The organism is Streptomyces sp. NBC_01224 (genome assembly GCF_036002945.1).
In the GTDB taxonomy this organism is placed as follows: domain Bacteria; phylum Actinomycetota; class Actinomycetes; order Streptomycetales; family Streptomycetaceae; genus Streptomyces.
The window spans coordinates 57,672-288,357 of sequence record NZ_CP108529.1 but is presented as its reverse complement, the minus strand read 5'-3'; the positions used below and the strand labels follow the sequence as shown (position 1 = coordinate 288,357).

Below are 230,686 nucleotides of genomic sequence, written 5' to 3'. Positions count from 1 at the left end.
AAGGTGTAGCCGAGCGCGTAACCGGTGGTCTCGGTCGTCCAGTGCGCGTCGTACCACTGCTTCACCGAGCCGGGTTCGGCGGCGGGGCCCAGGTGGGCGACGCGCAGGCTCGGAGCGGCGATGACCTGGTTGATGAAGCGGGTGGTGCCGCCGTGTGTGACCTCGACGAACATCCCGCCGTCCAGGAAGCCCGCGGCGCGGTCGGGCGGAGTCACGTCGACGGGGGCGGTGGTCCGCGCGTCGACGGTGACGGTTGTGTCGTGGTCGAGGTCGAGGCGCGGTTGGACGATCCAGTCCATCCCGTCCGCGCCATTGCCGGTGGTCAGGAGGCTGTCCAGCAGGTACCGGCCCTTGGGCAGGCGCACGGTGGTCGTGCCGGAGGCGTCGTGCGGCTTGACGGACTCGTCGGCACCCGCGCCGGAGATCCCGGTGACGGTGGTTTCGTAGTCCCCTGTGGAGCGGCCGGCGCGGTCGAGGTGGTTGATTGTGAGGGCGTACGTCTCCGGCTCTGCGGCGAAGGCGGTGGTGTCCCAGGCGGGCGTCGCACCGCCGACCAGGACAACGGCGAGAGCCAGAGTCCCCAGGACACTCCGGCGGGATACCCGGGATACCCGGGATACCCGGGATACGCGGGATACGCGGGATACGGAAGAACTGTTCATGACCTGCACTGCGCTGCCGGGCGTCGGCGTTCCCGTGAGACACGTCACACCGTCATGAGATTGCGGCCCCGGGCGGTATATGTGGCGCACGTCACTGGAACCGGCGCAATGGACGCGGCAGAGCAGAGTGTGGAAACACTCATGAGGAATCGCTTCCGCCGCGGAGACCGCGACGCCCTGGGAGAGCTGTACGACGAGCACGCCCAGGTGCTGTACCGCTATGCCCTGCGGGTGACGGGCAACTGGGCGGAGGCCGAGGACGTCGCGTCAGCGACCTTCCTGGAGGCATGGCGCAGCCGGGAGAAACTGCACCCCGACGGGGACAGCCTGCGCCCATGGCTGCTCGGAATCGCCACCAACATCATGCGACGCAACGCACGCGCACGCCGACGCCGCGAGATCGCGCTCGCCCGCGTCCCGGAACGCGGCTCGATTCCGGACTTCACCGACGATCTCGTCACGCACCTCGCGGATGCCGAGCAACTGCATGCCGCGCACACCGCTCTCGCCCGCCTGCGGCGGCGTGACCGGGAGGTCTTCACCCTCGTGGTGTGGGCCGGCCTGGATTACGCGGCCGCGGCCGAGGCACTCGGCGTGCCGGTCGGCACCGTCCGCTCACGCCTGTCCCGCGCCCGTACCCGACTGCGCGAACTCACCGACGCCGAAGCCCGCGTCACACGCGCGCAACCCACGCGGGCCGGAGCCGAACGGCCCCCCGCGGCGGAAAACAGGGAACCCTCCGCCACCCCCGACAAGCCAGTACCGGGCCGATTCCCTGCGGCCCGGTCGTTGACCCAGGAGAACCACGGATGAACACCACCCCGCAACGCCCTACGCACCACCGGTCCGAGGAAACCGAGCGCCTTGGCCTCACCGGCCTGCTGCCCCCGCCGCCGGTCCCCGGCCTGGTCCCCGGCCGTGAACTGCTGCTGAAGGAAGCACTGCTGCAGAAGGCGGCCCTCGTCGAACCGCCCGGCAGCCTCATCACCTGGGCCCCGCACCGGCGTCTGGCCCGGTTCGCGGCGCCGGCTGTCGCCTGCGCCTTGGCGGTCGGCGGCGTCATGGTGGTGAACTTCACGGACACCCCCGGGCGCGGAACCACCGCAGTCAAGGATGGCAGCGCCACCGGCGCACCCGAGGCGAAACAGCTCCTCGACCGCATCGCACTCGCCGCCGCCGGCGCGAAGCAGCCGATGGTCCGCGCCGACCAGTTCGTCTACATCGAGAGCGAGGTCTCCTACGCCGCGCAGAGCGCCTCAGGAGGCCCCGTGACCATGGCTCCCGCGCATACGCGGCAGGTGTGGTCGTCCGCCGACGGCAGCCGCCCCGGCTTGCTGCGCGAGAAGGGCGAGCCCGACAGTCGGCTCGACGACGACGCACCCGTTTACCACCTTGACGGCCCGGGGGCTACACCCCGGCCGAGTATCCCGCACAAGAAGCGCCCGTCGATCAGCGACCCGACCCACAAGTACGTCGCGGCGCTGCCCACCGACGCCGACGCCCTGCTGAAGCTGATCCGGAACGAGACCCGCGGGCAGGGCCAGGACCCGGACCAGCGAGCATTCACCGCGATCGGCGACCTGCTGGCCGAGACCTGGGCACCACCGCAGGTCAGCGCCGCGCTCTACAAGGCCGCCGCGAAGATCCCCGGCGTCACGGTGATCCATGCGGCCGCCGACGCCACGGGACGCGAAGGCGTTGCCGTCGCCCGTACGACACACGGGCAGCAAACTCAATGGGTCTTCGACCGGAGCACGTACGCATTCCTTGGTGAACGCACGGTCCTCACCGAAGCCGGTGACGCCGGCCCGGCCGGGACCGTAGTCGGCACCTCCGCGATCCTCACCAAGGCCGCAGTCGACCGCGTCGGCGAGACGCCCGCGCCGATGACGACGTAGCGCGGCTGCCATGCACATCGGCCGCCCCGGATCACTGTCCCACGGGGGCGGTCAATACGCCGTGCACCTTCGACGGATTGCGCCCCCTTTCCTGCTCATCCCGCCCACTGCCGCCGGACGGCCAATAGCTCACTGTTGGCTCCGCCACGGCAGCCGGACCACCCGGGTGAATCCGGCGGTGCCGTCCAAGTGGAATATGGGGCCCGCTGGGCCGGGCTGTGCGGTGGCGGTGATCGTGGCGGGGCTACCGAGGGAATCGCCAGGCCCTAACCTGCTGTTCGTCGCATGGTAAGGGCCAGATGGACCTGCAGCGCGTGGTCGCCGTGGCGCCACTGTGGTCCGAGCAGCGCCGAGATCCGGTCGATGCGCTGATAGAGCGTGTTGACGTGGACGTACAGGGCGGTGGCAGTACGGCTCAGGTTGCCGTCGCAGGCGAAGTAGGTGAGCGCGGTGCGTACCAGGGCGCTGCCACGCGTCTCGTCGTGCTCCACCAGCGGGCCGATCGTACGGCGGATGAAGCGGTCCAGTTCGTCGCGGCCTGCCGGGCCCAGCAGTATTCCGTGGATGCCGAGATCGTCGCGGCAGGCACCTTCGCCGGCGCGGTCCAGCGCGACCAGTACGTCCAGGCAGCGGGCGGCGTCGCGGTGTGCCTCGACGACGGCCGTGGCGCCGGGTGCCGCGTGCTCCGCACCGACCGTGACGGGGTGTCCGATTCCGGCGGTCAGCAGTTCGGCGAGGACACGGGCGGCGCCGCCCGGGTCCTCGACGGAAGGCAGGACGACGACGGTGCTGCCGCCGTACTCGCCCGCGATACCGCCGAGCCGGGTGGCATGGCCGCCCGCCAGTTCCGTGATGCGGCGCCGCCTGCCGTGGTCCCCATCCCGGGCCACCAGCACCACATGGTCACGCTCCAGGTCGAGCCCGACCAGCGCGGCCCGGCGGCGCAGCCCTTCGGGGTCGCGGTGCGGGGCGCCCAACAGGTCTTCGAGGATCTCGCCGCGCAACCGGTGTTCGGCCTCCGCGACCGCACGTTCACCGAGCAGCATGAGGGCGGCTGCCTGGGCGGCCCGTTCCAGGGCGTGGATGTCGGAGGCGTCGAGTCCGCCGCGTACGAGCAGCAGCGTGCCGAGGTGTTCGTCGGTGGCGACGATCGGGGTGACACAGACGGTTCCGCGTGACGCGGAGCTGCGGAGGTCTCGGGCCTGCGCCATCTCCCGTACGAGGTCCGCCGGTTCGGGCGGTGCGTCACCGGCCGAGGCGAGCGGCCGGTCCTGGGAGTCGAGGACGAGGACGCTGCCGCGCAGCACGTCGGCGAGCGCCGTGGCCAGCCCCGTCGGTCCGCCCCCGTCGAGCGCGACGGCCGTGAGCCGCTCGTGGACGGCCGCGGTCTTGCGGACCTCTTCGAAGAGAGTGGCGTTCTCGATAGCGAGGGCGGCATGGTTGGCGAGCGAGATGAGGAGGTCGACCTCGTCGGGCGAGAAGGGCCGCACCCGGCGGTTGGCGGCGAACAGCACCCCGTACACCTGGTCGCCGAACTTCAGCGGCACGCCCTGAATGGCCACCAGCCCCTCGGCGCCGATGACGCCGTCCACATACGGGGTGTGCTCGAAGCGGGCGTCGTTGGGGTAATCGGCGGTGTGGTAGGGCACGGCGGTCGCGGCGACCAGTCCGCCGAGGCCGGTACCGGCGGCGAGCCGGCCGGTCTTGAACCCGTCCGTCGTGATGCCGTCGGTGACGCGTACGTACGTGTCGCCTTCCTCCGGGTCGGAGAGCAGCAGATACGCGACATCGGTGCCGACGAGGGTGCGGGCGCGGCTGACGATGGCCTGCAGGACGTCCTCGAGGTCGCGCAGCGAGGCGAGGTCACCGGCGGTCTCATAGAGCGCGGCGAGCGCGGCCTCCCGGCGGCGGTGGGCCGCGAGCCGGGAGCGTATCTCCAGCGCTTCGTCCACGAGCGGCGGTTCGGCGGCCACGGCACGGAACGCCGCCTCATCGGCCTCCTCGCGCAGCAGGCGGAGCAGGGTACTGGTGGTTGCCGGCGTCGTCGTCACCGGGCCAGTGATACCGCACCGATACCGCCATGCATCCCGGGCGACGGAGAGAATCTCCACTCATCTGCCGCCTACGACATGGCACACCTCTATTTCCCGCAGGGCGGTGCACAGCCAACCATGGCCCCGTCCGTCTCCGTACCCCCCGAACTCCCCGACTTCCGAACCCGTTCCCTGAACGGATCCCAGTGAAGGAGAGCGCACGATGAAGTTCCGCTCCCTGCGGACCGCAGCTGTCACCCTGGCCGCCGCCATGGCCGCGGCCCTGGGGCTCACCGCCCCCGCCCACGCGGGCGAACCGGGCCTTCCCCGGCTCAACATCACCGACACCTACGTCACCGGAATCTCTTCCGGCGGATTCATGGCATCGCAACTCCAGGTCGCTTACTCCGGCACCTTCAACGGTGCGGGAATAGTCGCCGCAGGTCCGTACTACTGTGGCAAGGGAGGCATCGTCGTCGGGCTGATCGCCTGCGGCACAGGGCTGATCTCCACCGACCCCGAGGGCATCGAACAGATCGCCCGCCGCTGGTCGGCCGACGGACGGATCGACCCCGTGTCGAACCTGGCGGGCAAGCCCGTCTACACGTACCACGGCACCCGGGACCCCCTCGTCCGGACCTCGGTGAGCGACGAAGGGGTGCAGTTCTACCGGGACTTCGGGGCCCGGACCGCGTACCACGACACCGATCCGGCAGGGCACGGCTGGCCCACCCCGAACGCCCCGCTGAGCTGTGGCACCACCTTCTACCCGTTCCTGATCAACTGCGGCAACGACCCGCAGGGCGAGATGCTCGGCCACTGGCTGGGGCAGGTGAACGCACCGGCCGCCTCGCAGTCGGGCACGATCAGCCGGCACGACCAGAACCGGTATGTGCCGGGCGGTCTGGCCCAGTGGTACAGCATGGGCAGCAGCAGCTTCCTCTACACGCCGGACTCCTGCGCGGCAGGCGCCGCCTGCAAGCTGGTCGTCGCACTGCACGGCTGCCTGAGCGACAACAAGTTCGTGGGTGACAGGTTCGCCCGTGAGTCCCATCTCAACGAGTATGCCGACACCAACAACCTGGTGATCCTCTACCCGCAGACCGACATCAGCCTGCTGCGCGGCAACCCGCAGGGCTGCTGGGACTGGTGGGGGTACACGGGCAACGACTACGCCCAGAAGTCGGGACCGCAGATGCGCGCCATCCTGAACGAGGTGCATGCGCTCGGCGGCTGACCGGATCGAGCGGAACACGTGTGGAGCGGTGGTGGGCTGACATGCAGCCACCATCCGCTCCGCCCCTCCCGCACGGATCGCATGCGGCACGTGCTGACGAGGGAGCTGGCCAGTGCGACCCGGCCAGGCGTCGGGACCTGTCGCACGACTTCGCCCCGTCGGATACCCGGCGGGGCAAAGTCGCGAGGCCCGAATTGACCGGCAGCGTCTGTTCAGGCGTAGCCCTCGCGACAGTGGCGGATGCTACGTGGCGCGGGCCGGTGTGCAGGACGAGGCCGAGTAGTCATGCGTCGTCGACGGAGCATTACCACTGTGGCTTCCAGAACAGGGCATTGTCGGCCGCACGCACCGGGGGGTGCCCCGTTCGCCGTGCGCCTCCAGGAACGTTGGCCGTCGAATTCGGCGTGACCCGCACCGCGTTCTACCCGGAGAAGAACCGCGACGCCACCACTCGCCCCGGTCCGTGCAGAGGACGAAGTCAAGGACCTGCTCAGCGATGACGACCGCGACGCTGGGTGGGAGGCGGACGAAGCGTCCGAGCGGAGTCGATGAGCATGCAGCCGGCCCTGGTACTGCCCCAAGGGGAAGGGCCCTCCCAGGGCCGGTGTACGGGACCTCAGCCGGTCAACAACTGAGCGTCGGGGGCGGGGAAGCGGCGGGCCGGACATCCGCGGGTGTTGCAGATGCTGCCCGCCATCGTCCACATGCAGGGTGAAGGTCTCCGGGCCCGTGCGGCCGGCCCGCGTCGTGGGCGTCCTGGACATGCGCGATGCGCCGGCAGATCTTCACCGGCCCGTCCTCGTGGACGGCCCACACACCGCCGACAGGGGTGAGGGCCGCGGCGGAGTCGGTGGCCGAGAACAGTCCGTGGACCGCAAGGAAGTGGATAGCTTTCTGAAAGAGCGTTCGAAAAGACGTCGGCTGGTGCACACTCGGCCCCTGACGGGCGCATGTCGGCGCATGCCCGGGCGCTGCGTTGCGCGCACGACTGCATCGGGGGAGAAGCGTGTCAGCATCGCAATCGCCTGACCAATGGCCGCAGGAGCGGCCGGGGCTCGAGGGCGTGGGGGAACCCGGTGGCGGATCGCCTGCGGTTCCGCCCATGCCACCCATGCCACCTATGCCACCCGAGGTCGGGTCGCGCAGGACCACACGAGGACGGGTCGTCGCCGGCGTCGCGCTCGTGGCGGTCGTCGCGCTCCTGGCCACCCTTCTTATCGTGTGGTGGCCCGAGAGCACGCGCCCCGACGGCCGACCGAAGAAGGACACGGCGGTGGGGGCGGCCGAGGACGTGACGGCTGCCGCCGTGAACCTCGCCGCGAGCGGTCTCGTCGTCTACGAGGGGCGTTACACGGACCCCATGCTCGGCCGGTCGCGTACCCGGACGCAGGTGACGCCCGGCGGCACGATGCTCGCCGAGACGACCGTCGACGGGATGACGCTCAAGACGATGACGGTCGACGGCAAGACCTTCGTCAAGGCGGACGTCTCCTTCTGGCGGCGCTTCGGCATCCCTGACAAGACCGGATCGACGTATGGGGACAACTGGGTCAAGACGCCGTCCCTGGGGCGGTCCGCGACGAACGCCTCCCTGCAGCAGTTCGCGCCCGACACCATCGCCCGTGAACTGCGACGGGAAGCCGATAAACGGTTGGTGCGCCGTGGTGGGCTTTCCACCGTTGGCGGCGTCGAGGTCCGCAGGTACACGACGCCCACGCGGGTTGTCCACATCACGGCCGAACCCCCCTTGCGCATCGTGCGGATGGCGCCGGTGGCGCCTCGCTCGGGCGGGGGCCCGTCCGGCCCATCGGCCGATGCACCGTCAGGGAAGCCCTCCTGGCCGAGCGACATGCCCTCGCTGCCCAGTGGATTTCCGTCACTGCCGAGCGATTTGCCGTCCCTTCCCACCGCCTGGCCGACGGGACTTCCGTCCCTGCCCCCGATCTCACCGGCCGGATACCACGCCGGACCGGGTGGCGGCTCCGCAGATCCGGTGCGTGCAGTCGGCGACGACGGTGGGTCGTATTCAGTCGATCTGCCGCCGCTCACCGACACCCAGCGCAAAAGCTTCCAGCGCGAAGTGGAAAAGAATGTAAAGGAGTTGGGGAATTCGATCGACCTGGGCGTCAACTTCTCCGTCTCCGGCAACGTTACGCTCAGCCCGTGCAGCACCAGCGGCTGTGTGGCGAATGTGACGATCAACAACTCGATCACGCCCGGGCCCGACGTCCGCCCGGCCGGTGACGTCTCGGCAGAGGTAACCATCAGCGTCACTCTCGACGGGCGTCCGGTGGGCCAGTGCTCCCAGTCGGTGTCCATGCCGCCCAACGGCAGTGCCCGCGTGAGTTGCCCCGGCAATTTCTACATCCCGCCGTCGCGGAATCCGCGCACGCACATGGTGCGTGCGGAGGCGCAGGCCGTGGCGCGCGCCATGGTACAAAAAGAGATCAAGCGCGTTCTGTCGGACGTTGCGCGGGATTGGAAGCGCAACAGTCCGGACTACGGTGTGCCCGGCCTGTCCTCGCCCCTCAAAGGCAGCACCGACAAGCCGAACAAGTTCACGTACCGCAACCCCGCCCTCGGCCGCGCCAACGAACCGGAACCGGACGCGGCCGACATCGCGGCGGCCCAGACCGTGAAGAATCCGGCGTCCGGTACGCGCGACCACATGTACAAGACGTGGAGTAAGTACCTGCAGCGGAAGGCCACAGAGAACAAGTCCCCGAAGAGCTGGACGAACTGGCGTAAGAACTACGTAGAGAACCAGGGGAATCCGTACAAGGGTGAAGGCTTCGAGGGCGGCTTCGCCCAGACAAATGAGCTGAACGCGGAGGACGGTTGGCTATGGGGTGATTTCGCGCAACAGCTCACGTCCCGGGAAATGATGAACAAGATCACGGCGGTGGACCGGCAGCCCGACATCGTGAACTTCGACAAGAAGGTCCTGTACGAGTTGAAATTTGGTTCGTCACCGGTCAAGGAGGATCAGGTCGCGAAGGACGCGCAATTGGTCAAGCAAGGGTGGCGCATCATCTATATCTTCTCCAAGCGGCCACGGCCCGGGGAGCGCGAGATGCTGGAGAAGGCGGGCATTTCCTGGAAGGTCTGGAAGGCGGTGGCCACCGCTGTACCGTGACCGGCGGGTACGCAGTTCAGGGTCAGGGAGCACGGAGTTGAGAAACGTGAACGAGCACAGCGACCGAGCGGAGGCGGCTCGGGCGACCGAGGCGTACATGGCCGAGGACCGCGCGACCATGACGGAGCCCGCGCGCGTGTTCCTGGACGCGTGGCTGGCGTCGATGGACGGCGTACTCGACCGTTGGCGCACCGCCCATCTCCCCCTCGATTTCCCCTACGACTTCACCCTCGACTCCCTGGATGCCCTCGAACCCGTCCTCCTCGACCGCTATCCGGATCGCGCAGCCGTCAACGCCGGGCACAACACGGAATTGACCTCCGGCGCGGTGCGATACATCGGGGAGGTGCTGCGTCACGCCGTTTCGTCGCGCTGGGGATATCAGGATCGCGGAGAAGGCGACCCGAACCCCTACAACCGCGTTCCGGTCGTACGTTCCAACACTCCCGCCGCCTTCATGCAGGGCGTCGCGCCGGAATTCACGCTGCAGTTGCTGGCCCGGGACAGGGAACGCGGCACCTTGCGGAAATTCGTGACTCCGCTCCTCGACGCCTTCGAGGAAGCCCGGCAAGCGGGCCACTGAATCCTCGGACGGACCATGTTGGGCGGTGCGGTGCCCCTGGTACTCCAGCCGGACTTCTTCATTTGTGCTGGTCAACGGCTCATGCCAGCCACGCCATCCCCCCGACGGGCTGCAGCATCTGCTCTCGCGGAGCCGCTGGAAGGCCGACGAGTTACGTGACGACCTGCAGGCCTGCGTTGCCGAGCATCTCGGCACGGACAACGGCGTGCTGATCACCGCCGACACCGGCTTCGTGAAGAAGGGCACCAAGTCCGCCGGCGTCCAGCGCGGGCGAGAGGGGCGCATACGCGACCCCTGCCGGATCGATGTCGGTCGCGGCGGACCGTTCGATGAGCGCGCGACCGGGAAGGAGCCCTCAGCGGGTACCACGCGCCGTCTTGGGCGAGGGCCACCAGGCTGCGTCTGAGATCGGGGTTGCCGGTGAGCCGGTGAGCCGGGGGACGACGTCGGTGACCATGGAAACCTCGCCCCTCTCGATCGCCTGGTACCACGAGATCCAGGTCTCGATCTGTTCCCCGCTCATGCCCAGTCGCCATCGCCGCGCGAAGGCTTCCTCAAGGGTCTGGGGTTCGTAGCGGTAGGGCCGACCGGTGGCCGCGGCGATCCGCGTGACCGCTTCGTCGAGGGTCAGGGCCTAGGGTCCGGTGATTTCAAGGGTCGCGCCGTCGTGCTCGGAGCGGGGACCCTCGTCGAGGGCGACGGCCGTGATCACGTCGGCGATGTCCTCGTGGGTCACGAAGGCGGCCCGGCCGGTGCTCCCGGGGCCGTTCACGACGAATTCCTCGTTGGCGAGGGCGGCCGGCGTCGACGTGTAGAAGCCTGACCGGAGCACCGTGTGGCGGATCCCGGCCCCTGCCAGGAACTGTTCGGTCAGCCACTGGTCGCGGGCGTTGAGGTAGGTGGCGGTGGGCGATGCGCTGACGAGGGACACGTACAGGACCCGGTCCACGCCGACCGCGATCGCGGCCTCGACCGCGGTGGCGTGTTCCTCCAGCCGGCGCCCCGTGCGGTGTCCGGAGACCAGGATGAGGGTCGACGCGCCCTTGAGCGCCTTGCGCATGTCCGAGGCGTCGGCGTCGGCGTAGGCGGCCGGACCGCGTCGCTGGGCGCCTGGTAGTTCGGGCATGCGGTCGGGGCTGCGTCCGACGAGGAGTTGGGGGACGCCATGGTCGGCGAGTCGAGAGGCGATCCGGCTGCCCAGCGCCCCGGTCACCCCGGTGACCGCCACCGTGGCGTGGTTCCCCTCAGACATGGGCTTCCCTCCATCCGGAGCCGATACCGAACGCGGACCCTCTACTTCCGATTACATGCCTGGAAGTGGATCAGAAGCGAAGGCGCGACGCAAGCCGTACATGGGAGTTGGGAGCATGGCGAGGGAGGGAAGTCCCCGGACCGATGGTCGACGAGATGAAGTCGGGCGGCGCGAACAGCCCGGTCAGGTGGTCCAGCGTTCGCTCACGAGGCTCCGACCTGCCGAAACGGTGGGCGAGCCGGGCATGGAACCCGGCTGACCGTCGGACCACGACTCCACCACACTTCCCACGCCCAAGCCGTTGACCAGCACGAATGAAGAAGTCCGGCGGGAGTACCAGCCGACCGCACAAGGCCGCTCAGAGCCACCACTGCGTTCGTGCAGACGACCCCGGCTTTGGATACCCCGCCCCTTGACCTCCGTTTAACGCCTTTGCGCTGTTCGACCTTGAGAAAGGTCCGGCTTCTGCCGGAGGAATGACCCAGGCCATTCAGGCTTCCCTACGCTCTCCCACGGGACTGGGCGAGCTGCCGCCCGCGACGCGAAACGGATGTCAGCGCCGCGCGCGACCACGGCACCGCGACACAACAGGGCCCTCAGCCCTCGTGTGAGACAACACGACCTGCGTGGGACACGGTGTCGGCTGACACAACGGCCCCGGCGGCTGAAGGACTGACAGGCAACGCCCGCCGCCCCCGTAGCCGTTGCGCGCGCGGGGGACGGTGGGAGCCGTTGATGTTACGGCGTGGCGTCGAGGTCGCGGGCGAGGAGCGCGGCCAACTCCTCGACCGCGGCTTCCGCGCCGTCGCCCTCCGCGGCCAGTACCACTGAATCGCCGTGCTGGGCCGCGAGGGCGAGCACGGAGAGCAGACTCCGGGCGTCGACCGCGCTCTGACCGTCCCGGCCTATGGTCACCTTGACCGGCTGCCGGGTAGCTGCCTGGACGAACACGGAGGCAGGACGGGCGTGCAGACCGCTGCGGGAACCTACGGCGACAGTGCGCTGATGCATGGTGAACTCTCCTGGGTGGTGGTGGAGCGGGGTTACGGGGCAGTCCGTCAGGCGGCGACGGAGATCTTGGACTCCTCGGTCGCCGGGGCCGGCGCCTCAGCGGCTCTGCGCATCCCCTTGAGGAGGACGACCAGGGCGGTCGCGACCGCCGTACCGGCGGCGATGGCCAAGAGATAGAGGAACGGATCGCCTATGAGCGGCACCACGAAGATGCCACCGTGCGGGGCACGCAGTGTGCAGCCGAAGGCCATCGACAGCGCACCGGTGACCGCGCCGCCGGCCATCACCGACGGGATCACCCGGAGGGGGTCGGCTGCCGCGAACGGGATCGCACCCTCGCTGATGAAGGACGCGCCCAGCACCCAGGCCGCCCTGCCGTTCTCCCGCTCGGTCTTGCTGAACAGCCTGCCGCGTACGGTGGTTGCGAGTGCCATGGCCAGCGGCGGCACCATGCCGGCCGCCATCACCGCGGCCATCACCTTGAGGCTGCCGGGCGTCGGATCGGCCAGGCCGCCGACCGCGAAGGCGTACGCCACCTTGTTGAGCGGCCCACCCATGTCGAAGCACATCATCAGGCCGAGGACGATGCCGAGAATGATCGCGTTCGAGCCGGAGAGCCCGTTGAGGCCGTCGGTCAGGGCTCGTTGGAGCGAGGCGATCGGCTTGCCGACAACGATGAACATCAGGAAACCGACGACCACCGAGGCGAGGAGAGGAATCACCAGCACCGGCATGATGCCGCGCAGCGTGGGATGGACCTTCACACGTTGGATCGCCATCACCACCCCACCGGCGAGCAGACCCGCCGCGAGGCCGCCGAGGAAGCCCGCGTTGATGGTGAGCGCGATGGCACCGCCGACGAACCCGGGGACGAGCGCGGGCCGGTCCGCCATTCCGTACGCGATGTATCCGGCCAGCACCGGCACAAGGAAGGCGAATGCGGCGGTGCCGATCTGGTTGAGCAGAGCGGCCCAGCTGTCGGCCTCTCCCCAGACGAAGTGGTCCGCGACGGACTTGGCACTGGCGATCTCGTAGCCGCCGATGGCAAACGACAGTGCGATGAGGAGGCCGCCTGCGGCGACGAACGGCACCATGTAACTGACGCCGGACATCAGGTAGGTGCGCAACCGGATCCCGAAGTGTGCGTGGTCACCGCCGGCGGAGGCTCCGTCGCCCTGCTGAGCGGCGCCGCCCGCGACGGTGCTGGTCTCGCCGTGTTCAGCCTTCCGCCTGGCTTCGGCGATCAGCGTGGCAGGTCGGTTGATCCCTGCCTTGACCCCGGTGTCGACGATGGGTTTGCCGTCGAACCGTGCCTTCTCGCGCACCTCGACGTCATGCGCCCAGATGACCGCGTCGGCAGCGGCGATGAGCGCCGGATCGAGCCTCTCGAACCCGGCTGAGCCCTGCGTCTCGACGTCGAGCACCACGTCCTCGGCGCGGGCCGCGGCTGCCAGTGACTCGGCGGCCATGTAGGTGTGTGCGATGCCGGTCGGACATGACGTGACGGCGACGATCCGGAAGGGTTCGTCGGCCGTTGCACCGCTGTCAGAGGCAGGGCCGTCCGCTGTTGCACCGTCCGCTGGCGAGGCGTCCGGAGCCGGGCCGGCCGGAACGGCCTCCTCGCCGCGGATCAGGGCCGCGGCGGCGCCCGGGTCACGCTCCGCTCGCAGTGCGCCCGTGAAGTCCGGGTCCATCAGCCGTCGTGCCAGGGCGGAAAGGATGGTGAGGTGGTCGTCGTCGGCCCCGGCAGGCGCCGCTATCAGGAAGATCAGATCGGCGGGGCCGTCAGCCGCGCCGAAGTCGATGCCGCCCTCGCTGCGGCCGAAGGCGAGCGTGGGCGTGGTGACATGCTCGCTGCGGCAGTGCGGGATGCCGATGCCGCCGTCCAGGCCGGTCGGCATCTGTGCCTCACGGGCGGCCACGTCGGCGAGGAAGCCGTCGAGGTCGGTGACGCGGCCCTCGGTGACCATTCGCTCGGCCAGTGACCGGGCGGCGTCGTACTTCGTCTCGGCGGACAGATCGAGATCGACCAGTGCCGCGGTGATCAGTTCACTCAACGCGGGGCTCCTTGCTCGTGGACCGTCCTGCGGGCGGCTCGGGGGGACTCGGGGCGGTGCGGGCTGGGCCGCGGATGCACGGCAGTCATGAAGTCGGCTCCGTCAGGGGCCGGTCCAGGGGGATGTCGGTGGTCGTGGTGACCGCCGACAGGTCGAGTTCCGCGGGGGTCGGCATGACGCTGCCGGGCAGCTGCACTGCCGCCGCGCCGTGGGCGACAGCCGCGGCGAGCGCGGCCGGGCCCTTTCCATTCGCGGCGAGGAAGCCCGCGAGGGAGGCGTCGCCCGCTCCGACGTTGCTGCGGACCGCGTCCACCCGGGCGCTGCCGAAGTATGTACCCGCATCGTCGACCAGCAGCTGCCCGTCGGCCCCGAGGCTGGCCAGAACGGATCGGGCACCGCGCTCGCGCAGCTCCTGGGCCGCCTTCACGGCGTCGCCCACCGTCGCCAACGGGCGACCGACGGCCTCGGCGAGCTCCTCCGCGTTCGGCTTGACCACATCGGGGCGCTCCCGCAGCGCCGCGGTCAGCGCCGCGCCGGAGGTGTCGAGGGCGATCCGGGCCCCGGCGCGGTGGCTCCGGGCCACCAGCTCGGCGTACCACTGCGGGGGCAGCCCACGGGGCAGACTGCCGCAGCAGGCGATCCAGTCCGTGGTGGCCGACCGGGTCTGTACCGCATCCAGCAGGGCCTCCGCCTCGGCCATGGTGATCTCCGGGCCTACCGCGTTGACCTTGGTGAGCGTTCCGTCGGGTTCGACGAGCGTGACGTTGATACGGGTGCTGCCGGCGATCGGTACTCCGGCCGCCTCGATGCCGTGTTCGCCGAGCAGCCGGGCGAGCAGTGCGCCCTCAGGCCCGCCGAGCGGTGCGACAGCGATCGTGCGGTGGCCGGCTGCCGCGACAGCGCGCGAGACGTTGATGCCTTTGCCGCCGGGGTCGACTCGGTCGTCCGTGGCCCTCAGCACGGCACCGCGGGTCAGCCCGGGCAGCTCGTACGTACGGTCCAGGCTTGGATTGGGGGTGACGGTGAGGATCATGCGCGTACTACTTCCGGGCCCTGGCCTTCGATGACAAGGGCATCGTCGGAGCCGAGTCCGGTGTCGGTGATGAGCAGATCGATCTGCGCGAGGTCGCCGAAGCGGGCGAAGTGTTCCTGGCCGAACTTGGCGGAGTCGGCCAGGAGTACGACCCGCCGGGCGGCAGAGATCATTGCGCGCTTGACGGCGGCCTCGGCCAGGTCCGGCGTGGTCAGACCGCCCTTCGGCGAGAAGCCGTTGGTGGCGAGGAAGACGACGTCGGCGTTGATCTCGCTGTAGGCGTTCAACGCCCAGGCATCGACAGCGGCACGGGTACGATGCCGGACCCGGCCGCCGACGAGATGCAGCGCGATGCCGGGGTGGTCGGCGAGCCGGGCGGCGACCGGCAGTGCATGGGTGACCACGGTGAGGTGGGCGTCGAGCGGGATGGCCGCGGCCAGTCGGGCGGCCGTGCTGCCCGCGTCGATGATCACACTGCCGTCGGTGGGGAGTTCGCCGAGCGCGGCGGCCGCGATGCGTTCCTTCTCATCGATGGCCACCGCATCGCGCTCGGCGAGCTCAGGCTCGAAGTCGAGCCGCCCGGCCGGGATCGCACCGCCATGGACGCGCCGCAGCAGCCCGGCCCGGTCGAGGGCCTTCAGGTCACGCCGCACGGTCTCGGCGGTGACCTGGAACTCCTCGGCCAGGGACAGCACGTCGACGCGGCCGCTCTCGCGGGCGAGGCGGAGGATCACTTGCTGCCGCTCCGGTGCATACATGTTGTTTTGAATCCGTTCTATGCCCGACTGTGTGGTTTCGCGGTTAGATTACGCGCCTGGTTCGGCAATGTAAACAGACTCGGGCATGCGTGGGCCTGAACGGACACGTGGTGTGCCGGGGCTGGTGCCGTTAGGTTCACCGTGCGCGCCCCACGGCCGGCCGCGCTCTTCGCTGCTTGCTCCGACGCGGAGCTTCCGGACGGGTCGTTGTTGGCGCGGGCCGAGCCCTCGCCCCCCGGCACTCGGGGGCTCTCCGGACCTGCTCACCTTGGTTCCCGGCCCACGGCGCGCTGACCTGTGGTGGAACACCCCGTGACTAGCCCGACAGTTGGCCCTTGCTCGGGTCGGGATGAGTGGTCCAGGGGGGGGCAAGGTCGGCTTGTCGGTTGATTGGTTGACCGGATCGAGTCGCTGTGGGGGATGCCACTCAGTCAAGTCGGGCAAAGTGTGCCACTCTGTGAATTGTGCAATTTTCAACTATTGATCGGCGGCAAGGCCGGGCACCGTCGTCATTGGGTCTGCGGCCGCCGCTGACGCGACTCGTCGAAGCGACCCGCCGCGGTTGGGGATGGCATGCCCTGGTGCACGGCGCCAAGAACCTGATCGCGGCGCTGCTCGCCTGGGAGTTCGCCACTCTCTGGATCCAGGGGGAGCGGCCGTATGTGGCTGTGGCCACCGCATTGCTCATGGTCAATGCCGCGACGGTGTATCGCTCCGTGACGCAGGCCGCGCGGAGCATGGCTACCCGGGCGGCGGGAGTGCTGTTGGCTCTCGGCACCGTGTGGCTGCTGGGATCCACCGCCGGGAGTATCGCGGGCATCGTGGGGATCGCCCTGGTGGCGGCCGGAAGCCGGGCTTCCGACGACCGGCTCCAGGTCGCATCGACGGCGGTTCTCACGCTCACCGCCGCAGCCGCGGCTCCGGTCGGGCACGTCGTCCTGACGGCGATCGCGGCGCTGAGCGGGGCGGTGGTGGGCGTTGCGGTGAACGCGCTGATCATGCCGCCGATACATCTGGACGAATCCGATGACGCGGTTCGAGACCTCGCCCGAGTCATGGGGGCATTGCTGCGAGACATGGGCCACGGGCTGCGGGAGCGGCAGCATGTCGCCCGCGCGCACGGCTGGGTGGAGGACGGGAGGGGGCTGGGGCGGCGGGTCGCGCACGCGCGCGAGAGCGTGCAGCAGGGACAGGAGAGTCTGCGCTGGAACACCTGCTGGGCGGTGCATCCACAGCACCGGCCTGTGACCTACGGTGACATGCTCAATACATTGCATGGCGTATCACTCCAGGTGCGCGGCATTGCTCGAACGCTGGCCGACAACGTGGACGACACCCACACCGACCACCACCTGGGACAGCAGTTCCTCGATCGGTACGCCGAGATGCTCAAGTTGGCAGGGCAGGCCGTCGAGGCGTTCGTCGAGGTCGACAGCGCAGCCCGCCCGGCGGAAGCCCATGAGGGACTGCGTGCAGCGATCGACCGTGCCCGGGGGTGGCACGACACCATGACCGACCTCATCGGCCGGGGCGCATTGGTCAAGCCGGGTGCCTGGCATGTCTACGGATCCCTTATGACCGACGTGGAGCGTCTCCTGGTCGATCTGGACCATGCCGGCAGGCTCTGACCCCCGGGCACAGTCCGAGGACGTGTCCCTGCGCGGCACGGTGTCTGGAGGCTTGTGGAAGCAGCGGCGGCACCCAGATCGGTGACCTGCTGATCCCCGAGCCGCGTAAAGTCAACCGCCCTGGTCAGGAGGAGGCCGGTCGAGTCGCGGTCGGCTCCGGCGCTGCTGCCCAAGCGCCGCGACGGCCGGTCACTCCCTCCGGCATGAGTCGATATCCGAATGGTTACCGTAAGCCCACGGACTCCTGCGACAACTGCCGGGCCTGGGGCGACTTCACCGGAAGCTTCTGCCCCACCTGCTACATGTTCGGCCGCAGCCACGAGAGGGCCACCTGCACCGGCTGCCGCCGCGTCCAGCCGCTGAAGTGCGATTACTGCTGTCTGTGTTGATGCCAGGTTCGGCCTCGACGCCCAGGCCGCTGTCGGTCCCTTGACTGTCGAAGCCGACGTGGGAGCTCGGCTCCAAGCCGTCCGGTACCACCAGCTGTTCTTCGTGGGCCTGCACCATCGCAACGGATCGGCGCCCGCCCCTCGGCGGCGCGGAGGAAGGCGGGGACCGCCTCGCAAGCCGCCGCCCGCGCCGGCCTGGCGGCCGAGTGCCGACTGGAGGCAACTTCCGCTGTTCGAGCAGATCCCCCGTGACTACAGCCGCCTCGGCCGCCCCGCAGCCGTCGACCTGGCCAGCCCATGGCCGGCCTGGGCGAAATACCTCGCCCACCGGATCGCCGAAGCGCGGGGCCGGGGCGCGACATCCACTTCGCCGTCAACCGCGGCCTGGCCCTGGTCCTCACCGAGTACGTCGAGGGCGACATCATCCGCTACAGCGAGATCTTCACCCCTTCGGGCTCGCGATCTGCCGGTCGGACATACCGTCACGGTCCTGAAGGAGATGGCGATCTTCCTCGACGACAGTAAGCCCTCCTACGAGCGCCGGCTCGCCGAGCGCCTGGCGGGATCGCGCCGGGCATCGGCTCGGAGACCGAGGGCCGGACCCGGGCCCTGCGCGGTAGTGGGCCCCGCAGCCTGCCCCGGCGGCAAGGCACGGTCTGGCTCCACCTCAATCATGTCCGACCGGCACCGCTGGAGTGGTCGAACCGATTGGAAGATCTTCCGTGCGAGCGCGGGACGACCTTTCAGCGCTACCAGGACGGCACGCGGGACCAGATCGGCGCCCTCGGCTTGGTCCTCAACGCCCCCTTGTCCTGTTCAACACCCGGTACATTGACGCCGCCGTCACCCAGCTACGCGCCGACGGTTTCGAGGTGTGCGACGAGGACGTGTCCCGCCTCTCGCCGTTCGTGCGGCGTCACATCGACATGCTGGGCCGGTACTCCTTCCACCTCCTCGATCTGCCCCGTACCTGCGGCCCCTGGGTGATCCGGCTGCGGTCGATGAGGAGTAGGGCTCAGCCCGGGACCAGGCCGACATCGGCGGACGGGTCAGCCGAGATGGAACCGTTGGTGACCCTTGTTCTCTTCGGCCGACGACCGAAGTCTCATCCGCGCTCGCGGAGGTACGCCTCCAACTCGGCGGCCCCGGTCAGCATCGCCCGCCCGCGGGCGGACAGCCGACCGCGCCAGTCGCACAGTGCGGCCTCCAACGGCTCCAGCCCGCCGGCCGCCCGCACCTGGGCGATCAGCGGGGCGATCTGCTCCAGCAGATAGCCGCCCCGCCTGAGCTGGTGGGCCAGCCGAGCGTCCCGTACGTCGGCCTCGTCGTAGATGCGGTACCCGGTCAGCGGGTCGCGGCGCGGGCGCACCAGCCCGGCGCGCTCCCATTTGCGCAGCGTCGCGGGCCGGATTCCGAGCTCCCGTGCCAGCGGCCCGATGAACGTGCCGCCAGCCCCGGACACCGCCGCGTCGGGTCCGGGCGCCGTGGTGGGCGTCAGGTCGCGGAGGGCGCTCTCCACGGCCTGGAGTGTCCGCCGGTCGTCGAGTAGCTGGGCGTGGCTCTCGTCGATGAGGCGGAAGGCGTCATCGACCGCGCCCTGGTTCACGGCCCGCATGATCGACGTCGCCGTCTGGTGGCTGTGGCCGGGCACCAGGGCAAGGAACGCGCCCAGGGCCCGCGCGTGAAGCGGGGTATAGGTGCGGTAACCGTGGGGTGTGCGACCGGCGGCCTGAAGGATGCCGGCCTCTTCGTAGTTCCTGATGGCCTGCGTGGACAGACCGTGCCTGCGCGCCAGGTCAATCGGCCTGAGCTGCCCACCGTTTTGAAGGTTTCGTCCCACGGGCCTGATGATACCGCGGGAAAGTTTCAACTGAAGGTTCAACGATACCGTTGAAGTCGTGGCTACTGACATCAAGGACGCTGCCCGTACCGTCGAGGCCGCCGCTGTCATGAAGCTGTTTCCGGCCCGGCCGCGGCTGCTCGCGCTGGGCGAGCCCACCCACGGCGAGGACACTCTGCTCGACCTGCGCAACGAGCTCTTCCGGCAGCTCGTCGAGCAGGAGGGCTACCGGACGATCGCGATCGAGAGCGACTGCATGATGGGCCTGGTCGTGTCCGCGAGCTCGTGCGCTGGATGCGCGCCTACTACGACGGCCGGCCCGCGTCCGAGCGGCTCCGCTTCGCCGGTTTCGACGGCCCGTTGGAGATCACTGGCGCCGCGAGCCCCCGGCAGGCCCTCACCGCACTCCACGGCTACCTCTCGACCCGGGTGGACGCGGACCTGCTCCCCTGCACCGGGGAAACGGTCGACCGCCTGCTCGGCGCCGACGACCGGTGGACCAATCCCGCCGCGATGATGGACCCCGCCCGGTCCGTGGGGCAGTCGGCCGAGGCCAGGGAGCTGCGGCTGCTCGCCGACGATCTGGTGGCGCTGCTCGACGCGCAGACGCCGCACCTGATCACGGCGAGCTCGCGGGACGACTGGGACCCGGCGCGCCTGTACGGGCGCACCGCCACCGGCCTGCTGCGTTACCACTTCTGGATGGCCGACACCTCACCGGGCCGCATGACGCGGCTGGTGGGCCTGCGGGACCAGATGATGGCCGACAACCTCCCGACCACCACAGCCACACCGGCTTCGGTGTCGCGCCGCTGGGCAGGTGCTCGACCTGCAGGCGGATCACGGTGCCTTCGATCACCGGCAGGGAGCCCAGCTGGGCAGTCCAGGCGGAGCGGTGGGTCAGTCTCGGGTGGAGCCGGTCCCAGGCCCGTGCGGTGGCGGTGCCGTAGAGGCGGGTCTCGGTCACCGTCTGCGCGTCGGGTGTGTTCCAGGTGGTGGGGTCGCCGAAGACGAACTCGCCGCCGTGGCGGGGTGGGCGGCCCCGGGTGCCGGGCGCGCGGGGCGGGACCGTGCGGCGCAGGACGCGGTCCGAGCGCATCCGGCCCAGCACCTGCACCGGCAGATCCTTCAGCAGGAAGGCGAGGCGGGGCACGTCGTATCCGGCGTCCACCACGATCAGAACGTCCGGATCGCCGTCTTTCCACTGTCCGGCCGCCATCAGCCGCTCGACGAGTTCACGCATCTGCCCGGCCGTGACGGTGGCGGCATCATCTCCCGGGGCCAGACGCAGCGCGTCCAGCGGGGCGGTCCATGAACTGCGGCCCGTCTCCAGCGCGCAGATCACCGAGTACGGCCAGCCGGGAACAGGAATGTGCTGGTCCTTGCCCCGGCCGCAGGTGTGACACAGGATCCGCTGCGGTGAGGTGTGCGCGCTGGGCCGCAGCCAGCAGGTGATGTCGGCGGCCAGCACCAGCCGGCCGTCCGCCGCCCGCGGTAAAGACACCGCGGCCAGGGCCCGCCGCAGCCTGCCGACATCGACCTGGCCCGCGGCCAGGGCGTCGTAGAGCCCACCGTGCCCGCGACGATGCTCGCCCACCAGCGACAGCTCCACCAGCGACCGGACCGGACCATCCGCACACAACACGGCGTCCGCAAGCTCGAGCAACGCATCCGCACGCCGGGTCAGACAGGAGTAGAACTCACCCCGGAAGCATGACAGTTCCGCAAACGGATCCTGCCCGACAGCATGATGCAACAGACTCATTCCCACGGCCTTCGCGCTGAGCTTGTGTGTTTCTTGGTCGGAGCACATGCTCAGCCGAAGGCCGCCTGCACGCACGGCAGTTACCAGTCCGAGTGATCAAGTACGACGAGTCGTTCGACCTCCGAGGTTAAAGATCAAGCTAGGAGGCGCGGGAGGCGTCCCGGCCGTCAACGGCGAATACGACCGCTCGGCGCCGGGCGCCCCCGGGTGCCTGCTGGTGACCTCCGTGATGGCCTCCGGCGACGGCTTGAAGTACCGCTTTCACGTCTTCCGGCTTGAGATGCCTCGATTTGGCCATGAGTATCAGCAGGCTCGCTCCGGTCTCCCCGAGGCGGGCCGGCCCGGTGTCCGGGCACGCACGTACTCGGTACGGGCCGGCACGGTCGTCAGCAGCGCCCAGACGTCGAGAGACATCGCCTGATACGGGTGGTCTTGAATGCCGGTGAGCTCCAGCTCCCTGAATCGACCATCTTAGCGATCTTCGATCATCGGAATCCCGGAGGCGCCGGGCGTGGGGAGACTCCGCATTGCGAAGGAGGCAGCCACAGCTCGCAAGCGTGGAGAGCAGACAGGCCGCCGGAAGTTGTCGACACGCTTGTCTTGCGCGCCGTGCCACTGTCGAGGCAGTTGCTGCAGTTCCGCGAGCAGTCCGGAACGGGCCGGCTTCAGGCGGCCGCACCCGGATGAGTACGGGGGAGAGAGACCGGGAGCACAGGTTTGCTTCCCGCCGCAACGTCACCCGGTGATGTCGCAACCTTTCGGCCGGCCCTGCTCCGTGCTCAGCTGGTCGAGGATTTCACGCAGTGAGTCCAGTTGGGTCTGTGTCAGCCGGTCGGCGAACGTCCTTTCCACCACCTCGGCATTGGTGCGAGCAGCGTTGCGGAGCAGTTTCCGCCCTGCTTCGGTGAGATGGATCATTGCACCACGCATGTCCTCTTCCAGCGGTGAGCGTGTGACAAGGCTGCGGTCGGCCAGCCTGTCGCACAGGCGACTGACCGCGCTCTGCGTCAGGACCACCCGGTCTTTGAGTTCGCGCAGGCGCGTGCCCTTGAGCGGGATGTTCACCAGGGTGTCGAACTCGCTGATCGAGAGGCGATGGCGCTCCGCGAGCTCATGCTCGATCTCGCGGAGCACGGAGTTATGAACCTCCATCAGTGACCGCCACACCCCGACTTTGAACGCCCGGGAGCTGGTCGCAGATCCGGTCCGCGGCATCGTCCGCCTCCTCCTTGCATGCGTATGCATCATTCTGTCACGTCCGCCGACAGCACCGCGACGTCCGCGATCGACGGGAACAACAGCTCTTTCAGCCGGAGCACGGTTTCTTCCACGGCCCCGAACTGTCAGCCCAACCACCCTGCCAACGGCTTGTTTTCGGGCAACTTCCCGTGCCGCCCAGAAGGCTCCAGCCATCATTCACCGTGTCGGCATCGCCGAGTAGGCCCGGAGCGCGTTGCCGGGATTGCTCCCGGTCCGTTTCTCCGGACCTCTCGCCGAACCCGGCGTGCGGTTGGGTAGGCCGCCAGCGAGGTACCTGTGACCAGGCCCTTTTCCAACGGCCCCCCACCGAACCGGACGCGCGATGTAAATCGCATCCGGCTCTCCAGTGCCTTTTCTCTCTCATGAGTTCTGCCGCGAGGGACGTCCGCTGTAGTGGATTCCTTCGTGGCAGGCACGGCAGACGACCAGGGTTTTCCGACGACGCGCGGCCATCATCTGAGCCCAGGCAGGCTTGGCAGCCCGCCCCCGGACGTTCAGGTCCTTGAGGTGTCGAATGTGATGCACTTCGATACCGTCATGCTCCTTGAGCCGGGCTCGGCGGTTGACCCGGTGCCTGCTGAACCCCTGGGGCCTGAGCTGGGACTATGGCGCCCGGCTGGAGGTGGTCGTCTCCGAACTGGTGACCAATGCGGTCCGCTACGCCCTACCCGACCTCGGTATCACCTGACAGATGTTTTCCCGTGACGGACGGTCGATAGTGCGCGTGGAGGTCGCCGACGGCGGCATGGCCGGCCCGGCGGCGGTCTGCCCCGAACGCCCTGCGCTGGAGCGCGGTCGCGGCACCCAGGTGATGGACGCGCTCGCCTGCGCGCGTGGTGCGGGACAGCGTGGTGAGGGCCGTTTCGTGCGGTGGGTAGAGGTCGCCCCGCCACGAGCTACGCGCATGAGGACCCCAATCGGTGGCGGAATCCGCGGTGAGTCGCATTCGGCTGCATCGGCGCATGGCGATTCTCAGATAGGGATGACGGGCGGATCGGAACCGGTTGCGCAGCACGATCTCCACGGAGATGAGGGAGCGCAGTGCTCCCACGGTGAACAAATCGTGTTGGAGGCAGGAGTGGGGGAGGCAGATCCCGGGCGGTGCCCAGCACCGCCGCCCCGGCGGCGGTTGGCTCATGTCTCGACCTCGACCAAAACAGAGATCCGTATCGGGGTGGTGCGGCAGCGTTTTGCCAACGGCATGCCCTTGCACCCATCTGAAACCTCGCAGTTCCTGTGAAACCTCGCAGTTCCTGCACATCCAGTGACGGCAGTCTTGAGGGGCCGCGTTCCTTGCCACCCCGTTAGCGGTCGTAGGGGTCTTCCGGGATACTCCGTGCGTGGGGCGCGGCGCCACCGTGGCGTGGCCGTGGCGTCAACAGGGGCGCACACCGAGTTCTCCGGTGGCGCTGTCCAGAAGGGCGGCGAATTCTTGCATCGTGATGTGGATGACGTCCCCCGAGGCCGGCAGGTCACCGCGCCTGTCACCGTGGGCCGGGCGAGTTCGGCCACACCGCGTGCCAGGACTCGGGTCTGCAACACTGACGGCGGGCGCCGGGGTGGGGAGTGGCTCGCAGCCGGGCACGTCGTCCTCGGGGGCCGGGCCCGGCCGGCCGTTGCCGAAAGGCCCGGGGATCGGGCCATGGAGGCCGGAGCCCGCTCGGATCCACCTCCACGGGTCGAGCATCTACTCACCGCGCGGACGCGATGGGGACAGGGCGCCTGACCGGCGCCTCGATGTCACGGAACGCGCCCGCGCTCACGCGCAGAGATTGACGGGACATCAAACCGGCTCGCGGGGACGGTGACCGTCGAGTCCGCGTATTACCGGGGGGCAGGAACTCGTCAATGGAATATGTTGGGTGACCAGTGGCCAGGGCAAAAAGGAGCACTCGGCTCATTCCCTCCGCCCCACGCTCAGTGCCGCGAGGCGGAATTCGGTGTACCAGTCGCCGCTGTCCCTTGAAGCGACTGCGAATTCCGCCCCGCGGCTGAGTGCGGCTTCCCCAGCCGTACTCTGATTATCCACCGGTGGCCATCCAGGACCGGTGGATCCTGTATCGGATTGCTGGTCCGATGCAGGGGATAATGCCCTCAAGGGGGTTGGTTCAGGGCTGGCCCGGAACCCTTTGACGGTGCCTTTGGTAGATGACCTGTACTTGCTGACGGCGCGTTCTCGAGGCGAGTTTCTCCTGTGGACGGGCCTCGCCCTTCCATAGAAGCCCGCGCGCATCACGCATCCGCCACAGGCGTCAAGAGCCTCGTTGGCTGGGAACCGGTGCCAGTGCCCATCGGGTTGCCACTCCTGTTGGAGGGAGCGGTAGTTGTCGTTGTGATGCATCGCTGTGACCGAAGCAGCCGCCCGTGGTGTTCCACGAAAATCAACGGCTGCGTCGCAGCGGCATGAACGATGTTTGTGTTCCCGGATCCACTAGCCTCGATCTTTCGTGATTGGTCGTCAGCTTCGGCTGGCGGCCAATGCGTCGTTGTGGAGCGTGTGCGGGCATACGGGTGGCCCGATCGTCGCATCGGGTGGGCGCCGGATTCCACGGTTCCGGTCGGTGGCTCTTCTGCTCGTCGGGACGGGTTGTTGCTGGTCAGCGTGGGTTCGGGAGGGTGTCGAGCCGTCTGATCGCGTCTGTGATCACGTCGGTCCATGGCCAGTGGTGGGCGAATCGCAGGTGCCGTTGGCGGGCGGTGGTGATGAGTTGGGCAGCGGCGGAGAACAGCCGCAACCGCAGGCGGCGGGGCTCCCAGAGGCGGGGTTTGCCGGTCAGAGCGAGCATCGGCATCCAGGCGAGCAGGTCGAGGGCGAGCTGGACGATCTCCAGCCAGATCCGGTTCTGTGCGGTCTCGTGCAGGGGCAGGTTCCGCAGGCCGGTGGCCCGTGCGTTCCGAATGCGGTCCTCTGCCCTCGCCCGTCGGCGGTGCCTCAGTTCCAGGTCCGTGATCTTCCCGCCCGTCGTGTTGGTGGCGAAGCAGGTGAGCCGCAGGCCGTCGGCGTCGGTGAAGCGCAACTGGGCGCCGGGGTGGGGCCGTTCCTTGCGGACGATCAGCCGCATTCCCTTCGGCCAGCCCTTGAGTGTGTCGCCGTCGAGTTCGGCGGTCCAGGCGCCGTCGCGGATCTCGCCGCCCGGCTCGACCGCTGGGGTCCAGGCGGAGGCCGGGACCTTCAACACGGCCTGATGAATCTGCTCAGTGATGGTCATCCCGACCGAGTACGACAGCCACCGGCCCCGTTTCGTGAGCCAGGCGAGGAACTCATGGGTGCCGCCCGCGGAGTCGGTACGGATCAGTGTGGACCGGCCGCGCCGGTGACGCTTGGGGAGCTGGGCCAAAGCGAGTTGAGTGGCGGTGATGTGGTCGGCGGCGGTGTTGGATCCCGCGTTCCCCGGCCGCAACAGTGCTGCCACCGGCTCCCCGGTGCCACCGCTTCCGTGGTCGACGAAGCCCATCAGGGGGTGATGTCCAAACGACTTCTTCCAGGTCGCGGCCGCGTCCTGCTTGTCGGAGTGGGCCAGGACCAGCACTCCGTCCAGGTTCACAATCACCTGGCCGCCCCTATCCGGCGCCGCATCTTTGGCCAACGTCCAGACGTACTCGCGCACTTCGGCGCGCGCCGAGCGGATCGCGGTCAGGGCCTTGTCCCCGGCCGCGGCGAGGGTGTCGATCAGCCGGGAGACCGTTGGGTCGGAGGCCACCGGCCCGAACACGGCCGGCTCGGCCCGCAGCAGTCCCGCATCGGCCAGGCAGTCCCCGCCCAGCGCGACCGCGAGAGCCACATCCAGCAGGATCTTGCCCGGATCGTGCACCGCCCGAGGCCGCCGCCACGGCCTCAGCGCCGCCGATATCTCGGTATCCAGGCCGGTCTTACGGGCAGTCTCGACCAGCAGTACTCCGCCAGCCTGCGAGACCACCCCGCTCCCGCCGCCCTCGATGCGGACACGCGGATAGGACCCGATACGCTTCTTCACCTGAGGAGTGCTTCTTTCATGCGCCGACCTGGACCCTAGACAAGTCCCATCGTTGCAGGTCAGGAGCACTCTTCGCGTTTCCGATCACGCATCGGACACCCAGCCACGTGAAAGCCCGAGGCTAGCGACGTGTGTCGTGGTCCTGGAGCCAGTAGATCTGGTCGAGGACCCACTGGCGACGAATGTCGTCTTCGCTTACCCGGTAGCGGCCGCGGTCATTATGGTCTCGGCTCCAGTAGCGATGTCCATCATGGTGGTGGCCCTGGTAACCACGATCACCGTCGTCGTGCCTGCCCCAACCCTCGTCCCAGCGACCGGGCCGGCCCTCGTGGTGGGCGTCAGCGGACCGCGTGGTGTGAGAAACGACGGCAGGCCGGTCGCCGGTCGTGAGGGTCGCGGCCGAGGCGGAACCGCCAGTGGCGAGGAGTCCGGCCGCTGCGACTGCCACAGAGGCCACCGCGACGGCAGCCCGACGCGCAAATGTGTATGCCATGATCTTTCCTCCTTGCTTGCCCCGTGACCTGCACGAACAGAATCACGGGCTGCCTTTCGTCAGGCACTTGCGACAGTACTCCGATGTAGTTGAACGAAAAACTATATTTGGTGTGAGGAGGGCCATGACCCGGAAAGTTGTTGCGTCGGAATATTTCAACAGCTCGCATGCTTCGGTTGGCCCACCTCGCCTGTCCGGGAGGCGGGAGCGCTTGAGTGAGAGTGAGTTCCGAGGGACGCGAGCCCCGTGGTCGTTCCTGCGGACGTCGCCGTCGAGCAGTACACCGTGGCCGGAGCCGGCTCGCCGTGGGAGGTTCGAGCTCCTGCCGGGTGGATGCCGCCGGTGTTGTCGCGGTAGCTGGCGAGGGTGACCCGGGCAGCCAGTAGAAGGCCGAGGGTGTCGATGCCCTACGGTTTCCTTGCCCGCATCGATGCACTGGCCGGCCGTCGGCACCACGTTGGCTGAGGTTTTGACGCTCTGGGCGTCCAGCCCGCATGTGCTTGGCCCCGGGTCCCGGCCTTCGCTCTCCTGTACCAACCGCCGGAGCGTGCCGTTGAGGTGCATGAACACGCTGCCGTTCTGCCAGGCCGTGTCTGGGCGGTCCGCGATGGCGTTGGGCGAACATGTCCGAGTCCCTCGCCAGGAGGTCGCGCGGGCCGGTGGGCGGGTCCGGATGCGTGGCAAGGGTCTCGCATACGCCGGAATCCGGGTCGGCGGCTAGGTGTTCTGTCCATGGAGGTTGGTGACAGCGATCACGGTCGGGTGATCTTCAACGAGTGAGGGCCTTCCGGGTTCGGTGTGGATTGCGACATCTCCACCGACCAGCAGAAGGCCCTCATGCCTCACCGTAATGCACCCCTGACCGAGACCGGCCGCCTGCGTCTGGCCCGCTGCGTCGTGGAAGACGGCTGGCCGCTGCGCCGTGCTGCCGAACGCTTCCAGGTCTCGCCCACGACGGCCCAGCGGTGGGCCGGCCGCTACCGCGAGCTGGGCGAGGCAGGCATGACCGACCGGTCCTCGCGCCCGCATCACAGCCCGCGACGGACCCCGACCCGTACCGAGCGGCGGATCATCAAGGTCCGCGTCCTGCGCCGGTGGGGGCCGGCCCGTATCGCCTACCTCCTGGGGCTGAGCCCCGCGACCGTCCACCGGGCCCTGACCCGCTACGGCCTGGCCCGCCTGACCCATCTGGACCGTGCCACCGGCCGCGTCATACGCCGCTACGAACGTGAGCGCCCCGGCGAGCTGGTGCACGTCGACATCAAGAAGCTCGGCATCATCCCCGACGGCGGAGGCCACAAGACCCTCGGGCGTCAGGCTGGCCGCAAGACCCGCTCCGGCGTCGGCTACAGCTACCTGCACAACGCCGTCGATGACCACTCCCGCCTCGCCTACAGCGAGATCCTCTCTGACGAGAAGAAGGAGACCGCCGTCGGATTCTGGCAGCGCGCCCACGCGTTCTTCGCGCAGGCCGGAATCACCGTCGAACGAGTCCTGACCGACAACGGCGCCTGCCACAAATCCCATCTCTGGCGCAACTCCCTTGCCGGACAGGGGATTTCGCACAAGCGGACCCGCCCCTACCGGCCCCAGACCAATGGGAAGGTGGAGAGGTTCAACCGCACCCTCCTCGACGAATGGGCCTACGCCAAGGCCTACCGGAGCGAGGCCGAGCGACGCGACGCCTATCCCGCATGGCTGCACACCTACAATCACCACCGCGGACACACCGCGCTCAAGGGCCGACCACCCGCCAGCCGCGTCCCCAACCTCACGGGTCAGTACACCTAGGCCACCAGGCAGCCACCTGGCTCATCGAGCCGCCTGCCAACCAGGTCCAGCCCAGGTCGGCGGTTTCCTGGCGGTCGACGACGTGGTTTCGCGTACGGCGCCGCGCACCGCTGCTTTGGCCGGGCCGGCACGGTCAGGCGTCGACGAAACGGAGCTGATGGGGGAGCGACGGGAAAGCTGGCAGCCCCGGGGCGCCGCCTATTGTCCCGCGTGTGACGAACTCCTATCGGTGCTGCCGGGACGAGAACGTGTTGACGATTCACCCTGAAGCTGGGAGATGGTTTTCCGCGAAACAAGTATCCACCGATGATGATATGGATGTCAGTAATCCGCACTAATTCCAGATCTCTCGGAACAGGTTTTCTCTGAAGGATCTGTGGGAGTTTCATGGCGCGGCCTGAAAACAGGACGCCTCCGATCCCTTGAAGGGAAATTGATGAAACTCCGTGCCTTCCCGTCGCTCGCCGTCGCGACCGCGCTGCTCGCGGTCGGCGGAACGCTGGCGGGTACCGCTCAGGCCTCCGTGTCCGCGTCGGCTGCGGTTCGCCACACCCAGGCCTCCGGTGCGCGCCCCACGTCCGACACGCTGATCCATCCGAGGGCGACGCTGTACAAGAACCACGCCTGGACCTCGGGCAACGGTCGGGCCATCCTGCGGGTGCAGCAGGACGGGAACTTCGTCCTCTACAAGGACAACCGGCCGGTGTGGCAGGCCCCCGGCGCCTACCCCAACGGCGACCATGCGGTCATGCAGGAAGACGGGAACTTCGTCCTGTATGACCGCGGCGGCCACCCGCTCTGGGCCTCCGGCACCTGGCGCAAGGGTGCGTACCTCGCCGTCCAGGACGACGGCAACGTAGTCGTCTACAACGCCGACAGGCGCCCGGTCTGGGCCACCAACACGGGAGACTAACCCCTCGGTAGCGTCGTTCCGGGGTTCCCTGTAGTGACCCCCACTGCATCAGACCTGTTTGTCTCACAGGTCTGATGCCTCCTTTTCTGATGTCTCTGCGGCCTTGGTCCCCCATTCATCAGGGCGCGGAAGATGCCGCCTGTCACGCTGATGCGCTGGCCCGGTCCATCGCGCCCCGTGCACTCTTCCATCAACTAGTTCAGCGCCTGCTCTGAGAAAAGGTGATGACCAGAATTACTCGCCATTACCCAGCGCATGGTTGGCGCCCCGCAGTCCCTGATCGTGGGTGGTCGGCTGGTGCAAAGCGTCGGAGATTTCAAGAACAGCGGCGGCCCTACGAAGCCGGTCCCCGGCCGTGAGTGGCTGTGGCTGTCCGAGGCCGGAGGGCTGACTGCTGTCGCCGCCGTAGGTGTCGGTCTGCTGAATCTCCCGAGCGATATACGCCGGCGATCACTGGCTGCATCACCTGGTGACGTTCACGACGTTGTATGGGCACCACTCACCACGAACTGCTCGATGCCTTGTGCGGCGGGCAGAGGCTGAAACAGATCAACAGGCCCGATCGTCATCGTGCCTTTAGCGAGCGGCTGGCGATGACCTCGTACCGATGCGCTTCGGCGCCTTGCCATTGGACCACAGCGGGGTTGTCGAGGATCCGCTCCGGGTCCGCCAAGCCGGCGTCGGCGAGGAACACGATGAGGTCGTGATCGCTGTGTGCGAGTCCGAGTCTTTCGTCGCGACTGTTGACGTGTACGGTTACGGGCCGGGCGCCGGACGGGGTGGGGGCGTGGATGGTGATCGGTGGTGTTGCCATGACTCCAGGGTGGCCCGGGGTGACGGCGGGCGCATCTGGCCGGCCCAGATGCGGCGGTGCGGGTCTGCCCTGAGGATGGAGATACCGGCGGTGGCCCGGTCGCCCCTGGCCTGTCTCCCTAACTGGCTGGCCGGGCCGCCTGCCGGCATCTGGTGTTCGTGCGGATCTTTGCGTGACGCCCGAATTGACTCAGCAGAACGGCCACTTCCAAGCGGGAGCCACCCGCCATCGCGGACAGCGTGGCGGCTACGCGGCCTTCACCCTGTTTACCGAGAACACCTCGGTGCTCACGGTGGAGTACGAGATCAATCTGCTGTCCTCTGCCGTCGGCGACCACATTGAAGCCATGGGAACAGCCCAGAGGTCCGGACGAACGCTGCCCGTGTGCCAACTGGAGTATTCGGCGTCCGGGGCGGCCAGAAGGCGTTCACTGCGACGGGTCAGCAGACGTTGTGAATACTCCCTCCCACCCTGCGGCCGGCGAGAGAGGTTGCTGACGGATTGAGTCATGGCACCGGAGGCGCGAGTGGCCGTCGGCCGGGTATTGGGCACCGTACGGGCAAGGACGCCGACGGCGAGGTGGACCGTGGCGCAACTAGGCAGTTTCGTTTGGATCACTGAGAGCGGAGGCGTCGTTGGTGCCTCAGGCGGCTGCGCTGTCGGAACCGCGGTCTACGGTGCGACCATGTTTGTTCTGCCCGATGGATTGCCTCCCGGCCGGTTCCTGTCTCGTGGTCCCGTACGTGTGTGGGTCTCAGACGAATTCCCTCAAGACGTCGAAAGGCTGTGGCCCCGCCTGCTGAGCAAGCAACGAGCACATGCCCCGGTTCCACTCCTGTGCTGGCCCGCCGCCATGGGAAAACCGCTCAGCCTGGACCACGCCGACGCCGTCCGCCTGGACGAGGTGCTGGCCGCGGGCTTCGCTGAGTACCGCCGCAGCAGGCTGCCGTTCTGGACGGACCCGACGCCTGCCCCGGTACCTCAGGGAATCGAGTCGTGGCCACACGACCCCGGGCCGCCTTTCGGACAGTGGCCGGGCCTGGCACCGGAGATGCCCCTTGCCTCTGAAGGCCCCACGCCCGAGGAGGCTGCGTCAAGCCTGCTTGCCGGGCTCATCGGGACGGGCCAGTTCGGGCTGGACGAGTGCCGCCTCGTTCTCGTCCCTGCCCATCGCAGCAGCGATGCTCTTGCGTTGATCGGGTGGTCCGCGGAGGCACCTCTCCCTCTGCTGTGTGCACTCCTTCGGAGCTGGGAGGACCGCTTCGGTGCCCAGGTTGTGGCGTTGTTCGGCAGCGAGCTGCACGTATCGGTCGCGAGACCTCCAGTCGAAGCAGAGCATGCGAGCCTGCTCGCTTTGGAGCACGTGCTGTCGACTGCGGACAACATCGTCGATGACCCGCCCACGCCGTTCCCCGAGTACGCGATCGACCTTGTGGGGCGGACTTCCTGGTCGTTCTGGTGGGACCACGGCGCGTATTGAGTCGTGATCAATGGGTGGTCCGGGTGAGGTCTTTGATCCAGATCATCGAGGCGCGTAGGTGGAGGCCGGTGAGGTAGCTGTCGGGGGTCTTGTCGTAGCGGGTGGCGATGCCTCGCCAGGCCTTGAGCTTGTTGATCAGGCGTTCGACGGTGTTCCGCTCTTCGTAGAGGTCCGCGTCGTGACTGACGGGCCGCCCGCCCCTGCTGCCCTTCTTCGTCCGATTGGCGGCTTGGTCCTTCTTCTCCGGGATGACTGCCTTGATGCGGCGTTTCCGCAGGTGGGCCCGGTTGCCGCGGGACGAGTAGGCCTTGTCCCCGGCGACCGCGTCCGGCCGGGTGCGCGGGCGGCCGACGGGCCCACGGACCCGTATCTTCCCCAGCACGGGGATGAATTGCGGGCTGTCGGCGGCCTGTCCCGCGGTCAGGACGAACGCCGGCGGGCGGCACTTGCGGTCGGCGGCAAGGTGGACCTTGCTGGTTTGCCCACCTCTTGAGCGTCCGAGGAGGGCGGCCTTCAGTCGGAGCTTTCGGCGACGCCGGATGCGTCGTCGCTCTTCCCGCTCGGGATCGGGTTCTGCGTCCGGCCCGGTTTGTTCTTCGAGGCCGCCCCTTTTGACCGGGCCTGCTCCTCCTCGGCGGCCTTCTCCAACGCGGCGACGACGTCCTGTTCCAGATGCATCCCGGCGGCGTCGTGGTGAGCTCGCGCGGTAGTGGAGTCGACGCTGACCAGGGACAGGTCCACCTCGCCCCGCTTCGCGGCTTCCGCGATCAGCCCCTCCAGCAGGGCCTCGAAGATGCCAGCGTCACGCCATTGCCGGAAGCGGTTGTGGACGGTCGACCAGGCACCGAACTCCTGAGGCATCTCCCGCCACCGCCCGCCCGTCTTGAATCGCCAGATCACGCCCTCGAGCTGCTGCCGAAGCCGCTCGGGGTACGGGCCGTACTCGCCGATGGGCAGGTACGGCTCGATGAACTCCCAGTCCATGTCAGACAGTTGCATTCGCGTCATGCAAGAAGATCTACCGGTCCAGGCCCCGCCGTGAGGGCGAATCCCGCAGATTGATCACGACTCGATACGCGCCCTAGGAATGACGGCCGGGCTGCCTCCCTCGTTGGGTTGGATGTGCCGTTGACTGATGCGCAATGGGCGCGGATCGAGCCGTTGCTCCCGGACCGGACGCCGAGGAGGGGGGCCGATGGAGGGACCACCGTGAAGTAATCGACGCAACCGCCTGGAAGTTCCAGACCGGGTCGCAGTGGATCCATTTGCCGGGGAAGTGCGGCAACTGGCGGGGCGTCTACAACCGACCGCGGATGTGGGCCATCGACGGCACTTGGGAGCGGGTGTTCACTGCGTTGATCGCGCAGGCCGACGCCGAAGAAGACGTCACCTGGGCCGTCTCGGTGGACTCCACTATCGTGCGCGCACACCAGCATGCGGCCGGGGCCCGCAAAGAAAGGGGGCCCCGGCTGGCGAGCCGGATGACCACGCCATCGGCCGGTCCCGCGGCGGACTGACCACAAAGATCCATCTTGCGTCAGATATCCACTGCCGGCCTCTGGCCTTCCATCTCACCGCCGGACAGGCCGGCGACGCGCCCGCCTTCACGCACGTGGTGGCCCGCCTGCGCGTTCCTCGACGGAGAGGACGGCCCCGCACGAGGCCGGACCTGGTCCTGGCCGACAAGGCCTACTCCTCCCGCGCGATCCGCGAACACCTACGCAAGCGCGGGATTCGAGCAGTGATCCCTGTTCCGGCCGATCAACGCGGCCACCGGCTTCGTCGCGGAAGCCGCGGTGGCAGGCCACCCGCCTTCGACCGCGAGGCCTACAAGCAGCGCAACACCGTCGAACGCTGCATTAACCGCTTGAAACAGTGGCGAGGCATCGCCACCCGCTACGAGAAGACCGCAACCATCTACCGGGCTGGACTCCACATCGCGGGCATCTTCCCCTGGTCTGCCCGGTGATCCAAACGAAACGGCCTAGCCATGTGGAGCGTGCCGAACAGACCGGTCTGGGCGGCGAGGGGCCAGCCCGCCGCATGGTCCATGAACTGTGGGAACAGCGAGAAGTGCAGCGGCAGTGTCTTGGGACTGAGGCCACTGATCCCAGCGCCTTTCAGCATGTTTCTGCCGGCGAGAGGAGGCCGCGGCCTCAGTGGAGGCCCGCAGGTCGGCCGGCTGTGCCAGGACGCTCCAGCCGTGCCACATCAGGATGAGGCCTCCGTAGAAGGCATCTTTTCCGGTCGACAGTGCACGCAAGCCCGGATTCGGTCCGCGAAGAGATGTAGAAGAGAGTAAGGGCATGGTCCCGGTCGGTGCTGCGGCCCCGCTTGCCGATGGAACAGCAGCGCCCCAGCGTGACCTCGGCTGACTGGGAGCCTCGCCCGATGCCGAACTCCAGCAGACAGTCCGGTGCTCTTCGCCGTGCCGCCTCTTCGCGAGCGATATCACCAACATGCGGAGACGGAGCAGATCAGGCAACAGACCGGACGCGAGTTCGATTGCGGACTGTCCGCTATGGGACCGAGCCCCCGCCGCTTGGACGGGGGCCCGGGGCCTGTAACTACTCGTCGTCGGTGATCAGCGGATCTTTCGGGCCGGACTTTCCGGGAGTGCGCTTCTGGGCGTCATCCAGGGCTTCCTTCGCCCGTCCCTTGGCCTGGTCTGCCTTCCCCTCGGCTTCCTTGCGTCGGTTGCCAGTCATCTTGCCCATGGCTTCCTTCGCCTTGCCTGTGAGCTTGTCCTTGCTGCTTCCGTGAGTCATCACGACTCCTCGCGTGGACGAATTCTTGCCCTTCCCAAACTAGGACACCTCAAGTCAGGTCGCCTCGTGTGAGACGCAGTGAGAGGGGGGATGCACCTGGCACACTGGCCTTGACCCGCCGCATCCCCGCCGGCGGGGTCACCCACGGGTGTCCTGTGCCATAGAAGCTTGAGCGTTGCCGCTGAAGATTTAAGGTTGTGCCACCGACATTGAGCGGCCGGGACTTGCCGGGACTGCTGCCGATTATCAAACGCCGGGATCTCTCCTCGGGTGGTGGACACCCGCCCGGTCGACGGGCATCTGATCGGCGCGGAGAATGAGGCAAGCAGGGCAGCCGCTGGGCAGCCCGCGGCCGGGGTGTCGGCGTGGCGGTGGCGACCTGCCGACAAGGTGGCGATTATGCCGACGTGGCGATTGCGGGACTTCCGCGATGACGATATGGACCGTGCAATCCAGATATGGGATCAGGACCGGCAGGACGACGATATGCCTCCCGTGTTCCCCGTCTCTGAGGCCATGGCCTCAGCTCGGACCGGCGGGACCGTAGTTGTTGCAGTGGTCGGCGAGGACCTGGTGGGCATGGCAGTGGCGCAGGCCCAGGGCGAGCGGGCCTGGATCACGCTGGTGGCGCTCGCAAGGGTGTGGCGTAACCGCGGGCTCGGGAGCGCCCTGATCGCAGAAATCGAGAGGCGTCTGCGCATTCAGGGGGTGCGCCGCATCGGTGCGTTGCTCGCCCGAGGGGCCACCGGAACCACGGCGTTGGAAAACTCCGGCTACCGCACTCGCGACGGGTTGACCTTCTACGAGAAGGTCGAGCATCTCGGGGCGAGTGATGCAGGTCTGCTCGCGGAGCTCGGAGGAAGGGTGCTACCGCAGGGGCTCTGGGGTGCCCTCGCGGGTATGGAACGAGAGAGAGAAGCCATCGAGCGGCGGATCGTGCTGCCGCTGGCCGAGCCCGTGTTGGCCGACCGGTATGGAGTGACGCCGCCGAAAGCCGTCATCCTCTTCGGCCCGCCGGGCACCGGAAAGACCAGTTTCGCCAAGGCAGTAGCCTCCCGGCTGGCCTGGCCGTTTGTGGAACTCTTTCCCTCCCGCCTCACGGAGGGTGCCACCGGCGGCCTGGCCGCCTCACTGCGGGACACGTTCGCAGATCTGGCGGAGCTGGAATCCGTTCTGCTGTTCATCGACGAGGTCGAGGAGATCGCCGGCGTCCGGTCCGGTCAGGCCGTCGATCCCGGCCACGGAGTCACCAATGAACTGCTCAAGCTGATCCCTGGTTTCCGCGACCATGACAACCGTCTGCTGATCTGCGCCACCAACTCCGTCCGCTCCCTCGATCCGGCGTTCCTGCGCCCCGGCCGGTTCGACTACGTCATTCCGGTCGGCCCTCCCGATCCGAAAGCCCGGGCGGCGATCTGGCAGCGCTACCTCGGCCCCGCTGCCAACGACATCAAGCTGCACCGACTGGTGTCAGCCAGCGAGATGTTCACACCCGCCGACATCGAGTTCGCCGCTCGCAACGGCTCCCACGCCGCATTCGAACGCGAAGTCACCGACCGCAAAGGCGTGCCGGCCAGCACCGAGGACTACCTCGCTGCCATCGCCGATACCCGCCCCACACTCACCGACCAGGCTCTCACCAAGTTCAGAGAAGACATCGAGCACCACGCGCGCATGTGATGCCGGGAGTTCCCGGCCCACTGGCCAGCGCTGCTGGCCACAGGGTTTACGCAGTTTGCGCGATCGCGAAGGTTCCCCTTCGGCGAGGCCAACGGGGGAATCGAAACGCACCGCTTGTCACAATCGGTCAGAGGGTGGCGGTGGCCCTGACAGCCACTCCTTGCCGTCCTGTCGCGCTCGAACTCCTGCTCAGTCCTTACGAGGGGGATTTCGGCCGGCCACGGCCGCCTCTTTCCTCACCCGGGCTCGGTCAAGGGACCACGCGCCCAGACCCACCAGTACGGCCGCCCCGGCTCCGTACACCGGCAGCCACAGGGTCGTAGTGGCTGACAGGCAGTCGGCAACAGCAACATGGCCCTGAACCTCCTGTGCGTGAGCCACGGCGGCACTGTCGCGACCAACCAGGTTCGCCAGCGCGGCCTCCGTGCGGATGGCTTCGTACCTGCCGAGCTCAGGGCACCCGCTACGAGTGCCGGGCATCGGAAACAGCCATGCCCAGCGCTGCAGCGCTGGGGCCAGCGTGATCGCTACGCACAGGCCGACAACCAGCGAATACGCGGCCAGATTCCGCATGTACGTCGATCCGAGGCCAGGGATCCACGTCGGCAGTCGGTAAAAGGAGAAAATCAACGCAAGAAGCGTCACTCCGATGTATGTGGAGAACCATTGCCAGGAACCCTGCGCGAGTGCGGCCGTCAGCACGGCGGCGAGCGCGATGCCGATGACCCCCGGCTGACCGGGAGTGTCGCGGCCCGCGCCAACGGATGATGATTGCCGGACTTCTTGACGGCTGAGGTCGTCCATGGTCTCTCCTGCATGGTTCGGAGGCCATCAGCATCCGGGTACATCGCGCCTCGGCACGGCGCCATGCCGGACCGGCCCGCAGGCCCGCCCGGTTGGCGGGCTTCCCGGCTTCCCCCGGGCGCTGCCGCCGAGGGGCCGGAGCCGCAACGCCTTTTGCCATGGGCGGCGAGCCAGCGTGCCAATCGTCCTTCCTTATAGCCTGCCCGCCACCGAGTTCGCCCGCGCCCGGACTGTCCACAAGTCCGAGAGCGACATCCCGTGGGGCCGATTCGCTGGGCATCGACCGCGAAGCATCACCTACCGCAACACCGTATGCCGGTCTTGGCGACAGCAAACCTGCCTTTGCGACAACTACCGCGCTTCGGCTCAGCCATGCGGTCATGCCGCCAGCTATTGCTGTGACCGGGCAGGTTCACCGGGTTTGGGCGGCCAGGGTGAGCTCCGAGTCGGGATGGCCTGGTCAGCGGTGTAGCAGCCTGCCGTGCCCCGGCTCTGCGACGATTGCTGAGTGAGCAAGCAAGAGTGGGACACATTGACCAAGTCTGAAGAAGCCTTCATGGTCAATTCCTATGAGAGTGACATCCTGCCTGGTGTCTGGGGCGATCTCGACGAAGCCGACCAGCCCCGACCGGTCGACGAGCTGGCGGGAATCCTGCTCGTTCTCATTGATCGTGGGTGGATCGAGGTCCGTCGACTCGCACAGTGGACCTCCCTCTCCGGGGAGAATGGGTATCAGCCCGGCGAGCTGGTGCCTCGTAACCAGCTTCCGGCGATTCTCGAAGATGCGGCCACCTGGGAGTATCCCGAAGACGGGAACTGGATTGGCGCGTTGACCCTGGTCGAGACCGAAGCGGGAAAGAAGATCACTCGGCTGTCTCCCGAGGAGATGGCCGAGTAGACCGTCGTGGCGGGAAACCTCAGACCGCTGCCAATCGGTCGGCCGCTCAGCGGAGGCCCTTCTCGCTGCGAATACGGGCTCGTTCGCGGCGGTGGGTGGCCAGGAGGTCGCGGTGGCGGGCGTTGGCATTGCTCCGGCGCAGATGGCGGTGCAGCTCGCGGGTCTGAACGGCTCGCCTTCCCAGCAGGGCCGGACCCGCGGCTGTCGCGGGACCGGCCCTGCTGCGCTCCTCAGCCCGTGGCGGGCCGAGGTATCCGTCCGTGGCGTCAGCCCGCCATCGGTAGGATCCTCCGCGACGGCACCGCGTTGAGTTCGTCCACGGCCACCGCTTCCCCGCTGTCCGCGTCGACATAACTGACACGGACGACCGGGGCACCACCGGTGTCGCGGCCGGCCGTGGCGTCGAGTGCGAACACCACCGCGACCGGGCGCGCGTTCTCACGGTCCCCGTACACACCCGAGTACTGGAGAATGCGCCAGCCGTCGTCCTCCCAGTGGTCCAGCAAGGCAGACCGGACCACTGGCGCGGCGGCCTGCCAGGCCAGGGAGTTCTCCAGGAGTTCGACGCTCGCCGCGACCGGCACCGGGTTCCCGTCGGCGGTGCCGAGGAGCGGGTGGCCGAAGACACGCAGTCTCGTCCGGCGCAGTGGCAGCAGCCACCACCGGTCGAGGTCGGCCGAGAGGGCGACGAGAACCGCCGCCGCCCCGGCCAGGAGGACGAGGGCACCGGCAGGCCGCTCGGAGACGGCCGGCCACCAGGTGCCCTGTGCCACCGCCACCGTGGCCCCGCCGATGAGCACGAGCGCCGCTCGCGCGAACGCCCGCCAGGTGATGGGAGTGTCCTCACTTGCCGAGCAGCCGCAGGAGGACTCCGGTGCCACGGCCCGGCCGTAGCCGAGGTAGCCGAGGAAGCCCGCTCCGAGGACCGCGGCGGCGGCCCCCGGCACCGGGTTCGCCGGGACCACCAGCAGACCTGCGGCGATCAGGAGTTCACCTGCGCCGGTCGCGCGCAGCACCGTCGTGGCCCGGTCACTGCTGCGCAGCATGCGGGCCAGCGCCGTCTTCGGCGCCTGTTGCGCGGTGCCCCGGCTGAACACCTTGACCGCTCCGGTCCACCCGAGCAGGCCCGCGAGGACCAGCGGGGCGAGGCTCGTTGTCAGTGACAGCATCTGTTCCTCTCTCTGTGTCCTTGGACCTGCGTCAGTGCCCGACGGAGATGCGGACGACGTCCACGGAGTTGTCGGACGGCCGCCAGGCACCGAGCACCTGGGCGCTCTGCCCGATGCGCAGCCGCGACAGGTCGGACGTCAGCGCGCGGCCCGCGTAGGAGGCGCTGGCGTCCGGGGCGACGTGGCCGACCAGTTCGTGCTGCCCGTGGGCGAGGTGCAGCCGGTTCTTCGCGATGCCGCGGATCTGTGTGTCCAGATTCACGATGTTCACCCACACCGCGTCGGCGGCCACGGTGCCGTCGGGCATCTTGACGCCGCGTGCGTAGAGCCCGTCGCCCACCTCGATCACTTCGGCCGTGGTGGCGCGCACTTTCCACACGCTGGTGACGTTGGTCATCTGCACCCGGGAATGGCCGCCATTGGATCCGGCCACCTCCAGGATGCTGCCGGTCATGCCCGTGATGCGGCCCTCCACGAAGGTGGACTTGGCTATCGCGGGGTCTAGGGAGGGTTCCGCGGCGAAGGCGGCCTCGGCATCGAGGCCGCCGAGCGCGGTCGCGCCGATGATGGTCGCGCCGCCGAGGGCGGCATTGGTGAGGAAGTGCCGGCGGCGCATCCCGTCGGCCCGGTCGTGTCGTACGGTCATGTCGGTCCTCCTCACTCGTAGATGTAGACCGGCAGCTTGCCCGAGCTCAGGTTGCCGATCGCCGAGAAGGCGGCCGGGGTCAGGTCGAGGACCCGGTTGGTGCGGCAGGTGCCGTTGCAGCAAGTCGCCTCGCCGCACCAGTCCTTGGTGCGTGGGCCGCAGTCGGTGATCGTGATGCACACTGTCGCGCCGGAGCACTGGTGCTTGACGTTCATCACCGCACCGCAGCCGCGTCTGGGGATGTTCTCGCCACAGAGGTCGGGCCGGGTGATGTTCCAGCACGCCTGTGAGGCGTTGGGCCACGCGCCGTGGTGTGCGCTGGACTGGCAGTTGCCGCAGGCGCCGCCGCCGGCACTGGAGCATGGCCCCCAGGCGTTGCCGCAGCAGAACCAGCTGGTTTCACCGGCCCACAGGCTGGTTGATCCGCAAGCCATCGTGTTGCCCCTCCCGGGAAGTGACAAGTGCATGACAAGAATTGGACCGGCCGTCGACAGACACATGTGAAGCGGGGATGGCCGTCGTGCGACCGGGGATGGTTGTGCGAGCGAACCAACCTAATGATGCGCGTAGACAAGCGGGTTGCATAGATGGCCTCGTTCCGCATCTTCGAGGGCCTCGCAACCGGGGCCGGCGCTCAGCCGCCTGGTCCCGTCCGACGAGCCAGGTGGTCGGCGAACCACTCGCCGGCCAGCTCCGCCACCTTCCCCAGAGCACCGGGCTCCTCGAACAGATGAGTCGCGCCGGGGACCACGGCCAGTCGGCTCTCGCAGCGCATCAGCGCCTGGGCCTGGCGGTTGAGGCCCAGCACCACCTCGTCATCGCCTCCGACGATGAGCAGCGTGGGCGCGGTCACCGCCGGCAGGCGGGGCCCGGCCAGATCGGGCCTGCCGCCGCGCGAGACGACCGCCACGGCCGGGGAGTCCGGCTCCGCGGCCGCCCACAATGCGGCGGCTGCGCCGGTACTGGCGCCGAAGTAGCCGACCGAGAGGCCATGGGTCTCGGACTGCTCGAGCAACCAGCGGGTGGCGTCGGCCAAGCGGCGGGCCAGCAAAGCGGTGTCGAAGACATGAGCGCGGTCCAGTTCTTCCTCCGCCGTGAGAAGGTCGAACAGCAGCGTGGCCAGGCCGACCCTGTTCAGCGAGGTCGAGACGAAGCGGTTGCGCGGGCTGTGCCGACTGCTGCCGCTGCCGTGGGCGAACACGACCACACTCGTGGCTCCTTCGGGGACAGACAGTTGCCCGTGGAGCCGGACCGGTCCGGCGTGCACGACCACTTCCGGATCCGCGGCCGCCATAGCCGCTCCTCCCAGGTTGCTGCGTCTACGTGCGGTTGCTCGATGACCTCAAGAAGATGGGCCCTTTTGCCCGACGATGTCAGAAAACTGCAGGACGGTAACCTGTCATCCCTGCCCTCGGTATTCGACCGGATTTCTTCCCGACCCTGCACCTAGGCTCCACGCTACTCGCGTTCCGCCGAGGCGCGGGAGCCCACCTGGTCGGAGCATGCGCGAAGCTCCGGCAAGTCCGCGTACTGCCGCCGAATCGCGCGGGAGCGCGGCGGAGCGACTCCCGCGGACACCGGCAGCGCGCACCCCTCACTGACCAGGCCCTCCAGGAAGCTGCGCCCCTCTCGCGCGCTCCGCACCGGCTCATCCCTTGACGACGCCCAGCGGCACCAGACGTGCGACCAGCCGGGCGAGTCCGGCGCCCTCGGTGACGGCGGCGACCGCGTCGACGTCCTTGTACGCCTCCGGCGCCTCCTCGGCGAGACCACGCCACGAGGAGGGGCGCACGGCGATGCCTCGGGCCTCCAGCTCGCCGCGAAGCTGCTCCCCACGGACCATGCGCAGCGCGTGATGGCGGCTCCAGACCCGGCCGGCGCCGTGGCAGGCGGAGTGGAAGGCGTCGTTACCGGGCAGGCCGACCATCACGTACGAGGCAGTGCCCATCGTCCCGGGGACCAGTACCGGCTGACCCGCCCGGACGAGGTCCTCCGGCAGGCTCGGGTCGCCGGGCGGCAGCGCCCGCGTCGCGCCCTTGCGGTGGACGCACAGTGGACGTGCCACACCGTCCACTTTGTGGGTCTCGAGTTTGGCCGTGTTGTGCGAGATGTCGTAGACCAGCTCCAGACCGACTCCCGCAGCTGTGGTGAAGGCGTGGCGGGTGGCTTCGGACAGCAGCTGGCGGTTGGCCCGGCCGTAGTTGGCGGCCGCCGCCATCGCCCCCAGGTAGGCGTGGCCCCGGGGCGAGTCGACCGGCGTGCAGGCCAGCTGCCGGTCCGGGACCTGTATGCGGTGCCGGTGCAGTTCCTGGTCCATCACGCGGACGTGGTCGGTGCACACCTGGTGTCCCAAGCCGCGCGAGCCGCAGTGGATCATGACGCACACCTGGCCCACCTGCAGTCCGAAGGCCGCCGCGGTGGCCTCGTCGAAGATCTGATCGACCGCCTGGACCTCCAGGAAGTGGTTGCCCGAGCCGAGGCTTCCCACCTGGTGGAGGCCGCGCTCGACGGCGCGCGTGCTCACCTGCCCCGGGGCCGCGCCGTCCAGGACGCCGTAGTCCTCGCAGCGCGCGAGGTCGCGCGGCACACCGTGCCCGTGCTCGACCGCGTACCGAGCGCCACCGACCAGCAGCTCGTCCATCTCACCGGCCCCCGACAGCTTCCACAGGCCGCCACGCCCCATGCCGCGCGGGATGGTGCTGTCGAGGATGTCCATCAGCCTCCGCATCCGGTCGTGGCCCAGCGACTCGCGGTCGATATCGGCGGCCAGCAGCCGTACGCCGCAGGAGATGTCGAACCCGACGCCGCCTGGCGAGATGACCCCGCCGCGGGAAATGTCGGTGGCGGCCACCCCGCCGATCGGGAAGCCGTAGCCCCAGTGGACGTCGGGCATGGCGAAGGAGGCACGGACGATGCCGGGCAGCGTCGCCACGTTCGCCACCTGCTCCATTGCCTTGTCCCCAGCCGCCTGCGGCAGCAGCGCCCGCGAGGCGAACACCACCCCGGGTACGCGCATCGGCTCCCGCTGCTCGATACGGAAGCGGTACGGACTCTTCTCCACCAGTGTGATGTCCACGTCCCTCACCTCCAGTCGACCGTCAGCCGTCCGTTCCGATCGGCGACGGCGGTGCCGAACTCGGCGCAGGCGGTGGTGAGCCGCTCGCGGATCCACTCCCGGTCCTCGCCGCGCGCCAGGCGGGTGTGGCAGTAGTCCAGGGCCAGCGGCATCGCCTCCACCCGGACGGGAACCAGGTGCGCGGCATTCGGGCCGTCCAGGGTCACCAGGAAGAGGAGCCCCAGGTCGTTGCGCAGGACCGGATCGATGGCGTAGTCGTCGACGAAGTCGCCCAGGTCGTAGAGGATCCGGTCGGCGATCCCGTGGAAGACATGGGCGGAGTGCCCGGCGACCAGGGTCGCTCCCGCCGTCAGCAGCTCCGGGGCCGCGGCCGAGACGTGGCGCGGTGGCCGGGAGGTCATGTTGGGACCCCAGTGCGGAGTGACCAGTACGACATCCGCCGCCGCGGCGGCCCGGCTCACCGACTCCGTCAGCCAGCCGGGCACTCCGCCGTGGAGATCGGCCCAGGCCACACCGGGACTGTCCGACCCGGCCGCGTACTCCTCCGGGTGGTCCGTGACGCCCACCACCGCCAGCCGCACGCCGCCCGCCTCCAGCACCGCGAACTCCCGGGCTGCGTGTACGTCCGACCCGGCGCCGACCGCGTGGACGCCCGCCCCGGTCAGCAGGGTGCGGGTGTCGGCCATGGCGTCGAACCCGTAGTCCAGGGCGTGGTTGTTGGCGAGCGTCACACAGCTCACCCCCAGTTCGGCGAGCACCTTCGCGGCGGCAGAGGGAGCGCGGAAGAAGAAAGCCTTTCGCGGGTCGGGCCAGCGCTGCCCGCGGTCGGAGACACAGCACTCCAGGTTGAGCACGAACAGGTCCGCCTCAGCGAGCGCCTTCCTGACCCCTGTGGAGACCAGCGTCCCCGGCACCGGCGAGCGGCGCAGCTCCTCGGCGACGCTGCGCCCGAGCATGGTGTCGCCTGCCAGTGCCACCGTCAGCGTCATGATCCTGTCCCTTCCCCACCCTGCACTCAGACATCGAGGGTCACCCGGCAGGTCCAGCCGCCAGGGCCGCCACGCAGTTGCAGGTCGTGCAGCGACACGGCCTTCGGCACCGCACCGATCGGCACGGCGGTGCCGGCGTCGGCCATCCGGAAGCGGACCGACAGGCCCCGACCGTCCCCCGCTGACTGGATCGCCCCCACCTCAACAGTGAGCGGGATCTCACCGTCGGCATCCATCCGGTAAACGACCTCCTCCAGGACGGACACCAGTAGATCCTCGTCGGACTCCGCCGTGACCACGTATTCGCGTTCACCGACAACCGCGGCCCCGGACGTGTCGGCGAAGCCCTCCAGCACCGCGTGTACCGCCTCGTCGATGCACCCCTCGGCGGTCGGCGACCATGCTTCCACCCGCATGTCCGCGGTGTGTGGCACAGCCCGGTGTCCACTCGCGCCGGGCCGCTTTCCCACAGGTTCCCGACCGTCCACGGTCGGCACCTCTCCGTCGTCTCCGGATGCACAGCCTGATGCCGGTTTTCCGAGCCGCAGGCGATGCCTCCTCCAGAGTCGTCCTGTACACCGCTCCAGGGCAACCTGCACGAGGCGCGACCACCCGTCGGCGGTGCACACACTGTCCCCGCCTCGCTTACCGCAGGCAATCGAAATGTGGCACATGGTAGTTGTCTCGCGGTCCTCGTGAAGGAATGCAGCTCCGGGACGCCGGTACGACTGGTTACGAACCGACGGAGTGCGACATCGGTTGGCTACCTTGCACCGTCGAGGTGGCCAAGACGCATCGCGCTGACGCGGTCCGTCCCGCCTCCTCGAAGCTTGCCAGCCGCAGGAGCTACCCGTGGAACCTCCGGGCGGCGTCCATTGCCCACGAAACGCGGATTCTGCTCATTCGGTGTTCGTGGTCATCCGGAATTGCTCACGGATTCTCGGTTCCTACTACCTTCTCCGGGACCGGCTATCGGTCCTGCGAGAGTTCGAGGAGTTCGGCGAAGGTGCCGCCGGCGTGTGCGAGGTCGTTGTACCGGCCCTGCTCAGTAATGCGCCCCTGTTCCATCACCACGATGTGGTCGGCGACCTTCGTGTTCTCCAGCCGGTGCGTGACGACGATCGTGATCCGGTCGCCGGCGATGGACTTGATCTCCTCGAAAATCTGGTGCTCGCCTCGCGGGTCCATCTGAGAGGTGGGTTCGTCCAGGATCAGCAGAGGCGGGCGCCGGTACAGGGCCCTGGAGCAGGCCAGGCGCTGCCACTGGCCCCCCGACAGCTCGGCCCTGCCGAACCACTCCCTCGCGAGGAGCGTGTCGAGGCCGTTCGGCAGGTCCTCGACGGCATCGCGCATGCCGACGGCGTCGACCGCGTCCCATACAGGTGCGTCGTCGAAGGTGCGAGGTTGTCCCAGCGTCACGTTCTCCCGGACCCGCAGCGGCCATTGCGCGAAGATCTGCGGGACCAGCCCGGTGTGGGCCCAGACCGTGGCCGGATCGACGGAGGCGAGGTCCGAGCCGTTCCAGGTCACGCTGCCTTTGTCGACGAGGTAGATACCTGTGATCAGGCGAGTCAGGGTGCTCTTGCCGGAGCCGTTCACCCCGACGATTGCGAGGATCTCTCCGCGTCGCAAGGTCAGAGAGACGCCGTCGACGGCCGGCTTGTCCTTGCCCGGGTACTGATAGGTGGCCTCTTCCAGCCGGATCTCCTCCACCGGTGCGCTCACCCGTAGCTCGCCGCGCTGAGGAGCCCGCTCGGCCGCGTCGTCGAGGAAAGCCTGCATATCGCTGAGGTAGAGGCTCGTATGGAAGACGGCGGCGCCGTTGATGATGACCTGCGACAGGGCGGCCAGCGTGGTCTGGACGGCGACGACCGCAGTGGCGGCGACGGCGAGAGGGACCCGGCCCGTCACGGCCAGCCAGACGAGGGCAGCCCATGTGGCGACCAGGAACATCCCGCCGACGAGCGAGGACACCAGCGCGATGCGCAGTGTCCGCGGGGCCGCGGCGAGCGTTCGCTCATCGACCCGTTCGGACAGTGACCGGTACCAGTACAGAAGATAGTCCGTCATCCCATTGGCGCGTACCTCGTCGCCGTACTTGGGGGTCGTGGACCACCACCGCATCATCCCCCTCACATTGCGATCGGCGATGTTCGCGTAGTGGATCTCGTAATCGACCCGGGCGGTGAGCGCAGCCCCGACACCGGCCGGGAGCACGGCGAGGAGTAGCAGAGGAAGCATCAGGGGGTTCAGAACGGAAAGGACACCGCTGGCTGTGACCATCTTGACCAGGGCCGACATGAAGCGCTGGGCGTCGGTGACCATGACGTGTGTGCGGATCACCCCCATCTCCGCGGCTTCCTGCCGTCCGGCGAACCCGTCCACGGCGTACGCCGTCGCCTCGACGCGGCAGACCGCCTCGACCAGTGCGGTGTCCGTCGCGGTCGTGAGCCTGGGGGTGATCCGCCGTTCGGCGTATGAGGCCAAGGCGCTCGCACCGCGGGTGACAGCCGTCGCACCGGCTACGACGAACAGAGCCGGCAGGGCTTGGTGCAGGCGGTCGGCAACGGCGGAGTCCCCGAGGACGGGGCGCATGGCCCTGGCCGTGGCGGCCAGCAGTACCCCGGCGGCGACGCCGGTCAGCAGCTGGCAGGCGAGGAGCAGCAGCACGGCCCGGCGGTCGATGTCCCAGGACATCTTGGCGATGCGGCGCAGGACTGCGGGGAGCTGTGCACAGAGCTTGCGGAATGAGACCTCGCCGAGCGGGTTCACGGAGTATTCCCCCGTGTACTTGATCTCGGCGGGCGGTGGCGGTGGCGGTGGCGGGGGAGAGGGCGGTGTCGCGGCTCGCGTGGCCCTGGCGTCGGCTGAGGTCAACTGCACGTCTCCTGCTCGGTCGTTGTCGGTTGTTCGGCGTCACAAAGGCCAACGAATGAGACGGCGATATCGAACACACGTGTTTGAGCCGAAGCGGATTCCGTGCGGGAACGTGGGAGAGGCAGGTGTCGAATGCACCCACCCTTGGGGCGTGCGGAGCAGGCCGGGCGTGGCGGTGGCCGAATCGCCGAGGTTGATAGGCATGTGACACATGGGCTGACGATTGTTGCTGGATGAGTCGATTCGGGGATCGCGTCTCTGCGGCCCACGGCATCACGATGGCGAGAGGGGGCCTGTCGCTGGACAGCACTGCCGTTTTCAGGCCCGAGGCCCGGATCGTCCGAGAGGCTTCGGCCATCCGGACTTCCGGCCTGAGGGTTGCCAGGGCTCGGGGCGCAAGGTTTGTGGCGTCGAAGCCGAGAAGGCTGGCGATGGCGCCGTCTCGCGGCGCTGTCCTCCCAACCGGCCGACCGGCTGCCCCCTGGCGCCCCGCGCGGCCCGGAAGGCCGTGGAGAACCCGACCAGCACAGCGGGACCCTTGTTCTGCCCGCGAAAGGAAAACGCGTCAGACGCCGCACAGTCGGCGATCACCAACACCCCGTCGGCACAACCCGGAACAGCGAGACTCATGGCGCCATCCCGAGAGGTGCGCCCAGGCAATGGGGGTCACGCAGACCCCACCTCTCTGGGGCATGTGAGAGTCGGCGTCGTTGACGTGATCGTGCAAAAGAGAGCCCTGGGCATCTGCGCAGATGACCGTTTGCGCGCCAGGGTCAGCGGTCGGCGATGTCCTCGCGGAGGCCGTCGGAGAATTCCCAGCACGACAGCGGAAGCCAGTCGCCGTTGACGAAGGCATCGACAGTTGCGCCGCGACCGCGGACAGTTACCGTCGTTCCTGGCGGGTACGTGGTGCCGGACAGGCCGGGCACTGGGACGAGTAGGGTCCCGAGGCGTTGTGCAGCCACTCCGTGCCCTCCGCCAGGTGACGCTCTCCTCCAGGTGCTTCCGGGCGATCCGCCCCGGCTCCGCCTGCCAGCGAGCGAGCGAGCCATGGGGTGAGCGAGGAACTCGCCGTCGCGCAGCTCTCGAAGACCGCGCACGCCGAAGTCGGGGGTGATTCCGCCCGCAGAGTCTGCGTCCACCACACATCCAGGGAGTCGTCCCAGTGGAAAGGATCTTTCTGCGCGACCCGGCGGACACGGTCCGCCGGGAGAGGGACATGAGGAAGGAGTCCGCGGAGCGTGACTTCCCCCTCGTCGAAGCACCGGCCGCAGCCGGCCTCGTCCGCCTGGGCCGTCATGACACCGAAGCATTCCGTGGTTCTGGCCACCGCAACACCGAGAACACCGGCATTCGGAAGAGACACAGAGCACCCCGCCAGGACTCCAGCAGGCCGTCCCCGCCGAAGAGAGCGACGCTACCAGGCGACAACACCGCCAGCCGATCGGGGCGAACGTTGTGTGCAGCGGCACTGGACGTGTGATCGACCGGACACGTCCTGGCAGTGGCCGCCGTTCCATTCGGCCCAGACAACGGCCGTTCCGCATGCGGCAACAGCGAGAGCCGGGCAATGTGGAGGGCGGAGCCCGCCCGGGAGTCCTTCGCACGTCGACCGGGCGGGCCGTGCGCCGCTGCGAGTCCTTTCCCCCGGCCCGGCCCTGCGCGGGGAAGCTCTGTTCCACAGACAGAAGTTCTGACCCGAGTTCTGTGGTGGGCCCACTGCGCGTATCCGAGCGCAGCCCATGGCGAGACCCGCTGGAGCCAGTGCAGGGCCACCGCGAAAGACGGCACCCTTGGCGGCTGTGTGGTCGTGTTCACGCTGGGCCATGCGATGCGGAAGAGGATCTGCTCGCTGCCGGCCACGCGTGGCGCGGGAGCGATGTGGCGCTCGCCCTGCAAAGACCGCTGCGGACTTGGCGGTCGAGCAAGCGTCGAAGAGACCGGCACGGACAGGTGCGGCCCGCAGGCGTCGGCTGCCCTTGGGAAACGCAGCCTTCGCCACCAACGCCGTGCCCGGCGGAAACCTCATCCACGACGCCACTTCGAAGCGACACCGGACCCCCAAACGCGAAACGCCCCCTGGTCCAGCTGCCCAACGAAGTGACTGGACCAGGCGTCTCTCTTCGTTTCGGATTCGCCAACAGTGTCGGCCCACAGCCGTCCCGGGGCGGACCTGTCGACTCAGACCGTGTCCGCCATGGCCGAACGTTCCGAGGGGCGGGCGCGCTCAACCCCTGGCGTCGGCCGCCTCCGGGCTGTAAGTGAGCCGGTTCTGCTGGAGGTCCTTGCAGTAGGGGACGGTCCCGGTCTGGACTACGTACCTTGCCGAGATCCATGTCTGCTCGTCAAGCAGGAGGTACCAGACGTTGTTGTCGGCGATGTTCTGCGCACGGACCTTGCATCGCAGGCCCACTTGATCGGCGTACTGGAGGATGCCCACCACCGACGAGTCGGTGCTGGGGTACTGCCGCTCGTTCACCCCATTCTGACTGATCACCGTGGCGTAGGGCTCCACGGGAACAGAAGCCTGAGCGGGAGCCGCAGCGGCCAGCAGCGGAGCACCGATAACGATGACTGCGGCAGCGCCCGAGCCTACGGCGATGCGCCGAGCGCGCCTCTTCAAGATTTTCAACATGACCATTCCTCTCGCATATCCTGACTCTGGATCACATCCGATCACTCCTCGGGTCGTAAGCCCTGCACCCTATGTTGTGGCAGCGTATTGATCCCCCGAAAGGACGATCGCAATCAGGCGAGCGGGCCCCCGCTTCAGGATCGTGGTCGGGCTCTGAGCCGTACCGGTGTTGGCGACGGGCGGCACTGCTGCCTGCTGGTGCTGACTCTCACCTCGCTGCCCACAGCGATTCTCACTTTGCTGTCGTGGTGGGCGTTGTGCATAGCTGGGGCCAGCGGGCGCCGGTGATCCGGGCGGGGTCGGCGATGGTGCTATTGACGGGCGGGTGGGCGAAGTAGTGGGCGATCGGCTCGGGCGGGGAGCACGGACTCCAAGAGACGGCGCAGCGATCCAACATGTCGGCGGACCACGTTGACGGCGCTGTTGGGTACGCGCCGGCCCCACAGCACGTTGCTGATCTCGCTGACAGCGACCGGCTGCCCTGCCCGCACCAACAGCAGAGCCGGCAGGGCTTTTCCTGAGGGCTCCCGAGTGACGGCTCTGCCTCGGCCCGCTGGCCCCCGACCGGCCTCAGGACAGCGAACCTCACCGGTCTACTGCGCTCGGCTGGGTGACCCCGCTGTCGGCGTTCGGTGGTCCAGTAGAGAAGGGCTGATCAAGGGGAGGGCGGCGCCCAGGATGGTGAGGGCGGTCCGGCTCCCGGCGTGGTGGACGACGGAGCCGAGCTGGGAGCCGGCCGCACCGCCGACGAAGAACGTGGCGATGAAGGCACTGTTGGGGTGGGCACGGGCGTCGGGGCCAAGTGGGTAGATGGTGCGCTGGCAGAGGATGAGGGCGGTGTGCACGGCCATGTCGATCAGTGCGACGCTGTGTCCGCCGAGGCCCGCGAGCACGAAGGCCAGGGCGGCGACCAGGAGGGCGGCACCGGTCATGGGGCGTACGATGCCCCGGCCGGGGCATCAATCCGGGCCGTCCGCCGGTGTGGACGCGGCGGCAGTTGATGGGCAGCATACGGTGGCGTATCTGCACCAGTGCCCCTTGGCGTGATGTGCCGGAACGGTACGGGCCTCGCGCGCGGGTCCATGACTTGCTCCGGCGCCGAGATCCACTTGGCGGTCAAGCAGAGGCAGATGCCGTTGTCGCTGGTGATCACGGCGGGTCAGCGGGGCGATTCTCCGCAGTACGAGCCGGTCCTGGATGCGATCCAGGTGCCCGGGCCTGTCCGGGGACGGCCGCGTAAGCGACCGGACCGAGTGCGCCCCGGCAAAGCGTACGACTCCGGCAAGAACCGCTCCTACCAGTGCAGACGCGGTATCAGGGCGACGATCCCGGTTCCTGCGGACCGGGTCCGCAACTGACAGAGGATCGGCCCTCGCGACGGGCGGTCACCGAAGTTCGACGAGACCGGCTACCGAGAACGCCACGTGGTCGAATGCGACACCAGCTGACTCAAGCGCTATCGCGCCGTCGCCACGCGATACGACGAACTGGCCCTGCGCTACGAGGCGACCCGTGCTGGTCGCAGTCCTCAGCGAGTGGCTGTGGCCAGCACTTTTACATCAGGCCCCAGACTGCGAGTGCGGCCATCGCCTGCGTGAACATGACACGTGATACTGCGCCGATGCCGGCCCAGATGAAGAACGCGGCATAGCGGCAGCGGCCAGTGTGATGCCCGAGCAGGATCGCCGGACGGGCCAGGACTAGGATGCGTGGCGACCATCAGTGCCGGGGAACGGTGGCGGCCGCGGGCAAACGGGAAGACGTCGAAGCAGCCCTGCCCTTCTGTTGCCGGCTCGCCTGGGTAAGCAAAGAGCGACCGGAGAGCCGCCATTGGCTTCCGACACGCCCCGAGCACGCAGGGTCCCACGGCCGCAAATACAGACCGTTAAGAGGATGGTTGTGGCGGTCACTGGCTTCAGTGCGAGGTCCCGGCATTTGTGCACGAGCAGGAGCGTGATCGCCCCTGCGGCATTGGCGTCTCCCTACGCACGTGCGGGCTGCCTTGGCCGTGAGTGGTGGAAGGATCCCACCGGTGTTGACGGGATCGCCTATTGCGTATCCGCTTCAGCTGGTGAGGCACGGCGCCGGCCCGCAGCTCCTTCAGGTCCGAGCTGCGGTTGGGGGAGCATTGCTCAGGACTTGTGGATCGGCCGAGGGCACATGCGTTTCGGCTGATGGCGACCCGGTGACAAAGGGGCTGCCACTGCCGCCTGTGTGAAGGATTGGCGTTGCCGGCCAACTCGGAGACGTGGCTGCGGATGTCATCACATCGTGCGGTGGACGCATGGCAACCGATATCGAAAGCGATAGACCTCGTGCTTGGCAGACGGATTGCGGTATCGGATTGAAGGAGCGCTGTAGGCGGTACATGTCCGGTCCTGGACCGTGTGCTGAAAATGCTTGATGCGGTACATGCACACCGGCCAAGGGTTTTCTGCTGGCCGGTCGCCGGGGCACGCAGACCGTGCGTGTCAGGAGATGACGCGGGCGAGGAATCCGCGGATGTAGCCGGTGATGTCCTCCAGGTGGCTCTCCAGGGCGAAGTGCCCGGATTCGAGGAGGTGGATCTCGGCGTCGGGCAGGTCGCGCTGGAAGGCGCGAGCTCCCTCGGGGCCGAAGATCTCGTCATTGGCTCCCCACACGGCCAGCAGTGGCACCTGGCTGTCGCGGAAGTACTGCTGCAGCTGGGGGTAGAGGGCAACGTTGGTCGGATAGTTGCGAAACAGCGCGAGCTGGATGGCGTCGTTGCCCGTACGGTCGAGCAGCGCCTGGTCAATGGTCCAGTTGTCCGGGCTGACGAGGCTCGGATCCGCAACCCCGTTCAGGTACTGCCAACGGGTCATTTCGAGGGTCAGGGCTTCGCGGAGAGGGGCCTCGGTCTCGGGCGTCGGACTCTCGGCGTAGGCGAACAGCCCGTCCCAGAATGCTTTGACGAATCCGTCGGTGTAGGCGTTGCCGTTCTGCGTGATGATCGCGGTGATGCTCTGCGGAGACCGCAGGGCGAGCCGCCAGGCGATGGGTGCTCCGTAGTCCTGCACATAGACCGCAAACCGCTCGATGCCGAGCTGCTCCAGCAGGCCGGTGGTCACGTCGGTGACGGCGTCGAAGGTGTAGTCGAACTCGTCGACCGTCGGCATGGCCGACTGCCCGAATCCGATCATGTCGGGCGCGACTACGCGGTAGGTGTCAGCGAGCGCCGGGATCAGGTTGCGGAACATGTGCGAACTCGTCGGGAAGCCGTGCAGTAGCACGAGTGTCGGTGACTGTGGGTCTCCGGCCTCTCGGTAGAAGACATCCATGTCGTTGATGGTGGCGGTGCGGTGATGCACGACGCTGCTCATGCCAACCTCCAAGATCGCTTTGAACGGTCGGTGTAGTCCAGCACGCCGGGCCTAACCTGTCAAATAGGTTTTAATGGTTAGATCTACTGGTTGCCGGCCCTCGCTGTGCCCGCCTTTCGTAGATGGGTAGGCGCTCGGGCCGGTCGTTCAGTGGGCGGGAGCACGGATGGCGCCTGAAAGCTCGCGCCTGGCACGGCGGTCGAACTCGATGACCGCCCGCAATCTGCGGAGCCCCCACGCGTCCCTGAAGGCTGAGCGGGCGGCAGGCGGGCCGGATTCCGGGGCGGGGGACGGTCGTCCGCGGCGCGCAGCCAGTTCTGCGATCCCGGTGCGTCCAAACCGTCCCTCCTGCTTTGCCTGTCAGGGGCGCAGTCGGTGTCGGCGGACGCGATGTGGTCGTCGACCGACGCCCGGTGGGTCCTCCTGAGAGGCTCGCGCTCGAAGGGGGTGGTGTCGAGCCGCAAGGTATCGGCATGGGCGAGCAATGGAGATGCGCGTCGCTGAGGGGTGGATGCCGCCAGGCGTGACGGACGTCGGGATGTGAGGACGGCAGTTCGCGCGCGGCGGGCTCGGCCTGACTGCAATAGTGGCATTCGAAAGGCCCGCACTTGACGATCGTGATGGGCGTGTGCATCGGTTCCCGGAGTGGTTTCGTGCCGAGTCCACAGCGTCGACCAGATCGTGCGGCTGCGTGCAGTCGCCGAGCGGAGCACGCTGGCGGGCGCCGGGCAGCAGTGCGCTGATCCGGTAGCCGCCGGCAGGTCGCCGTCGAGACTGCGGCACCGGCGACAACGTCGATTTCCCAGTTCCGGCGTCTGGTCCAGGCGGTGAAGTACCGCGCCGGGCGGGCCCGGACGCCTCCAGGTCATATAACCTATATGATGAAATTTGATGGTTAAACTGGACGCGAGGCAGGATAACCTGTCAACGATGGGAAACAGGTTAGGGGTCGGAGTGTGGCGATCGACAGGGCTCAAGAAGACACGCTGCTGGAACTGCTCAACACGACCGCCGTGGTCGAGGGCTCGACACGGGATGCTCTCGGCACGCGCTCTGCAGGCCGTGCATGGGTGCGCCAGCACGGAGGGAGCGGGGCGAGCGACGAACTCAGCTGCCTCATTGCCGCACGCGACGCCCTTCAGGAGGTCGTGAGAGGCGGGCGCGAAGCGGCGTGCCTGGGTGAATTCCTGCAGGGGGTCAGCAGCGTTCCCGACATCTCGGGCGGGAAGCTCGAATGGTCCCTGCGGGTACCCGCCACGCGCCGCATGGCGGTTGAGTCGGTGCTGACCTGGGCCACCCTGCAGGAGACCAAGCCAGGACGGCTCAGGCCCTGCGCAAACCCGCAGTGTCGACGCTTCCTGCTCGACCGAAGCAAGCCCAACAGTGCCCGGTGGTGCTCCATGGCCGAGTGCGGAAACCGGATGAAGGCCCGACGCCACTATCAGCGCGTCAAGGAAGCCCAAAACTCCTGAGGCCTCTCGGAGGGCAGACCTTGGAAGCATTGATCTGCCCGCGCCGCGGAGACCGGCTTCGGTGCCCGTCATCCGGTGCTGGCAAATCTGCGGACGGGCCAGTGGAATTGATGGTGGAAATCGGTCAGCGATGCCGGCCGTCGGGAGCTATCCCGGATTGGCGGCAGCCAAATCCAGGAGGCCCCCAACTGCGCGCAACCTGTTGGCCGATTCCCTGCATCGACTGTCCTCCATCACTGCGGGTGAGGTGTCTGGAGGCGCCGTATCCGGACGGACTGCCCCAAGCGGCGGTGGTGTCGGGGTGAAACGCCATTTCGGATCGGACCTGAGGCGGGCGGCCGACTTGAAAGGCCTCGGGAGATGTCCGGGCGGTGCCGCAGGTCGCCGGTCAGCATGCCGGTGGCCTCCGGGCTGAGGTTCTGACGGCCCGACCGCCTGCCGGTCCGGAACTCGAAGAGGCCTTGTGCCATGCGAGGGGAGCGCTGTCCGCGGTCCGCGTCACCTCACAGGTCGAGAAGGACATCGGTGGTGGGGATGCTGCAGCATGGCAGGGCTTCACCCGAGGCGGGATTCTCCAGGGGCTGAGTCGTGTACTGGACGTGGTCGGTGAGCGGGGGCGTGGTGCAGGTATGGCATACCCCGGTGCGGCAGGACCAGCGCGTGGGGATGTCGCATGCCTCCGTCAGCTCCAGCAGTGTTTCGTACTGGTCCGACCAGCGGGTGGACAGTCCGCTGCGATCGAAGGTGACGAAAGGCCCTGTGCCCTGAGGACCGGGCGGCCGGTGAGGATGTGCGGGACCTGGGCCGGTGAGGCCGGGGTTGACGGCTGCCTGCGCTCCGAAGATCTCGGTATGGATGTTCGAACCGCTCAGCCCCGCCAGCTGGAGAGCAGCTGCCACGTCCGACATGAAGCCCGCAGGGTCGCACAGGTATGCGTGTGCATCGGCGGGGATGCCCAGCTCCCGGATGCTCTCATTGGTCACATGTCCGTGCGTGATGCCCGGCCCCCTGGCGGCCTCAAGATTCGGGGTGGTGTAGTAGATGAAGGCGCAGGCGTTGGGCAGCCGGGCGAGCAGTTGCCGGGCTTCTTCTGCGAAGGCGTGCTGCCCGGGGTTGCGCGCGGCGTGCACTCGCCACACGGCGCGGGAGCAGCGCTCGCGGGCCGGCTGGTGCAGCATCGCCAGAACGGGGTGGCGTCGATGCCCGCCGAGAACAGTGCCACGGGCATGTGATCCTCGGCCAACACGAACGTCCCGCGGGAGGCGGTCACTTCGATGACGTCGCCACTGTTCACGTGGGTGTGGAGGTAGGTGCTGACAGCGCAGCGGTCTTCGCGTTTGACGCTGATCCGGTACTCGGCGGCACTGGGGGCAGAGGACAACGAATACGAACGTACCAGGCTGGGCTGGCCCGCTCTGGGGACCCGTACGCTCAGGTACTGGCCGGGCATGGCCGGGGGCAGCGGCTGGGAGTCCATGGCCTGCAGGTAGAACGAGGACACCGTGGGCCTCTCGGGGACGACCTGGGTCACGTGCAGCCGCCTGAAGTCCCTCCACCCCGGCGCGGCGGGTGAGGGGGGCGGCTCGTCGAGCCGGCGGCCCATGTCCTGGAAGGACTGCTGCCATCCGGGGCTGAGCGCCTCGATACTCAAGGCGGTACGGAGTTTGGCCGGGTCGGGACCCGAGAGACAGAGCAGAGCATCGGTATCGGCGACGGTGAGCAGCCCGGTGCGGGTCCGCGCGATCTGGGCTCCCGCCCGCACCCGGCCCTCGGTGATGACGCGTAGATAAAAGCCGGGCCGGTGGTGGGCGACCAGCAGCGAGGCCATGCGCGGCTCGTGCAGCCGCGTGCGGACGCGGTAGCAGGTCACACGTGGCTGAGTTACCTCGAATTCGGCTTCGCCGATGCGGCACCGGTCGCCGATGCACACCTCGTCGTCCGCCAGCCCGTCCCCGCTTCCCGATCACCAACCGCTGGCGCGAGTCCGCCTGACGCATCTCGGTCCTGGACCGAATCCGTGTTCCCGCCCCGGCGGGGCCGTCCCGCACTCGGCCCGACCATCTTGGTGGCGGCAGGGCGCACTCCTCCCGTCGCAATCGCCGTTATCTGCGGCGTCGAGATATCAAGCACACGATTCCCGAGCTGAAGACCCAGCAGCCCAACGACGCCGCGGAAGCAACGGCGGCCGGCCCACCGGCTTCGGCCGCGGCCGGTATGCCCAACGCGATGAAGTGGAGCGAACCATCCTGGCGCTCAAGGGCTTCCGGGCCGTGGCCACCCGATACGAGAAAGGGCGTATCTCTTTCATGGCACAGTCACCGTTGCTGCCATCCGGCTGTGGCTCCGCTCGTGATCCGCTTTCGGGAACCGCTGTCACAGCCGGGCTGTACGCTGCGGACGATCTGAGACCAACTGACCAGAAGGCACGATGACGCGCATCCCCAGACCATCGCCTGAAGCGATACTCGCCGCGCTCCCCGAACTCGCTCCGTACGCGCGCGACGCAGTCGTGCTGCACCCCGAGCGCGGGAAGCCAGAGGCCGGCAGCAGCTCGATTGGCGGCCCGCTGCTCTGGCCGAGCGACGAGGCGTGGCCCGAGTGCTCCTTGCCTGACGGAGAAAGCCCTGCAGGCGTACCTGCCACACCCATGGTGCCCGTCGCCCAGATCTACCGGCGTGACATGCCGGGACCGTGGTGGCCCGCCGACACCGACCTTCTGCAGATCCTTTGGTGCCCCAATGAACACTGGGATCCTCCGGCCCAGCAGGCCGACGCCAGCCCCGTACTGGAGGTGCGCTGGCGTCAGGCCGCCCAGGTGACAAGCCAGTTGACGACCCGGCCGCTGCCGTCGCGTTACGACGAGGACGGATACCTGCCCCAGGCGTGCTCCATCACCGCTGAGTATCTGACCGACTTCCCCTTCCGGGACGAACTGCCCCCAGAGCTCCGGCCGCGGCTGGAGGAACTGGTCCGTGAGACCGGCGACGGCGGCGACATCATTACCCGTCTCGCGGGCTGGAAACTGGGCGGCTGGCCAACCTGGCACCTGTCGCACCCCACCGTGTTTCGATGCAGCGAGTGCGGCACGGGCATGACGCTGCTGTTCACCGTGGCCAGCGACGACAAGACAGGGGTTGTTGTCGGCAGGTGGGGCGACCTGAGAATCTTCACCTGCCCCGTCGACCACCGGCACGCTTTTCAGGCAGACCTGCACTGACTCAGACTCATCACCCGCGCCGCGACGCATCGGACACGCTCTAGCCGAGCACTTGCTCGGTGCGAGCGCTCTGCTCTGCTCCTGCAATAGAGGGGACGTGCTGACGCTCTTCTGGCCGAAGTCACTGAATTCATGCTGCTGTTCGAAGAGAGGGACTGGGGCATCGAGTAGTACGTGGCTGTGATTCAGGTGGATCCTGCAGTCAAGGGTCGCCTCAATCCAGAGGTCCAGGGACGAGGTCCATCGAGCTGATTGGATCCCTGATGACGAACGGTGATGGTCCGTGGTTCCCCGTGGGGGTTGCTCCCGCTGTGGTGAGGAGGGCGACAGTTTCGGGATGGGGGCCGTCGATCGCCCAGTCGAGGGGGAGAGCGGCCCGTGCCGTGATCTTCATGAAGGTTCGGATCGGCGCTGTGCGCCAACAGTTGGCGGACTGTCCCGGTGTACCCCCAGCATGCGGCTGCGCACAACGGCGTGCCCTCCGAGCCGAGTCTGCTCTCGGAATCCGGGGAGGTCCCGGCCGCCAAGAGCAGGCGAGCGATCTCTGCTTCTCCGTTCGTGGATGCCACATCCCTGCCGACGACCTGGTCGCCCTCATCGGTACTGAACTCGCCGACGGCAACCCGCCGCAAAACCCGGCGGCGGCCGACGTAGCCACGCCGATCTGGGACGCCCGACGCCTGACCGCCGCCCAGGTAGAGCATGTCGGCGACACAGCGAAGTCCATGCGGCAGGAGCGCGTAGGTAAGCAGTTGGATGACTGTGAGCCAGTCGGCGCTCGCGGTGATGAACGTGCGCAGTGGCTTGGTCAGGTGCGGGCGCACATTGTCCCAGGCCGGCACGATCGGGCCGCCGAGCTGGATTCGGGCCCGGACCAGCAGGTCGCGGAAGTCGCGCCAGCCGAAGTCAGCGGAGTCTGCATCGACGACCCGTCCCAGGACGTTCTTCACGGCGTTCGTACTGGTCACGTGCCTCTTTGGTCGGAGCGCAGGAGCAGACGATGACAGTGTTCACGTACCCGGAATTCCCGTATGAGTGATCACGTACGGGCCATCGTTCGAGGTCAGGCCAGAGAGAAATGTAAGATGCCAGGGGTGTTCTGGCTGAGCGCCTGCGCCGGGAAGGCCATCTACACCTTCGACTGCACGCGCGACGGCCGCCGCATCGACGGCGACTGGGGTGTACTGGAACTGATTTGGTACAACCGGGGCCGCGCCCCTTACTACCGGGGCGGCCAGCTCGACTTCCTCAACCAGGCCATACGCCGCGCCGAACTGGACCACTCCGAACTAACCGGCGAGTTCGAACTGTACTTTCACGCATTGGAAAACGCACTCGGCCTTCAACTGCCCCAGCAGGACATCCAGGAAGGAACAGTCCAGGCCGCACAGTGGGCACGCCGCAACTCAGACCGAGGTTGAAAGTCAAGCTGACCTGCGAGCTCACCCCGGTAAATACTTTGGCCCACTCTCTGAACATGACCCTGTACTTACCTCTGCGCTTGAGGAGTACGCGGACGGCTTGTGTCCTTCGGCTCGGGAGATGCTCCTCCGTACACTCAAGCGTGCGAGTGTTTGAAGCACCGATATGGAAGGCTCGATGATGTCCGGCGACCGTGATGAGACCGAGCCGGCCTTTCGGCTCGGCTGGCGAGGCGCTCACTACCTCGGATCGCCGGTGGACGACCTATGGATAGCCATCGGCGAAGAGCCGGACGGAACATGGTGGTTCGACGCCTACTTCATCGGACGCGTGCCACTGGGTGGCGGTGCGCCACGGTCCGCCGCGTTCGCCCAGTGGCTGCTGGCAACCCCACCCGAAGGCCGGTACGAGAAGGAGTTCATGCTGATTGATGGCGAGCCACAGCGCGGATCGCGACAGATCGCGGACGGCACCTGGCTGACTGTCGAGGTGCTGATGGGCCGTGAAGAAACCGATGGGCCCGAGTTCCTTCAGGTACTGCTGTCCGGCGAGACGCGGGTGCAACGCCTCGCCTTCGAAGTGTGCGCGCCACTGGAATGCCAGCCGATACATCGTTCCGATCTCGAAGACACCATCGCCCGACTTCTCACGATCTCCGCTGATGAAAGTCCTGAGGCCAAGGCTTGACGCGCAAGCACGGTGGCCAAACCGTTCGGTATCCACAGTGCCTGCTACCGCGGGCGCAGCCCCTGTTCCCACGGGTGCGTGGCACGGCTCCTCGCTTGCAGGGGCCGGGACCGTCTCGGGACAGCGCTGTCGGGCCCTGCTCGTAGTGTCGTGAGTGAGGCCTCGCCCGTTGCAACCCACAGGTTGCCGGACGATGGCCCTGCGCTTTTGGGCGATCACAGGCCCAGGGCGATGGCATTGCTGGCCCCGTGGCCCGTAGCTCTGTGGTGGACGGAGATGGATCGTACGATTTGGTGGCTGTGCCGAAGCGTGGGGCCGGTATTTGTCTCTGGTGCGGGCGGACGGCTGGGAGGGGTTTGCCCCTGGGGCGAATACGGCCGTGGTTACTACTGGTGCTCATTGGTGTTGTTGTTCTCCTTCGAGTGGGCGGTGCCGTCGGCGTTTGCTGCGGAGCCAGGCTCCGACGAGTGCCGCGGTGGCCGGGCTGAGGGCAGCGCGGGCCATGGCGAGCGTGGTGTTCACCCATGATGGTGAGGACTGCACACGTACCGAGAGCGGTCGTCCAGAGGCGCACCTGGGCCGTGACCGGCCCAATGTGCGTGTGACAAGGCCAGCAGCAAAGAGGACATTGAAGTTCCCCCTCTGAAGTGGACAGCCTGATACTGGGACGGATCAGTCCCGGAGGAAGCAGTCCAGGTTGAGTGGCAAGAGCAACATGAGCAAGCGGTACACGTCGGAGTTCAAGCGGGACGCGGTGGCACTGGTCCGGTCGTCAGGGCGGAACGTCACCGAGGTCGCCCGGGAACTCGGTGTGAGTGCGGAGGGGCTTCGCGGCTGGGTGAAGCAGGCGAAGGTCGACTGCGGCGAGGGGGCGCCCGGCGCGCTGACCACGGCGGAGAAGGATGAGCTCCAGCGGCTGCGCAGGGAGAACCGGGAACAGCAGCAGACGATCGAGATCTTGAAAAAAGCAGCGGCCTTCTTCGCGAAGGAGACGATGAAGTAGGCACGCTGTGCCGTTTCATCGACGCGGAGAAGGCCGCCGAGGCCAACCCTGGCGGCTACAGCGTGGCTTTGCTGTGCCGTGTCACGGGGATCAACCGCTCCACCTTCTACTCCTGGCTGGCGGCCCGGCCGACAGCGGCCGAACGACAGTGCGCCGAGGACGAGTTGAGCGAGGAGATCCGTGAGATCCACGCCTCCTCGCGGGGTGCCTACGGCGCCCCGCGCGTGCACGCCGCGCTGCGGCGCAAGGGACATGCGATCAACCGGAAGAAGGTCGAGCGGATCATGCGCGAGCGCGACATCCGCGGCATCACCCGCCGCAGACGCCGCCACCTGACGCAACAGGACACCAAGGCCGCACCGGCTCCGGACCTGGTCGGCCGCGACTTCACCGCTAACCGGCCCGGCATGAAGCTCGTCGGTGACATCACCTATCTGCCGACGATCGACGGCTGGTGGTATCTCGCGACCGTCATCGACCTGGCGACGCGCGAGGTGATCGGTTACGCGATGGCCGAACACCATCGTGCCGAGCTGGTCACCGACGCGCTGCGGATGGCCGCCGGCCGCGGTGACCTTCAGGGTGGCTGCATCATGCACACCGATCGCGGAAGCGAGTACACGAGTGGCGAATTCCGCCGCGAACTACAGGAGTTGAACCTGAGGCAGAGCATGGGAAGAACCGGCATATGCTACGATAACGCCGCAGCCGAGAGCTTCTTCGGACTGCTGAAAGCGGAGATCGGCACCGCCGTCTGGGAGAGCCGCGAGGCGGCCCGCGCTGACATCTTCCGCTTCATCGAGGTCGAGTACAACCGCACCAGGCTCCGCAAGCACCCCGAGTTCGGGTACCTCACCCCACTCGAAACCCGAGCCAGGCTGCAGCACGACTTCACCCCCGCAGCGTAAGCAACCGCTGTCCAAGACCAGGGGGGAACTTCAATCGATGCACTGCCGGCGTCATGCCTGCGGGTGTGGGGAGCCCCACGTGCGCAGGGACAGGCGCGCGGCGTCGTCGATCGCCGTGGGGGCTTGCCGGAGCCAGCCCCCACACGCGTGGGAACGAGCGCAAGCCACTGGCGTCGTCTCGAACAAGGAGTCAGGTTTCTGAAGCCGGCGACAGCCGTCGTCAACCGGGACAACCTGTCGGCCATCGACGGCTGGACCAGCATGAGCGAATGCGATGGTGGCATACCTCAGCCTGGCGCGTAATCAGAATCTACAGCGAGTCGGTGGGCCTGGCCCGTCGGCGAGTAAGACCCCAGAGCGGTCCTGTGCTCACGGAGTGGCGCACGGTTACGGCCACTTTCTTGCGTAGCCGGCCATGCACCATCCGAGGTCACGACCAGGTCAGAGCCCTACGCGGGCCGATGGCGGGGGTGGGTGCGACGCTGGGAGGGGGTGGAAGCCGAGCCGGTATGGAGCGGGTCGGTGTCATTCAGCCTCGGGCGATTCCGGTCCAGCGCTCTGGCGGGCCCGGTTGCCGAACCAGCCGGAGAGCACTTGGCGGCGGGGGCATTGAGCGTTGCGAGCGGTGGGAGGACAGCCCATGAAATACACATCGGGAATCAGCGTGACCAAGGCCGCGTCCGTGTTGGTAGTGACGGGTGCTTTGGTTGGATGCCTGCTGGCAGGTACCGGTTCCGGAGCATCGGCAGATGCGGCCGCCCTTGGGCGGGCCCCGGTTGCCCCATGCACGAACACCCAACTCGTCGCGAACAGTGCGCAGCGGACGGAGCCCAACCAGGTACGGATCACCGTCATCAACCAGGGGCCGAGGCCGTGCGTGCTGAGCGGCTTTCCCACCGTGGCTCTCGCGGGTCAGGGCTCGCCGGAGAGGAACAAACCCCTCAATGTCGTCCGGCAGGGCAAGGTGGGGTCAGTGCAACTGGCGGTCGGCGGCCGGGCCTCTACGCAACTCTCCTTTACGCCGGTTCTTGGTGAGGCGGGCGGGTACTGCGTCTCCGGCGCCGCGCCTTCCGTCGCGCCCTCGATCGTGGTGGGTGTCGCGGGCGGGAGGCAGCAGTTGGCGCCGGATGATGGTGGCGACTTCGCGCTCTGCGGCAGCACTGTCCGTGCTACTGCCTTCCGCGCTGCCGGTTCCTGACGGTCGGAGGGTGTCGCATGGGTCACCGCGCTCGGTCCGGAGGAGCCCAGCGCTACTCCGGCAGCCTCGCCACGCCTGTGCCGCAGGCTTTCAACATGGCCTCCCTACCGGATCAGGAAACCGGCTTCGGAGTTGACCCGCCCGTCCGAGGACGGGCGGGTCACACGCTGTACACCGGCCCGTATCCACCAGGCGGCGTGCGCAAGTACGGGGGCCGGTTGGTGCTTGACTCGCTCTTCTACGTGCTGCGCTCGGGCGGACCCGGCGCCGCCGAGCTCTGCGCAGCGGCGTCGCAGGGCGCTCTGGCTGCTGACGGCCGTCGTCGACGACCGGGGTGGTGAGTGGGGCGTATACAGGGCTCTGGCTCCGCACCGGGGGCACAAGTCCTGGTTGGTCATGCCTCGTTGAGGGGCACGCCCGGAGCCGATGCGGGCGGATCGGAGGCCGGGGCCCTCGGTCGGGACCTGAATGATGCTGATCCCCTTGCTGGGCGCGCCGCGTGGGTTCGACGCATCGGGTCGCCCAGCAGTGGCCGGATACCACGTGTGGCCCGCCCCTGTCACCGTCGCTGGGTGGACGCGCACGCCGGGGCGCCTGCGGTGCAGGCGCCCCGGCATCGGTCAGCGGCGGATCTGGTAGGCGCGGGTCACCGTCTGCTCGATGGTGTTGCCATCGGCATCGGTGGCCTGCACGCGCAGCGACACGAAGCCCGCGTTCGCGGGGTTGCCGATCGTGCCGTTGAGGCCGTCGTCGAGACGGACCTGCTGCCAGTTGGTGCCGTCGTCGTACGAGGCCCACAGCTTCGCCCCGGCGAGCTTCAGACCGTTCAGGCCCTTGGGGTAGCGCACGCCCAGTCCGATGTGGGTGGTGGAGTGCCGCCGGGCGCTGTTGGCCTGGTCGACGTCGAGTCGGTAGTCGACCGACAGGACGGGGAGCAGGGTCAGTCCTTCCTTCCGCTCGGAGTGGAAGCGCCAGTCGGTGCGCACCTTGGTGGAGGTCGTCCAGCCGGGGGCGTCCCGCTGCACGTCGGTGACCACGCGGTATTCGGCGCGCTGTGCTGTCATCGGGAAGGCGACGGGCGCCGAACGGATGCTGCCGAGGAGCTCGCCGTCCCGGTAGACGGTGGACAGCGCCTTGTCGCTGCCGGCTTCGGCGGAGAAGGACTGGTCCTGCGCGGTGTCGAGCAGACCGCCCGACATCACCACACCGACATCGCCCTGCCGGACGGCCGAGTTGGACTGTCCGTTTGGCAGCGCGGTGCGGACCACGGCCTTGTTCCAGTCGCGGTGCACGCGCTGTCCGGCCTTGAGCGTCGAGGTGTTCGTCAGCTTCCAGGAGCCGTCCGACGTCCACACGGGACCTGCCTTCACCGCTTCCCAGGTGGGCACATCCGCGGAGACGTACTCGGTCCGGGAGCGCGGCAGGACCACCCGGTCGAAGCCGAAGTACGCTGTCGGCTGCATCGGCGAGCGCGTCAGCCGGGCGTATCCGCCTTCGGTGGCCGGCGTCGAGGCGTGGAACGAGGAGTCCACGGTGGCCAGTTCCTCGTCGCGTACCCGGTAGCGCTGGTCGGCGGGGATGCCGCCCTTGCGGTACTTCAGGAGCTCGTAGGAGTACGGGCTCACCGCCGTACCGGAGATCTTGATCAGGGCGTTGTCCAGGGCCGCCAGCTCCTTGCCCTGGGTGCCGGAGAGGGTCATCGCCGGGATCTTGGTGGCCGTCGGGCCCCAGTTGCCTGCGAGCCAGTTCTCGGGGACGTCGTTGTAGATGAGGATGGCGAGCGCACCGGCGCTCGCGGCGTCGTCGACCTGCTCTCCCACCGTGCGCTCGGCGCTCCGCTTCACCAGGGCGAGCTTGCCCCGGACGTCCTCGCCGGCCTTCGCCACGCGCAGGACGCGGGTGCCGTCGATACGTGCGGAGCCCGTCCAGCCCTCGAGGTAGGCCGCGTCCAGGGTCCGGTTGCCGTGCCCGACGAGGCGGGCGTCGAGTGCGGGTGCGCTGAGCGACCAGCCGGCGCGCGATTCGAAGCGCTCGTTCGCGGTCTTCGACGGGATGGAGTACACGGCCGTCTCGCCGTCCAGCCACGTCTCGCGGTCGTAGACGAGGTCGCCGTCCACAGCCCGGAAGTTCAGACCGATGCGGGCGCGGTTGGTCTCCGTCGGCCGGGAGGTGGTCATGGTGACCGGGCCGGCCTTGGCGCCGTCCAGGGTGAAGGTCCGATCGGAGTCGATCACCGTGCCCGGCTGGGCGGCGTAGGTGTACTCCTCCAGCCGGCTCCAGTCGGAGGTGTAGTGGAAGATCTCCGAGATGAAGGCGTGCTCGCCGCGCGGTACCCGCACCACGACGGTCCCGTCCGCTGCGACCGGGTACGTCTCGGGCAGTCCGTAGCGGCCCAGCTGCCAGGCGGTGACCGCGGCGATGCCGCTCGTCGGCTTGCCGTCGCGGTCGAGCACCTTCAGCGTGACATCGAAGCGCTGTACGTCGCGGCCGAAGCCGACCGCCGTCACCGCCGCCGTCCGACCGTCGGCGGAGACCGCGGTGACGTGCGCGCCGTGGGATCCGGTCGTCACGCCGGCGGTGTTGAGGGTGAGGCCGACCGCGGCAGTGCCGTGCGCCGGCACGGTCACCGAGTCGGCTCCCAGGCTGAGCACTCCGGCCGGCAGTTCCTCGCCCGCGTTCTCGACCTTCAGGGCGAGGGTGACCGGCTGGTCGCCGTCGTTGACGTACTCGATCTTCTTCCCGACCGGGGCGGTGGCGTCCCAGTCCCGCAGTCCGAAGTCGGCCGTGCCGCTGGCCGATACGGGCTGCCGGAGTGCGCGTGCCACGTCCACGCGGCCGGCGCCCTGGGCGTAGACGGAGGTGGCTGCGGTGGTCTTGGCCGTACTGATCAGCTGGCTCTTCAAACGGGCCGCCGTCCAGTCGGGGTGGCGCTGCGCGAGGATCGCGGCGGCGCCGGCCACGTGCGGCGTGGCCATGGAGGTGCCACTCGCGGTGGTGTACGAGCCGTCCACCGGTGTGCCCATCGTCGTGCCGGCGGCGCGGGCGGCGACGATTCGCGAGCCCGGCGCGGTGATCTCCGGCTTGAGCCCGCCGTTACCGCCTCGTGGGCCCCGGCTGGAGAAGTCGGTGACCGCGTCGGTGGAGTCCACGGCGCCGACCGTCAGGGCCGCGTCGGCGGCTCCGGGTGAGCCGACGGACGTCGCCGCGGGGCCGCTGTTGCCAGCCGCGATGGTGAACAGCACGCCGGTCTGCGCCGTGAGTTCGTTGACCGCCATCGCCATGGGGTCGGTGCCGTCGGCACCTTCCCCGCCGCCCAGGCTCATGGAGATGACCTTCGCCCCCGAGTGCGCGGCCCAGTCCATCCCTTCGATGATCGAGGATTCCGAGCCGGTGCCGCCGTCGTCGAGCACCTTGCCCACGATCAGTCCGGCGCCCGGCGCCACGCCCCGGTACCTCCCGCCGGAGGCGGCTCCGCTTCCCACGATGGTGGAGGCGACGTGGGTGCCGTGGCCGTGGCCGTCGCGCACCGTCTCGCCGGGGACGAAGCTGCGGCTTTCCACGATGCGGTCGGCGAGGTCGGGGTGGGTGGTGTCGACACCGGTGTCCAGCACTGCGACGTTCACGCCGGTGCCGTCGAAACCGTCCTTCCACGCCTCCGGGGCGCCGATCTGCGGGACGCTCTTGTCGAGGAGCGCCTTGACCTGCCCGTCCAGCCAGAGGCGCTGGACGCCGCCCGACAGGCGGGCCTTGGGGGTACCTGCGCGGGCGCTGTCGTCGTCGACGGCCTCCCAGAACGCGGCGCCCTTGCGCTTGTCGGCGCTGACGGCGGCTCCGCGTACGCCGGGGAGCTTCCGTGTGAGGCGGGCTCCGCCGGGTGCGGTGTCCTTGGCGCCGGACGCGTAGCGCACGATCATCGGGGTCGACGCGTAGTGGGCATCGTCGTACCCCTGGGCGATGAGCTGAGTGACGTTGAACAGCCGGCCGTCCACCTGGCCGTTGTGCACCAGCGCTTCGACGTCGCGCGGGATCACGTACACATCGGTGCCGACGGTGTACGTCCGCAGCTCGGCCGCACTGCGGTGGTACGGGGTGATGTTGACGGCGAGGGTCTTGCCCGCCCTCGTGGCCACCGTCACCTGGTCTCCGGTGACGAGGGTGACCTTCGCGGTGCGGACTTCTGCCTGGGACGGGGTGGTTACCGCGTCCTGCCCGGTCTTCGGTGCGGGGGTGGCACCGTACACCAGGCCGCCGCCGGCCACGGTGGTGGCCATGGTGGTCGCCAAGGTGAAGCTGAGCAGTGCGGCTCTTCGCCTGAAACGCATGCTGAAGGCTCTCCTTCCGCCGGCAGGGAGGGTTCCGCGACCGGCGGGTCAAGCCTCGGCAGGACGGAGCACCGGCGCTACGGCCGCGCCTGACGAAGAAGTGACATGTCCGCTCGCCGCCACTTTGCGCGTATCGAAGTCGGATGGTCGTCGTGCGTGATAGCGCGGACATCGTCCCGGTGAGCGGGTGTGGTTGGATCACGCTGAGCCCGGTGGGTGGTACATCGGTTGGGGTGGGTGGGGGCGTCGTGAGAGGCGGACACATGCTGGAGGCCGCGGGGATCGGGGCGGGGGAGGAGCGGGTGTACCGCTTCCTCGTCGGGGTGCGTGAGGCTGATGCCGCGGTGATCGCGGAGCAGCTGGGGCTCGAAGTGGCGCAGGCACACAGGCTGTTGGCCTCGCTCCACGACAAGGGGCTGGTGGGGCGGGTGACCGTTTCGCCGGCGGGGGGCGCGGTGCGCTATGTGCCGGTGGCTCCGGATGCGGCGCTGCGTCCGCTGCTGCTGCGTGGCCATGAGGCGCTGGAGTCGGCGCGGCGGGGGGTGGAGCAGCTCACCGAGGAGTACCGGGCCGGGGGGCGGCGACATGATGCGGGGCAGCTTGTCGAGGTGATCACGGGGGCGAGTGTGATCCGGCAGCGGCTGCGTCATATGGCGTACGGGGCCAGTGAGATGCGGTGGCTCTGCAAGGCCGGCCATGTGGCCATGCCTGCGGCGGAGAACGACGAGGAGTGGGAGCTGCTCGCCCGTGGGGTGCGGTACGAGGCTGTCTACGAGCGCGCGCTGCTGGAGGAGCCCGGCATGGTCGACAACGTTGCCCGGAGCATCCGCGCGGGTGAGCAGGCGCGGGCTACCGGGACGCTGCCGGTGCGGATGGTGATCGCGGACAGTTCGATCGCCATCTGCCCGCTGATGCACGGCGGTTCGGGTGGTTCGCTGGGTGAGCCGACGGCCGCGGTGGTACACGGCAGCAGCCTGCTCGACGCGCTGATCGCGCTGTTCGAGAGCCAGTGGGCGGCGGCGTCGCCGCTGCACGTCACGGACTCCGGTGAGCTGGCCGACTTCGGCGGCAGTCCGCGGCCCGGTGCGAACGTCGCCGACGATGAGCGGTATCTGCTGTCCCTGGTCGTCGCCGGGGTCGCGGACAAGGCGATCGCCTCGCAGCTACGGGTCAGCCAGCGCACGGTGCAGCGCCGGATCCAGGTGCTGATGCAGCGCGCCGGCGCCGCGACGCGGACGCAGTTGGTGTGGCAGGCGGCGCGGCGGGGGTGGCTGTCATGAGAAGGGTGGCTGTCATGAGATACGAGCCGCTGCTCCCTTACCGCAGCGAACGTCGGTGAGTCCGTCAGGCCGGTTGTCGGTTGACCTGACGGACTCACCGGGCCGGCGGCAGGGGGGTGCCGCTCAGTTCGTGGCGAACGCGCGGCGTACTTCCTGTGTCACCTCGTTGCCCCGGTCGTCCCAGGCGCGTACGCGCAGGGACACGTAGCCGTCGGTCCGGGAGCCGGCCGGGCGGCGGGCCCGTACGTCGTAACTCCCGTTGCCCCCGGGGGCGGTCGTCGCCGGGCTCCAGTGGGCGCCGTCGTCGTAGGAGACGGAGACCTCCATGCCTGCCACCTTCGGGCCGGTGAGGCCGTCCTGGTGGCGTGCCTTCACCCCGAAGTCGAGGGTGCGGGCGCGTTGCGGTGCGGTGCCGGTGAGGTCGGTGGGGATGTCGTAGTCGAGTTGCAGCAGGGGCAGCAGCGGGGTCTCGCCCGCGGGTGGGCGCGGGGCCGTGAACGACCAGCTGGTGCGGGTGGCGGTCGACAGCGACCACTCGGGGGTGGTGCGCTTGACATCCAGGTCCAGGCGGTAGCGGCCGTCCGTGCCGGCTGCCGGGAAGTCCTCCCAGGCTGCGGGTGCTTCGGCGAGGAGCTTCCCGTCGCGGTAGAGGGCGGCTCGCACCTCGTCGGCGGGGGTGTCGTCCCAGTCGCCGCCGTCGGGCCTGCTGTAGTGGCCTGCGGTGGCATCGGCGAACTCCGGTATGCGCACGACCAGTTTGTCCTCCTTGCGGTAGGAGGCCGTGCCCTTGACGCCGCGGGGGATGGCGGGGCGTACGACGGGGGCGAACCAGCTCTCCGTCAGCCGCTCGCCGGGCTGGTAGGTCCGCGCCGGTTGGAGCATGCCGGCGGTCAGGGGGCTGCTGTCGTCCCAGGTGAGGCGGTGGTGCACACGGTGGAGCCAGAGGGTGTCGCCGGAGCTCACGTACTCGGTGCGGGTCAGCGGGGTGGCCACGTGGCGCCGGTACTGATTGATCGCGGAGTTCATCCAGGGGCGCCAGCCGAAGCGCTGCTCCGTGGCATACGGGACGCCGCCCGTGTGGTGGTAACGCGAAGTGATCGTCGCGGTGTTGGCGGCCGTCACCCGGTGCACCACCCGCTCGGGCACCCGCTGGCGGGAAACCTGCATCACGTCGTACAGGTAGGGGCTGTCGGGGATGCCGTGCAGCTCCAGTGCGGTGGTCCCGGAGCGCAGTCGCTCGCGCAGCCGCTCCCCGATGTCGTAGCGGGTCAGGACGGCGGGGAGGGGAAGGCGTTCGCCCCGGGGGTTCCAGTGCGTCCAGGCGACGCCGCCCTCCCCTTCGGTCAGGACGACGGTGGACGCTCCGGCGGCCGAGGCCGCGGCGGCCTGCTCCTCGTAGCGGGCCTCCGTGGCGTCCACGAGTACCGCGGCGCCGGCCGGGTCCACGCCGCGTGCGCGCAGTGCCGCGTAGTCCTCGGGGCGGCCGGTGCCCGCGTCGAGCAGGCGCATGCTGCGGCGTCCGTCCACCGTGGGCGAGTTGTCCAGCAGGCCGCCTTCGAGGTCGATCGCGCGGCCTGCCCGCAGCGCGCGGGCGGTCAGCTGCGGGGCGGTCAGCTGCCAGCGGGAGTTGAACTCGAAGACGCCGTCGGTGACTTCCTTCGTCGGGGTGACGTAGAGGCGGCGGGCGTCGGCGCTGAAGTCCATGTGGCCGTTGGAGATGCTGCGCCCGCCGACGGCGCGGTGGGTGTAGAAGCTGACGACGGCTTCCTGGACGGCCGGTCTGGGCGTCTCGATCCGGACCTGGACGGCCTTGCGGGCGTCGAGGACCACGTGTCTGTCGCGGTCGACCGTCAGCTCGGGGTCGACGACGACACTCTCCACGCTGCCGTTCTCGACGCGGTCGGAGATCACGCCGTGCAGGAAGTAGGACCCCTCGGGCACCGTCACGGTGAGGGTCTCCCCCGGCCGCAGGGCGGTGACGACGTCGTCGCGGGAGTGGGGGCCGACGAGCACCAGCGGGGTGACCCAGGCGGGGCGGCCGGCGCGGTCGACGGCGGTCAGGGTGAGCTTGTGCCTGGGGGCTCCCTTCGCCGCCGCCAGCACGGTGTGCACGACGGCCTTCCCGTCGCCGCTCGTCGCGGTGAGGCTGCCGCCGTAGCGGCCGACGGGCAGGGACTTCGCGTCGAGGGTGATGTCGATGTGGGCCTGGCCGCCGGCGGGGACGGTGACCGTCGCGCCGTCGGGCAGGCGCACCGCGCCGGCGGGTGCCGAGTGGCCGGCGGCGTCGCGCAGCTCGGCGGTGAGGTTCAGGGTGAGCGGGGCGGGGCCGGTGTTGGTGTAGGTGAGCTGCGCGCTCTGCGGGCCGGAGTCGGGGGTGAGTTCGCCGAAGCCGACGGTGCCGGTGGCGTGTACGGGCTGTTTCACCGCCCGTGCCAGGTCCACCCGGCCGCCGCCCTGCTCATAGACGGTGTAGTCCGGGGAGAGGCGGGAGGTGCTGATCAGGGCGTCCTTCAACTGCCGTGCCTGCCAGTCGGGATGCTGCGCGGCCAGGATCGCCGCCGCGCCCGCGACGTGGGGGGCCGCCATCGACGTACCGGAGGAGGCGGTGTACGCGTCGTCGACCGGCTCGCCCATCGAGGTGCCCGCCGCGCGGGCGGCGACGATACCGACGCCGGGGGCGGTGATGTCGGGCTTCTGCGCCTCGTCGGTGCGCGGGCCGCGGCTGGAGAACTCGGCGAGGTGCTCCTCGCCGTCCACCGCTCCCACGGTCAGTGCCTCGTCCGCGGCGCCGGGGGTGCCCACGGTGTACTCGCCGGGGCCGCTGTTGCCGGCCGAGGCGACGAAGAGCGTGCCGGTGGTCTCGGTCAGCTCGTCGAGGCCGAGGCTGAGCGGGTCCGTTCCGTCGCCGGCCGTGTCGCTGCCCAGGCTCATGTTGACGACGTCGGCGCCCGAGGAGGCGGCCCATTCCATGCCGTCGAGGACGGAGGAGAGGGAACCGATGCCGTTGTCGCCGAGGACCTTGCCGACCAGCAGCTTCGAGCCGGGCGCGACGCCTTTGCGGGAGCCCTGGGAGGCGGCGCCGGTGCCGGCGATGGTGGAGGCGACGTGGGTGCCGTGGCCGAAGGCGTCCTGGGTGGTGGGGCTGTCGGTGAAGTTGCGGGTCCCGGCGATCCGGCCGGCGAGGTCGGGGTGGGCGTCGTCGACTCCGGTGTCCAGGACGGCGACGGTGACGCCCGTCCCGTCGTATCCCGCGCTCCAGGCCTCGGGTGCGCCGATCTGCGGGACGCTCTTGTCGAGGGAGGTGCGGACCCTCGCATCGAGCCAGAGGCGGTCGATACCGGCGCCGAGCTGCGGGGTCTTCGAAGTCTTCGAGGCCTGCGGAGCCTTCGAGGTCTTAGGGGCTTCGGTTCCGACGGCTTCCCAGAAGCGGTGGGCCTGTCGCTTCTCGGCCTTCAGCGCGCGGCCCCGCAGGCTGCCGAGCGTGCGTACCGCCTCGGAACCGACGGGCTCCTCGGCGGAGTCGAACCGGACGCCGGAGCGGTAGCGGGCGATCAGCGGGATGCTCTTGGTGCGGGCGTCGTCGTAGCCCTGCTCCACGAGGCCGGTGATGTTGAACAGTTGGCGGTCGAGTGCACCGGTGGCCAGATACGGCAGTGCCTCGCCGGGGAGTACGTAGAGGTCGCCGTCGATCTCCACCTGCTCGTAGCTGCCCCCCGCGCCTTCCCCGCCCGGCTCGACGGATACGGCCTGGCGGCCGTCGGGGAAGCGCTCCAGGTGCACCCGGTCTCCGGTCACGAGGGTGACGGTGGAGGTCCGGGAGGCGGGGGCCGCCGGGCGGGCGGTGGCGGCGGCCGCATGGGAGGAGGAGGCCAGGACAGGGGCCAGGGCGGCGATGAGGGCACCTGCCGCCATGAGCGCGGCGGGGCGGAGCCGTGGGTGCATCGGGGGCCTCTTCGAGAAGGTGCGGGCGTGGAGCGCGCGGTTCGGATCAAGACTCCGGCTTCCGAGGCCCGTGTGTCACCTGTTGCGGGTGCCGTGATTGCGACATGTCGTCTCTACGACAAGGGGAGCTGGGTCGGCCCTTTGGGGAATCGCGGCCGGAACGGTGCGCGCGCAACGGCTGATTGGGCCCCGGATGGGGCTTGAGTTCTAGTGGTCGGATCAGCGGAGTGGCTGAACTGCCGCTGAATATGGACCGGTCGGTGGTCCCGTCGTGGCTGGCGCAGGGGGATTCACAGTTCTGGGTGGTGCAGGTGTGGGCGTCTTGCCTGCCCGTGGCAGGTATTCGCCGCCGTGGCCGCTGTACGCCGTTCGGTTCCTTGTCCGGGCGCTGTTCGTGGTCACGGCCGTCGGCGGGCATCGGGTACTGACGCTCGTGTCGTCGGTCGATGCTGTCGACGGCCGGCTGCTCGGGCTGCTGCTGTACGCGGCGTTGCCGGGTTCGTACTGTCGCTGTATGTGCGGACGGGTGGCCTCTGGGTCTGGCGCGGGCTCCTCGCCGTACACCTGTGGTTCGTCCTTGGTGCGCCGGCGACTCTCGGGGGATCGGGCAGCGGGCGGGGTGTTACGCAGCTGGTGATACCCGTCGCCGTGGTGGTGCTGTTGTTCCGGTCCGGTCCGCGCGCCTGGTTCGGGCTTCGGCTCGAACAGCTGGTGGAGCGGCGGCCGTTCAGCGTCTCGCGGTGATCAAGCGGTGCCGGGACGGTGGCCAGGCAGCGGCCGAGTACGTGGGTCCGGTGCTGCTCGTCGTGGCGATCGTCATCGGTCTGGTGGCGCTCGGGATCGGTGGCGAGGTGGCCGGTGGGTTCCGTAGCGCGATCTGCGAAGTCACCGGAAGTGCCTGCACCCGACGGCGGCGAGGTGGTGGCTGGTGACGGGGGAGAGGCCGGCGGGGCGGACACCGACGGTGGTACGGACTCCGGCGGGGCGACCGTGACCGGCGGGAGCGACGCGGGGCTCGGCGACGACCGGCGGATCGACACCCTCGTCGAGGTCGACGAAGGCGGCGACGAGAGATTTCACGAGCGCGGCCGAGAGGGGCGCATCCTGGCGACCGTCGCGGTGTTCGCCGAGCTGTGGACGCGCGGAGTCGGATCGGCCCGCTACTTCGAGCGAGGCAAGCTCGCCGAGGCCCGCGTGGTCGTCGAGATCTAAACGCATTGCTCAAACACCGGGCCACAATGCACGCTTGCTGCGCACATCATCACCGTGGCCAGCCGCCACGTACCAAGGCTTGACATGGCCGAGCTCGCCGAACGGGTGGTCAGCGAAGGTTGGGATGCCGAGCTCGCTGTCGCCCTGAGCGGCCTCGGCCTGAGCCCGCTGCAGGACGTCCGATGCTGGCTCCTGCTGTCGTGCGGCTAGTTGTGACTATGGCCCTGTTCCGCATTCCGCCCCGGCGTTAACGACACTCCCTGAATCAGGAAGGACAGCACACCGTGATCCGCACCATCGACCTCGCTGCCCTCAACACGGCGACCAAGTATCCGTCAATCCCGACCTACCATGTGCTCGATCCGAAGAACGGCGGCCTCATCGAGGAAGCGACCGCGTTCAACGGCGACGTGTACCTCACCGAGAAGGTCGACGGCACCAACGGCCGGATCGTCAGCTTCCCCGGCGGTGACTACGTCCTCGGTAGCAGAGAGGAACTCCTCTACGCCCGGGGCGATCTGATCGGGAACCCCGCCCTCGGTATCGCCGACGTACTGCGTCCCCTCGCCGATCGCATCAACCCGCCCACCAGCGGCATCCGGGTCCTGTACCTGGAGGTGTACGGCGGCAAGGTCACTGCGGCAAGCCGCGAATACACCAGTAACCGATCCGTCGGCTACCGCATGTTCGATGCGGCCGACGTCCCGCTCGACGTCCTGGAGTGGTCGCGGGCCCAGATCTCCGGCTGGCGTGAGGACGGCGGGCAACGGTTCCTATCCGAGTACGAACTGACCCGGGCCGCCAAGACCGAAGACATCGAGCTCGTCCCGCGGCTGGCCGTGGTGGAGGCGGGCGACCTGCCGACGGGCATTGCTGAGATGCAGACGTTTCTCGCCGATCATCTGCCGACGACCCGCGTGGCCCTGGACGAGGGCGCGGGCGGCCACCCCGAGGGCATCGTGCTCCGCAGCGGCGACCGTTCGGTGATCGCCAAGGCCCGGTTCCAGGACTACCGGCGCACCCTCAAGCGCCGCACCCAGAACACACGTAGCCGCTGACCTCTTTTCGCGGCCGGGCCAGCGACGCCGCCGACCGATGGATCGCAGAAGGCGGTGACGCAGGCCCGGCAGCCGAGAAGCCCGCCGGAGCTCGGCTCATGCGGACGCGGTCGACAGGTCGTCGCTGCCCGAGGTACGGGCGCAGAAGAGCACCGAGTGGCCTGCCCGTACTTGGTCGCCTGCCTGTTCGCCCAGCCGGCATGGCTGGTCACGGGCCTGGTGTGGGCTGCGGGTGGTGTTCTCGTGCGGGCGGGTGTCTTGATCGGGCCGGGGTGACCGTCTGTCAGGTCCGCGCCTGGGTTCGTCCGGATTCACCGACACCTTCGGTAGCCGTTCCCCCTCTGGCCAAGGACACCGAGCGCGTCGTTGACTTGTCGGAACACGGCAACGGTTAAGGGACAATGACGTGCGCGCACGGGGCATCAACTACGACACCGGGTTCCTTCCTGGGGCGGAACTCTCCCGTAAGAGCTTCATCCCTGAGATGGTCCAGCACGACATGGCGGTGATCTCCGGGGATCTCCACTGTGACGCTGTTCGTATCTCCGGGCGAGAGCCTGAACGGCTGAGCATCGCTGCCCGACACGCTGCAGACGCTGGCCTTGAGGTCTGGTTCGCCCCCTTTCCCGTGGACCTTCCCCTCGACCAGTTGATCCCGTTCTTCGCCGACTGCGCCCGTCGGGCCGAAGCCGTACGGGAAGCCGGCGCCGATGTGGTGTTCGTTGCCGGCTGCGAGATCAGCGCGTTCTGCGGCGGTTTCATCCCGGGCGATACCTACGGCGACCGCCTGCGGGTCATGGCTGCCGCCGACATGGAGTGGTGGTCCTCCCTCGGTCCGGTGCAGGAGCGCCTCAACGAATTCCTCGCTCAGGTCGCCGCGAGTGTCCGCACCCACTTCGGGGGGCGGGTCACGTACGCCTCCGCTCCTTGGGAGTTCGTCGACTGGCGTCCGTTCGACCTCGTCGGCATCGATGCCTACCGGGCTGCCTACAACGCCGACAGCTTCCGGGACGAGCTGCGCGCGCACCTCGCCCACGGCAAGCCCGTCGCGGTGACCGAGTACGGAACCTGCGCATACCAGGGCGCGGGAGAGCGCGGCGGCATGGCCTGGCAGGTGCCGCACGGCGCGGTGCCGGACGAGGAAGAGCAGGTGCGCTACTTCACCGAGCTGCTGGACATCTTCGAGGAGGAAGGCGTGGACACCGTGCTCTGGTTCACCTTCGCCGGTTACAGCAGGCCCGGGGAGCAAGACCTTGGCTCCTACGGCGTCGTCCGGATGCTCGATGAGACCCGCTGGGAACCGAAGAAGGTATTCCACACAATGGCGGGCAGGTATCAACGTAGCTGAAAGCCCCCAGCCCCCAGCCCCTGGCAGTACCTGCTCCGCGGGGCCCGATCGTCCGTCAGGTCGGGGTGCGGACTGCTCGGAATCGCCGACGCGGCCGGTGGTCGCTCACCTACGCTCCGAAAAATTTGCTGGATGCGGTGAGGTGCCGGGAGGGGAGTTCGGGGTGGCCGATGTGCTGGTGTGGGTGATGGAGCGTCGGGTGGTGCTGGAGGAGCGGGCGGAGCAGTTATGCAAGGAACTGGCCGGGACCGAGGCGGAGGTTGTCAGCCTGGAAGCGGCTGGACGTATCGCGGCGGCGATGCTGGTGGCTGCTTTTGTGGCCCCCACATTCGACCGGGCCTGTGGCGGGGCCCGGGCGTGTCGGGAGCGCCGCTGGTATCGGGCGTCGTGCTTACCGACACATGTGCCCCGTCGTGACTATGGCGATGTGGCCATGAGGGTGCTTCTGCCGCTGGGGCCGGATGGGTACGGTTTTGTATCCGACTCCTGACCGGTAGGCGGGAGTGGGGGTCTCTACCCCAAGAATGCCGCAGTGGTCGCCACGAACTGGTCGGCGTCGTCGAGCCAGGGGTAGTGGCCCGCTCCCGTCTGCACCACGAGTGTGGCATCGGGGAACAGTGCCGCGAATTCGGCCGCCGACTGAGGGGGGCTGTTCAAGTCGAACTCTCCCGTGAGGAGCAGGACTGGTGCCTCGCAGTCGGCGAGCGCCGCACGAGTGGTCTCCGGGTCGAAGGCGCCCTCCGCCGCGAAGAGAGCGACAGCTTCCTTGTTGCTCGGCTGGCTGGCCACATGGTGCTTCTGTGCCGCGGCGTCCCAACGGCCCCAGAAGAAGGGGGCGATGGCCTCCCAGTCGCTGCTCGTGCCCTCGCCGATCGCTTCCAGGGTGGCGAACGCCGTTGGGAACCAAGGCTCATTCCTCCGAAGCTGCGCGTGCTTGCGTCGCATCTCCCCAGTGATCGCTATACCAACAGCTCGGGGACCGGGGCCGATCAAGGCGAGCTTGCTGACGTTCTCTGGGTGCCGGGCCACGTATTGCGTCGCAACATTCGTGCCGGCGGAGTGGCCGAGCAGGTCCATCCGGTGGAGTCCGAGGTGCCCACGCAGCGCCTCGACATCGTCGACCAGGCGATCGCAGCGGTAGGAAGAGGTGTCTTCGGGAATCGCGGACCGGCCGGTGCCGCGGAGATCCAAAACGATCAGTTGACGGTGCGTGGACAGGCCACCGAGGTCGCCGAGGTAGAGAGAGTCCGTGGGACCTCCCGGGATGCAGACGACTGGGTCGCCGTCCCCGATCACGCGGTAGGCGAGCTGGGTTCCGTCAGGTGCAGAGAAGGCTGGCATGACCTGGATCCTGCCAGTCATAGCCAGGTTATACAACCTGGTTATGACTGGCAGGGCGCTCGGGTATATAACCGAGCTATGGCAGCCGAAGAGGACACGCACCAGAACCCCGAGGTACTGACGGAGGAACAGGCCGAGCGCATGCTTGCAGGCATGAACGAGGTCATCCGCGCGGGCGAGGAGATGCGGAAGCTGCGCGCCGAAATGATCAAACTCTTCGCTGGTTTCGGCTGGACCCAGGAGAGAATTGCCCAGCTCACCGACATGAGTCAGCCCGCCGTGTCCAAGCAGGTGGCGAAGCGCAAGGTGGGCGAGCCACCGTCCCCAATGGGGTTCTCTCTCGACCAGCACGATGTGCCATGGCTCGAAGGGCGCCTTTGGGGTCTCGCCGAGGAAATCTCCGAGACCTTCGACACCGCACGCTGCACCCGCTACGTCAACGCCATCGCCCGGGGGAAGAAGCGATTCACTCCTCAGAACGTCGACGAGCTGCGGCGCCTCCTCGAAGAGGATCTGATGCTGCGCCAGGCTGAAATGCCCGGCAGCTACCGGGACGCGTATGACGAGATCAGTCGTGGTCTCGACATTCCCGCGAAGGTCATCACCACCATCACCGCATCAGCCTCCGTGCGTCGCACCCTCGCTTACGAGATCCAACGCGACCAGCTCAGGAGCGACGCCTGAGCTTCCCGTATCCGGGCAACTTCCTCAGCTGCTGTGAGGAGTTCATTCGTCACTCGGAGTGCGCGGTTCGCAGAAGCTGAGCCAGAATCCGCCGAAGAGCAGCCTTTCGAGATCAGTTCGGGAGGCACCTGCGGGGCTTGGTCCACCGGAATGTTCGCGAGTGAGGACAGCAGCCTGTGGCCTTTCTCGCGGGCCACGTGTGGTCGTCGCTCGCTGTAGCCGTAAGGCGCCGGGGAGGGGAGGGGCCGCCCGGCTTTCCGTCCCGGGCCAAGCTCGGGTCGGGGCGCACCGGATAGGTACTGCCCATGCTCCTGACATCAGCGCGGGGCAAAATCAGCCGCTGCTCATCAACATGAGCATCTGCTGTCGATGCCTGTGTACAAAGCCGGCCGGTGCGGCGGCGGCGAACTGACCGGGCATCAGGCTCTGCCTCTGAAGTGAGAATCACACCGGTTTGTCACTATTCTGCGCCAGGTCGGGGATGTGCCGAGGATCCTGTGGGCGGTGCGGTTAGCGTCCCGCCCCATGAGCACCCCGCATCTCCCGCCCGCTGAGTACTACGCCTCCCTGCCCGGGCAGATCGCCGGTGCTGGAGCAATTCTCCACGACGCAGCTGGTCGCATTCTTCTGGTTCAACCGTCCTACGGCGACGGCACCTGGGAGATCCCCGGCGGCGGACTGGACGGGGGAGAGGACCCGCGGCAGGCGGTCCGGCGCGAGGTCAAGGAGGAGCTCGGCATCGACCTCACGCCGGGTCGGCTGCTGGCCGTCGACTGGGTACCGGAGCAGGCCGACGGGCGCCCGCCGCTGGCCAACTACCTCTTCGACGGCGGCCTGATCACCGAGTGCGAGGTGCAGAAACGGATCCAGCTCGACCACGGCGAGCTCACCGCGTGGCAGCTGGTCTCCTCCGACCAGTGGGGCACCCTCCTTGCCCCGCACATGGTCCGGCGCTTGCACGCCTGCTCCGGTGCCCTGGACCAGGGCACCGCTGTCTACCTGCACCACGGATTCGACCCCACCTGCCATCGGGCCTGACGCCCTGTCACCCTTCCGGTCGACGTACAGGCGACACCAACGTGAACACCCAGGCGATCCCCGTTGCCGCGCCGCGCCTGGGCGTGACCGACATCGCCGCCGCTGTCCACGCCCTTGAATTCAACTACTTCGTCCAGGGCCCCAAAGTTGCGGCGGCGGAGCGGGACACAGTGCCAGATCTGCAGCCCCCGAGCGGGGCTGAGTCCGCAGTAGGGGGCGGCGTGCACGGGTCGTCGCTGGGCAGACCGGACCCCGGGAGAACTCCGTGCGCTGAGCCTTCATCTATCTGTCGGCATCCAGCCGTGACGTGACCGTGCCACCGTCGCTCCCGCTCCGCCGGTCCCCGAAGAGACCCGGACCCATGTGGGAAAGGGGCGAGTCCAGCAGCGCTCCGATGTGCGACAGCGTGGTGTTCTCCTTGCCGCACCAGCGCCGCATCGCGACGCTGCCGGCCGCGGCGAACACGGCGACCATCAGCTGGGGGCGCAGGTCGGAACCACCGGTGTGGATGCCTTCCCGTTCGGCGAGGACCTCGGCCAGCCGAGTCTCAAGACCGGCGGTGCGGCGTCGCAGTTCGGCGCTCAGGCTCGGCGCCCGGCCGATCAGCCGAAGCAGCGACGCGTCGACACCGGATGCGTCGCCTTCCTGCAGAGTGCGGAGGACCGCTCCGAGCGCCGCGCGCATGGGACTTTCTTCCTCCGGCCGCGACCGAAGAGCCGTGACCAGAGCGTCCCCGCTCGCGTTCAGCGGGGCCGGCACCAGATCCTCCTTGGCGGGAAACAGCGTAAGACCGTGTGTTGGGAGACCTCCGCCGCGTCCGCGATCTGGTCGACGGTGGTCCGTTCGTACTCCCTGGGCGAGAAAGAGCCTGGCCGCCGTGCGCGCCACGTCCTCACGCGTACGCTGCATTTTGCGTGTCCGCAGATTCTGTCCGGGCACGGCGGTACTCCTCCTGGAACTCGATGGGCTCAGTGCGTCGGGGCAGCCTGCGCCTTTGCTGCGGCGGCGTTCTCCTCCGCGAGACGCTCCATGCCGCTCTGCGTCTTGAGCGGCTTCTCCTTGATGAACAGCACCGCGATCAGGGCGAGAAACGCGAAGGGGGCTCCGATCAGGAAGACATCCGCGGTCGCGACCCCGTACGCGTGCTCGACCACCTGCCGGGCCGGTTCGGGAAGAGTGGTGAGGTCGGGGACGCCGTGTCCGGCGCCCCCGTTGTCCGCCGCCCCGCCGAAGCCCTTCTCCATCTCGCTCGCCACCCGGTGGCTGAGTACGGCGCCCAGCGCGCTCGTGCCGATCGCCCCACCGAGGCTGCGGAAGAACGACAGCACAGAGGTCGCTGCGCCCAGCTCCGACGCGGGCACGTCGTTCTGAGCTGCCAGCACCAGGTTCTGCATCAGCATGCCGACGCCGACGCCGAGTACCACCATGTAGATGCTGAGCAGCCCGAACGAGGAGTCCGCGCTGATCGTGGCCAGTAGGCCCATGCCCGCGGTCATGATGATGCCGCCCGCGATCAGGAAGCCCTTCCACTTGCCCCGTGCGGAGATGATCTGCCCGGCGATGGTCGTGGAAAGCATCAGGCCGAGGATCATCGGCAGGCTCATCAGGCCCGCGACGGTCGGCGACTTGCCGAGCGAGATCTGGAAGTACTGGGAGAGGAACACCGTGCCGCCGAACATGGCCACGCCGACCAGCAGGCTCGCCACCGTCGTCAGCGTCACGGTGCGGTTGCGGAAGATGTCCAGCGGGATGATCGGTTCCTGAACCCTGGATTCGACCAGGACCGCGGCGACCAGCAGGACCACACCGGTGGTGACCAGGGCGACGGTCTGCCACGACGCCCAGTCGAACCGGTTGCCTGCGAGGGTCACCCACAGCAGTAGTGCGCTGACCCCGCTCATGATGAGGACGGCACCCAGATAGTCGATCTTCACCTCTCTGCGGACCGTGGGCAGTTTCAGGGTCAGCTGGAGCAGCACGATCGCGAGCAGGGCGAACGGCACGCCGATGAAGAAGCACCAGCGCCACCCCAGCCAGGAGGTGTCCACGAGCACGCCGCCGATGAGCGGTCCTGCGACGGTGCCGACGGCGAAGACTGCGCCGAAGATGCCGGAGTAGCGGCCGAGTTCACGCGGGGGAATGATCGAGGCCATCACGACCTGGGCGAGCGCGGTGAGACCGCCCGCGCCGATGCCCTGTACGACACGGCTCACGATGAGCAGGCCGACACTGTGCGAGAAGCCGGCGACGAGCGAGCCGACGATGAACATCGAAAGAGAGAGCTGGATGAGCAGCTTCTTGTCGTAGAGGTCGGACAGCTTGCCCCAGATCGGGACGGTCGCCGTCATCGCCAGAAGCTCGGCGGTGACCACCCAGGTGTATGAGGACTGGCTGCCGTGCAGATCGGCAATGATCCTGGGAAGGGCGTTGGAGACCACGGTGGAGGCCAGGATGGCCACGAACATGCCGGCCATCAGGCCTGACATGGCCTGGAGTATGTGACGACGTGTCATGACTGGTGCGGCCCCCTCGGGCGCACCGACGGTACCGGTTTCAGGTGTGACGGCAGCGGTCATCGGCTGACGTTCCTCATTCTCTGGTGAAAGGCCCCCGGTGGGGGCTTCGGATGTGCTTCAGCCGCTCAGACCGGCGGCCAGCGAGGCGAACGCCTCGCGATAGATGCTCTGGAACGTGCGGGTACGGCCGGAGACCACCCAGAGCTCGACGGCGGCGCGCACGGCAGCGATCGTCACGTGCGCGAGAAGTCGAGGGTAGAGATCGGACTCGGGATCCTGGCCGAGGCGCTCGGCCACGACAGCGACCAGTGCGCGTTCGTCCGCGCCCTGGGCGGCCAGGAATCCGGGCAGCAGCGAAGGACTCGTCCGGAGCGCGGCCATCTGGAGCTCCCAGCGTTCGTGATCCTCCTCGATATGGGCGAGTTCCTGGCCGATCGCCTCGCGCAGAGCAATGAGTGCCGTGAGTTCCTTCGGTGCGTTGAGCACCGCCCGACGGGCCCGCTCTGCGGTGTCCTGGTCGGGCCGGGTGATCGCGTCTTCCAGGCACGGAAAGTAGTTGAAGAAGGTGCGCACAGAGACGCCGACCACACCGGTGACCGCTTCCACGGTCATGTTCTCGAATCCGCGGTCCGCGGCCATGCGCAGCGCCACGTCCGCGAGGGCGTCACGCGTCGCACGCTTCTTACGCTCGCGCAGCCCGAGGGGCATGTCGTCGACACTCATGGAGGTGCATTATATGCAATTTTGCACGGTGTGCAAAATTCTGCCGATCGGTACGTGATCGTGGACCGCATCAGGGGCAGGCCGCGGCCGGAGTGGCCGCAGCGGTTGTTCTGGTTGTACATCGCCTGAAGCCGGCGCGCTGCCGGTCGTGTGCGCCCATGACGTGGGTGCGCTTCTCGCCGGTCTCAGGGTCGGTGTACTCGATCGGGTCCTGGCACCAACCAGTTGGGACCGATCACGTAGTACTTCTTGACCATGCGGGCCTTGAACGCTTCACCCCGGGGCGGGTTGTCGTGGTTGCCGATGTAGCGCACGTCGAGGTAGCGCTTGAAGTCCTGGTAGCCAGGCGCCTTCGCGGCCTCCGCCCGATCGAGCCGGGCAGGCCGGTCAGGGGCGCGGCCGCCGCGGCGGTGAGAGTGAGCGCGAGGCGCGCCCACACGCGCCGGCGGTGCGCAGGTTGATGTATCTGAATGCTCACTGACTTCTCCCCCTGGGAGCGCGGCACCGTGAGTTTGCGAGGCCAACTGGTCTGGTTGCACCGTCTGTTGTCTACGCCAGGGTGAGCCGGTCGGGGGTTCCGGAGTTAGGGCGGCATGTCCCCACCAACTCGCCATTTTTTTGCGGATCGTTACAGTCAGAAATCGTCGAACTCGCCGATCCAGGTGTCTTCCAGGTCGCCTGTGGTCCCTTCGGTGTGCCGGACGCGGAACACGGACAGTGTGCGGCCCTTGCGGAGCAGCGGGGTGACGCGCTGGAGGGCGAGCCGTGTAAGACCTTCCCAGGAGAAGGACCCGGGGTCGGCGTCCAGGTCGATGCCCTGTCGTTCCAGGGCATCGGGGCTGATACCGAAGGCGCCAATGACGTCTTGCGGGGTGCCTTCGTGGTCCCAGTCCTCTTCTCCGCTCCATCCTGCGGCGAACAGGCGTGCCCCGTCCGGGTGGTAGATCACGTGGGTGCCGTAGGCCACGTTGTGGTCGATCCTCGCCGAGCCGATGATGACCGCTCCGGGGAAGCGCTCGGCCAGCTCGTCCGCCAGCTTCGCGAGGGGGAAGGTCCCCCCGGTGGACACGAGGGCGGGGTCGTTCACCTCGGCCACCGTTCCCCAGCATCCGACGCCTACCAGGTCGAGGTCCGCGCGGGTGGCGAAAGGAAGCCGCTCGGTTGCCTCGATCCGGTCAACTTCCTCCACCACCGTGTCGACGGTGCCGAGAGCAGCGGCGAACTCCCGTGCCCGTGCCGGGTCATGAGCGGGCAGAACCCTTCCACCGGTGTGGAAGGGCCGCTCAATGAGGGTTAGTCTGAACTCCCCGTGCTGTGCGACGCCCTGCTCCGGCGGGCACTCCCAGAAGCCGTTGTCAGTCATCGGATTACCTCCGTGGCTATCAGGAAGGATCACGGCGTGCCGTGAGAATCCCCTCCTCTGAGGGAGGAGAGCGTCAAGGGCGCCACGATAGCGAGGGCCCTTGACGGGCGTCGCGGCGGGGAGTGTGGGACGATCCGGCCGACCTCCCTTGAGGGGTGGTCCTGGGATGAGAAACATCGCGGGCGTGTCCGCCTGATGAAACCGCCAGTGATCGCGTGGCAGCACACGGCACGCCAAAGTGAAGTGCGATTCGTGCGCGGCAGGCCCTGGCGTCCTGGGATGAGCAGCTTCAACACGCACCAGAGACGGGTCTACGACGAGGGCCTGCCCACACGCGTCCGGCATACGAATTTGCGGTCTTGCCTGGTCCAATTCGCGCCCTACGGCTTCCGAGCCACATATCACCACCTCTGCCTCAGCGCGGGGATTCCCAAGAATCTGGAGAAGGACCCGAGCTCGCTCATACGGGCCGTCGAGGAGTTGCACCACGCCCGACAGCTCTGGCTTGCTGACGAGCGTGCCTATGCCAACAGTCGCCGAGCGGACAAAGCCCGTGGCTTTCGGCAGGTGAAAGCAGACGAGTCCTGGCGAAGCCGGCAGCGTGAGTGGGGAACATTGCCTACTGTCCCGAGCCGACAATCCATCCCGACGAGCCGCTGCCAGCGGTGGTCGAGCGGGTGCTCCGGTCATCGGTCCCGCCCGATGAAGCTCCTGCGCTGACGTGCCGTGTATGCGGAAAGCGGGACAACACCGGCGTCTGGCACGACGGCGCCCATCGGATTCATCAGCTGTGCAGGGAATGCGGGGTCAGCCTCGCGGTGCAGTGGGCCGACGCGCCCGACCCGCTGTTGGCGGCCGACCAGGCCCGGCGGTGGAAGGAGATCTGGAGGCTGCGCAACGAATCTCCTCGCTACTCAAGCTGAGTTTCAGTACAAGGGCCGACATCACGGTGGGGTGAGAATCCGAGCTCGGAGGAGTGCGAAGGATACGCGGCCGTACATGCTCCGTTTGAGGCGCTTGATTCTGCAGACGTGGCCCTCGACCGAGCAGGAGCTGTAGGGCAGGGTCAGTCCGATGGTGACGGCATCGATGTCCTGGCGGAGGAAGCTGGTCATGGAGCGGATCGGCCTCGGGCCGCAGTGTTCCGCCTGCCGGATCCACTTACCCAGCAGGTGGCCGCGGCGGTGGCGGACCAGGTTGGAGAAGGCGCGCGCCGGGTCGCAAGGCGTTGGTGATGGGGCCGTTGCCGCAGTCGGTTTCGCATCGATGATGGCGGACGGTGGTGCGTTTCCCGAAAAGCCGCAGTGAGGCAGATCACAAGCCTCCGTCGCGTCAAGTCGTCCGCGGGAGGCTCGCAGAGGTCCGGATGCCGGTGGTGTACGGCAGGGTGGTCGTCATGGGAACGAGACTTGAGACTGTGGCGATCACGGGTGCCGCCGGGCGGATCGGATCGGTGATGCGGGCCGGCTTGCGTGATGAGGTGGCGCGGCTGGTGCTCATCGATCGTGTCGGACTCACTGCGCAGTCGCCGACGGAGGATGTTCACCAGCTCGATCTGCGTGATGCTGAGGCGGTGACAGCAGTCCTGAAGGACGTGGATGCGGTGATGCATCTGGGTGGGGTCCCTGATGAGGCGCCATTGCCGGATCTGCTGGACGGCAATGTCCGGGGGACGCACAACGTGCTGGAGGGCGCACGTCGGCAGGGGGTGCGGCGGGTCGTGCTCGCCAGCAGCAACCGTGTGAGCGGCTTCTATCCGGTCGCGGAGACCGTGACACCCAAGATGCCCGCGCGTCCGGACGGGCTGTATGGGGTGAGCAAGGTTGCGGTGGAGGCGCTCGGGCGCCTGTATGCGGACAAGTTCGGTCTGTCGGTGGTGTGCCTGCGTATCGGGAGTTTCGAGGACACGCCGAGCGAGCGACGGCATCTGTCCACGTGGTTGAGCCCCCGCGACGGCCTCGGCTTCGTCCGGGCAGCTCTCACTTCTCCGGATGTGCGCTTCGCGACTGTGTACGCGGTCTCTGCCAACACCCGCCGTTTCTGGGATATCGATACCGGGGCGGATTTGGGCTACATGCCCGTGGACGATGCCGAAGCCTTCGCATCGCGTCTTCCGGCGGGCGGAGACCCGGCCGGGAGTGATCCGCAGGGCGGCGAGTATGCCAGCGCGGAATACACGCTCCGGCACATGTGAAGACCGGCTACTTCAAACGACCTCTTAACCTCGATCTTTCGTGATTGGTCGTCAGCTTCGGCTGGCGGCCAATGCGTCGTTGTGGAGCGTGTGCGGGCATACGGGTGGCCCGATCGTCGCATCGGGTGGGCGCCGGATTCCACGGTTCCGGTCGGTGGCTCTTCTGCTCGTCGGGACGGGTTGTTGCTGGTCAGCGTGGGTTCGGGAGGGTGTCGAGCCGTCTGATCGCGTCTGTGATCACGTCGGTCCATGGCCAGTGGTGGGCGAATCGCAGGTGCCGTTGGCGGGCGGTGGTGATGAGTTGGGCAGCGGCGGAGAACAGCCGCAACCGCAGGCGGCGGGGCTCCCAGAGGCGGGGTTTGCCGGTCAGAGCGAGCATCGGCATCCAGGCGAGCAGGTCGAGGGCGAGCTGGACGATCTCCAGCCAGATCCGGTTCTGTGCGGTCTCGTGCAGGGGCAGGTTCCGCAGGCCGGTGGCCCGTGCGTTCCGAATGCGGTCCTCTGCCCTCGCCCGTCGGCGGTGCCTCAGTTCCAGGTCCGTGATCTTCCCGCCCGTCGTGTTGGTGGCGAAGCAGGTGAGCCGCAGGCCGTCGGCGTCGGTGAAGCGCAACTGGGCGCCGGGGTGGGGCCGTTCCTTGCGGACGATCAGCCGCATTCCCTTCGGCCAGCCCTTGAGTGTGTCGCCGTCGAGTTCGGCGGTCCAGGCGCCGTCGCGGATCTCGCCGCCCGGCTCGACCGCTGGGGTCCAGGCGGAGGCCGGGACCTTCAACACGGCCTGATGAATCTGCTCAGTGATGGTCATCCCGACCGAGTACGACAGCCACCGGCCCCGTTTCGTGAGCCAGGCGAGGAACTCATGGGTGCCGCCCGCGGAGTCGGTACGGATCAGTGTGGACCGGCCGCGCCGGTGACGCTTGGGGAGCTGGGCCAAAGCGAGTTGAGTGGCGGTGATGTGGTCGGCGGCGGTGTTGGATCCCGCGTTCCCCGGCCGCAACAGTGCTGCCACCGGCTCCCCGGTGCCACCGCTTCCGTGGTCGACGAAGCCCATCAGGGGGTGATGTCCAAACGACTTCTTCCAGGTCGCGGCCGCGTCCTGCTTGTCGGAGTGGGCCAGGACCAGCACTCCGTCCAGGTCCACAATCACCTGGCCGCCCCTATCCGGCGCCGCATCTTTGGCCAACGTCCAGACGTACTCGCGCACTTCGGCGCGCGCCGAGCGGATCGCGGTCAGGGCCTTGTCCCCGGCCGCGGCGAGGGTGTCGATCAGCCGGGAGACCGTTGGGTCGGAGGCCACCGGCCCGAACACGGCCGGCTCGGCCCGCAGCAGTCCCGCATCGGCCAGGCAGTCCCCGCCCAGCGCGACCGCGAGAGCCACATCCAGCAGGATCTTGCCCGGATCGTGCACCGCCCGAGGCCGCCGCCACGGCCTCAGCGCCGCCGATATCTCGGTATCCAGGCCGGTCTTACGGGCAGTCTCGACCAGCAGTACTCCGCCAGCCTGCGAGACCACCCCGCTCCCGCCGCCCTCGATGCGGACACGCGGATAGGACCCGATACGCTTCTTCACCTGAGGAGTGCTTCTTTCATGCGCCGACCTGGACCCTAGACAAGTCCCATCGTTGCAGGTCAGGAGCACTCTTCGCGTTTCCGATCACGCATCGGACACCCAGCCACGTGAAAGCCCGAGGTTAAGGTGGGAGCAAGAGCTCGCCGTTCGCTCCCCATCCGGGCACGACAAAGGCCGCTTGCGTTACTCACGGAAATGGCCTTCACCCTGTGGTTTCGCACTATGCGGAGCCATGTCCGGTTAGTGCTGCAGCCGCATCTGGAGGTTGTGGCCTCGGCGTTTGTAGTGGGATCTGCGGGCTCGGGCTTGGCTTCGTCGTCGGTAGTGTGACCAGTGCAGGCGGTGGTCGTTGCTGTGGCAGTGGCGCGTGACGAGGGCGTGGCCCATCAGCCGGCGGATCTCCGGGACGCTGAGGGGTATGAGGTCTTGCTCGTCGCCTTCGGTGCCCCTTTTATGGCTTCTGCGGCGCGGACGGCGGTCAGGTAGGTGTGCGCGGCCATGGCCAGGGTGATGTGGCGATACCAGGCCCGATAGAGGCGGACCTGGTAGTGGTCCAGGCCGCACTCGCCCTTCGCGCTCTGGAAGCACTCCTCGACCGCCCACCGTGCGGCAGCCACCCTGACCAGGTCTTTCTGGCGCGAGGTGACCGGCCCGAAGCAGACGTAGTAGGCGATCTCGCTCGGGTTATCGACGGAGCGTCGGGCCAGGACCCAGTGCCCGAAGCCGTTCTCCCAGGCGTACCGGATCGGGACGCGGGCCCAGTCGTAGATCCGCTCGCCGTGGGCGCCGGCGCCGCCCGACAGTCGCTTCCACCGCTGGTGGGGCTGCACCGCGACGAGGGCGTCGATACGGGACTCCCCGCCCTGGGTGGTGATCACGGTGTCGTTGACCTTGGTGGCCAGGACGTAGGCGACGCCGCGTTCCTCCAGCCAGAACCGTGTGTGCTTGACCTGCCCGTACGCCTCGTCCGCGGTGACCCACGCGAACGGGATGCCGGCATCGATGGCGCGCTGCAGCATCCAGCGGAAGTGTTCGTTCTTGGTCGCGAAGGCGATCTCGTCACCGATCCCGGCGGCGCGGCAGCGGTCCCGGTCCTCGGTCCAGGAGGCCGGGATGTAGAGCTCACGGTCGATCAAGGCCCGGCCCTTGGGGGAGGCATAGGCCAGGAAGGTGCCGATCTGGCAGTTCTCCGTGCGTCCGGCGGTTCCGCTGTACTGCCGCTGGACGCCGGCGGACTTGGTGCCCTTCTTCAGGAAGCCGGTGTCATCCCCGATCAGGACGGCGTTCTTGTCACCGATGGTCTCCACGACGTACTCGCGCAGATCGTCACGGACGGTGTTCTCGTCCCATTCGGAGTGGTTCAGCAGGCGCTGTACACCGTCCGGCCGGAGCTGACCGGCTTGCTCGGCCATGGTCCAGGCATTCTTCTTCTCCAACGGGGCGAGCAGGCCGGTCAGATAGTCCAGAGCCCGATCCCGGGGCTCCGACCTGCCGAAATGACGGGCGAAGCGGGCATGGAACCCGGCTATCCCCTCGGACCACGACTCGGCCTGCTCCATCGTCAACGCATCAGCACACAGTCACATCAACGAGAGCAACCAAGACCCGTCACGCCAGATGCGGTTGCAGTACTAACCGATCTCAGCCTGCCTGGCGCTCCACCGGAGCGCACTCGATCATGTGAGCATGAAGCCCCGAGAGCGTGCTCTCGCGTCACGGCAACGAACGTGTGAGCCAGACCACTTCACCGTTGTCTTCCGTGGAGACGTGATCCCGCTCGAACCCGAGCTTCTCAAGGACACGGAGCGACGGTGTGTTCCACGCGCCGACGGTCGACCAGAGCCGTTTCCGTCCGGTCGCGATAGCGGCATCGAGCACCGCGCCAGCCGCCTCGGTGGCGTAGCCACGCCCATGCGCGCGCTGGAACAGCTCATACGCGATTTCAGGCTCCTCTAGGGTGGAGCGGCCGATGATCAGGCCGCAGTAGCCGATGAAGTCGCCTTCGTCACGGCGCTGGATGGGCAACAGGGCGATCCTCGTAGTCGCCGTCGCGGTGAGCAGCTCCGTGATGGACGTCCGGATGTGCTCAACCGTGGGGGTCCCCTTGCCGCGTTCGGAGAGGAGGGCGCAGAACTCAGCGGCGTCCGACTCAGCCCACGGCCGCAGTATCAGCCGCTCGGTCTCAAGGTGGAACGGCATCGTCTCGTACGTAGTCATGCCCCCCACTTTGCCCCACGGATCATCACGAACTACAGCTGGAGTATGAGCCCCTTCAGTTGTAGTTCAGTGATCAGATTCGTCGGGTAGTTCCTGGTCATGGACGATTGGTACGGCGATGTTGCAGAAGTCGCTGAGTGGGATGCGCAGTTGGAGGACTTAATGCTGCGGGTCGGTGATGTCTTCCCGCAGGCGGATCTGCGGCGGCGGGCGAAGGCGTGTGTGCGGGCTGCTGGGCCCGGTCTCTCGCAAGAACGGTTGGCAGCTGGCCGAGTACGCCGGCTGGCGGCGCCCCGACGGGCAGCAACACCTGCTGGACCGGGCGAAGTGGGACGCTGATGAGCTGCGTGACCGCGTCCGCTGCTATGCCCTGGACGGACTGGCCAACAACGGGGGCGGGGTGCTGGTCATCGATGGGACCGGGTTCGCCAAGAAGGGGCGAGGCCTCGGTCGGCGTGGCTCGGTAGTACTCCGGCTCGCTCGGCGGTGTCTTCCCCTGCCAGGTCGGGGTGTTCGCTGCCTGGGCCACCACTCGCGGTCGACCAGGGTGTGGGCGCGGGTGGTGGCGTAGGCGGCGAAGACGCCGATCTGGCAATTCTCGGTGCGGCCTGCGGTGCCGGAATACTGGCGCTGGACACCGGCGGAGGTGGTGCCTTTCTTCACGAGTTGGGTCGGGGACGGGACGTCGTGCACCTTTTCGGGTGTCGGTCTTCCCATTCCCGCCCGCCGAACCGGACGTGCCCGTTGGCCGAGCATCCGGCTCTCGACGCGATGCGATGGATCAGGCGAGGTATTCACTGACCTGGCCGACGAAGGCCACATCGTCGTGGCTGGTCCGGCGGAAGCGGGCCCCGCGTGGATCGACCTCGGCTACCCGGTGCAAATGCGCCGTAAGAGGCCGACAGGGTTCGACGTGCGCCGCTCCACTTGATGGGTGAGTCTTGACGAAAGGAGCCTTTCGCGTCTCGCCACGCCCGTGCCCGGGTTAAGGAGGCACATGGTGTCCGACACTCTCGCCCGGCTCTCCGCGTCCGGGGTGTCGATTTGGTTGGACGACCTGAGCCGACAGCGACCGGTAGACGGCAGCCTGGTCAGGCTCGTCGCGTACCGGAACGTCGCCGGCGTCACCACCCACCCGACGATCGTCGCAAGGGCCATCGAAACCAGCGACTGCTATGGCGACCAGATCGCCGACGTTTCGTTGCGCCAGGTCGGGGTGGAGGAGGTGCTGCGCGCGCTGACCAGTACGACGCCACGCGGTACGTCGTGGACCTGGTCGCCCCGGGCGTGGTCAGCATCATGCCGGAGGCGACACTGAACGCTGCCGCCGAGCACGGCGCGGTTCCGGTCGGCAGTATCCGCGATACCTATGGCGAAGCGCGCAAAAGCTGGAGGAACTCGCCGCCTTCGGCGTCGATTACGCCGACGTCGTGCAGGTGCTGGAGGACGAGGGCGTGGACAAGTTCGACGCCGGCTGGCATGAGTCGGTTGAGAAACTCGCGGTCAGCCCGCACGAATCCGACAGCGGCCGGCCCCACGGCACAGACCGCAGCAGGGAGAAGGTGTGATGGCGCAATCCACGTTCGTGATCGTCGGGGCGAGTCTGGCTGGAGCCAAGGCCGCTGAAGCGCTGCGCGGGAACGGCTTCGACGGCCGGATCCTGCTTCTCGGGGACGAGCCGGACCCACCGTATGAGCGTCCGCCGCTGTCCAAGGGCTACCTCATGGGCAAGCAAGACCGTGAAACGATCTTCGCCCACTCGTCGCAGTGGTATACCGATCAGGGCATCGATCTGCGGCTGAACACCGCCGTCGCGGCCATGGACCGCGACCGGAAGGCGGTCACCGTTTCCGGTGGCAAGACGATCGGCTACGACAAGCTACTGCTGGCCACCGGCGCCTCCCCGCACCGTCTGGCCGTACCGGGTGCGGACCTCGACAGCGTGCTTTACCTGCGCCGCGTCGGCGACTGCGAGCGCATCCAGCGCACCTTCCGCTCCGCGTCCCGCATCGTCCTCGTCGGCGGGGGCTGGATCGGCCTGGAGGTGGCCGCCGCCGCACGGGAGGCAGGCGTCGAGGCCACCGTCCTGGTGGCAGACGAACTGCCACTGCTGCGCGTCCTGGGCCCGCAGATCGCGCCCGTCTTCGCCGACCTCCACCGTGAGCACGGCGTGGACCTGAGGCTCGGTGCGCGGGTCACCGAGATCGTCGGCGAGAGCGAGAGGGCCGCGGGCGTTCGGCTGGCCGACGGCACCCGCATTGACGCGGACGCGGTCGTGGTCGGCATCGGCGCCACTCCCAACACCCAACTGGCCGCCGAATCCGGTCTGCAGGTCAACAACGGCGTCGTGGTCGACGCCTCCCTGCGGACCTCCGACCCGGACATCTACGCGGCCGGCGATGTGGCCAACGCCCTTCATCCGATGCTGGGCAAGCACATCCGCGTGGAGCACTGGGCCAACGCCCTTCACCAGCCTGGGACGGCCGCGCGGTCGATGCTGGGCGAGCCCGCGTTCTACGACCGCGTCCCGTACTTCTTCACCGACCAGTACGACCTGGGCATGGAGTACGCGGGCTACGCCGAGCCCGGTAGTTACGATGACGTGGTGGTGCGCGGCGATCTCGCAAGCCGGGAGTTCATCGCCTTCTGGCTGGCCGACGGTCGCGTGCTGGCCGGAATGAACGTCAACATCTGGGACGTCAACGACGCGATCCAGCACCTGGTCCGCTCCCGCGAGCAGATCGACCGGGACAGGCTCGCCGACGCGGATTTGCCGCTGGAACAGCTGACTGCCGGGTGACGTACGGCCGCGGGCCGCTTCATGGGCTCGTCGGGCGCCCGCCCGCAGGGATGGCTAAGCCTTGATCCACCGAGGTGGTTTGAGAGTGGTCTTTTGATCGGCTTGGGGTCGGGTGGTCGGGTGAGGGCAGGTTGTGTCCGCTGGTCTGCCCAGCTTTTCCACGGTTGGGTTCCGGTCGGGCCCTTGCGGGCGGGGTGGGCAGGGGCTGTTCGTATCAGCCGGCCGGTCCGTGGGCCGTGGAGAACAGGTGTGTCCAGGCGTGCTGCCAGGGCCAGTTGTGCGGTAGGTGCAGTGTGATGCGGCGGGCGGAGTGGGCGATCCGGGCCGGAACATGGACCAGGTGGGTGCGGATCGTGGCGGTGGTGGCCCTGGCGTGGAAGGCGGAGGCTTGTGCGCCGGTGGCCCGCAGCAGGTTGTAGGTCATCGCCCACAGGGTGAGCCATGCTGCGTTGGCGTGGAAGTGTGCGGAGGGCAGGTGGGCCAGGGCGGAGGCTTTGCTGTCGGCGATGACCTGCTCGATGACCGCGTGGTGGCGGTGTTCGCGTTCGGCCTGGAGGGTTTGTGCAGGCTGGTCGGTGAAGAACGGGTGGTAGCGCCAGACGGGAAACAACTCGCCCTGCTCACCCACAATGGCGGGTTTGGCCAGGTCACGGACCCGGCGCACGATCAGCCGCGCGGTGACCCGCTCCGCTTTCGTGCGGCTGGCGAAGGCGGTGTAGGCGGGTATCTCGGCGACTTCGGCGTCCGAGACGAGCTCACCGGTTGCAGGATCGGGCACCGCGGTCGGGTATGTGATCTGCTGCCAGGCCTGGTCGGGAATGCCGAGGACGGCCCGTTTGATGGAGGGGTTCAACCCGCAGGTAATCGAGAAGTGGGCTCCGGCCCGGCGGCAGGCCGAGATCACCCCGGCGTTGTAGAACTGCGAGTCCGCTCGCAGGATCCGGGTGCCGGTGCAGCCCGCCTCGACGGCGGTGGACAGCGCCTCACTGACGAACTTCGGGGCCCCACGGGAATCGGCTGCCTTGCCGCGGCGCATCCGTACTGTGGCGATCACCGGCCGCGCGTGCGGGGTGCAGATCGTGGCGAGCAGGGGGTGCAGGGTGCGGATGCCCTTGAACCGGCCGTACTCGGCACCCTGCTTGGCCCGGCCGTAGACCCGCTTGTGGGTGGAGTCGATATCAATGAACGCCTTGTCGCCGGCACCGGGCAGCAGCGGGGCGTGCGCGGCCAGTTGACCGAGGAACCTGCGGTGGACAGCGTGGAGTTGGAGTGCGTGACCGTGGGTGAACGAACGGAGGAAGGTGCCCAGCGTGGACGGCGCACGGGCCCCCGGAACAGGGCCGGCATCGCGCCGTGCCGCAGGATATGGAGGTCGTCGATACTGTCCGCGCCCGCCGCCATGCCGGCCACGATGCTGCTGACCTTGACGTCCGCCGACGCACCCGCGCCGTTCCTCGTCCCGCTCAGCTTCACCTTCTGCGCCACCAGGCCCGACAGCCCGCACCGTTCGGCCAGCCGCATCACCGGAACCAGCCCGGCATGCGCGACCAGATTCGGGTCATCGAACGCAGCGGAGACCGCCGCTGGAGTATGGGAAACTTGCATCTCGGAAGTGCCTTGCCGATCGTGCGTGCTGGAAGCCTCAAGAACTCCCATCATCGCAGGTCACAAGGCACTTCCTTGTTTCTCGAAGAGTCATCCACAGCCATCAGATCGGTGGATCAAGGCTAAGCCAGCGATGCCCCAGCGAGGCTGAGTCCCCTGTTTCATGCCCGCTCGCTCCGGCCGGTCGCGGCGCTTCAGCCAGCTCCGCATCGGTCAGGTCCGACGGATATGCGCGAGGCAATCACGCGAGGCGACGGCCACCGGTCTGCCGGTGCTGTCGCCCAGCCAGCTGGCCGGCGGCGCGGCTGTGGATCTGCTCGCCACCTTGGCAGCCGGTACGGGTCGGCTTGCCGCACTGGTCACCGCTCTCCCGTCTCTCCGTCACCTTCGCCCGGGGCCAGGCCTCCGGCGAGCGCATCCTGGGCATCCTCGACGAGCCGCGCAGCCCGGCGCGGCGCGAGGCCGGGCCCGCGCGACCGGACGCCGACGACGCCGATGTGGCCGTGGCGGCCCGGGCCGCGCTCGTCACCGACTTCGCGCAGCACCTTCCGGACCGTCTCGCCACCCGGGTCGGTGACCGCGGGACCGGCCTGTCGGGTGGCCAGCGCCAGCGGGTGGGCATCGCCCGCGCGCTGCTCGCCGGCGCGCCCATCGTCCTGCTGGACGAACCGACGTCCGGCCTGGACGCCGGCACCGAACTGCTGGTGATCGGCGCCCTGCGGCGGCTGATCGCAAGCCGGACGGTGGTCATGACCACGCACCGCACAGCACTGCTGGGCATGGCGACCCGCACGGGTCCGGCTCACTGCGACGCCGCCCACGTCAGGAGGCCGGAACGAGGTCCCGTGCCGGACGGCCGTCCGCGTCGTCGGCCAGGGTCGCTCCACCAACGACCTCCCCAAGCTGCGGAGACCGGCCGGGGAGCCCCCGTAGCCCCGCTCGGCAACCACGTCCTGCGCACCCAACAGCCGGGAGGGTGGCACTCCGCGGCTTCCTCGGCGTTGCGGTCGATCGACGCGATGGATTCGAGTTCGATCGCGTAGCTACGCGCTACTGGTTCGATCAGCGGCACCACCCGGTCCCATACTCGATGTGAGCCGCCGAGTCCTCGGATCACATGACCGGGGATGCGTCGGATCGACAGGCGATCGCGGCTCCGGCGCGTATGACGCCACTGGTGCGGGTGTCGGCTGATGGTGCAACAGGTCTTCGGCCGGGTCGAAGTGCAGTCTTTGTCCGCCTTCGCCTGCGGTCCAGTACGGACACCGCAGAAACTCTCCTGGCTCCAGGCGTACTGCTACCCGCCGCCGCAGTGAAACAACGAAGACTTCGCTGTGGGATTCGTTTCGCTGAATGGAATCCACTGTTCGCCCACTTAATGTAACCCACCGGGTTAGGCCTCTTGAAAATACCCCCGGGTGGCGTGGCCCGGCCGCCTATCCGCCTGAAACAGGCCGATCGCGGATCGGTCTTGGATCACACCCGCCCGTGCGGCGGAAATGTGTAGAAGGAACGATGGCCATGAATGCGAACTCCTCTGTGCTGGTCCGGCGGTCGCGCACGTGCCTGGCCGCTGTCGCTGTTGCCGGAGCTCTGGGACTGCTCAGTGCGTGCGGCGGATCATCACAACCCAAACCAGCAGGCGCACTGAGTCCCGGCACTGGTCAGACCCTGCCTGGAACGCCCGGTGCCTCTGGAACGGGCGGTGCGGTCAGCCCACCACCAAGCACGCCCTCGACCTCACCCACCGCCGGCCAATCGTCCGCTCCGGCGGCCGCCAACGCGGTGACGATCAAGAACTTTGCGTTCTCCCCGGCCAAACTGACGGTCAAGGCGGGCACGAAGGTGACCTGGACCAACACCGACCCCGACACTCACACCGTCACCAGTAAGCAAGGATCGGGCGGGCCGCTGAAGTCGGCAGGCCTGGCCACCAACGACACCTACAGCTACACCTTCACCAAACCCGGCACCTACGCCTACTACTGCACCATCCACCCGTTCATGAAGGCCACCGTGGAGGTGACCCCGTGACCGAACCCACACACGACTCCAGCGGCGACGGCGAGCACGGCATGTCCCGCCGTCAGCTCCTGCGGCACTCCGCCTGGTTCGGTGGCGCCGTCATCCTGACAGTCACCGGGGGAGAGGTGATCAGCCATATCCCCGGTTCGACGGACCCCACCCCGGCGGGCAGCGCAGACCTGCGATTCGTGCAGATTTCCGACAGCCACATCGGCTTCCATGGCCCGGCCAACCTGAATGTCGCCGGAACGCTCACCGCAGCGATCAACCAGGTCAACTCACTCGGATTCCGCCCCGACTTCGTCATGCACAGCGGCGACCTGACACACCTTTCCACCCCCGCCCAGTTCGACCAGGTCAAGCAGATGCTGTCGCAGCTGCGCACGGACCGGATCTTCACCGTGCCGGGCGAGCACGACTCGATCGGAGACAACGGACGCGCATACCGAAAAGCTTTCGCCAAAAACACCCTCGGCGACGGCTGGTACAGCTTCGACACTCATGGTGTGCACTTCATCGCGCTGGTCAACACTCTGCACCTTGAGCAACTCGGCCACCTGGGCAGCGATCAGATCGATTTCGTCCGCAAGGACATCGCCGGCCTGTCGTCGGACACCCCAATCGTCGTCTTCAGCCACATCCCCTTGTTCGCGATGTATCCGAAGTGGGGCTGGGGCACCGACGATGCGGTGAAGGTGCTGTCGATGCTGCGCCGTTTCTCCTCAGTCACGTGCCTCAACGGGCACGTCCACCAGCTCTTCACCAAGACCGAGGGCAACATCACCTTCCACTCGGCCGCCCCCACCTGCTACCCGTTTCCCAAACCCGGCCAGGGCCCCGCCCCCATTCCGCAGGTGCTGCCCGCCGGACGCCTCAAGGACGCACTCGGCATCCGCACCGTCAACTACCGGCAGGGCAGCCACGCACTGGCGGTCAAGGACGCGAAACTCACATGAACCCCCGGAGCCTGCCCGCCCTCGCACTGCGCTTGGTGCTCGCCGCCACGCTCGCGGTAAGCGGATACATCCACGCCCAGCTCTACATCGACGGATACCGCTTCATCCACGTCATCGGCCCGTTGTTCCTGCTGCAGGCCGGCGCCGCCCTCGCGGTTGCCGCACTTCTCCTGTTGGCGGCACCCCTGCTACTCCGAATCGCCGCCGCCGCAATTGCCATTGGCGCGCTCGCCGGGTTCGCCACATCCCGCACCATCGGGTTGTTCGGGTTCACCGAACGCGGCCTGCAGCCCGCCCCGCAGGCGCTGCTCAGCCTCATCGCCGAGACGCTGACCCTGCTGATTGTCGTGGCCTGGCAGGTGTTCGAGGTCCGGCGACACCGTCGCACCCGGCCGCACCACGACGAGACCAGCCGAGTGCGGCCCGACCTCCGCACCATGGCACCGGACAGATGAACCAGAGACCGACGCGCCTCCCACACAGCGGACACCACCCGGCGCGGCGGCCCACCCGCCGGTCGACAAGTGGCAGGCCGGCCATCGAAGAGGGAGCATGGACAGGAAGCGTGCGCTTCATGCGCCGACCGTGTGTCCGCGCGGACGGCAAAAATTTTTCAGAATGCGCACCGGACTGAGTTACTGGGCTCGAACTTTCTTGCGCGGGCCATCGGGATGCGCGCAGTCTTGGGCTGACGTGATTTGAGACGCGCCCTGACGGTTCGCTGCGCCGACGCATATAGATGGTCACGAGCCGGACCGATGCGCGATTCGACCGTGCGTGTCGGTCTAAAACCAGAGCGGTTATCGGGGTTTTGTTTTCGAGCGACGGGCGGACACGTCGATCCCAGGGCACCCCTCGAGGCTTGAGTGCCGTCTGCCGCACTTCGCCACTCCACCTGTAGGAATATCCCGAACATTTCGATCAGAAACGGGGCCTGCGCATGGGATGGCTCACCTTCGGTTACTTCATATCGTATGTTCCGTACGCCATGCTGGTGAAGGCGCTGGCCAGCGGAGTGACCCCGCTGTCGGGGAAGCCGGTCAACGGCTTTGAATTGCTGCCTGCAGCCGTCCTGGGACAGCTCGTGGCGATGCCTGTGTTCGTAGCCCTGTCGGGTTGGTGGCGGCATATGCGGCGGGGTGGAATCGGGAGGCGTCGGATTCCAGTGGCGGGTCGGGAAACGTTGGCGTCCGGCTTCTTCGCTTCACTTATTATCGGCACTACCACGATGAACTATACCTTTTCCGGCGTCTCGATCCTCTTCATGCTGTTGTTGATGCGCGGGGGAGTTCTGGCTGTTTCTCCGTTGGTCGACAAGGCGCGTGGGCGGCGGGTGACGGCATCTTCCTGGGTGGGGTTGTGCCTCAGCCTGATCGCGGTTTCAGTGGCACTCGGTGATGTGAACAGCTACCACCTCACGCTGGCTGCCGTGCTGAGCGTTCTGATCTATCTCGTCGGCTACATGGGCCGGTTCGAAATCATGAGCCGGGTGGCCAAGTCGGGGGTTCTCGCGACAGACCGCCGCTTCTTCGTGGAGGAGCATGTCGCCGCACCGGTTTGGCTGGCTCTGCTGCTGGCGGCGGGGGCACTGGCCGGGCAAGCGCAGTTGCGTGCGGGCTTCACCACATTCCTCGGTACCCCTGTCGCGTGGGCGGCGGCGGGCATAGGCGTGGCGTACGAGGTGCTGTTCGTCTTCGCTTCGCTGATCTACCTGGACCGGCGCGAGTACACCTGGGGCGTGCCGGCATGGGCGTTCGCCAGCCTGATGTCCGGTCTGGCCGCCTCCTTCTCGCTGACGTGGGTGGCCGGGCTCCAAGCTCCGGGGGATGCTCAGCTCCTCGCGCTCGTCTTCGGCGTCGGCGCGGCGGCGGCGCTGTCCTACCCGTCGGCCGTCACCTGGTGGCGGGTACGCGCCACGGGGGCGGTGTGCCGCGTGCTGTTCGTCTGCGGCGGGAACACCTCCCGTTCGCCCATGGCCGAGGTCATTGCGTGGGCCCAGGCCGCGGAGGCGGGAGTCGCGTACGCCTTCCGGTTCTCCAGCGCGGGTGTTGCGACGACGCGGCCTGGGGACCCGATGGCTCCCGACGCCCGGTCCGCGCTCGCTGAGCTCGGACTGGACCGAGTGCGGGGTCCAGGGAATCCCCGGCTTCACCGAGCACGCTCGGTCACCCCTGAGCTCTGCCGGGACAGCTCCGTCATCTACTGCATGACCCGGGCCCATCGCCACGGGGTGATCGCCATGGCACCCGAGGCCGAGGGCCGCACCCTGTGTCTGGATCCGCGCCGTGACATCCCCAATCCGGAGGGGCAGTCCCCGGAGGTGTACGGCCGATGCGCCCGGCACATCCAGCGGTCCGTCCGCGTCCGCCTCGGCGAACTCCTTCGCTCCGACCTCCTCGCGGCGCACCGTCGAGCCGCAACACCCGGATGTGGCAGGTGATCGCGGTGATCGGCAGCATCCCGGAGGCGTTGGTGGACGCCCTGTGCGAGGCGTTCGACCGCGGTGATCGGCCCACGCCTGATTACGCCAACCGGCCGCCGTCGCTGGACGACGTCGTCGAACGCCGTGCCCGCGCCGCCAGGTCGGGAGCGCTGCCGGCCAAGGGGGAAGACGCCGCGGACACCGCCGCCGTACGGGCCCACTTCCGCGACAACCTGTGCTTCTACGGGCCGCCGACCGCCGGCTACGCGGATGTACTGCGCCTGCTGCTGGGCATCGACTCCGACCGTCCCATCGTGTGCACCCCGGCTGTCAATCGGTTCGTCCTGCCGCGGGCCCCTCTGAAGGAGTACGTCCAATGGAGCGGCTGATGAGTGGGTGCGATGCCGCCGTCACGCGGCGAGCACACATAGTCGCAGTGGTCACCCAACCTGAGGATCTCACCGCGCCTCGCCTGCGCGGCCTCGCAGGGGTGGCCGACGCGCTGGAGGTACGTGCCGACCTGGTCGGCGACCCCGATCCGCACCGGCTGCGTCGACACTTCACCGGGCCAGTGACCTACAGCCTGCGCTCCCCGCGCCACGGCGGTCGCTCGGCTGCCGGCCCGGTAGAACGCCGCACTCGGCTCCTCCGCGCGGCGGACCACTATGACGTGGTCGATCTGGAGGCCGTGGACGACCTGGTCCCGGAACTGCTGGCGGGGATCCCCGCCCGGCAGCGACGCGTCTCCTGGCACCAGCCCGAACCCGCACGCCCCGAGCGGAGCGCCGACCACGGGGCCGGCGTGCTGGAGGCATCCGCGGAACTGCGGGAGCGGTTCGCCGCGATGGCCACCACACCTGCGCTGCTGTATCTCCTCGTGTCGCAGTCGGGAATCCAGTACGGGTCGGCCTCGCCGCTGCTGCTCACCGGGCTCGGGCGCTCCGACGTGACGGCGTTCGCGTCCGGTCCGGCCGGCACCTGGACACGGGTGCTGGCGCCGTGGCTGGGCGCGCCCCTTGCCTTCGGCCGGGCCGGTGCCCCGGGGGCGGACGGAATGCCGAGCGTGGGCCAACTCCTGACTGACTACGGACTGCCCGCTCTGCCACCGCTCAGCGCCCTGTTCGGCATTGTCGGCCATACCTCGGGACGCTCGCTGTCACCCCGGCTGCACAATGCGGCGTTGCGAGAGCTGCGGCTGCCCGCGCTCTACCTGCCCTTCCAGGTGGACACGTTCCCCCGCTTCTGGCACTGGGCCAACGGCTTCGGTGCGCTGGCCCGGCTGCCCCTACGCGGGCTGACCGTGACCGCTCCCCACAAGCAGAGCGCGGTCGAAGTGGCCGACATCGTCGGCCCGCAGGTGCTGCGGTGCGGCGCGGCCAACGTTCTGTGGCTCGACGCCGGGCGCTGGCGGGCGGCCACCACCGACACCGCCGCTGTCCTGCACATCCTTGCCCGGGCCGGGGTCGACCCCAGCGGCCGCAGGGCCGCCGTCATCGGTTGCGGCAGCACCGGGCAGGCCGTCGCGCTGGCCCTGCTCCAGGCCGGAGCCCGGGTGACCTTGGTCAACCGGGGGCATGCGCGCGGCCGGGAAGCCTCCTCGCGCCTCGGGGCTCCCTACGTACCGCTCTCCCGGTTCTCCCCGGCAGGACACGCTGTGCTCGTCCACGCCACGCCCCTGGCGGAAAGGCAACCGTTTCCGGTTGCCGCCGTCGACCCGGACGCGGCGGTGTTGGAAATGGTCTACCGCGATCCTCCGACCGCGCTCATGAGCGCCACCCGCGCCCGCGGACTGACCGGCATCGACGGCTGGGACGTCCTGCACGTCGAAGTGAGCGAACAATTTCGGCTGTTGACAGGCCATCCGTTCCCGGATGCGCTGCCAGTGCGCTCCCTCTGCTTCAGCCCGGTCGAGTGCGCCGACGTCCACGACCTCACGGAGCCGGGGGAATCGCCCCCGGCGCAGTCCCCGATGCAACCCACGAGCGGAGAGGCCCCATGACAACCCGTTCGGCCTCCCCCGCCGGACCGGCCGCACCGCGGCCGCCGGACACCCCCGACGTCTCGGCGTTGCTGGGCGACTGGGTCAACACCGACCAGGGCAGTTCGAAGGGCGCCCTACGGCTGAAGGTGACGTGGCACGAGAAGGGCCTGTACGTCAGGGCTTTCGGCACCGGCAGCCCGCAGCCGCGCGACTGGGGTGAGGTGTCGGCGGTCGTGTACACCGCGCCAGGAACCCCATCGGCCGCCTGGTCGTTCTCGGCGATCTACCACTTCGGCTCGCTGCGCACTGTCCTGTGCGCCTACCACAAGACGGGCATCCTGGTGGCCACCACGAGCAGTATCTTCAGCGATGGCGGCGGGGGCGCCGACCACTGGGCCCGCTCGTTCTTCCACAGGGCGGAGGGGCGGACATGACAGCACGGACGGTCGATGCGACGCCGCTGGCCGGTGGCTGGGTCAACTTCGACACCACCGCCACAGGTATCGACCTGGTCGATGCCGCGGTCGACGGCAGCCAGCTCATGCTGCGGATCACCGAGCGCGGCGACCCGGACCCGTCACAAGAGACGCGCGTGCCGACGGCAACGCCCGTCACCGGCGCCACCCTGCCCGCCGTCCCGCTGGCCGACGACATGGACGCCCCCGAGGCCGTGGCCTTCCTCGCCGAAGGTCCGCTCGGCTCCCGCCAGGTCATCCTCTGCGGCTATCTCAACCGCGGCCTGCTGACCATCGATGTCCATACCGTCCATACCGTCGATCCGCGGATACCGAACGTGATGTACCGCGCCCACTTCTACCGTTCGGAAGGGGCCGTCCTCCTATGACCGACGACCTGGGCCACGGTCCGGCCCGCGATCCGGTGGCCGGGGGCGACCGGGTCGTTCTCGACGCCGTGGCGAAGCTGGCCGCGGACAACTTCGCCCCCCGCGCCGAGGAATACGACCGCAGGGCCGTCTTCCCCGCCGAGGACTTCGACGATCTGTTCTCCGGCGGGTTCCTGGCCGCCCCTGTGCCGCGGGAGCACGGCGGCCTGGGCTACGGCCCCCAGCAGCGCAACACCCTGCCCCTGTGGGAGATGACCACCACGCTGGCCAAGGCCGATCTGTCACTCGCACGCTGCTGGGAGGGGCACGCCAACGCGCTCGTCCTCATCGACGCCCTGGCCGGCCCGGAGCAGAAGCGACACTGGTTCACCGGTGTGGTCGAACACGGAGAGAAATGGGCCGCCTGGAGCGGAGAACCCCAGGCCCCCAAGCCGGGTGAGAGCGGTCACTTCGGCACCATGCTGACACCCGTCCGCAGCGGCTGGACCCTCCGCGGCAGCAAGGCCTTTGCCACCAGTGCCACCGGAGCCCAGTGGGCGATCCTGCTCGTCGATCCGGCCGGCCCCGGCGGAGCCCGGCACAGCCGGGAGGCCCACGGAAATCTCCTGCTGCTCGCCTGCGACCTGTCCGATCCGACTGTGACTGTGGACAGTTCGTGGTGGGACCCGATCGGCATGCGCGCGACGGTCAGCCATGTGGTGCGGTTCCACGACACCTTCGTACCGCGCGAGCATCTCATCGGCCGCCCCGGCGGCTACTTCGAAGGGCACTGGCAGACCGCTTTCATCCCGCACTACGCTGCCAGCTTCCTCGGTGGCGCTCTGGCCGCGAACGAATACGGGCTCGGGTATCTGATGCGGCAGGGCAAGGGCGGTGATCCCCATGTGCAGCAGCGGGTCGGCAGCATGGCGGTCAACATCGACACCGCCCGTCTCTGGTTGCGCTACGTCGCCGGTCTGTGGGACGAAGGCAGGGTCGAGGAGGCACGGATCGCCGGCAGCAGGGCCTGGCATGTGATCGAGCATTTGGCGGAAGAGACAGTGCACCACGTCATCCGCGCGTGCGGTGCCCGCAGCCTGATCCGCCCGAGCCCCGTGGAGCGGATCCTGCGCGACCTGACCTTCTACGAGCTCCATGACAACGACGATGACGTCCTGGCGACCATCGGGCAGGCCGTACTCGGCGAGCAGCACGACCCGTCGTTCCACAGACCATGACGCCGAACCCTCAAGCCAGGTAAGGGAACACGTCATCGCAGGGAATCCATCGACGACGATGCATGGACATGCGAGACCAGCGATCTACGAGTGCTTGGGCGCGCAGCCGTCGCGCCTGAGGCCGGCTCGGCGCGCGGGGCACGTACGGCTCGCGACGGCCTGCGCGCCGGTCGGCAGGCGACGAGCATGGCCGCGTCGGCAGGGGCGTCCGGCGGTGCACCTGAAGGTGCCCGCTCTCGTCGGCCGTCCGGCCCAACCGCTCTCCTCGATTCGCGTCCCTGCTGGCGCGCCGACTGGACCCGGCAGGGACTCTTCGGACGTACTGGCGAGATCGGCCCGCAACGCCTGGAGAACATGTTGAGAAACCCTCGCCTCGCGACCGCCTCGGTCGCCGCTGGCGCCATGCGTGCCACGGTGCAAAACGGTTGCTCGGGCGGCAGAAGGACGTCGATCGGCGTGAGCCCGCAGCCCGCACCGGCGGCGGTCGCATCCGCCCGCACCGATCCTCGCTTTGTCTCCGGGCCGTCGGCCCGCACCACCGGCACTCCCAGCGCCGCGCTCGGCACCACGTGGGATGCCGTCCAGTTCCAGGGCGGCAAAATCGAGAGCGGGGGCGGCTGATCACGTGGACGGCCTCGCTCACCCTGCCAACCACCGACGGCTCTACGGCGTCCTGTGGATGCTCCTGCCCGTGGCGGTCATGATCGGCCTCTACTGGTACGGCCGGGTACACACCCCCGCCTACGAGAACAGCCTCTTCGGGCAGCGCGGCGACGACGCCAGACTGCTCAAAGCCCAACTCGGCTCCGCACTGCTGGGCCTGGCGCTGATTCAGCTACTTCTCGCCCTCTGGATGTACGGCCGCCTGCCCGCACTGCGAACCGCACCGCACCGGGTCCACACGACGCACCGCCTCATCGGTCTGACCGCCTTCCTCCTCTCCCTCCCCATCGCTCAGCACTGCATCACCACCTACGGCGTCCAGCTGACCGACGCCCGCGTGGCGCTGCACTCGCTCACCGGCTGCTTCCTCTACGGGGCCTTCGTCGCCAAGGTCATCGTGGTCCGCCACCGCCACTGGCCCAGCTGGGCACTCCCTCTGGCTGGAGGCACCCTCGTCACCGCGATCGCCCTGGTCTGGTACGCCGCCCCCTTCTGGTACCTGAACGGCTTCCAGGTCCCCGGCCTGTGAGTTGAGCGTGAGGCGTATGGCGATGTGCACGGCGACGTCGCCGCGTTCATCGACGCCGCCCTGCACGGGCGAGCCGTCAGGGGATCGCGAGCCGGACCCGTTCCGTCACGACCGCCAGGTCCTGCTCGATCGCGGCAGCCGCCGCCGTGAGCGCGGGCAGCACCGCTCGCCGCACATCGTCCAGGGTGCCCCGGCTGGCGTGGGTGGAGACGTTCACGGCGGCCACCACCCGGCCGGTACGGTCGTGCATCGGGACCGCGATCGACCGCAGGCCCTCCTCCAGTTCCTGGTCCACCAGGGCGTGACCGTTCCGTCGCGCCTGCGCCACGGCCTCGGCGAGATCGGCGGCATCGACCCGGGTGAACGGGGTCAGCGGCCGCACCGAGGCGCGGACCAGCCGCTCGGCCGCCTCCTGCTCGGGCAGACCGGCCAGCAGCACCCGGCCCATGGAGGTGGCGTACGCGGGGAAGCGGGTGCCGACCGTGATGTTGACGCTCATGATGCGTACGGTGTGCACCCGGGCGACGTACATGATGTCGTCGTCGGCCAGCACTGCGACGGACGCCGAGTCGTGCACCTGCTCCACCAGCCGGGCCAGATGGGGCTGCGCGATCTCCGCGAAGGTCAGCTGGGAGAGCCGGGCGTAGCCCAGTTCCAGCACCTTGGGCAGCAGCGTGAAGCGGCGCCCCTCACCGGCAGGGGCCGCGTACCCCAGCTGCTGGAGGGAGAGCAGTGCCCGGCGGGCGGTGGCGCGGGCCAGGCCGGTGGCCTCCGCGGCGCCGGACAGGGTGAGCCCACCGGGTGTCGATCCCAGGGCGGTGAGCACGGCCAGTCCCCGGGTCAGCGACTGCAGGAATTCCGGACCCAGCTCTGCCTTCGTGGCGCGTGAGGTGTCCCGGCCGCCGGGTGCGTGCGGCGTGGCCGTCGGCGCGGGGGAGGCCAGTGCCGCCTCCATCCGCGCCGCGTACTCCCGCAGTCGGGGCAGGGCGTGCTCGGCCAGCGAACGAGCGCTGTGCCTGCTGGTGTGACTGACCACGCTGAGCGCACATACGGTGCTGCCGTCGGGCGCGTGGACGGGGACCGCGACGGCTACCAGACCGGGCTCGATCAGCTGGTCGTCGACGGCCCAGCCGGCGTCCCGGGCGTCGGCCACCCGCTGCCGGAAGGCCGACTCCGCCTCGTCGGGGGCCGGTGGCGCCGGGCGGGGAGGAACGGCGGGGAAGCCGGCGTCGCGGGGGTCCTCGCGCAGCCGGGTACGCCAGGCCGCTTGCTGCTCGGGGCTCCAGTCGGCGGCGAAGAGGGCGCCCGGGGCGCAGCGCTCGGCGGGCAGCAGGTCGCCGATCCGGAAGGCCAGCGCCATGGTGCGCCGCCGGGTGGACTGGCTGATGAACCGCACCCCGGCGCCGTCCGGCACCGCGAGGGAGACCGACTCGTCCAGCTCGTCGGCCAACGCGACGGCGAGCGGTTCCAGGGCGTCGGGGAGACCGGAGCAGGTGAGGTAGGCATTGCCCAGCTCCATCAGGCGAGGCGCGAGCAGCACGTCGCGGTCGTCCTCGATGCGCAGGTATCCCAGGTGGGTGAGGGTGGTGACGATGCGGTCGACGGTGGAGCGGGCCAGGCCGGTGGCGCGGACCAGATCGCCGGGACGCATCCGTGGTCCGGGGTGGGCGGCCAGGGCGCGCAGCACGGCCAGACCGCGCTCCAGCGGTCCGACCGGGTCGCCGCCGGGTTCTGCGGCGTCCGCCTTCGATGCGGTCGCGGCATGCGGCATGCGGTCCTCCTCGTCGAGCCTCCGGGGTGTGCGGAAACCGTACCCGCCGGACCCTTCGGCCGCGCGAGGCGGTCGGGCCCTGCGCTCCCGCTTCGCCTGCGCTGTCGGGATGACCGGCGCCCGGCCCCGGGCAACGCCTGCGGTGCGCGGCCCTCTTCGGGCCCCGCACCGCCGCTGCGTCAGCAAGGGTTCAACCGATGCTCAGGCCCGCGTAGTTCTCGGCCAGCTCCGCGGCCGCGTGCCGGGACGACGAGACGCGGTCCAGCTGGGAGACCTGGAGCCGGGTCTCGAATGCGCTCTGACCCGGGTCGGTGTGCAAGGTCGTCGTCATGAAGTACGAGAAGTGCTCCGCGCGCCACACCCGGCGCAGGCAGGTGTCCGAGTACTCGTCGAGCAGCTCGGCGGAGCCGCTGTCCTTCAGATGGGCGAAGGCCCGGGCGAGCACGACGACGTCGGAGACAGCGAGGTTGAGCCCCTTGGCACCGGTGGGCGGCACGATGTGCGCGGCGTCGCCGGCCAGGAAGACCCGGCCCCAGCGCATGGGCTCGGTGACGAAGCTGCGCATGGGCAGCACTGCCTTGGAGGTGATCGGGCCGCGTGCGAGCCGCCAGTCGCCGTCGGTCGCGAAACGGGCGTCCAGCTCGTCCCATATGCGGTCGTCCGGCCAGTCGGCCGGGTCGGTGCCGTTCGGGACCTGCAGATACAGCCGGCTGACCGTGGCGGAGCGCATGCTGTGCAGGGCGAAGCCGCGCGGCGAATGGGCGTAGATCAGCTCGTCGCAGGACGGCGGGACATCGGCCAGGATGCCGAACCACGAGTAGGGGTAGACCCGCTCGAAGGTGCTCACGACACCGTCCGGGACCGCCCTGCGGGTCACGCCGTGGAATCCGTCGCAGCCCACGATGTAGTCGCAGCTGAGCATCCTGTCCTTGCCCTGGTGGGTGTAGTGGATGACGGGCCGGTCCGTGTCTGCTCCGGCGACTGCGTTCACCTGGGCCTGAAACAACAGCGGGGCGCCGTCCGCCACCTGAAGGGCGATCAGGTCCTTGACGACCTCGGTCTGGGCGTACACCCACACCTTGCGGCCGTCGGTGAGCGACGGGAAGTCGATGCGCTGTGACCGGCGGTCCCAGCGCAGCTCGATGCCGTCGTGGACCAGACCCTCGCGGTCCAGCCGCTCGCCCGCACCCGACTCCAGCTTCTCATCAGGGCTTCTCCTTCGCGGTGTTGAGGCTGGCCATGAGCTGGCGGTTCGCCGCGCGGGCGGCCTTCGCCGAACGACAGGTTCAACGGCCGGCTGCGGTCGGTTTCACGCCCACTCCATGCCCAAGTCGGCTGCTGCTGAACAACGTTACTCGTGACGGGCAGCCCGGTGCGCGGGCTGAGTGGGTGCCCTGTTTGTCTGCGTACGTCCGTGCGCAGACTGGCCGACCACCGTGCTGGGACACCGCCAGATGCGCAACAGCCGAGCTGCGGGTACCTAACCGGTGTGGTTGGTCTTGCGTGCCACAGCGATGCGCATGGTTTCCATCAGTTCCTCGCGGGCGACGCGGAAGGCGCGGCGCGACTGCTCACATTCCGGATCGTCTCGTCTGGCACCAGCCGCCACCACATCCCGGTACTGGGCCAGCTTGTGGGCGGCGTCTCTCGCCTTCGTCACGACCTGCGGCGGGGCCAAGAGCTCTAGCTGGTACTGCTTGACGTAGACCCCGTGATCGAACAGTGCGGTCGGCGCTATCCGCCGATCCTCCTCTGAGGTGTTCGAGTCCCGGCTTGCTTGGCTGACTATGTCCCGGGCCTGGGTCAGCGCTTCCAGGAACTGGGCGTAGGACGTACGCAGAGCCTCTCTATCACGTTCACTGGTGTCCCGGTGCCATCGCAACCGGTCCGCGAGCAAGGTGCTTCCGACACCGATCACTGCTCCGAACGCCGTGCTGAACAGCGTTGTCCACTCCATGGCCACAGCGTACGGAGCCTGTCCCACAACTGAACAGACATGGGCGGTCGGCTGCCTGGTAGCCGTCCACGCAAAGATGCCGGTGTCATGCCCATTTGCCCAGCTCTGCAAGGGCGGTGAGCTGGTCTTAGGTGAGGCGGTCGCGGCGGGTTCTCGGGTTACTGAGGAACACGCCGAGCTTCACAGTGGCGCCGTTGGGGAGTTCTTTTGACGCACCGTCATTCCGATTACGGTTCGGCCTTCCCGTGCGAAGTGCTCACCGCATCTCCACCCCGACCTGGCGCGATCGGCCCGTCTCGTGTCCAGCACCCTCAACCGCGGGAGCGTCGATGAGGGAAGTGTTGGACAAGATCAAGGTTGATCCGGGCCGAGAACTCGTGGTCCCCGTATCGGGCCGAGTCCAGTGCCAGCAGTTGCCGCCGCAACCCCGCGTCCAGATCTCGGTGAACGTGCTCCGAGGCCCGATACACCGCCGCCAGCAACCGTGCCGCAGCGCTGGTATGCCCCTCCAGTAGCAGCCTCACATGTCCCGGGTCCGCGTCAACCAGACCATCCATGTCAGGCAACGTGCCACCTTTCAGGGCGAATACGGCTTGCGGCTCGGCAGTGTTACGCGACATCACCTAGTCATGTTGGCACCGTAGGCAAGCCCACTGACAGCGCCGCACCGCTCACCAACAGCAGACAGTACAACGCCCTCCGTAAGCGCTTGAGGACTGAGGGCTGTCCGAATTGATTACTTTGCGGTCCAATAGCCCAGGCCATTCCCGCCAGCGTCCGCCGCTCGCCGCAGCGCCTCCGGTGAACCCAGCATGCCGTGCGGCAGATAGCCGGACCGGATGCCCAACTCCCACCCATGCACTTGGACCGCAAGGGCGGCCAGGCCAAGGGCGCCGAGCGGCAGCAGAGTCCTGGGGACAGGATCGGGTCCCACGCTTTCCCGGTGCTCGATGAGCCGGGCCGCGAGAGCCTGCTCAAAGGCGTGCTGGTCGTCATCGAGGAGTACGCGAAGGAGGAGCTGGTCCGGTGTCAGGGGGCCGGCTGCGTCCAGTTTCCGGGCCGCCTCGGCGCGCTCGTCGGCGTCCGGCTTGCACAGGGTCACGGTGGGCCAGTCTCGGGGCAGGTGCCCGCGCGCCTGGGTCAGGTAGCCGCACAGTGCATCCATCGCGGCAAGGTCCGCCGGATCCGACGTCGAGTTCAGTTCTGAGTACGGCACTCCGTCGCGGATCGCGGGCGCGTAGTCGTCCCGCAGCAGCAGACCGATCACCCGTCGCCATTCCCACACCAGGCCACTGACCAGGCACATCGTAAACGCGTCGACCCACGTTCCGGCCGTGGGGGCCTGCTCGATGACGTCGCCGAAGGCGATGTCATCGCTGCTGAGCCTCTCGCCGATGAGCGGAAAGACGATCTCCTGGTCGCCGTCGGGGAAGCAGCCAACGCTCAGCACTCCCAGGGAACACTCCGCCGCGGTCCGAAGTGCCGAGCGCGATGCCTCGTCGAGCGCGGGATCCTCCACGGTGCGGGCGGCGATGTGGTCGAGGAGCTCGTCATGCATCTCCTGCAGCTTCTCGGGGGACGGGTCGTCGTAGCGCATCCAGTGCCACCGCCCCCGAGTCCGTCGGCTGATGTCGTCGAGTGCCTGGGCTATGTGCTGTCCGCTGACCCCGTGGCGCGTCACTTCCTGCACGGCTGCCGTCCTCTCATGATCTTTTCTGCCGGACGCGGCACGCTATCAGCCGGATCGGACATTGCCCTGGGTCTGGCCGTGAGATCCCGGCAGCAAACAGGGGCGCTGAGTGGGCGGTGCCGCCGCGCTCCTGTCTGCACCGGGACCCTTCCGCCCGATGTGGGACCTCACTTCCTTCGGTACGAGGTGGGCCAACTCCTCTTCGCGTGAAGGCACGTTGGACGTCGGCGACGTCATCCGGAACCGAATGACGTCGAACGGCTGTATGTGCCGTACGTCGCCAACGTGCCTCACGACGACTCGGACTCGCGGCAAAGGCCGTGTCCCACTGTGATGTGTCGCTTTACACGGGGACAGCGTCCTTGCCCGGCGTCGCGGTCGGGCAGTGCATCGTGGCTCTTTCTTCGGTGCCGGGAGGTCCGGGCAAGTCGCGAAGTTCACCGTATAGGGAAGGGGAACGGCGAAGGGCGTTCGTGAACCCCTCATGCGGATCTCCAGGCGGGGCTGGCCTGAGGGGATGCCCGGATTCGGCGGGCCACCGCTTCAGCGGCACTTGGAGCGCCCGCCGGTAGGGCAGGGCCAGGGCACAGACACGGCGTCCCCCATCGTGGAGTTGTTGACGCTCTGCGATCGGGGACGGCCGTGCCTGGCGGGGGCTGGGGTCAGCAGAGTGCCTTGGCCAGGCGGGTCAGGCCGTCCGCGATCTCGGCGGGGGTGTGGGTGGTGAACGACAGGCGCAGCGTCGCCAAGTCCGGGTGGCCGGCGAAGAAGGGAGCACCGGGGACGTAGGCCACGTTGTGGGCGACCGCTTGCCGGAGCAGGGCGGTCGCGTCGTGGTCGGAGGGGAGGCGGGCCCAGAGGAACATGCCGCCGTCCGGACGGTTCCAGCTGCTCCCGGCGGGCAATGCGTCCGCCAGTCCGGCGAGCAGGGCGTCGCGACGCTCACGATAGGCGTTGCGGACGGTGGTGAGGTGGGCGTCCAGGTCGGAGTCGGCGAGGTAGCGGGCTGTGGCGGCCTGGTCGACTGTCGACGTGTGCAGGTCGGCGGCCTGCTTGGCTATGACGCAGGCGCGCCGGAGCGCGGCCGGGCCGCGCAGCCAGCCGAGCCGCAGCCCGGGGGCCATCACCTTGGAGAAGCTGCTCAGCAGCACTGTGCGGTCCTTTGCCCCGGCACAGCCAGAGATCCACTGCACCGGTTCGCCGCTGAAGCGCAGCTCGCCGTACGGGTCGTCCTCGACGACCCAGAGTCCGCGCCGTGCCGCCACCTCCGCGACCGCTCGCCGGCGTTCGAGTGGCAGCGTCCGGCCGGTCGGGTTCTGGAAGTTGGGCACCAGATACAGCAGCTTGGGCCGTTCCGCCGCGACGAGAGCGTCCAGCGCGTCCGGCATGATGCCGTCCTCATCTGAGGGGACCGGGATGATCCGCGCGGCTGCGAGTCCGAAGCACTGCAGCGCGGCGAGATAGGTCGGATCCTCGACCAGGACGGTGTCGCCGGGCTCCAGCAGGGCCGAGGCCAGCAGCGACAGACCCTGCTGCGAGCCGCCGGTGATCAGCAGGTCCTCGAGGTCGGTCGGCAGGCCGCGCGTGGTGAGCCGGGTGGCGACGGCTGCGCGCAGCGACGGGTCGCCCTCGGTGGTCGAGTACTGCAGCACCTGCCGCGGCGACTCGCGCAGCACCGCGTCGTAGGCCGCGCGGATGCCCTCCGCGTCGAAAAGCTCGGGGGCGGGGAGGCCTCCCGCGAACGAGATGACCTCGGGGCGGGTGGTCAGCGCCAGGATCTCCCGGACGGGGGATGCCGCCACGTCGGCGGTGCGGGCGGCAAGAGCAGGGGCGGCGGTGGTGCCGATATCGGCTGTGGTCGTCATATCTGAGCACCCTACGAAGCTTCGGTCCGTCAGCCAGGGCGATTTCACGATGCGGTCGCCGTGCGGCGGGCCGGGTGCGGTGTGCCCCGGCTCTTGTCCTCTCTTGCGCACGGTGGTGACCATGCCAAATATCTGACAGCCAGTGGGACGGACATGCCGATCTGCTCGCTGACCTCGCGCAGGGGAGAGCAGGTCGACATCGTGACAACTGCCGCCGCGCGGATCGGGACCAGCGACTGGAACCTCACCGGGATCCGCACCAGCGTCGAGGTTCTCCTGGCTCCACCGGCCTGCCTCTCGCCGCCCTCCGTGGATCAGCAGCGGGCGTGGCTTCGGGGCGGCCAGTTGCCCGCGATCGGTCTCACAACTGCGGTGGGACCGGCCGCCCGAGAAACGCGGCAAGCCGATCGATGGCCGGAGCGGTCTCCTCGACGGGTTGCGGCTCGGCGAATCGTCCCGTTCGGGACTGGGGGGCGAGTTGGACCTGAACGAACGCCAGGGCCTGCTCGGTAAGGTCTTCGGGCAGCCGGGCAGGGATTCCGGTGGCTTGGGCGAGGTCCCATCCGTGAGCGAGCAGATCGTACAGGCGGATCTGCAGGCGCTCGGCGCCCGTGGCACTCCCCAAGGGTCCGCGATAACTCCGCTCGAGTACCCCGGGACGAGAGAAAGCGGCCTGCAGCGAAGCGCCGGAGGCCCGGCAGGCCCCGACCGGGTCGTCACCGAGGCGGTCTGCTCCGCGCTCGGGCATCGGGCCACCCTCGATCAAGGCTGCGAACACCAGGTCCATGCCGACCAGGTGGTTGACCACATCGCGCACGTTCCATCCCGTGCAGGGCGTCGGCGCTTTCCACTGCTCGGGGCGGATCTCGGCGATCAGGTCGCCGACGGCTTCGCACGCGCGTGCGAGATCTTCAATAGAAGTGGTAGTCATCAGGCAAGGCTACGGCGGCACCCGTCAGGTGACCCGATGGTTTTCCGGCGGTCCGGAGAAAGCCGGGTGCGTTCACCGAGCCCCTCCCGGCGTTCTGCGTGCGACGGCTCCGGAAGGCGGCCTGAATTCGATAGCTGATCCGCGGCGGGTGTTCTGCAAGGTGCCTCAAGCGCTTCCGCCATGCTCGCGCATCGCGATCCGGGCCAGCTTCGTCAGCATCATGCCGTTGCGGACCGCGACGATGTAATCCACGGGGAGTCCATGCATCCGGGTGCCGGGGCCCCGGAGGGGGTGCCAGTCGAGAACGAGGAGGGTGTTCTCGCCCCAGGGGATCAAGTTCATGGCGATGCGAGCTGCGCCGAAAGGATCTGCCTTGGCTTCCAGTTCGAGGCGGTGTTGCGGTTCGCAGATGCGGACGACGCAAGTGTCGTCGAGGGTCAGGGGGCCGGCACCAACTCGGACTTTCAGGCGGGCGCCTACTTCTGGCCAATGCGAGTCCGCGGCGAGGACCTGCTGGGTTCCTGTCACCCACTCCCCGTAGCGGTGGCCGTCGGACAGCAGTCCCCAGACCTCGGACGGCGAGCTCAGGATCAGACGGCAGTTCCGGGCCACGCTGATCACGTTCTTTCTGGAGGATGAGGGATATGGGAGATGCCGCCGGTCATGGCTCCTCCGGGATGAGGTCGCCCGGCACAGCAGGCGCCGGGCAGCCGTGAAGCCCGGCGCGAGAACCTGGCGATGGGTCAGCCGGTGTGCGCGGATCGTCCGGCGGGCCGCTTCATCGCCGCTGGTGTGGGGCAATCAGTCGAGCGCGCCGTGGAACTGCGGGAAATCCTCAACGGTTTCCGCTTTCGCCACACCATGGATGAACTCCGCCCTTCGCACGGCCAGCGAATGGCTGCTTCGATGAGTCCGAGCCGTCGACTCCGACAATGATGGCCCCTGGCTTCTCAGGCTGGTCAGCCGTGGTCGCCCTCGGCTCGACGGCTGGGCGCGGCCGCACCGGGTTCCTGGTCCGGCCGCCCACGGGCTTGGACTCCAGCCTCATGCCGACTGCACCACCTGCACAATCCGACAGGTCCATACGGGGCTGAGCTGAACCGGATCCCGTAGCGGCTCTGAAGCCAGGCTCTGTTCCGCCGATGGCAACGAGACGGCACCTGGCACCGGGTCCTCACCCGACTTCAGTCCCAGGCCGACGCGAAGGGTGGGATCACGTGGGACCTGAGCGTCGATTCCACAGTGTGTCGCGCCCATCAGCATGCGGCAGGGGCCAGGAAGCAGGGGGACCTACAGAACGAACCACCGGGCGGAGTGCTGGCCGAGCCCCGTGATCACGGGCTGAGACGCTCACGTGGCGGGTTCACCACCAAGCTGCTCGTGGCTGTCGAGCAGGGTCAAAAGCCCATGTCGATCGTGGCGACGGCCGGGCAGCGCGGCGACTCGCCGTAATTCGAGCCCGTGCTGGAGAATGTCCGCGTACCCCGCATCGGATCGGGCCGGCCACGCGTCCGCCCCGATCGAGTACGCGCCGATCGGGCGTACTCCTCCCGCAAGAACCGCGCCTACCTGCACCGCCGTGGAATCCGCTGCACCATCCCATACAAGGCTGACCAGGCCCGCAACCGCAGGAAGCTCGGCTCCCGTGGCGGCCGACGGCCGCGTTTCGATGCGGTGGATTACCGCGAGCGCCATGCGGTCGAGTGCGGGATCAACCGACTTAAAAGGCACAGGGCAGTGGCCACGAGGTACGACAAGCTCGCCGTCCGCCACGAGGCGACTGTGCTGGTCGCAGCCGTGAACGAGTGGCTGTGACCAGCACCGTCGCAACGGCCCTCAGGCGACGTCGAATTCGTTGCCCTCGGGGTCCTGCATGGCGGCGGCGTAGAGCCCCATGTCCGGCTCATCCTTGATCCGCAGCACGGTGGCACCAGCTTTGACCAGCCGTTCCACCGTAGCCTTGACCCGCTGTGTGCGGACGTCCAGTGGGACGTCACGGCCCCCACCGACCTTCAGGTCGAAGTGCCACCGGTTCTTGGCGACCTTCGGCTCCGGAACCTGCTGGAACCACACCCTCGGTCCACGTCCCGCGGGATCGATGATGGACTCCGGAATATCCCCGGCACCGGCTGGCAACTCCGCCTCGGGCACCCCCACCGCCGCCCAGTAAGCACGCCACGTGGCGTGCCCGCCAGGCGGAGGCTCAGGCACGTAGCCCAGGGCCTCGGCCCAGAAAGCCACCATTTTCTGCGGATCGGAGCAGTCGATCGTCAGCTGCACTGTCATCTCCATGCTCGGAGCATGCCAGGCAGGTCTGACAGACGATCCACTTTCGCAACAGGCCGTAACCCAGCAGGCTGCGATGGTGGATGAGCGAGGCCACGTTCCTGACGACCGACGGGCGCCTGCCAATTACGCAGCGACAGGACACATGCATCTCAGCCAGGGGAGTTGTCATTCCTGAGAGGCAGCGTATCGGTGCTGGGTGCCGCGTGCGGGCGGTCGCCGTGGAGGTGGGGACAGCGTCCTTGCCGCCATCCCCTATTTACCTGAAGCTATCCCGCCCGGCCGCTGACCGCACCGGCATGCTATCGATCACAAACTACGGCTGCCGTGTCGGCCGGCGGCAGGGCGCCGATATCGGTGACAACAACGCGCAGCAGGGCGAGCTGGTGGTGGACAGCAGCGGTGGCCCGGCGCTCGTCATCGGTGGCGAGAAGGTCGAGCAGGGCGCCACGGAGCACGGCCAGGGCCAGGGTACGGCGGGTGGCGCCGACCTCACTGTCCCTCTCGGGCTGTGGCTGGCAGGCGGCCAGGACGTCGAGCCAGTCGTTCACGGTGGCGCGGGCGAAGCCGGCCCAGGCGCCGCCGGGCTCGACGAGGGATCGGGTGTACGCCTCGGCCCACAGCCGCAGCAGCGGGCGATGTTCTTCGGCGGCGAGCCAGGCCCAGATGTGCTCAGCCGCAGGGGCCAGGCCGATGGGCTGGTCGGCTTGCGCAAGGTGGTCCAGGACCGTCAGCTCGTCGGTGCGGGCGCGCGCCAGCAGCGCCCTGACCAGGCCGTCTTTGTTCCGGAACAGGAACATCAGAACGCGTGGGCTGGAGCCGATGGCCGACGCCAGCGGGCGCAGGGACAGGTCTGCCAGGCCGTGCGCGAGCGCGTACTGATAGGCGGCCTCCAGCAGTTCGGCCTGCCGGGCGGACGGGATTGTCGCTTCCTGGGACATGGAGCTAGCCTAGCGTTACTGAAACAGTTGTGTCAGTGGCAATGAAATGCAGTCGAGGGGCCAGGAGAGCAACCCATGTCGCAGCAAGAACACCAGCCGCACGTCATCGTGCGCCGTGCCAACCGCCCCGGTGACCTGGGCTGGGTGGTGATGGCCCACGGTGAGATCTACGACCGGCAGTTCCGCTGGAACACCGACTTCGAAGCCTTGGTCGCCAAGATCGTCGCCGGTTATGCTGCCGACCGCGACCGGGCCAAGGAGGCCGCCTGGATCGCCGAGGTCGACGGCGAGCGCGCGGGCTGCGTCTTCCTCGTCGCCGGCGACGAACCAGGGGTGGCCAAGCTGCGCATCCTGCTCGTTACTCCGAAGGCCAGGGGCCTCGGCCTCGGCACCCGCCTTGTCGAGGAATGTCTGGTCTTTGCGCGAGAGGCCGGCTACTGGCAGGTGACACTGTGGACGAACGATGTGCTGGTGTCCGCGCGCAAGATCTACCAGGGTCTCGGCTTCATCCTCGTCGACGAGGAACCCCACAACAGCTTCGGCCACGACCTCGTCGGCCAGAACTGGGTCCTCGACCTGCACACCACCTCGGCGGGCAACCAGAAGGGCCCTGTCGACCAGGCATGAGTGCTTCCCGGGCTGAGTCGGCGAGTGAATAAGGTGAAAGGCGCCAGAGTGCGTCCACGGCAGTGATCAACTGAGGAAGCCGAGGGTCTGGCACATCCCGCGGGTCATCACCCCAGCGAACGACAAAGGAGCGAACGACAAAAGATCGAAGCCCTGACGCACTGGCCGCGGACGTCGGCGAAGCGCGTGCGGTCGTCTCCGAGCTCGGCGAGAACTCGGGCGACGAGCTGGGTATTGAGGCCGGGGAAGCTGAGGATGATCTCGGCGTCCGGGTGCTGCGGGAAGGTTTCCTCCACCGCCTGGGCGAGGTCGTCGACGGCCGTGGCTGCGGCTTCCAGCTGGCCGAGGAGGGCGAGCAGCTGCTTGCCGAGCGCGTCTGCGACCAGGGGCGGCTGATGGGCCCAGTCAGCGCGGAACACTTCGCGGAGCCGGTCGGCCTTGCCTTCCAGGCCACGCTTGCGGCCGACGCGCTTGAGCGCGGCCTGGAGCTGAGTGCGGGTCAGGCGTGCGGCTCGGGACGGCGTTAGATCTGCCATCGCTCCTACCGGCCGTCTGCGGGGTGGGTGGCATGTCGGCCGAGGATTCGAGTCGCTGCGTGGAGGCGTACTCCGATGCGGCCGTGCGGGGGTCGGCCCGGCCGGTCCGGCAGCGTGGGGAGGACGGCGAGGACCTTGGTTTCGGCGTACACGTGAACGTTCACATATACGCCGACAACCAACAGAGACTGACCAGGGCGGCCGGCGAGCACAAGCCATCTGGCCGTCATCGGCCGCTGAAGCGGTTACCGGCCAGGTCGATGCCGGGCGGGCAGACCTGCGGGGTCAACGGAGTGCATAACCTTCTCTGCGTCCCATTCCATGAAGTTGTCGACCACTCGCATCCCCATGGATTCAAGCAGCCGACGGGAACGACGGTTGGCCCTCCGGGGGACCGCTACTACCTCAGGCCGCTCGGACGCGACCTCGTCCAAGGCTCATGACACCGCAGCGGCGACTGCCTCGTGGCCGCGTCCGCAGCCCCCAGTGTTCGGGCAACAGCTGATACGACACCTCGGTCCGATCACACCCGCAGCTACCGGCGGCGGCTGGGCTTCGCTTGCCGGCCCGTGCCTGGCCGCCGCTGCTGGGCTGTCGAAGGGACCGGCAGCCACGGCGCGGGACTCACCGCTTACTGGTGACCGCCGGCGAGCAGGTCGTCGAGGTCTGCCGCCCCAAGCGGCCACCGGTCCGCGGAGTTCGCAACACGGACAGGCACGGTGCCATCCGAGGATTTCGATGAGGCGCATGGTTCACCCGACGATGTGCTTGCGCACTACCGGTTCGCCGTAAGCATCTGTGGAGCCTCTGCCTGAGAGGTCGGACGTGGCTAATCGAGGCGGGAGACCTGGTAGTGGCTGATGTACCAGCCGTCCTCCGCGCGCTCTACCAGTACAACGAGCTTGACACCCAGTGTGGGCCGGTCGGTGAACGAGAAGTCGACGCTCAGGTAGCCGAGCACGAAGTCGTCGGCGGGCTGCCTGGTTTCGAGAATCCGATACGCGGCTGTCATCCCGAGGGGCTGGGAATCGTAGTAGTCGGCGATGCCCTGCCTCCCGACGCTGTAGGGGCGCAGTCCCTGGAAAATTGCGTCCTCGGTGAAGCAGGAGGCGACCTGCTGCGGCTCGTGCCCGTCAACGGCTGCTTTCCACCGGTCGAGGACGCCGTGCAGGATCGCTTTGCCGTCTGTCGTGCTGTTCATCAGGGTTTCTCCTGTCGAGTGGAATCGGGGTGCACAACTGCTGGGCCGGGCGGGTCACGATGGCGGCCGCCAGTCGGCACACAATCCCGGCCCGGGACGGCCGCACTGCGGTCGGTCTTTCTCCGGCATCGGATGCGGAGGCGGGCTCATCGAGGAGCCGGTGCCGACGATGACCGATGCGGCACCAGGTCGCCCAGCGTCGCGGCCGGGTCCTGGCCGCGCTGTCGATGCATTCGGGGGCACCTGTCTCCTCGGCAAGCTGCTCCTCCTCGGAGACGAGGGCGATGGCGACGACACCGTGGCCGATTGTGTGGGCGTATGGCAGGGCCAGGTGGCCCAGCCCGCAGATGCCCCCGCATGGCCACCAGGGCGCCGTCTCGTGTGGCCACCTGATGAAGGGCATGAAAGCCGTCAGGTCCGCGCACTGCAGCGGCGCGGCTTCGATGGCGGTCAGGCCGCCGGGGATGCGCACGAGTCCGTCGGCCCACGCGCAGGCGACTTCGGCGCAGCCGTCCTCGGTGATGGTCCCCGTCTGCTGCCCGCGGTGTCAGTCAGTGGCAGAGTCACGACCACCGGACCCCACGTACGAGTATCAAGGTCAGTGGCCGGCGCTCATACCGCCGTCGACGTGGAGAATCTCGCCGGTGACGAACGGGGCGTTCTCCAGGTAGATCACCGCGTCGACGATGTCGCTCACCTCGCCCATCCGGCCGACCGGGTGCAGGGCGGCGAGGGCCTGGTGGGTCTCGTCGGGGTGCATGGGGGTCTTGATGGTCCCCGGGGAGACGGCGTTGGTGCGGATGCCACGGGTGGCGTACTCGATGGCGAGGGACTTGGTGGCGGACTGCAGGCCGCCCTTGGTCAGCGAGGCCAGCACGGAGGGGACGTTGGAGTCGGCGTTGTCGACCAGGCTGGTGGTGATGTTGACGATGTGGCCGCCGCCCTGGGCGAGCATGTACGGGATGGCCAGCTGGGTGATGCGGAAGAACCCGGTCAGGTTCACGCCGGTCACGGAGGCGAACTCGTCCTGGGTGTAGTCGGTGAAGGGCTTGGCGACGAAGAGTCCCGCGTTGTTGACCAGAGTGTCGATACGGCCGAACCGCTCGACGCCCGCCGCGATCACGTGTTCGGCGGTGGTGGGGTCGGCGATGTCGCCCTGCACGGTCACGATGTCGGCGTCGTCGGCGGGGGCGATCGTGCGCGAGGTGGCGACGACGGCGTATCCGAGCTGCCGGTAGGCATTGACCAGACCGGCGCCGATGCCCTGCGACGCGCCGGTGATGACTGCGACCTTCTGGCCATGAGAGCTCATGATGACCTTCTCCGAAATGAGGTTGAGGATTCGTCGACCGGCACTAGCCGACCGGTCGCCTATGTGGAAGCTACGTGCCGGACGGGACGAAGTCAAAGATCAACAGAGTCGATTCCAGGACCGGCTTACTCATAGCTGGTAGGCGTAACCTCCCAGCCCACGTCAGCAGGCGTCGGCGGAGTGATTCCCCGGCCTCGTCCGGTGGGGGAGCGGGGTTGCCTAGTGCCGGTCCGGGTCGCCGTCGGGCAACCGGGCGCCCGGGGCATGGATGCCGAAGTCACCGACGCCGTCGCAGAGGGCGTCGACGACGGCCAGGACCGTGGCGCGGACTTCGCCGGCGCACCAGACCAGGGACCAGGTCCAGTAGACCTGCGGCGCCACGACCGGGCGCTGAACCAGGTCGGGCGGCAGCGGAGTGGATTGGCCCTTGGGCGAGTTGATGACCGGGCGACTGCTGCGACGGACGTGGTCGAAGAAGGCCGGGCCGGCGATGCCGCCGTCGGAGACGCGTACCACGCGGGCCCCGGTGTGGTGGGCCACTTGTTCCGCGTAGACGTTCCAGGACGACCAGGAGGTCGTGTCGTCGTCAAGGAGGACGACGGTGTCCTGGGCGAGTACGTCGCTGGTGTCGTCGCGGGTGGCGACGGCGTAGAGCCGGTCGGCGCCGATCAGCCGGGCCCGGAGGCCGCTGCGGATCACCTCGACCACACCGGCCGCCGCCTGCTGGCCCGCGCCCCGGTCGCACTCCTGACCCCCGAGGGCGGCGTGGACCGGCTCGGCGGCACCGCCACCGAGTTGCCGCCCTGGTATCACCTGACTTCGGACCGGCCGGCAGGCGGCTGCGTGAAGGTCACCGAGGCGGCGGCCCGGACGGCACCGAGAACATCACTGGCCCGGTCACCGGGTCCGGCCTGGGCGGTCCAGACGTCCCACCCCGCAGCGTCCGCGCACGCACCGCTGGTTCACCGCCTTGATCGCCAGTTACACCCTCAAGGGCATCGGCTACATCGTCGCCGGCACGTTCCTGGTCGCCGCGATCGAGCAGAGCTCCCCGGGCGGGCAGGCAGCGGCGCCTGGGTGCTGGTCGGGCTTGTGGCCGTACCGTCCTCGGCCCTGTGGGCCTGGCTGGGCCGACGCTGGTCCCGCCCCGGCCTGCTCTGCGCAGCACTCGTCATCCAGGCTGTCGGCATCGCCCTGCCCGCGCTGATCGACGGAGTCGCAGCCGCCCTGATTTCCGCGCTCCTGTTCGGTGCGACGTTCCTCGGCGTCAGCACCATCGCCCTGGCTGCAGGAGCCCACCTGCGGTTCCCCCGCTCGGTCGCCCTGCCGACCACCTGATACTCCGTCGGCCAGATCCTCGGCCCCTTGGGAGTCGCCCCACTGCTCCGTCACGGTTACCACCAGGCCCTGATCCTGGCAGCCCTCGTGGTCCTCGCCGCCGCCGCCGTTGCCGCCGCCTTCCTTCGGATCGGCTTCCCGCACCACATGACCGTCATGCGCAGTACCGTCTCTGGACGGCAGCCCGCACTGGCAGAAACCGCTCCGGTTCGGAACGATCGCCCCCGTCCACCCGTGGTCTGACGCTCCGTTGGCGCCTGCCGTCCAGCCCCTTCTACTGCCCGCCGCGCCGGGCGGGCATCAGATGCCGGTCGAAGCCACCTGCGGTGCGCGAGCACCGAGCAGGGCCAGGCAGTTCGCCCACAGAGGGCTGAGGTGGTGGGTGTTGTTGTAGAGCTTGGCGAACAGGACCTGGCCCTCAAGCTGGGCGACGACGGACCGCGCTGCTTCCCGGGTGTCCGTCACGGTGACCTCTCGGCGTTCAAGAGCCTCGGTGATGACCGAGTCGACCATCTCGACCTGTGCGTCGAAGATGTCCTGCAGTCGGATGCGGACGGCCTCGGTCTGGTTGCTCATCTCCAGGGTGAGGTTCCCGAACAGGCACCCCGAGACGGTGCCGCGGCTCTGCTGGCCGGCGCGCTGGCCGGACTCCGTCACCTCGAAAAGCTGCCTCAGCCGGTGTAGTGGTTCTCCGTCGCTGTTCAGGATGCTTGTCCATTCCCGCTTCTGGCCGGCCCAGTGCTCGTCGATAACGGCCAGAGCGAGAACTTCCTTGGACTCGAAGAAGTAGTAGAAGCTGCCCTTGGGCACACCGGCCGTCTTGCAGATCTCGGCCACGCCCAAAGAGGAGTATCCGCGCAACTCGATGAGCGATTGCGCGGCGCTGATGATCTTCTCTTTGGCGTCACTGGTCCGTCCCATGCCGCGAGTGTACGACTGGTCAACCACTGTTTACTAGACCGGTCGGCTAGCCCGTTTTCGCTGGACCACGGTCGAGTGGCACCGATCGCGTGTCGCGCCTGGGCCTGTGGATACCTCTGTTCATGACCGCTGAGGAGAGGCTCCGTCTTGCAGCGGCTCAGGTCGTTGATCTCGTCATTACCGACGATGACGTATACCCGGACGCCCTGCCGGATGCCTCGGACCTGCATGGCGCGATATGCCGATCTGTATGCGCTTTCCACATCAACTGACGGTTCCAGTGATGACTTGCGGCCGGGGCGATGCCGCTCGGCGGGTGGACCCGGCGCCTGCGAGGTCACCCTCCAGACCGCTGCACCCACCCGCCGTACCCGCCCGGACTCGGGGCCGGTCGCCCGTAAACCGCCGTGAGCTGCTTGGCATCTGTGCCTCGATAGGCCGCTCGCGGGCTGCATTCTCGTCAGCAAGGGGCCCGCGCTGCCGCCGAAGGGCCCTCACAAAATTGGCGAGTACACGCCCATTGTCAGGGTCGTCGCGAGGGAGTTACATGGTCCCTGCCCGCGAACGAAAGCGCTTTCTGTCGACCAGGAGACCCCGGTCGACTGCCCCTTTGCTGCCCCTTCGCTGCCGCTGGGAGGCTGTATGACACCGCCCCGCACCAGACGCTACTCACTCGCCGTCGCCGCGCTCGCCGCGACCGCCTCGCTCGCCGCCGCCACGATTCCGGCCCAGGCGGCCCGCCCCTCAACCCTCCACACTCCGCTGCGAGCCCAAGCCGTGGCGGCGTACGACTTCGGGCACCCGGATCCCGCCGACCCCGGTCGCGAGCAGGACATCGGACGCTCCGGAACCACGCTCAGCCTGATCAACGGCGGTTCCGCGATGCGCGTGGCCGACGAGGCGTACCCGGGCGCTTCGCCCGCCCTGCAGGTACGTCAGCAGAACCCGGCCACGGCGGGCAACGACGACTGGAAGGCCGGCGCCTGGGACGCCGAGGGCATGTCGTCCCTCGGCGCCTTCCGCAGTGCCCGGGGCGCCACCGTCATGGGCTGGTTCAAGATGACGGGCGACAATCCCGCCCTCAACTCCAACACGGCCGACCCGAGCGACCGCTACAACGCGATCGGGCTGGCCGGCGTACTGTCCGGAACCTCCGATGGTCACGCGGTGCGCGCGCTTCTCGAACTCATCCAGGTCAACGGCGAGTTGAAGCTGGTCGCGCTGGGGAGACGCCTGGACAGCGGCGCCTCCCAGACCTTCGCCGCCGACGCCCCCTGGGAAGAACTGCTGCCCCGCGGTGAATGGGTCCACCTGGCCGCGACGTTCGACTTCCGCGACGGCACTCTCGCCCTCTACCGCGACGGCAAGCCCCTGGACGGCTTCTACGTCACGCCGGGCGACCCCTGGGAACTCGCCACCACGCCGGCGCCCCACCGTGCCTCCCCCACCGATCCCCGCGGCATCAAGATCGGCGGCAGCTTCCCCCAGAACACCTGGGAGAACAACGCCTGCGACTGCCGCATGGACGACCTCCTGTTCCTGGACCGCCCGGTGCCGGCCGGAGCGGTGGCGGCGGAGTACCAGCGCATGACGCGGGGCCACTGACCCTTCGCACCCCTGGATCGTCCTTTCCCTACTTGTCACGCCAGCCCGAAGGGACCCGCATGGCGTCACGACGTACGTATCGAAGGAACTGGGCGGCCCTGGCCGTCAGCGCAGCCCTCGCCCTGGGCGGCCTCGCCGCGCCTTCCCACGCCGATGAGCCCGCCGCGGCCACGACAGCCGCCCTGACCGACCCCATTCCGCAGAAGCCCGTCCAGTCAAGGACGGGTCTCGTCCTGCAGGAGTTCGCGCAGTTCCCCAAGTCTGAGCCCGTCCCGGCGCCGACGGATCCGCGCCTGATGCGTCACGCCCGGATCAACACCATCAATGAACTCCCCGACGGCTCCGGCCGGATGGCGACCCCCGACCTCAACGGCACGCTGTACCTCACCGATCCCGGAGCCGCGACGCGCACCTCCGGGGGCACCCCGCACCCCTACCTGGACGTCAAGGCGGCATTCCCGCACTTCTTCTCGGGCCGCGGCCTCGGCCAGGGCCTCGGTTACGCCGCATTCCACCCGGAGTTCGGAGCGAACGGGCGCTTCTACACCATTCATACCGAGCTCGCCTCGCAGGCCACCGAGACTCCCGATTACCGGCAGGCCGGCACGCTCACCTATCACGGCATCATCACTGAGTGGACCGCCGACGACCCCTCCGCGGCCGTCTTCCACGGCACCCATCGCGAGGTGCTACGTATCGGCTTCACCGGCCAGGTCCACGGCATTCAGCAGATCGACTTCAACCCGACAGGAAAGCCTCACGACGAGGACTACGGCCTCCTCTACCTCGCGGTGGGCGACGGAGGGCAGGGCGTCGGTAACAGCGAGCCGCAGAACCTGACGCTCCCGCACGGCAAACTTCTGCGGATCGACCCCGCGGGCCGTGACAGCGCCAACGGCCGGTACGGCATCCCCGCTTCCAACCCATTCGTCGGTGTCCCCGGTTCACTCGGGGAGATCTACGCCATAGGCATGCGGGACCCGCACCGCTTCAGCTGGGACGCAGGCGGCAGCCACCGCATGTATCTCGGCCACATAGGCGAACACGCCATCGAGTCGGTGTACGAGGTCAAAGCCGGTGACAACTTCGGCTGGAGCGAGCGCGAGGGCCCCTTCGTATTCGACAAGAAGGCCACCGACCCGTGCGCCCGCATCCTTCCCCTGCCCGCCGACGACGCCCAGTACGGCTACGCCTATCCGGTCGCCGCCTACGACCACGACCCGGGACCCGACTGGAACTGCCGGTCCGATGTGGGCCGCGCTATCGCCGGAGGCTTTGTCTACCGCGGCAAGGATGCGCCGGCGCTGCGCGGAAAGTACATCTTCGGCGACCTCGTGGACGGCCGGATCCTGGCCGCGGACACCCGCGACATGCACCGCGGCGCCGGCCTGGCACCGCTTGAGCAACTGATGCTCTTCGACAAGTCCACCGGGAAGACGGTCACCATGCGCGACCTCGCCGGTGACCAGCGTGTCGACCTGCGCTTCGGCTCCGACCGCAGCGGCGGCCTGTACATCGTCTCGAAGGCCAACGGCAAGGTCTGGAAGGTGACCGGGACACGCACCTTCGCCGACTGCGAGATCGGCAACACCCCCACCACCCACACCACCGGGCCCGACAAGTGGGCGCCGGTCACCCCGGCCAAGTGGGCGTACACCACACGGGAGACGATCATGACCGAGCCGGGCGTCGCCCGCCCGGGACCGCGCCGCCCCTTCGAGTACGCCGTCCTGGCCGCTGGTCCGCGCTACTCCTCCGTCACCGTCGAGGCGGAGGTGCGGATCGATACCCCCGTCGAGATCACCAACCGTGACGTCATTCTCATCTGGGACTATCAGTCGGACACCCGGTTCCAGTACGCGCACTTGTCGAGCGACAACACCATCTACCCGCACAACGGTTTGTTCACAGTCAACGACGCCGACCGGCTGCGCATCGACGACCAGTGGAACGGAACCCTCGGCGCACCTCCGGCGATCAGGGACGACGGATGGCACAAGGTGCGCCTCACCCATTGCGCCGACACCGGTGAGACCGCCGTCTACCTGGACGGCAGCCGCAATCCGCTGATCACGGCGACCGACCCGGTCTTCGCCTCGGGCCGGGTGGGCTTCGGATCCTTCGACAACGTGGGCCGCGTCCGTCACCTGAAGGTGACAGGCACTCCGGCCGACGACTGACCTTGCCGGGAGCGGGCCGAGGACGTCGGCCCGCTCCCGCACCGCCCCCACATCCGTATCCGTTCAGCGAACCCGACGCGGCGATAGGTCCCGTGATGCCAGCTGGGCCGACGCGGTGACCGCCGATACGGAGCTTTGCCCTCGGGCGCTCGTGGAAGGAGGACCGCAACCCTGTGCGCGATGCGAACGGGATGCGGCCGAGAGAGAATAATCGTGTGGATATAACACTGAATCCCCCAGGGGAGACACCACCTGCCGAGGGCTCCATCAGTGAAGCCCACCAGGAACGCGCGGACGGAGGAATTTGGGAACACCCCGCCCTATGGGCAGGACTCGTTCTGTTGGGATCGGTCATCTTTGCCGCATTCTTCATCGCGCGGATCTTCGGCTACGGATGACCTTCCCCAGCGTTGGCCGGTGACCCGGGCATGCGCTTGGAATCTTCTGGAGGACGGGCCGGTGGTTCCAGGCCGGGTGGAGTGCGGCCCGGGCGGAGCGCCGGTCCCGGCAGCAGTGCGCGGGCGGGGCCGGTGCGGGCACTCAGGGCCCGCACCGGCCGGATACGGAGAGAGCCGGTCTCCACGGGCGTGGCCCGGTCAGTCAACGGCGGGCGTGGTGCCGAGGAAGCCGGCTAGGGCCTCCAGCAGACGGTCTACGTCCTCGTCGTTGTTGTAGGGGGCCAGACCGATCCGCAGTCCGCCTTCGGCGCCGAGTCCGAGCCGGCGGGATGCCTCCAGTGCGTAGAAGGACCCGGCCGGGGCATCGACGCCCCGCTCCGCCAAGTACTGCGAGGCGGCGGTGGCGCTGCGGCCGGCCAGGGTCAGCAACAGGGTGGGCGTGCGGTGTGTGGCCCGGGAATGCACGGTGATGCCCCCGAGGCCGGCCAGTCCCTGTTCGATGCGGGCCCGCAGGGCGTCCTCATGGGCCTCGATCGCCATGAAGGCGGCGAGCAGCCTTTCCCGCCGGGTGCCGTCGGCCCCGGGAGCCAGTGAGGCGAGGAAGTCCACTGCCGCACCGGCCCCGGCCAGGAGTTCGTACGGCAGAGTGCCCAGTTCGAAGCGCTCGGGAACGGCGTCGGAGGAGGGCAGCAATTTGTCCGGCCGCAGCGTCTCCAGCAGTTCGGGACGGCTCGCCAGCACGCCCAGATGCGGACCGAGGAATTTGTACGGCGAGCAGACCAGGAAGTCGGCGCCGAGACCGGGCAGGTCGACGGCGGCGTGCGAGGCGTAATGCACGGCGTCGACATGCAGCAGGGCCCCTGCCCGGTGCACCAGGTCGGCGAAGGCGGGAATGTCGGGGCGGGTGCCGATGAGGTTGGACGCCGCGGTGACGGCGACCAGACGGGTGCGCGCGGAGAGCACGGCGGCGATGTCATCGGCCGTCAGCTCACCCGTGACCGGGTCGAACTCCGCCCATCGGACCGTGGCGCCCACGGCCTCGGCCGCCTGGATCCAGGGCCGGATGTTGGAGTCGTGGTCGAGGCGACTGACGACCACCTCGTCGCCAGGGCCCCAGCTCTTCGACACGGTGCGGGACAGGTCGTAGGCGAGCTGGGTGGAGCTGCGGCCGAACACGATGCCCCGGGGATTGGCGCCCAGCAGGTCGGCCAGCGCTCGGCGGGCGCGGGTCACGACCGCCTCCGCGTTGCGCTCACCCTCGGTGGTGAGCCCCCGGTTGGCGAGCGGGTTGGCCAGCACGTCCGCGATGGCGTCGATCACCGGTTGCGGTGTCTGGGTGCCGCCGGGGGCGTCAAAGCGGGCGGAGCCGGCCTTGAGGGCGGGGATCCGGGCACGGACTGCGTTGACGTCGAAGGTCATGCGTACTCCTGGAGGCGAGAGGACGATGTGGGCGTCACAGTACGGAGACCGGGAGCACTGCCGAGCGCGGGGCTGCCGTATGCGGGCGCGACGGGCTCGCCACCGACCAAGGCCGCGCCGGATCCGGGCACGGCGGGTCGGGTCACTGAGTGGAGCCGTGACCGTGCCGGGTGGTGTCAGCCCAGGCCGGTTCGGTCGGGCGAGGTGGTGTCGGGCCGGGGCAGGCAGGAGCTGCGACTGCCGCACCCCCAGCACCTGGGGCTCCAGCCGGGTGACCACCGCACCGGTGGGGTCGAGCGTGCGGAGACAGGGGCTGGCACAGGAGGCCGATCTGCTGCTGCTCGATGAGCCCACCACCGGCCTCGATGCGACGGCTCAGCGCCTGATCGCCGATGTCCTCGACGAGGTAGCGGCGGAAGGGGGCACCGTCGTCCAGGCGACGCACGACCTGGAAGCGGCCAGGGGGGTGGGGCATGTCCTGATGCTCCAGGAAGGGCGTCTGTTCGCAAGCGGGGCACCTGGCGCGGTGCTGACCGACTCGGCCATTGAGCGGATTTGGCATCTGTCCCCGGCAGGGGTGAAGGGGGCACGGCGCGGGCCCGAAGCCGGCGAAACGGAAGGGGCGTCGGCTGCATTTGCCCGACCGTGGCTTGGTTCGGCCGCTACCAGGGAGCGGTGATGCCAGGGCGCGTTCGGCCGGCACCTGGCAGACTGCACCGGACACGTCCCCGGTCGGCTCGCCCGCGAGTCCGACCGGGACATCGACGACCCCTTTCCCGACCGTGCTGGGCCGGCCAGGGCATCGGGGTTCGAGCACCACGTACTGCACGACGATCCGATGCGGCCGGCCGTCGGCGCAGCCGCGAGCTCGCCGCCCGGCCCGGTCGGGACGCACGCGGCTGACGCCCCACCTGGGACCCGGTGACCGGGCGGCTGATCCGGGTGGACATCCTGGGCTCGTATCCACACGTACGAGCCGGGCAGCGGCCGCCGTTCGGTGCCGGCCACCGAGTAGCACGTCGGCATCGGGGCGGTCTGACCGGCGGCGCCGGCCCGATTTCTCCGTTCCTTTCTGGGCCTCGCCTTCGGGAGGGAGATCGCACCCGTGCATCCACGACAGATGTTCATCCATTGGATCTCCGGACGGTCTCAACTACTCCATGAACGCTGCGGCCGGGTACGGCCTGCCGGCCTGCTGCCAGCCGACGGCAACCGGGCAGGACTTCTGCCGCGCCGTGGGTGAATTCGAGATCATCTCGGCTGTGGCAGGCAGTGGGCCAGCGCCGCCCGCCCTGGGGAACGCGGCCGGGGCCGCCCTCGGTGCCGGACGGCCCCCGCACGTGCGGGCTGTTCGTTGTCTTGAGTACCGCTCTTCGGGCCCAGCTAGCCCCGGCCGAGGCCTGATGCCCTTGCTACGAGGGGAGTTGGGGCCGGGATATGCTCCTCGGTCAGATAGAGGGGTGGGGAATGTCGAGGAAAAGAGATCAGCGGGACCGCAGTGCAGCACGGCGTCGCCTAACGAGCCAACGCGGGTGGACGTACACGGACTGGCACCCCGAACGCCTGCAGCTGTGCGCGGGGCCGCTCGGCGTCGATGCCGAGAAGGCGATGGCCGTGGACGCCGTGAGCGGCACCCTGGACGGCCATTGGTTCAGCGTCTTCGACTGTGTCACCAACGACCCCTCCACCGCCCGCACCGTGTACCTCGTCCAACTGCCGGCCGTGCTGCCGCTGGTCGCGGTGAGCCGGCACTCGCTGGTCGTGGACACGATCGTTCCGCTGCTGAAGCGGCTCGTCGTCGAGCGCCCGGACCGCCATCTGTACGAGATCGGCGACCCGGCCTACGACGCCGTCCACGTCGTGGAGTGCGTGGACCCGGAGACGGCGGCGCGGCTGCTCACCCCGGCCGTGCGCGAGTTCGCCGACGACCGCCGCTGGCTGGAGTGGCAGGTGGACGGCGGCTACCTCTTCTACGCGGAGCCTTCGGGCCCGCGCCGGGGGAAGGACGACGCCCACGCGATCCTGACCGAACTGCGCTCGCTGGTCGACCTGGTGGAGGTGATGGACCCGGGGTTGTGGGGCGAGGCGGTGGACGCGGTCCCTGGCGACGGCCGTGCGGGGGCGGAGAAGGTTCCCGGCAATGCCGAGGGTGAGAGGGCGGACGCCGTTCGTGGGGACGTATCGGACGCCGTTCCCTCCCCCGGAGCGCAGTCGGCGCCCGGGCCCGGCAGCGGACCGTCCGCCATGGTCCGCGGTGGCCCGGCCCACACCGGCGTCTATCCGAAGGGGACGCTGCCGTCCGGCTTCGAGGCGTGGAGTGTGCGGCTGCCGGACGCGGTCGTCGCCGCGCCGGTCGTCTGCGCGGGCACCGTGTACGTCAACTGCTCCGACGGCCGCTGCTACGCGCTGGACGCGGCGACGGGCGCGGCGCGTTGGTCTCTCGACGTGGTCGGTGCCCTGAAAGAGACGCCGGCAGTCGCCGACGGGACGGTGTACGTCGTAGGCGAGTCCGGTGTACTGCACGCGGTCGGCGCCGCGGACGGGCAGGAGCGCTGGCGGCAGCGGGTGGGCCACTCGGGCGCGCCGGTGGTCGCCGACGGCCTGCTCTACGTCGTCCACCACCCGGCCAACCTACTGCGCGATGCCTCCCGCATCCGCGTGCTGGACGCGGTGACGGGCGAGGAGCGCTGGGAGCGGCGGTTGCCCGACGGGTCGGCCGCCGCAGCGGCGGTCGCCGACGGCCGGGTCTACGTGCAGGGAGCGCGGGCCCAGTTGACCGCCTTCGACGCGGTGAGCGGTGAGGAGCTGTGGCACCAGGGCTCCACCGCGAGCCAGTTGAGCTGCTGTACCCCGAGCGTTGCGCACGGCATGGTCTGCGCGGGCACCGGCGCCGGCCAGCTGTACGCCTACGATGCCGCCACCGGTGAGCAGCTGTGGGGCGCACAGGCGGCCGGCGTGGTCGACAACACCCCGGCGCTGACCGAGGGCCTGGTCTTCATCGGCGACAGCCACGGCGGCGTGTACGCGGTGGACGGCAACGACGGCGGACTCCTCTGGCACCTGCCGAACCGTTACGGCGCCTCGTCCCCGGCGATCTGCGGCTCGTCCGGGTGGATCGTCAGCACCAAGTACGGGCGTGGCCTGTTCAAGATCAGCCTGAGCGCCGGCGTGGTCCTGTGGCGGCACGCGCTGGATGGCCGCGGCACCGGCCCCGTCTACGCCGACGGAGTCGTCTACGTCGGCACGCACGCGGGCACCGTCCTCGCGGTGGACGCCGAGACAGGTCGCAAGCCCGCCCGGGCGCGGCGCAACCTGCGGGTTTGAGCGGACGGAGGGTGCGCGGGTGATGTGGACCGACATGGTCTTCCTGGTCGGCGCCGATCCGGGCGATGTACTGAGTACGGCACCGCCGCCCGTCGGCGAGTGCGAGCGCCGCACGGCGACCGTGTACCGCTCGGTGGCCCGGCGGCTCAGCGGGGCCGACGGCGTGGGCCGGGCCCAGCTGCTGTCCCTGGAGGCGGCCCGCTTCGGGTGGCCCGACCTGAGCGCACGGTTCGCCTCGGCCGCACCGCCGGGGGAGCCGACCGCGCCCTGGCGGGTGAGCTGGGCGACAGGACGGCTGGCCGACGAACGGACCGTGCGGGTGATGCGCTGCGATGGCGTGCACGCGGTGCTCGCCGTGCGGAACGGGCGGCTGGTCGCCGTGGACGCCGGCCCGTTCGGCGAGGTACGGGCCCTGGACGTCCTCGACGGGACGTCGACGGACCTGTTCAAGGCCCCGCAGAACGCCAGGGTGGTGGGGTCGGTCGAGGCGGGCGGGCGGGTACTCGTCCTTAGCGGCCACGAGGCGCGCGACCGGCACTGGAACACCGACCAGCAGGGGCCCGACGACACCGTACGGGCCTGGGACCTGAGCACCGGCGAGCCGGTGGGTGAGCCGTTCGCCGTGGCCCATGGCCGCCTCACCACGGTGTCGACCGCGCGGGCGGACGGCCGGACGCTCCTGGTCGGCGGCGGCTGGGACGGGCTGGTCCGGGTCTGGGACCCGGCCACCGGCCGGGACGTCGCCGAGCCCGCCGGGGGACACCAGGGCTGGGTGAGCGCCGTTGCGACGGCGCGCGTGGCCGGCCGCCCGGTCTCCGTCACCGCGGGGGAGCACGACCATCACGTCCTGGTCCGCGACCTGCTCAGCGGTCGTCCGGCCAGCCGGCCGCTGACCGGCCACTCCGCGCCGGTCCTGGCCGTGGCCACCACCCACGTGGACGGCCGGGCCCTGGTCGTCACCGCGAGTGAGGACCACACGGCCCGCGTCTGGGACCTGGCCACCGGCGAGCAGCTCGGCGCCCCGCTCACCGGCCACGGCCACCGCGTCCACGCGGTCACCACCGCCCGCGTGGACGGCCGCACCCTCGTCATCACCGGAGGCTGGGACAACACCCTCCGGGTGTGGGACCTGCTCACCGGCGCGCAGCTCGCCGACGCCTTCACCGGCCACGACCAGCCGGTGCGCGGGGTGGCGGTCACCACTTCGGACGCGCGGCCCGTCGTGGTCGCCCGGGCTTCCGACGGCCTGTTGCGCACGTGGCACCTCACCGAACACCGCCACGGCGGCGACACCGTCGACGGCCCGGGCCGGGAGACCGCGTCCCTGACCGCGGCGACCGTGGGCGACCGCCGGATCGTGGCCACAGGCCGGTACGACGGGACGGTAGAACTCTGGGACCTCGCGCGTCCGCGCACCACCCGGTCCCTGCCCGGCCACACCGACACGGTCCTGGCCGGGGGCATGGCCACGGCCGTCGTGGACGGGCGCACCCTGCTGCTCACGGCGGGCCGGGACGGGCTCGTGCGGATCGCCGACCTGGAGACCCGCGAGACGTTCGGGGCCCCGCTCGACTGCCGGGACACCGAGCCGGCCGCCCTCGCCACGGTCATCGCCGACGGTCGGACCCTCGTCCTGGTGGGCACCCGGACCGGAACCGTCCGGATCTGGGACCTGGCCGCACGGCGGGAGACCGGACCGCCCCTGGCCACCGGTGACGACCTGGGCGTACGAGCGGTCGGAGCCATCTCGGTCGACGGCCGCACCACCCTGGTCACCGGCCACGCCGACCGCACCGTCCGGATCTGGGACCCGGCCGACCGCGCCTCGCTCGGCCGGCCGCTGCGCGGCCACACCCGCGCGGTGGAGCGTGTCGCGACGGCCGTCGTGGACGGTACGCCCGTCGCCGTCACCACCGCCGGGTACGACCCCCACCCTAGAGTCTGGGACCTCACGACGTGCCGGGAGCGCGGCGAGCCCCTGTACGGCCACCGCCGCCGGATCGCCGACCTGGCCGTCACCACACTCGACGACCGGACCGTCGCCGTCACCGGCGGCGACGACGCCACCGTGCGTGCCTGGGACCTGCACACCCACACCCGCATTCGCCGCGCCCTGCGCTTCCCCTACCGGGTACACAGCGTGACCCCCGTCGACGGCGGCGCACTGCTGGTCGGCTTCGCCGGCGAACTGGCCCTGCTGCCCCAGGCAGATCTCTCGGACGCTCCCTACTAGGGGTGGTTTGTCGACTGCGGTTCGCGGCGGTAGTTGGCCGGACAGTGGGTGCTTCGCCCACTGTCCGGGGGCCGTGATGACCAAGCGTCTGCCGTGTCCGCCCGCTCCGGGGCCGCTGGAAGCCCATGCCGCGCGCTTCGATGACCTTTTCTCACGCTCAGGGGACCCAGCGGTAGAGCAGCACCTTGTTGAAGAGATCGTCCTCGACGTTGACCAGGTACTCCCCGGTGGAGCGCCGGACTGCGGAGATGCCGTAGGGGATGTCGACCCACCCGGTCCGGGTCACTCCGCCGACGTTGCTGCCGGGGAGCCAGCTGCCGACGGCGCTTCCGTCACTGGCTCTCCAGACCCAGACCTGGCCGCGGGTCTGGACACCGACCGTGAAGACGCCTGCCCACGCGAGGCCCACCATCGTCACGACCGGCGTCGACGTGGTGTCCCAGGGGAGGAGCATGGTCCAGGTCGCCGTACGGTTGCCGGTGCTCCAACGGTCGTAGCGCGCCAGGACCTTGCCGCACTCTTTCCAGTAGGCGTTGTCGAACGGCGCGGTGGGCGTGTACCCGGACATATACATGACGTCGCCGTCCACGTCGTAGTGCAGGCGGCGGACGGTGGTGAACGGCGCGGGCAGGGGGATCGTCACCATGCTGGCGTAGTCGTAGATCGGGTTGCCCTGGGCGTCGAAGCCCTGCAGGGGATAGCGGCGCAGGTTGCGGTCCCCGCCCTCCCAGACGTCGCCATTGGTGTCGACGAACCAGACCCAGCAGTTGCCCGGGGAGTTCTGGCCGGTGCCCGGCTGGAGGTATTCGCCGGCCTCGAACGCCCCGTTCCCGCTCAGGTCGCGCCAGATCCATTGGCCCTGGGCCGGCTGGTACGGGGGCCACGTGGGGTCGTCGCCGGTCCAGTGCTGTTTGAAGAACGCCCCGGACGGCTTGGCGATCTCGCCCTCGAAGCGGTAGATGAGCAGGTGCGAGCAGTACATGCCGGTGACGTACATGTACAGGGAGCCGTTCTTGCGCAGCAGCGACGGAGACGCGGCATGGTGCTGGTGGCCGGTCAGGAACAGGCGTGCGTCCTGGGGGTACTTGACGGAGTCGAGGGAGTAGCCGCGCCAGGCCACATCGCGCCCCGGTGGCTTCGTGACGTCGAGACGGTAATGGCACTGCTTGGTGTAGACGTCCAGCCCGTCGGACTGCGGGTCGAAGTCGGCGGCGTCGACGAAGGCGCTCCCCTGGAGCTGCCAGACCAGGTTTCCCAGCGGGTCGAACTTGCGGATCCATGACCCGAACTCGCACATGGCGACGTAGACGTTGCCCGCCGAGTCACCGCCGACCCCGGTGATGCCGAAGAACTTGTCGGCGATGTTGCGGCCCGGCGTCCCCGCCCCGATACCGCCGGCGAGGCCCAGGCTTCGCGTCTGCACGGGCGTCCCGGACAGGTTGCCGTACGTGTGCACCTGGCGGAGCGGGCCGTTGTCGCCGACCAGCAGGTCGCCGTGGACGTCGATCGCCAGCGAGGGCCCCGCGCAGGGAGCCCACGCCTTCTGGCCCCGGCGTGCGGGCGGTGGCCTCGAGATGGGTCTTGGCCGCGCCGATGGTGCCCTGCCGGTAGATGCCCGCGGTCAGAGGCGAGCCGATGTAGGAGAGCGCGGCGGTGGTGAACCCGTCGGCGAGCAGGTCCCGTCCGGCCAGGTGGTCGATCCATCGCTCCCAGTCCGTGCCGCCCATCACCGCGGTGGTCTGCTCGATGTCGTCGCCCGCTGCTGGGGCGGTTTCCACCTCCGTGACCTCCGGAGTGCCGGAGGCATCCAAGTTCAGGGTTTTGGTCCGGTAGGGCTCGCCGATCGGCTTGAGGACGGAGGAGTAGGTGACGCCGGTGTCCGGGTCGGTGCGCCGCGGGGCGGCCACCGAATAGATCAGGTAGTCCAGCCGCCCGTACCGCTGCTTGACGAGGTCGGCGACCTGATGCTTCATCGCATCGGAGAACGCGTCGCCGTTGAGGAAGACCATGTCCCGGCCGTGCTTACGGGCCAGCTCGGCGGTGGCCGCGGTGCGATACCAGCCGGCCGTGCCGGTGCGTCGGCCGGGTGCCTTCTCGAAACAGACCCCGATGCCGCGGATCCCGGCGCGGGCGAGCCCGGCGATCGTGGCGGCAAGCCCGTACCCGGCGGACGAACCGATGACAAGTGCCACCGGACCGTCCCCGCCGGGCTGCCTGGCGGGGACGGCCTGCCACATGTCGGCCACCGTCTTGCGGCAGCCGGCCGGGTGGGAGTCGAGGAAGAGGAAACCGCGGTTCAGGGGGGCGATGACGCGTTCGCTCACGATCAGGTCCTTGGGGTCGGCGCGGATGAAAGCGCGGCAGCCACCAGGCGGGCCACCGCATCCTGCAAGTCTGCGACCGTACGGATACGGGCGGTGACCTCATCCGGCACAACGATCGACAGGCGGCCTTGGAGGGTTTCCACCAGTTCGAGCAGAGCGAGGCTGTTCATGCCCTGGTCGCGCTCCTGTACGACGACGCGGTTTTGCCAGTCGCCTCGGACGTCACAGGCCGCGAGGCCGGCTTCGCGGCTGTCCGCAGGGCGTACGACTACTTCTCGATGAGTCGTCAACAACGCGGGCTACGGGCTGTTCGGCATGGGCGAAGAGGTCGGCGCGGAGGGAGCTCGCGCTCAGGTGGAGACCAAATTGTTTCGGAGCTCTGTGGATCACCAGGCAGCGCTTCCGATCATGCAGGAACAGGGCAGCGGGCACATCCTCCGGGTCTCCTCGGCGAGGAGTAGCCGACGGGTGCCGTCTGGCACACGCCCCGGGCGCCGCCCGCCGGAGCCCGGGGCGGCTTTCTGGTTCGCCCGGCGGTGCGACTGATCCCAAGGCGTCGGCCTGGCCTTGTCGGACCGGGACTGCCTGGGGCCGGGTGCCCGTCCGTCCCTGCCCTCGGCGCACACGCAGGCGGGTCATCACCTTCGGTTGGGCGGGCGCGTACCGGCTTGTGCGGCGGTCAGTACGAAGGCCGGAGGGCGGCAGGATGGATTGCCTGGTGTCCTGTCTGCCGCCACATGGCCTCATAGTTGGATGGGCAGATGGCGGGGTCCGCGGAGCATGGCGTTCTGCCGGTAGGGGGGCGGGTCCTGGACCAGGCGGGCCGTGCCGAGGTGGGGGATCAGCGCGCCGAGCGCGGCCTGGGCCTCGATGCGGGCGAGTGGTGCGCCATAGCACAGGTGGATACCGCTGCCGAAGCCGAAGTGCTGGTTGTCCGGGCGGGTGGGGTCGAACCGGTCGGGTTCGTGGAACCGCTTGGGGTCGCGGTTGCCTGAGGCCAGCACCAGTACGACGGACGCGCCTTTGGGGATCGTGGTGCCGGCGACGTCGATGTCGGCGTGGGGGATCCTCTCGCGCATGTGGACCGGGGGTTCGTAGCGCAGCAGTTCCTCCACCGCTTGCGGTAGCAGGTCGGGTTCGCGACGCAGCTGATCCAGATGCTCGGGGCGGCGCATCAGGGTGAGGACCCCGTTGGTGATCAGGTTGACCGTGGTCTCGTGTCCCGCGATCAACAGCAGCACGGCGGTTTCCGCGAGGTCCTCGCGGGTGAGCCGCAGGGCCGGATCCGGCTCGTTGACGAAGGCGGAAAGCAAGTCGTCGCTCGGGTGGCCACGGCGCTGTTCGGCGAGGTCCACCAGGTACCGGCCCATCTCGATCCGCGCCTGGTTGCCCGTCTGGTCCTGCTCGGGGGAGTCCTCATCCGGCTTCACGTCGGCGGATGCGACCAGAGCGTCGGACCAAGCTCGAAACAGCGGCTCGTCCTCACGCGGTACGCCGAGCAGGCGGCAGATCACGGTGACGGGCAGCGGGTAGGCGAAATCGTCGACGATGTCGATCTGTCCGCCCGCATGGAAGGCCCCCATCAGTTCCTCGGTGAGCTGGGAGATCTCGCCCCGCATGGCATCGACCCGGCCCGGGCTGTGCGGCGGGCCGAACGGGCGCATGGCCAGGGTGCGCAGCCTGTGGTGCTCGGGGTCGTCGAGCCGCAGGAACGGCGGCTTCACCGTCTCACCGGACGGGGACGGGGCGGTTCGGCTGCGCGGGTCGGCACTCATCCGAGGGTCGTGGAGCAGGGCGGCGATCTCGTGGTAGGTACCGATCAGATAGCTGCCGTCTGCCTGCCGCACCACGGGGCCGGCCTCGCGCAGTTCCGCGTACAGCGGGTAGGGGTTGGGGCGGTTCTCGTAGTCGGTGATCCGTGCCAGCAAGGTGTCGGAGTCCATCGTGGCTCCTCGTGGTTGGGCGGGAGGTGGGTCAGCGGGTGGGCTGTACCACCGTCAGTCGGCGATCGGGCAGGTGACCGGTGAGCGCCACCGTGGGGCCGTGGGACAGCCCGCTCGGGTCCGGCACGTCGGACGGAATCGGGATGTCGGCCGCGATCGCACGGTCCGCCGCGCCGGGCGGGGGCGGGAACGGAGCAGCCGTCTCGATCAGGTGCTCGTAGTAGTCGAGCGACTTGGCCATGTCGACGGTGACGGCGGCGGTGACCCGTCCTTGGAAGCCGTAGACCATGGCCAGGCGGCGCGCCTCCAGAGAGCCTTGGGCGATGACCACGTGGTCGGAGTAGGTGGGCACGCCCACCGACTTGATGTTGAGCCCGAACTGGGTCGACCAGAACGTCGGGACGGCGAGGTGCGGGCGCCGCAGGGGCCCTGGACTGACCATGTTGTGGGCCGCCACCTCGGCCTGTGCGACCGCATTGCCCCAGTGTTCCAGGGAGAGCATCTGGTACCCGAACAGCGGGTGGGGGAACCGGGAGACGTCGCCGGCCACGAAGACGTCGTCGGTGACGATCCCGTACATGTTGAAGGCCCGGCACCCGGCGTCGCAGGCGACTCCACGCGGACCCGCTGCCAGCCCGGACTCCGCCAGCCACTCCACGTTGCGGACCGCCCCCAACGCCACGACGCACACGTCCGCCTCGACGCGGCTGCCGTCGGACAGGTCCGCGCCGATGAAGCGGCCGTTCCCGTCCCCGCGCAGGGCGGTGACCGTCACCCCGCAGCGCAGGTCCACGCCGTGGTTGCGCTGCATGACGGCCGCAAGTTTCGACAGGGTGCCGCCGAGCGCGCCCACCAGGGGTGCGGGGCCGCGTTCTGCGACCGTGACCTCGATACCCCGCTCCCGGCAGGCCGAGGCGATCTCCGAACCGGTGAAGCCGGCGCCGATCACCAGCACTCGCCCCGGCCCGGCGGCCAGCCGCGCGGCCAGCCCCCCGGCCTCGTCACTGGTGCGCAGGGTGAATACCCCGTCCAGGGAGGCCTCCTCCGGGTTGGGCCAGGGGCGCGCCCGGGTCCCGGTGGCGATCAGCAGCCGGTCGAACGGCAGCGACTCGCCATCGGCCAGCATCACCCGTTTCTCCAAAGGGTCCAGGCCGGTGGCGGCTGCTCCCAGCCGCCAGTCGGCGTCCGGGTCCCGGCGCATCGGCAGCGTCGTGGTGTCCGCCGACGCCTTGCCGAGCAGTACCTGCTTGGACAGTGGCGGGCGGTCGTAGGGCGGATAGGGCTCATCCCCCACCACGGTGAGTGAGCCGCTGAAGCCCTCCTCGCGCAGCGTCTCCGCGGCCCTCAACCCAGCCAGCGACGCGCCGACGATGACGATGCGGCCGTCTCTGAGGTCACCGGGCACGGGCGCTCACCTCCTCACCGAGGAGGATCGCCTGGACCGGGCATGCCGCCGCGGCCTGGCGCACGCGCTCGACCTGGTCGTCGGGGACGGCCGGGGCGTACAGCAATCCCTCCTCTCCGTGCAGCTGGAACACCTCCGGCGCGAGGAACACGCACTGCGCGTAGCCCTGGCAGCGCGTGAGATCCACAACGGTCTGCATCCTCACCACTTCCTCCGTCTCCTCACCCCCTTATTTCCAGCATGGGGGGAGACCCGGACGACCGCACGGCCACCGCTCGGTTCCCCGACGAGCTGGTACGAGCCGGCACCGGTTGCCGCCGGTCAGAGGATCGGGCGGGGGAGCGGCGGGGGCCGGTGGACGGCCTCTCCGGCTCGGCCGCGCTGCGGAGCTTGGCGAGGAGAATCTTGTGCAGCCAGGGCCACACGCCGGGCTCGGTCCACTCGGCCAGGCGGCGCCAGCACGTCATGCCAGAGCCGAAGCCGAGCTCTTGCGGCAGGTGTTCCCAGACGATCCCGGGATGCGCACGATGTCCGGGGGCCTGGACCGGCGTCGGAGGTTTCCGTGACAGGCTCATACGCCGGCTCCCGCAACCCTTCGGTCTCGTGACGCTGCCGTATCCGGAAGAACGTCGCCTGGCTGATCTGCTGTCCGCCGGCCGTCAGTTCGGCGGCCTCCGCGGCCTCCCGCTCCATCAGCGTCCGGGCCTTGCTCCCCGACGACGGTCTCAGGGGTGCCAGATCCGTCCGGAGTGCGGCGCTGGTGGTCCTCGTGGACCTCGCCGAGTCGTGCCTACTGTGTCCGGGTGAACGATATGAGCAGCGTGTGCACGGGACGGATTGTCGTCCTGGTGCTGCCCGAGGTGAACCTGCTGGATCTGGGCGGTCCGGTGCAGGTCTTCGATGTGGCGGCCCACTTGGGGGGCGGCTACCAGCTGGAGTATGTCGCCGAGACGGGCGGGGTGCGCTCGGCGCAGGGACTGGAGCTGGCCGGGCTGCAAGTGCTGTCGGTGACGCAGGCCGGCCGGGGTGACATGGTGCTCGTGCCGGGGCCACGGCTGACCGGATCCGACCGGCTGGTCTCGGAGGCGGCCGTGCGGTGGGTGCGGGACGCATACGACGCGGGGGCCCGGGTGGCCTCGGTGTGCAGCGGCGCCGCCGTGCTTGGGGAGGCGGGACTGCTGGACGGCCGGGCGTGCACGACGCACTGGTCGCTCACCACGGCCATGCGCGAGCGGTATCCGAAGGCGCGGGTGCGCGAAGCAGCGTTGTACGTCCACGAAGGGCGGGTCAGCACCAGCGCGGGCATCTCCTCCGGGATCGACCTCGCGCTGTCCCTCGTCGAACGCGATCACGGCCCGGAACTGGCCGCCGCCGTCGCCCGTGAGCTGGTGCTCTATCTGCGGCGGGACGGCGACGCCGCGCAGATCAGCCCCTTCCTGCGCTACCGCGACCATGTCCGGCCCGCCGTTCACCGGGTACAGGACCACCTCGCCCAGAACCTGGACGCCCCTCACACCCTCGCCGAGCTCGCAGCCGTGGCTCATCTCTCCCCGCGTGGCTTGACCAGGGCCTTCACCGCGGCCACCGGCATCACGCCGCTGGCCTACCAGCGGCAGCTGCGCCTGGAGCGGGCCCGCACCCTGCTGGCCGGCACCAACCTGACCGTCGAGGCGGTCGCCGCACGGTGCGGCTTCCGCGACGCACGGCAGCTGCGCCGACTGGTCGCCGAGACCCTCGGCGTCCCGCCGTCCCAGCTGCGGCCTGCCGGCTGACACATTCCCTCGCGAACGGCTCACGGGGCCTTCCCCGTCCCGCTTTCTCTTCCTTCTTTCTCTTCCTTCTCTTTCCCCGCCTGGGGGTTGCAAGGGTGCGCGGCGCTGGTGCCGTGCGCCCGAAATCTGGAGGTATATCTTGTCTGGACTGAGTAAGAGTCGCAGGGCGCTCCGCCGTGCCGGAAGGGTACTCATGGGCACGGTGCTGTCGGTGGCATCGTTCACCGGGATCGCTTTCGCGGGGGTGAGCACCTCGATGGCGGACAGCTTCGCACCCGCGCCGGCTGCTTCCGGCGATCGGGCCTGGCCCTCCGCGCGGGCGGTACCCAAGGACCGCATCACGGTGGCCGTGGCGGTCAGCAGCGAGGGCTCCGTGGCCACCGACGTCCTGGCGCCATATCAGGTGTTCGCCGAGTCCGGGAAGTTCTCCGTCTACACCGTGGCCGCCGAGCGCCGCGTCTCCCCGCTGTCGGGAGGGGCCCACCTGCTTCCCGACCACACTCTGGCGGAGGTGGAACGCGGCACGGTGCCCGAGCCCGACGTGGTGGTCGTGCCCGCGGTGGCCGACCCCGCCGGTGCCAACGAGGCGCGACTGCGCCAGTGGATCGTGGAGCGGCACCGCAGGGGCGCGCGTGTTCTGGGGGTGTGCGCGGGCTCGGAACTGCTGGCGGCCTCCGGCCTGCTGGACGGCCGTGACGCGACGTCGTTCTGGTCCCGTATCGGCCCTCTGAAGCGCCGGTACCCCCAGGTGCACTGGGAGCGTGGCCGGCGGTACGTCGAGGACAGCCGGGTGACCACCACCGCCGGCGTCACCTCCGGCACCGTCGGTGCGCTGCGGGTGGTGGAGGAACTGGCGGGCAAGGACGAGGCCGCCCGGATCGGTAGGGGACTGTCGTATCCGGGCTGGATTCTGGACGGGCCGACGGCGATTACGGCCAACCACCTTGCTGTCGGTGACCTGCCGTACGCGCTGAACGCCGCGTTCCCCTGGCTGCGTCCGACAGTGGGCATCGGCCTGGTCGACGGCGTCGGCGAGATCGACGCGGCCGCGGCCTTCGAAGGCTACGGCGGGGTGTCGTTCACCGCGCGAACGGTGGTGCTCGGCGCCCGTGGCACCGTCAAAACCCGTCACGGTCTCGTCCTGGTCACCCGGACAGCAGAGCGTGGATCTTATGGGGTCGACCGCTTCGTCGTGCCCGGCGTCGCGGAGCCGTCGGCCGTCGACGCCCCGCTGCGCACCTGGGCGCACCGCAACAAGCTCGCCGTGGAGCTGCCCGGTGGGGGACGGCACACCGAGGAGTTCGGGTTCGACCCCGTCCTGCGTGACCTCGCCGAGCACAGCGACCGCCGCACGGCCCTGGTCACGGCGAAGTTCTCCGAGTACCCCTCCTCCCACCTGGTGCTGGCCGGGGCGGCCTGGCCCTGGCGGTCGACGCTGCTGGCCGGGGTCGCGGTCGTGGTCAGCGTTGCTGCGGGGTTCGTTCCGACCGTGATACGGCGAGCAGTGCGACGTCGGCGGGCGGCGTAACCGCCCTACGGTCTGCCAGGCCGGACGGGTGCCGAGGTCCCGGAATACCTGGCAAGTGAGGCCAGTTCCCGAGGCGTGTCCGCCGCGGACGTCGGGTTGCGGGTGACATAGAGGATGTGCATGCCCTCCACGCCGAACAACTCATCGGTCCGAGCGCAGCACGACGTGCCAGGACCACACGTACGGCGACGCACGTGAGGCGTTCTCTTGATTCAACTACTCGGTCGCTGCTGATCTTGGAAGGCCTCGTTCCGCCTCGCTCGCGCGCCACGGCGTGGACCCTGACGCCGCGAGACGGCTCACCCAGGTTCATCTGCGAGAGCCAAAAAGATTCGGACGGCGATGTCGAGAATTCGTGACTGGCTCCGTCCCCGCAGTGAACGCGACGAGAATGGGTCGCATCAGCATCGAGGAGAAACGCGATGGCCAAGTACTTGCTGCTCAAGCACTACCGCGGCGCCCCGGCTCCGGTGAACGACGTGTGTATGGATCAGTGGACGCCGGAGGAGATCTCGGCGCACGTGCAGTACATGAACGACTTCGCGGCCCGGCTGGAGAAGACAGGCGAGTTCGTCGACGGTCAGGCGCTCGCCCCCGAGGGAGCGTGGGTCCGGTACGACGGCGAGGGGCGCCCGCCGGTCACCGACGGTCCGTTCGCCGAGACCAAGGACCTCATCGCCGGCTGGATGGTGATCGACGTCGACAGCTACGAGCGCGCCATCGAACTGGCCGGGGAACTGTCGGCCGCCCCCGGGGCGGGCGGGAAGCCGATCCACGAGTGGCTGGAGGTGCGCCCGTTCCTGGCCGCGCCGCCCACCATCACGGAGTGACGTCACCGATGGACGAGGTCCTGCTCAGGAGCCTCACGCCGAGCGTGCTCACCGTCCTCGTCCGCCGCGGAGCCGACTTCGCGGCGGCCGAGGACGCCGTGCAGGACGCTCTGGTCGAGGCGCTCCGGGTCTGGGCGGCCGACCCGCCGCGGGATGCCAAGGGCTGGCTGGTCACCGTGGCCTGGCGCAAGTTCCTCGACGCGACGCGCGCCGACGCCGCCCGCCGCCGGCGTGAGGGTCGCGTCGAGGAGGAGCCGGCGCCCGGACCCGCGCCCGCGGTGGACGACACGCTCAAGCTCTACTTCCTGTGCGCCCATCCGTCGCTGACGCCCTCGTCCGCGGTCGCGCTCACGCTGCGCGCCGTCGGCGGGCTGACCACCCGCCAGATCGCCCAGGCCTACCTGGTACCCGAGGCAACCATGGCGCAGCGCATCAGCAGAGCCAAGCGCACCGTCTCCGGCGTGCGGTTCGACCGGCCCGGCGACGTCGCCACCGTGCTGCGCGTCCTCTACCTCGTCTTCAACGAGGGCTACTCCGGCGACGTCGACCTCGCCGCCGAGGCCATCCGGCTCACCCGGCACCTCGCGGCCGCGATCGACCACCCCGAGGTGGCCGGGCTGCTCGCCCTCATGCTGCTCCACCACGCCCGGCGCGCCGCCCGGACCGCGCCCGACGGCAGCCTGGTGCCGCTCGCCGAGCAGGACCGCGGCCAGTGGGACACCGAGTCGATCGCCGAGGGCGTCGAGATCCTGCAGGCGGCCCTTGCCCGCGACCGGCTGGGCGAGTTCCAGGCCCAGGCCGCCATTGCGGCACTCCACGCCGACGCGCCCACCGCCGAGGAGACCGACTGGGTGCAGATCGTCGAGTGGTACGACGAGCTCACGCGCCTGACCGACAGCCCGGTCGTCCGGCTCAACCGCGCGGTCGCCGTCGGCGAGGCCGAGGGACCGCGCGCCGGCCTGGCGGCGCTCGCGGCGCTGGACGCCTCACTGCCCCGCCACGCCGCGGTGGCGGCGTACCTCCACGAGCGCGACGGCGACGTGGCGACGGCGGCACGGCTGTACGCCGAGGCGGCCCACAAGGCACCCAACCTCGCCGAGCGCGACCACCTGACGCGCCAGGCCGCCCGGCTCAACGCCCGCCGATGTCGCTGACAGGTCGTGCTCGGATTTTCCCGCGGGCCTGGGCGCGCCTCGTGGCCAGCGCGGTCGCCTCGAAGTGAGTAGGCGGGGCGAGACCAGCTGCGCGACGCGTTGCCGGCGGGGAAGCTCAGCGCGGCCATCCCGCCGGCCGCCCACAGTACGGTGCCGGCCTGGTCGGTCTCCCACCGGTAGACGGACCACCGGTGCCAGCCCAGGCCTGGCACGTGTCTGAAGTCCCGCCCGTACTGGGCGGCGAACAGTTTGGCGTTGCCACGGTTGCCGAGGGTATCGGGCAGCAGACCGTGCTCGGGTTGCCCGCATCGCCGTCGGCGCAGCTGTCCTGGCGGCCTGTGCCGGGACGGTGCCGGCGGGGGAGCCGGGCAGGGTCCGGCGTGCGGCTTGTTGAGGGCGGAGCGGCCCGTTGCCGTGGCTGGGTGCGTGATTCACCTACGGTCTCCCGGATCGAGGGGACGGCAGCTGCCCGCAGGCATCTTGGGCTGGACGATGTGCAGTATTCGGTGTTCCTGGCCCGGGATGTGTGTGAACCGCGGCCGTCAGAAGGGCCGCTGTTGCGTCCTGCGCCACCGGATGCCCCGTGGCGGGGCCGGGCGGCCCGCGGGGTGGGCGGCCGGGTTGGGCCCGGCGCTGGAGTTTTCCTCTGAGTCGCTGTCACACAGGTGCGGTTCAGGAACCACGCGTACTCCTTCCAGCGACTGAAGCGACTCAATTTCCAAATTGGTGGAGTGGCGGATGGAACGGAACGCCTGGGGCCTGCACGAGGCCCGTCCGGTGCCTGTTGTCCTCACGTTCGTCCGGCTGTACGGGCAGTATTCAGCCGGGGAACTATCTGGCTGAATCGATGCGGTGGCGACAAGGAGTCATCTCTTGTTTCATCTGCAAGGTCCAGGCTCAATCGCCTTATATGTGGAAGGAATTTTGTTTTCCGCATGAATGTGCTCTGCGGGGGTCCGGGTGGCGCGCCGGGTGGTGCGCCGGGTGGTGCAGCGTGGAAATGGCCGATTGTTATACACCTGTGGCTGGTGAGCATCGCCTGATCTCACTCACCCGACGTGAAGATGCCGCGGGAAGCCTGTCGCTCGGGCGTCGGTTCCATGGCCGATCCCTTTGCCGGTATGCGACTTCATCTGCTGCAGCGCCGGGGCTGCTCCATTACGTGACTCGGCGTCAAACGGCCACCGTGATGCGGTGGTCGGGGTCGGTGGCCGGCTGTGCGGCACGTGCTGACATGCCTGGTCACGGCAGTTGGCGGGTCTGTCTCACGCAGTCCGTGGCCGGGTAGTCCGTGGTGTGGCGGGTGATCTGGCCTGGGGCGGTGCGGTTTTCGGCCGAGTCATGGGTGCCGGTCACAGTGTCGAAGTGCACATCCCCGCAGAACGAGAGGGTCGTGATGTCGTGAAGCCTTATGGCTCTGTCATGGGGCGTTACCGGCCATCGAATTCCCCGACGTGATCAGGCCGAACAGATCACGCCAGGAACAGCTGTGGCAGACGGCTGTGAAAGGGAGCCAGAAGAAGCGATTCGCCAGGAAGAATCGTTGCACCGCGTGGCATCGGTTCCATGGCATCGTGGGCTGCCCACGTGCGTGAACCACTTCATCCGGATGCTTGAAGACGGCCCTGCCCGGGGCAGTCTTCGATCGGTCCGGTGCGGGGATATCGACACAACTACGCCATCCGGGTGACATCCTGTCGGCTTTGTTGCTGTCATATGCGGCCGAGAGGATAACTGTCCCTATCCAAACCGGTGGGCCGCCCACCCTCTCCGGGGGAGCGGCTTTTCATTTCTCTCGTAGCTGTCCAGGTGAGGTGAAAGCCTGGGGATCTGCCGGGTGGGACTGCCGCAATGGGCACCCCCGTGGGAGGGGTTTGGATCCGCCAGTCGGTGCGAGTAGCCGGTGCCGACTGGCGCGGCGGCCCATGTGACCTCTTTGGAGGCACCATGCGCGCTTCCCTGGCGATTTTTCAGACGTCCGACGCCCGGCACCGGAATGCTGAGTTCTGCGGTGAGACCGCTCCGGTCGGCGCGGCGAAGCGCCAGTCGACGGCGGATACCTTGTCGCTCTCACCCTGTTCTCGGCCGATTTACTCATCGTCGTGCACGGCGCGGGGGCGTTGCCGGAGCACGGAGGCTGCTGCCTCCCACGGCATCGAATCATCTTCCATGCCGGAGGCGGGCATCGTCCGGACCGCGTTCGGTGACTGGCGTTCGGGGTGCCGGTCCCGGCCGGACGGTCGTATCACCACCGGGCGTCGGGGCTGTCTGCGCGACCGTGACCGCTCCTGCGGATCCGGGTGCCCGGTGCCGTCCTTCTCGGAGAGATCGCCGTTCATCTCACATCTGTGGTGCCACCGGGGGCAGCACGGACGACCTCGACGGCACCGGTCCGGGCACCGCCACCGGGGGCCGCAGCCGATCCGGGCCGGGATCGGCACCACCGCGGATGTGGGACTGCGGGCGGCCCGGCTCACCCCGTGTACGGCCCGCCGTACCAGCGGTGGACGGGTGCACCCCGCTTCCCGTCTCTGAACCGCCCGCTGGGCTCCCGCGCGGTCCGCGACCGGCGGGCACATCGGGTACGGCAGGCAATCCGAAGCCGGCGGCTTGTGCCGTGTTGTGTCCGCAAGCGCAGACCTGCCACCCCGCCACCTGAGCAAGGCCGAGGACGAGAGAGGAAGAACTATGCTGCCGACTGCTTGGCCGGGGGCGCAGATCGCATTGTCCCCCCAGGAGATTGAACAGTGGCCGAATACGGCGTCAGCCCGGGCCCTGGCCGACGACTGGCCTACGGGACGACCGGCCTCGTTCCGCGTGCCGACACTGGAGCGAGCGGTGCCGGTCTGCCGCCAACTGGCCCGGCTGTGGATGGACTTTGAGGGTATAACGGACGAAGGTGCCCGATGCGTGGCCTTACTCGTGCTCTCTGAGCTGGTAACCAACGCCATCGTCCACACCGACAGCCTCTCGATCACCGGTCGCCTGCAAAAGGACGGTGACTGGCTCCTCGTGGAAGTCCAGGACGAGGGGGGAACATCGTCCGTCCCCCACCGTGCCGGCGACGCCAACGAGTACGGCCGAGGCCTGGTGGTGGTCGCGCAGTCCGCCCAGGCGCTGGGAACGCGGCGGGAGACCGGCGGCGGCCGCACATTCTGGGCACGGATCTCACTGACCGGGTGAAATCCCTCCAGGCTGCGGTCCGCGACCGCGATCCCGTCCGTCGGGCCCCGAGTGAACACAACACGGCGCCCGGGTCCCCCGCGGCTTGTCCGCGGGACGAGGCCGGGGCCGCAGAGACCGTCTGCTGTGAAACCGGGCTGGGGTGAACATCCGGCACGTCGCCAACTCAACTCCCAGGCCGGTGAACAGCGCCTGCGACGCCGGTTCACCTCGTCGGTGGGCGCTCCACCACGCGCCCGGCCGCCGGTGATCTCGATCATGTGCCGCATTTCGCGGACACATGAAGCACCTGAGGACAGGCCGGCCTCGTGCCGCTGGACGAGCCCCGGCCGGCCCGGCTGAAGCAGGCACCGGTGTCGGACCGCTCCACGTGCCGCACGGGGTCCCGCGCCCGTCGCACGAGGCGGACGAGAGAACGCGGCCTGTACGGTTCCGGCCGTCCGCGTCCTGGTGGACTACCGGGAGGCGCGGGGGAGGGGCCGGGCCGAAGCGGCTCAAAAGCGCCGCATCGGGCAGGCCGCTCGCGTCTGCTGGCCGGGGGCGGCGCGGGGCGTCGTCCCGGCGGCCGATCACATCCGGACTGCGAACGGCCCGGTGGCGCGGCCCGATCTGGCGCAGCCGGCGCACACGCTTCGCAACGCATCCTCTGCCGTCGCGTCCTTGGTTTTGCCACCCCCGGGTGGGCGGGGCGCGGCGGAACCGTCCCTGATTGTGAACAGCGCCGGCCTGCGCGAGGAACGCGCAGGCCGGCGCTGTTCACAGCCCTGGCCAGCCGGCGTGGCGACGTGGCAGGCAAGGGGCCGTGAGGGGACGGCTGGTCAGATGTAGGTGTACCCGCCGGGGACAGTGGCGGTGCCGGCCGCGGTCGTGACCACGACCGGGACGTTGCCCGCGGCGGCGCCGGCCGGGGTGATCCCGAACAGCAGGATCCCGGTGGGGTCGCCGCCCAGTACGGTGGCCGGAACTCCGTTGACGGTGACAGTGCCACCGCTCAGGTTGGTGCCGGCGATCACGAACGGGGTGGCGCCGACGACCGGGCCCGAGGCCGGGGTGATGCTGGTGGCGGTGGGAGGAGCGGGCGTGGACGGGTCCACGTAGGTGTAGGACACCGGGTTGCTCGTGCCGCTGCCGGTGGTCACGGTGACCGGCACCGTGCCTGCGGCGTTCGCCGGGACCGTGATCGTGACAGTGAGCCCCAGCACGTCCTGCGAGACGATGGTGGCCGGCGTGGTATCGAACAGAACGCTGGTGGCACCGCTGAGGCCCACTCCGAGGAGCTGAACGGTATTGCCGCCGGCGACCGGTCCGGAGTTGGGCAGGACCGCCAGGAGCAGCGGACCGAAGGGGAAAGGCAGTTGGGCGACCGACTGCGACTGGCCGGACGATGTTGTGTCTGTGGACATGACGGGTCCTCCTGTGACAGGCGGACCGTTGCGGTCCGCACGGGGACTTGCCCGGATCGATGGCAGGCTTCCCTCATGCCCGACGCGCGGTCAGGGGTGAGAGGACGAACGGCTCTCGGCTCGGGGGAAGCCGACCGGGCAGTGGCTTGCGGCGATGAGTCCGCCAGGGACGGGGCGGACCCGACGGCGACCGGGGGCCGACGGGCATCGGCCGCGACGTGCGCACCACTGCCCGGTCTCAAGCACGGCGGGCCGCTTCACCGGCCGGTGTCGGGAGCGCCCACCGGCCGGTGGCTTTCCGGGGCAGCCATGCAGTGGCTCTGCTCGCCGGAGCCCTGCCGGAAGGAAGGGCCGAAACGGGCGGGCCGATTGCCGAGCTTCCCGGAGAGGGATGGGCGGCCCACCGGTTCAACGACTTCAGTAACTCCAATGAATGAACTGCCATCAACCCCTGCGCCAATCAGTCACCCGATCGGCCCAGTCCGAAATGCGTTCCGGGAGCGGGGGACGGCCGGCGGACACTGCCGCCGTGATCGCAGCAGTCACGCCGAGATCCAGCCATTACTAGATAATTACCAGGTGCGCGCCATTTCTTTCCGGCCGCGACATCCCGACGGCGAATCGCCGCGAATCAGACTTCACGGACCCGTGGGGCCGGATTCGTGGAGCTCGCCGAGGAGAAGACGCTCACCGTTCAGTAAATTACGCCAGACGGGTGAACTGTTGGCGGTCTCATTGCGGGATTATTCAGCTCCGTGGGATAACCGTTTTGAATCCAACCGGTGGGCTGCCCTCCTCTCCGGGGAGCGCGGCAATCGACGATCCGCTGCAGAACTGGCCAGCCAGTTGTGAGCAGCATCGAGATCGTTCGTCGCCATGAGCGCCCCTCGGCAAGGAAGAGGCGGCTCGCATCACCTCGTCAAGGGGCGCCATGCGAGTTCCCTGTGCTGTCCAATCCGTCATTGGGGTCTGTCTCCTGACATCAAGACCGGCCATCATCCCGACGGCCGCCCGCGCCCGGACCCCCGCGCTGCACCCTGAGGCCGCGCCGGCCGGCGCGGTCACGACGGCGCACACCGCCGGCTGCGGCACCGTGGCGGTCACGCCGTTCCGTACGCGAGGCCGGCCGCCGCTACCGTCCGCGCCGCCCCTGAGCCGGCTCCCGCGCGCCGGAGAGTGACGCGCCGCGCATGGGATTCCTGGACCAGTTGCGCGGTTTCGTGACACTCACCGTCCTGTGGTGGAAGCATTTTCGGCTGTACTCAAGACGGCGTGGCAAAAACAATCGAGCCGACGCCTCCGCTGATAAATCAGCGCTGATCCTCCCGACTGGAGAGCGCTATGCCCCAAACGATTCGCGTAATACTCAGCGGGGGGCCGGAAGGCTCGCCGCCGACCTGGGAAGTGAAATCACTGGACAGTGAAACAAGAGTGACGGTTCCCCGCTGGAACGGTTATGAGCATTTCGAGTTCGCGGATCACTATGCCGAACTCGATGGCGAACTGCTGCCCGTGTACCGCTGGATCTACCGCACATACATTGCCGAATAGAGCCCTGCTCGAATCCGGCCGCTGCGGAATCTCTTCCTCAACAGCACACAGCCGCTTACGTGCGGGTGCTACCAACTGATCCGGAGGGGATCGAAATGACGACTACTCTGTTGCCCGTAGGTGTGTCGTGAGCGGGGCAGCCCCCCTCTCGGGAGGCGGCCGGCACGCGCGGGATGCCATGGTCACCGGTATCGGGTTCTGCCTTCCCGGTGACGGGCAGCCCGTCTTCACCGCGGACGACCTGTGGAACATCGCCTCCCGGGGGGCCTCCTGCCTCAGGCAGAGCAATGCCTACTACGGCTCCGTAGACCTCTCGGACGCAATGTTCGACGAACGCCTCCCCGATATCGCCCCGTTCTTCTCACGCCACTACACCGCAGCGCATCGGTTCGGCCTGGTGTCCATGGCGCAGGCATGCTTGGACGCCGAGCTGGATCCCCTCACGGGCGACCTGGCGGACGCGGCGATCCTGGCCGGACGCGGCGGCGTCGACGCGAACATCGACAGCTACCTCGCCGTCCTGCGAGCCGACCCCGAGACCATTCGCGTGACGGAGGCGATGGAACTGTTCGTCGCGGCGGAACAAGCCGTCACTCCCTCCGACGTCGCCCTGGTCCAAGGCGCACTGTCCCGCTCGAAAGGCCCCAACTTCACTGTGTCGTGCGGCTGCGCGTCTTCCGCGGTACAGATCGGCAACGCCCGACGCCTGATCGCCGACGGCGAGATCGACATCGCCGTCGTGACCGGCGTCGACATCTTCAGCGTCAAACTGATCCGCAACATCCAGCGCCTGCTGCAGGGCGCGCAGAAGACATACGAGATCATCCGGTCCAACGACATGCCCGCCCTTCTGCCGTCCTTCGACTCCCTCATGCGCCCCTACGACCGGCGCGCCGACTGCATCAACCACGGCGAGGGATCGGTGACCGTCATCATGGAGAGCCGCGAGCACGCCACCCGGCGCGGGGCCCATCTGTACGGTCAGGTGCTCGCCCAGGCCACGACCCGCGACGGTCTGACCAATCCTCTGGCATCCGACGAGACGGGCCGCGAACTGGTGAGCGCCGTCCGCCGATGTCTCAAGGACCGTTGGGAGACCGGCCAGGTGCCCTACGTCCACGGCGGCAGCGACGGCAACGTGGTGGTCACCGCCTTCGAGGCCAACGCGATCAAGGAACTGTACGGATCTGCCGCACAGGACCTGCTGATGACATCCCAGGAAGGCTGCTTCGGCCACAACGGCGCGCCCGCGGGCTGTCTCGGCGTCGCTCTGACGCTGCTCATGATGGAGCGCGGCGAGGTATGTCCCACCGCGAACTGCGAGCAGCCTGCGGACAACCTCACCTTCGACCCCGTTCCCGGCACGCGCACCCGCCCTCTCGACTTCGACTACGCGCTGAGTTTCAACTACCAGGTCGGCGGGGTGAAGAGCGCGATCCTCCTGGGCAGCCCCGACGTCTGAGGCCCGTCCCGGTATCCCCAGCCCTCCACGGCCCCCGCCCGACCCGGCCGATTCCGGTACGCAGGCACGCCGCCGACCCCGGGGCGGCGAACCGTCAACAGAGCCGGGGGGTTTCCCGCCCCCTGCGCAGCCAATCGACAAGGAGAACTCCCGTGGGGCGACACAGGCATACCTTCAACAACACGACGGATTCTCTCGCCGTGATCGGCATGGGCTGCAGGCTCCCCGGCGACATCGACTCTCCCGCGGCCCTGTGGCGGCTGCTCGCCAACGGGCAAGAGGCAGTCGGGAATCCGCCGCCGGGACGCGAGACGCTCTGGGCACAAGGCGGCGCTGAGTCAACCCCCGACTCACCCGCACTTCCTCAGCCAGGCGGGTACCTGAGCAACGTGTCAGGTTTCGACGCGGACTTCTTCGGAGTCTCCGGCCGCGAGGCGGACGTACTCGACCCGCAACACCGGCTGCTGCTGGAGGTGGCCTGGGAAGCGCTGGAAAACGCCGGGCTGCCGCCGGACCGGCTGACCGGCTCCCCCACGGGGGTCTTCGCCGGTCTCAGCTACAACGACTACATGGATCAGCTCGCCGGACAGCCCCAGGAACTCGAGGGCTCCATCCTGACGAACGGGCACTGCGTCGCCGCAGGCCGTATCTCCTACCTCCTGGGCCTGCACGGCCCCTGCGTGGCACTCGACACGGCCTGCTCGTCCTCGCTCGTCGCGTTCCACCTGGCCTGCCGGGCACTGCTCCACAGCGAATGCGATCTCGCCCTCGCCGCCGGTGTCACGCTCATGCTCCGACCCAGAACAACCCTGTCCTTCGCCCGGATGGGAATGCTGTCACCGACGGGACGCTGCCACACCTTCGACGCCGCCGCGGACGGCTTCGTCCGCGGTGAAGGCTGCGGCGCCGTCGTACTCAAACGCCTGGCCGACGCCGAACGGGACGGCGACCGGATCCTCGCCGTCGTCCGCGGCACCGCCGTGAACCAGGACGGCCGGACCGACGGCCTGGCCGCTCCCTCGCCCACCGCCCAGCGGGCCCTGTTCCACAAGGCACTCACCAACGCCGGCATCGACCCGCAGGACATGGGAATGATCGAGGCTCACGGAACGGGAACCCCGATCGGAGACCCGATCGAGTTCGCCAGCCTGGCACAGGTGTACGGCACCGGCCACGGCCGGTGCGCTCTGGGATCGGTCAAGACCAACCTCGGCCACCTGGAACCCGCCGCCGGGATCACCGGACTGATCAAGACCGTCCTGTGCCTCCAGCACGGACTCATCCCACCCAACGTGAACTTCACCCGCTGGAATCCGGCCATCGCCGCAGACAAGACCCGCTTCTTCGTGCCCACCGAGCTGACCCCGTGGCCCGTACAGGCGCCGACCAGACTGGCCGCGGTCTCCTCCTTCGGATTCTCTGGCACCAACGCCCACGTAATCCTGGAACAACCCCCACAGGACAGCCGAACGGCCCCGCCACGCCGGCGACAGACCCCTCCCGCCGCACCCGAAGTGGTCCTGGTTCCGGCAGGATCCCCGGCCGTGCTCCCGGCCGCGGCACTGCGTCTGGCCGACTGGCTGGAGGGCGACGGCGCGAACGTACCGCTGCGCGACGTGGCGCACACCCTGGCCCTGCGACGCAGCGCAGGGCGAGGACGCCTCGGAGTCGTGGCCCGTTCAACGCACGACGCGGTCAGCGCACTGAGGTCGTTCGCGGCGGGCCGGGCACACCCGGCCGTGGTGTCGGGACCGACAAGCGTCACCGTCTCCCGGCAGCCGGTATGGGTGTTCTCCGGGCAGGGCTCCCAGTGGCCGGGCATGGGGCGCGGGCTGCTGCAGCGGGAACCGGCCTTCGCGGCGGCCCTGGCCGAAGCCGACCCCCACATCTGCGCCGAGGCCGGGTTCTCCGTACTGGACGTGGTACGCACCGGTGAACCGGTGACGGAATGCTCCAGGGTGCAGCCGGTGCTGTTCGCCCTGCAGATCGCGCTGGCCGCCACCTGGCGCGCCCACGGAGTCGAGCCGGCCGGTGTCATCGGCCACTCCATGGGAGAAGTCGCGGCCGCTGTCGTGGCCGGGGCACTGTCACTGAAGGACGGCGCCAGGGTGATCTGCCGGCGCTCCGCGCTGCTCACCCGGATCGCGGGAGCCGGCGCCATGGCGACCGTAGGACTGGACCGGGTTGCGGTGGAAGCCGAACTCGCCGCGAACAAGACCCAGTCCGTCTCCGTAGCGGTCCTTGCCGCGCCGAACTCCACCGTCGTGGCCGGCGACACCACCCAGGTGGCAAGGCTCGTCGCCACCTGGCAGGACCGCGCAATCCCCACACTGACCGTCGCGGTGGACGTCGCCTCCCACAGCCCGCAAGTGGACCCGTTGCTCGCCGAACTCCGCGCCGCCCTCTGCGACCTGACTCCTCAGCGCCCCGAGATCCCCTTCTACTCCACCGTGCTGCCAGATCCCCACGAGGTGCCGGCCTTCGACGCCGCCTACTGGTGCGCCAACCTGCGCAACCCGGTCCGCTTCTTTCCGGCGGTGGCCACGGCCGCTGCAGACCGGAACCTGGTGTACGTAGAAATCTCCCCGCACCCAGTAGTCACACACGCCATCGCGGAAAGCCTCGAAGACCTGGCCGGCGAACCCGTCGTGCTGCCCACGCTACGCCGCGCAGAGGACGAGCCCACCACGTTCCGCACCCACCTCGCGGCCCTGCACTGCGCCGGTGTGAAAGTCGACTGGGCGCCGCTGTACGCACAGGCCGGCCTCGCGGACGTCCCCACCATCACCTTCGACCGCAAGCACCACTGGGCGGATGCCGCCCGGCCGGCCACCCCCGGCGAACAGAACGCGGCACGCGCGGCCGTCGCCCTGCCGGGCACCTACACCGAGGTACCCGGCGAACGGGTGCGCCACTGCTGGCAGGGAGACGCAGGAACCACGGGACTGCCCTGGCTGACCGACCACCGAGTGCATGGCACCCCGGTACTGCCCGGCGCCGCCCACTACGCCATCGCACTGACCACCGCCTGCAAGGTGTTCGACGCAGCCCCCACCGACGTAGAGATCACCGACGTCTCATTCCGGGAGATGCTGCGCCTGGCAGGGCACACCGACCTCAGCACGACCGTCACCATGACCGCCCCGGATCACGCCACATGCGAGATCTTCGGGCGCGGCGACGACGGCCAGTGGACAACGTACGCCTCCGCCGTGCTGCGCCGGCTCTCCCTGCCCCCGCGCACCCGCACCGTCTCCGTCAGCACCTTGGCCCAGAAGCACCCGGTCGCCATCGACTCCGCAGCCCTCTACTCGCGACTTCATTCCCGGGGACTGGAACACGGTCCGGCGTTCGCCGGAATCACACAGCTGCGCGCCTCTCGCAGCCGCGAGAGTTTCTGGGCCCGTGTGGAGGTCCCGGAGCCCGCACGGACCCCGGAGCACTCCTTGCAAGTCCACCCCGTCCTCGTTGACCTCTGCCTGCAACTCCTGGTCGCAGGGCCCGTCGAGGACGCCGGCCAGGGACTGATCCTCCCCGTCCAGATGCAGGCCGTACGAGTTCTGGGCGATCCCGCGACCGCTGCGTACTGCCACGCGCGGATCGTCGAGAACACGGCCGACAGCGCCGTAGGACATGCCCGCCTGCTGAACGAAGCGGGCAATTTGGTGATGGCCCTCGACGGAGTGAAGTTCGCACGCCGAAGTCCGCAGAACGCCGGTACGGCCGACAAGTGGCTACTCGAGGCCGGCTGGCATCCCGCCCCACGGCCGCAGGCCACCTCGCAGATCCCGCCCGGAAACTGGCTCGTCATCGGGGAGGGCCACACAGACGCCGAGGCACTGGCCGGCATCCTGCGCGAGGCCGGGGCCCGGGCCGAGGTGTGGGACACCCCGCTGGGAGACGAGCGGCTCGGACCGTTCGGCGACTTTGTCAGCACACACCTGGAGGCCATCGGGTCCCCCTCGCGCGCCGTGGTGATGCTGTGCGGCACCTCGCCCACCACCACGGACGATCCCACCGTGGGCGCCCAGCGGCGTGCCCGGCGAATCCTCGGCATCGCCCAGGCAATCGCCCGCAGTTCCACCCCTCCTCGCCTGTACGCGGTCACCCGCGCCGCCCGTGCGGTAGCAGCCGACGAGACCGTGGACCTTGAGCAAGGCGCCCTGCGCGGAGTGATCCGCGTCCTGGCGTTCGAGCACCCGCACATGCGCGCCACCCTGGTGGACACGGACCACGGCGATCCAGGCCTGCGGAGCCTGGCCGAGGAACTGCTCGCCGACGGCCACGAGGACGAGATCGCCCTACGAGGCGCCACCCGGTACATCGCCCGGCTCGATCACGCCCCCCTGGCCGCCTCCGAACAGGTCACGACCGCCACCCGCACCGTGCGCTACGCGGTGGACGGATTCCGCCTCCGCGCGGGACGGCTCGGGGACCTCGGCAGTCTGGAACTCGCCGCGACCGGGCGGCGGACTCCAGGACCGGGCGAGGTGGAGCTGCGTGTCCAGGCGGCGGGCCTCAACTTCCGCGACGTACTCACGGTCATGGGCCTCCTGCCCGGTGAGCAGGACATCCAGTACCGGATCGGCTTCGAGTGCGCAGGCGTGGTGACCGAAACAGGGCCCGGCGTCGAGCACCTGCGCACCGGCGACCCGGTACTCGCCGTTCACCTCGAAGGCGGCGCCTTCGCCTCCTTCATCACTGTGCCCGCGACCGCGGTCGCCCCGATCCCGGCCACGCTCGATCCTGTCGCTGCGGCCGGAATGCCCACGGCCTTCCTCACCGCCTGGTACGCCCTGCGCCACGTCGCCCGGCTACGCGCGGGCGAACGCGTCCTGATCCATTCGGCCAGCGGGGGCACCGGCATGGCGGCTGTCGCCGTCGCCCGGCTGCTCGGCGCCGAGGTGCTGGCAACAGCCGGCAACGAAGAGAAGCGACAATACCTACGGGGCAGCGGCATCAGCCATGTGATGGACTCCCGGTCCCTGGACTTCGCCGAGCAGACCCGCAACGCCACCCACGGCCTGGGCGTGGATGTCGTCCTCAACTCGCTCTCCGGTGCCGCAATCCGTGCAGGGCTGGAGACGCTGCGGCCCTTCGGCCGCTTCGTCGAACTGGGAGTGCGCGACATCCTGTCCGACGCCCCTGTCGGGCTGGCCCCGTTCCGGCACAACATCACCCTGAGCACAGTTGACCTCATCGAACTCCAGCGGGCCCGTCCCGATATGTTCGCGACCGTGCTGCGCGAGGTCATCGCCGAGTTCACCGAAGGCCGCCTGAAGCCACTGCTCTGCACCACGCACCCGCTCTGCGAAGCCACCGACGCCTTCCGCCTGATGGCCCGCGCGGGCCACATCGGCAAGCTGGTCCTGACCATCCCGGACCGGGGGGAGACCACTGCGGTCCTTCCCCAGGGGGCGCGTGTCGTTCACGCCGACGGCGCCTACATCATCACGGGCGGCCTGCGCGGCCTCGGCCTGGCAACCGCGCACTGGCTGGCCGAGCAGGGTGCGAGCCACATCGTCCTCAACGGTCGCACACCTCCTTCCCTCGCCGCCGCACGCGCGATCAGGAAGCTGTCCGCCGACGGTACCCGGATCACTGTCGTACTGAGGGACATCGCCAAACCGGATACCGCCGAACGCCTGGTGGCCACCGCCACCGAAGACGGGACACCCCTGCGCGGTGTCATGCACTGCGCCATGGTCCTCGAGGACGCCGCGATCATCAACATCCGAGACCCCCAGCTGAAGCGCGTATGGGACCCCAAGGTCACCGGCGCATGGAAACTGCACAACGCCGCCACAGCGCACACACTGGACTGGTTCGTCGTCTTCTCCTCCATGGCCTCGTTGCTGGGCAACCCCGGGCAGGGCGTGTATGCCGCCGCCAACTCCTGGCTCGACGCCTTCGCCGCCTGGCGGACCCGCGAAGGCATGCCCACGCTCGCCGTCAACTGGGGGCCGTGGGGCGAGACCGGTGTCGCAACCGACTTCAGCAGCCGGGGCTACGAGACGATCCCGACCGGCAAGGGGCTGCTGGCGCTCCACGCGCTCCTGGCACACGGACGCGTCCAGACCGGAGTGATTCCCGGGGAGCCGAGCACCTGGATCCCCCTCGCCGGACGGCAGTCCTCGTTCTTCAGCCTCCTCGCCCCGGGCAACGAACACGCGGCCGACGTAACGGAGAACTCCCCTGACATCCAAACCCGTCTCGCGGGCCTCGCACCAGGCACCGCCCGGCGCGAGGCACTCGAGACCTACCTGGCCGATCACATTCGCGGAATTCTCCGGCTGGGCAGTACCACCCTTGACCCGCAGACCCCCCTGAAAGCGCTGGGCTTCGATTCACTGCTGTCCATGGAATTACGGGTCCGTCTGGAATCCGACCTCGGGGTCGAGCTCGCCAGCAACTTCGTCTGGCAGCACCCGACGCTGTCGGCACTCGCCGCCGGCCTCGCCCAGCGCATGGGCCTGGAACTTCGCCACGTGTGACTCTGCCCGGTAGTTGGCCAGTTCGTCGGCCGGTAGTTGGTCACTGACGCCGCGAGCGGCGTGGTCTGTGGGGCGGGCCTCCCAGTGCGCCATGGCCATCCTCAGCGGGCTTGCCGCCCTGGCCGAGGTTGCTCAGTCCTGGCGGCCGACCCGTAGGGCCTTCTCGAGGAGCGTGAACGACTTGGGTGCACCGCCCGGCTGCGGCTTGCCCGCCTTGTGGCCGACGAGCCGGTAGCCGTCGTCCAAGTAGTAGGCGTTCAGGCGTGCGTTGCCGGCCAGGCAGTCCAGACGTATGAACTCCCGCCCCGCCTCGGCCACGCGGTGCTCCGCAGCTCGCAGCAGCAGCCGCCCCGTCCCCGGCCGGGCGCTGCTGCGGTCCACCATCAGCCGGTGCACATAGCCGGCCACTGGCGGCTGCGGTCCCCAGGCATCCTCGTCCGCCCACCACAGCTCCCAGGCCCCGGCCGCGCGGCCGTCAGCCTCGGCGAGCCAGACCTCGCCACTCGCCATGATCCGGCGGAAGTGGTCCTCGGCCAGCTCGCCGGGCTGCCACTGGCCGGTAATGCCCTGGGCGAGCATCCAGCGGGCAGCTTCGTCGCGCAGGCGAACGAGAGTGGCGAGGTCGGCGTCGTCGGCGAGGCGGAAGTGCAGATCGTTCACGTCGCGATCCTCGCACGGGCGCTCGACGCTGTGCCTACCGACCGAACGGGGACGCCGATCGCCCACGCTCCTCCCTCCAGCCACGATCGGGTGATGGTTTGCCAGCTGTGGCCAACCAGGAATCGGGATGGCTGTCCTGTGCCATCGATTTCTCATGCCGTCTGTCAAGTCGCGAGAGCGGTGGGTGGCGTGAGCTCGTAGCACCGTCCGTCAATCAGGCTTGCTGTCACCGGCGGGGCTGCGGGTGTTTGTCGATTGCTCTGGCGAGCTGCTCGGCGGCAGGTCGTCACGGCAGGGTGAGGACGTCGTCGATCGCGGATCGAATCTCCTCGTCCTGAAGGAACGCTCGATAGTCCCGGTACGTTGACAGCCGCCGGTCGGATTCCTGCACCGTACGCAGGATTGTCCGCGCCGCCGGAGAGATCGTGCCGATCCGCGCGAGGGCCCGCAGCGCGTCGAGGAAGTAGCCATAGGCGTCGCCGCCATTGGCGATGGGAGGGAGGCACTCCTCAAGGACGGACGCGCTCGGCTCCGGCTCGCCCGTGATCGACCACAGCGCGACCGCCGCCCGCAGCCGCAGCCAGGTGTCACCGTGCTCCATGACATGCCGTACCCGGTCGGCGCAGAGCGCGGCCGCCGGGCCGAAATCGCCGAGAAGGCCGACGGGTCCGTAAAGAGGTCCCTCCTCGGTCAGCACCGCCTCGCCGATAAGCCGCAGGGCCGCATCCAGGTCGCCGCCGAGGCGCCAGGCGGCCCACGCCACCATGTGATGGTTGCCGGGGAAGTCGGAGACCGTGCACCTGCGTACGGCAGGCTCGGCAGGCGCCGCAGCCGGTCCCATCGCCACCAGCGCATCGACTGCGTACAGCGTGTACCGGGCGTCGTCCAGCAGAGCCACCACCTCCGGCAGCGCCGGAGCTGCGGCCGGCCCCCACGCTTTCAGGACGCGAAGGAAGGGGCAGGTCAGCGAGCCACCCACGCCGTCGTCCCGGAGCAGTTGCCGCACCGCGGGCAGCAGGACCTCCGCGTGCGCCCGCAGCGGGGTCAGGACGTCCTCGACCTCCGGCAGGCGCGGGTCGCCCATGGTGTACCCGCGGGAGTACTGGCCTCGGTACGGCGCGTACAGCCGCTCGACCAGCCCCGGCAGGGCGCGCGGGTCGCCGATGCGGGTCAGCGCCCAGCAGGCGTGGTCGTCGACGGTGCCCTCAAAAAACTCCGCCTCGCCCGGGTCGTCGAGGAGCGCGGCCAGCTCGTCGGCGTACGGAGCAGCCCGCGAACCCAGCACTGCGAGCAGGTGGGCCGCCCGGTACCGTACGCCGTCGTCCGGGTCGGCGAGCAGAGCGCTCGCAAGCGGCAGCAGCGCGGATGCCGCGGACGGCCGGACCACCAGCAGACGCCACCCCTCGTCCAGCGCGGCCCGGCACAGCAGGGTGTCCCCGTTCCGGCGCGCCGCATGGATGAGTCGGACAACGAAGGAGAGTGCCGTCCGCGGCGCGCCCTCGAACAGGTGTGCCGCCCAGGAGACGACATCCTCACGGGTGAAGGCACTGTCGACGTCCGGCACGTACCAGATCGCCTCGAACTGCGGACGCACGGCGCGGTCCGACAGGACCTCCACCAGCACATCCAGCTCACGGACCGGCGCCTGGGGATCGAATGCGGCCCAGGCGTGCACGGCCGCGACCCGCATGACGGGAGCATCGGTCCGCAGCACCTCGGCCACCACTGCTCGCACCCGGTCCACCGTCCCGGCGTCGGCGGGGCGTGCCGCGGCGGTCCCCAGCGCGAGCAGCACAGGCAGCCGCACCGCCGGGTCCGTCTCGGCGCGCCACCGCTCCAGCAGCACGCCAACACCCTCCACGAGGGGCAGGGCTTCCCTCCGCACTTCGGGCCGGGGGTCCGCAAGCAGCGCCCGGATCCGGGGGCGATGGCGCCGCCATGCCTCGTGCCACCCCACGTCCACCAGGCCCGGTTCGGCTTCGGCCGCCGTCTTGGACAGGCTCGCCAGCAGCTGGACGAGCGTGGCCCGGCCACCCATGCCCGGATTGCCGGCGAGGGCAACGACAAACGGCAGCGCGGCGGTTGCCACGGAGGCCACGCGTCCGGTACCCACCGCGAGGCAGTCGAACAAGGGGTAGCAGTCCTCCTCGGCCGCCGCCTCGCCCTTGAGTGCCAGGCCCCGCAGGGCGCGCCGCAACTCCTTTACGGCATGGTTCCCGAGCGTCGACTCCAGCCGCTCCCACGGCATATCGTCCAGCGCCTCGAGCGCTATGTCTGCCACTCATGCCCCTGACCTCGGCGAATCGGCTCCCCGACGGACAATCCTGCCATCGCCGGGTGGCCTCTGCACTATCGCAGGACTGGATGCCCAACTGCCTTCTCGGCGCAGTCTGCAGAGGTCAGCGCGGCGCTCCGCGAGGTTGGGCGGTGACAAGTAGCCGGCTTCGCCAGTGACAACCACGGTGCCTTGTTCACGGGAACCCGCAGGACGGCGGACCCGGGGGTGACAACTACCGTGCGTCGGCACACCCGGGTAGACGAGGGGGCTGTGAGGGTGTGAGAGAAGGGCTCACGCCTCGCGCTCCCGCACCGCCCGCCAGAGCCCTGTACCGGTGCGTCGACGCGGCACACGAAGGAGGAGTAAGCGAGCACTACGAGGACTAGGGCGACCTCGCCGGACCGGCGCCGCGGCCGTTGGACGTGGCGCAGGCCCGCGAGATGACGGCCGGGCTGCGCGCTCTCCTCTTGTTGTCCGTTGAGGAGGAGATCATCGGGTTCCGGGAGGGCCGGACGCCCTCCGAGATCGGGCGGGCGTCTCGGGCGTCAAGGCTGGTCGAGGAGTACCGAGTCCGGTCTGTCGGTGACTCGGATCTCGCGGGCGCCATTTCGGTTCTAACACTGCGGGCCGCCCGGGCGTGCTTATGGCAGGAAGCGATACAGGCACGGATAGGAACGGGGGCACATGTCGACCGAAGCAGAGTTCGACGCCTTCTACGCCGCCACGGCCAAACGGCTGGTCGCCACGGTCTATGCAATGACCGGGGACCTGGCCGAGGCCGAGGATGCGGTGCAGGAGGCCTATGCACGGGCCTGGCAGAGATGGGGCCGGCTCACACGGGAAGGGGACCCGCTGCCATGGGTGCGCACCGTCGCGTCCCGGCTGGCGATCAGCACCTGGCGGCGTACCCGCAACCGGTTCCGCGCCCATCTGCGGCACGGCCCTGCACCGGACTTGCCCGGGCTGTCCGAGGATCGCGTTGCCCTGGTAACGGCGCTGCGCGAGCTGAGCGCGGACCAGCGGCGGGCGGTAGTGCTGCACCACCTGCTTGACCTTCCGGTGGAGGACGTGGCGCGCGAGACAGGCTCGTCGAGCGGCGCCGTAAGGACCAGGCTCAGCAGGGCTCGCAAACTGCTCGGTAAGCGGCTCACGGACATCGACACATACGACGAGGGGGTTGTCACGAATGGCTGACGTCGAGGAAATGCTGGACGGTGTCCCGGTGCGGCTTGCGTCCGCGCAGGCCGTACGTGCCCGCGGCGAGCGCCGCCGGTCACGGCAGCGGGTTGGTCTGGTTGCAGTGGCATTGGCCGCCGTGACGGCGGCGGGTCTCGGCTCGTGGACGGATCTGACGCCCGGCTCGCGCGATGCGGGCGTGGCTTCGGAAGGCGCGAACCCGTTTATGTCGCACGGTGTGGTGCAGAACCTGGAGCCCTCGGAGTTGCCGATGTACGCGGCCGTGCACTGGAAAGTCGACTACGAAGGTCCCGACAACGATGAGACCGCACTGCCGCAGGCCGGCCTGGGCGGCGTGTGCAACGGCTGGCCCGGTGGCGTCCAGAACCCCGAGCAGCAGTTCACCAGCACCTACACGGGTAAGGGCGACGCCAAGGCCCGGTACCGCGTCTCTCAATACGCGAACACCGACCAGGCCCTCGACTCGGTCCGCGGGCTCGGGCAGACGCTGCGCGACTGCGGCCTGAAGGAGCACAAAGAGGGCGGCAGCTACAGCGGTATGACGAACGGCAACGGCCCCCGGCTCGAAGTCAGCGTGCGGCGCTGGGGAGCATGGGTCGGGGTGGTCGAGGTGCAGTACGGGGCATCGGTGCCGCAATAGTGTCCTGGTACCGGTTCGAGGCGCGTCTCGCATCGGCGTCCCGCCGGCCCAGCGGAGACGGACGGTTCACCGGTTCGGGTATTCGCCTGCCGGACCTGGTACGGCTCGGGCAAGGTCGTGGGTGAGCTGGCCGGGTCCGCGACGGGGGCTGAGCTTGCGGTGCGCCGCCGCCGGGCCGGTCCGAGTGTCACCGGTGTTCCGGCCGGTGAGGGAGGAGTTCGTCATGTGGGACACCGAGGAGTTCGGCAGAGAGCATGAGGGGCGGCCCGGGGTTCTGCTGGCCGATGGCACGGAGCCGGGCCCGGTGTATTTCGATGCCGGGAGCGGGCCGACGGTGCACCAGAGCGTTGACTGGTGGGTCTACGACGGCACGCTCGGCGCCCCGCTTGCCACCGAACTGCGCGGTGCGTGCTCCTGTGGCTGGCGCGGCAGCGCCCGCTACCCGCTCGACTGGGAGACCGTCGACCGCCGGCGCCCGTACCTGGCCGACACCAGCGGACCGGAAGGCGACTGGGACACCCACATCACCGAGGTACGAGCCCGCACGGTGCCCGTGCCCGCGGACCTCACCGCCCTCCTCGATCAGGTTGAGACGCGCCTCACTGCTCTGGTTGCCGATGAACCGCTGGCCGCACTCCGGGCCGTCGCGGCCCTGGAACGCCTTACCGAGTGGGTGGCGACGGACGCCGCGTTCAGCGTTGACACCGTGGACGGGCCGCGGTGGGACACCGTCGCTCAGGCGCTCGGGATCAGCGAACAGGCCGCCCGCTCCCGCCTGACCCGATACGCCCTCCGCCGCTGATCCTGGAGATCGGGCCGGCCCGGGTGCCGGCCGACCCGATCTCCCGTATGGGGTTGCTGCATTCACGCGGAGGTGACGGGGCTACGGCGGGTATCCGCGTACACCGTGCCCTGCATCTCCCCGGCCGCCCGCTCATGACCGCAGGCGGCGCCCGTCACACGGCGGCTGGCCGGGGCACTTCGAGGGCGTCGGCCACTTGCGCGCCATCTCCGCGATGCGGGGCGGGAGGTAGCTGTCCAGGGCGTCGACGTCGTCGCACAGCTTGGTGCGCAGCCCGTGAAGGCACGCCGCTTCTGTGTCAGCACCTCTCCGCGGCGTTGGCCCGGCGCTCCAGCTGCCGGTAGCTCAGATCCGCCCACAGAGGCTGGTCACATTGGCGATGATGCAGGCCGTGCCCGGCTTCACCTCCGAGGCCAAATGGCCCGATACGCCCGCGCTGGGCGGCCCGGCCGTCGTGGTCGTAGCGCTGATCCACCGGCCGGGTCAACGCGTGGATCGGGCGCCCGGACAGAGGTTCCGTCCGGGCGCCCGATCCGTATTGATCAGTGGCGCAGGTTGAGACGGTGCACGCCGCCGTCGACGGTGCCGACGTAGAGCGTGCGGCCGTCGGGGCTTGCGGCCAGTTTGGTGGTGTCGGTGTTCTGTAGGCCGGTTGAGATGTTGTGCCAGCTCAGACCGTGGTCGGTGCTGCGCAGTACGCCGCGGCCGCCTTGCAGGAGGCCGCTGGCCCTGGAGCTGGTGGTGGCCGCGTAGAGCGTGTCCTTGACCCGGAGCAGGTCGGAGACATGGATCGCGAGAGCGCCGGTGTCCGCGGTGCGGAAGGTCCGGCCGCCGTCGGTGCTGACGCGGACACTCTCACCGCCGATGACCAGGCGCCGTCCGTCGAGGTCGATCGCGGTCACCGGGCCGTCGGCGACCTTGGTGACGGTCACCCCGCCGTCGTCGGACCGGTAGAGACCGGCGGTGTTGCCGAGCCACAGGCGCAGCGGGTTTGCGGGGTCGCCCGCGATGGTGTCGAAGGAGCGTTCGTGGTAGAGGTTCTTCCACGTCGTGCCGCCGTCACTGGTGGCGAACAGCCCCTGGCCCAGAAGGCTTCGGAAGCTGACCATGACCCGGTTCGGGTCGGCGGGGTGGACCAGGAGCGCGGTCGGCACCTCCGCCGAACTGCCCCTCTTCTCCCAGGTGGCACCGCCGTCGCCGCTGCGCTCGACGGTGAATGAGCCGAACGCGGTGCGCCGCACCTTCCAGATCACCTTCGGATCTTTGGCCGACACGGCAAGTTGCGGGACAGTCACGCCCCTCATGCCCTCGCCGCCCGACCGGCCCCATTCCGGGCTCGCGACGGGAAGGGCGGTGCGGTAGACCGAGCTGTCGGTGGCGGCGAGCAGATGGCCGTCACTGACGGCGAGATCGTTGACGGTCAGTCCCTGGACGCCGATCCGCCGATATCCGGTGCCATCCGCGGCACCCCGGTAGAGACCGTCCTGCTCGCTGGAGACGGTGACGGAACCGTCGGCCCAACGGTCGTAGTCCATCGGTAGCGCTGCGCGCGACGGCGCGGCGACCGTGGTCCACGTCCGACCGTGGTCGCGGCTGAGGCGGCCGCTGCCGGACACCGTGCTCAGGTACAGGTCGTCACCCGAGACGGTCAGGCGGAGGCCGCCGTCCGTCATGGAGAGCAGGGTGGTCCAGGTCTCCCCGCCGTCACGGGAACCGACAACTCCCCGGCCCGGGACATACACCGCCACGACCGAGGAGTCGGCTGCCAGCCCGCCGACGCCCCCGCCGGACGGGGCGAAGAGCAGGCGTGCCTCGCCGGGGTTGCCCGAGCCGATGCCGGAGCGGGCCCAGACGCCGTGATAGGTCGTCATATAGAGGGTGTCACCGGTGACGGCGGCGGCGGTGATGCCGCCGGTGACGCCGGTCGGATACGTCGTCCAGTGGTCGCCCGCGTCTGTGCTGACCAGCAGTGCGTCCGAGGTGACCGCGACCAGGGTGCGGGTCCGTTCATCGGCGGCGAGCGCCACGATGCGGGTGTCCGGGACGTCGAGCGTGCGCCAGGTCCGCCCGTTGTCATCGGTGCGCAGGATGGCGCCCCGCCGACTGCCGTCGTGAACGCTGTTCACGGCGTACCACCAGCGGTCGGGATTCTTCGTGTCCACCACGAGCGGACCCGTGCCGTCCGCGACGGGCAGTCGGCCCAACTGGCGCCAGGAGGCACCGTTGTCGGTGGTCAGCCAGGGAGCCGCCTTCTGGTACTGGGTGAGGACGGCCTGCTTCGGCCGACTCGGCGAGAGGGCGACCGAACCGGCCTCGCTGTTGGGGCCGACCGGCTCCCAGCGGTCCCCGCGGCTGTCGACCGGGGTGACCTCGAAGGCGCCGGCGCCGGTGAGCCGCTGCCCGGTGTCGGCGGTGCCGCGTACCGAGACCCGGTAGGCACCGGCCACGCTGCCGGTCACCTCGGCCCGGTAGTAGCCGCTGGCGGGATCGAGCGTGGAAGTGACGTCGACGGACTTGCCGCGAGGCGGAGTGACGGTGACGACCGGGGGTGCGGCCAGCCGGGTGGGCGGGGCGATGTGCACGGTCGAGCGACCGTCGCTCGGGTCGGGTGCGGCCTGGACGGCCAGATACCGGACGGCGAGCAGATAGGGCACCCTGATCGCCGGTCCCCGGTCGGGAGTAGCCGTGAGACGGCCGCTGATCTCGGTGTCGGCCGCCGGTCGGGCGACGCGCATCGAGACCGTGACGGTCGCGGTCCCCCCGGCCGGTACGGTGACCCGCTTCGCCGAGACCGTGGCCGGACCGTCGGTCCGCAGCGAGGTCGCGACCGGCCGCTTGCCGGAGTTCCGCAGCGTCACCTTCGCGATGCCGCCGACGTGACGCCGGGACAGATCGGCGAGTCCGAACGACACCGACGCCGGCGAGGCGCTGACCGTGGCCGAGGCGGCTGCGGCCACATCGAGCCGGCCCGAGCCCTGCGTCGTGGGCCCGCTGCCGCTCAGCGGCTTCGCGGTGCCGACCAACGCGGCCTTGATCTCGGCAGGTGCCCGGCCGGGATGCAGCTGGCGCAGCAGGGCCGCAGCGCCGGCGACGTGCGGGGTCGCCATCGATGTGCCCGACATGCGGTACTCGCCGGGCCCGTAAAGTGCCTTGGGCACGGTGGAGCGGATCTCCACGCCCGGTGCGACCAGATCGGGCTTCAAACCGAAGCCCTGTGCGGGACCGCGTGAGGAGAACGAGGCGATCCGGTCGGTCGTGTCGGTGCCGCGCAGCGTCACCGAGACCTTCCCGGCGGCGAGTCGGGCGCTCAACTCCGTGTACTGGGTCGAGTCGATGCCCATGACCGCCAGGTGGTCCATGCGCAGCGAGTCGCCGGAGGCGTCGATCCGCGCGGACGGGGACGGCACCTGGGCCACTCCCGGCTCAGGGTTCACCTCCGGCGGCCGAACCTCTTCCGGTGCTCCGGCGACGAACACCGGGCCGTCGTTGGAGGGCAGGCCGGCCAGCACGCCGATCGCGCCGCGCTTCTCCGCCTCCTTCGCCCACTCCACGGCGTTCGCCGTCAGGTACCGGGCGTCGGAGGCGATGAGCATCTGCGCCCGTACGATCTTTCCGCGTACGTCGCCGACCCGCTTCCAGTCCTCGGCGGTGCCCTCGCCGACATCGACGAGCGGCGCCGTGACGGGGTGCTCCGGCGGGTTCGCGGACAGGATGCCGCGGTAGGTCTGGATCAACTCGGGTTTCTTGCCGGCCAGATAGGCGCTGGGCAGCCTCAGATTGCTTGTCGACGCGCCGACCGCGACCACGCCGTCGGCCGTTGCGGGGCTGCTGACCGTACCCGTGCCCGGTCCGTCGTTGCCGGCTGCGGCCACCACGACCACACCGGCTTGTACGGCCGCGGTCGCGGCGCGGCCCAGCGGGTCGGTGCCGTCGCCCGGGCTGCCGAGGCTCATGTTGATGACATCGGCGCGGTGCGGGTTGGCCGGATCGGAGGCCGCCTCGATTCCGGCGATGATGTCCGACGTGTAGCCGGAGCCGTCGGCGTCCATCACCTTGTAGGCCAGCAGATTCGCGCCGGGCGCCACGCCGGTGATGCCGCCCTTCTCAGCCGCCTTGCCCGCGACGATGCCGGCGACGTGGGTGCCGTGGCCGTTGTCGTCCATCGGGTCCTCGTCACCGTTGACGAAGTCGTGCCCGCCGACGACCTTGTGCCCCTTGCCGAGTCCGCCGCCCAGGTCGGGGTGGGTGTAGTCCACGCCGCTGTCCAGGATCGCGACGGTGGTCCCCTTGCCGGTGACGCGTTCTCCGGCCGGGTCCTTGCGCTGCCAGACGCCGGGTGCGCCGATCAGCGGCACGCTCACGTCCGTCTTCGTCAGCACCCGGGTGTCGGGGCGGACGGCGGTGACGCCCGGCAGCGAGGACAGCCGCCTCACCTCGGACGCGGGCACCGTCATTGCCACGGCATCGATGAGCAGGCCCAGTTTGCGGGTCGCCGAAGGGTGCAGCCCGGCGCTCTTCGCCGAGCCGAGGAACGTCTCCTGGCGCGCGTCGAGCGCGCGGCGGGCGGCGCCGACGCCGCGGGCGGCCTCGGCGGACAGCAGCGATCCACCGGGCGCGGCGGTGACCGCTGGGTTCCCGGACAGTTCGACGAGCACTCGTTGCGACGGGTCGGGCGTGGACGCGTTGGCGGCACCCGGTGTCGCCGCCAACGTGCCGGCGAGAACAACGGCGGCGAGGGCGGCATGACGCGATCTTCGTGACTTCATTGCCATGCGTAAAAGTCCTAGTGGTGAGGGCACTTGCCGCACAACTGATCTTCGTGGCCCATTGCTGCCGCTGGCACAATTGGGCCACCATCCGTCCATGACTCCCGAGACACCGCAACTCACTGCGGCAGGCATCGATCCGTTCGACGAGAGCGTCTACCGCGCCGTTCTGACCCGGCGGACGGCGGCGCCTGCCGAACTCACCGCGGATCTCGACTGTTCGGCCGAGCGCGTCGCCAGGGCGCTGGACCGGCTCCGCGACCACGGGCTGGTCGGCCGGCTCGCCGGCTCCCGCCGCCGGTACGCCGCGATCGAGCCGGGCGCCGCCGTCGAGGCGTTGGTGCGGGCCAGAAGCAATGAGCTGGAGCGGGTCCGTTCGGCGGCCGACGAGCTGTCCCGGCTGTTCGCCGCCGCGCGCACCGGCGCGACCTATGAGGACGAGGTGGAGATCACCACCGGCAGCGAGGCGCTCGGCCGCTGGTTCGTCCGCCTTCAGCAGGAGGCCCACGAGGACGTGATGACCCTGGACCGGCCGCCGTACGCCCTGACCACCTCCAACCCGGTGGAGGCGACGGCGCTCGGCCGCGGCGTACGGTACCGCGCGGTCTACGCCCCCGAGGCCCTGGAATGGCCGGGCGTCCTCGACGACATCCGCGAGCTGGTCCGGCACGGCGAACAGGCCCGCGTCCTGCCCGGCCTGGGCATCAAACTCGCCATCGCCGACCGCAAGCTCGCCCTGATGCCGCTCTCCCTCGACCTCAACGACGTCCGCGCCGCGGTGATCCGCCCGTCCACCCTGCTCGATGCCCTCACCGGCTACTGGGAAATGTGCTGGAAGCAGGCCCTGCCCCTGAACGCCCCCGCCGAGGACCCCCTCGGCGAGGAGGACCGACTCGTGCTCACCCTCCTGGTCAGCGGCCTCAAGGACGAGGCGATAGCCCGCCAGCTCGGCTGGTCCGTCCGCACCATGCGCCGCCGCATCAGCCGCCTGCACGACCTCCTCGGCGCCGCCAACCGCTTCCAGGCCGGAGTGATCGCAGCCCGCCGCGGCTGGTTGTGAGACAGCACGCCGGCAGCAGCTGGGGCGGCAATGAGTGGATGTCGTCCAGGCGCGCGTGCCATGCCGGGCGACCCGCCGCCCGCGGAGCACTACGCACAGTCAACAAAGCACCCCTGCTTGGCTCCGCCCCTATCCTGGACGCGAGCATCCTGTGGCTCGGCACAGAGTCAGGACTGGAGCGCCGGCCACTTCACCGTGATCAGGCATGGGTTTCCCGGCCAGAGGTCATTCGTCTCCTCCAGTGAGAGGAAGCCAACGGACCGGTGGAACGCTCTGGTTCGCGTGTAGCCGCGATCCGGGTGCGCCGTTCCCGGCGTCTTGACCTGGAGCGACCGGAAGCCGTCCGCTCCGGCGTTCGTCGACGGAGGTGGCTGAACCCAGGAGAGGTCCTTGGGTATCAAGGTGCACATCATTTCGTACCGGCGTAACGACCCATCTGGGGCTTGCTCGTCCCACAAGTCCGGCTGACGGTCGAAGGAGACATGGCCCAGTCGATCGTAGGGCTGCCCGAGCCCGGGGGTTGTTCTCCTCCACGCCGAGCTCGGCCTGCGACAGACTGCGGTTCCTGATGCGTTGCTCCGCTGCGTCCCCAAGGAACGTGCCGATCCCACAGGACTGCAATGCGGGATGGACTGCAAGCTGCCACAGAGTGCCGACACCCTCCTTGACGCGGTAGTCGATCCCATCCTTCGCCACGGGAATTCCGGTTGCAGTGCAAACCGCAAGGTAGTCGACCTCTCCGAGCCGGGCGCGCTCCAACTGCTCCGCGACGCCGGCCAAGTGCTGTTCAGACCCTGACCACCCGCACGACGTCAAGTCCGCATGCATCAGATCGCGCGCAGACACCTTCAACACAACCGAGCATCCTCACCGCCTCCAGCCAGTCGGCATCCAGACCGGTCACCAGGGAATCAACGCTATTTCTCATCTGTGCTCCTGACTGGTCACGACGCCAGGCCCAATGGCATGCACCCCCTTGGCTGCTGGGCGTGTGTCGAAAGTGCATCAAGTAGTCGCTGGCTCGGCGGATCACGGGGCAACGCGTACTCTCAGGGTCCTGATCGCTGCGCTTGGAGAACTCGCATGAGTGTGAATCCGGTACCCATCGACCGTGAGTCGGCCGCCGGGGCTGTCCTGCTGACCGGCATCCCTGGGAGTGGGAAGACCACGGTGGCTGCCGCGCTGGCCGGCCGGCTCCGGATGTCGGCCCATATTGAGGTGGACGCACTCCAGTTGATGATCGTCAGCGGTGGGCAATGGCCCTCGTCGGCCGAAAACGCGGAAGCCGACCGGCAGATCTTCCTGCGGGCTCGCAACGCGTGCCTTTTGGCGGACAGCTTCGCGCGAGCGAGCTTCATCCCCGTGCTCGATGATGTTGTGGTCCGCCATGCCCACCTTGACTTCTACCGCACGACGCTGGCGGCAGTGCCGCTCCACATCGTCATCCTGGCTCCCGGCCCGGCGGTCGCGTGGCAGCGCAACCAGGCGCGGGAGAAGGTCTTGACCACGGACTGGTCGCCCCTGGATGAGGCGATGCGCTCCGAGCTCGGGCAGCAGGGAACCTGGATCGACAACACTGCCCTGACGGTTGAAGAGACAGTCGAGGCGATTCTGTCCGTGACCGGTCTGGCGTCCGTCCCCGAAGTCGATCAACCTCTGAAATGTTCGCCAGGTGGCGTGTAGAGATCTGACGGATACTCAGTGAGCCCTTCTCGGTAACGTCTCGTGACGGTTCGTGATCAACTTTCATGTGGTGTGGCCGTGTTCGAGCTGGAGCAGGACCAGGGCGGCGCGGGCGATCCGGGTGATCGCTTTGGGGTCGAGGCTGACGCGGCGCAGGGCCTTGAAGGTGACCTCGAGGAGGGCATTGGCGCGTTCGGCGACCACGTGGATGCCGCGGACGACGGCGTTGAACGTCCATTGTTCTTCGGTGAGTTCGCCGTCCTTGGGATTCTCGACCGGGTGGTGGAGACCGGGTCCGGCGTTCTCGTAGTCATCATGCTTCCTACGTCGCGTTACTGAGAACACCTCAGTGTGTCAGTGGCTGCCCACGTCATCGCCCTCATGAGCGGGTTGGTTATCGGCCCCGGAATGAGGGGGCGCCCCAGTCGCGGATCGGCTGCCTCCTCGATCGTAGTCCGGCTCCTCTACCGGCCCCGTGGGCTTTCCGACAGGACGCAAGGCAATCGCAAGCACAGCTGCTCCGAAGAGTGCGATGAGCATGATCCAGGCCGCGCCGACGTGCATAGCGTGAATAAACGCATCATCGGCAGCGTGCGCAAGAGTGGGCCGGTGGATCGCGGTGGCGACATGCCGGGCCTGTTCGGCGGAAACCCGCGCCCGGTCCTGCACCGGCCCGGGCACATCGCTCAACGAGGGTTCGATCACGCGCCGATACACGATCGACATGATCGTGCCGCCAACCGCGATCCCGATCACGCTGCCGGTCTCGGGCACGGTGTTGGTGACGGCCGACCCGGCACCGGCCCGTTCCAACGGCAGGGAGCTGATCAATGCTGCCGTCACTGGGCCGATCACCATGCCGATTGAGAGGCCCTGGACCAACAACAGGATCTCGATCCAGATGAGTGGGGTTTGCAGCCCGAGGAACCCGTACGCGCCCATGGCCGGCGCCGCCACGGTGAGCGCTGGTGCGGTGACAGGGTATAGCGACCAGCGGCGAACCAGACGTGCGCCAAGGGGCGCCCCCAGGATGGCACCGAGCGCGGTCGGGAGACTGGCCAAGCCCGCCTCCATCGGCGAAAAGCCGCGTGCGCCCTGCAGGTAGAACGCGTTGTAGAAGGTGGCGGCGGTCATAGAAAAGAGGAGCAATCCCGACTAACGCCAGCGCCACGACCGGGACATTGACCAGAAAGACCGAGCCCCGCCAGAAATGGTCGAGAAGCAACCCTGCCAACACCGGGCCTGCAGCCATTCCGGCACCGGCGGATGTCGAGGAAATGGCGATCGCGGTTGTCCGCGCGGGGCTGGTGAAAGTCCACATAAGGATGGCCAAGTTGGCGGGCGTGATCAGCGCGCTGCCTACTCCCATTGCGGCTCAGCCTCGACCCCGGCAGCATCACCAGGATCGCCCGCGCGGCCCTGGTCCCGCTCCAGCTGGAACCCGGACGCACCAGCTGAGCAAGATCACGAACCGTCACGAGACGTTACCGAGAAAGGCTCAGTGGGCCCGGTTGGCGCCTTGGCGCCGTTGTTGCCCCGGGGGCAAGAAGCTGGGACGTTCCACCGATAGGGGAGAGGCGGCAGCTGATCGACGGCATACGGTTTCGGACCCGCACTGGCCTCCCCGGCGGGACGTCCCGGAGCGGTACGGCCCCTGGGGCCGGGTGTACGACTTGTTCCGCCGGTGGCAACGGACGGAACCTGGCGGAGGATCTTCATCGAATTGCAGGCCCAGGTGGATGCCAAGGAACTCATCAGCCGGGACATCAACGTCGACTCCACCATGTGCCGGGCCCACCAGCACGCGGCCGGAGCGCGGAAGAAAAGGGGACCTTCAGAAGGAGCCGTCCGGCGTCGTCGGCACCGAGCCGGACGACCACGGCCTCGGACGCTCTCGCGGCGGCCTGACGACCAAGCTGCATCCGGCCGTCGGCCGGAAGCCGATGTCGATCGTGATCGCTGCCGGGCAGCGGGGGGACTCTCCACAGTTCTTCGTCCGTCGCTTCGCTGGGCCCGGTTTGCCGACTGCGTGCAGGTCGTGGCGTGGGGTGGGGCGGGTGTTCTGTGTGGCGTTGTCGCCGGTTCAGGTGATCTGCAAGGCCGGGGTGGTTCGCATGGATCGACAACCTGGCCCGCGCCGCGGGGGGTCAGGTTGTGGAGGCAGGGCCGGGCGGCAGGTGAACCGTCATGATCAGGTGGCAGGTTTGGGTGCCGGAGCCGCGGTAGGCGTGGGGGGCATCGCCGTCGAAGGTGGCGGTCTGTCCGGCTTCGACGGGGTGCTCGGTGCCGGAGACGACCACGGTCATCCGGCCGGAGGTGACGCTGACGGTTTCCACGACTCCGGCCTGGTGGGGGTGGCTGGGGTACTCCTCGCCGGGCTCCAGTTGCCAGCGCCAGACCTCGACCGGGGCCGGGCCTGAGGTCGTCAGCATGAGCCGGGCTTCGCTGCCCTGCGCTCCGGTCCACAGGGGGGCCACGGCGTCGGCGGTCACGACGCGGACGCGACCTTCGGCCGGTCCTTCCATCAGTGCGGACACCGAGATGCCGAGAGTGTCGGCCAGCCGGACCAGGGTGGCGAAGTTGGGGTTGCCCTGGGCTTTCTCCAGTCCCACCAACGCGCCCTTGCTGACCTGGGCACGTCGGCCGAGCTCGTCCAGGGACAGGCCGGCGCGAGTGCGGGCCGCCCTGACGTTGTGCGCGAGCGTCCGCAGGGCTGCGGCTGTCTCGGCCATCCGATCACCATCCTCGCGAGTGGACCACTGGAATGCACCGTGCGGTCGTTTGGTTGACACTGACCGGTCGATCCGTTGTACGGTTCAGTCGTTCCATTGAATAGTAAGGGATGTACCGTGATCGCTCTGCTGCTGGCCCTCGGCAGCTCACTCGCCTACGGGTGCGCCGACTTCCTCGGTGGCCTCGGCTCCTGTAAGGCTCATGTGCTGCGTACCGTGATGATCGCGGCCCCGGCCAGTCTCGCGGTCGAGCTGCTGCTGTGGCCGTTCTTCGGCGCCTCGTTCAGCGCCGGTGCTCTCGGCTGGGGCGCCGCGTCCGGGGTCGCCTCGGCCGCCGCGTTCGCCCTGCTCTACCGCACCCTGGCGATCGGTCCGATGCACGTGCTGTCGCCCGTGACCGCCGTGGTGTCCGCCGCGCTGCCCGTCGGTGTGGGTCTGCTGCAGGGCGAGCACCTGGGCGCCGCAGGGCTGGTGGGTCTGTCGCTCGCGCTGGTGGCGGTGGTGCTGGTCAGCGCCGGACACGGCGCCGGGTCGGCGCGCCCTTCACGTACCGCGCTGCTGCTGGCCCTGGGTGCGGGCGCCGCCATCGCCGTTCAGCTGATCTTTCTGAACCAGGCGCCGTCCGACAGCGGCGTGGCCCCGCTGATCGTGGGCCGGGCGGTCTCCTCGGCCGTCACCCTGGCCGCAGCAGGGCTGATGTACCGCAAGCTCGGATCCGAGCGCCCCGCCTACGCGATGTCGGCAGCCGCAGGTGTGCTGGACTCCGTGGCGAACCTGCTGTTCCTGCTCGCTGCCCGCAGTGGTGACCTCACCGTCGTCGCCGTGATCACGGCCCTCTACCCGGCCGGCACCGTCCTGCTCGCCCGCAGCGTGCTCGCCGAGCGCATCCATCGCGGCCAGCTCGTCGGCCTGGGCACCGCCGCCGTCGCGGTCAGCCTCCTTGCCCTTACTTGAGCAAGCCGCGCCACCCACCACGCCACCGCTTCGCAAGGAGACCAGCATGTTCATCCAGCCCTGGGACGCCGGCCTGGACGAAGCCGAATGGCAGACCTGGATCACCGAAGGACACGACTTCGGAGTCCTGAGCGTCAACAGCCTGCACGGCCACCCGCCCATCGCCGTACCTACCCACTTCACCAGCGACGGACCCCACCTCCTGGTCCACCTCGCCCGGCCCAACCCGGTCTGGAAGGCGATCGAGCACGACCCCAACGTCGTCCTCACCGTCACCGGCGACTACGCATTCATCCCCGGCCACTGGCGCGCCAAGGTCGGCACCCCGCCCACCGACGGCGTCCCCACCAGCTACTACACGGCCGTCCAGTTCACCTGCCGCGCCCACATCGTCGACGACCCCGAGGCCAAGGCCGAACTGCTGCGCCGCCAGCTCGCCCACTTCCAGCCCGACGGAGACCACGCCCCCGTCGCCGTCGACGATCCCCCTACGGCCGAATGTTGCCCGGCATCCGCGGCCTGAGCCTGGAAGTCACCGAAGTGCTGGCCAAGTTCAAATACGACGACCACAAACCCGTCGAGCACCGCACCGCCGTCGCCGACCACCTCACCGCACGCGGTCAGGGCCTCGACGCCCCCACCGCACGCCAGCAGCGCCGCCGACTGGACCGCATCGGCCCCTGGAAACCCTGAACCCCACCCCGCACGCACACGAAACGGACCCCCGCACATGACCGACTTCCGCCTCGCCCCCGCCGTCGCAGACGCTTTCCCCGACACCCTCATCGCCCTGGTCACCGCCACCGGCCTGCGCGGCCACGAACCCTGGCCCCAGACCGCCGCCGCCCTGGAAGACTTGGAGCAGCAGCTCGCCGACGGCACCTGGCAGCCCGCCGACGAGACCGACCCCCGCATCGAGGCGTGGCACACCGCCTACCGCTCCTTCGGCACCAACCCCCGCCGCATCCGCCCCAGCGTCGACGCGCTCGGCCGCCGCCTCGCGAAGAACGGGGCCCTGCCCCGCATCAACCCGGCCGTCGACTCCTACAACGGCGTCTCCGTGCAGCACGGCCTGCCCGCCGGCGCCTTCGACCTGGACCACGTCACCGGCGACGTCGACATCCGCCACGCGGACGGCACCGAGTCCTTCACCCCGCTCGGCGAACCCGACACCGTCGAGAACCCCAAGATCGGCGAGATCATCTACGCGGACACCACCGGCGTCCTGACCCGCCACTGGAACCACCGCGACACCCACCGCACCCGCGTCACCGAGGACTCCACACATGTGGCCTTCGTCCTCGAAACCCTCCACGCCACCCGTGATGGCCACCTCCTCAAGGGCGCAGCGGAGGAGCTGCAGGGGCTGCTTGCCCTTCACGCCGAACAGACCGCCGTGTATTACCTCAGCCCGGCACAGTCCCAGGTCACCGTCTGAGGATCTTCACCGCCCCCTGGGCCCCGGTGTCGCGCCAGGAAAGCCCCCGAAGATCTCGTGGACCTCTCCGGGCAGCGGTGACACGCAGGCTCACGCGCGCTGGTTCAGGACTCTTGTCAGCTCGCGGTTGGCGGCGCGGGCGCGGACTCCAGTTCTTCGGTCCGTTCGTCGAGTTGGCCTCGTGTGGCGGCGAGTTCCTGGTTGAGCACTGGTCGGCGACGACACGAAGTCAAGTGATCTACGGCTAGCGCCTGGAGCTCGCGCACCTCCTGATGCAACCTGACTCAAACCAGTTCGGGTTGCGGTTCCGGTTGCCGCGCTGGTGCCGCCTTCGGTTCCCACAGTTTGGTGGTCCGTACGTAGCAGAGGATCACTGAGGTCATCGCCAGAATGAGAAGTGGTCCAGCCACCCACGGATGTTTCGCCATCTCCATCGGCAGATAGCGATATGACACCAAGAGCGCAGCGAAGACCGTTGCACCGTAGATGACCAGCTGGATTCCTGAGCGGTCCCAGCCACGTTCGAGCGAGCGCAGAGCTGCCTCGATCGTGAGCGTAAACACCACGCCGGCAACGATATCCGCGCCGTAGTGGTAGCCGAAGCCGAGCGTTGCGCCGAGCGTGGCGATCAGCCAGAACGCGCCTGCGAATCGCAGACTCCGTGGGCCCTTGCGGGAATGAATGAAGATCGCGGTAGCCCACGCCGTGTGCAGGCTGGGCATGCAGTTGCGTGGGGTGATCTCGTCGAACGGCATCTGGTGCGGGACATTGACCGGCGGCGGCGTGTCCGGCCACAGGTTGGCCACCGCCCAGTGTCCGCCGTCGGCGCCGTAGGCGAAGATCGGTCCGACCACCGGGTAGATCATGTAGATGCCGGGCCCGAGGAGGCCGATGACCAGGAAGGTGCGTACGAGATGATGGCCCGGGAAGCGGCGCTCGACCGCCACGTTACGCAGCTGGTACAGCGCGACAAGGACCGCGGCCACCGCAAGCTGAGTGTAGACGTAGTCGAGAAAACGGGCGCCGATCGGGCCGGTGGCCGTGACAATCCGGCCTACCAGCCACGACGGGTTGCCCAGCGCGTGATCGGCGGTTGCCACGTACTGGTCGAGCACCGCCGGGCGGGTCTTCGACGTGATGAGTAGCCAGGTATCGCCGGTCTTGCGGCCGGCCACCAGCAGCAGCCCCAGCCCGACGCCCTTCAGTAGCAGGACACGTTCCCGGCCTGTGCGGCGCGTGACAGCGATGACCGCATAGCCCAAAATCACCCACAACGCGCCGTTGCCGAAGGGGTGGCCGTCGGTCACCTTGACGTCGGCCGCCCACCGCACCAGCGAGAAGGTGACGTCGATGCCGATCGCGGCACCAGCCGCGATGAACCGTTGCCGCCAGGTGAGCACCACCATCATCAACGCCATACTGGCGTACAACAGGAAACCCGATTTGGGGGCGAATACCACCTCTTGTACCTGGGTGGTGATCGGCCCCGGCAGACCGTAGCGACGCGCGGCGATCTCCAGCGCGATGAGGAAACCGAGGGCCACCACTGTCGCCGTGGCCCACAGCATCACCCGTGGTTGACGCCACGAGGCGAACGTAATTCTGCAGTTTATTCGCGAAAACACCCGCGATGCGATAGTTATCAATTTTTTGGCCGATTTGTTAGATGTTGGTTACGTAGGTCACTCTTCGTACCGGATGGCGCGATGTTCCGGTGAAGGGTGGGCGATGGGGGCGATCGCCATGAATTCGATCATGTTATCGGAGCGGTGTGGATGGGTTCGCTGGTTACAGTCGACCCTGGCTCGATGGTCCAGCGTCTCGGGAATGACCATGAAACTCTCGATGCCCGGCGGGCATCGAGGGCGACACGGGTTACCCGGTGGCTCTAGAGCATGTGCAAAGGGCCGTGAACTGGCAGCCTGGACGGGGGCGTTGGCATACCGCCAACACGCCGAATGCGGCGATCAGTTCTCCCTTGGTGGCGAATCCTGGGACAGCCGTCACGTCGACTGGGGCCGTCGGCATGTTCGTCCTCGGCCACAACGCCCAGTTGTCCGGCCCCTACGGGCAGCGGCTGTGCGTCGTCGACCGGCTACTGCATCTTTGGCGGATCGGTTCACGATCTGGTACTCCGAGCCCTGAAACGCGCGGGTTTCCGTGCCGTACGGCTGCCGTGGACTATTCCGGCAGGGGTATCGATCCCTGTTCGGCTGGGTCCAGCTGGTCCGTTCCACAGGCAACTCTCCGGCGGCGTCGACTTCGATAAGGACCCATTCGTCCTGTTCGAAGATGCGCCGTCCCCCTACGCCTTCTTCGGCGTCAGCCCCACTCTTTTCGACGCCATGTCACGAGCCGAACGCAAGCCCATGGCCTGGCTCGTTCATAGCTTCCTGGCCTGGACACCTTTGGACCAGGTCCAGCGGCGCGTCCTGCCGGTGGCCGGATTCTCCTGGGGATTCGATATCGATGCGACCGGCCACATCAGCCTTCGGCCCGCGAAGGCACTGACAGCCGTCGAGGGGGATGGGCACCTGCCGTACTTGAGCACCTGCCATGCGGCCTGGAAGTAGATCTCCAGCAGTCTTGACGTCGTTTCAAATGGTGAGGTGGGAGTGCCTGCTGGGGGCTATGCGTTGGTCCACGCGGCCGCGTTGGAGTACGACTCGTGGCTGTATCGGGTGTTGCGGTCCCATTCATCGCCGGTGAGGCGCTCGTATGCGTTGTCGGGTACGTAGAGCAGAGCCTCAGCCCAGACGAGGTTGTTGACGAACGGCACGAACCGCGCTGGGTCTCGAAGTACTTTCTCGCACTCCTCACAGCCGGCTCCGACGACCGCAGCCCGGGCATACAGGAACGCATCACCCGTCAGTCCCTCGCCGTACTCCTTGCGATCCAACCTGTACAGAGCCCAGAAGAGGTGCTCGGCGAAGCCGACCACGTCAGATATCGGGCGGTCGCCGGATCCGCGTACGGGCCTCCCTCGCATGCCGCGCGCCCGGCTGTACACGGTCGGGGACTCGGTCGTCGGGTCCCCGCACACCGCGCAGATCAGCCCTCGTAGCGGGCGTGCCCTATGTGCCACACGTAGGAGGCTGCGACGGCTTCCACGGCGCGAGCGTGATCCGCGAGTGGGTTCTTGCCGTTGACGGAGAGTTCGGTGATTCGAAGGCGTGCGGTGGAGGCTTGGTCTTCACACATGCGGGAGGCCAGGCGGAACGCCCCTTCGAGGTCGCACTCGCGGTGTCGGATCAGCAGTGTCGGCAGGCTCAGAGGGGGCGGGCCACCGCGATCTGTCTCCTTCGCGTACGAGGCAAGGTCGTTGATCCACCCGGCAAGGTCGGCAATGGCCTGCTCCAGTTCCCGCACCGCTGCCGAGGCTCGCTGATCCTCGGTGAGTTCGTACCTGAGCGCGACTTCCGCGGTCGCCATAACGGTCCGGACGAAAACTGTGTGTGGGCGCATCGCGCAATAGTCGCTCAGGGTGACCTGGTCGGGCCTGTCGAGGTGATGGGCCTCCCAGAGGATGCCGAAAAGGTTGTCCCGCACGTGCGCGGTGAGCCGTAGGTACTGCGTGGGCGTGGCCCGTTGCCGGAACCGGTGCAGGAGGTCCCGCAGGGCGGCGGTGTAGGCGTCGTCATCGGCCGCCGGCTCGTCGTGGCCGGCCAGCAGATGGACACAGTGACTGATGCGGCGGACCAGACGGGCGGTGTCACGGCCTCCTTCGGCCTCGCCGTGTACGTCGTCGAACGCGGTGAGCCACAGAAAGAGATCGGCGCAGAGGAACACGCCGTCCCGGTCCGCCGTGGGCAGGACACGAGCCACCCCCTGGGCCGTGATGTTGCAGAGGGCCTTCGCCTCGCCGGGTGAACCGATCAAGGGGAAGGTCCGGAGCCAGTGGGCGGTCTGCTCCTCGATGGCGTCGGCATACGGGCTGGTGGCGAAGGGGCCGGGGAAAGAGCCTCGGAGGTCGGGCATCGGCAGGGTACGCGCGTCCGAGCTGCGGGTGTGGCTCATGCGGCTGTCCTCGCGACGGCCCGCTGCCTGGTTTCGGCGACCATACGGGGGTCCGACGGGTGCACGGTGAGCAGCCCGATCGGCTCCACGGTGGCGCCGGGAACGGGCCGCAACCGCCAGCGGGACGCGATGAACGCCGTGATGACTATCCCCTCCGTCCAGGCGAACGCGTCGCCGATGCACATGCGTTTTCCTGACCCGAAGGGGATGAAGGCTCCCCTCGGCGGCTGGGGACGCTCCGGCAGCCAGCGGTCGGGGTCGAAGCACAGCGGGTCGGAGTACAGGACCGGGTCCCGGTGCAGTGCGTAGGGACTCCATAGCACCTGCTCCCCCGCCGGGAGGCTGACCTGCCCGAGGCGCACGGGCTTGGTGGCCTGCCGGGTCACCAGCCAGCCGGCGTGGTGCAGGCGCAGGGTCTCACTGACCAGTCTGCGGGTGAAGGTGAGTTGGGGGACGTGCTCGGCGGTGATCGGGCCCTCTCCGACCACGGAGTCGACCTCCTCGTGCAGCCTGCGCTCCAGCTCGGGGTCGCGGCCCAGCTCGTGGAACAGCCAGGCCAGCATGACTCCCGTCGTCTCGGAGCCCGCGGCCAGCAGCCCGATGATCTCCGACAGGATCTCGTTGTCGGGCAGTGGCGCACCGGTTTGATCCCGGGCCTCCAGGAGCAGCGTCACGAGGTCGTCGTGGGCGTGGGGGTCCGCCCGGCGCTCCGCGATGATGTCCGCCACCTCGCTGCGCAGCAGGCTGCGGGCGGCCTTGAGCCGCCGGTTGCTGCGGGTGGGCAGCCGTTCCAGCGAGGACACGGGCACCATGGTGCGCCAGATGGCGGCCGTGAAGACCGTGTCGACGGCGTCGAGGATCGCGCGCGCCCGCTCTTGCTCCGCGCGGAAGGAACACAGCACTGACATGGCCACGTCCTGTGCCATGAGCCCCATTTCGGTCTTCAGGTCGAGCAGTTCCCCCTCACGCCAGCCCGTGATGGATGGCTCCACCGTTTCCCGCATTGTGTTGACGTACCCGCTGATCCGCTCGCGGTGGAAGGCGGGCTGGAGCAGGCGGCGCCGACGCAGATGGGGCTCGCCTTCCGCGACCGGCAGGGCCGACTGACCGAAAAGCTTGAGCTTCTCGCCCAGCAACCCCTTGGAGAAGGAGCCGGACTTGCTGGTGAGCATCTCGTGGATCAGCTCATGAGAGTTGACCACGGTCACCTTCTTGGGGCCGACCGACATACGGACGATCGGCCCGTATGTGCGCAGGCGTTCGACGAATTCCAGGCGGTCCTTGAGCAGGGGTACAACGTGTCCGATGAGCGGCAGCCGCCCCGGAGCGGTCGGCGGAACGTCCATGTCGGCAGTCACATCTATGTCGGGAGTCACGCGTCCGTCCTTTCCATATCTGCTTCTGTACATGCGGCTGCGCGACGTGCCCGCAGCAACTCTTGTGCAGCGAGCACCTCCGCTTCGATCACTGCGGTGGGCGCGTACAGGGTTTTGTCGTGCCACAGGGCGGGGTGCTGGTGGCCGGGGTGCGAGGCGGCGTGCAGGTACGTTTCGGCAAGGTCCAGGGCCCGGTTCTGCTGCGGTTGCGGTGTGGGGGTGGCGGCGCTCAGCAGGATTTTGACGGCGTATGCGGTTTCTTCGACAGTGCTGCCCCACACGCCCCAGGAGCCGTCGGCGCGCTGAGTGTCAGTTGTCCACGCGGCGGCGCTCTGGACGGCCCTGGACGCGTGGTGGCCGCCGTACTGTGCGAGCGCGGTGACGCTTCGCGCGGTGGCGTAGTAGGGGGAGGCGTGCCACTTGTCGGTCCAATGTCCTTCGGGTTGCTGCTGGTCGGCCAGCCAGTCGCACAGCTTCGCCGCTCGGGGGCCGTATGTGTGCTCTGCCGTCGGGTAGTGCCGCAGATAGCTCACGAGGGCCTGGAGGGCGTGGGCGTTCGCGGTGACCGATCCGGTGTCCTCGCCGATGTAGCAGTCGTAGTGGCTGCCGTTGTGGAACAGGTCCAGCGGTGCCGGGTCGTACGGCAGGCCGACGAGCGAGGCAACCAGCACCGCCATAGCGGTGTCGTCGGCATCGGTCATGAGGCCGGGCGCACCGCGCACGCCTTGAGGATCGTAGATCTCCTCGGCCCACCCGCGGACAGTGGGAAGAGCGGCAGCGGGCAGGTGGGCGCGCGCCAGCGCGGCGGCGACCCATAGCCGTTCGACCACGCGGAGGGGCGCGGCCTCGGGGAAGAGACCGCCGTAGCGCTGCGCCACTGCGGTGAGGTCGGCGACGGCCTGAGCGGTAGTAGCAGGTGACCGCGTTGCCCGCGCCGCAGTGGCGGCCGGCGAGCTGCCCAGCAGGCCTTCGATGTCAGGGACGAGAGAGAGCGGTATGTAGCCGTCTATGCCTTCGAACGTGTGGTGAAACTTGACGGGTAGGCTGCCCGCCGACTCGTACCGGCCGGCCACGCGAGCAGGTGCCGACGCGTGGAAGCCGCCCGGAACCGACAGCCGGAGGCCACCGAAATCCGGCGTGTGCTCGCCGGTGGTCAGGGAGTTCAGCTTCTCGTTGATCTCGGCTACCAGGCTGGGTACGAGTATTTCTGCTGCGGCCGTGTCCGGCCACGGGCACACCGGTGGCAGTGATCGCAGTACGTCGAGGCCCCTGTTCACCGCGGCCGTGAGCCGGCCGGTGACCTCTGCGGACGTGGTGCCCCTTCGCAGGACCGCCAGTGCGGCCTCCACCCCGCTGAGTGTCGGCAGGAGCCGGTAGGGCAGCGGTCCCTCCCCCCAACTGCCGTCGGGCGCCTGCTGTTCCAACAGGTACGAGATCCGCAGTGGCTCCCCGGGCAGCCACGGCGCTGCCGAGAGGACGCGGGCTGTTTCGTACAGGGAGGGGCGGACGCTTCCCCATCTGTCCTGGTCGACCCTGGCCACCAGGCTGGTGGCTCGTTCGGCGTAGGACGTGCCGATGGGTGTGCTGATGCTCATGGGGCGACTTCCTCCTCGGGGTTGTGATGACGGTGTGCGGCGATGCCCTATGTCTGCCTGGCCGTTGCGTCCCGGGCGAGTCGGCGCAGGGAGGCTGTGGCACTTCCCGGGAAGGGAGCGTTGTCCAGGGCGGCGAGGGCTGCCGCCCGTCGTGTGGTGATCATTTCCTCCACGGTCTGCCGGGCGCCGGTGGAGTTCAGGATCGTGCGGACCGCGGCCGCATGTTCCTCGTTGAGGTCGCTTCGGCCGACGAGCTCGCGCAGCGTTTTCAGTTCGGCCGTGGAGGCTCGCTGGACCGCGAGCGCCATCAGGACGGTGGCCTTGCCCTCGCGCAGGTCGTCCAGTATTGGTTTGCCTGTCTTTGCCGGATCACCGAAGACCCCGAGCAGGTCGTCCCGCAGCTGAAACGCTTCTCCTAGCGGTATGCCGAAGGCGGTGCAAGCATCGAGTACGGGCGGGGTCGCTCCGGCCACTGCCGCCCCTATGTGCAGGGGCCGTTCTATGGTGTATTTAGCCGTCTTGTATCGAATAACGTGCAGTGCCGTATCCACGTCGCCGGCAAGGCGGCCGGTGGTCTGCAGATCCAGGAGCTGGCCGTACATGACCTCGCTCCGCATTTCGGCCACCAGGGGTAGCACCTGTGCCAGTCGCCCCGGACTGAGGTCCGCTGTGCGGAGCAGTTCATCGGACCACACCAGGGCCAGGTCTCCGAGGAGGACGGCCGCGCCCAGTCCGTGCGCCTCGGCCCTGCTGCCCGGGCCGCCGCCGTCGGTATACGCGGTGGCCAGTGCCCGGTGGGCGGACGGCTGGCCGCGACGGATGTCGCTGTCATCCATCACGTCGTCGTGTACCAGGGCGAACACTTGGAAAAGTTCGAGGCTGGCGGCAGCGCGGACGGCAGCAGTCATGTCGCCTGTTGCTCCGGCGGCTTGCCATCCGTACAGGCACAGCAGGGACCGAAAACGTTTTCCGCCGGTCAGGAGTCCGCGCAGGGCGGTGGTCAGGTAGAGCAGCTCGGTTCCTGGTGCAGCACTTTCCTTGGTGTCCAGGAATCCGGTCAGAGCCGCGCCCACCTGCTGTCGTAGGGAAGTGAGGTCGGGCAGTCCCGGAGGAAGGGTTTGTGTCACCGGCGGTTGATCCTCTTTCGTTCGAGAACCGTCGTCGCGGTTCCGTTGTTGCAGAGGACGGGGCCACGGACCCGCGTCTCCTCCCTGGGGCTGTCGCGGTGGTGTCGGCCGGCTTCCGGGCGGCACCACCGCGACACGACGATCGACGGCAGGTGGGAGGGCTTCTACGCCTTAGCGCTGCCTGACGTCGGGGCCAATGGCGTGTCCCGCTCGGGGCGGGAGGGGCTCCGGCTCCAGGGGGTGGCCCCGTTGGCGTCGGGCGTCAGCGGGGTGAACCGGGCCGGGAGCGCGGTGAGCGTCCGGTGGACAGCCCCAGGGCGGTAGGTCAGCCTGTCGGCGGGAACGTCCAGTTCGATGTCCGGCAGGTAGGTCAGGAGCCTCTCGATGGCGGCGGTGGCGATCAGCGTGGCGACGTCACGGGCGGGACACGCATGGGGCCCTGCAGCGAAGGCCAGGTGCGCCTTTTTCCCAGAGCGATAGCCGTCCGCCGGCACGCCTGAGTGGGGGCAGGTGTTGGCGGCGGCGTACGACACCATGACGGGCGAGCCTGCGGGGATGCGAGCGCCGTGGAAGGTCACGTCCTTCTTGGGGAAGTGGACGCTGTAGTTGGCCAGCGGCGCGTCGTGCCACAGCGCATCATCGATGGCGTGCTGGATGGGCAGGCTTCCGGTGGTCAGGGTGCCGAAATAGCGGTCGTCGCTGAGCATGCGGACGAGCGTGTTGGCAATGAGGTTGCACAGTGGCTCGTTCCCGGCCCCGAGGGTGATGAGGACCTGGTTGACGGCCTCTTCCTGGCTCAGCCCATTGGGGTGATCGATGAACCAGGAGGTCAAGTCGTGGCCGCGCTGTGCCGCCTTGGTCCCGTAGAGGGTTTCGAGGTAGGCGCCGAACGACTGTGCGCCCGCTGCCTGTTTCTCCGGATCACTGTCCATCATCGCCTCGAGCGCCCACACAAGCCGAGGCCCTTCCTCGTCCGGCATACCGAACAGAGCGTTGAAGACCATCAGGGGCAGCTGCTGCGCGTACTGGCGGACGAGGTCGACCGTCCCGGTATCAGCGAATTCCTGGAGCAGCGTGTCGGCATAGCGGAATGTCAGGACGCGCACATCATGGGGGTCCAGGAGACCGAAGCTGTCCGTGATCACACGTCGCAGGTGCGCGTGCGCCTCGCCGTCGGCGAAGAACAGACTCGGCCGCCACTCCACCAGGGGCCGGATCGGGCTGTCCTCCGGCACCTGCGGCAGCCAGCTCCGGGTGTCCTTGGTCCACGTATCGGAGTCCTGGAGGAGGTCTAGGGCGGCCCGGTAGTCGGTGACCAGGTTGACCACGACACCGGGGGCCACCTCGGCTACGCCGACCGGCCCCTGCCGGCGCAGCAGTTCATAGCTGCGCTGCGGGTTCGCGGCGTGTTCGGCCCCATGCAGGGACACAGGTGCTTCGGCTGGTGTGAGCGTCACGAGGCTTCGACTCCGGCAACGGATATGGAATGGGCGGTCAGTTGGATGAGGGCGTGGAGGCCGCTGTTCTTCTCCCGTGCGTCACAGGTGACCAGTGGGGTCTCTGGGGCGAGGTCGAGCTTCGAACGGATGAGCGCCAAGTCGTATTTGGGTGAGTCAGGGAAGACATTGACAGCGACGGCGTACGGCAAACCGCGCTCCTCGATGAGTTCCATCACTTCCCAGGAGTCCTTGAGCCGCCGGGTGTCGACCAGGACGAGGGCACCAAGTGCTCCGAACGCGATGCCTTCCCACAGAGGAAGGAAGCGGCGCTGCCCGGGAGTTCCGTACAGGTACAGAACGATCTTGTCGCCTGGCAGAGTCAGACGGCCGAAGTCGATGGCGACCGTGGTGGTGGTTTTGTCACGCAGGACATCGTGACTGAGGTCATCGGTAGCGACCGCCGCGTTCGTCATGACCTCGTCGGTGTGCAGTGTCGGAATCTGCGACAGCGACTTGACTACGGTCGTCTTGCCGATACCGAGCGGGCCGGCAACGAGGATCTTGATCCTTCGGTGTTCTCCCTCAGGCAGGTAGACGGGAGGCGAGCTAGGCGGCAAGGAGAGCGTGGAGTCCACTCAGAACCTCTTCCAGAACTTCTTTCGACGGTCGGCCATCGTTCGACGCGCGGAGAGCGTCCGGAATCGGGACGCTGGCTTTTAACTGACCGTCAGTGACAAGTTGTTCGGCGAGCACCAGAGTCACGCTGACCGGGAGGCCGAGATAGCCGGCCAGTTCGACGACGCTGAGAGATCCGTCGGTAAGCAGCTCGATCACGCGCTGGTGCACCGCCGTGTGGTACCTGGCGAGGGGCAGACCACTGGCACGCAGAGCGGCCAGCGAATCGAGGGTGCCCGAGAGGCCGGTGCCGGGGCTGGTTCCGGTCGCAAGGTAGGCCGGCAGCAGCCGTCGCTGTTCCTGGCCGCGGCTCATGACGTCCCGTCGCTGGTACGGGCGGGAACGGACATGATCTGTTCCCCGAGTTTCATTGCCTGGCGGGCCATGGTGGCCGCGACCACCCCCATGGGCATGTCCTCATCGCCCGCTGCCGCGATCAGGGTGTTGGTTCCTTCGCCGACCGGCATGACCATGTAGGTACCCCGATCGTTGTGTGAGGTGACGGTCGTGAGTGGAGTGCTTGGAGGGGCTCCCAAAACGGCGTTGGTGGCGGCGCGAGAGGCGGAGTGCAGCGCGGCAGTCATCGCACCTATGCCGTCTGCCTCGTCCTTGGTGAGGTTCTCGGAGGTGACCTGGACCATCCCGTCGAGAGTCATGGTCAGGGCGTGCCGGACGCCACGGATTTCGGTGATGGGCTTCAGGACCCAGGCGGACGGGCCGGTCTCTTCGTGGGCTTCAGGCATGGTCACAGTGTTTACTCCGAATCGGTGGCGGACCGGCCGCTGGTGAGGCCACTTTGGAAATCGCTCCAGATGGCACCGGTGTTTTCCGGGTCCAAGGGGCGGGGCGCTGCTGCGGCGGCGTCATCATTGGTGGCGGTCGCTGAGAAACGGCGGCGGCGCTGCGGCAGCTCCGCTGCGGCGGTCGGCGCGGGCGAGTGCGCGGGCGAGTCGGCAGTGGCGGGCCGCTTGTGGGCCTGGGGTGCCACGGCGGGTTGGGGAGCCATGACCGACGGAGGTGTGGCGTTTTCGTCGATCGAGGTCAGCAAGTTCTCGGGAACGGACACCACAGCGCGCACCCCGCCATAGGGAGAGGAAGTGTCGATGGAGACGTGGAGGCCGTAGTCGGCGACGAGACGGCCGATGGCGGCGAAGCCCATGGACGGCGGGTCGCCGAGCTCGAGGAGCATCACCTCCTGCTGTTCACCCGATATCAGACTTCGGCCGCGGGCGAGCGCTTCTGAGGTCATGCCCTTGCCGGCGTCGTCGATCGTGATGCACACACTGCCGTTGCCGGTCTGGATCAGGCCGACGTCCACCATGAGGTCGTCACGGGAGTGCTCCAGTGCGTTGGCCATCAGCTCGGCGCAGACCACAGCAACAGGCTCGGCCGCGCGCCCGACCACGCCGATGTTGGAAAGGCCCAGCCGAGAAACGATGTTGATGCGGTCGAAGCCGCGCAGTCGTGAGGAGGCACCACTGACGACCTCGCTCACGTAAGTGTCCTTGCGGACGTGACCCGGCCAGCCTCCGCACACGATGGCGGCTCTCTGCGTGAGGCGCAGGTTCTGCTCATTGAGGTGGTCGGACTCAAGCAGGCTCCGCGTCAGGCTGGGCGGCGCGCTGAACTCGTGCTGTAGACCCACGATATTCGTCTGCAGACGGTAGGAAAGTGCCTGGGACTCCTGAGTTGCACCGCGCAGGGCAGCCCGAGCAGCGGCGTCGATGCGGCGCCTCTCCTTGAGGACGATGCCAGAAACAGCTTCGGGCAGGGCGTCGAGGAGCTGTGCAGCCTCGGACCCCGCGAGACTCTTGTGCAGCAGTCCGGGGACGGGGTGATGAGAGCTGATCAGGTGCAGTGCGACAGCGGGAAGTCGCGCAGAGGCGAGGTGACGCACTTCGTCGAGAAGCTCCGCCTCGCGGGTATTGAGTTCCTTCGTGCGGGACTCTGCGGTCTGCCTGTTCTGCACCTCGGTTCGGGCGCGGCCCTCGGCAGCCTGCGCACGGGAATTGGCGGCCTGCGCCTCCGCGGACAAGTCTCTGCCCCGTCGTACGTGTTTGCGGCGCGAGCGTGCCAGGAGCAGCGCCCCGACTGCTAGGAGGAGGGACAAGACGCCGAGGGCAAGGGCGATTATTGAGGACAAGGTCACGGAGGGTGGTCCTAGGGGTCGGGGTCGAGCCTTCGAAGGCGGCGCAGCGATTCACTCCCCCATAGGGGATGAGTGCGGCCTCCGGAGAACTGGCGGACAGGAGTAACAATGTGGCAATTCGTGAATAATGTGTGGACCGTTCATGCAGGGCGAAGAAGTGGCACCGCAGACAAACGACTGCGAAGCCGAGACGTGGCCCGGTGAATGGCCCGACCCGGCCAAGGCTCCAACGGCGCGATCCTCACAGGCGGCGTCGTCCGTCCGGCCGGCCCTCGCGCAACTCCCGGCCCCGGCAACGGTCGCAGGGCGGAGCCCGCTGAACACAAATGAACAGGTACATCAGAGCTCCGTTGAGGACGGCGAACGCAGGCTACATCTGGTGCTTCCCGCCATCGCACGCAGTCGACTCGCGGCCTTGCCACTTCCTAAAACACGATCAGTTTACTGGAGTTGATCTGTACACGCAGCGCTGGTGGGCCCCGCGGTTAAGAACCGGACGATCTTGGCCTGCTGGGTCCTCGCCGATCGCACGGCGTCGACAATGGCACTCTCCGGCAGCTCGCCGAGCGCACCCCCCCGGTAGCCTCGGTGCGCAACGCATGGGCGGTCAAGTGCCCGAAGACCAGGGTGAGCGGCGCGAGTTCAGTAAGGAGCCCGCGGTCGATCTGGCCGGGCGCCAGCGGTTGGGGCACGCCGTACTTGTTCTGGCCGACCTTGATGCGGCTGGTGGGATTGCGGAAGATCAAGCCTGTTCGCTTGGCCCAAGCGAACAGAAAGCGCAGGGCGCCGAGTTGGTCTCGGCGGTCGTGGCCGTGCAGGGTCTTGAGGTGGGTGAGGGCATCCTCGCGGGTCACCTCCCGCAGGTGGTCGTAGCGGTCTGACCAGCCCAGCAGTGCCGGACGGGCCCCGGTGAGGTAGAGCCAGGCCGTGCTCTGCTGCCGGGGCAGACTGCGGGGGCCGCCGTCATGCAGAACCCGAATCCAGCGCTCGGCCTCCGCTGCGATGCCGGGGGCGAGGCCATCCAGGCGCTCGGCAAGCCGGCGTTCGAAGGAGGCTTCGCTGTCGTTCAGGAGATCCTCATCTGACCTGCTGATCCCCGAGCCGAGGGGAAGGCGTCGGTGTCGGACATGGTGAAGCCGTGGACGGTGCCGGGGTAGATCTCGGAGGTGTGCTCGACGCCTGCGGCATCCAGGGCCTGGTGGAGCACGCTGGTGGTCTCGGGGGTCATGTCGCCCTCGGCAAGGCCGAGGTGGACCTGGGTGGTGAGCTTGGGGAAGAGGTGGTGCGGGCTGTCGGGCACGTCGGTGACCAAGGGGCTGGGCTGGAATCCGGCGACGGCGGCCACCTGCTCGGGGTGGGCCGCTGCGGTGCGTACCGTCAGGGCGCCGCCCATGCGGTAGCCGATCGCGGCGACGGGTCCGGCGCTGACTTCGGGCTGAGCGGTGAGGAACCTGAGGTAGGCGTCGGCGTCGCGCAGGACACGTTCGGGGGTGTGCGCCTGGATCAGGGGCATCAGCTGCGCGATGACCGCGGGCCGGATCTCTTCTCCGATGTGCTCGGGAAGTTCGACCACGGGTGCCGGGCCGTGCCGGCAGTAGAGGTTGGGCACGAGTACGCAGTACCCGTGCTCGGCCAGTTCGCGGGCCTTCTCCTCCAACTCGGGCCGCACGCCGAAGGCGTCCGTGCACAGCAGCACCCCCGGTGCCGATCGCCACCGTCGGGGAAGGCGGCGCCGCGCGGTCGGACCGGCTGATGAACGAAGGGCTGGCCCAGGTCGACGCCCGCAAGTGGCACTACGCCGTGCTCGCCTCACTGCAGGATTTCGGACCGGGGAGCCAAGCGACCCTGAGCGGGCGCACCGGTATCTACCGCAGCGACATGGTCAGCGTGCTCAACGAACTGGCTGAGCGTGACCTCGTCGAGCGGGTGCCGGACCCCGACGACCGGCGCCGAAACGTCATCACCATCTCTCCCCAAGGCCGCCGGTACCTACTCCGGCTCGACAAGATCCTGGAATTCACGACGAACTGCTCGCACCGCTAAATTCGGCTGAACGCGACCATTTCGTGCAGTTGCTCACTCGCTTGCTGGACCACCACACCCGGACCTCCTGAGCCGCGGAGTGACATCCGGCATCAACGCCGCCCGGCGGTCCACCTGCGGCGATCATGTTTCATGAGTTGTTGTAAACGGCTGCGTTCGCGGAACATCAGCCCGCGCATCGCCCGCGAGGGCAATAGAGCCCTCCCAGCGGCTGGGCCGTCACCGTTGGACCGTGGAGCGCACGGTGGAGTGGCTGGCCGGGTGCTGCCGCCTGCACCGCCGCTACGAGCGCAAGGCCGCACACTTCCTAGCCTTCGGCGTCATCGCCGCCGCTCTGATCTGCTACCGCCGTCTTGCCAGTTAGACGGCCCACCAGTTCTTCTGTATCCCGTTGCAGCGAGCCGTTCTGCGAACAATCATGGCCTCCATGGAGCGACCGAGGCAGATCATCGAGTGCGGAGACTTCGTCCTGCGACGCTGGCGGGGGCAGAGCGACTTCGCTCCGGCATTCAAGTTGATCGAGGAGTCTCTGGACCACTTGCGCCCCTGGGAGCCGTGGGTCGCCCGTCACAGCGAGAAGAGCACCCGAGACTTCCTCGCGAACTCCGAGTCGAAGTGGGCAATCGGTGACGTGTACAACTACGCCATCGCCAAAGACAGCACTCTCATTGGCATGTGCCAGTCCTACCGCGGGGCCGAACCTCAGGGCCGGCGCATGGGGTACTGGCTGCACCCTGCCGCCACAGGCCAGGGCATCGCCACGAGAGCGACGGCTGCCATGGTCACCGAGATGTTCACCCTGCCGGACGTGGAGTACCTGGAAATCGCGCACGACCTGGCCAACACCTCCAGCGCCGCTATACCACGCCGATTGGGCTTCACCGAAGTCCTGCGTGAACAGGTAGCGCCGCCCGCAGTTCCCTCAGGCAGTGGGATCGACGTGGTCTGGCGGCTGAACCGCCCTACGCCGCCCGATATCGGCACTCCCTGCCCCTGAATACCTGAACCCACCGAGCTCAGCTCCTGTCCCTTCGGCACCGAACGAGACGACCTCTGAGAGGCGACCATTCTGGTCGCAGCCATCAACGAGTGGCTGTGACCAGCACATTCCGTATACGCCCTAGTGGCCAGTAGTTACTGAGAGAGGTCGTAATGGGGCACTTGGGAGTTTCCGCGTTGGTCATAGGTGGGGTCGGTCTGATCATCTCAACGCGGGGGCGACGCGACTGGAACAACTGGACACGACGTCAGAAGACGGGGGCCTCAGTGAGCGCCGTGATCGTCGTAGCCGGACTCATTCTGATGGACATCGACTTGGGATCTGGTACCTGACCGTGGATCCACCGGTTCGGCTTGGCAGCGGGTGGGCTCCCAGGCCAGCAGCGCGGGTCGCGGGTCGGCCGCTGGGTTCGTTCGGTGCGGCGTTCCGCCCGGATCCCTGCCGCCAGGAAGGCCGGGCCTGCGGGGCTGAGGTCATCGGGGGCGGCGGTGTCGGCCCGCGCGGCCGCCACCGGCAGGCGGTCCTGGAGGCCGGGGTGCTGCTCCTGCCGCCCAGCCAGCGAGCGCAGGCATCGCCATTGTTCCGTCACGCCGCCCATTCCAGTCGGAGGTTGGCGAGCTGCTGGTGCTTGTCGCCCGTGAGCTTGCCGCGCCTGCTCTTGAGGTTCATGGCCCAGATGTCACCCAACCAGTTAGGCAACGGAGTCCTTCAGGGAAGCGGATGAGGTGTCCCTGTGGGGGGCGCGCAGGTGCCAGACGCGCGCCGGGGGGAGGTTGCCCCATACGGTGCGGCAGTCGGCGGCGTGGGTCTGTTGGAAGGTATCGAGCACGTGGGCGACTCCGCTGTGCCGGGCCAGGCTCCGGGAAGTTCCCAGCAGTGCGCGGAGGCGGGCAGTGCCGCGGTAGCCGAAGTACGTCAGGTGGCCGCCGGGCTTGAGTGCGGTCAGGTAGCCGGTGAGTAGATCGGACACCTCGCGGGGGTGGAAGTTGGCGAACGGCAGCCCGGAGACAATCACGTCGTAGCGCGCCTGGGGGTCGAGCTCTGCCACCGGTCCTGCGATCAGTGCGATGCGTTCCCGGTGGACGGCCAGCCGGGGGTCGGCGCGCAGGTCCGCGGCGAGCAGGCGAGCGAAGCGGGGGTTGCCCTCGACGAGGTCCAGGGTGTCCTCGGGGCCGAGCAGGTCCGCCAGCACTCGGGAGACCGCGCCGGTTCCGGCACCGACCTCCAGTACGGCGCGCGGCTGCCCGGTGCGGTGCGCCAGCGGCGCGGCGAGCGCCGCGGCGAGGTGACGGCCGCTTGGGGTTACCGCCCCGGTCGTACGGAAGGTCCGGAACGTCTCGGCGAAGAACAGCTGGCGGTCGGCGAGGCGTCGTGCCGGGGTCCGCCGGGCGGGGGATGTGCGTGTCGGGGAGAAGACCATGGCATGGACGCTACGCATCCGCGGGCGCATTGGAATCTTCCGATGTGTGACGAAGACCCCCGACGAAAGCAGGGGGTCCCGATGGCCGTTCGCCGGGGTCCATAAGGCTGGAGCGTCCCTAGTAGGGCTTTGTTAGGTCCTGTGGTGGGGTTCGGGGGTTGGTGCGGGTTGGCCGCATATCGAGCAGGCGCCGGTCCAGGTGGCCAGGAGGGCCTGGAGTTCGCGGAGGACCGCGTAGAGGGTCAGGCCGGCGCAGGGGCTTTTGGGTCGAGTCTGAGCAGGGTGCAGAAGGCCTGGGCGAGGGAGGCGAGGGTGACGTGGCGGTGCCAGCCGAGGTAGTTGCGGCCCTCGAAGTGGTCCAGGCCGAGGCCGTCCTTGAGCTCGCGGTAGTCGTGTTCAACTCTCCAGCGGATCTTGGCGATTCGCACCAGCTCGCGCAGTGGGATGTCGGCGGGCAGCGTCGAGAGCCAGTAGTCGGTGGGCTCGGCAGAGTCGGGAGGCCACTCGACGAGCAGCCAGCATTCGGGCAGGGAGCCGTCGGCGGCGCGGCGGATGGACCGGTTGGCCGGGCGGACCCGTAGGGCCAGGAATTGCGAGCGCATCTCGGCCCGTGGGTTGTGCTTGGTGGCCTTGCTGCCCTGACGCCAGGTAACGGTGCGGGTGGCCGCTTGCCCGGCGGCCAGGGCCAGCACGCGCAGGGTGGTGTGCGGCTGGGGGTAGGCGGACACGGGAGGGCGGCCCTGCCCGGAGTACGGCGGACGCTCGGGCGTGGCGTCGCCCGGGTGCGCGGTCGTGGTGGCCTTGACCGCGACCGCGTAGGTCAGGCCTCGTTCGGTCAGACCCTCTCGAAAGCCCGTGGCGTCGCCGTATCCGGCATCGGCGACGACCGGCAGGCCCGGCAACTCCCAGTCCCCGCGAACCTCGTCGAGCATGTCCAGGGCCAGGCGCCACTTCTCCCGGTGGCGAGCAGTCTCGGGGATGCCGGCCTTGGCGCGGCGCCGGCGGATCGCCGAAGCCAGCAGCGCGTCCTCGGTATGTTTGGTGTCGTCCCAGCCCTCGGGCAGGAACAGACGCCAGTCGACGGCCGAGGAGGCGCGGTCGCTGACCAGGTTCACACTGACCCCGATCTGGCAGTTGCCCCGCTTGCCCAGCGCGCCGCAGTACATCCGCGCCACCCCTGGCGAGTCGTAGCCGTCCTTGGGGAAGCCGACATCGTCAATCGCGTACGCCTCGGGCGAGATGTGCGCCGCGGCCCAACGGGCCAGCCGCTCACGGACCTTGGCGTAGTCCCAGGTGGAGGAGGACACGAACTGCTGGAGCTGCTGGTGGTCCACGCCCAGGCGCTCGGCCATCGGCTGCATCGACTTGCGCTTGCCGTCCAGCATCAGCCCGCGCAGGTACAACTCACCCTTGGCCCGCTGGTCCCGACGCGCCAACGAGCCCAGCATCTCGGCCGCGAACGCCTCCAGACGCGGACGGACCTCTTCCATCTCCTCAGGAGTCACAACTGAAAGAAGATCACAATCTATCCAACGAGGATCACTTGGGGTACCTAACAAAGCCCTACTAGGATGACGAGGTGAAATCCGAGCCGGCGCGCAACGTGCCGTTGTGGGTGGAGGTGCCGTCAGCGGTGCTGCTCGCCCTGCTGTCCACGCTGGAGGGCTTTCGGTCGGCCGGTGACACCCTGGCCGATCCGGCACCGTGGGTGGCGGCGACCGCCTCGTTCGCGGTGCTCGCCCGCTATAGGTTTGCGCGGGCGGTGGCGGGCCTGGCGCTGGTCTCGGTCGGCCTGGGCTCCGTGTTCCCATTGTTGGTGATGCTCTATCACTTCGCCTCGCGCGGCCGGTTGCGAGCGGTGTGGGTGTGCCTGGGTATCGCTTTGGCCGCCGGGTTGCCGTGGCTGGCGGTTGCGTTGGCGCTGGGACGCCCTTTGTCCGGGGGACGGCTGAACACCTGGACCGGCGCCGGTGTCGGTAATGCCGTGCTGGTGGCTCTGGCCTTGGCCCTCGGTATGTGGGCGGGCAGTCGGCGCAGACTGCTGGGTGCGCTGACGGACCAGGTGGAACAGCTGCGGGTTGAGCGTGAACTCCGTGTCGAACAGGCAAGGTTGGCGGAGCGGGCACGGATCGCCCGCGAGATGCACGATGTGCTCGCCCACCGGCTGAGCCTGCTGATGCTGCACGCCGGGGTGCTTCAGCTGCGTTCTGAGGGAATGTCACCGGTCGTCCTGGAGCGGTTGACCCTGCTGCGCGGCACAGCCGGACAGGCGTTGGACGATCTGCGCGAGGTGTTGGGGGCGCTGCGCTCCGACCGGCCCGCCGGGGCCGATGGGGCGCCCGCTGTCACGGCGCCGGCCCTGCCGGAGTTGGCGGAGCTGCTCACCGAGGCACGGGCCGCAGGCCAGGTGATCGAGTCGGTGGTGTCCGGTGATGTGGAGAGCACGTCCACCAGCCATCGTCTGGCGGTACACCGGCTCGTACGGGAGGCCCTGACCAATGCCCGCAGGCATGCCCATGACGCGTCCGTGACCGTGAGCGTGCACTACGGACCGTCGGCCACCACGGTGGAAGTCGTCAACGGGCCGGCCGGACACATCGGGGACTCCGCGGTCTCCGGAGGTTCCGCGGTGCCCGGTGGCTATGGCCTGATCGGTCTGGCGGAGCGAGTCGCGGCGCTGGGCGGTCACTTGCACACCGGTACCTGCGGGGGCGGTTGGCGGCTCTCCGCCCGGCTGCCCACCTCCTCACCCGTCCGTCCGCCGGCGTCCGCCTCGTGATCAATATTCTGGTGGTTGACGACGACGCCCTGGTGCGGCTCGCTCTCGTCGACCTGCTGTCCACCGACCCGGAACTGACCGTCGTCGCCGAGGCGGCGGACGGCCTTGCCGCCGTCGAACAGGCGGGCCGGCACCGGGTCGACATTGCCCTGGTCGATGTGCGGATGCCGCGGATGGACGGCATCGCCGCGACCCGCCGGCTGCGCGCACTCCCGGACCCGCCGCGAGTGATCACCCTCACCACCTTCGACCTGGACGAGTACGTCTACGATGCGCTCGCCGCCGGTGCGGACGGCTTCCTGCTCAAGGACACCGAACCCCGCGAGATCATCCGCGCAGTCCATGTGGTGGCGGACGGCCAGGGCATGCTGCATCCGGCTGCCGCCCGTCGCCTGATCGACCGCTTCCACCGCGCCGCCCGCCCCGAAGTGCTGGAAGCCCGTACCCGGGTCGAGGGCCTGACACCTCGTGAGACGGACGTCCTGGCACGGCTCGCGCTGGGCGATTCCAACGCGGAGATCGCGACGGCGCTGGGCATGCGCGAAAGTACCGTCAAGGCACACGTCAGCCGGATCCTCGGTGCGCTCGGCGCCGACAACCGTGTCCAGGCCGCCCTGCTGGCCCGCGATGCGGGGCTGGGCGGCTACGGCTGACCGGTTCGCCGCGGGGGAGGCCGTCCGGTCCCGGGCCGCCCCAGTGGTCGGCCGTCGGTGCCGCCTCCGGTGCCGTCCAGATCGGCCTCCTCGGTCGGCGCCGTACAGACGGGCTTGAGGAGTTTCGCGGTCTTGTCCCAGTCCTGACGGGCCGCGTACCGGAAAGAGTTCCGCCGTAGGTGGGCGACACAGGTCTGGACGATCTTCGGCCACACCGCCTCCACGGCATCGGGGAGACCTTTCAGGCCGTCGCAGACGAGCATGAGAACGTCACCGGCGCCACGGTTCTTGATCTCGGTGAGGATATGCATCCAGTGCTTGGCACCCTCGCCCCCGTTGCCGACCCACAGGCCCAGAATTTCGCGCCGGCCTTCGGTGGTGACCGCGAGGGCGACGTAGACGGGGCGGTTCGCGACTGCACCGTCCCTGATCTTCACGTGGATGGCGTCGATGAACAGACAGGTTCGAGCGGGCGGTTCTGCCATTCCGCCATGCTTTGAGGACCTTGTCGGTGATGGTCGAGATCGTCTGCCGGGAGGCGTCAGCCCGTATTGGCGACGGCAGCAAATTTCCCAGCGCCGCCCACTTCGCCTCCTCATCCGGCCTCGCACCCGCCACCAAGCAATGCGGCACATCCATCCATGGCGAACACGCCGCGAGAGGCGGGAACCGCCAGCTCAAACGCGCGACGTTCCTGTCCGCGTTCGCAGCCCCGCACGATCCCGCCTCCCGCAGCTACTACCTTCTGCGAACCCAGAACCCCACGCGCCGCTTGACCAAAGACATAGAGTCACCCTGAGCGCCGGACCCCTCCGGCGCCGCTCCCACCCGTCGGCTGCGAGCCGCTGCGGGACCGGACTGGAACCGGCGCTCCGTACGGTTCGGGATAAGGGCGGTATCGCAGTGCCGCGCTGAGCGTCGCTCAGCCCTTGAGGTGCAGGATCACCGGGTTGGTCAGCGCCGCCATAGGGCCCCACTGCAGGTCGGCGGCCATGGTGTTGCCCTTGCCCGGCGTGCCGTCGGCCATCGGGTGCCGCACCTCGGCGCGGATGTACGCGGCCAGCGAGGCCGTCGCCCGCCACACCACGGTGCCCGAGCCAGAGGCGGGCAGCGACTCCTGGTGCATCTGTCCCTCGTCGGTGATGAACCGCACCGTGCCGCCCGGCACCCCGGACACCTCCAGCTGGGCGTCCACCGGCGCGTCCGTCGGCAGTTTGAGCGACTCACCCGGCCCGGCCTGCTTCCCGCCACCGGTGACCGTGAATTTCAGCTGCACGTCCGCCGACTCGGCGATCCAGGTCCGTCCTGCCCGTATGCCGTCCAGCACCGCGCTGCGGGAGAGGTCGTCGGCCAGCACGACGTTGTGCGGCATGCCGATCACCTGCGGCACGCTGTGCGCGTCGCTGTTGCCCATCGCCGGCGTCCAGCGGCGGCCGCGCCGCAGCGCCTCGCCCAGCATGGCGTCCCAGGTGTCCACCGCGGACTCGTCGTCGTACGTCCATGGTCCGGTCCACACCTCCATGGCATCCGCGTCCTCGTAGCCGAACTTCCACTGGCAGGCCACGTACGGGCAGTAGGGGTGGGCCGGCACCACTAGGCCGCCGGAGCGGCGCACCTGGCGGGCGAAGCGCGAGAACGCGTCGTCACGGGTGCGGTAGCGCCAGTCGATCCACGTGCCGGAGTCGACGCCCAACGCCAGCCAGTGGCCGTTGCGGGTGGTGACCTCCTCGCCGGTGAGGATCAGCAGGTCCTGGTCGGCGTACTGGCCCCAGATTCCGTGCGCAGACGAGGTGTTGTGGTCCGTGGAGATCACGAAGTCCAGCCTTGCCGCCTTGGCGCCGGCCGCGACCTCGGCGGGCAGCCGCTTGCCGTCCGAGTGCACCGTGTGCAGGTGACAGTCGCCCCGGTACCAGGCACGGCCGCGGCCGCGCGCCCGCTCCGGGGGGTAGGTGGGTCTGAAGTCCGGGCCTGGGGCACCAAACATCAGGGTCACCTCTACCCGGTAGTCCATGCCTTGCGGCGCCACCTGGGACAGGCCGAGCACCACGTACCAGGTGCCCGGGTTCACCGGGCCGGGGAGGTAGCCGGGCGTGGCCTCGGTGCGGCTGATCGCGAACGAGGTGCGGGCGCCGCCGGACCAGCCACGGAATCCCTTGCCGCCGAGGGCGGTGCCGCGCTCGTCGAAGACACCGATGTTCAAGACGTTGCCCAGGGTGCCGGCCGGGACGGAGGGCTTATTGTAGGAATAGGAGACGGCGATTTCGCGCACTCCGGCCGGGACCTCCACGGGCAGGTACACGAAGTCCGGCGCGCCGGACTCGAGATGCCCGGTCACCATCTTGGTGACATCCCCCGACGAACCTTCGGCTGCCGAGGCGAAGGACAGGGGCGCGAGGGAGACAGTGCTGGCAGCCCCGAGCACCGCCCCTGCCTGCAGCAGCCGCCGACGCCCGAATCCGGGCTCGTCCGGGGCAGCCGGGTGGGACGGACAGGTTCCATCTTTGCGCATTGGGGCCTCACGGGGGTTTGGTGTTGGAACATCCGGAACCTTCCTCAGCACCAGTGAACGCCGGGTGAGCACCTTTCAACCCCTGAGCGGCGCCCCGTGGAACCTCGCTGCCGCAGCGGGTATGTTCATACCTGCCGGAGACCACCGTCGCGTCGTCCCAGACCTTGCCCCGCGGCAGCGTTCGCACTCGGCGGTTCTCGCCCCGGAGTTGGTTGGCCGCGGAGCCAGCTGCGCTCGGCCGGGGTCTTGGCCTCGGTGACCCGGCTCTTGCCCTGCCAGATCGTCTTTTCGGCCTTGGCGACCTGCTTCGTGAGGCCCTTCACGGTCTGGCGTGACTGCCGGTGATGGTTGATGAGGTTCTCTACGATGTCCGGCACGTCCGCCTTCGGCGAGAAGGTCGTGCTGCCGGTTGCTGCCCGCTTGAACTGCCACTTCGGCCGGTGCCGTTCGCCGTCGGGGACCCGACAGCAGGCTCGACGGGTCGTCGGCCCGGCCGACGTCGCCGCTCCGGCCGTCCAGCTGCTCACGCAAGAAGGACTCGTTTCCTGAGGAGTGACGGTTGTCGGTCAGCGTTGCGCACCACGGAGAGTGAGCCAGAACCCGAGAATTGACGGCACCTCTGTTCGCTGGCGGGGGCGGTTGATAGGTCCACCGTGATTCCTGCCTGAGGAAGGTCGTCAACGTGTCGCAGTGTTGTATCAACAGGTGGCGACAGCCAAGCTGACCACGTAGTGCTCCTCGACCATCCGGTTCGGGAAGACCTCGGCCAGGAGGCCGCGCTCCTTGGCAATAAAGGTGTTCGTCGCTTCCTTGCCGAGGACGAGGAAGTCGGAGTAGCTGGCGAGGTTGGCGAGATGCATGTCGAGAGGAACGCTCCGGGTCCACGGCACGTGCCGGTGGACGAAGCCGAGCTCGGGCGGCAGTCCGCGGAACCGGGCCATGGGGTCGTGAGGGCTGTCGTCGGCCCCGAAAAGTCGGCGCAAGCGCGCGTCCTGGTCAGCAATCCACGGAACGGCGCTATCTGAGTCGTTCCACCAGAGGGCAAGTGCACCAGCGGTGCGCAAGACTCGGAGAGCTTCCGGGACGGATTTGCGCTGGTCGGTCCAGTGCCAGGCTTGGGCATATGTGAGGACGTCGATGGAGGCGGAGGCCAGCGGCAGGTTGTTGCCGTCCCCGATCACAAGGGGGACTTCGGGCAGGCTGAGACGGAACTGAGCGGCCATCCCTGGGCCGGGCTCGACCGCGATGACGTCCGCACCGCGGGCCCGGAGAAGCATCGTCGCCAGTCCGGTGCCAGCCCCGACGTCGGCGACGCGGGCGCCCTCCAAGGGGCAGCCGGTGAGTTCCTCGACCGCGTCGAGCAATCCGGACGGGTATGAAGGGCGGTTCGCAGCGTAGCTGGCGGCAGCCGTGTCGAACGAGCGGGCCTGCGAAGTGATGGTCATACGAACATTGTTGACGGGCTGCAGGTACTTCGCGCCGTACTTTTATGCCTTTCCTCCGAGAGTAAGGAGTCACCGGGGACATCGGCGGATGCACCAGCGTGACGGCTCGCCGCCCACGTGAGGGCGGCGGCGGCCGACCTGTTCCTCGACTCGCTCGGCAACCCGAACACGGTCCGCAACTACGGCATCGGCGTCGGCAAGATCGCCGAGCGGATCGGCGAGAACCGGCCGCTCGGGTCGGTCGCGGACGACGAGATCGGCGAGGCCCTGGAACTGCTGTGGGACACCGCGGCGGTCAACACCTGGAACGCCCGCCGGGCATCGGTGCTGTCGTGGCTGGGCTGGTGCGCGGAGTACGGCTACGACGGCCCGTGCCGCGACGGCAACCTCCGCCATGCTCCGGCTGCCGCGTGCCTGATGCAGCAGCGAGCCGAACCGCTCGCCGCGTTCCCGTTCCCATGGAGTCAAAGGAGTCCTCACCATGACCGTGATACTAATACCGGTATAAGTATTGGACCTGATTGAGGCGGGGAGTCACAGCACATGGTGGAGATCAAGACCGATGCCGCGATGGACGCGATGCGGGAAGCCGGGTGTGTGGTGGCCCGCGCCCTGACCGCAGCCCAAAAAGCAGCCGGCGTCGGGGTGTCCCTGCAGGAACTCGACGAGGCGGCCCGCGCGGTTCTGGCCGAGGCGGGGGCCGGTTCCCCATTCCTCGGGTACCGGCCATCCTTCGCCCCGGTCCCCTTCCCCGCGGTGATCTGCACCTCTGTCAACGACGCCGTGGCGCACGGCATCCCCACCGGCTACCGGTTGCGCGACGGCGACCTGGTGAGCATCGACTGTGGCGCCCAGCTCGACGGCTGGGCCGGCGACGCGGCCATCACCTTCACCGTAGGAACTCCACGCCCCACAGACCTCGACCTGATCAACGCCACCCAACAGGCACTCGACGCCGGCATCGCTGCCGCTCAGGTCGGCAGCCGCATCGGCGACATCTCCCACGCCATCGACACCGTCGCCCGCAAGGCGGGCTGCGGCATGCCCGCCGACTTCGGCGGCCACGGCATCGGTCGCCGCATGCATGAAGACCCTCATCTCCCCAACCGTGGCCGCCCCGGTCGCGGTTTCCCCCTCCGCCACGGCCTGGTTCTCGCCATCGAGCCCATGCTCATGGCCGGCGGGCAGAACACCTACCGCACCGACACCGACGGCTGGACCCTGCGCACCACCGACGGCAGTCGGGCCGCCCACATCGAGCACACCGTCGCCATCACCGACCAGGGCCCCCGCATTCTGACCCTGCCTTGACCTTCGTGCCGAATGGACGGCATGAAGGTCAAGGCAGGTGCTCCCGGCCTGGTCCCGAGCCCTGCTGGGACCGGGGCCGGACATGCCAGGGCTGACGTCTCGCCTCGTCGGTTGCGTCATGGTCGCGCAGGGGCCGCATTCCGCCCGGCAGGTCGGGGAGCTGGAAGGAGTAGCGGCCCAGCACGTTGATGTGGTGGCGCACGAACGGGGACAGGCGGGCGACGCCCTCGTCGCGGACCTCGAAGCCGCCCGCGCGCAGATGGGTGAGGGCGGCGTCCATCTAGCGGGCGTTGAACAGCACGAGCGCATTGAGGACGAGGCCGAGTGCGCCGATCTGGTCTTCCATGCCGTCCTGGTAGCGCTGGTAGAGCTGCCCAGCGCGGCCGTGGAAGACTTTCCGTGCGAGGGCGTGGCGGCCTTCCTTAAGGTTGGCCTGCACTTTGATCTGCCGCCGGTAGCCGGGCTCGTCGGTCAGGCGCAGGACGTGCAGGGGCTTCGCGATCCGCCCGTAGTGCGCGATCGTGTCCCCGAGCGGGGTGGGGCGGCCGTCGCGGGAGAGCATGCGGATGACGTCGTAGGCGCGGACGGCTCCGGTGTGGATGGAGTCGGTGATCCGCAGGATGTCCTCCCTGTGCCGCTCGATCCGCGCGAGGTCGATCCGTCCGCGGGCCGCGTCCTGGAAGGCGCCGTAGTCGGCGGTGCGGTCGATGTGCCACATCTTCTGGTCGGGCAGGTCCGCGAGCTGCGGGGCGCAGGCGAACCCGGCCAGGGTGAGCAGCCCGAAGACGATGTCGCTGTAGCTGGCGGTTCGGTGACGATACCTCGGGGCGCTTGCCGCCGTCGCGGTCGTAGAGGACGTCCAGCATGTACAGGGAGTCACGCGGGGTGCCGGCCACGACCTTCCCGTCCAGCCCGGCGGCCTGGTCGTTGATCATGCTGAGCCAGGTCGCGCCGCCGCGGCGCCCGAGTCGGCGTCGGAGTCCAGCGGCGGGGTCAGCTCGAACAGCGCGGCGATCGCCGCGGCCAGCTCACGGCGGGCACCACCTGCTCGATCGCCGCCCACGTCGCCTCCACGGTCTTCACCTCGGCGGGGTGATCTCCCCGGTGTCGGTGTCGACCTGCTCGCTGGTGGTGCCGAACACGACCTGGAAAGCGGTCGCCAGCTTCGCCGAGGCCCGCTCGACCCGCGGCAGGGTCCTCAGCTTCTCCTTCGCGCTCTCGCGCTCCGTGCGGGCCAGCGGCTTCGTCGCGATCAGCACCTCCAACAAATCCAGCGCATCGTCCACCGCCCGCGACGTCAGGTACACCGTCGTGGCCAGCAGCGTGGCCAGACGCGGCCGCGGCCAGGACCTCGCTTCAGACTGACCTCGCCAGATCAAAGCCGATGGTTCAGGGCCCGGGTCAGCGCCTGGTTCGCAGCCCGCGCCGCTTTCAGCTCCTCTGTCCGCTCTTCGAGGTCGCCTTGCTTGTCGACGAGTTGTTTTTCGATCATAGTGATGCGGCGCTGGAGCTGGTCGAGGTCCACCGGGGCGCCCAAGCCGGATTCGGCCCAGACCGTCGCACCCAGTTCTTCGGACAGCCGCTTCTCCAACTGCCGAACGCGCGCCGTCAGGCGCACGTTGCGTTCCAGGGCGTCCGAGACCCACTCACCCGCCGACACGTTCAGCAGCGAGTCCAGCACCGCCCGCTGCCCGACGCTCAGCAGCCCGTACAGGGTGTCCCGCAGCCGCTGGTTCGCCGCCTCCCGCACTGAACTGCTCGAGCGCGTCCACGCCGCGGCAACGACCCTCTCGAGGGGCAGAACAGCCCGCAAAAGAGCACTTCGATCCGCTGCTGCCATGACTCGCTGAGGAGCCCCCTCGGTCGGCCTTGGCCAGTCCGTCCGGAGCCTGCAGACGAGTCATCGAGTGCACGCATGGAGGTGCATATCGTGCCACCCGTCCACATGCAGCAGCGCTCTGCGGCGGATGCCTTCCTGTTCGAACCCGGCCTTCGCTGCCACACGACAGGACGCCTGGTTGGCAACCGAATGCCCGAGTTCGATGCGATGGAAGCCGGTCTCGCCCAAAGCCCAATCAGTCGCTGCCGTGACGGCCCGAGGAGCGACCGCGGCACCGCGCGCCAATGGCATCACCCAGTAGGAGGTCTCAGCTTGACCGCCCCTAAGGTTCAGGGATTGGAGAGACACTCGGCCGAGCACAGTGTCGTTCTCGCCATCGGCGATAGTCCAGTGCACTGCGGTCTCATCCCGCCAGCCTTGCTGCCACTGGGTGATCCACTCCCTGGCTTCGTCCTTGGAATCTGTCCGTCGGTGATGCCACCGCTGGATCGTCGGATCTTGAAACGCCTTCACCACAGATGCGGCGTCCTCCAACCGCCAGGGCCGCAAAAACAGTCCGCCCTCCACTGGCAAAGACGGCTGACCGGTGCTCGCAAGACAGCCAGGGGATATCACTGGCGAGACAAGGAAAGGCATGAGCGACATCATCCCAAGCTGAGTAGCGCCGCGAAAACCGACCGGACAACCGCCAGGTCACAGCCACAGCGGATTCCGGCGGCCTTCGGCCATCCGCCCCATGACTTCGAGCACTTCCTCACGTACGGGCCGCCTCGCTGATCGCGGCGGCCTCAAGATTGAGGGGCGCCGGGTCATCTACACCCTGGCCGACGGATACCTGCGCCACGTCGTGGACGAAGCGCTGAACCTGGCCGACCACCAGCTCACCAACCGACCCGCGCACGAATGACCCAGCGCGGGCCGCCCGTTGGCCGGCTGAGCCAGGACTTCACGCTCGGGCGGCGAGGTAGTGGGTCCAGCTGTCGTTGGCGTACCTCGCCCATGCCTCCGCGGTGGAGGGGTGGAGGTCGAACAGGTCAGCGACGACAATGGGCGGCAGCGTGGTGACGGCCTCGATCATGGCGGTGTTCCTGGCACTGAGCACGGGCAGCCCATGCTGCTTCAGCAGATTGCCCACCCCGTGAGGGTTGCGGGGGCGGTGGGGGAACTTGCCGGGCAGCAGGTAGGGAGAGGCTTCCTCCAGAGCCCGGCGCACCCGGGTGGTGGTGCGGGGCTGGGCGATTTGCTCCTTGATGAGCTGGCCCAGTCGGCCTTGGGAGTTGGGGTGCGCTTGCCGGAACTTATCCACAGGTGAACGGCCGTAGGAAGGGGTGGGCGGGATGGGCGGCGCGGAGCGCTGACGGGGATCGGGGCGCGCTCAGCGGGTTGAGCGTCGGCCGGGTGGCCGCGCTCGGGCACGCGTCAGTGCGGCGGCGCGGTCAGGCCGGGGGATGTCGGCGGGTGAGAGACCGGGGCGGGCGCAGTGCCAGCGCGCCGGGTGGCGCCACGGGCCGCCAGCGTCGTGGGCGACGTCGTGTTTGCCGGGGGCCCGGGACGTCGGGCCGTTCCTGAGTCCGTCGGGATGGCAGCAGCGGGCCATGCGACCCAGGCGTCGGTGGCTGCACGTACGGTCTGCGCGTGACTGATCAGTGGTGGGTGGGCGTACGTCAGCGGGTCGAGACGGCGGGCGCGACAGCGTGGAGGCCGAGTTGACGGAGGGGGCACCGCGGTCGTTGCTGCCCGAGACACGCGAGGAGCCGCAAAGTTCCTGACCCTGCACAGCCACCGTCTCACTTGATGTGCTGGGCGGGCCGGGTGGCGATGTGGAGCAGGTACTCCAGGGGGCCACGCCGGAACAGACGGGTCCAGACGGTCGCCAGGAGCGCGGCGGCAGCGATGAAGCCGAGGAGTACGGGCAGGGCGGACAGGGTCTCGTCCTCGATCGCGGCCACGTGCCAGACATCGGTGAAGAACCAGAGGGCGACGATGTGCAGGACGTAGACAGTCAGCGCCGTCGTGCCGACTGCCGCAATGGGTGCGGCCAGGCGTGTGAGGCGTGGCAGCCGGTCGGCGACAGTCAGGCACGCGGCCACCACTACGAGGGCGATGCCCGTGTTGCCGAGGATGGAGAAGGTCGTCTGGCTATGGGGTACGGCCACCAGCAGCCAGGCGAGCGGCATGTGGTCCCCGGGTTCACCCACGGTGTCGGACCACCATGCAGACGACGCCGAATCGCCATCCGTGGCGGCCACGACGGCGGAAAGAGCGTGTGGGACCAGGCGCAGGGCCAGCCAGGAGCCTCCGTAGCCGAGCACGGCGAGCGCCCCGCCGGTCAGAGCCAGCTGGGATCGGATGCCAGTGCGAATGAGGTCGAGCCGGGCCACTGCCATACCCGCGATCAGGAACGGCATCCAAGTGAGAACCGGATACTCTCCCGTGAACAGCAACTCGACGAAGCCGTCCGTGCCGCTGATCCAGGCCAGCGGATCCCGTGCAGTGATGGCGTCGGCCCAGTTCCCTTCTTCGATCGATTCCCTTACCACGTAGAGGACTTGAGGCAAGATCAGCGCACCTGCGGCAGCGATGAGCGCGAGCGTCCTTGCCCGCAACCGGTACAGCGGGAGGGCGACCAGGAAAAGCACCCCGTAGAAGCTGAGGATCACGTCGACCCGGGTGTCCAGGGCGGTCAGGGCGTAGCCGAGCGCTGCCAGGACGACGGCACGGATCGCGATTCTGACCACCGCCTGACGGCCAGAGCGCCCCGTCCGCGGATGCGGACGGCCGGTGATAAGGATCAGCGAGAAGCCCGCGAGCAACGCGAAGAGGGCGGAGGAACGGCCCCGCGCCACCTCTAGCAGGAACCCCACCGGCCCGCCCACTGTCACGTCGGGGCCGACATGGGCGGAGTACATCCCGAAGACCGCGAGCCCGCGGACCAGATCGATGCCGATCACTCTGCCCGTCGACGGCGCGATGCCCGCGCTGGACGAGCGATCCGCCTCAAGCTCACGTGGCACCTGTGCCGACACGATCAACAATGCGTTCTGCGTCATGCCTTGAGGTTTCACCGACCACCCGCCCCAGCCACCCCGGCGGCTTTCCGAAGGCACCCCGCCGACCGGCCGAAGTTAACCGGCCGACCGGCTGGAACCGCATCACCGACTGACACGAAACGCATCTACCCGGCGGACGGACGGCTCCCAGCGTGGTACGGATCAAACGGCGGCATGCGACGAGCGGAGCGCACGTGATCCGGGTACTGGTAGTCGACGACGAAGCCCTCATCCGCATGGGCTTCACACACATTCTCAACACGGTGGACGACATCGAGGTCGTGGCGGCGGTTCCCGGCGGCCAGGCTGTGTCGACGGTGCGGGAACTCCGTCCTGACATCGTCCTGCTGGACATCCGGATGCCCGACGTGGACGGGCTCACCATTCTGGCCAACCTCCGCCGCATTCCGGACCCCCCAGTAGTGGCCATGCTCACCACGTTCGACACCGACGAGTACGTGGCGACCGCCCTGCGCTCAGGTGCCGCCGGATTTCTGCTCAAGGACACCGATCCTGAGCACCTTCCCCACCTCGTGCGAACCCTGGCAGACGGCGGGACCGTGCTGTCGTCCAAGATCACCCGCACCGTGGTGGACGCCTACCTCGACAAGGGCATGCACGAGCCCCCCGCCGCCCGCCTCGCCGCCCGGCTGACCGAGCGCGAGCGTGCCGTCCTCATACTCATGGCGGAAGGACTCGCCAATACCGACATCGGTGAACGGATGCACCTGAGCACCGGCACTGTCAAAGGCCACGTCAGTACCGTATTCAGCAAACTGCAGGTCAGCAGCCGCGTCCAGGCGGCCCTGATCGCCGAACGCGCCGGTCTCCTCGCGTCACCGCAGGACGGGGACACGCGATGAACCTCCGCCGCCCGACGGCTCCGCTGCTGGACACCGCCCTCGTCGGGGCCTCGCTGGCAGACGCATGGGTCAACGTCCACGTCGAGGAGCACGCGGCCATGGCCTGCGCTCTGCTCGCCGCACTGGCCCTCGCGGTGCGTCGCCGTCTGCCACTGACGACCTTCGTGCTCACGCTTCCTACCGCCCTGGTCACCGACGCGGTGTTCGCCACGATGGCCGCGCTGTACACGCTCTCCTCACTCAGCCGCCACCGTGTCCTGCTGGCCGGCTGCGCCCTGGCCTACGCGATCACCGACTTCCTGCCGTGGCCGTGGTCGTCTCTGAGGGCCGCCGACCTCGCCCAGACCCACAACCTGGTCCACCTCACGTACACTCTGGCCACTGCAGTGGCCCCCGTCTTCCTGGGCCAGCTCGTACAGGCCCGGCGCGAACTGTCCCAGCGGCTCGTCGAGATCTCCGATGCCCGCGAACACGAACGGCTGCTCACCGCCCAGAGCGTCCTGGCGAAGGAACGCGCACAGCTCGCCCGGGAGATGCACGATGTGGTCTCCCACCAGGTCAGCCTCATCGCCGTGCAGGCCGGAGTACTCCAAGTGGGCAGCCAAGACGCCGAGACCAAAAAGGCCGCGGCCACGATCCGTCGGCTCAGCGTGCAGACCCTGGACGAACTGAGGCACATGGTCAGCGTGCTGCGCGCCTCGGGCAGCCGCCCCACGGAGCTCACTCCCCAGCCTTCTCTTGCCGATCTGCAGCAACTGGTCGGAGGCAGCGGCATCGACGCGGAGCTGGAGACAGACCTGCCCGAAGGCCTGCCGCCCCCCATCCAACGCGCCGTCTACCGGGCCGTCCAGGAAGCCCTGACCAACGTCCGCAAACACGCCCCCGGCGCCACGGCGAGGGTATGCGTCCACCACAAGGACAGCGCCATCCACACCGCCATCACCAATACCGCCCCCACCCGGCCAGCGCTCCCCCTGCCCAGCGCCCATCACGGCCTCGCCGGGCTACGCCAACGCGCTGAGCTCCTCGGCGGCACCATCGCTGCCGGGGCCACAGCCGACGGCGGGTACAGGCTCCACCTGAAACTGCCGATCGGGGAAAGACTGGCTCCCACTAGCTAGCGCTTCCACACCGGTCGAGTCGTAACGCATTTGGGCTCGTCACTGGGTCTCCGAGGCAGATGGATAGCTTGCGCTGGCTCTGTTCACGAGTTGCGACAGCAGATGTACGCCTCACCGAGCAGCGCGTGGATGGCGGCGTGTTCGATGTTCATGAGAAATGACAGCGGCCGTGGGGCGGCTGGCCCCGGATTCGCATCCTCCGGTCGAGGACTGTGCTCGATCACAGCCTGGTGGCCAGCCAGATGGTCATGGCCGCGGTGGCGGTGAGCCCGACGTTGAGTGCGATCCGGCGGTCTTCGCCGGTCAGGTGGACGGCGGTCGCACCGGTCTGCAGGAGGACGAAGCCGATGGCTGCGGCCGACGCCAGCGAGGGCGCGATGCCGGTCAGCGGTGGCAGGACCAGGCCGGTCGCGCCGAGTATTTCGACCGTCCCCAGCGCCCTGAGGGCGGGCAAGGGTATGCGGTCGACCCAGGCCATCATCGGTCGGAGTTGATCGCGGCTGCGGATCACCTTCAGCGTGCCTGCATAGAAGTAGAAGAGGGCGAGCAGTCCCGCGACGATCCAATAGGCGATGTTCATGGTTCCCGTTCATGGGCCACCGGTTCACGGGGCCCTCGATTGCGTCGATGGTCAGAAGAGTCCTGGAGAAGGCCTGGTCCGTCGTCCGAGGGGTCGGACCCGCCGAAAGACGGGAGTGGCACGGCGCCGCGGTCGAAAGGAGGGCGGCCGGGCCGTTCCATCCGTCGACTTCAGGCGAGGTCGGTGGCGGGCTCGGTCGCGTAGCGGCTCATTGCGTCGATGTTGGCCTGTCGCGTCAGCGGCCGGCCGCCGGCGAGCACCTCCTGGAGGTCTCGGAAGTACTGCACGTACAGGTCGGGGGTGAATGTGCTGAGCATGACGGCGGGCTGGTCGGTCGGGTTTGCGAAGGTGTGAGGGGTACCGGGCGGAACCATCACGAGCGTGCCCGTGGTGGCGTCGCAGTCCTCGTCCCCGACGGTGAACCGCACGGTGCCGGAGAGGATGTAGAAGCCCTCGTCGTGTTGGGCGTGGCGGTGCTGCGGCGGTCCCTGGGTGTGCGGGGCGAGGACGGACTCGGCGATCGCGAGGCGGTGCCCAGTGTGGCTGCCGTCCTCCAGAACGCGCATGCGCGTGGTGCCCAGAACGATCGTCTCGCCGTCGCCGGGACCCACCACCGATACGGCGGGGTCGGCCTGCGGCTCGCTGGTCTTCGCTTCTTCGGTCATGCTCACGAGTGCACCGCCGGGACCCCGCCAGTGTCCAAGACCCATCCCGCAGCGCCGATACCCCGTGGGTATCGTTGCAGCGTGGAGCTACGGACCTTGCGCTACTTCGTGGCGGTCGCCGAGGAACTCCACTTCGGCCGGGCCGCCACCCGACTGCACATGAGTCAGCCGCCGCTGAGCCGGGCGATCAAGCAGTTGGAGGTCGATGTCGGGGCCCTGCTCTTCGCCCGCTCGCCCACCGGCGTCACGCTCACTTCGGTGGGCACGGTGCTGCTCGACGAGGCGCGGGCCCTACTCGACCACGCCGACCGCGTCCGTGTACGCGTGAGCGCGGCGGCCGGCGTCGCGACCATCACTGTCGGCATCCTGGGAGATGGCACCGACCCGGGAGTGTCCAGGCTGGCCGCCGCCTACCGCCGAAGCCACCCCGGCATCGACATCCGCATCCGCGAGCCCGACCTGACCGACCCGACGTGCGGGCTGCGCGCCGGGCTGGTCGACATCGCCCTGACCCGGGCGCCGTTCGACGAGACTGCCCTGACGGTGCGTGCGCTGCGAACCGATCCGGTCGGCGTGGTCCTGCGCGCCGACGATCCGCTGGCCCGCCGCGACCGGCTGCGGCTGGCCGAGCTGAGCGACCGCCGCTGGTTCCAGTTCCCGCAGGGCACCGACCCCATCTGGCAGTCGTACTGGAACGGCGGCAGGCCGCGCGAGGGCCCAGTGGTGCGCGCCGTCCAGGAATGCCTGCAGGCCGTGCTGTGGAACGGCACGGTCGGCCTGGCCCCGCTCGGACACGACCTGCCCGCAGAGCTGGCCGTGGTACCGCTGATCGACATGGCGCCGAGCCGAGTGGTCGCGGTGTGGAACGAAGGTGACACCAACCCGTTGATCCGATCCTTCGTCGAGATCGCGACAGCCGCGTACCGCTACTGAGCACCGGCAACCGGCGCTGCCGCATCCCGTGAACAATTCGAACGCCGCGGCCCTCGGAACTGCCTCCCAAAGCGGGGCTCTGGCACACATTCCGTGAGCGACCTTGAGTCCGGCGTCACCGGAACCCGGTGACGCGTGGTCCCCGCAGGTCACGTGACGCGCGCGTCCTGCTGGCTAGATCTTTCACGAAATGTGTGCCAGAACCCGAGTACCGACGGCATCGGTTCCGGTCCGGCGTGGTGGTACGGATCTTGGTGGAGAAGGTTTTTTGACGCGGTTCTGGGGTGGTAATTCCGGGGCCGTTTCTATGTTTTCGGGTGGTGGTGTTGAGAGATTCCAGAATTTGGGTGGTGGGTCGTTTTCTGGTGGGTGGTGAATTCGGTGTTGGTGTTTTGTGGCGACTGATGGATATCAGTTGGGGTGTCTGATGGATGTCAGGTGAGGGTTGTTCAGGGCTCGGGCGGGGTTGGTTGGTGGGGCCGGCCCTCGTGTGATTCAGGGGTTAGGACTTGTCCGGCCGATCATGTAACTGCCTTGCTTCTGGATCGTTGATGCGGGCATGGGGCGGGGTGATCTGAGTGATGCCGAGTGGGAACGGCTGCGGCCGTTCCTGCCTGTCAGCAACAGACGTTGTGGCCGGTGGCGGGACCATCGGCAGGTGATCGACGGGATTCTGCACCGGGTTCGGGCCGGCGTGCAGTGGCGTGACCTGCCTGAACGGTTCGGACCATGGAAGACCATCTACGAACGGCACCGGCTGTGGTCGGCTGACGGCACCTGGGAACGGCTGCTTCAGCAGGTCCAGGCCGAGGCCGACGCCGCTGGTGAGATCGACTGGGACATCTCGGTCGACTCCACTGTCGTCCGCGCGCATCAGCACGCGGCCGGCGCCCGGACCGAACCACCGCCCGCCCCCGGTTCAAAGGGGGCGAACCGCCAGAACACCAGGACGAGACGCCGTGGCAGAGCCTGCACGCCCGCCTGGTGGAGGTGGTGCGGGATGTGAGGGCCTGGGCCGCTCGCGCGGTGGGTTCACCAGCAAGCTCCACTTGAGCGCGGACGGCCGCTGCCGCCCGCTGTCCCTGGTCGTCACACCGGGACAGCGGGCGGACTGCACCCAGTTCAAGCTGGTCCTGGATAAGATCCGCGTCCCCAGGCACGGGCCGGGCAGGCCCCGCAAGAAGCCGGACAGTCTTGCCGCCGACAAGGCTTACAGCAACGGACCCTGCCGCGAGTTCCTGCGGCGCCGGGGCATCCGGCACACCATCCCGGAGAAGACCGACAGCCAGGCCGCCCGCCGGCGCAAAGGCTCACGCGGCGGACGACCCCCCGGCTTCGACGAAGACCGCTACAAGAAACGCAACACCATCGAACGGGCAATCAACCGCCTCAAGCAGCACCGGGCCGTGGCCACCAGATACGACAAGCGCGGCTACGTCTTCCTCGGCACCGCCACCGCAGCAGCACTCGTCATCTGGCTCCGAACATGATCGACCGGACAAGTCCTAGTCGTAGGTGGGGTGTGGGTGGCTTGAGCTGGGGTGTTGAGGGCTTTCTGATAGGGGAGGGGTCGCTTCTTTTGGGCTTGTGGCGGTGGTGACGGTGCGTCTGGCCTGGGGTTGTTCGGGGTGTGTTGATAACGGTGGTGTGGTGTTGGTGATGGTGTCCGGCATCTAAAGGACTGGTGCGGGTTTGTGCTGGTCAGCGGCTTGCTGCGTGGTCGGGCCTGCCGGTGCTGCTGTCGTGTGGTTTACGTTGCTGCTGGTTGGGGCGGGTTGGCGCCGGTCCAGTACAGGGCGGTGTCGATGTCGCGTGCGGTCCAGCCGTCGGCCTGTGCTGCGCCGTGGCGGAGGAGGTCGTCGAGGAGTTGCATGTAGCGGCCGTAGCGTCCCGGGGCGCGGGTGAGGGGGAGGCCGAAGGCGTCGAGGACGTGTTGGACGTGGCGGTCGTAGACGGCCATCCGCTGGGGTGCTGCTGCGGTCAGGACGGCTGAGGCGAGGGCGTCGCCGGTGTGGAAGCCGGGCAGCTCGGCAATGATGCCGCGTCCTGTGCGGGCGGCTTGGCTGCGGGTGAGGGCGGTGTCGTGGACGGCGGTGACGGCCCGTTCGGTGACCGAACGTCGGGCAGGGACATGAGCGCCGATGCCCAACGGGTTTGTGCGGAGAGGCGTTTCCAGACGGCCAGCGCTGCGATGTCCGTCTTGCCGAGGCTGCCTGCGTTCTCGATTCGCTGTGCGACTTCTTGGAAGACCTCGTCGTAGTGGGGTGAGACGCCTGCCAGGTAGTCGGCGCGGGCGGGGACCAGGATGTCCCACGCCTGGCCGCAGACAGCTGCGAACTTCCCGTCAGCCGACGTTTCGGTGGTCTTCTTCACGTCCGCATCATGCCGTTCTGGTCGGCTTGCGGGTGCGGGGGCGCCTTGCTTCTTCGGCGAGTTGGTCGAGCTGGATGACTTCCAGTGATGGCGTTGTCACGTTGTTGGGTGCGTGGGTGTCTGACGGTGCGTCGAGGTGTGGTGGGGCCGGGTGCCGGCCTGGGCTCAGGCCGCGGTAGGTCGGCCGGTGACGCCGGTGATCTGCTCCCAGATGGTGAAGCGGATGGTCATTTCGGCTCGGTGTTCGGATGCGGTCAACAGGTGGCGTCGGGGCCGGAAGTGGGGTGAGATGCCGCTGAACGCGCATAGGAACCGCTGGGCCCCGCCCACGCTGCGGAAGCCCTTCATCGCCCGTTCGCGTTGCCTCGTCGGCTGGTGGCTGTTCTCGGCCCGGTTGTTCAGGCCCTTGTGCGAGCGATGCTCCACCGAGGGCATGACCTCGCGGTGAGCGGCGCCGTAGGAACGCAGCTTGTCGGTGACGACCACCCGCGGCACCCTGCCCGTCTTCGTCATCAGCCTGCGGAAGAATCGCCTGGCGGCGGCCTTGTCCCGCCGGTTCTGAACGAGGATGTCCAGGACATTGCCGTCCTGGTCGACCGCCCGCCACAGGTACTTCTGCTCGCTGTTGATCTTGATGAAGACCTCGTCCAGATGCCACTTGTCCCCGGGGCGGGGCCGCCGGCGGCGCAGCGCGCTGGCGTACGCCTGGCCGAACTTCAGACACCAGCGGCGCACGGTCTCGTGGGAGACGGTCACGCCGCGCTCGAGCATCAGCTCCTCCACCTCACGGAAACTGAGCGGGAACCGGAAGTACAGCCACACGCAGTGCGAGATGGCCTCGACCGGGTGTCGGTGCCCCTTGTACGACGGCGGTGCACCCACCACGGAAGGCTCCCCCAACGTGATCAACCCGAAGATCATCCCACGGGCCAGCCAACGTGACAGCGCCCTTCTCCGCGTAGCTGTAGGTCCCGTCCTTGCACTTCGCGGTCGCGCCCGCCGGGTGCGGACCGCCGGCCCTGGGTACTCGCCTGGCCGAGCCGGAGTGGATGGCGGCCTTCCAACGCCCCTTCAGCCCCGACCCGGGCAACGACCCCGCGCGCCAAGAGGAACACCACCGCTAACTGGCCTTTCGCAAGGCCCGGCACACGATCCTGCGTCTCATCGGCGGCCACTAACGGCGCCCCGGGGGAACCCACCACTCCTTTAAGCGCCGATGCGGACCGCGAGCGCCGTGCGTGAGCGCCTCCTCTCGGCGGCGCCACGCACGGCGCTCGCGGGTTGGCGGCTTCGTGTCGCGACAGGACTGTCGGATCAGCCGATCAGGGTGTCCTTCAGCCAGGGGGTGATCACGGCCATCGCCTCGCCGAAGCGCGAGATAGCGCAGTGGCCGGTGTTCGGGATCAGTTCGACCTGGGTGTCCCGGCGGCCCTCGAACACCAAGGTGTCGTCGAGTGGGACGTGGACGTCCTCGGTGCCGTTGACCACCAGCATCGACCCGTTGGCGTCCTGGTCCAGCAGCGGGCGCAGGTCGAAGGCCGCGAAGGCCTCCTCGCGCGCAGCCGTGCTCGGCATGGCGTCGAAGCCGAGGGCGTTGCCGACGATGCCGTCCATGCCGAAGGCGAAGCCGCGGTCCGGAGCGAAGGAGCGCTCCACCGGGCCGCCGAGCACCACAGAGGCGTCCACTGCCCCGGTCAGTCCGGTCCGGGCGGAGTAGTAACCGCCCATCGAGATGCCGAAGTGGCCGACCTTCCCGTTGCCGATCGTGCGGGCGAAGGAGACCAGTCCGGCAATCACCTCGGCCCCGCCATCCGGGGTCATCGGCAGGTGGGCGGTCTCGCCGGTGCCGACGATGTCGAACAGCAGCAGCCGTACCGGCAGCGCGAGCGCGAGCTGCTCCCACATGCCGTGCAGGTCGGTCTTCCAGGAGTCCACCCCGCCGCTGGCCAGCACAACCGGCGCGTCGGCGGGCAGGCCGGGGGCGGCTATCAGGTGGATCGGCAGGGTGGCCTCGCCGCCGCGGTACGGGACGGTGAGCGTGCGGCGCTCGAACTCCACCGGGAAGCCGGGGGCGGCGAGGGCGTACTGCTCGACCTGGCGGGCGAGCGCGGTGCGCTTCGGGTCGTCGGCCAGTGAGGGGAACTTGGCCCAGCCGTACGCCTGCGCGGCCAGGCGGTGGCGCCCGGCCTCGGCGTGCCGGGCGGCGAGGGCGGACCACTCGTACACCCAGCTGCCGGGCCGGTCGGGCCACATCTCGGTGACGGCGGCGCGGACCGCGTCCACCTCGTCGACGGGGAGGCCGAGGGTCATCTGCGGGTAGCGCTCGACGAACAGGTCCTGCGGGTCCAGGGGCCAGGTGAAGGACATGGTGATGCCTCCTGCTGTGCTTAAAGCCGGAACTCTTGCATTAGTGACTATGCGCCCGGGTGACACTTAATGCAAGCCGCCCTGCGTTAAGGTGGTGGTTGAGGTGATCGACACATGACTGAGGAAGAACCGGAGCCGATCCGCCGCCGACCTGGCGGCCGTGCCGCGCGCGTCCGCCAGGCCGTTCTGGCAGCCGCCATGGAGGTGCTGGCCGAGGAGGGCATCGCCCGGCTCAGCATCGCCGAGGTCGCGGCCCGTGCCGGGGTCAACGAGACCACGGTGTACCGACGTTGGGGCAGTCGGGAGAAGCTCGTGCTGGACGCCATGCTGGCCGGCAGTGACGAGGGCATCCCCGTCCCCGACACCGGAGCCGTCCGCACCGACCTGGCCACCTTCGCCCGCGCGCTGGCCGAGTACCTGGCCACCCCGACCGGCCGCTCCGTTGCCCGGGAGGCCTCACTCAGCTCCGAGGACCCCGACCTCGTCGCGGCTTGGCAGACCTTCTGGCAGTCCCGCCTCGATCAGGCCGGCGCCATCATCAGCCGGGCCGTCGAACGCGGGGAACTCCCGGCAGACACGGACGCGGCCCTGGCCCTGGAACTGCTCTGCTCCCCACTCCAGACCCGCTCCCTGCTCGGCCACCGCCCGATCGAACCGGACCTCCCGGAGCGCTTGACTGACTTGGTGCTGAACGGTCTGAGAGAGAGGAAGTAGAGGCTGCCCCCGTTATCTTTTTCGCGGTCCTGCAACGGGGCCGCTGGCCTCCGGGCCCGGCATGACTGTGTCCCCCTGTCGAACTCGATGACCTGGGGGGTGGTGTCACCGGGCCTGGGGGTGCCGTCGGAGACGCTGATGAGAGGTCCGGCCACCGTCCGGTCCGGCGCAATGCCGGACAGCTCGCGGGCGGCAGGTCTGCATAACGTGGATGCGCGCGCACGACACCTCTGCCGAGGCCAGCACCGCCAACCCCTTGGGAAGGGTGCGATGTTCGACACCGAAGACGTCGGCGTGTTCCTCGGCCTGGACGTCGGTAAGAGCGCCCATCACGGGCACGCGCTGACCCCGGCCGGGAAGAAGGTCTTCGACAAGCAGCTGCCCAACAGCGAGCCGAAACTGCGGGCCGTCTTCGACAAGCTGGCCGCGAAGTTCGGCACCGTCCTGGTGATCGTGGACCAGCCCGCCTCCATCGGCGCCCTGCCCCTGGCCGTCGCCCGGGACGCGGGCTGCAGGGTCGCCTACCTGCCCGGACTGGCGATGCGCCGGATCGCCGATCTCTACCCGGGCGAGGCGAAGACCGACGCGAAGGACGCCGCGGTGATCGCGGATGCCGCCCGCACTCTGCCCCACACCCTGCGCTCGCTGGAACTGACCGACGAGATCACCGCCGAGCTGACCGTCCTGGTCGGCTTCGACCAGGACCTCGCCGCAGAGGCCACCCGGACCAGCAACCGGATACGCGGCCTGCTCACCCAATTCCACCCCAGCCTGGAGCGCGTCCTGGGTCCGCGTCTGGACCACCAGGCCGTCACCTGGCTCCTTGAACGCCACGGATCCCCAGCCGCCTTGCGAAAGGCCGGCCGCCACAGACTCGTCGAGCTCATCCGCCCCAAAGCCCCACGCATGGCCGCCCGGCTGATCGACGAGGTCTTCGACGCACTGGACGAGCAGACCGTAACCGTCCCCGGGACCGGCACCCTCGACACCGTCGTGCCCTCCCTGGCCCGCTCGCTGGGAGCTGTCCACGAACAGCGCCGAGCCCTGGAAGCCCAGATCAACACCCTGCTGGAGACACACCCTCTTTCCCAGGTCCTGACCTCGATGCCCGGCGTCGGCGTCAGGACCGCCGCAGTCCTGCTGACCACCGTCGGCGACGGCACCAGCTTCCCCACCGCCGCCCACCTCGCCTCCTACGCGGGCCTGGCCCCCACAACGAAGTCCTCGGGAACATCGATCCACGGCGAGCACGCACCCCGAGGCGGCAACCGGCAGCTCAAACGGGCCATGTTCCTCTCCGCCTTCGCCTGCATGAACGCCGATCCCGCCTCCCGGACCTACTACAACAAGCAACGCGCCCGCGGCAAAACCCACACTCAAGCCCTCCTCCGCCTCGCCCGCCAACGCATCAGCGTCCTGTTCGCGATGCTCCGCGACGGAACCTTCTACGAGTCCCGAACCCCCACCATCGCCCTCGCCGCGTGAACAGGACCGACACCCACAAAACCGACAGCGCGGGATTGACGAACGACATAGAGGCACCCCAGAGATACGCCTGCCCGGCCTGACCAGTCACAGTCACGGTCACGGAGAGGGCGTCGCCCTCGTGGGTGACACCGATACGGAACTGGGCCGTGCCGCGGACCTCTCCGCGCGCAGGGCGTCGAACACGGGTAGCAGGGACCGGTGGTTCGGGAGCGGCTCGGTGGAGGAGTTCGCAGACAGGCTGCCACACCCGGTGGTGCGGAACGCCGGAAGGACCGGGGCCCGGGACCGCCTGAGCCCACCGGGCGGCCCAGGCGGCCCGGTGGGCTCAGCGGTAGGTCACGACCAGGACGCGGCCACCAGCGAGCGTTCCGCAGCCGCCAGGTGCACCGCCGAGGCGAGCCAGGCCCTCGCGTAGGCGTCGGCCGAGGGGTCGGTCAGGCGGCCGAAGGTGTCGCGGGGGCGGCGGCCCGCCTCCGTTGTCAGGGCCTGTGCGAGGTGGGCCGCTACGCCGAGTTCCGCCCGGGTCAGGCGGGCGGAGAGCGAGGCCGCGTCCGTCCCGCGGCCCGCCTCGGCCACGGCACGGCGACCGCCCGCGACGCCCGTCTCCAGCAGGCGGCGGACACGCCACAGCGGTGCCTCCGCCAGCGGGTCGGGGCCCGCGGTGACCGGCCCGCAGTCCGCGGATCCCGCCGTCTCGCGGGGGAAGTGCTCGCCCTGGAGCCGGTCGTAGCCCAGGTCGGCACGGCCCTTCCACGCGTCTGGCAGCCGCAGCGTGGCGGACGCCCCCGGCACCGGCCCGACCGCCAGCGACTGGAGCGTCGCCGCCCGGTCCAGGTCGGGACGGCCGAGCACGCGCAGGGCGAGCCCCGGGTGTTCGGCGATCCGGCGCAGGTTGGCGGCGTGCGGCAGCTCCGGGTGGGGGTGTGCGGGGCGGAGCCGCAGCAGCGATCCCCCACCGGCGACGCGGACGACGACAGACTCGCCGGCCGCACCGATCACCTCGACGTCGCAGCCCAGCAGGCTCGGCGCCGTCCTGCCGGGCCCGCCCGCCTCGGGCGCGCCGTCGGCGAGCACAGCGGCCATCGCCTCCTGCACTGGTCGGGTGAAGAGGACGGCGGCGGGTTCCTCGGACCAGTCCACCCCGCGCAGTGGCGTCGCGCTGACCCCCCGTCCTGCCCCGAGCCGCCCGTCCACAGAGACGGTCGCGCCAACGATCCGCAGACCCCCGCGCGCCAGCCCGGCGTGGTCGAGGACGGCACCGCCGAGCGCCACGGACGCGGACCCCGCACCCTTCACGCGGGCGAGGCCACCGGGGCGCACGTCGGACACCGTGTAACCGGCGCCGTCCGAACCGACCAGGTGCGTGGTCACTCCGCCGTACCCCGTCGCGGACAGCACCGGCTCCCGGCACAGGCCGTACACCCGCAGGCTGCCGCCCTGTTCGTAGACCCGGCGCGCGGAGCCCGCCGCCTCCGTGTCGGCCGACCCGGAGGCGAGCAGGGCGGTGCCGGCCAGCAGCTCACGGAAGGCTCCGGTGAGGTCGGCGAGACGTTGTCCCTCGCTCCGCTCCCGCGCAGCCCTCAGGCTCCGTACGACTCGCAGCGCCGCCGCTTCGGCCCGCGGCAACCTGGCCAGCCGCGCGGTGTGGGCGGCGCGGAGCAGCTCGGCCTGCACCACGGCGCCGCCCGCCGTGACGCCGGCGGACAGGGCTTCGGCGGCGGCGTCCCACAGCGCCGTGGCGGCAAGGACCTGCGCCGCGGTGAGTGCGGCCGGCGAGACCACCGTGGCCGCAACGTCGGCGGCTGGGGCGGTGGGTGCGGCCTCCTCGGGGCCCGCGCCCGTGTCGGAGGCTGTGCCCGAGCCTGCGGCCTTGCCCGTACCCGAGTCGTCACCCCCGCCCGTGTCGTCCTCCCCACCGGCGATGGGTGCCGCGCCCAGGACCGCGGCCCGGTGCAGGCAGCGCGGGGCCAACAGGCAGGTGCACACGGCCTGTTCCGCGTTCGTGACCGTGCCGGACGGGCCCGGGCGCAGCGTGACCGTGGCGTCCTCGCCGAAGTGGACCTCGGCTGCCCCGTCGGCCGTGGTGGAGGCCTGGTCGGCGCAGCCCGAGATCGCCGCGTCGAGTTTCTTGCGCAGCCGTGCGCTGAGCTGCTCCACGGCGTCGGCGAGGACGTCGGGGGCGACGGGAGGCAGGAGTTCGGTGCTCAACGGGGTTCTCCACGGAGGCGGTCGCCCACCCAGCGGGCGAGTTCGAGCGGGCTGAGGGCGGCCACCGGCATACCGGCCGCGACGAGTTGGCGCGCCACGGACACCGAGTAGCGCGGCGTGCCGGTGTCATCGAGCGCCGCGCAGCCCAGCAGGTGGGCGCCGGAGGACGCCAGGGCACGCACCTCGCCCAGCAGCCCGCCGAGCGGTGCGCCCTCCTCGAAGTCGCTGACCACGACGACGAGCGTGCGGCTCGGCACGGTGATCAGCGAACGCGCGTGCGCGAGACCGGCCGCGATGTGCGTACCGCCGCCGACCCGGACCTCCAGCAGCAGCGACAGCGGATCCTCGACCCGATCGGTCAGGTCGATCACCTGCGTGGAGAAGGCCAAGAAGTGCGTGGACAGGGTCGGAACCCCGCCGAGGACCGCGGCCGTCAGCGCCGACCAGATCACCGACGCCTCCATCGAACCGGAGACATCGACGACGAGGACCAGGCGCCAGTCCGCCTCCTTGCTCGCCCGCGTGCTGAACAGCGGGCGCTCCGGTACGACGACGAGCCGGCCGTCCTCCGTCCGCCGGGTGTGGGCGAGATTGGCCCGCAGGGTACGGGCGAGGTCGAGGCGCCCGCCGGGCCGTCGGGTCGGGCGCGGGGTGGCCAGACCGGAGAGCGCCGGGCGCAGGCGGGTGGCCAGCTCCCGGGACAGCTCGTCGACGAGCCGCTTCACCAGCGGACGCAGCCGGGCGAGTTGGGCCTCGGGCATGCCTCCGGCCAGGGACAGCACCGAACCGAGCAGCTCCACCGACGGGCGTACCGACGCCGGATCGAGCTGCGCGAGCACGTCGGTGCGACCCGCGTCGGCGGCCTCCGCGAGGACCTCCTCGCGTACGTCGGTGCCGAAGAGGGCCTCCAGTTCCTGCGCCCACTCCCGCGCGGTGGGGAAGGACGGGTCCTGACCGCCGCCTTGACCTGGTGCGCCGCCGGCCAGGTCCTGGGCGCCTTCGCCGCGCCCGCGGCCGTAGAGCTCGTCCAGGGCGTGGGCGTAGCGGCGAGCGTCGCAGGTGAGCCGTTCCTTGTGGCGGCCGAGCAGCAGCCGCCAGCGGTCGGCACGGCCGAGCCGTCGGTCCGCGTCGTCCGCGGCGGCGCTGTCCGCTGCGGGTGGGGGTACGGGGCCGGGATTGTCGGCCGAGTCCGAGCCCGGGTCCGTTCCTGCGTCGGCGTCCGCGTCGGCATCGGCGCCTGGCAGGCCCAGGGCCTTCAGCGCTGCCGATCCGGCCGCGTCGGCCGCCGCCCACAGGGCGAGCAGTTCGGGCGGGGCGTCGAGTGACAGGTCGAGCCGGTCGCCGAGCCGCTCCGTCACGGTGGTGAGTAGCCTGTCGCGCGCGGCCGGGGCCAGCGTGTCGAAGCCGCCGCGCAGGGCCGGGAGCCGGTCGAGGAAGTCCTGGTCGGCCAGCGCGTCAACCCGGTCCATGAGCGCGGCGAGCGCGTCCGGCGACGCTTGGAGCAGGGGACCGGCGGCTGTGAGCAGCCCGGCAAGACGTTTCGCCAGCGCCCGGCGCGTGTCCGGAGCCGTGGCCCCGTCGATCCAGCCGGCCGTACGCTCGCCCAGTTCGGCCGCGTCGTCCAGGTCGAGCAGCACGCGTACGGCCAGGGCCGCGCCCTGGATGAGCGGGGAGCCCTCGGCCGCCAGCTCGGCGAGCGCCCGGTCCAGTCGCAGGCCCAGATGACGGGCGGCCGTCCGGTCCGCCAGCGCCACCAGCGCCCCGGCGGCGGCGCCGCTGTCGCTCCCGGCGAGGCCGGGCAGGGACCGGACCGCGGCCTCGAGGAGTTCCTCCGTGAGGGCGCCGGCCGTCGTGCGGGCGCCCTGCATCGTGTCGGGGTAGTGGCCGCGCCGCAGTCCCTCCAACAGGTCCAGGGCCTGGAGGAGCTCGGGCAGGTCGGCGCTGTCGGGCAGCACGACGGAGGCCTCGTACAGGCGTGCGTCGACCAGTTCGGGCAGGCCGCAGCGCGCGGCGGCGGTCAGCCCGGTGAGGATCTGGGCCGGGGTGGGGCCGCCCTCGGCGGCCTCGTGGCGCGCGGTCGCCGCGAGCGTACCGGCGGCGGCCTGGGCCGCGGTCACCCCGCGCACGCCCGCGAGGTCGAGGCGTGCGGGCACGGACGGCGTCCACGTCAGACGCCACCTGGTGCCGAGCGCGGTGCCGTCGCCCGTGCTCGCCACGTCCAGGGGTTCGCCGTACGAGGCGCCGATCACCAGCAGCCGCTGGAGCAGCACTTCGCGGCGGCCGTCCAGCGGTGAACGGAGCGGGTCGAGGCGCAGGTCGCGGCGGTCGGGGTCGTCCGGTCGGGGCAGCCGCAGTTCCGCGAGTTCGGCCTCGACCGAGGGGCCGAGACCGGACCGGGGCGCGTGCGGGCTGATCCGGCCGCGTGCGGTGCCGATGAACACGGCCTCCAGCGCGCGGGCCAGGGCCCGGCCCCGGCCGAGGGGTTCGCCCTGGCCGAGGACAGTGGTGACGGCCTCCAGGAGTTCGCCGCGTCCGGGCGCGGGCAGTCCGCGCAGGGCGGCCAGGTCGCAGGCCAGGCGCAGCGTCTCGGCGGCCTCGCCGGTCCCTGCGGTGTGACCGCCGCGGCGCATCTCGCGACACAGGCCGGTCACCGCGTCGGCAGCCGCCTCCCGGATCCGTTCCGGATCGCCGGCGGCGGTGAGCACCGCCTGCTGCCACAGCGGGTCGCGGATTCCAGCCGGGTAGCCGGACCGGGAGTCGAGCAGGTCGAAGGAGTACGGCACGAGGGAGGTCACCGCCGAGCCCTCGGTCGCGGCGGCGCCGTCTTCCCCGGCCCTGCCAGCCGCCGAAACCCCTGCCGCGTCCGTACCGGACCCCCACGTGCGGGGCCCCGCACCGCGCGGCGCGGCCTCGGACGGGACAGCCGCCCGCCCCGTAGCGCCGGAGACGCCCGCCGTCCCGGCCCCGGCCTCCGTTCCGGCATCCGCCTCCGTGGACGCGAGAAGCGCGGGTGCGTGGAACGCGCCGATCACGGCTGCCACCCGGCGCCCGTCCGCCGAGGCAGAGGCGATCACCTGCCGCATCCGTTCCTCCCGCGCCAGGTCGGCGGCGGGTACGGCGGCGTCGGCGCGCAGGGCCCAGCCCACGCCCAGTGCGGCTCGGCGCACCGCGTCCGGAGCGCACCCCGGAGCCAGCACCTCCACCGCGCGGTCCCACAAATCGTCACCGTCCCGGCCGGTCCCGGCGGCGGCGAGCGCCTCGGCGTACGAGCGCCGCACCCGCGTCGTCCCGTCGCCGGGAGCAGGGTCAGGACTGGCGTCGAGCGCACCCGTGGCCCCCAGGGGCGCATCGGCCTCCGGACGTACGGCCTCGCTCCCGTCCTGCTCGCGCACCGGCCCGAGTGCCCCCGCCGACCAGCGCGGGTCGCCGAGGGGAAGGTCGCAGCACACGACCTCCACCCCGCGGCTTCTGGCCCAGCGGACCGCGGCGAGCTCCGGCGAGAAGTCCGCGAACGGGTAGAACGAAAGCCGTCCTCCCTCGCCCGCTCCGGCCAGGGCGACCGGGGTGACGGTTTCGGGGTCCGCCAGGTGTTCCAGCCAGGGCTGGAAGTCGGTCGGCAGCTCGACGCAGACCACCTCGGCCCGCGCCTCTTCCAGCAGGGCGGGTACCACCGCGGCCAGCGCCGGACTGTGGTGGCGCACTCCAAGCAGGTACGGCGCACGCGATGCGGCCAGTGCGTCCACGGCCGTCCGTGGATCGACGGTCGTCAACGCAGGCTCCCGCGCAGGTCCCAGAGCCGGCGCCACATCGCCGAGCCGTTCTCGGCGCGGCGGCGCACCGGGCCGTCCCAGTAGCCCAGCAGCCGTGCGTGGTCGGCGGGGTCGTCCTTGCGGACCACGCCGAGCAGATGTCCCGGCAGCAGGTCGAGCACGTCCTCGCCGGGCAGGTAGGCGGCCGCGACCCCCAGCGACGCCGCCACCTGGACGGCCTCGGCGGTGGACATGACCGTGCCCGGCCGCTCCACGTCCCAGCCCTCGTTGGAGCGGCCGGAGCGCAGGTCGCGGAAGACGGTGACGAGGGCGTCGAGGACGGCGTCATCGACGGCGAAGGCCGCGCCCGCCCGCTGCACGGCGGCGACAGCCTGGCGGCGTATCAGGACCGCCTCGGCGTCGGCGTCGGCGATCGGGTCGACGGTCTCGAAGTTGAAACGGCGCTTCAGCGCGGCCGACATCTCGGAGACGCCCCGGTCGCGCAGGTTGGCGGTGGCGATGACGGTGAAGCCGGGGGCGGCGCGGACGACCGCGTCCTCGGTGGAGGTCAGCTCGGGTACGCTGATCCGCCGGTCCGACAGGATGGAGACGAGGGCGTCCTGGACCTCGGGCAGACAGCGGGTGATCTCCTCGACCCGCACCACCCGTCCGGCTCGCATGGCGGCGAGGACCGGGGAGTCCACGAGGGCCTGCGGGGAGGGGCCCTGGGCGAGCAGCAGGGCGTAGTTCCATCCGTAGCGGAACGCGTCCTCGGTGGTGCCCGCCGTGCCCTGCACCGTCAGGGCGCTGGTCCCGCTGACAGCGGCCGCGAGCAGCTCCGACAGCATCGACTTGGCCGTGCCGGGCTCACCGGTGAGCAGCAGCCCGCGCTCTCCGGCGAGGGTGACCACACAGCGTTCGACCAGCGCGCGCTCGCCGACGAACTTCGGGGCGATCACCAGCTTCGACGGCAGACCGGCGCGACGCCCGGGCAGGGCCAGCTCCACGCCGTCGCTGCCGCAGACGAACGTGACCACCGCGCGAGGAGTGAGCGCCCAGCCGGGCGGCCGCGGCCCGGGGTCCTGGGCGGCGAGGAAGGCGAGTTCGACGGCGTGGCGCTCCTCGGCCGGCTGGCCCTGCCGGACGGGTGCGGTCTGTTCGGTGGCGGTCATGCGGGTTTCCTTCGTCATGGTTCGGCAGGTGTTCATACGGGTCGGGAACCGGCGCGGCGCACCCGGGGACGGGCGCGCCGCGCCGTGCTGACTACGGGCGGCCGGTCAGCGGCGGCTCAGGTGCCGTTCGGCGGCGCCTCAGCGGTGGCGCCTGGTACGCCGCACCTTCAGCTCCTCGAAGCGCGGGAGGTCGCCGTCGAGGATCCGCTGCCAGGCCCGGGCGAACAGCTCCGCAGCCGGTTCGCTCGGCACCAGGGTGCCCAGCACCGGCCGGCCGCCCGTGGCCACCCCGTACATCGGCAGCTTCCACTGCTCGACGGGCAGGACGGGCGCCGACTGCTCCGCCCAGGCGCCCGGCAGGACCAGCGAGCGTCCCGCCCGGGCCCGTACGCCCGACACCACCAGGTCGGTGTCGGCCAGTTCGGCCCGCGCCGTCTTGAGACGGGCCGGCTTCCACCCCGTCCATCGCGCGGTGTTGCGGTCCGTCGGGTCGGGCATGGCCAGCAGCATCAGGTACAGCGTTGCCGCGTCGGCGGTCAGACCGTGTGCATCGGCGACCTCGGCCACCCGCTCGGGCACCGAACGAGACGGATCCTGCGGCCACCACAGGCCCTCGTCGTCCGCCGTGCCGGCCACGGGCACGCCCGGGTCGGCCAGCAGCCGTGCGAACGCCGGATCGTACGCCCACCGCAGCGCCGTCTCGACCCCGGTCGGCTGCTGATCGGCGCCGCGCAGTGCCACCAGGTACGGGTCGGAGCCGGTGGAGTCCAGCAGGGCGGGCCGTACGGCCGGCTGGGGCTGGCCGTCCTGCGTGGCCATGAGCACCGCGCCGTACCGCTCGTGGTCCGGTGCCGTCTCCGTCGGGGCGCCGGCCACCTTCCGGAAGTCCGCGAGGCTCGTGTAATACCCGGCGGAGAGCAGCAGTTCGGGTGCCGCAAGACGCTGCCGCACGGCGGTCAGCGCACTCGGCAGCGCCGCCCGTACCGGATCGCCGGCGGGCAGCCGGTGGGCCAGCCAGGCCATCAGGCTCATCGAGCCGATCAGCACCGCCGAGGTGAACGGCGCATCGGCGGGGGACACCGTCGCCGGGTGATCTCCCTCGATGCGCCACGGGACGTCGACGCCGAGCTCCGGCGACGACGCCGGTTCCAGCAGCGCCGGGAGCGCCCGGTGCACGGGCCAGCCGCTGCGCGCGGCGCGCGCGGCCTCCGCCGCCAGCCAGTCGGGCACCTGCCGGCGCCGTCCCACCTTCTCGTTCCACACGGCGGCCGCCGACGCCATGTCCGGGCCCTCGCTCCACAGCCGGGCCGGGTCGTCGGGCAGGAGCGCCGCGAGCACCGCCCTGCGTACCTCGACCGGGAGCGCGCGCAGCTCGTCGCGGGCGTGTCCCGCCTCGGCCACCTTCAGCCCGAGCGTCTTGCGCAGCTCGGTCGGCAGGAAGTTGTTCTCCCAGCTGTCCACGTCGGGCATGCCCACGAGAACGATCCGGGCCAGCGCCCGGGACACACCGGTGAGTCGGCTGAACTCGTCGGCGGCCTCCGGCAGGAAGGGCACCGCCTCACGGGACTGTGCCTCCCCGAGGAAGCCGGTCAGCCAGTCGGCGCCGCGCAACCGGTCGCCCACCGGCGCGTCACTGCTCACGGTGTAGGGGCCGGGCACCTCGACACAGCCGTTCGGGTCGTGGAGCAGCGCGCCGAACTCCCACCCGTCGTCGACACTTGAGTTGTGCTCGGTGATGCCGAGCAGAGCACCGCCGCCCAGGGGCAGCACACTGCGGTGCGCGACGTTGCGCCGCTGGCCGTCCGGCGTGTGCAGGTGGGGCGTCGACAGGCGGACCAGGACCCGGCGCCAGTGACCGGCCGAGGCCGCCGTCGAGGCCAGCCCCAGCGCGTCCACCCGGCCGAGGACTTCGAGCAGGGCTGCCCGGTGTGCCGGTTCGCTGCCGGGCGCGACGGCCCGGTAGGCGATCGCGGCCGGCTCGTCCAGGAGCGAGACGAACGGCAGTCCCGAGTAGGGCAGCGACGGGAGATCGAAGTGCAGCCGGCCCGGCAGCGCCGTGGCGGCGGTGTCCGCGCGCACGGACGCCAGAGTCTCCAGGTATCGGTGGGTCACGTCGGTGTCCGCGTACTGGTAGTAGCCGGTATCGACGATGCCGTGCAGCGCCTTGGCGAGCACGTGGTCACTCGGTCCCTGGACCCGGACCTCCGTGGGCTCGGCGGCGGGGTCGAGCCGTGCGGCCACGGCGTCCAGGGCCTTCTGCTGCCGCACCGCGAAGCGCAGCACCTTCACCACGCCGGCGACCAGCTCGGGTGCCGAGACCTGCGGCAGCGCGGCGCTCACCAACTCGGGCAGGTCCGCCACCCGCTCCGCGAGCACAGCCGCCTTCAGCAGGACGCCGGCCGACTCCGCGTCGGTGCCCCGCAGCGCCGCCGACCCCTGCGGATCCCGCGCGCGCAGCATGTGCAGGTACGGCAGCGGCGGCAGGGCCTGAGCCGCGGTCCCGTACAGCTCGTTGCGGTGGTCGCACTCGGCCGACATCGTGACCGTGCCCTCCGGGTCGCTGAGCAACAGCTCGCGCCACTGCTGGGTCAGCGCCCGCGGTCGGTCGTCGCCGGGGAACGTCAGCGCGGCGACGGGCCTGTCGGCCCCCTTCGGAAGGGTGACGACCCGTCCGGTGGTGTCCTCGCCGTGGTGGCTGCCGTCCGACAGCCGCACGACACGCCAGCCGAGGAGCCCGTCCGCGGACGTCCCCTGGGCCGAACCCGCCACCGCCGGGGCGGGCCGCAGCCGGCACGAGCCGGCCGCCAACTCGGCCCCTGGGGCGTGCCGCAGCAGCGCGTCGGCGAGGAAGCCGGGCTGCGAGCGCCGGCCGTACGCACCGCCTACGGGGTCGTATTCGAGCCAGCCGCCCTTGTCCTCCCCGTCCCTGTCCTGCCACACCCAGTACGACGTGCCGTCGGACAGCAGCGCGCGCTCCGCGGGCAGCTTCGTGTCGCCGCTGTGGAGGACCCCGCCGCCGGTGGTGCGGCCGCCGCCGGGCAGTTGCAGGCTGAGGTGGTCCGAACGCATGGCCCAGGAGCCGGCGCCGATACCGGCGAGAGCGAACACCGTGTCGGGCGCGGTGTGCCAGTAGCCTTGCGGCTCGCCGCGACCGTACGTGCTCCAGAACACCAGCAACGCACCGTCCACGTAGTGGAAGCCCGTCCGCCACACGGACGTGGTGGGCAGCCTCAGATCGTGCACGAGAACGGTGGAGTCGGCGTCGATGACGCGCACCTGCGTCGCGTTGGCCACGATCAGATACGGCCAGGCCTCGACGACCGTCAGACCCTCGGTGGTGTGGTGGCCCGGTGCCAGCTCCGTCAGCGCCTCCTCCCACGCCGGCCAGCGCAGCTCCTCCCACAGACCGCCTCGTAGTGTGCGCGCCACGGCCTCGCCGAGATCGGCGCCGGCTGCGGCCGCGACCTCCTGCGGCGCGAGCGCGAGAGCCTCGGAGGGCAGCCACGAAAGCCGCTCGATCGCCTGCGGAAGTCCGGGCAGCCCGGCAGCCACCGACGAGGCGGCCACCTCACGCATCCACTCGGTGAGCATCGGGCGGCCGCCGGGCGAGGCGGCCAGCCGCCGCATCACGTCCGCACCGGAGGAAGCGCTGTTGTAGCTGTTCGCCCCGCGCCCGAAGGCGGGCCGGAAGCGGGGGTCGGCCGCCAGCGCGACCAGGTCCCGCGGCTCCTCGCCGCGGGCCCAGTCCGACAGGCTCAGGGCGCTGCCTCGCCGGTGGTGGGCGGACTTCTCCTCGGGGTCGGCGACCGCGATCTCCAGCGAGAGCAGGAGGTCCAGCAGGTTCACGTCCTCGACACCGATCCGCAGAAACCGCTCGCCCTCGGCCCGCGCCGCCAGATCGGCACGCAGCCGGCCGGCCGCCCGCTCGACCAGTTCCAGCAGGGCGGGCGGCGTCGGGCGCGGCCCCCAACCGCGATGCCGAGCGCGGTGAAAGCGCTCCAGCCAGCCCGCCGCGCCGTCGGAGCACTGCTCCTCCTGCGGCAGGTCGGCGTCCGCGAGACCGGCGTCGGCCCCGGACTCCGCCATGATTCCCAGCCACAGCTCGGTCATATCCCCGTTGTCCCCGGGCGGGGTCATCGACAGCAGCGTGCCCCGCACGGACGGAACGCGCCGGGCCAGCGCGACCAGCGCGCCGCGGTGCGACTTCCACCAACCGGCGGCGGCGCGCAAGGTGGCCGGCAGCGGAAGGAGCTCGGCGAGGTAGTCCTGCTCCGCCTCGTTGCCGGACAGGGCCGCGGCGCGGGCGAGCCGCTTCAGCTCCACCGCGGCCTGGGCGGACGGCGCGAGACCGCCGGCGGTCCGGCGCACGCACAGCCGCAGGAACCGCTCGTACGCCTCGACGGGCGCGAGCCGGGCCGACAGGTCCTTGCCGTAACCGGTCAGGACCTTCACCGGCAGCGCGCCGGCCAGGGCGAACTCCAGGAACACGGCGTCGAGCCGGTCCTCGTCGACCGTCAGCCCGTGCTGCGCCTCGCTCGTGCGGGCACGGCCGAACAGCTGGCCGGCGTACGTGCTGTTCTCGACGCCGAGGAAGACCCGCGCGGCCTGCTCGTAGAAGACGGGCAGGAAGTGGGGGACGGCCGCGGCGAGCCGCCCGGCCAGCTCGTGGCAGGCGTCCAGGGCGGCCTTGGGCTTGGTCTTGGCCTGCCGGGCCAGTCGGTCCAGCTCCGGCACGACCGCCAGGGCGTGGTGCCCGTCCTCGGGGTGGTGCACCAGCACCCACTCGGGAAAGCCGAGCTCCTGGCGCCGGCCGAGACCGACCACGGCCGGCTCGCCCTGCGGCTCAAGCCCGAGGAAGCCGGCGGCGAGGTCCTCGGCGGGGCCCAGTTCGGCCGCGGCCAGCCGCACGACGACCCGATCCTCGCCGAGCACCGCGTGGCGATAGGCCCGTGCGGTCAGTTCGACCGCTGAGGGGCCCGCACCCCGCGCGTCGGCCGGGAGGACCGCGCCTGCCGCGAGCAGCTCCTTGTTGTCGTTCCCAACCGTCCCGGTCACGCGTCCCCACCCTCTTCGATCGTGCGGCCGGCGTACAGCGCAGCGGCCATGCGCATCCCCTCGGACCAGGCCACCGGCCCGACCTCGGTCAGCCGCACCGCGCGGCCGTCCTCGTCGTGCCAGCTCAGCCCGCCGGTCTCCGACTCCCCGTCCCAGTACGGCTCGCCGATCCACACCGACGCCTCCGTGCTGCGGCCCCCATCACGTACTTTGCACGTGGCGTAGCCACCGGACACCCGGTAGCCGAGGCCTGTGGCGCGTGCCGCGAGACCGAACCGCGAGGCGAACTTCCCGCCCGCGTAGTCCCGTACCTCCATCGCCGTCTCCGGACGCCCGGCATCCGGCCCGTCCGGCCTGGTCCAGGTCGCCCGGTGGATCTGCTCCACCTTCTGGGTGATGCCGAGGTCGGCCGCGAAGTCCCGTACGTCGTCCAGGTCCGGCAGGAGCACGGGGTGGGGAAGCGTCATCGTGCGAGGCGACAGCCGCACGGTCTCACCGTCGAGGTCGACCACCTTGAGCTCCCCGTCGCCGG

Annotated in this window: 177 protein-coding genes and 35 pseudogenes (2 of these 212 only partly in view); 96 read left to right on the top strand and 116 right to left on the bottom strand. The window is 69.1% G+C overall.

Annotated features, from left to right (window positions below; genetic code table 11):
* Positions 1–662, bottom strand: partial view of a serine protease gene (locus OG609_RS01320; RefSeq protein WP_327271031.1) — the 5' portion only. Its footprint begins 949 nt before the window's first position; only the first 662 of its 1,611 coding nucleotides appear in the window; its start codon is at positions 660–662; its stop codon lies off the left edge, out of view.
* A gap of 141 nt (positions 663–803) precedes the next feature.
* On the opposite strand from OG609_RS01320, the gene OG609_RS01315 reads away from it, so the two are divergent.
* Positions 804–1,475 (top strand): RNA polymerase sigma factor, encoded by a 672-nt coding sequence (locus OG609_RS01315; protein ID WP_327271030.1) that lies wholly within the window; start codon positions 804–806, stop codon positions 1,473–1,475.
* Complete coding sequence (locus OG609_RS01310; RefSeq protein ID WP_327271029.1) at positions 1,472–2,560, top strand: CU044_5270 family protein; 1,089 nt, start codon at positions 1,472–1,474, stop codon at positions 2,558–2,560. Before OG609_RS01315 ends, OG609_RS01310 begins: the two co-directional genes overlap by 4 nt.
* Positions 2,561–2,826: 266 nt before the next feature.
* Here OG609_RS01310 and OG609_RS01305 read toward each other — a convergent pair whose 3' ends face one another.
* Positions 2,827–4,611, bottom strand: a complete 1,785-nt coding sequence (locus OG609_RS01305; RefSeq protein ID WP_327271028.1) for a helix-turn-helix domain-containing protein — start codon at positions 4,609–4,611, stop codon at positions 2,827–2,829.
* Positions 4,612–4,816: 205 nt separating this feature from the next.
* Between OG609_RS01305 and OG609_RS01300 the strand changes: the two genes are divergently transcribed.
* The 4 genes and pseudogenes from OG609_RS01300 to OG609_RS01285 all read left to right on the top strand — a co-directional run.
* On the top strand, positions 4,817–5,830 hold the full coding sequence (locus OG609_RS01300; RefSeq protein WP_327271027.1) for an extracellular catalytic domain type 2 short-chain-length polyhydroxyalkanoate depolymerase: 1,014 nt from the start codon (positions 4,817–4,819) through the stop codon (positions 5,828–5,830).
* A 1,183-nt stretch (positions 5,831–7,013) separates the two neighbouring features.
* Positions 7,014–8,966 carry a hypothetical protein gene (locus OG609_RS01295; protein ID WP_327271026.1) on the top strand — a complete coding sequence of 651 codons (1,953 nt, stop codon included), beginning with the start codon at positions 7,014–7,016 and terminating at the stop codon, positions 8,964–8,966.
* Positions 8,967–9,012: 46 nt separating this feature from the next.
* On the top strand, positions 9,013–9,549 hold the full coding sequence (locus tag OG609_RS01290) for a hypothetical protein (RefSeq protein WP_327271025.1): 537 nt from the start codon (positions 9,013–9,015) through the stop codon (positions 9,547–9,549).
* Positions 9,550–9,649: 100 nt separating this feature from the next.
* Positions 9,650–9,841, top strand: a pseudogene (locus tag OG609_RS01285) (transposase); the annotation flags it as partial.
* A gap of 342 nt (positions 9,842–10,183) precedes the next feature.
* Here the strand turns inward: OG609_RS01285 and OG609_RS01280 are convergent.
* The 6 genes and pseudogenes from OG609_RS01280 to OG609_RS01260 form a co-directional block, all read right to left on the bottom strand.
* Positions 10,184–10,801, bottom strand: coding sequence for an NAD(P)H-binding protein (locus OG609_RS01280; RefSeq protein ID WP_327271024.1), 618 nt, complete (start codon positions 10,799–10,801; stop codon positions 10,184–10,186).
* Positions 10,802–10,967: 166 nt separating this feature from the next.
* Positions 10,968–11,080, bottom strand: a pseudogene (locus OG609_RS45955) (IS701 family transposase); the annotation flags it as partial.
* Between the two features lie 459 nt (positions 11,081–11,539).
* Entirely contained in the window at positions 11,540–11,812 is a 273-nt protein-coding gene (locus tag OG609_RS01275) for an HPr family phosphocarrier protein (RefSeq protein WP_327271023.1), read from the bottom strand.
* A 47-nt stretch (positions 11,813–11,859) separates the two neighbouring features.
* The gene (locus OG609_RS01270; RefSeq protein ID WP_327271022.1) at positions 11,860–13,869 is read right to left on the bottom strand and encodes a PTS fructose transporter subunit IIABC; all 2,010 of its coding nucleotides are present in this window, start codon (positions 13,867–13,869) and stop codon (positions 11,860–11,862) included.
* An 85-nt stretch (positions 13,870–13,954) separates the two neighbouring features.
* The gene (gene pfkB / locus OG609_RS01265; protein ID WP_327271021.1) at positions 13,955–14,902 is read right to left on the bottom strand and encodes a 1-phosphofructokinase; all 948 of its coding nucleotides are present in this window, start codon (positions 14,900–14,902) and stop codon (positions 13,955–13,957) included.
* Positions 14,899–15,660, bottom strand: a complete 762-nt coding sequence (locus tag OG609_RS01260; protein ID WP_327271020.1) for a DeoR/GlpR family DNA-binding transcription regulator — start codon at positions 15,658–15,660, stop codon at positions 14,899–14,901. The genes pfkB and OG609_RS01260 overlap by 4 nt, the downstream gene beginning before the upstream one ends.
* Positions 15,661–16,241: 581 nt before the next feature.
* Here OG609_RS01260 and OG609_RS01255 point away from each other — a divergent pair.
* Both OG609_RS01255 and OG609_RS01250 read left to right on the top strand, forming a co-directional pair.
* Positions 16,242–17,288 (top strand): FUSC family protein, encoded by a 1,047-nt coding sequence (locus OG609_RS01255; protein ID WP_327271019.1) that lies wholly within the window; start codon positions 16,242–16,244, stop codon positions 17,286–17,288.
* Between the two features lie 1,115 nt (positions 17,289–18,403).
* A pseudogene (locus OG609_RS01250) lies at positions 18,404–18,689 on the top strand (Tn3 family transposase); the annotation flags it as partial.
* A 93-nt stretch (positions 18,690–18,782) separates the two neighbouring features.
* Here OG609_RS01250 and OG609_RS01245 read toward each other — a convergent pair.
* Positions 18,783–19,517, bottom strand: a complete 735-nt coding sequence (locus OG609_RS01245; RefSeq protein WP_327271018.1) for a TioE family transcriptional regulator — start codon at positions 19,515–19,517, stop codon at positions 18,783–18,785.
* 58 nt (positions 19,518–19,575) lie between these two features.
* Here OG609_RS01245 and OG609_RS01240 point away from each other — a divergent pair.
* Positions 19,576–20,291 (top strand): annotated as a pseudogene (locus OG609_RS01240) (erythromycin esterase family protein); the annotation flags it as partial.
* Here the strand turns inward: OG609_RS01240 and OG609_RS01235 are convergent.
* Positions 20,290–21,282 (bottom strand): annotated as a pseudogene (locus OG609_RS01235) (transposase); the annotation flags it as partial. The pseudogenes OG609_RS01240 and OG609_RS01235 sit on opposite strands and share 2 nt — an antisense overlap.
* Positions 21,283–21,499: 217 nt before the next feature.
* On the opposite strand from OG609_RS01235, the gene OG609_RS01230 reads away from it, so the two are divergent.
* Complete coding sequence (locus tag OG609_RS01230) at positions 21,500–21,703, top strand: hypothetical protein (protein WP_327271017.1); 204 nt, start codon at positions 21,500–21,502, stop codon at positions 21,701–21,703.
* A gap of 314 nt (positions 21,704–22,017) precedes the next feature.
* Here the strand turns inward: OG609_RS01230 and OG609_RS01225 are convergent, their stop codons facing one another.
* Both OG609_RS01225 and OG609_RS45950 read right to left on the bottom strand, forming a co-directional pair.
* The gene (locus tag OG609_RS01225) at positions 22,018–22,416 is read right to left on the bottom strand and encodes a MarR family winged helix-turn-helix transcriptional regulator (protein WP_327271016.1); all 399 of its coding nucleotides are present in this window, start codon (positions 22,414–22,416) and stop codon (positions 22,018–22,020) included.
* 486 nt (positions 22,417–22,902) lie between these two features.
* Positions 22,903–23,067 carry an HNH endonuclease gene (locus OG609_RS45950; protein WP_385656627.1) on the bottom strand — a complete coding sequence of 55 codons (165 nt, stop codon included), beginning with the start codon at positions 23,065–23,067 and terminating at the stop codon, positions 22,903–22,905.
* Positions 23,068–23,086: 19 nt separating this feature from the next.
* Between OG609_RS45950 and OG609_RS01220 the strand changes: the two genes are divergently transcribed.
* Positions 23,087–23,230 (top strand): hypothetical protein, encoded by a 144-nt coding sequence (locus OG609_RS01220; RefSeq protein ID WP_327271015.1) that lies wholly within the window; start codon positions 23,087–23,089, stop codon positions 23,228–23,230.
* A 1,909-nt stretch (positions 23,231–25,139) separates the two neighbouring features.
* Here the strand turns inward: OG609_RS01220 and OG609_RS01215 are convergent.
* From OG609_RS01215 to OG609_RS01205, 3 genes and pseudogenes are all read right to left on the bottom strand, one after another.
* Positions 25,140–26,516: an IS1380 family transposase gene (locus OG609_RS01215; RefSeq protein ID WP_327271014.1), complete on the bottom strand. Its 1,377-nt coding sequence runs from the start codon at positions 26,514–26,516 to the stop codon at positions 25,140–25,142.
* 121 nt (positions 26,517–26,637) lie between these two features.
* Entirely contained in the window at positions 26,638–27,009 is a 372-nt protein-coding gene (locus tag OG609_RS01210; RefSeq protein WP_327271013.1) for a hypothetical protein, read from the bottom strand.
* Between the two features lie 332 nt (positions 27,010–27,341).
* A pseudogene (locus tag OG609_RS01205) lies at positions 27,342–27,597 on the bottom strand (IS5 family transposase); the annotation flags it as partial.
* Between the two features lie 249 nt (positions 27,598–27,846).
* Between OG609_RS01205 and OG609_RS01200 the strand changes: the two are divergent.
* Together OG609_RS01200 and OG609_RS01195 are read left to right on the top strand one after the other, a co-directional pair.
* On the top strand, positions 27,847–28,800 hold the full coding sequence (locus OG609_RS01200) for an IS481 family transposase (protein ID WP_327271012.1): 954 nt from the start codon (positions 27,847–27,849) through the stop codon (positions 28,798–28,800).
* A gap of 436 nt (positions 28,801–29,236) precedes the next feature.
* Entirely contained in the window at positions 29,237–29,713 is a 477-nt protein-coding gene (locus tag OG609_RS01195) for a hypothetical protein (protein ID WP_327271011.1), read from the top strand.
* A 565-nt stretch (positions 29,714–30,278) separates the two neighbouring features.
* Here the strand turns inward: OG609_RS01195 and OG609_RS01190 are convergent.
* On the bottom strand, positions 30,279–30,527 hold the full coding sequence (locus OG609_RS01190; RefSeq protein WP_327271010.1) for a hypothetical protein: 249 nt from the start codon (positions 30,525–30,527) through the stop codon (positions 30,279–30,281).
* Between the two features lie 853 nt (positions 30,528–31,380).
* Here OG609_RS01190 and OG609_RS01185 point away from each other — a divergent pair.
* Positions 31,381–32,007 carry a DUF4253 domain-containing protein gene (locus OG609_RS01185; protein ID WP_327271009.1) on the top strand — a complete coding sequence of 209 codons (627 nt, stop codon included), beginning with the start codon at positions 31,381–31,383 and terminating at the stop codon, positions 32,005–32,007.
* A 7-nt stretch (positions 32,008–32,014) separates the two neighbouring features.
* On the opposite strand, the pseudogene OG609_RS01180 reads toward OG609_RS01185, so the two are convergent.
* Positions 32,015–33,015 (bottom strand): annotated as a pseudogene (locus OG609_RS01180) (IS5 family transposase).
* Between the two features lie 108 nt (positions 33,016–33,123).
* Between OG609_RS01180 and OG609_RS01175 the strand changes: the two are divergent.
* Positions 33,124–33,976: pseudogene (locus tag OG609_RS01175) on the top strand (IS5 family transposase).
* A 598-nt stretch (positions 33,977–34,574) separates the two neighbouring features.
* On the opposite strand, the gene OG609_RS01170 reads toward OG609_RS01175, so the two are convergent.
* Positions 34,575–34,775: a CsbD family protein gene (locus OG609_RS01170; RefSeq protein ID WP_327271008.1), complete on the bottom strand. Its 201-nt coding sequence runs from the start codon at positions 34,773–34,775 to the stop codon at positions 34,575–34,577.
* A gap of 399 nt (positions 34,776–35,174) precedes the next feature.
* On the opposite strand from OG609_RS01170, the gene OG609_RS01165 reads away from it, so the two are divergent.
* Positions 35,175–36,455, top strand: coding sequence for an ATP-binding protein (locus OG609_RS01165; protein ID WP_327277903.1), 1,281 nt, complete (start codon positions 35,175–35,177; stop codon positions 36,453–36,455).
* A gap of 189 nt (positions 36,456–36,644) precedes the next feature.
* Here OG609_RS01165 and OG609_RS01160 read toward each other — a convergent pair whose 3' ends face one another.
* Positions 36,645–37,259 carry a hypothetical protein gene (locus tag OG609_RS01160; protein ID WP_327271007.1) on the bottom strand — a complete coding sequence of 205 codons (615 nt, stop codon included), beginning with the start codon at positions 37,257–37,259 and terminating at the stop codon, positions 36,645–36,647.
* Positions 37,260–37,767: 508 nt separating this feature from the next.
* On the opposite strand from OG609_RS01160, the gene OG609_RS01155 reads away from it, so the two are divergent.
* Positions 37,768–38,157, top strand: coding sequence for a hypothetical protein (locus tag OG609_RS01155; protein ID WP_327271006.1), 390 nt, complete (start codon positions 37,768–37,770; stop codon positions 38,155–38,157).
* 266 nt (positions 38,158–38,423) lie between these two features.
* On the opposite strand, the gene OG609_RS01150 is transcribed toward OG609_RS01155, so the two are convergent.
* The 11 genes and pseudogenes from OG609_RS01150 to OG609_RS01100 all read right to left on the bottom strand — a co-directional run bounded on the left by OG609_RS01150 (position 38,424) and on the right by OG609_RS01100 (position 50,481).
* The gene (locus tag OG609_RS01150; RefSeq protein WP_327271005.1) at positions 38,424–39,326 is read right to left on the bottom strand and encodes a MauE/DoxX family redox-associated membrane protein; all 903 of its coding nucleotides are present in this window, start codon (positions 39,324–39,326) and stop codon (positions 38,424–38,426) included.
* 31 nt (positions 39,327–39,357) lie between these two features.
* On the bottom strand, positions 39,358–39,972 hold the full coding sequence (locus tag OG609_RS01145; RefSeq protein ID WP_327271004.1) for a cell wall protein: 615 nt from the start codon (positions 39,970–39,972) through the stop codon (positions 39,358–39,360).
* Positions 39,973–39,983: 11 nt separating this feature from the next.
* A complete protein-coding gene (locus tag OG609_RS01140; protein WP_030926101.1) occupies positions 39,984–40,406 on the bottom strand; it encodes an RlpA-like double-psi beta-barrel domain-containing protein in 423 nt (140 codons plus the stop codon).
* 200 nt (positions 40,407–40,606) lie between these two features.
* A pseudogene (locus OG609_RS01135) lies at positions 40,607–41,272 on the bottom strand (dienelactone hydrolase family protein); the annotation flags it as partial.
* Positions 41,273–41,620: 348 nt separating this feature from the next.
* On the bottom strand, positions 41,621–43,048 hold the full coding sequence (locus tag OG609_RS01130; RefSeq protein ID WP_327271003.1) for an RtcB family protein: 1,428 nt from the start codon (positions 43,046–43,048) through the stop codon (positions 41,621–41,623).
* A gap of 5 nt (positions 43,049–43,053) precedes the next feature.
* Entirely contained in the window at positions 43,054–44,037 is a 984-nt protein-coding gene (locus OG609_RS01125) for a CapA family protein (RefSeq protein WP_327271002.1), read from the bottom strand.
* Between the two features lie 26 nt (positions 44,038–44,063).
* Complete coding sequence (locus tag OG609_RS01120) at positions 44,064–44,471, bottom strand: archease (RefSeq protein WP_327271001.1); 408 nt, start codon at positions 44,469–44,471, stop codon at positions 44,064–44,066.
* 535 nt (positions 44,472–45,006) lie between these two features.
* Positions 45,007–46,914, bottom strand: a complete 1,908-nt coding sequence (locus OG609_RS01115) for an ATP-binding cassette domain-containing protein (protein ID WP_442817927.1) — start codon at positions 46,912–46,914, stop codon at positions 45,007–45,009.
* 773 nt (positions 46,915–47,687) lie between these two features.
* Positions 47,688–47,879, bottom strand: a complete 192-nt coding sequence (locus OG609_RS01110; protein ID WP_327271000.1) for a hypothetical protein — start codon at positions 47,877–47,879, stop codon at positions 47,688–47,690.
* A gap of 1,262 nt (positions 47,880–49,141) precedes the next feature.
* Positions 49,142–49,549, bottom strand: coding sequence for an SH3 domain-containing protein (locus tag OG609_RS01105; protein ID WP_327270999.1), 408 nt, complete (start codon positions 49,547–49,549; stop codon positions 49,142–49,144).
* 593 nt (positions 49,550–50,142) lie between these two features.
* Positions 50,143–50,481: a hypothetical protein gene (locus OG609_RS01100; RefSeq protein WP_327270998.1), complete on the bottom strand. Its 339-nt coding sequence runs from the start codon at positions 50,479–50,481 to the stop codon at positions 50,143–50,145.
* Between the two features lie 68 nt (positions 50,482–50,549).
* Here OG609_RS01100 and OG609_RS01095 point away from each other — a divergent pair, with 68 nt between their 5' ends.
* Positions 50,550–50,789 (top strand): hypothetical protein, encoded by a 240-nt coding sequence (locus tag OG609_RS01095; protein ID WP_327270997.1) that lies wholly within the window; start codon positions 50,550–50,552, stop codon positions 50,787–50,789.
* A 1,231-nt stretch (positions 50,790–52,020) separates the two neighbouring features.
* Here the strand turns inward: OG609_RS01095 and OG609_RS01090 are convergent.
* Positions 52,021–52,890: an alpha/beta fold hydrolase gene (locus OG609_RS01090; RefSeq protein ID WP_327270996.1), complete on the bottom strand. Its 870-nt coding sequence runs from the start codon at positions 52,888–52,890 to the stop codon at positions 52,021–52,023.
* A 956-nt stretch (positions 52,891–53,846) separates the two neighbouring features.
* On the opposite strand from OG609_RS01090, the gene OG609_RS01085 reads away from it, so the two are divergent.
* On the top strand, positions 53,847–54,362 hold the full coding sequence (locus tag OG609_RS01085; RefSeq protein ID WP_327270995.1) for a CGNR zinc finger domain-containing protein: 516 nt from the start codon (positions 53,847–53,849) through the stop codon (positions 54,360–54,362).
* 503 nt (positions 54,363–54,865) lie between these two features.
* Here the strand turns inward: OG609_RS01085 and OG609_RS45945 are convergent.
* Complete coding sequence (locus OG609_RS45945; RefSeq protein ID WP_442818053.1) at positions 54,866–55,546, bottom strand: 2Fe-2S iron-sulfur cluster-binding protein; 681 nt, start codon at positions 55,544–55,546, stop codon at positions 54,866–54,868.
* Positions 55,547–55,620: 74 nt separating this feature from the next.
* Positions 55,621–56,307, bottom strand: a pseudogene (locus OG609_RS45940) (MOSC domain-containing protein); the annotation flags it as partial.
* Positions 56,308–56,357: 50 nt separating this feature from the next.
* Between OG609_RS45940 and OG609_RS01075 the strand changes: the two are divergent.
* Together OG609_RS01075 and OG609_RS01070 are read left to right on the top strand one after the other, a co-directional pair.
* Positions 56,358–56,715 (top strand): annotated as a pseudogene (locus OG609_RS01075) (IS5/IS1182 family transposase); the annotation flags it as partial.
* Positions 56,716–56,790: 75 nt separating this feature from the next.
* A complete protein-coding gene (locus tag OG609_RS01070) occupies positions 56,791–57,579 on the top strand; it encodes a hypothetical protein (RefSeq protein WP_327270993.1) in 789 nt (262 codons plus the stop codon).
* 214 nt (positions 57,580–57,793) lie between these two features.
* On the opposite strand, the pseudogene OG609_RS01065 reads toward OG609_RS01070, so the two are convergent.
* Both OG609_RS01065 and OG609_RS45935 read right to left on the bottom strand, forming a co-directional pair.
* Positions 57,794–58,283, bottom strand: a pseudogene (locus OG609_RS01065) (ankyrin repeat domain-containing protein).
* 33 nt (positions 58,284–58,316) lie between these two features.
* Positions 58,317–58,487, bottom strand: a pseudogene (locus tag OG609_RS45935) (IS630 family transposase); the annotation flags it as partial.
* Positions 58,488–58,673: 186 nt separating this feature from the next.
* On the opposite strand from OG609_RS45935, the gene OG609_RS01060 reads away from it, so the two are divergent.
* The 5 genes from OG609_RS01060 to OG609_RS01040 all read left to right on the top strand — a co-directional run bounded on the left by OG609_RS01060 (position 58,674) and on the right by OG609_RS01040 (position 62,797).
* Positions 58,674–59,000 (top strand): hypothetical protein, encoded by a 327-nt coding sequence (locus tag OG609_RS01060; RefSeq protein ID WP_327270992.1) that lies wholly within the window; start codon positions 58,674–58,676, stop codon positions 58,998–59,000.
* Between the two features lie 178 nt (positions 59,001–59,178).
* Positions 59,179–59,688, top strand: coding sequence for a hypothetical protein (locus OG609_RS01055; RefSeq protein ID WP_327270991.1), 510 nt, complete (start codon positions 59,179–59,181; stop codon positions 59,686–59,688).
* Between the two features lie 715 nt (positions 59,689–60,403).
* The gene (locus tag OG609_RS01050; RefSeq protein WP_327270990.1) at positions 60,404–60,691 is read left to right on the top strand and encodes a transposase; all 288 of its coding nucleotides are present in this window, start codon (positions 60,404–60,406) and stop codon (positions 60,689–60,691) included.
* Between the two features lie 5 nt (positions 60,692–60,696).
* Complete coding sequence (locus OG609_RS01045) at positions 60,697–61,599, top strand: IS3 family transposase (protein WP_327277901.1); 903 nt, start codon at positions 60,697–60,699, stop codon at positions 61,597–61,599.
* 664 nt (positions 61,600–62,263) lie between these two features.
* A complete protein-coding gene (locus OG609_RS01040) occupies positions 62,264–62,797 on the top strand; it encodes a DUF4232 domain-containing protein (RefSeq protein WP_327270989.1) in 534 nt (177 codons plus the stop codon).
* 620 nt (positions 62,798–63,417) lie between these two features.
* Here OG609_RS01040 and OG609_RS01035 read toward each other — a convergent pair.
* On the bottom strand, positions 63,418–67,119 hold the full coding sequence (locus OG609_RS01035) for a S8 family serine peptidase (RefSeq protein WP_327270988.1): 3,702 nt from the start codon (positions 67,117–67,119) through the stop codon (positions 63,418–63,420).
* Between the two features lie 263 nt (positions 67,120–67,382).
* Between OG609_RS01035 and OG609_RS01030 the strand changes: the two genes are divergently transcribed.
* Complete coding sequence (locus OG609_RS01030) at positions 67,383–68,399, top strand: helix-turn-helix domain-containing protein (protein ID WP_327270987.1); 1,017 nt, start codon at positions 67,383–67,385, stop codon at positions 68,397–68,399.
* A gap of 123 nt (positions 68,400–68,522) precedes the next feature.
* Here the strand turns inward: OG609_RS01030 and OG609_RS01025 are convergent, their stop codons facing one another.
* On the bottom strand, positions 68,523–72,341 hold the full coding sequence (locus tag OG609_RS01025; protein ID WP_327270986.1) for a S8 family serine peptidase: 3,819 nt from the start codon (positions 72,339–72,341) through the stop codon (positions 68,523–68,525).
* A 516-nt stretch (positions 72,342–72,857) separates the two neighbouring features.
* Between OG609_RS01025 and OG609_RS01020 the strand changes: the two genes are divergently transcribed.
* The 7 genes from OG609_RS01020 to OG609_RS00990 all read left to right on the top strand — a co-directional run bounded on the left by OG609_RS01020 (position 72,858) and on the right by OG609_RS00990 (position 76,449).
* Positions 72,858–73,085: a hypothetical protein gene (locus OG609_RS01020; RefSeq protein WP_327270985.1), complete on the top strand. Its 228-nt coding sequence runs from the start codon at positions 72,858–72,860 to the stop codon at positions 73,083–73,085.
* On the top strand, positions 73,082–73,273 hold the full coding sequence (locus OG609_RS01015; RefSeq protein ID WP_327270984.1) for a hypothetical protein: 192 nt from the start codon (positions 73,082–73,084) through the stop codon (positions 73,271–73,273). Before OG609_RS01020 ends, OG609_RS01015 begins: the two co-directional genes overlap by 4 nt.
* Positions 73,236–73,553, top strand: coding sequence for a hypothetical protein (locus OG609_RS01010; RefSeq protein ID WP_327270983.1), 318 nt, complete (start codon positions 73,236–73,238; stop codon positions 73,551–73,553). The genes OG609_RS01015 and OG609_RS01010 overlap by 38 nt, the downstream gene beginning before the upstream one ends.
* Positions 73,554–73,637: 84 nt before the next feature.
* Positions 73,638–73,763 carry a hypothetical protein gene (locus OG609_RS01005; protein WP_327270982.1) on the top strand — a complete coding sequence of 42 codons (126 nt, stop codon included), beginning with the start codon at positions 73,638–73,640 and terminating at the stop codon, positions 73,761–73,763.
* A gap of 74 nt (positions 73,764–73,837) precedes the next feature.
* Positions 73,838–74,611 carry an RNA ligase family protein gene (locus OG609_RS01000; protein ID WP_327270981.1) on the top strand — a complete coding sequence of 258 codons (774 nt, stop codon included), beginning with the start codon at positions 73,838–73,840 and terminating at the stop codon, positions 74,609–74,611.
* Positions 74,612–75,017: 406 nt separating this feature from the next.
* Positions 75,018–75,959, top strand: a complete 942-nt coding sequence (locus tag OG609_RS00995; protein ID WP_327270980.1) for a hypothetical protein — start codon at positions 75,018–75,020, stop codon at positions 75,957–75,959.
* Positions 75,960–76,122: 163 nt separating this feature from the next.
* Complete coding sequence (locus OG609_RS00990; protein WP_327270979.1) at positions 76,123–76,449, top strand: hypothetical protein; 327 nt, start codon at positions 76,123–76,125, stop codon at positions 76,447–76,449.
* Positions 76,450–76,472: 23 nt separating this feature from the next.
* On the opposite strand, the gene OG609_RS00985 is transcribed toward OG609_RS00990, so the two are convergent.
* On the bottom strand, positions 76,473–77,300 hold the full coding sequence (locus OG609_RS00985; protein WP_327270978.1) for an alpha/beta fold hydrolase: 828 nt from the start codon (positions 77,298–77,300) through the stop codon (positions 76,473–76,475).
* Between the two features lie 78 nt (positions 77,301–77,378).
* On the opposite strand from OG609_RS00985, the gene OG609_RS00980 reads away from it, so the two are divergent.
* Both OG609_RS00980 and OG609_RS00975 read left to right on the top strand, forming a co-directional pair.
* Positions 77,379–77,984, top strand: coding sequence for a sigma-70 family RNA polymerase sigma factor (locus tag OG609_RS00980; RefSeq protein WP_327270977.1), 606 nt, complete (start codon positions 77,379–77,381; stop codon positions 77,982–77,984).
* Positions 77,985–78,509: 525 nt separating this feature from the next.
* Positions 78,510–79,022 carry an NUDIX hydrolase gene (locus OG609_RS00975; RefSeq protein WP_327270976.1) on the top strand — a complete coding sequence of 171 codons (513 nt, stop codon included), beginning with the start codon at positions 78,510–78,512 and terminating at the stop codon, positions 79,020–79,022.
* Positions 79,023–79,304: 282 nt separating this feature from the next.
* On the opposite strand, the gene OG609_RS00970 is transcribed toward OG609_RS00975, so the two are convergent.
* The 5 genes from OG609_RS00970 to OG609_RS00950 form a co-directional block, all read right to left on the bottom strand.
* Positions 79,305–79,706, bottom strand: coding sequence for an acyl-CoA-like ligand-binding transcription factor (locus OG609_RS00970; RefSeq protein ID WP_327270975.1), 402 nt, complete (start codon positions 79,704–79,706; stop codon positions 79,305–79,307).
* 284 nt (positions 79,707–79,990) lie between these two features.
* Positions 79,991–81,598 (bottom strand): MDR family MFS transporter, encoded by a 1,608-nt coding sequence (locus OG609_RS00965; protein WP_327270974.1) that lies wholly within the window; start codon positions 81,596–81,598, stop codon positions 79,991–79,993.
* Between the two features lie 57 nt (positions 81,599–81,655).
* Positions 81,656–82,261 (bottom strand): acyl-CoA-like ligand-binding transcription factor, encoded by a 606-nt coding sequence (locus OG609_RS00960; RefSeq protein ID WP_327270973.1) that lies wholly within the window; start codon positions 82,259–82,261, stop codon positions 81,656–81,658.
* Positions 82,262–82,895: 634 nt separating this feature from the next.
* Positions 82,896–83,624, bottom strand: coding sequence for a DUF6333 family protein (locus tag OG609_RS00955; protein ID WP_327270972.1), 729 nt, complete (start codon positions 83,622–83,624; stop codon positions 82,896–82,898).
* 944 nt (positions 83,625–84,568) lie between these two features.
* Positions 84,569–84,820, bottom strand: a complete 252-nt coding sequence (locus OG609_RS00950; protein WP_327277900.1) for a transposase — start codon at positions 84,818–84,820, stop codon at positions 84,569–84,571.
* 221 nt (positions 84,821–85,041) lie between these two features.
* Between OG609_RS00950 and OG609_RS00945 the strand changes: the two genes are divergently transcribed.
* Positions 85,042–85,818, top strand: coding sequence for an NAD-dependent epimerase/dehydratase family protein (locus OG609_RS00945; RefSeq protein WP_327270971.1), 777 nt, complete (start codon positions 85,042–85,044; stop codon positions 85,816–85,818).
* A gap of 190 nt (positions 85,819–86,008) precedes the next feature.
* Here OG609_RS00945 and OG609_RS00940 read toward each other — a convergent pair whose 3' ends face one another.
* The 3 genes from OG609_RS00940 to OG609_RS00930 form a co-directional block, all read right to left on the bottom strand.
* On the bottom strand, positions 86,009–87,385 hold the full coding sequence (locus tag OG609_RS00940; RefSeq protein ID WP_327270970.1) for an IS1380 family transposase: 1,377 nt from the start codon (positions 87,383–87,385) through the stop codon (positions 86,009–86,011).
* A 386-nt stretch (positions 87,386–87,771) separates the two neighbouring features.
* A complete protein-coding gene (locus tag OG609_RS00935) occupies positions 87,772–88,944 on the bottom strand; it encodes an IS701 family transposase (RefSeq protein ID WP_327277899.1) in 1,173 nt (390 codons plus the stop codon).
* Between the two features lie 154 nt (positions 88,945–89,098).
* Entirely contained in the window at positions 89,099–89,602 is a 504-nt protein-coding gene (locus tag OG609_RS00930) for a GNAT family N-acetyltransferase (RefSeq protein ID WP_327270969.1), read from the bottom strand.
* A 178-nt stretch (positions 89,603–89,780) separates the two neighbouring features.
* Between OG609_RS00930 and OG609_RS45930 the strand changes: the two genes are divergently transcribed.
* The gene (locus OG609_RS45930) at positions 89,781–90,173 is read left to right on the top strand and encodes a transposase (protein ID WP_385657499.1); all 393 of its coding nucleotides are present in this window, start codon (positions 89,781–89,783) and stop codon (positions 90,171–90,173) included.
* Here the strand turns inward: OG609_RS45930 and OG609_RS00925 are convergent.
* Positions 90,134–90,274, bottom strand: a pseudogene (locus tag OG609_RS00925) (transposase); the annotation flags it as partial. The gene OG609_RS45930 and the pseudogene OG609_RS00925 sit on opposite strands and share 40 nt — an antisense overlap.
* Before the next feature lie 325 nt (positions 90,275–90,599).
* Here OG609_RS00925 and OG609_RS45925 point away from each other — a divergent pair.
* From OG609_RS45925 to OG609_RS00915, 3 genes are all read left to right on the top strand, one after another.
* The gene (locus OG609_RS45925) at positions 90,600–90,920 is read left to right on the top strand and encodes a hypothetical protein (protein ID WP_442817926.1); all 321 of its coding nucleotides are present in this window, start codon (positions 90,600–90,602) and stop codon (positions 90,918–90,920) included.
* A gap of 112 nt (positions 90,921–91,032) precedes the next feature.
* Positions 91,033–91,170: a hypothetical protein gene (locus tag OG609_RS45920; protein ID WP_385654281.1), complete on the top strand. Its 138-nt coding sequence runs from the start codon at positions 91,033–91,035 to the stop codon at positions 91,168–91,170.
* The gene (locus OG609_RS00915; RefSeq protein WP_442817925.1) at positions 91,167–92,402 is read left to right on the top strand and encodes an NAD(P)/FAD-dependent oxidoreductase; all 1,236 of its coding nucleotides are present in this window, start codon (positions 91,167–91,169) and stop codon (positions 92,400–92,402) included. The genes OG609_RS45920 and OG609_RS00915 overlap by 4 nt, the downstream gene beginning before the upstream one ends.
* A 214-nt stretch (positions 92,403–92,616) precedes the next feature.
* Here OG609_RS00915 and OG609_RS00910 read toward each other — a convergent pair.
* Positions 92,617–94,007 (bottom strand): annotated as a pseudogene (locus OG609_RS00910) (IS1380 family transposase).
* A gap of 347 nt (positions 94,008–94,354) precedes the next feature.
* On the opposite strand from OG609_RS00910, the gene OG609_RS00905 reads away from it, so the two are divergent.
* The 13 genes from OG609_RS00905 to OG609_RS00845 all read left to right on the top strand — a co-directional run bounded on the left by OG609_RS00905 (position 94,355) and on the right by OG609_RS00845 (position 104,644).
* The gene (locus OG609_RS00905) at positions 94,355–95,050 is read left to right on the top strand and encodes an ATP-binding cassette domain-containing protein (RefSeq protein WP_327270967.1); all 696 of its coding nucleotides are present in this window, start codon (positions 94,355–94,357) and stop codon (positions 95,048–95,050) included.
* 150 nt (positions 95,051–95,200) lie between these two features.
* Positions 95,201–95,323, top strand: a complete 123-nt coding sequence (locus tag OG609_RS00900; RefSeq protein WP_327270966.1) for a hypothetical protein — start codon at positions 95,201–95,203, stop codon at positions 95,321–95,323.
* A 37-nt stretch (positions 95,324–95,360) separates the two neighbouring features.
* Positions 95,361–96,041, top strand: a complete 681-nt coding sequence (locus OG609_RS00895; protein ID WP_327270965.1) for a cupredoxin domain-containing protein — start codon at positions 95,361–95,363, stop codon at positions 96,039–96,041.
* A complete protein-coding gene (locus OG609_RS00890; RefSeq protein ID WP_327270964.1) occupies positions 96,038–96,988 on the top strand; it encodes a metallophosphoesterase family protein in 951 nt (316 codons plus the stop codon). The genes OG609_RS00895 and OG609_RS00890 overlap by 4 nt, the downstream gene beginning before the upstream one ends.
* A complete protein-coding gene (locus OG609_RS00885; RefSeq protein ID WP_327270963.1) occupies positions 96,985–97,443 on the top strand; it encodes a hypothetical protein in 459 nt (152 codons plus the stop codon). Before OG609_RS00890 ends, OG609_RS00885 begins: the two co-directional genes overlap by 4 nt.
* Before the next feature lie 773 nt (positions 97,444–98,216).
* A complete protein-coding gene (locus OG609_RS00880) occupies positions 98,217–99,428 on the top strand; it encodes an arsenate reductase/protein-tyrosine-phosphatase family protein (RefSeq protein WP_327270962.1) in 1,212 nt (403 codons plus the stop codon).
* 5 nt (positions 99,429–99,433) lie between these two features.
* Positions 99,434–99,799 carry a hypothetical protein gene (locus OG609_RS00875; protein ID WP_327270961.1) on the top strand — a complete coding sequence of 122 codons (366 nt, stop codon included), beginning with the start codon at positions 99,434–99,436 and terminating at the stop codon, positions 99,797–99,799.
* A 47-nt stretch (positions 99,800–99,846) separates the two neighbouring features.
* The gene (locus OG609_RS00870) at positions 99,847–101,409 is read left to right on the top strand and encodes a hypothetical protein (protein ID WP_327270960.1); all 1,563 of its coding nucleotides are present in this window, start codon (positions 99,847–99,849) and stop codon (positions 101,407–101,409) included.
* The gene (locus OG609_RS00865; RefSeq protein WP_327270959.1) at positions 101,406–101,825 is read left to right on the top strand and encodes a hypothetical protein; all 420 of its coding nucleotides are present in this window, start codon (positions 101,406–101,408) and stop codon (positions 101,823–101,825) included. The genes OG609_RS00870 and OG609_RS00865 overlap by 4 nt, the downstream gene beginning before the upstream one ends.
* A complete protein-coding gene (locus tag OG609_RS00860; protein WP_327270958.1) occupies positions 101,822–102,235 on the top strand; it encodes a hypothetical protein in 414 nt (137 codons plus the stop codon). The genes OG609_RS00865 and OG609_RS00860 overlap by 4 nt, the downstream gene beginning before the upstream one ends.
* On the top strand, positions 102,232–103,452 hold the full coding sequence (locus tag OG609_RS00855; RefSeq protein WP_327270957.1) for an acyl-CoA dehydrogenase family protein: 1,221 nt from the start codon (positions 102,232–102,234) through the stop codon (positions 103,450–103,452). Before OG609_RS00860 ends, OG609_RS00855 begins: the two co-directional genes overlap by 4 nt.
* A 456-nt stretch (positions 103,453–103,908) precedes the next feature.
* Positions 103,909–104,073, top strand: coding sequence for a hypothetical protein (locus OG609_RS00850; protein ID WP_327270956.1), 165 nt, complete (start codon positions 103,909–103,911; stop codon positions 104,071–104,073).
* 4 nt (positions 104,074–104,077) lie between these two features.
* The gene (locus OG609_RS00845; protein ID WP_327270955.1) at positions 104,078–104,644 is read left to right on the top strand and encodes a DUF6529 family protein; all 567 of its coding nucleotides are present in this window, start codon (positions 104,078–104,080) and stop codon (positions 104,642–104,644) included.
* 76 nt (positions 104,645–104,720) lie between these two features.
* Here OG609_RS00845 and OG609_RS00840 read toward each other — a convergent pair whose 3' ends face one another.
* The 7 genes and pseudogenes from OG609_RS00840 to OG609_RS00810 form a co-directional block, all read right to left on the bottom strand.
* A complete protein-coding gene (locus OG609_RS00840) occupies positions 104,721–106,415 on the bottom strand; it encodes an IclR family transcriptional regulator domain-containing protein (RefSeq protein ID WP_327270954.1) in 1,695 nt (564 codons plus the stop codon).
* A 190-nt stretch (positions 106,416–106,605) separates the two neighbouring features.
* Positions 106,606–107,604, bottom strand: a pseudogene (locus tag OG609_RS00835) (4-hydroxybenzoate 3-monooxygenase); the annotation flags it as partial.
* A gap of 291 nt (positions 107,605–107,895) precedes the next feature.
* A complete protein-coding gene (locus OG609_RS00830; RefSeq protein ID WP_327270953.1) occupies positions 107,896–108,372 on the bottom strand; it encodes a hypothetical protein in 477 nt (158 codons plus the stop codon).
* A 736-nt stretch (positions 108,373–109,108) separates the two neighbouring features.
* Positions 109,109–110,062, bottom strand: a complete 954-nt coding sequence (locus OG609_RS00825; protein WP_327270952.1) for an immunity 49 family protein — start codon at positions 110,060–110,062, stop codon at positions 109,109–109,111.
* 662 nt (positions 110,063–110,724) lie between these two features.
* Positions 110,725–111,927: an aminotransferase-like domain-containing protein gene (locus tag OG609_RS00820; RefSeq protein ID WP_327270951.1), complete on the bottom strand. Its 1,203-nt coding sequence runs from the start codon at positions 111,925–111,927 to the stop codon at positions 110,725–110,727.
* A 361-nt stretch (positions 111,928–112,288) separates the two neighbouring features.
* Positions 112,289–112,858, bottom strand: a complete 570-nt coding sequence (locus tag OG609_RS00815) for a TIGR03086 family metal-binding protein (protein WP_327270950.1) — start codon at positions 112,856–112,858, stop codon at positions 112,289–112,291.
* 165 nt (positions 112,859–113,023) lie between these two features.
* Positions 113,024–113,470, bottom strand: a complete 447-nt coding sequence (locus tag OG609_RS00810; protein ID WP_327277898.1) for an SRPBCC family protein — start codon at positions 113,468–113,470, stop codon at positions 113,024–113,026.
* A gap of 519 nt (positions 113,471–113,989) precedes the next feature.
* Between OG609_RS00810 and OG609_RS45915 the strand changes: the two are divergent.
* A pseudogene (locus OG609_RS45915) lies at positions 113,990–114,673 on the top strand (IS5 family transposase); the annotation flags it as partial.
* A gap of 21 nt (positions 114,674–114,694) precedes the next feature.
* Here the strand turns inward: OG609_RS45915 and OG609_RS00800 are convergent.
* Together OG609_RS00800 and OG609_RS00795 are read right to left on the bottom strand one after the other, a co-directional pair.
* Positions 114,695–115,150 carry a VOC family protein gene (locus OG609_RS00800; RefSeq protein ID WP_327270948.1) on the bottom strand — a complete coding sequence of 152 codons (456 nt, stop codon included), beginning with the start codon at positions 115,148–115,150 and terminating at the stop codon, positions 114,695–114,697.
* Positions 115,151–115,446: 296 nt separating this feature from the next.
* Complete coding sequence (locus OG609_RS00795; protein WP_327270947.1) at positions 115,447–116,085, bottom strand: TetR/AcrR family transcriptional regulator; 639 nt, start codon at positions 116,083–116,085, stop codon at positions 115,447–115,449.
* Between the two features lie 75 nt (positions 116,086–116,160).
* On the opposite strand from OG609_RS00795, the gene OG609_RS00790 reads away from it, so the two are divergent.
* Complete coding sequence (locus OG609_RS00790) at positions 116,161–116,712, top strand: GNAT family N-acetyltransferase (protein ID WP_327270946.1); 552 nt, start codon at positions 116,161–116,163, stop codon at positions 116,710–116,712.
* 164 nt (positions 116,713–116,876) lie between these two features.
* Here the strand turns inward: OG609_RS00790 and OG609_RS00785 are convergent.
* From OG609_RS00785 to OG609_RS00770, 4 genes and pseudogenes are all read right to left on the bottom strand, one after another.
* A pseudogene (locus OG609_RS00785) lies at positions 116,877–117,236 on the bottom strand (IS110 family transposase); the annotation flags it as partial.
* An 841-nt stretch (positions 117,237–118,077) separates the two neighbouring features.
* Positions 118,078–118,449: a YybH family protein gene (locus tag OG609_RS00780; RefSeq protein WP_327270944.1), complete on the bottom strand. Its 372-nt coding sequence runs from the start codon at positions 118,447–118,449 to the stop codon at positions 118,078–118,080.
* Between the two features lie 598 nt (positions 118,450–119,047).
* On the bottom strand, positions 119,048–119,761 hold the full coding sequence (locus tag OG609_RS00775; RefSeq protein ID WP_327270943.1) for an SDR family NAD(P)-dependent oxidoreductase: 714 nt from the start codon (positions 119,759–119,761) through the stop codon (positions 119,048–119,050).
* A gap of 219 nt (positions 119,762–119,980) precedes the next feature.
* Positions 119,981–120,454 (bottom strand): annotated as a pseudogene (locus tag OG609_RS00770) (LysR family transcriptional regulator); the annotation flags it as partial.
* 244 nt (positions 120,455–120,698) lie between these two features.
* On the opposite strand from OG609_RS00770, the pseudogene OG609_RS00765 reads away from it, so the two are divergent.
* Positions 120,699–121,342: pseudogene (locus tag OG609_RS00765) on the top strand (YbfB/YjiJ family MFS transporter); the annotation flags it as partial.
* Between the two features lie 57 nt (positions 121,343–121,399).
* Here the strand turns inward: OG609_RS00765 and OG609_RS00760 are convergent.
* Positions 121,400–122,020 carry a TetR/AcrR family transcriptional regulator gene (locus OG609_RS00760; protein WP_327270942.1) on the bottom strand — a complete coding sequence of 207 codons (621 nt, stop codon included), beginning with the start codon at positions 122,018–122,020 and terminating at the stop codon, positions 121,400–121,402.
* Between the two features lie 642 nt (positions 122,021–122,662).
* Here OG609_RS00760 and OG609_RS00755 point away from each other — a divergent pair.
* The 3 genes from OG609_RS00755 to OG609_RS00745 all read left to right on the top strand — a co-directional run bounded on the left by OG609_RS00755 (position 122,663) and on the right by OG609_RS00745 (position 126,203).
* Entirely contained in the window at positions 122,663–123,625 is a 963-nt protein-coding gene (locus OG609_RS00755; protein ID WP_327270941.1) for a hypothetical protein, read from the top strand.
* Between the two features lie 59 nt (positions 123,626–123,684).
* Positions 123,685–125,805 (top strand): PQQ-dependent sugar dehydrogenase, encoded by a 2,121-nt coding sequence (locus tag OG609_RS00750; protein ID WP_327270940.1) that lies wholly within the window; start codon positions 123,685–123,687, stop codon positions 125,803–125,805.
* Between the two features lie 215 nt (positions 125,806–126,020).
* A complete protein-coding gene (locus OG609_RS00745; RefSeq protein ID WP_327270939.1) occupies positions 126,021–126,203 on the top strand; it encodes a DUF6480 family protein in 183 nt (60 codons plus the stop codon).
* A 198-nt stretch (positions 126,204–126,401) separates the two neighbouring features.
* Here OG609_RS00745 and OG609_RS00740 read toward each other — a convergent pair whose 3' ends face one another.
* Positions 126,402–127,622, bottom strand: coding sequence for a cysteine desulfurase-like protein (locus tag OG609_RS00740; RefSeq protein WP_327270938.1), 1,221 nt, complete (start codon positions 127,620–127,622; stop codon positions 126,402–126,404).
* Between the two features lie 307 nt (positions 127,623–127,929).
* Here OG609_RS00740 and OG609_RS00735 point away from each other — a divergent pair.
* The 3 genes and pseudogenes from OG609_RS00735 to OG609_RS00725 form a co-directional block, all read left to right on the top strand.
* Positions 127,930–128,199: pseudogene (locus tag OG609_RS00735) on the top strand (AAA family ATPase); the annotation flags it as partial.
* A gap of 1,037 nt (positions 128,200–129,236) precedes the next feature.
* Positions 129,237–130,946 (top strand): outer membrane protein assembly factor BamB family protein, encoded by a 1,710-nt coding sequence (locus OG609_RS00730; RefSeq protein ID WP_327270937.1) that lies wholly within the window; start codon positions 129,237–129,239, stop codon positions 130,944–130,946.
* 22 nt (positions 130,947–130,968) lie between these two features.
* Positions 130,969–133,179: a WD40 repeat domain-containing protein gene (locus OG609_RS00725; RefSeq protein ID WP_327270936.1), complete on the top strand. Its 2,211-nt coding sequence runs from the start codon at positions 130,969–130,971 to the stop codon at positions 133,177–133,179.
* 157 nt (positions 133,180–133,336) lie between these two features.
* Here OG609_RS00725 and OG609_RS00720 read toward each other — a convergent pair whose 3' ends face one another.
* From OG609_RS00720 to OG609_RS00690, 7 genes and pseudogenes are all read right to left on the bottom strand, one after another.
* Positions 133,337–134,602, bottom strand: coding sequence for a hypothetical protein (locus OG609_RS00720; protein ID WP_327270935.1), 1,266 nt, complete (start codon positions 134,600–134,602; stop codon positions 133,337–133,339).
* Positions 134,502–135,503, bottom strand: a complete 1,002-nt coding sequence (locus OG609_RS00715) for a hypothetical protein (RefSeq protein WP_327270934.1) — start codon at positions 135,501–135,503, stop codon at positions 134,502–134,504. Before OG609_RS00715 ends, OG609_RS00720 begins: the two co-directional genes overlap by 101 nt.
* Positions 135,504–135,505: 2 nt before the next feature.
* Positions 135,506–135,673, bottom strand: coding sequence for a hypothetical protein (locus OG609_RS00710; protein WP_327270933.1), 168 nt, complete (start codon positions 135,671–135,673; stop codon positions 135,506–135,508).
* Between the two features lie 573 nt (positions 135,674–136,246).
* Positions 136,247–137,446 carry a cytochrome P450 gene (locus OG609_RS00705; RefSeq protein WP_327270932.1) on the bottom strand — a complete coding sequence of 400 codons (1,200 nt, stop codon included), beginning with the start codon at positions 137,444–137,446 and terminating at the stop codon, positions 136,247–136,249.
* Between the two features lie 31 nt (positions 137,447–137,477).
* Positions 137,478–138,851, bottom strand: coding sequence for an NAD(P)/FAD-dependent oxidoreductase (locus OG609_RS00700; RefSeq protein WP_327270931.1), 1,374 nt, complete (start codon positions 138,849–138,851; stop codon positions 137,478–137,480).
* Entirely contained in the window at positions 138,841–139,050 is a 210-nt protein-coding gene (locus tag OG609_RS00695) for a ferredoxin (RefSeq protein ID WP_327270930.1), read from the bottom strand. The genes OG609_RS00700 and OG609_RS00695 overlap by 11 nt, the downstream gene beginning before the upstream one ends.
* Positions 139,051–139,227: 177 nt before the next feature.
* A pseudogene (locus OG609_RS00690) lies at positions 139,228–139,366 on the bottom strand (IS5/IS1182 family transposase); the annotation flags it as partial.
* A 297-nt stretch (positions 139,367–139,663) separates the two neighbouring features.
* On the opposite strand from OG609_RS00690, the gene OG609_RS00685 reads away from it, so the two are divergent.
* The 4 genes from OG609_RS00685 (at position 139,664) to OG609_RS00670 (ending at position 144,135) form a co-directional block, all read left to right on the top strand.
* A complete protein-coding gene (locus OG609_RS00685; RefSeq protein WP_327277897.1) occupies positions 139,664–140,623 on the top strand; it encodes a GlxA family transcriptional regulator in 960 nt (319 codons plus the stop codon).
* Positions 140,624–140,816: 193 nt separating this feature from the next.
* A complete protein-coding gene (locus tag OG609_RS00680; RefSeq protein WP_327270929.1) occupies positions 140,817–142,151 on the top strand; it encodes a DJ-1/PfpI family protein in 1,335 nt (444 codons plus the stop codon).
* Between the two features lie 422 nt (positions 142,152–142,573).
* Positions 142,574–142,981, top strand: a complete 408-nt coding sequence (locus OG609_RS00675) for a YciI family protein (RefSeq protein WP_327270928.1) — start codon at positions 142,574–142,576, stop codon at positions 142,979–142,981.
* Positions 142,982–142,989: 8 nt separating this feature from the next.
* Positions 142,990–144,135 (top strand): RNA polymerase sigma factor, encoded by a 1,146-nt coding sequence (locus OG609_RS00670; RefSeq protein WP_327277896.1) that lies wholly within the window; start codon positions 142,990–142,992, stop codon positions 144,133–144,135.
* 131 nt (positions 144,136–144,266) lie between these two features.
* Here OG609_RS00670 and OG609_RS45910 read toward each other — a convergent pair.
* A pseudogene (locus OG609_RS45910) lies at positions 144,267–144,383 on the bottom strand (hypothetical protein); the annotation flags it as partial.
* Between the two features lie 2,440 nt (positions 144,384–146,823).
* On the opposite strand from OG609_RS45910, the gene OG609_RS00665 reads away from it, so the two are divergent.
* On the top strand, positions 146,824–147,318 hold the full coding sequence (locus OG609_RS00665) for an ATP-binding protein (RefSeq protein WP_327270927.1): 495 nt from the start codon (positions 146,824–146,826) through the stop codon (positions 147,316–147,318).
* A gap of 818 nt (positions 147,319–148,136) precedes the next feature.
* Here the strand turns inward: OG609_RS00665 and OG609_RS00660 are convergent.
* On the bottom strand, positions 148,137–148,721 hold the full coding sequence (locus OG609_RS00660) for an IPT/TIG domain-containing protein (RefSeq protein ID WP_327270926.1): 585 nt from the start codon (positions 148,719–148,721) through the stop codon (positions 148,137–148,139).
* A gap of 1,341 nt (positions 148,722–150,062) precedes the next feature.
* Here OG609_RS00660 and OG609_RS00655 point away from each other — a divergent pair.
* From OG609_RS00655 to OG609_RS00645, 3 genes are all read left to right on the top strand, one after another.
* Positions 150,063–150,272 (top strand): DUF5988 family protein, encoded by a 210-nt coding sequence (locus tag OG609_RS00655; protein WP_327270925.1) that lies wholly within the window; start codon positions 150,063–150,065, stop codon positions 150,270–150,272.
* 178 nt (positions 150,273–150,450) lie between these two features.
* Positions 150,451–151,734, top strand: a complete 1,284-nt coding sequence (locus OG609_RS00650; protein ID WP_327277895.1) for a beta-ketoacyl synthase N-terminal-like domain-containing protein — start codon at positions 150,451–150,453, stop codon at positions 151,732–151,734.
* A gap of 152 nt (positions 151,735–151,886) precedes the next feature.
* Positions 151,887–158,228, top strand: coding sequence for a type I polyketide synthase (locus OG609_RS00645; RefSeq protein ID WP_327270924.1), 6,342 nt, complete (start codon positions 151,887–151,889; stop codon positions 158,226–158,228).
* A gap of 132 nt (positions 158,229–158,360) precedes the next feature.
* Here OG609_RS00645 and OG609_RS00640 read toward each other — a convergent pair whose 3' ends face one another.
* Positions 158,361–158,888: a GNAT family N-acetyltransferase gene (locus tag OG609_RS00640; RefSeq protein WP_327270923.1), complete on the bottom strand. Its 528-nt coding sequence runs from the start codon at positions 158,886–158,888 to the stop codon at positions 158,361–158,363.
* Between the two features lie 286 nt (positions 158,889–159,174).
* Positions 159,175–161,169, bottom strand: a complete 1,995-nt coding sequence (locus OG609_RS00635) for a HEAT repeat domain-containing protein (RefSeq protein ID WP_327270922.1) — start codon at positions 161,167–161,169, stop codon at positions 159,175–159,177.
* Between the two features lie 681 nt (positions 161,170–161,850).
* Here OG609_RS00635 and OG609_RS00630 point away from each other — a divergent pair.
* Together OG609_RS00630 and OG609_RS00625 are read left to right on the top strand one after the other, a co-directional pair.
* Positions 161,851–162,360 (top strand): SigE family RNA polymerase sigma factor, encoded by a 510-nt coding sequence (locus tag OG609_RS00630; RefSeq protein WP_327270921.1) that lies wholly within the window; start codon positions 161,851–161,853, stop codon positions 162,358–162,360.
* A complete protein-coding gene (locus tag OG609_RS00625) occupies positions 162,353–163,003 on the top strand; it encodes a hypothetical protein (protein ID WP_327270920.1) in 651 nt (216 codons plus the stop codon). The genes OG609_RS00630 and OG609_RS00625 overlap by 8 nt, the downstream gene beginning before the upstream one ends.
* Positions 163,004–163,069: 66 nt before the next feature.
* Here the strand turns inward: OG609_RS00625 and OG609_RS00620 are convergent, their stop codons facing one another.
* Positions 163,070–163,228 (bottom strand): hypothetical protein, encoded by a 159-nt coding sequence (locus OG609_RS00620; RefSeq protein ID WP_327270919.1) that lies wholly within the window; start codon positions 163,226–163,228, stop codon positions 163,070–163,072.
* On the opposite strand from OG609_RS00620, the gene OG609_RS00615 reads away from it, so the two are divergent.
* The gene (locus OG609_RS00615) at positions 163,227–163,805 is read left to right on the top strand and encodes a hypothetical protein (RefSeq protein WP_327270918.1); all 579 of its coding nucleotides are present in this window, start codon (positions 163,227–163,229) and stop codon (positions 163,803–163,805) included. The genes OG609_RS00620 and OG609_RS00615 overlap by 2 nt on opposite strands.
* A 542-nt stretch (positions 163,806–164,347) precedes the next feature.
* Here the strand turns inward: OG609_RS00615 and OG609_RS00610 are convergent.
* On the bottom strand, positions 164,348–168,577 hold the full coding sequence (locus OG609_RS00610) for a S8 family serine peptidase (protein ID WP_327270917.1): 4,230 nt from the start codon (positions 168,575–168,577) through the stop codon (positions 164,348–164,350).
* Positions 168,578–168,668: 91 nt separating this feature from the next.
* On the opposite strand from OG609_RS00610, the gene OG609_RS00605 reads away from it, so the two are divergent.
* Entirely contained in the window at positions 168,669–169,631 is a 963-nt protein-coding gene (locus tag OG609_RS00605) for a helix-turn-helix domain-containing protein (RefSeq protein ID WP_266366517.1), read from the top strand.
* 380 nt (positions 169,632–170,011) lie between these two features.
* Here OG609_RS00605 and OG609_RS00600 read toward each other — a convergent pair.
* A pseudogene (locus OG609_RS00600) lies at positions 170,012–170,459 on the bottom strand (GNAT family N-acetyltransferase); the annotation flags it as partial.
* Positions 170,460–170,714: 255 nt separating this feature from the next.
* Between OG609_RS00600 and OG609_RS00595 the strand changes: the two are divergent.
* Entirely contained in the window at positions 170,715–171,314 is a 600-nt protein-coding gene (locus OG609_RS00595) for an AAA family ATPase (RefSeq protein WP_327270916.1), read from the top strand.
* A 63-nt stretch (positions 171,315–171,377) separates the two neighbouring features.
* On the opposite strand, the pseudogene OG609_RS00590 reads toward OG609_RS00595, so the two are convergent.
* The 3 genes and pseudogenes from OG609_RS00590 to OG609_RS00580 all read right to left on the bottom strand — a co-directional run.
* Positions 171,378–171,623, bottom strand: a pseudogene (locus tag OG609_RS00590) (transposase family protein); the annotation flags it as partial.
* A 45-nt stretch (positions 171,624–171,668) separates the two neighbouring features.
* Positions 171,669–172,635, bottom strand: a pseudogene (locus tag OG609_RS00585) (MFS transporter).
* Positions 172,636–173,461: 826 nt separating this feature from the next.
* A complete protein-coding gene (locus tag OG609_RS00580) occupies positions 173,462–174,046 on the bottom strand; it encodes a helix-turn-helix domain-containing protein (protein ID WP_327270915.1) in 585 nt (194 codons plus the stop codon).
* 117 nt (positions 174,047–174,163) lie between these two features.
* Between OG609_RS00580 and OG609_RS00575 the strand changes: the two genes are divergently transcribed.
* From OG609_RS00575 to OG609_RS00565, 3 genes and pseudogenes are all read left to right on the top strand, one after another.
* Positions 174,164–175,000, top strand: a complete 837-nt coding sequence (locus tag OG609_RS00575; protein WP_327270914.1) for an EamA family transporter — start codon at positions 174,164–174,166, stop codon at positions 174,998–175,000.
* 46 nt (positions 175,001–175,046) lie between these two features.
* Positions 175,047–175,693: pseudogene (locus tag OG609_RS00570) on the top strand (FMN-binding negative transcriptional regulator).
* 37 nt (positions 175,694–175,730) lie between these two features.
* Positions 175,731–176,438 carry a B3/B4 domain-containing protein gene (locus OG609_RS00565; RefSeq protein WP_327270913.1) on the top strand — a complete coding sequence of 236 codons (708 nt, stop codon included), beginning with the start codon at positions 175,731–175,733 and terminating at the stop codon, positions 176,436–176,438.
* A 284-nt stretch (positions 176,439–176,722) separates the two neighbouring features.
* On the opposite strand, the gene OG609_RS00560 is transcribed toward OG609_RS00565, so the two are convergent.
* Positions 176,723–178,006, bottom strand: a complete 1,284-nt coding sequence (locus tag OG609_RS00560) for a phosphatase PAP2 family protein (protein WP_327270912.1) — start codon at positions 178,004–178,006, stop codon at positions 176,723–176,725.
* Between the two features lie 777 nt (positions 178,007–178,783).
* On the opposite strand from OG609_RS00560, the gene OG609_RS00555 reads away from it, so the two are divergent.
* Positions 178,784–179,011: a hypothetical protein gene (locus OG609_RS00555; RefSeq protein ID WP_327270911.1), complete on the top strand. Its 228-nt coding sequence runs from the start codon at positions 178,784–178,786 to the stop codon at positions 179,009–179,011.
* 56 nt (positions 179,012–179,067) lie between these two features.
* On the opposite strand, the gene OG609_RS00550 is transcribed toward OG609_RS00555, so the two are convergent.
* The 10 genes from OG609_RS00550 to OG609_RS00505 all read right to left on the bottom strand — a co-directional run bounded on the left by OG609_RS00550 (position 179,068) and on the right by OG609_RS00505 (position 188,702).
* Positions 179,068–179,379, bottom strand: a complete 312-nt coding sequence (locus OG609_RS00550; RefSeq protein ID WP_327270910.1) for a DUF4240 domain-containing protein — start codon at positions 179,377–179,379, stop codon at positions 179,068–179,070.
* A 110-nt stretch (positions 179,380–179,489) separates the two neighbouring features.
* The gene (locus tag OG609_RS00545; protein ID WP_327270909.1) at positions 179,490–180,455 is read right to left on the bottom strand and encodes a terpene synthase family protein; all 966 of its coding nucleotides are present in this window, start codon (positions 180,453–180,455) and stop codon (positions 179,490–179,492) included.
* Positions 180,452–181,831: a cytochrome P450 gene (locus tag OG609_RS00540; protein WP_327270908.1), complete on the bottom strand. Its 1,380-nt coding sequence runs from the start codon at positions 181,829–181,831 to the stop codon at positions 180,452–180,454. Before OG609_RS00540 ends, OG609_RS00545 begins: the two co-directional genes overlap by 4 nt.
* Complete coding sequence (locus OG609_RS00535) at positions 181,828–183,426, bottom strand: prenyltransferase/squalene oxidase repeat-containing protein (RefSeq protein WP_327270907.1); 1,599 nt, start codon at positions 183,424–183,426, stop codon at positions 181,828–181,830. The genes OG609_RS00540 and OG609_RS00535 overlap by 4 nt, the downstream gene beginning before the upstream one ends.
* Positions 183,427–183,473: 47 nt before the next feature.
* Positions 183,474–184,553: a polyprenyl synthetase family protein gene (locus OG609_RS00530; RefSeq protein ID WP_327270906.1), complete on the bottom strand. Its 1,080-nt coding sequence runs from the start codon at positions 184,551–184,553 to the stop codon at positions 183,474–183,476.
* A gap of 164 nt (positions 184,554–184,717) precedes the next feature.
* Positions 184,718–186,010: a cytochrome P450 gene (locus OG609_RS00525; protein WP_327270905.1), complete on the bottom strand. Its 1,293-nt coding sequence runs from the start codon at positions 186,008–186,010 to the stop codon at positions 184,718–184,720.
* Positions 186,007–186,627, bottom strand: a complete 621-nt coding sequence (locus tag OG609_RS00520; RefSeq protein ID WP_385651939.1) for a GTP-binding protein — start codon at positions 186,625–186,627, stop codon at positions 186,007–186,009. The genes OG609_RS00525 and OG609_RS00520 overlap by 4 nt, the downstream gene beginning before the upstream one ends.
* Positions 186,599–186,982 carry a DUF742 domain-containing protein gene (locus tag OG609_RS00515; RefSeq protein WP_327270904.1) on the bottom strand — a complete coding sequence of 128 codons (384 nt, stop codon included), beginning with the start codon at positions 186,980–186,982 and terminating at the stop codon, positions 186,599–186,601. Before OG609_RS00515 ends, OG609_RS00520 begins: the two co-directional genes overlap by 29 nt.
* Positions 186,979–187,410 (bottom strand): roadblock/LC7 domain-containing protein, encoded by a 432-nt coding sequence (locus OG609_RS00510; RefSeq protein WP_327270903.1) that lies wholly within the window; start codon positions 187,408–187,410, stop codon positions 186,979–186,981. Before OG609_RS00510 ends, OG609_RS00515 begins: the two co-directional genes overlap by 4 nt.
* A gap of 11 nt (positions 187,411–187,421) precedes the next feature.
* Entirely contained in the window at positions 187,422–188,702 is a 1,281-nt protein-coding gene (locus OG609_RS00505; protein WP_327270902.1) for an ATP-binding protein, read from the bottom strand.
* A 713-nt stretch (positions 188,703–189,415) separates the two neighbouring features.
* Between OG609_RS00505 and OG609_RS00500 the strand changes: the two genes are divergently transcribed.
* Complete coding sequence (locus OG609_RS00500; RefSeq protein ID WP_327270901.1) at positions 189,416–189,697, top strand: hypothetical protein; 282 nt, start codon at positions 189,416–189,418, stop codon at positions 189,695–189,697.
* Positions 189,698–189,882: 185 nt separating this feature from the next.
* Here OG609_RS00500 and OG609_RS00495 read toward each other — a convergent pair.
* A pseudogene (locus OG609_RS00495) lies at positions 189,883–190,589 on the bottom strand (dienelactone hydrolase family protein).
* On the opposite strand from OG609_RS00495, the pseudogene OG609_RS00490 reads away from it, so the two are divergent.
* The 3 genes and pseudogenes from OG609_RS00490 (at position 190,518) to OG609_RS00480 (ending at position 191,856) form a co-directional block, all read left to right on the top strand.
* A pseudogene (locus tag OG609_RS00490) lies at positions 190,518–190,930 on the top strand (MarR family winged helix-turn-helix transcriptional regulator). The pseudogenes OG609_RS00495 and OG609_RS00490 overlap by 72 nt on opposite strands.
* A gap of 79 nt (positions 190,931–191,009) precedes the next feature.
* Positions 191,010–191,223 (top strand): annotated as a pseudogene (locus OG609_RS00485) (transposase); the annotation flags it as partial.
* A 63-nt stretch (positions 191,224–191,286) separates the two neighbouring features.
* The gene (locus OG609_RS00480) at positions 191,287–191,856 is read left to right on the top strand and encodes a GNAT family N-acetyltransferase (RefSeq protein ID WP_327270899.1); all 570 of its coding nucleotides are present in this window, start codon (positions 191,287–191,289) and stop codon (positions 191,854–191,856) included.
* Between the two features lie 694 nt (positions 191,857–192,550).
* On the opposite strand, the gene OG609_RS00475 is transcribed toward OG609_RS00480, so the two are convergent.
* Positions 192,551–193,279, bottom strand: coding sequence for a class I SAM-dependent methyltransferase (locus tag OG609_RS00475; RefSeq protein WP_327270898.1), 729 nt, complete (start codon positions 193,277–193,279; stop codon positions 192,551–192,553).
* A 242-nt stretch (positions 193,280–193,521) separates the two neighbouring features.
* A complete protein-coding gene (locus OG609_RS00470; RefSeq protein WP_442817924.1) occupies positions 193,522–194,784 on the bottom strand; it encodes an IS701 family transposase in 1,263 nt (420 codons plus the stop codon).
* 74 nt (positions 194,785–194,858) lie between these two features.
* Between OG609_RS00470 and OG609_RS00465 the strand changes: the two genes are divergently transcribed.
* Positions 194,859–196,058, top strand: coding sequence for a sensor histidine kinase (locus OG609_RS00465; RefSeq protein WP_327270896.1), 1,200 nt, complete (start codon positions 194,859–194,861; stop codon positions 196,056–196,058).
* Positions 196,055–196,711 carry a response regulator transcription factor gene (locus OG609_RS00460; protein WP_327270895.1) on the top strand — a complete coding sequence of 219 codons (657 nt, stop codon included), beginning with the start codon at positions 196,055–196,057 and terminating at the stop codon, positions 196,709–196,711. The genes OG609_RS00465 and OG609_RS00460 overlap by 4 nt, the downstream gene beginning before the upstream one ends.
* 83 nt (positions 196,712–196,794) lie before the next feature.
* Here the strand turns inward: OG609_RS00460 and OG609_RS00455 are convergent.
* Positions 196,795–197,257, bottom strand: a pseudogene (locus tag OG609_RS00455) (IS256 family transposase); the annotation flags it as partial.
* Positions 197,258–197,261: 4 nt separating this feature from the next.
* Here OG609_RS00455 and OG609_RS00450 point away from each other — a divergent pair.
* Positions 197,262–197,453, top strand: a pseudogene (locus tag OG609_RS00450) (transposase); the annotation flags it as partial.
* 180 nt (positions 197,454–197,633) lie between these two features.
* On the opposite strand, the gene OG609_RS00445 reads toward OG609_RS00450, so the two are convergent.
* The 3 genes from OG609_RS00445 to OG609_RS00435 form a co-directional block, all read right to left on the bottom strand.
* Entirely contained in the window at positions 197,634–199,220 is a 1,587-nt protein-coding gene (locus OG609_RS00445) for a CehA/McbA family metallohydrolase (RefSeq protein WP_327270894.1), read from the bottom strand.
* 125 nt (positions 199,221–199,345) lie between these two features.
* Positions 199,346–199,747 carry a hypothetical protein gene (locus OG609_RS00440; protein WP_327270893.1) on the bottom strand — a complete coding sequence of 134 codons (402 nt, stop codon included), beginning with the start codon at positions 199,745–199,747 and terminating at the stop codon, positions 199,346–199,348.
* Between the two features lie 171 nt (positions 199,748–199,918).
* A complete protein-coding gene (locus tag OG609_RS00435) occupies positions 199,919–200,665 on the bottom strand; it encodes a class I SAM-dependent methyltransferase (protein ID WP_327270892.1) in 747 nt (248 codons plus the stop codon).
* Positions 200,666–200,782: 117 nt separating this feature from the next.
* On the opposite strand from OG609_RS00435, the pseudogene OG609_RS00430 reads away from it, so the two are divergent.
* A pseudogene (locus tag OG609_RS00430) lies at positions 200,783–201,037 on the top strand (site-specific integrase); the annotation flags it as partial.
* Here the strand turns inward: OG609_RS00430 and OG609_RS00425 are convergent.
* Positions 201,014–201,148 (bottom strand): annotated as a pseudogene (locus OG609_RS00425) (helix-turn-helix domain-containing protein); the annotation flags it as partial. The pseudogenes OG609_RS00430 and OG609_RS00425 sit on opposite strands and share 24 nt — an antisense overlap.
* 60 nt (positions 201,149–201,208) lie before the next feature.
* Here OG609_RS00425 and map point away from each other — a divergent pair.
* Entirely contained in the window at positions 201,209–201,976 is a 768-nt protein-coding gene (gene map / locus OG609_RS00420) for a type I methionyl aminopeptidase (RefSeq protein ID WP_327270891.1), read from the top strand.
* A gap of 103 nt (positions 201,977–202,079) precedes the next feature.
* Here the strand turns inward: map and OG609_RS00415 are convergent.
* The 5 genes and pseudogenes from OG609_RS00415 to OG609_RS00390 form a co-directional block, all read right to left on the bottom strand.
* A pseudogene (locus OG609_RS00415) lies at positions 202,080–202,941 on the bottom strand (Tn3 family transposase); the annotation flags it as partial.
* A complete protein-coding gene (locus tag OG609_RS00405; protein ID WP_327270890.1) occupies positions 202,908–203,039 on the bottom strand; it encodes a hypothetical protein in 132 nt (43 codons plus the stop codon). The gene OG609_RS00405 and the pseudogene OG609_RS00415, both read right to left, overlap by 34 nt.
* A 16-nt stretch (positions 203,040–203,055) precedes the next feature.
* On the bottom strand, positions 203,056–203,283 hold the full coding sequence (locus OG609_RS00400; protein ID WP_327270889.1) for a hypothetical protein: 228 nt from the start codon (positions 203,281–203,283) through the stop codon (positions 203,056–203,058).
* 68 nt (positions 203,284–203,351) lie between these two features.
* Positions 203,352–203,726 carry a hypothetical protein gene (locus tag OG609_RS00395; RefSeq protein ID WP_327270888.1) on the bottom strand — a complete coding sequence of 125 codons (375 nt, stop codon included), beginning with the start codon at positions 203,724–203,726 and terminating at the stop codon, positions 203,352–203,354.
* A gap of 150 nt (positions 203,727–203,876) precedes the next feature.
* Positions 203,877–204,452 carry a GNAT family N-acetyltransferase gene (locus tag OG609_RS00390; protein ID WP_327270887.1) on the bottom strand — a complete coding sequence of 192 codons (576 nt, stop codon included), beginning with the start codon at positions 204,450–204,452 and terminating at the stop codon, positions 203,877–203,879.
* Positions 204,453–204,552: 100 nt separating this feature from the next.
* Between OG609_RS00390 and OG609_RS00385 the strand changes: the two genes are divergently transcribed.
* Positions 204,553–204,723, top strand: a complete 171-nt coding sequence (locus OG609_RS00385; RefSeq protein ID WP_385651959.1) for a hypothetical protein — start codon at positions 204,553–204,555, stop codon at positions 204,721–204,723.
* Positions 204,724–204,762: 39 nt separating this feature from the next.
* Here the strand turns inward: OG609_RS00385 and OG609_RS00380 are convergent, their stop codons facing one another.
* Both OG609_RS00380 and OG609_RS00375 read right to left on the bottom strand, forming a co-directional pair.
* Positions 204,763–205,122, bottom strand: coding sequence for a hypothetical protein (locus tag OG609_RS00380; protein ID WP_327270886.1), 360 nt, complete (start codon positions 205,120–205,122; stop codon positions 204,763–204,765).
* 481 nt (positions 205,123–205,603) lie between these two features.
* Complete coding sequence (locus OG609_RS00375; RefSeq protein WP_327270885.1) at positions 205,604–206,866, bottom strand: DUF418 domain-containing protein; 1,263 nt, start codon at positions 206,864–206,866, stop codon at positions 205,604–205,606.
* A gap of 194 nt (positions 206,867–207,060) precedes the next feature.
* Here OG609_RS00375 and OG609_RS00370 point away from each other — a divergent pair, with 194 nt between their 5' ends.
* A complete protein-coding gene (locus OG609_RS00370; protein WP_327270884.1) occupies positions 207,061–207,729 on the top strand; it encodes a response regulator transcription factor in 669 nt (222 codons plus the stop codon).
* Positions 207,726–208,850: a sensor histidine kinase gene (locus OG609_RS00365; RefSeq protein WP_327270883.1), complete on the top strand. Its 1,125-nt coding sequence runs from the start codon at positions 207,726–207,728 to the stop codon at positions 208,848–208,850. Before OG609_RS00370 ends, OG609_RS00365 begins: the two co-directional genes overlap by 4 nt.
* Positions 208,851–209,070: 220 nt before the next feature.
* Here OG609_RS00365 and OG609_RS00360 read toward each other — a convergent pair whose 3' ends face one another.
* Positions 209,071–209,430 (bottom strand): DoxX family protein, encoded by a 360-nt coding sequence (locus tag OG609_RS00360; RefSeq protein ID WP_327270882.1) that lies wholly within the window; start codon positions 209,428–209,430, stop codon positions 209,071–209,073.
* A 170-nt stretch (positions 209,431–209,600) separates the two neighbouring features.
* Positions 209,601–210,095 carry a cupin domain-containing protein gene (locus tag OG609_RS00355; RefSeq protein WP_327270881.1) on the bottom strand — a complete coding sequence of 165 codons (495 nt, stop codon included), beginning with the start codon at positions 210,093–210,095 and terminating at the stop codon, positions 209,601–209,603.
* A gap of 81 nt (positions 210,096–210,176) precedes the next feature.
* Between OG609_RS00355 and OG609_RS00350 the strand changes: the two genes are divergently transcribed.
* Positions 210,177–211,028, top strand: coding sequence for a LysR family transcriptional regulator (locus OG609_RS00350; protein ID WP_327270880.1), 852 nt, complete (start codon positions 210,177–210,179; stop codon positions 211,026–211,028).
* 559 nt (positions 211,029–211,587) lie between these two features.
* A protein-coding gene (locus tag OG609_RS00345; protein WP_442817923.1) for an IS5 family transposase occupies positions 211,588–212,518 on the top strand; the annotation gives its coding sequence in 2 pieces (ribosomal slippage) (positions 211,588–211,970 and positions 211,969–212,518; 933 coding nt in all).
* Positions 212,519–212,778: 260 nt separating this feature from the next.
* On the opposite strand, the gene OG609_RS00340 is transcribed toward OG609_RS00345, so the two are convergent.
* From OG609_RS00340 to OG609_RS00330, 3 genes are all read right to left on the bottom strand, one after another.
* Positions 212,779–213,177, bottom strand: a complete 399-nt coding sequence (locus tag OG609_RS00340; protein WP_327270879.1) for a hypothetical protein — start codon at positions 213,175–213,177, stop codon at positions 212,779–212,781.
* Between the two features lie 389 nt (positions 213,178–213,566).
* Positions 213,567–214,322 (bottom strand): IS6 family transposase, encoded by a 756-nt coding sequence (locus tag OG609_RS00335; RefSeq protein WP_327270878.1) that lies wholly within the window; start codon positions 214,320–214,322, stop codon positions 213,567–213,569.
* 393 nt (positions 214,323–214,715) lie between these two features.
* Positions 214,716–215,768 carry an alpha/beta hydrolase gene (locus OG609_RS00330; RefSeq protein ID WP_327270877.1) on the bottom strand — a complete coding sequence of 351 codons (1,053 nt, stop codon included), beginning with the start codon at positions 215,766–215,768 and terminating at the stop codon, positions 214,716–214,718.
* Between the two features lie 114 nt (positions 215,769–215,882).
* Here OG609_RS00330 and OG609_RS00325 point away from each other — a divergent pair, with 114 nt between their 5' ends.
* Together OG609_RS00325 and OG609_RS00320 are read left to right on the top strand one after the other, a co-directional pair.
* Positions 215,883–216,482, top strand: a complete 600-nt coding sequence (locus OG609_RS00325) for a TetR/AcrR family transcriptional regulator (protein WP_327270876.1) — start codon at positions 215,883–215,885, stop codon at positions 216,480–216,482.
* Between the two features lie 270 nt (positions 216,483–216,752).
* On the top strand, positions 216,753–217,967 hold the full coding sequence (locus OG609_RS00320) for an IS110 family transposase (protein WP_327270875.1): 1,215 nt from the start codon (positions 216,753–216,755) through the stop codon (positions 217,965–217,967).
* Between the two features lie 339 nt (positions 217,968–218,306).
* Here OG609_RS00320 and OG609_RS00315 read toward each other — a convergent pair whose 3' ends face one another.
* The 5 genes from OG609_RS00315 to OG609_RS00295 form a co-directional block, all read right to left on the bottom strand.
* On the bottom strand, positions 218,307–220,178 hold the full coding sequence (locus OG609_RS00315; RefSeq protein ID WP_327270874.1) for a hypothetical protein: 1,872 nt from the start codon (positions 220,176–220,178) through the stop codon (positions 218,307–218,309).
* Entirely contained in the window at positions 220,175–223,948 is a 3,774-nt protein-coding gene (locus OG609_RS00310) for a vWA domain-containing protein (protein ID WP_327270873.1), read from the bottom strand. The genes OG609_RS00315 and OG609_RS00310 overlap by 4 nt, the downstream gene beginning before the upstream one ends.
* Positions 223,945–225,099: an ATP-binding protein gene (locus OG609_RS00305; protein WP_327270872.1), complete on the bottom strand. Its 1,155-nt coding sequence runs from the start codon at positions 225,097–225,099 to the stop codon at positions 223,945–223,947. The genes OG609_RS00310 and OG609_RS00305 overlap by 4 nt, the downstream gene beginning before the upstream one ends.
* A 138-nt stretch (positions 225,100–225,237) precedes the next feature.
* Complete coding sequence (locus OG609_RS00300) at positions 225,238–230,154, bottom strand: DNA-binding protein (RefSeq protein ID WP_327270871.1); 4,917 nt, start codon at positions 230,152–230,154, stop codon at positions 225,238–225,240.
* Positions 230,151–230,686, bottom strand: partial view of a DUF4132 domain-containing protein gene (locus OG609_RS00295; protein WP_327270870.1) — the 3' portion only. It continues 331 nt past the right edge of the window; the window shows 536 of its 867 coding nt (coding positions 332–867); its start codon lies beyond the right edge, outside the window; the stop codon is at positions 230,151–230,153. The genes OG609_RS00300 and OG609_RS00295 overlap by 4 nt, the downstream gene beginning before the upstream one ends.

Coding starts and splice junctions, on each gene's coding strand:
- OG609_RS01315 (WP_327271030.1), top strand. CDS start 804: ATGAGGAATCGCTTCCGCCGCGGAGACCGCGACGCCCTGGGAGAGCTG.
- OG609_RS01310 (WP_327271029.1), top strand. CDS start 1,472: ATGAACACCACCCCGCAACGCCCTACGCACCACCGGTCCGAGGAAACC.
- OG609_RS01300 (WP_327271027.1), top strand. CDS start 4,817: ATGAAGTTCCGCTCCCTGCGGACCGCAGCTGTCACCCTGGCCGCCGCC.
- OG609_RS01280 (WP_327271024.1), bottom strand. CDS start 10,801: ATGTCTGAGGGGAACCACGCCACGGTGGCGGTCACCGGGGTGACCGGG.
- OG609_RS01275 (WP_327271023.1), bottom strand. CDS start 11,812: ATGCATCAGCGCACTGTCGCCGTAGGTTCCCGCAGCGGTCTGCACGCC.
- pfkB (WP_327271021.1), bottom strand. CDS start 14,902: ATGATCCTCACCGTCACCCCCAATCCAAGCCTGGACCGTACGTACGAG.
- OG609_RS01260 (WP_327271020.1), bottom strand. CDS start 15,660: ATGTATGCACCGGAGCGGCAGCAAGTGATCCTCCGCCTCGCCCGCGAG.
- OG609_RS01210 (WP_327271013.1), bottom strand. CDS start 27,009: ATGGCATACACATTTGCGCGTCGGGCTGCCGTCGCGGTGGCCTCTGTG.
- OG609_RS01200 (WP_327271012.1), top strand. CDS start 27,847: ATGCCTCACCGTAATGCACCCCTGACCGAGACCGGCCGCCTGCGTCTG.
- OG609_RS01195 (WP_327271011.1), top strand. CDS start 29,237: ATGAAACTCCGTGCCTTCCCGTCGCTCGCCGTCGCGACCGCGCTGCTC.
- OG609_RS01190 (WP_327271010.1), bottom strand. CDS start 30,527: ATGGCAACACCACCGATCACCATCCACGCCCCCACCCCGTCCGGCGCC.
- OG609_RS01185 (WP_327271009.1), top strand. CDS start 31,381: ATGGGAAAACCGCTCAGCCTGGACCACGCCGACGCCGTCCGCCTGGAC.
- OG609_RS01170 (WP_327271008.1), bottom strand. CDS start 34,775: ATGACTCACGGAAGCAGCAAGGACAAGCTCACAGGCAAGGCGAAGGAA.
- OG609_RS01165 (WP_327277903.1), top strand. CDS start 35,175: ATGCCGACGTGGCGATTGCGGGACTTCCGCGATGACGATATGGACCGT.
- OG609_RS01160 (WP_327271007.1), bottom strand. CDS start 37,259: ATGGACGACCTCAGCCGTCAAGAAGTCCGGCAATCATCATCCGTTGGC.
- OG609_RS01150 (WP_327271005.1), bottom strand. CDS start 39,326: ATGCTGTCACTGACAACGAGCCTCGCCCCGCTGGTCCTCGCGGGCCTG.
- OG609_RS01145 (WP_327271004.1), bottom strand. CDS start 39,972: ATGACCGTACGACACGACCGGGCCGACGGGATGCGCCGCCGGCACTTC.
- OG609_RS01140 (WP_030926101.1), bottom strand. CDS start 40,406: ATGGCTTGCGGATCAACCAGCCTGTGGGCCGGTGAAACCAGCTGGTTC.
- OG609_RS01125 (WP_327271002.1), bottom strand. CDS start 44,037: ATGACGCTGACGGTGGCACTGGCAGGCGACACCATGCTCGGGCGCAGC.
- OG609_RS01105 (WP_327270999.1), bottom strand. CDS start 49,549: ATGTTGAAAATCTTGAAGAGGCGCGCTCGGCGCATCGCCGTAGGCTCG.
- OG609_RS01100 (WP_327270998.1), bottom strand. CDS start 50,481: ATGACCGGTGCCGCCCTCCTGGTCGCCGCCCTGGCCTTCGTGCTCGCG.
- OG609_RS01095 (WP_327270997.1), top strand. CDS start 50,550: ATGGGCAGCATACGGTGGCGTATCTGCACCAGTGCCCCTTGGCGTGAT.
- OG609_RS01090 (WP_327270996.1), bottom strand. CDS start 52,890: ATGAGCAGCGTCGTGCATCACCGCACCGCCACCATCAACGACATGGAT.
- OG609_RS01070 (WP_327270993.1), top strand. CDS start 56,791: ATGACGCGCATCCCCAGACCATCGCCTGAAGCGATACTCGCCGCGCTC.
- OG609_RS01055 (WP_327270991.1), top strand. CDS start 59,179: ATGATGTCCGGCGACCGTGATGAGACCGAGCCGGCCTTTCGGCTCGGC.
- OG609_RS01050 (WP_327270990.1), top strand. CDS start 60,404: ATGAGCAAGCGGTACACGTCGGAGTTCAAGCGGGACGCGGTGGCACTG.
- OG609_RS01035 (WP_327270988.1), bottom strand. CDS start 67,119: ATGCGTTTCAGGCGAAGAGCCGCACTGCTCAGCTTCACCTTGGCGACC.
- OG609_RS01030 (WP_327270987.1), top strand. CDS start 67,383: ATGCTGGAGGCCGCGGGGATCGGGGCGGGGGAGGAGCGGGTGTACCGC.
- OG609_RS01025 (WP_327270986.1), bottom strand. CDS start 72,341: ATGCACCCACGGCTCCGCCCCGCCGCGCTCATGGCGGCAGGTGCCCTC.
- OG609_RS01005 (WP_327270982.1), top strand. CDS start 73,638: ATGGCCGAGCTCGCCGAACGGGTGGTCAGCGAAGGTTGGGATGCCGAG.
- OG609_RS00985 (WP_327270978.1), bottom strand. CDS start 77,300: ATGCCAGCCTTCTCTGCACCTGACGGAACCCAGCTCGCCTACCGCGTG.
- OG609_RS00980 (WP_327270977.1), top strand. CDS start 77,379: ATGGCAGCCGAAGAGGACACGCACCAGAACCCCGAGGTACTGACGGAG.
- OG609_RS00975 (WP_327270976.1), top strand. CDS start 78,510: ATGAGCACCCCGCATCTCCCGCCCGCTGAGTACTACGCCTCCCTGCCC.
- OG609_RS00970 (WP_327270975.1), bottom strand. CDS start 79,706: ATGCGCGCGGCGCTCGGAGCGGTCCTCCGCACTCTGCAGGAAGGCGAC.
- OG609_RS00965 (WP_327270974.1), bottom strand. CDS start 81,598: ATGACCGCTGCCGTCACACCTGAAACCGGTACCGTCGGTGCGCCCGAG.
- OG609_RS00960 (WP_327270973.1), bottom strand. CDS start 82,261: ATGAGTGTCGACGACATGCCCCTCGGGCTGCGCGAGCGTAAGAAGCGT.
- OG609_RS00955 (WP_327270972.1), bottom strand. CDS start 83,624: ATGACTGACAACGGCTTCTGGGAGTGCCCGCCGGAGCAGGGCGTCGCA.
- OG609_RS00935 (WP_327277899.1), bottom strand. CDS start 88,944: ATGGAGCAGGCCGAGTCGTGGTCCGAGGGGATAGCCGGGTTCCATGCC.
- OG609_RS00930 (WP_327270969.1), bottom strand. CDS start 89,602: ATGACTACGTACGAGACGATGCCGTTCCACCTTGAGACCGAGCGGCTG.
- OG609_RS45930 (WP_385657499.1), top strand. CDS start 89,781: ATGTCTTCCCGCAGGCGGATCTGCGGCGGCGGGCGAAGGCGTGTGTGC.
- OG609_RS45925 (WP_442817926.1), top strand. CDS start 90,600: ATGGTGTCCGACACTCTCGCCCGGCTCTCCGCGTCCGGGGTGTCGATT.
- OG609_RS00900 (WP_327270966.1), top strand. CDS start 95,201: ATGGTGCAACAGGTCTTCGGCCGGGTCGAAGTGCAGTCTTTGTCCGCC.
- OG609_RS00895 (WP_327270965.1), top strand. CDS start 95,361: ATGGAATCCACTGTTCGCCCACTTAATGTAACCCACCGGGTTAGGCCT.
- OG609_RS00885 (WP_327270963.1), top strand. CDS start 96,985: ATGAACCCCCGGAGCCTGCCCGCCCTCGCACTGCGCTTGGTGCTCGCC.
- OG609_RS00880 (WP_327270962.1), top strand. CDS start 98,217: ATGAACTATACCTTTTCCGGCGTCTCGATCCTCTTCATGCTGTTGTTG.
- OG609_RS00865 (WP_327270959.1), top strand. CDS start 101,406: ATGACAACCCGTTCGGCCTCCCCCGCCGGACCGGCCGCACCGCGGCCG.
- OG609_RS00860 (WP_327270958.1), top strand. CDS start 101,822: ATGACAGCACGGACGGTCGATGCGACGCCGCTGGCCGGTGGCTGGGTC.
- OG609_RS00855 (WP_327270957.1), top strand. CDS start 102,232: ATGACCGACGACCTGGGCCACGGTCCGGCCCGCGATCCGGTGGCCGGG.
- OG609_RS00840 (WP_327270954.1), bottom strand. CDS start 106,415: ATGCCGCATGCCGCGACCGCATCGAAGGCGGACGCCGCAGAACCCGGC.
- OG609_RS00830 (WP_327270953.1), bottom strand. CDS start 108,372: ATGGAGTGGACAACGCTGTTCAGCACGGCGTTCGGAGCAGTGATCGGT.
- OG609_RS00820 (WP_327270951.1), bottom strand. CDS start 111,927: ATGACGACCACAGCCGATATCGGCACCACCGCCGCCCCTGCTCTTGCC.
- OG609_RS00815 (WP_327270950.1), bottom strand. CDS start 112,858: ATGACTACCACTTCTATTGAAGATCTCGCACGCGCGTGCGAAGCCGTC.
- OG609_RS00800 (WP_327270948.1), bottom strand. CDS start 115,150: ATGGAGATGACAGTGCAGCTGACGATCGACTGCTCCGATCCGCAGAAA.
- OG609_RS00795 (WP_327270947.1), bottom strand. CDS start 116,085: ATGTCCCAGGAAGCGACAATCCCGTCCGCCCGGCAGGCCGAACTGCTG.
- OG609_RS00790 (WP_327270946.1), top strand. CDS start 116,161: ATGTCGCAGCAAGAACACCAGCCGCACGTCATCGTGCGCCGTGCCAAC.
- OG609_RS00780 (WP_327270944.1), bottom strand. CDS start 118,449: ATGAACAGCACGACAGACGGCAAAGCGATCCTGCACGGCGTCCTCGAC.
- OG609_RS00775 (WP_327270943.1), bottom strand. CDS start 119,761: ATGAGCTCTCATGGCCAGAAGGTCGCAGTCATCACCGGCGCGTCGCAG.
- OG609_RS00760 (WP_327270942.1), bottom strand. CDS start 122,020: ATGGGACGGACCAGTGACGCCAAAGAGAAGATCATCAGCGCCGCGCAA.
- OG609_RS00755 (WP_327270941.1), top strand. CDS start 122,663: ATGACACCGCCCCGCACCAGACGCTACTCACTCGCCGTCGCCGCGCTC.
- OG609_RS00750 (WP_327270940.1), top strand. CDS start 123,685: ATGGCGTCACGACGTACGTATCGAAGGAACTGGGCGGCCCTGGCCGTC.
- OG609_RS00740 (WP_327270938.1), bottom strand. CDS start 127,622: ATGACCTTCGACGTCAACGCAGTCCGTGCCCGGATCCCCGCCCTCAAG.
- OG609_RS00725 (WP_327270936.1), top strand. CDS start 130,969: ATGTGGACCGACATGGTCTTCCTGGTCGGCGCCGATCCGGGCGATGTA.
- OG609_RS00710 (WP_327270933.1), bottom strand. CDS start 135,673: ATGAACAGCCTCGCTCTGCTCGAACTGGTGGAAACCCTCCAAGGCCGC.
- OG609_RS00705 (WP_327270932.1), bottom strand. CDS start 137,446: ATGGACTCCGACACCTTGCTGGCACGGATCACCGACTACGAGAACCGC.
- OG609_RS00695 (WP_327270930.1), bottom strand. CDS start 139,050: ATGCAGACCGTTGTGGATCTCACGCGCTGCCAGGGCTACGCGCAGTGC.
- OG609_RS00685 (WP_327277897.1), top strand. CDS start 139,664: ATGAGCAGCGTGTGCACGGGACGGATTGTCGTCCTGGTGCTGCCCGAG.
- OG609_RS00680 (WP_327270929.1), top strand. CDS start 140,817: ATGGGCACGGTGCTGTCGGTGGCATCGTTCACCGGGATCGCTTTCGCG.
- OG609_RS00675 (WP_327270928.1), top strand. CDS start 142,574: ATGGCCAAGTACTTGCTGCTCAAGCACTACCGCGGCGCCCCGGCTCCG.
- OG609_RS00670 (WP_327277896.1), top strand. CDS start 142,990: ATGGACGAGGTCCTGCTCAGGAGCCTCACGCCGAGCGTGCTCACCGTC.
- OG609_RS00665 (WP_327270927.1), top strand. CDS start 146,824: ATGCTGCCGACTGCTTGGCCGGGGGCGCAGATCGCATTGTCCCCCCAG.
- OG609_RS00660 (WP_327270926.1), bottom strand. CDS start 148,721: ATGTCCACAGACACAACATCGTCCGGCCAGTCGCAGTCGGTCGCCCAA.
- OG609_RS00655 (WP_327270925.1), top strand. CDS start 150,063: ATGCCCCAAACGATTCGCGTAATACTCAGCGGGGGGCCGGAAGGCTCG.
- OG609_RS00650 (WP_327277895.1), top strand. CDS start 150,451: ATGGTCACCGGTATCGGGTTCTGCCTTCCCGGTGACGGGCAGCCCGTC.
- OG609_RS00630 (WP_327270921.1), top strand. CDS start 161,851: ATGTCGACCGAAGCAGAGTTCGACGCCTTCTACGCCGCCACGGCCAAA.
- OG609_RS00625 (WP_327270920.1), top strand. CDS start 162,353: ATGGCTGACGTCGAGGAAATGCTGGACGGTGTCCCGGTGCGGCTTGCG.
- OG609_RS00615 (WP_327270918.1), top strand. CDS start 163,227: ATGTGGGACACCGAGGAGTTCGGCAGAGAGCATGAGGGGCGGCCCGGG.
- OG609_RS00620 (WP_327270919.1), bottom strand. CDS start 163,228: ATGACGAACTCCTCCCTCACCGGCCGGAACACCGGTGACACTCGGACC.
- OG609_RS00610 (WP_327270917.1), bottom strand. CDS start 168,577: ATGGCAATGAAGTCACGAAGATCGCGTCATGCCGCCCTCGCCGCCGTT.
- OG609_RS00605 (WP_266366517.1), top strand. CDS start 168,669: ATGACTCCCGAGACACCGCAACTCACTGCGGCAGGCATCGATCCGTTC.
- OG609_RS00595 (WP_327270916.1), top strand. CDS start 170,715: ATGAGTGTGAATCCGGTACCCATCGACCGTGAGTCGGCCGCCGGGGCT.
- OG609_RS00580 (WP_327270915.1), bottom strand. CDS start 174,046: ATGGCCGAGACAGCCGCAGCCCTGCGGACGCTCGCGCACAACGTCAGG.
- OG609_RS00565 (WP_327270913.1), top strand. CDS start 175,731: ATGACCGACTTCCGCCTCGCCCCCGCCGTCGCAGACGCTTTCCCCGAC.
- OG609_RS00560 (WP_327270912.1), bottom strand. CDS start 178,006: ATGCTGTGGGCCACGGCGACAGTGGTGGCCCTCGGTTTCCTCATCGCG.
- OG609_RS00555 (WP_327270911.1), top strand. CDS start 178,784: ATGTCACGAGCCGAACGCAAGCCCATGGCCTGGCTCGTTCATAGCTTC.
- OG609_RS00545 (WP_327270909.1), bottom strand. CDS start 180,455: ATGAGCCACACCCGCAGCTCGGACGCGCGTACCCTGCCGATGCCCGAC.
- OG609_RS00535 (WP_327270907.1), bottom strand. CDS start 183,426: ATGAGCATCAGCACACCCATCGGCACGTCCTACGCCGAACGAGCCACC.
- OG609_RS00515 (WP_327270904.1), bottom strand. CDS start 186,982: ATGAGCCGCGGCCAGGAACAGCGACGGCTGCTGCCGGCCTACCTTGCG.
- OG609_RS00510 (WP_327270903.1), bottom strand. CDS start 187,410: ATGCCTGAAGCCCACGAAGAGACCGGCCCGTCCGCCTGGGTCCTGAAG.
- OG609_RS00500 (WP_327270901.1), top strand. CDS start 189,416: ATGGGCGGTCAAGTGCCCGAAGACCAGGGTGAGCGGCGCGAGTTCAGT.
- OG609_RS00480 (WP_327270899.1), top strand. CDS start 191,287: ATGGAGCGACCGAGGCAGATCATCGAGTGCGGAGACTTCGTCCTGCGA.
- OG609_RS00475 (WP_327270898.1), bottom strand. CDS start 193,279: ATGGTCTTCTCCCCGACACGCACATCCCCCGCCCGGCGGACCCCGGCA.
- OG609_RS00445 (WP_327270894.1), bottom strand. CDS start 199,220: ATGCGCAAAGATGGAACCTGTCCGTCCCACCCGGCTGCCCCGGACGAG.
- OG609_RS00435 (WP_327270892.1), bottom strand. CDS start 200,665: ATGACCATCACTTCGCAGGCCCGCTCGTTCGACACGGCTGCCGCCAGC.
- map (WP_327270891.1), top strand. CDS start 201,209: ATGGTGGAGATCAAGACCGATGCCGCGATGGACGCGATGCGGGAAGCC.
- OG609_RS00390 (WP_327270887.1), bottom strand. CDS start 204,452: ATGCCTTTCCTTGTCTCGCCAGTGATATCCCCTGGCTGTCTTGCGAGC.
- OG609_RS00385 (WP_385651959.1), top strand. CDS start 204,553: ATGACTTCGAGCACTTCCTCACGTACGGGCCGCCTCGCTGATCGCGGC.
- OG609_RS00375 (WP_327270885.1), bottom strand. CDS start 206,866: ATGACGCAGAACGCATTGTTGATCGTGTCGGCACAGGTGCCACGTGAG.
- OG609_RS00365 (WP_327270883.1), top strand. CDS start 207,726: ATGAACCTCCGCCGCCCGACGGCTCCGCTGCTGGACACCGCCCTCGTC.
- OG609_RS00360 (WP_327270882.1), bottom strand. CDS start 209,430: ATGAACATCGCCTATTGGATCGTCGCGGGACTGCTCGCCCTCTTCTAC.
- OG609_RS00355 (WP_327270881.1), bottom strand. CDS start 210,095: ATGACCGAAGAAGCGAAGACCAGCGAGCCGCAGGCCGACCCCGCCGTA.
- OG609_RS00335 (WP_327270878.1), bottom strand. CDS start 214,322: ATGATCTTCGGGTTGATCACGTTGGGGGAGCCTTCCGTGGTGGGTGCA.
- OG609_RS00330 (WP_327270877.1), bottom strand. CDS start 215,768: ATGTCCTTCACCTGGCCCCTGGACCCGCAGGACCTGTTCGTCGAGCGC.
- OG609_RS00325 (WP_327270876.1), top strand. CDS start 215,883: ATGACTGAGGAAGAACCGGAGCCGATCCGCCGCCGACCTGGCGGCCGT.
- OG609_RS00320 (WP_327270875.1), top strand. CDS start 216,753: ATGTTCGACACCGAAGACGTCGGCGTGTTCCTCGGCCTGGACGTCGGT.
- OG609_RS00305 (WP_327270872.1), bottom strand. CDS start 225,099: ATGACCGCCACCGAACAGACCGCACCCGTCCGGCAGGGCCAGCCGGCC.